The sequence below is a fragment of the Chlamydia poikilotherma genome, from assembly GCF_900239975.1.
Taxonomy (GTDB): domain Bacteria; phylum Chlamydiota; class Chlamydiia; order Chlamydiales; family Chlamydiaceae; genus Chlamydia; species Chlamydia poikilotherma.
Map to the genome: position 1 here is coordinate 115,344 of NZ_LS992154.1, position 230,686 is coordinate 346,029.

Consider the following 230,686-nt stretch of genomic DNA (forward strand, 5'->3'; position numbering starts at 1 on the left):
TACAGTTTTAATGAAGGTTTAAGAGATGACGTTATCAAAGAATTCTCACAAAGAAGATCAGCTAGAGGAGAAAGTTCTTGTTGTCAATCGTTGTTCAAAAGTAGTCAAGGGCGGTCGTAAATTTAGTTTTTCCGCACTTATTTTGGTGGGTGACGGTAAGGGACGCTTGGGCTACGGTTTTGCCAAAGCAAATGAATTAACAGATGCTATTCGCAAAGGTGGAGAAGCTGCGAGAAAGAATCTAGTTACAATTGAATCTTTGGAAGGTGATTCTATTCCTCATGAAGTTCTAGTTGATCAGGACGGAGCTCAATTGCTTTTGAAACCTGCTAAACCAGGAACTGGAATTGTAGCAGGTTCACGTATTCGTTTGATTTTGGAAATGGCTGGAGTCAAAAATATTGTTGCCAAGAGTTTAGGCTCAAATAACCCTATGAACCAAGTAAAGGCAGCTTTTAAAGCTCTCTTGAGTCTTTCTAGCAGGAAAGACGTTTTACAAAGGAGAAGAGTGACACATGATTAAATTAGAATCGTTACAAGATCCTTCACAAAGAAAGAGAAGAACAAAATTATTGGGACGCGGTCCTGGTTCAGGTCATGGCAAAACAAGTTGCCGAGGCCATAAGGGAGATGGAAGCCGTTCTGGTTATAAGCGTCGATTTGGTTATGAAGGAGGCGGAGTTCCTCTTTATAGAAGAGTTCCCACAAGAGGATTTTCTCATAAACGTTTTGATAAATGTGTCGAAGAAATTACTACTCAACGTTTGAATGTTTTATTCAATGAAGGAGAAGAAATTACTTTAGATGCTTTAAAACAAAAAAGAGCAATAGATAAGCACGCGATTAGAGTGAAAGTCATTGTTAAAGGCGAATTAGAGAAAACATTTATCTGGAAGGACGCTAATGTAGTATTGTCTCAAGGAGTCCGAAACCTTATTGGTGTTGCTTAAAGATAGAATTTTTCAGGCCTGATTATGACAACCTTACGACAGATATTTTCCATTGCTGAGTTAAGACAAAAGTTATTTTTTACTTTTGCTTTGCTTGCGGCCTGCCGAGTTGGTGTGTTCATTCCTGTCCCAGGAATTAACGGAGAACGCGCCGTAGCTTACTTTAAACAATTGCTAGGTTCCAGTCAGAATTTATTTCAATTAGCTGATATTTTTTCTGGGGGAGCTTTTGCACAAATGACAGTTATTGCGTTAGGTGTGGTTCCGTATATTTCCGCATCTATCATAGTCCAACTTCTTTTAGTATTTATGCCCTCAATACAAAGGGAAATGCGTGAGAGCCCCGATCAGGGCAAAAGGAAGATTGGTAGATTAACCCGTCTATTTACAGTTGGCTTAGCATTTATTCAATCATTACTTTTCGCCAAGTTTGCTTTAAAAATGAATATGTCTATTCCAGGCATTGTTCTTCCAACTTTGTTGTCATCCAAGCTATTTGGAGCTCCTTGGATATTCTACACAACAACAGTTATTGTTATGACAACAGGAACATTACTGCTCATGTGGATAGGTGAACAGATTTCTGATAAAGGTATTGGTAACGGTGTTAGCTTGATTATCAGTCTCGGGATTTTAGCTTCTTTTCCTTCTGTTTTGGGATCAATAGTAAGTAAGCTAAATCTTGGTTCTCAAGATCCTTCTCAACTAGGTTTGTTCTCACTGCTTTTATTATGTTTTATTTTTATATTTGTTCTTGTCACAACAATATTGATTATTGAAGGTGTGAGAAAAATTCCCGTGCAATATGCACGTAGGGTAATTGGTAGGAGAGAAATCCCTGGAGGAGGATCCTATTTGCCGCTGAAGGTAAACTATGCGGGCGTTATACCTGTTATTTTCGCTTCGTCCTTGCTAATGTTTCCTGCGACTATAGGGCAATTCATGTCTTCGGATTCTTCATGGCTTAAACGAATTGCTATGATGTTATCCCCAGGTAGTTGGGTATATTCCTCATGTTATGTTTTGCTTATAATATTCTTTACTTATTTTTGGACAGCAACCCAGTTTCATCCGGAACAAATTGCTTCTGAAATGAAAAAGAATAACGCTTTTATTCCTGGAATTCGACAAGGAAAGCCTACACAAACATATTTAGAATACACCATGAACCGTGTTACTTTATTAGGAGCGGTTTTTTTAGCTGTTATCGCTATTTTACCATCTATTTTAGGACGTGTTCTTCATGTAGATGCTAATGTAAGTTATTTTTTAGGCGGCACTGCAATGTTGATTGTAGTTGGTGTGGTTTTAGATACGATGAAACAAGTAGATGCCTTTTTGCTTATGCGTCGGTACGATAGTTTTTTGAAAAAAGATCGTTCCAAAGGAAGGCATTGAAAAATAACAATTTTTGACCTAAGATGCTTATACTACTTTAAGGGAGGCCCTACGTATGCCACGCATCATTGGAATTGATATTCCTGCGAAGAAAAAATTAAAAATAAGTCTTACATATATTTATGGGATAGGGCCAGCTCGTTCTGAAGAGATTATTGCAAAATTGCAATTGAATCCTGAAGCTAGGGCTGTTGAATTGACGGAAGAAGAAATAGGCCGTCTTAATTCTCTCCTGCAGTCAGAATATGTAGTTGAAGGAGACTTGCGACGTCGTGTGCAGTCAGATATTAAAAGATTGATCTCTATACACGCTTATCGTGGACAAAGACATCGTCTTTCACTGCCTGTAAGAGGACAGAGAACGAAAACAAATTCTCGAACACGTAAAGGCAAACGTAAAACGGTCGCAGGCAAGAAGAAATAATTTTTTTAGGAGAACGTGTTTTGGTTAAACATCAAACGCAGAAAAAAGGCGTAAAAAGAAAACAATTAAAGAATATTCCTTCAGGCGTTGTTCATGTTAAGGCTACCTTCAACAATACGATTGTGTCTATAACAGATCCTGCAGGGAATACTATCTCTTGGGCTTCAGCTGGAAAAGTTGGATATTCTGGATCTCGTAAGTCATCTGCTTTTGCTGCAACGGTGGCTGCACAAGACGCTGCAAAAAATGCTATGAATTCTGGCCTTAAAGAAGTCGAAGTATGTTTAAAAGGCACCGGAGCTGGTAGGGAATCTGCAGTTCGCGCTCTCATAGCCGCTGGTTTAGTTGTTTCTGTCATCCGTGACGAAACTCCTGTTCCTCATAATGGTTGTCGACCAAGAAAAAGGCGCAGAGTGTAGTTTTAGGGAAGGAGAAAGGGATGTCGGATAATTCACAAAATTTACTTTATGATAAATTTGAATTGCCAGAGTCAGTCAAAATGATGGCTGTAGAAGGTAGCGGGGGATCGATTGATAAGCAGGCGAGTTTTGTCGCAGAGCCTCTGGAAAGGGGTATGGGCCATACCTTAGGTAATGCTTTAAGAAGGGCATTGCTAATTGGTTTAGAGGCTCCTGCAATTATTTCTTTTTCTATGACTGGCGTACTTCATGAGTACATGGCAATAGATGGAATCGTAGAAGATGTAACAAATATCGTCTTGAATTTGAAAGGGGCTTTGCTTAAGAAATATCCTTTCCAAGATAGCGAAGACGGTCGTTGCACTCAATTGTTAAAGTCTACTATTTCTGTAGATGCCTCTGATCTGGCTGCTTGTGGTGGTCAAAAATTTATAACGTTAGCTGATTTGTTACAAGAAGGCGGGTTTGAGTCTGTTAATCCAGATCATTTAATTTTTACTGTAACACAGCCCATGCAAATTGAAATTGCCTTAAGAGTGGCTTTTGGAAGAGGATATTCTACATCTGAGAGAATCATTCTCGAAGATAAGGGTGTGAATGAGATTATTTTAGACGCAGCCTTCTCGCCCGTAGTTTTGGTTAATTATTTTGTAGAAGATACTCGTGTCGGTCAAGATACAGATTTCGATCGCTTAATTTTGCATGTAGAAACAGATGGTAGAGTATCTCCTAAAGAAGCATTAGCTTTCTCTACACAGATTTTAACTAAGCATTTCTCTATTTTTGAAAAAATGGATGAGAAGAAAATAGTCTTTGAAGAAGCTATTTCCATTGAGAAAGAGAATAAAGACGATATTCTTCATAAATTAGTTTTAGGTATTAATGAGATTGAATTGTCTGTAAGATCTACGAACTGTTTATCTAATGCAAACATTGAAACCATTGGTGAACTGGTAATTATGCCAGAGCCCCGCCTGTTGCAATTCAGAAACTTTGGCAAGAAGTCTCTTTGTGAGATTAAGAATAAGTTAAAGGAAATGAAGCTCGAATTGGGAATGGATCTCAGTCAATTTGGCGTTGGTTTAGACAACGTAAAAGAAAAAATGAAGGGTTATGCCGAAAAAATTCGGTCTAAAAACGTCAAGGGATAATTAAGTATATGCAACACGCTAGAAAGAAATTTAGAGTTGGTCGTACTTCTGCGCATAATCGTTGTATGTTAGCTAACATGTTAAAGTCTCTAATCCATCAAGAGAGAATCGAAACTACTTTGCCTAAGGCAAAAGAGTTGCGTCGATGTGCGGATAAGATGATTACATTAGCTAAAAAAAATACATTGGCTGCAAGACGTTTAGCTGTTGCTAGGCTAATGGTTAGATACAATAAGTTGACAAGTAAAGAAGCTCGTCAAGCTAAGGCAGGCGATCTATCAGCTTATAACGTAGATCGTACAATAATAAACAAACTATTCGATGAATTGGGTACTCGTTTTGTCTCTAGAAATGGCGGCTATACGCGTATTTTGAAGTTGCAAAATAGAGTTGGTGATAATGCACGAAAGTGTATTATAGAATTTTTAGCTAATTAGGCTATTTTTTGCGAATGCTGACTACTAGGGAATAGTGATGAAAGTTGTAATTAACGGTTTTGGACGGATTGGAAGATTAGTTTTAAGACAAATTCTAAAAAGAAACTCTCCTATTGAAGTCGTCGCTGTTAATGATCTTGTTCCTGGGGAGGCTTTAACGTATTTATTTAAATACGATTCTACTCATGGGCGCTTCCCAGCAGACGTATCTTATGATAACGGCTATCTTGTTGTTGATGGCCGTAGAATTCAATTATTAGATCAGCGGGATGTCCAGAAGCTTCCTTGGAAAGATCTAGGTGTAGATACTGTTATTGAAAGTACAGGTTTATTTACCAAAAAAGAAGATGCTGCGAAACATCTTGAGTCTGGTGCGAAACGTGTGCTTATTACTGCTCCTGCAAAAGGAGATGTCCCGACATTTGTAATGGGAGTAAATGAGAATACATTCGATTCCGATAAGGATACCATTATTTCTAATGCCTCGTGTACAACAAATTGTCTTGCTCCTTTGGCTAAAGTGTTGCTAGATAATTTTGGTATTGAAGAAGGCTTAATGACCACAGTTCATGCTGCTACAGCCACTCAAAGTGTTGTAGATGGCCCGTCTAAGAAGGATTGGAGAGGTGGTAGAGGAGCTTTTCAAAATATTGTTCCCGCTTCTACAGGAGCTGCGAAGGCTGTTGCCTTGTGCCTCCCAGAATTAAAGAATAAATTAACCGGAATGGCTTTCAGAGTTCCTGTTGCTGATGTTTCTGTCGTTGACCTTACTGTAAGATTACAGAAGTCAACAACGTATGAAGAGATATGTAAAGTTATTAAAAATGCTTCAGAAACTAATTTGCGTGGGATTCTAGGTTATACGGATCAAGAAGTAGTTTCTTCTGATTTTATAGGATGTGAACATTCTTCTATATTTGATGCTGGTGCAGGGATAGCGTTAACCGATCGTTTTTTCAAACTAGTTGCCTGGTATGATAATGAGATAGGGTATGCAACTCGCATAGTTGATTTATTAGAGTATGTAACAAAGAACTCTAAATAAAAGGTTAAATTCGTGTATTTTACAAGAGATCCAGTCATTGAAACTGTAATTACGTCGAGGGAAGGATACAAGTTATCAGTTCGTAATACTAAGCATCTTTCTCAGGATCCTTTTGTTGTTGAAGCAGTTGAAGTGATTTCTTTAGGAAACACCTGTTTTTTTCGTAACTGCGATCATAGTAAACCATTCATTGTTCCCGCAGGCGATTACGAAGTAATGGAAATTCGAGATACTAAGATCAACCTTAAAGCAGTAGGTTTAGATCGTGGTATTAAAATTGCCGGAGGCCGAGAAGCCTTAATTAAATTGCCTAAGGCTGCTCCCGTAGCTGTTGTTGAAGAAAGCTCTTCAGAGACAGTGGTTGCAGTTGAATCTTCATCTTCAGAAACTTCCACTACGTCAGCATCTTCTCATTCTACAACTAAAAAAGAGAAAAAAGAACGCAAAGGGGATAAATGGAAAGAGAAGAAAAAGCAAGGCCGCAAGAAAACTAATAAAGAGGTTTCTGAAGTGGCGGGATCTTCTCAAGAAATTATCGATGCTGTTACTGAAGAACTTTGGGAGGAATCCCAAGAAAGTAAATTAAGTGAGCAAAAGAAATTTTCTCTATTACCTCCTCCTGCGAAATTAATTTCTGAGATTATTTCTCAAGCTGTTTCGGACCCTACAGTGACTTCAGCTGATTTAGATGAATCTTTACAGGCTTTAGTAACTGAAAGTTCTGAAGTGATTAATGCTTTATTATCGGGTGATCAGACAATTATTTTCCCTGAAGAAGAAATGGGGGTTGCTCCAGCTTGTGAACAGCCTTTACCATCTTCTTTCCCAGCAGAGGATGAGTAGGCAATTCATTAGAGATTTTTGTCTGTCTTCTCTTTGAAAACCATTGATCTAGAAAGTGTCATCTGATAAGATTTTGAGTTATATTTTTGGTATTTTTCTTAAAATAGATACTTCCAAAAATTATAGTTCGAATCACATCAGTTATTTAATTCATAATTGACAGGGTTCTTCATTATTGCTCAGATGGTGGAATGGTAGACACTAGGGACTTAAAATCCCTTGGGCGCAAGCCCGTGCAAGTTCGAGTCTTGTTCTGAGCAGTTTTTCTTTTTTGTTTAGATCTTAACCTAATGATTCGCTCTCGTTGTTGAATGTAGTGCGAGCTAATCGATTTTTTTATTTTCATTTATTTTTTTGTGAAATTCTAAAATTCGGTATCCACACTAGGAAACATCAACTTAGATTTTCTAGATTTTTCATGTCTTTTTATTGGCTGTGAAATTGAGACAATAACTCCTTCCTGTGCTATAAACCGGGAAAATCTAATTAATATTTAGAGGTATCCTTTGCGGCGGCTCTTATCGGCAATTAAGCTGCATCTAACTTCTATATGGTCTAGCAACTCCACTTGTTCTTCTTCAAATCATTACGATATATACTCGAGATCTATGCTTCTGTTGCTCTGTCGATGGAAAGATGCAGACATTATGGAATGGCAATACGCTTGTCATACTTTAGCAGATGTTTGTAGTAAAATGAGTGGGCAACTTATCCCAAATAAACCCGAGTTGTTACAAGAAGATCTTTCTGATGAGGAAGATATCCATTTAGAATGGAAACATCGATTTTCAGCTTTAGAAAAAGAGTTTTCATCTCGTGATGAGGTTAGAAATACTGAAATTGAAAAGCTAAGGAATGAGAATGGTTGGTTACAACATCGTCTTTCTGAAAAGTTACAGCAAGCCCGTCATCAAAATGACATTATTGATGAATTGAAACGAGATTTGATAGAAAGTGTTCAGCAAACAGAAATTAGTGAAGGAAGACGCCTCTGTTATGAACATAAGATTAAGATCCTCGAGGAGCAGTTGGACAAGCTAACTCTATCTCGTATTCCTGAAACTGATATGTTTGAACAGGGGTCAAAAGAAAGCTTATTAAAACAGCAGGAAATAATAGATTTGAATAAAGCTATGATGAGTTTACATCAGAAAAAAGCTGATCAAGATAAGAAATATCAAGAAGAAATCGCAAGATTGAGTCTAGAGTTACAGAACTATAGACAAACTGCATATATAAATACCGAATCGGGGAAACTCCTACAGATTCAAAATGAGCTAGTTCAGAAGAAGAAGGAAGTTGCTTTACTACAAGATCTTGTTGAAGAGCAGTATTGTCAAATACAGAGGCTTAATAAGGAACTTGGGTTCGAAGATGTTTTGAATGTATCCCGTTTAAAACAGCTTTTAGGTAGAGATTTAGATTGTAATAGTACTGAAAGTGTTCAGGAATCAAAATGTAGTGGACTTGTAGAGTAGATCTTACATCAAGATTCTAGTTGTAATTATATATGGCTAACATAGAATAAACACTACATACTCCATTCGGAGCACGTTTCTTAAGTCTGGATAAGGACTCAATTATGACGCAATTGATTATGGGGATTGATCCAGGGACACTAGTTTCTGGGTATGCTATTATTCTTGTTGAACAGCGTTATAAGATACGAGCTCATAGTTATGGGGCCATTCGTTTATCTTCCAAAGATTCACTAACACAACGTTATAAACAGCTTTTCCAAACATTATCCGGAGTATTAGATGATACTACTCCTGATGCTGTGGTTCTTGAGACTCAATATGTTCATAAGAATCCTCAAAGTACTATAAAATTGGGTATGGCGCGTGGTGTACTCGTCCTTTCAGCTGCTTTAAGAGACATTCCTGTTTTTGAATATGCTCCAAATGTAGCTAAGAGAGCTGTTGTAGGAAAAGGAAATGCGACTAAACAGCAGGTGCAATTAATGGTTAGTAAGATTTTAAATATTCCTGACGTCTTAAATTCTAATTGTGAGGATATTGCAGATGCGTTTGCATTAGCAATATGTCATGCGCATACTTCTGCCTATACTTGTTTAGGAGTTCGATAATGTACGACTATATTCGCGGAATTCTTACTTATATCAGTTCGGGAACCATTGTAATCGAGTGTCAGGGACTCGGGTTTAGTATTTTCGCTTCCGATCGATGGTTGATTGAATTATCGAGTCAATTACATCGTGAAGTTGTTGTGTATACCTATACAGTTGTTCGTGAAACAGAACATGTTCTTTATGGATTCAACTCTCGAGGAGAACGTGAATGTTTCCGTATGTTAATTTCATTTTCTGGAGTAGGTCCTAAGACAGGCCTAGCGATATTGAATACCTTTTCTCTTAATAAACTTTGTTCTATAGCGCGTGCTGAGGATGTCAAAGCTATAGCTTCTGTTCCAGGTATAGGGAAAAAAACAGCAGAAAAACTTATGGTGGATCTCAAGCAAAAGCTTCCGGATCTGCTTCCTCTAGATTCTCAAGTAATTACTTCTTGGGCTCCCGCAAAACCCTCATGTATGGATGAAGGGATACAGGCCTTAGCCGCATTAGGATATCCTAAATCTTCGGCTGAGAGGATGATTGCTGAAGCTATGAGCGAACTTCCAAACAATGCCTCGTTAGCCGAAATTCTTCCTATTGCTTTAAAAAAGAACTTACAAGGATTGAACAAGAACTAGACTTTCCTAAAGATAGTGGTATAATTTCTCTCACATTCACTTCATTTTGTTTAAGGAGATAGGTATATACATGGAACAAACGCTATCAATTATCAAACCTGATTCTGTCGGCAAGGCTCACATTGGAGAGATTGTTGCAATCTTTGAAAAATCAGGATTTCGTATAGCTGCTATGAAAATGATGCATTTATCAGTAAAAGAAGCTGAAGGTTTTTATGCTGTTCATAAATCGCGGCCATTTTTTCAAGAGCTTGTAGATTTTATGATTTCGGGTCCAGTTGTTGTTATGGTCCTCGAAGGTGATAATGCTGTAGTTCGTAACCGAGAAATTATGGGAGCTACAAATCCTCAAGAAGCTGCTCAGGGGACTATTCGTGCTCAGTTCGGTGAATCTATAGGAATTAATGCGGTACACGGATCTGATAGTTTAGAAAATGCGGCTATAGAAGTTAGCTATTTTTTCAGCAAAATCGAAATAGTTAACTCGGCCAAATAGTTAAAAAACATTTTCATAATAACGTTGTTGATTTTCTGTGAGGCTTTTTCAAAATATCTTTCAGTTCATTTTTTGAAAGAGTTCCCCAAAGAAAAATACTACCCGCAGATGCTTTTAATTTATCAAAAAAGCTTTCTTTAGTGGAAAACCAAGGACGAATGGTCGTTAGAAAATCTTGGTGTAAACGTTGTTTTCTATATGAAGGTTGTTTTTGGGGTATTGGTAGATAACGTTTAAGTTTGTCTATATCCATATCCCATAGAAATGTTGAGTGATGTACCCAACGGGACTTTTGGATATATTGAGCATTTCCTGCGATTTTTTTCTCACCTAAAGTATAATCATTTTCATTAATAGAAAAAGCCTTGGGGAAGATAGGTGCATAAATGTCATAAGACCATTGCATCAAATCGTGAGAATTGGCCATGGATTCGAAAGAATTCATAATCCAAGTTACAAACAAACTATTTTCATCAATAAATACTGTCCCACCACCACTGTAACGTTTAATTATGGGAACATTATCAGATCGCAATTCAGGGATATGAAGGTCTTCGTTTGGATGTCTTGAAATGCCGAGGACGACTGCTTTCGGTGCGTTAGAATTAATAATACAGATATTTTCTTCGCAGTTGCGTAGAAGAGCTTCTTCTATTTGTAATTGCTCAAAGATAGTTATTCCGGATAGATTTAAGAAAATACATTTATTGGTGAGCATGTTTTTTTATAGCAACCATCAATACTTGGATATCGGCGCAAGCGATTCCTGATATCCTTGAAGCAGACCCTATAGTTCTTGGGGTAAATTTAGCTAGTTTTTCTCTAGCCTCTAAACTTAATGAGGAAATATTTTGATAATCTATGTTGTCGGGAATAGCCATGTTCTCTGATTTTGATAGACTATGAATCAAAGATTTCTGACGATCTATATACCCTGCATACTTAATTTCCATTTCTAATGAGGCATTAAGTGTTGAGCCGAGATCGCGTACGTCATTAGGGAACGTTTCCTTTAAAATATCGTAAGATACTTCCGGACGGCATAAAGCCTTTGCTAGAGAAACAACAGAATTTCCGTACTTTTTGAAGGTCTTACTTAAACGAAGTTTTTCTTCTTCTATAATTTGCTTTTGATTTTCAAAGATTTCGTAACGTTCTTGACTTAGCAGACCTAAATCACGACCATAGTGGGATAAGCGTAAGCAAGCGTTATCCTGCCTTAAGAGCAGACGATGTTCTGCTCTCCCTGTAAACATACGATAAGGCTCATCTAATACTTGAGTGGTGAGATCGTCTAGCATCACGCCAATATACGACTCTTGCCTTGATGGAATAAATACAGGTCTTCCAAGTACTTTATTTACTGCATTGATTCCTGCAATAAGACCTTGAGCAGCAGCTTCTTCATATCCTGTTGTGCCATTGATTTGCCCACATAGAAATAGACCCTCTATAATTTTACTTTCTAAAGTGGGATAGATGACATTTCCATGAACATAATCGTATTCAATAGCATAAGCAGGCCGGGTAATAACCGAATTTTCTAATCCCCGAACCGAACGGATCATGTCATATTGCACATCAAAGGGCATGGATGTGGATAAACCATTAACATAAACTTCCTGAGTATTAATTCCTTCTGGTTCTATGAAGATATGGTGACGTTCTTTGTCTGCAAATTTAACAATTTTATCTTCAATAGATGGACAATATCGAGGTCCTATACCCTCAATACGGCCTCCATACAAAGCTGAGCGGCCAATATTAGCTGCAATGATGTCTTTGGTTTTCTGGGTAGTGTGAGTGATATAACAAGATACCTGAGGTAGGGGGGGGATAAAAGGTTCGTCTCTATGAACAAATCCTACACCCGGATCTCCAGGTTGCTCTTCTGTTACAGAAAAATCAATGGAAGAAGCTAATAAGCGGGGAGGAGTACCCGTTTTTAATCTACTAATTGGGAAACCACGCTCTTTTAGAGCTGCTGATAACCCTGTTGCCGCAGGATCCCCAAGACGTCCACCGGGGAAATTAAGGTCCCCAATATGAATTAAGCCGCGCATGAACGTCCCAGAAGATAAAATAACCGTCTTTGCTAAATAAACGATTCCTTCTTTTGTTGTAACACCCTGGATGACACTTTCATTGTCTAATAAAGATTCAACCGTCCCCTGCATGATATGCAAGCCCGAGGTGCCCTCTAATAAGCGTTTCATATGAATATGATACATTTGCTTATCAACTTGAGCTCTTGGAGCACGAACAGCAGGACCCTTGGTCTGATTTAAGATACGAAATTGTATTCCAGACTGATCAGTAACCTCCGCCATGATACCGCCTAGGGCATCGATTTCTCGAACAATATGCCCCTTACCGATACCACCGACGGCAGGATTACAGCTTAACTTAGCAATGGTGTCTAAGTTTGAAGTTAAGATTAGTACGGAGGCTCCCATTTTTGCAGAACAAAATGCAGCCTCGCAACCTGCGTGGCCAGCACCAACTACAATAACATCGTAATTAATTGGGTGAGTCCACATAAACTAGCTAATTATTTATTTTTATGACGGTCTCTTCGGCGTCTTTTATTGCGCTTATGTTTAGCGATTTTAAGTCTTCGTTTTTTCTTAACAGATGACATAGTCTTTTTTATTGTTAGCGTATGAATATGAATGTGTAACTTGACCTTTCCTCAATGAAAAAAGGCCACCAACTAGAATAGCCAAATTAAAACTATTCCTTAGATACCTAAAGTTATTAGGCACACTGTGCTTCACTGTTTCGTTTTATCCCGCAGTCTCAATACACTAAGTAAACCTAGGATTGCGGTACTTGTTTTCCTCACAGGAAACAACAAAGAGAATGTTACTACAAAGATATTTTGTGGTCCACTAACGATTTTAATCGAGGTTGTCTAGAGAAATAGCATAGATTTTTTTTGATAATGTCTAACAAGGGTTTTTATAAAAAATTTGTCTAACCATTGAATTCAAAAGCTGCATAATTTCTGAATCGCGCAAGTTCTTTTTCAAAAACTAAAGGAACAGAACCTATAGATCCATGACGGTTTTTAGCGACTATAAGTTCTGCTGTTCCAGGTTTGTCATTTGGATCGTAATATTCTCTACGTAATAGAAACATGACTAAGTCGGAATCTTGTTCTATACTTCCACTTTCCCTAAGATCACTCATCATAGGTCTATGATTGGCTCTATCCTCCACTTTTCTAGATAGCTGTGATAAACAAAGAATAGGAATATTTAACTCTCTAGCCAAAGTTTTCAGCATTCTTGAAATTTCTGAAATTTCTGTTTGACGACTTTCTGCAGAACGTAATGTTCCTGAACCTGAAAGAAGTTGTAAATAATCGATAATCAGAAATTGAATGTCGTAACTTTCCTTCATTCTTCTCGCTCGAGCTCTAAGATCAGTCACTTTTAATCCAGGCTGATCATCTATAAGTAAAGTATGTTGCTGCATTTCATTTACAACAGAAACAATACGTTGAAAGTCTTGTCCAGATAAATCCCCCACATTAATTTTTCTAGATTCCACTTCAGATCGAGAACATATGATCCTATGAATTAGTTGATCGACGGTCATCTCTAAAGAAAAAATTCCTATAGGAAGTTGACTTTGAAAGCACATATTTTCTGCGATATTTAAAGCAAGAGCAGTTTTCCCCATGGCAGGTCGGGCTGCAAGAATCATTAAGTTGGATTGGGAAAAACCATTAACCATTTTATCCAAATCAATGAAATGCGTCGGAATGCCTGAAATAGGTAAAGCATCACCACTTTGTGCGTGTTGTTGGAAGAATTCTTGTTTTTCTTGTAATTGTATTAGAAAGGGCTTTTCTTGAGCAGAGACCAGACCTTGAAGTTTATCGGCAACGAGAACGTACTGTGTGAGGGAGGTTGTTTGGCTAATTTTAAATAAAGCATTTTGAGCTTCATCTAAAGCAACGGCAACGTCCTTGGGCTCCTCAGTTGCTTTTTTCTCTATTTCTTTAGCTGTCTGGATCATTTTTCTTAAGATGGATTTAGAAAGAATGATCTGAATATACTCTTCAATATAGGCTGCGGTTCCTGCAAAATCTGCTAAGGTAATTAAATAACTAGGACCTCCGATTACTGTAAGGTGATTTCTTCTTTTAAGTTCTTCTCCTGCAAGATGTACATCTATAGGTTTATCGTGTTTAAAAGCATCCTGGAGGACTCGGAAAATGATTTTATGTTCGAGATAGTAAAAATCATCTTCGTTAAGCTGGTTGGCTGCTAAGTTAAGATAATTAACTCCTGTTAACATACACCCGAGAACAATCATTTCCGATTCTTTAGAATTAGGCGGACTTGGTAGTGTGGGAGCGGGAATTTGTTCTGTTTGAGTCGACATAGTTTTTATGATACGATCTAGATGCAGGAGTTATTAGAGATCAGGTTAGGATATCGAAAATATATGCTCAAGTCATAAAGGTAGGGAAAGTCAATAAAGTTTCTATTAAATATTCAGCAAAAACTCGAAGAATGAGCCATAGAAATTACTAGATCACTAATATTGACTTACAATAGAATTGAATTCGCATTTGTCTTAACCTCTTTTGTCTGGATTAAGAGATTAAATGACTTGGAGAACGGAGTCCTAAAAGTTAACTTGCTTTCATTGAGGAGAGGAATTATTCTGCTTTATTGGACAGAAAGGTAGTAACAGGTTTTTCTCTCGGGAACTCCGGTATACCTTTACTAAGGAAAGATGACTGAGTGGTCGAAAGTACGTCCCTGCTAAGGACGCGTACCTCTAAAGGGTACCGAGGGTTCGAATCCCTCTCTTTCCGATTTTTCTAATAAAGTTAATTAGTTGCTCTTTTTCTTTAAAATTTTTCTAAAATATCAAATAGGTATCAATATAAGGTAATCTAGAAAACAGTTATTGTAGGGAGGAACTCTCTTCTTGCCTGTAGGGTTGGCATATCCTATAATAAGCTCTTTTAGATTATATTAAGATTCCTTAAAAAGATCATGTTAGCCAAAACCATGAGACAATTTTGTAATTTACTTTCTCTATCACGTATATGGCTAGCCTTATTCTTTTACCAAGAAAAGATTCACCTGCGTCTGTTGGTCATTTTAGGCGCCATGGCTAGTGATGTTTTAGATGGCTATCTTGCGCGCCGTTATAAAGCAACTAGTCGTTTTGGTTCTATGCTGGACCCTCTTACTGATAAGTTCTTTGTTTTTGTTTGTGTTGCTATCTTGTACTGGGAGAGATCCTTATCTCCCGAGCACCTCCTGCTTATTTTTGCTAGAGACATTTTCCTTGTGCTTTTTGCCATCTACCTCTCTATTGTTAGGGGATGGAAGGGCTACGATTACCGAGCTCTGTTCTTTGGAAAGATCTTTACAGTGGTTCAATTTATTATTTTGCTCGGAGTCACTGCAGGTGTGCACATCCCTGTAATTGGGTTAATGCCGTTAATTATTCTTGGATTTCTCTATTTCTTAGAGAGAGTGATAGATTACAGAAAACAGTGCCTCGATTAAAGGCTCTGGTAAATTTTTTATTTAAAAAAGAGTAGAAGGATCTCGCAGGAACAACTTGTATTTTAGGAAGTGTTTCGCTACAATAGTCCTTTACATTTGTCATAGTCTTTTAAAATATGCCTTGCCGTTTGCTCAGCAACAAGTATTATAAGAACTGTACGGGTTCAAAGTCTTTTAGGCATGATTTATCATCTGTTTACAAATCTTTATGCTCTATAATTTTGGGAAGGAGTTTATGCAGTCATCAGAGATGAAACCCTTTTCAAGACTGCGGGCGTACTTCTGCCCCATATATCGATCAGAATTCCCAAAATTTATTCCTCTTTTCTGGCTAGCCTTTTTCGTGGGATTTAATTATTGCCTCCTAAAAAGTATGAAAGATACTTTAGTGGTGGTAGGGTCTGATGCGGGTGCGGAAGTTATACCGTTCTTGAAAGTCTGGGGAATAGTTCCTGGAGCCGTTATCGTTACTATGATCTACGGTTGGTTAAGTAATCGGTGTCCTAGAGACACCGTTTTTTATTCCTTTATAGGTACTTTTCTCGGTTTCTTTTTCTTATTTGCCGTAGTAATTTACCCTATGGGGGATGCCCTACACTTGCATTCTTTTGCAGATAGGCTACAAGAATTGCTGCCACAGGGCTTACGTGGATTTATTGTAATGATCCGTTATTGGAGCTACAGTCTATACTATGTAATGTCAGAACTATGGAGTTCGGTGATTCTTTCAACCCTTTTTTGGGGGTTGGCTAACGAAGTGACTAGTGTAAAGGAAGCTGGAAGATTTTACGCCTTAATTAATACGGGGCTAAACCTTTCTTCCGTATTTGCTGGTGAAATTTCCTATTGGATGGGTAAGCATTCTCTTTTTGTTTATCCCTTTGTTAAGGATAAATGGCACGAGGTTATGATGAACCTCACCATTTTAATCGTTCTGGCTGGATTGTGTATGATTTGGCTATATAGAAAAGTTCACTTCCTTACACAACATACCTATAATTTCTCTACAGCGTTTTCTTCCTCCGAATCTTCTCGTGAGGAGTTGCCTCAAGTTGAGGAGAGTGTGGCTAGTGTAAAAGCAAAGAAAAAGACAAAGACTAAGGCAAAAAGCCTTTTTCTTTACCTCATTCGTTCTCGGTATTTACTAGGTCTCGCCGTTATAGTTTTATCCTATAACCTTGTTATCCACTTATTCGAAGTGGTTTGGAAAGATCAAGTTAGTCAGATTTATAGCTCCCATGTTGAATTCAACAGCTATATGAGTAGGATCACAACATTAATAGGAATTGTCTCCGTTTGCGCAGCTCTTTTCCTTACCGGGCAAAGTATTCGGAAATGGGGTTGGACGGTAGGTGCATTAACTACCCCAATTGTTATGTTGGTAACGGGTGTACTATTCTTTGGTGCTGTATTTGCTGTAAAAAGAGATATCATGATTTTTGGCGGCTTTTTCAATATGGCTCCTTTGGCCATAGCAGCTTGGATAGGCGGGATGCAAAATGTGTTCTCTCGCGCGGCTAAATTTACATTCTTTGATCAGACTAAAGAAATGGCGTTTATTCCTTTACCTAATGACGAGAAGAACTTTGGTAAGGCTGCCATTGACGGTGTGGTATCTCGGATAGGTAAATCAGGAGGTTCCTTAGTTTATCAAGGGTTATTGATTATCTTCTCATCTGTTGCTGCTAGTCTTAATGTGATAGCTGTAGTACTTCTTTTAATAATGGTAGTTTGGATAGCTGTTGTTGCTTTCATAGGAAGGGAGTACAACATAAAAGAAGCTGCTGCCGTTGCTGAGAGTTTGGAAGCAGATCGAGTTGCATCAGAAGTAGCTATGAACAGGACTGCTGTGGAAAAATCCAGCAAAGAAGAAGTGGCTACCCTATAGTTTAAAGGGCTTTTCAGCCCTTTTTATTCATATTTTTTTTGATCTTTAAGCTTCCCCTCACATACTTTATTTTATTTGTTTTATAAATTTTTGACGTTACGGGTATTTATGAAAACGTTTTGGCATTTTTTGTCTAAAGGCTTCCTATCAATTCTAGGTTTATCTCTTGGAGTAGTTCTTGCCTTCTTTGTTACTTTGATGTTGGTTGTCTCTACCTCTGGAATGAATGACTCTCAATTTGTGAATATGCCTGATGCTAAGGGTGAGGTAAAAGATCTAGGGAAAGAGGCGCCAATTATCGCTGTATTAGAAATGAAGGATGTTATTTCTTCTAGCAAACATACGGCAAAAATTATTCAAGAAGCCATTACAACACTAGATTCCACACCTTATAAAGATAGGGTGAAGGGCATAATTATTGATATGGATTGTCCTGGAGGAGAAGTGTTTGAAATTGCTCGTATATACTCAACGATTCAGTTCTGGAAACAACGTACTAATTGTCCTGTTTATGTTTTTGTGAATGGTCTTTGTGCTTCTGGTGGATATTATGTTGCCTGTGTTGCGGATAAAATTTATTCCACACCCTCTTCTTTGATAGGCTCTGTAGGAGTGCTTTCTGGACCATATTTTAATATAAAAGAAGGTTTATCTCGTTATGGAGTGCAAAGCGATTTACTTACAGCTGGAAAAGATAAAGCTCCTATGAATCCTTATACAGATTGGACAACTAAAGATCGTGAAATTCGACAAGAGATAATTGATTATCTTTATGGTCAATTTGTTGATATCGTTGCAACGAATCGTCCATTATTAACTAAAGATAAATTAATTAGTGTTTTAGGGGCACGTTTATATTCACCTGAAAAAGCCTTAGAAGAAGGTTATATCGATGTTGTAAATGTAACTAAACAACAAGTGCTTCAAGATTTAGTTGCTGATTGCAAAATTGAAAATAACTACCGTGTAATCGGTTTGGGAAGTGATGGTTGGTTGAAAAAAGTTATGTCGTCAATAACTAATAGCCCGTTAATCACAGGAAAAATTCAACATGAATTGCTTCCTAATCTAGATAATTCCACAAGTACATTTTACTACTTGGAGTCATGATTCTAGTTAATTAGCAGGCGGAGAGAATCAATGAGAAAGATCTTTATTTTAGATGCTTCAGGATTTGTTTTCAGAGCATATTTTGCTCTCCCAGATATGAAAAATTCTTCTGGAGAAGGAACGCAGGCAGTTTTTGGCTTTATTCGTTCTATTAATAAATTAATCAAAGAATTCTCTCCAGATCATATGGTAGCCGTATTTGACGGACCAAATAATAAACAAAGTCGTAGAGAGATTTATGCTGATTATAAAAGTAATCGAGAACAGAAAGAAGAAAATCTCTATCAACAAATTCCTGTAGTTAAAGAATATTGCAGTTTACTTGGCCTGACTTATCTAGAAGTAGAGGGAGTTGAGGCGGATGATGTAATAGCTAGTGCCGCAAAGCAAGCAGTATTAGAAGGATACGAAGTTTGTATATGTACTGCGGACAAAGATTTACTCCAACTGGTTGGCTCTAATGTTATTGTTCTGAATCCATGGAAGGATCAATCAGAAATTGATCACAATCGTGTTATAGATATTTACGGCATTCCTCCAACTGGAATACCAGATTATCTAGCCCTCGTTGGAGATACTTCTGATAATATTCCTGGCGTATCTGGTTGTGGGCCTAAGAAAGCAACAACCCTGCTACAAAAGTATCATTCTGTAGAAGGCATTTTAGAAAATCTTGATGAGTTAACAGGATCTACTCATAAGATGCTCTCAGAACAAAAAGATATTTTATTGTTAAGCAAAGATCTTGCTGTATTAAACGATAAAATACCTCTTCCTATAGCAATAGATGCATTAAAGTTTCCTCTCCGTGAAGTCCCTCAGGAAGAAATGAATACGTTTTATATGCGACAAGGTTTTAAAACTTTAGTTCAGCAGGTTGAGGAAGAGTCTAATGTAGATGTTGTTGTAATCAATAATAGTAAAAAGTTGTCCCAAGAGCTCTCTCATTTGCGTGGAAAAAGCGTAGCTTTTTCTGTTGGATATAAGGGGAGTTTTCTCCCATCTCTAACTTTAATGGGAGTCGCTTTAGCCTGTGATGACGCTGTTTATTACGTTGATATAGAAAACGCTTTAGACGATCTTCTTACCCCATTAAAAGATTTCTTTAGAAGAGAAGATACCGAATTCTATGGTTACAACATAAAAAGAGATAATCATGCATTGAAGAATGCGGGCATCCATGTGAATCATATAGCTCTTGATTTAGCTCTAGCAGAACACTTGATCAATGGAGGAGCGAAAATCTCGTATCAAACGCTTCTTGTTGATCACGGATTAGTTAGTGCTGCAGGTAGATATGGAAAGGAATGGGGGCAGTTAAGTTTGCCCATACTAAAGTCCCCTGTCAATCCTGCTCAATATTTTGGAGAATTTGTTTCTCATTTGCCTAGAATAAAAAAATCTTTATTAGAAGAGTTGAAAATAAAAAAAGTAGAAGATCTTTTTTTCAACATGGAAATGCCTTTAGAGAAGGTTCTTTTCACTATTGAAAGAAACGGAATGCCTTTAGATGTTGAAGATCTGCAAGAGCTAGAAAGGATTTTATCAGAAGAATTAGCTATTCTTACCGATGATATCTATACCCTAGCCGGAACCCCTTTTAATATTAAATCTCCTAAGCAGTTGTCAGACATCTTATATAATAAACTCGGTTTGACACCTTTGGACAAGGCTCGCTCTACTAAAGCAGAAGTTTTGGAAGCTTTATCAGGGGAACATGAAATTATTGAGAAAATTTTAGCGTTTAGGGCTGTTGAGAAATTGCTTTCTACCTATGTGAAAGCCCTTCCTAGACAAGTAGACCCTCATACCTCTAGAATTCATCCTACATTTAATCAAATGGGAACAGTCACAGGTAGACTGGCTTGTCAGGATCCAAATCTACAAAATATCCCCATACGTTCTGAGCGAGGCAGATTACTAAGAAAGGCTTTCTGCGATACTCATCAGAATAATTATTTTTTATCTGCAGATTATTCTCAAATTGAGTTAAGATTTCTTGCACATTTGAGCCAAGATGAGTCGTTGAAGTTGGCCTTTGAGTCGCGGGAAGATGTACATACGTTTACTGCCTCTCAGGTATTTCATGTGCCGTTAGAAGAAGTTACCAAACAGCAGCGCATGCAAGCAAAGACTGTAAATTTCGGTATTATCTATGGGCAACAAGCTTATGGATTGTCAAAGATTTTAAAAATCAGTGTTTCAGAAGCTCAAAAGTTAATAGATGCATACTTTGATCGTTATCCTGAAGTAGCTCGTTTTATTAATGAAACGGTGAGTCAAGCTTGTGAAAATTTACGAGTAAAGACATTGCTGGGTAGGGAAAGGATAATAGATAATTGGACAGAGTTTTCAAACTCTCGTGCTGCTTCAGGCCGTCTTGCTGTTAATACCCGCATACAGGGTAGCGCTGCTGAATTGATCAAGTTGGCAATGCTGCAACTTTTTGATGCGTTAGAAAAACGCAAATTGAGAAGCCGAATGTTATTGCAGATACATGACGAATTGATTTTTGAAGTTCCTGAGGATGAAAAAGAAGAAATGCAAACTTTAGTGCGTGATATAATGGAATCTGCAATGATTTTATCTGTCCCATTAGTTGTGAATATCTTAATTGGAAAAAATTGGGCAGAATGTTAGAATTACTAAAAGTTTCTATTACAGGGGATCTCTCTTCAGGAAAGACTGAAGCATGTAGGGTTTTTCAAGATTTGGGTGCCTATGTAATTAGTGCTGATAAAGTTTCGCATAGTTTCCTTGTTCCTCACTCGCATATAGGTCGTCGCGTTATAGATCTTCTGGGATCAGAAGTTGTTATTGACAATGCATTCGATAGAAAAGTCATAGCAGAGAAAGTTTTTGATAATTTAGCTCTTCTTCAAGCTTTAGAAGCTATTTTGCATCCTGAAGTTTGTCGAATTATTGAAGAACAATATTATCAAACCGCGAAGGAGCGAAAGCACCCTCTGTTCGTTGCTGAGGTGCCTTTGTTGTATGAAATACATTATGCGAAATGGTTTGATCGCGTCATTCTTATTACAGCAGATGAGAATATTCGTAGGGAAAGGTTTACCAAAAAAACTAATTGTTCTGATTTAAATTTTTATCAGAGATGTGCTCGATTTTCTTCTCATGAAGAGAAAATGCTGCATGCCGATATTATTATAGAAAATAACGGCACTAAAGAAGAATTACGTCATAAAGTCGAAGAATATTTTTACGCTTTAAAGGGAGCATTATGAAAGAAGAACGTTCTTCAGAAGTCTTGCCAAAGGTGAAAGAGAATAAAAAACATGCATGTCCTGTGTTGCAAGAGAAGTCTTTTGCAGGAGAATATGCTGTAGTTGCGGATACGGTTGATGAAAATCAGAACGTAACTATTACAAAAATTGCCAAATTGCAAAGGATGGGGATTGAAGAGCTTAATGTGTTGGCTCGTCAATATGGAGTGAAGAACATCGGGTCTCTCACTAAATCTCAGGTAGTATTTGAGATAGTGAAAGCAAAATCTGAGCGTTCAGATGAGCTTTTAATTGGGGAAGGAGTTTTGGAAGTTCTCCCCGATGGATTTGGTTTTTTAAGATCTCCTACTTATAACTACCTTCCCTCTGCTGAAGATATTTATGTTTCCCCTGCTCAGATCCGCAGATTTGACTTAAAGAAGGGGGATACAATTATAGGTACGATACGTTCTCCAAAAGAGAAGGAAAAGTACTTTGCTTTACTCAAGGTAGATAAAATCAATGGATCTACTCCAGACAAAGCTAAGGAACGAGTTTTGTTTGAAAACCTCACTCCTCTATATCCTAATGAAAGAATAGTTATGGAAATGGGGAAAGAGCACCTTGCTGAAAGAGTTTTAGATCTTACAGCCCCCATAGGGAAGGGGCAAAGAGGACTTATTGTAGCTCCTCCCCGTTCCGGGAAAACTGTCATTTTACAGAGCATAGCTCATGCTATTGCTGTCAATAATCCAGATATTGTTTTAATTGTTTTGCTCATTGATGAACGTCCTGAAGAAGTTACTGATATGATTCGTCAGGTACGTGGTGAAGTTGTTGCTTCTACCTTTGATGAGCAGCCTGAGAGGCATATTCAAGTTGCGGAAATGGTTATAGAAAAGGCTCGACGTCTAGTTGAACACGGAAAGGATGTTGTTATCCTTCTCGATTCTATTACACGTTTAGCTCGAGCTTACAACACTGTACAACCGCATTCTGGAAAAATTTTGACAGGTGGTGTAGACGCGAGTGCCTTGCATAAACCGAAGAGATTTTTTGGTGCTGCTAGAAATATAGAAGGTGGGGGATCATTAACTATTCTGGCTACAGCTTTGATTGATACTGGATCTCGAATGGACGAAGTGATTTTTGAAGAGTTCAAAGGTACAGGAAACATGGAGCTTGTACTCGATCGTCGTCTGTCTGATCGAAGAACTTATCCTGCAATTGATCTCATTAAAAGCGGTACAAGAAAAGAAGAACTACTTTATCATCCTAGTGAATTAGAAAAGGTTTATCTCTTCCGTCAGGCAATTGCTGATCTTACAGCTATTGACGCAATGCATTTGCTGCTTGGTAGATTAAAGAAAACAAATAGTAACGCAGAATTTTTACTTTCTTTGAAAGAATAGATTAAAAGATATTGTTGTTTCTGTTTTTTTGAAATATTCGAAATGATAGGTGAGAAACCTACGGTTTTAATTATAAGTCTGTAGACCTTGTCTTTCACTTATCCTTTTCTAAATCATATCTATGATTTAACAGACCTTGAAATGATTGATCTTTTTATCAATTAAAATATTCTATATTTTTTCCTCGTGTTAATCGAGAGCTCTCAACGTATTGAAAAGACGGATCAGACAAGCACGTCTTGTTAGTTTTAGCGTTATTATTTTCCGATAAGAATCTCTGGAAAAATGATCAAGGAAGTCTCTTTGCTAGTGAGGTATTTTCCTTGAGTTGCTTTTTCTATGATTGCTCGAGCTTCGCGATAACACATATTGAGTTTTGTAACTTGTAAAGTTGTTCCGACAGGACTATAGATTCCTACGTATTCTTTTCTTTGAAAGATTGCTACAGTTAGTGGGGGCTGGTTAATTACTTGTAGTCCCTTAGTTAGGGGAATACCAAAAAATAAACGGATAAGCATATTCTTATGCTTATAATGAGAGTTTTTGTATTTTGTCAAAAAACGATGAGGATACCAGATAATGATGAGCTTTGAAGAGGAGCAACTTCGTGATCATGTTATAGTTAACCTATACCGCATAGGAGCAATAAGATTTGGTGATTTTAATTTATCAGATGGTCAGAAAACTCCTATTTATGTCGATATGCGTTTAGTTATTTCCTGTCCCGATGTTTTACAAACCATCGCTTCATTAATTTGGCGTTTACGTCCTTCTTTCAACAGTAGCTTATTGTGTGGTGTTCCCTATACCGCGCTTGCATTGGCTACGTGTATATCACTGAAATACAACATCTCTATGGTGTTGAGAAGGAAAGAATTAAAACATCCGAATCAAGAAGACAAAATTAAAGTTGAAGGTATTTTCTCTCCAGGACAGACATGCTTAGTGATTAACGATGTTATTGCTTCTGGCCGTTCGATTTTAGATACTGCTAAGGCTTTAGAAGATGAAGGTTTAAATGTTCGAGAATCTTTAGTATTCCTAGATAGACAAGTCGGTGGAACAGATGTCTTAAAAGAGGCGGGAATTAAGTTAAGATCTGTGTTCACTCTGGAAGAACTTGTCAGGTCCCTGCTTTCCAAGTGCCAGTTAAAAGATAAAGACGCAACTATTGCGACCACACTTGTAGAAACTTTTTAATAATTATTCATTTTATTTAATAACAAAAGCTTGGTTTTATAATTAAATTAATCTAGTTTCGTTCTAGTTAGTTTGTGTAGCCTTTTTATTTGATTCTAATTTAAAATTGGAATTACAGAAGGCAGGGCAAATGATAGAAAACGATTTTCAGGGCTATCCCCCAAGTTATCAGGCTTCTCATTTTTATCGAGATAAGGTTGGTGTTATTGTTTTATGCGGTGGTGAAGGAAAGAGACTATCTCCTTTAACCTATTGGCGTTGCAAACCAACTGTATCGTTTGGGGGAAGGTACAAGCTCATCGATGTGCCCATTTCCCATGCAATAGCCTCAGGTTTTTCTAAAATTTTCGTAATAGGTCAATATCTTACCTATACATTACAACAGCATCTTGTGAAGACGTATTTTTATCATGGAGTACTACAAGATCAGATACACTTTCTTGCCCCAGAGGGTAGGGATGGAAGCCAGATATGGTATCAAGGGACTGCTGATGCTATTCGTCAGAATCTATTGTATTTAGAGGATACGGGGATAGAATATTTCTTGGTTTTATCTGGAGATCAATTATACAACATGGATTTCCGTAGGGTTGTCGATTATGCTCTATCAATGCAATCTGATATGGTAATAGTTGCGCAGCCCATTCAGGAAAAAGATGCCTTAAGAATGGGAGTCTTGCAGATAGATAAAGATGCAAATCTTTTAGACTTTTATGAAAAACCTCAAGACGAAGAAGTTTTGAATCGTTTTCGATTATCTTCCGAGGATTGTCGAAAACATAAACTAGATCCTCAATACGGAAATTTTTTAGGAAATATGGGAATTTATCTTTTCCGAAGAGAGAGCCTATTTCAATTGCTTTTAGAAGAGCAAGGTGATGATTTTGGAAAGCATCTTATCCAAGCTCAAATGAAACGAGGATCTGTAAAGACTTTTCTTTACGATGGCTATTGGACAGATATTGGAACAATCGAATCTTATTATGAAGCAAACATTGCTCTAACACAAAAGCCTAAACCTCAAGTTCGTGGTTTGAATTGCTATGATGATAGGGGGATGATTTATAGTAAGAATCACCATCTTCCAGGGACTATAGTCACGGATTCAATGATTTCTAACTCATTACTTTGTGAAGGGGCCGTTATTGATTCTAGTAATGTATCTCACAGCGTTGTTGGAATTCGTGGTGTGATAGGGAAAAACTCTGTTATAGATCACTCCATTGTTATGGGAAATGACCGTTATGGAAGTCTGAATCACAATACTTTAGGTATCGGAGATAATTGTGAAATTTATAAAACAATAATCGATGAGAACTGTAGAATCGGTAATGGAGTGAAACTCACGAATATGCAGGGGCATAGAGATTATGATTCTCCCGATGGGAAGTTAGTGGTTAGGGATGGAATTATTATTATTCCTCGAGGAACTAGAATTCCTGATAACTATACGTTTTGATGGCGATTTCATAATTAATAAAAATAGCCTAGAGAGCTTTTATCCATCGAGATTTTAGCCTCATATCCAGTAGACTATTGCTATAGTGGTAACTCATGGAACATCTTCTCTATGCAGATATACGCAATAGCAGATTTACACTTGGCTATCGGAGTTCCTGAAAAGACAATGGAAGTCTTTGGTGAACCCTGGATTTCCTATCACGAGAAAATCCGTGAAAGATGGGAAGAGGTAGTAGCTCCTGAAGACGTGGTTTTACTCCCCGGAGATATTTCTTGGGCTATGCATATCGAAGAAGCCAAAGAAGATTTCTCTTTTATAGGTTCCCTACCCGGAACTAAGTATATGATCCGTGGTAATCATGATTATTGGAGTTCTGCATCAGCAACTAAAATATCAAAAATTCTTCCTGGAAATTTGCATTATCTATCTCAAGGCTTTTCTCTATTACATCCAAAAAAAGCTATTGTAGGAGCAAGACTTTGGGATAGTCCTAAAATATGTATAGCTCCTGAATGTTTTCAATCCCCTCTTTTGGGAAAAGAACGGCATTACAGTGAACAAGATGAGAAAATTTTTTTAAGAGAGCTTGGAAGATTACAAAGAGCCTTAGAATCTGTTCCCAAAGATATTGATCAGATTATTGTTATGACCCACTACCCTCCTATCAGTAGTGATGGTACTCCTGGACCTGTATCAGAAATGCTTGAAATTGATGGGAGAGTATCCCATTGCTTATTTGGTCATATGCATAAAGTACGTTCTCCTTTAGAAGGATTCGGAATCATTCGCGATATCGATTATAGGTTAGTCGCTGCTGATTATATAGATTTTATTCCCCAGGTTATAAAGTGAAAATTCTTGCAGGCAAATATAAAGGGAAATCCTTAAAAACCTTTTCCAATCCCTCGGTACGTCCTACATGTGGAGTAGTCAAAGAGGCGGTATTTAATATTTGCGCGGCTTATATTGAAGATGCAGCATTTCTAGATCTTTTTTCTGGAGTTGGATCTGTAGGTTTTGAAGCTTTAAGTCGTGGAGCTTCTTCAGTGACTTTTGTAGATTCTTCCGCACAATCTGTACGTTTAATTCGAGCAAATAGTCAATTACTGAATCCAGAATTGCCGGTGATAATTATGAAACAAGAAGCGAGATCTGCGATTCAGAGACTTGCTAAAAAGGATAAGTCCTTTGATCTTATTTATATAGATCCTCCCTATAGTCTTGAAAATAGTTATCTCGGAGCAGTATTACGCGATATTGTTCTAGGAAAAGTTCTAGATAAGCAAGGGTTGTTGTTTTTAGAAAATGCTTCTACAGAACCTGTTCTTGTTGAAGGTTTAGTGCTGAAACACAAGAGAAAGCTAGGTGGAACATTTTTATCAGAATATATTCTTGAAAATACTTCGCATTAGTTCTATAAGAAAAAATTTATAAAATACTTAGCATTAAACAGCTAGTATGTCTTTTTTGTTTTGATGGGCATATTTTTTACCTTCTGATTATTCTTTCGAAAAGTTTTTGTTCAAAGTTTATCTTAGAGAGCACACTGGATAAAATTTCTTTTGTAGAATATGATGCGAAAAATAAGTCCGGAATCCGAGGCGTGAGTTAGTGTGAAAATCAAGAATTCCTCTAAGCTATATTTTCTAGCTCTTTTGTGTTTCCTACCTTTCGTTTTTCTAGGATGTTCTAGAGAAAAGAAGGAATTGTTGGTAGGAAGAGATACTACTTGGTTCCCAAAACAATTTGGAATTTATACAGCGAATATCAATGCTTTCCTTAATGACCTTGTATCTGAGATTAACTACCGAGAGAATCTCAATATCAATATTGTAAATCAAGATTGGATTCATCTTTTTGAAAATCTTGATGATCAAAAGACAGCAGGAGCTTTCACATCGATATTGCCAACAGCAGAAATGTTAGATCATTATCAATTTTCTGATCCTATATTACTTACAGGTCCTGTGCTTGTTATTTCTGAAGGGTCCCCTTATAAGTCTATACAAGATCTTCGTGGGAAGCTCATAGGAGTATATAAATTCGATTCTTCAGTGTTAGTAGGTCAAGATATTCCGGACGCTGTTTTAAGTCCTTATCAACACGTGCCCATAGCTTTAGAAGCCTTGTCTTCCGGTTGCTATGATGCCTTATTAGCTCCTGTTATAGAAGTCACAGCTTTGATAGATACGGCTTATAAAGGACGTTTAAAAATCATTTCCCAACCTTTGAATCAAGACGGCTTAAGGTTAGTGGTTCTTCGTGGTGAAAAGAATAGCTTATTAGAAGGTTTTAACATGGGACTTGTCAAAAGCATGCGTTCTGGTAAGTATCAGGCAATTAAACAGCAATATCGTCTTCCTTAACTTGTTACGATTTTATTAAATTTTTATTCTCTACATATGGTGTACTTTGAATAATTGTCGCTAAGGATTCTACCCATTGAGGAGATTGATAAATAGCAGGTACGCGCAAAGCTTGGTATTTCCTATCTATAAGTATGGATATATACTCTTTTTCTATTTCATAAAGAGTTTCTATATGATCTGAAGTAAACCCGAAAGGAACAATCAGCACATATTTTTTATATGTATTTAATCTTGTGCACATATCTTTTGTTGACGGTGTTAACCATTTCCCAGGACCAAACTTCGACTGGTAACAAAGATGAGTTTCTATATTTTCTAATCTTTCAGAAATAGCCTTGAAAGATTTTTCACATTGGATGTTGTACGGGTCACCTTTATTCACATATCTCATAGGAAGTCCATGAGCAGAAAATAATAGACAGCAGTCACTTGTAGCGATATCGTGGGCTTGTAAAAATTTCAGAATATGATCAATCATACATGAAATAAACTGTGGGTGATTTCCAAAATGGGATACCCAAGAGATGTCTAATGATGGAAGTTGGTTGTGGATAAATCGCACAATACTTCCTGTAACAGCATAAGTAAAATGTGGAAATAAAGGGACACCAACAATCGGACGATTTCCAAGAGCTTTTAACTGTTGAATTGTGTGCTGGTGTGTATCAGGTAAATAGCGGTGAAAGGTATATACAGGAGTATCTAAATGCAAAGATAGAGTTTCTGCAAGTGATTCTGTGTCTCGATATATGGGAGAGAATCCCCCAATGCAATTGTATTGTGGAAGGACCTTAGGTGCGCGTTTTTTAGCTATGAATGAAAATAAACGTTTGTGGATGAAAGAAGGAAGAAATCCTCCAGTAACATCACGATCTGTAAGTAATGAAGTTAGAAAAACTTCAATGTCATTAGGATGACGAGGGCCGCCAAAATTTGCTAATAGGTAAGCAGAAACCATAGTAACAAGCTTTATTATTTAATAATATTGGAGCTATTGCATTAAAACAATTACTTGCATAATTTCCCATAAAATTAAGATGAGTTTGTAAGATACATGAAGTTAAACAATGCTCTCCCAACTCTAGAAGCTTTATGTAAAAAAACACACCAAAAATTACGCCAATATCTTATCCGGCATAGCTTATTGTTATTCGGATGTTTATTATTAATGGCTGCCGAACTGGGCGTATTTCTTTATTTTTTCCTGTTTTCTGGGAAAACTATTGTTCCGGCATTTTGTCTTGCTTGTTTCTTTTTAACTCTGTTTGTTTGTCTTGTTGTGCGTTTATACATATTGTCAGGGAAGCCGGATTTTTTTGAAAATCTAGCAACAAGTTATTTAAGAAATGCGCAAGCCTTGTTTAAGGGGAAACAAAATGTCGTTGAAGAGCAAACGCATTTAGCGTCCTCTGCGACAAAACTTGCTATAGATTTACAAAATCAAGAATACACCATCTTATCTAGTATACTGAATTTTCTTCCGCAACATGATTTTATGAGGAAATTTAGCTGTTTTTGCTTCTGGAAAGATTATTTTCTATTTCGAGAGTGCCTATTGCAGAAGTCTATAGATGCCTACATTAAGGTTGTACAATCTATTCCTGTAGATCTGGGAGCACATGTATCCTTAGCGGATGCCTATGTGGCTCTTTCTGGGCTCTACGCTGATCCGAGGAAATATCCTGAATTTGATGCTAATTATTGGGTTCCTCCAGGAAGATATGGAGAAGAAGTTCAAGAAAAATTTTTTACAACAGCACAGCGTGCGATAGAGGAATTCAAAATTTTAAATGAATATGCCCCGGGTAATGCTTGGGTCCACGCACAATTGGCTTACAGTTACCATGATTTACAGATGCCTCTAGAAGAGATTCAAGAGTACGAGATGATTCTAAAGTTAAAACCTGCTGATGTGGAGACTATGACCAAACTAGGGATTCTCTATTTTCAACAAGGAATGAATGCTAAGGGTTTGCGTATATATGAAGAATTGAAAAAAAGAGATTACAAAAAATCAAGAAAACTAATTAAATTCTATGGAATAGAATACAATAGTTATTAATTTTTTCTTCTTATTCTTTATAATAGTTCTCCTAGTTTATAGAGCATCTTATTTATGAAAAGTATTGATGTCGGTAATGATACGATAATACGAAACAGTCTTTGCGATAGAATGAGTGTTTCGTGGCGAGCACGTTTTTCGGTTCGAACTCGTTATGAAATAGCCAGTGTCGTGGCTATTTTTGGTCTCGTCTTAGCTTTATGTGGATCTGGAGCGGTGTATCTTGTTTTTACATCATGTGCAATTTCTGAGATGTTTATTCAAGGATGTATTTCGTTAGGGTTAATGCCCATTCCTGTAGCGATACTATCCTTGCTTTTGGGTATTTTGATTCTTCTCTATGGGATCTACCTATTGCCGCAGCAAAAAGAAGAGAAAACAATATTTGTTTCTTAAAAGCATTCACTATATTTAATTTGTGTCTAAGAATATGGTGTGCATACGATGTACCTAATTTAACTGAAAGGGAATAAAATGAAAAAATTCATAATAGCATTTTTATTATTAACTTCTTGTGCACCACAGCGTGTATTTAGCCTAGAGGCATCTTTTGATAGAATTTCTTGTTCAGAAGATAGTGTAGAGAAAGAAGAAGGCGGATGTCCAGGTGGTATTTGCCCAGAAAGAGGAGAATGCTGGGAAGATTAGATAATTTTCGTACACTTGTTCTAATGTTTTTAGTTCTTCTAGATATAGGGACGAGGTGTTTTTGTTTAGAATATATAAAGAGAATCAAATGAAAAAATTAATCTTAGCGCTGCTTTTATCTTTCTCATATGTTTGTGAAACATTTGTTTTTGCTGATGATAGTGATGATGTGAAAATAGTTGGTAATAATAGTCCTGAAAATGAATTGGAACAAAGTGAAAATCCTGATCAGGAGATCGTATATGTGGATGGACATCCATATTACAGACATAAACCCAGGCCTTATAGTGGATAAGCTTGATATCTTTTTTGATATTAGAAATAAGTCTGAAAATCGCTTCTGAAAGGCGTTTTTTCGAATAAATAAAACCAGAAAAACATGAAAAATCTAACAGTTTAATTCATAAGATAATGCGGAGTTTATTTATTCCTGAAACAGAGAGAAATATATAGTTAACATCTGGATCGCCATAGTTTTTTAATTGCGCATTATTCTTATTTTCTCATAAGGTTTATGGAAACCTTTATGCCAGTATCGATTTTTCCCATGTTTTTAGTTTTTCTAGACACGGCGAAGAGATGTTTTAATCTGGCATATACAACAAGGAGAATAAAAATGAAAAAATTAATCTTAGCGCTTCTTCTAGCTTCTTCATGTACTTGTGTAACAGCTGTTTTTGCTGATGATAATGATGATGTGAAGGTAAGCGATAACGGCGATTCTGAAAATGAATCCGGAAACGAAAACGAAGGTGAGAATTCCGAAACTCACGAATAAGAGTTTTTCTCTTGTGTTGAGGAAACAGGGGAAACCCCCTGTTTCTCATTAGTATTTAAAATGGCTAATCATTAGCTTAACAAAGTAATTTCAATGCTCACTTTCAACTTAAGTTGAAAATCATAGAGCCCGTTTCCTTTCTACGAATCACAAAAGTAACCCATACAGATTTATAGAGCCTTTGGTTGCGGATTTTCTCCAAAAAAGATGTTTAACCGTATTTTAATCACTGTAATCATGCCAACGCATTTGTGAAAGCATATGAGTTTGTTTTTATATAATCTTTTTTTATTTTTTAAATTCTTAAAATAGGAATAGCGGCTCTTGGTATATTACAGAGAAGGTTTTCGTCTGGATTAAAATTATTGCATTAATAAAGAAGATTATTTAAAACGTATTCAAAAGGATTTTTCATTTTGTTTAAGATCACATAAAGTAATGTTTTTAGACTTTTTATTTGATTCACGGTTATAATATACATAATGTTTAATTCAAATAGGACGAAAATAGATCGCGTTTTAAGTGTGTAGGGAAGAACAGGAAGAGGCAACGAATAATAAAATTATAATTTTACACCTAGATTATCTAAGAGCTCAGCGCTATGAGAGACTTTCTAGTTGATAATATAAATTTTTTTATTAGGTTTCGCGATTAAACTAGAGTCTGAGGCAACGAAATAAGTGTCAAAGGGGATAATCTTTTTAAAAAGTAAATAATTTTTATCGTTTGATAGAACTCTATTGGATCAAAATTTTTAGCTGCTTTTGTTCAGTTGTGCTATAATGATCTAGTGATAGAGTCTTGAAAAGCTTAAAGGCTGAAAGACATGTTTTTCAGGAACTGTCAGAGTTTAGTAGTCTTTGGCAGAGGATCTGTTTTATATGAATAAACGGTTTGTAATAGACAAAATTTTAAAGTGTGTAGTTGTTGCTTCTTTGGTTTTGTTATACTGGTCATCTGATTTGCTTGAAAAAGATATCAAGTTAATCAAAATGAATGTTCGAGATGTACAACAAGACATCCAAGAACTACTTAGTATCGTAAAGCAAAATAATGCTACACGGTCTTCTAACGCACCACACCCCTCGTCATTATCCGTAACTACATGCTGTAACTTTATAGAAGTCGGAGATCCTCGCTATCCAAACCTACTTTCTCCAGATCCTTATATGGAAAAAACCTTAGGGAATCTTGTAGGAGATTATTTTACTCCTAAGGGTGTTTTGCGCACGGCTCATATTGGCAAACCGGATAATTTGAGTCCTTTTAACGGTTACGCTTATGTCGTGGAGCTATATGATTTATGTGTCCCAGGATTGGCAAACGCACATGTGGGGAAATATGAAGAATTCTCTCCAGGATTAGCTCTAAAAATAGAGGAACATAGCGTTGAGGATGGCTCCGGGGATCGCGAGTTTCACATTTATTTACGCCCCAATGTATTTTGGGTGCCTATAGATCCAGCACGTTTTCCTAAACATGTGCAACTAGCTGATAATTTTATCCAGCCTCATCCTGTGACAGCACATGATTTCAAATTTTACTACGACGCGGTAATGAATCCCTATATGGCAGAAATGCGTGCTGTAGCCTTGCGTTCGTATTTTGAAGATATTGTCTCCCTTACCGTAGAAGATGATTTAAAATTTATAGTTCGTTGGAAAGCGCATGATTTTATAAATGAAGAAGGGAAAGAAGAGAAAAAGGTTCTATATTCAGCTTTTTTTAACACTCTATGTTTGCAGCCTTTACCTTGCTTCGTATATCAGTATTTTGCGAATGGAGAGAAGATTGTTAAAGATGATTCCGATCCTGATATCTATCGTAAAGATTCCGTTTGGGCACAGAATTTCTCTACACATTGGTCAATGAATTATCTTGTTAGCTGTGGAGCTTTTTACTTTTCTGGAATGGATGACGAAAAGCTCGTTTTCACGAGAAATCCAAACCATTACAATCTTAAGGAAGCTTTAGTTGAAAAACGTTATGTCTATATTAAGGATAACTCCGATTCCTTGTTTCAAGATTTCAAAGCAGGAAAACTAGATTTAGCTTATCTACCCCCAAATCATGTGGATAATCTAGAGAGTTTTATGAGAACTCCTGCTTATAAAAATCAAGCTTCTAAAGGCGAGGCTATTCGTGAAATGATCTATCCAGATCGTTCTTACGCCTATATTGGTTGGAATTGTTACTCGTTGTTTTTTGAGAATCGTCAAGTGCGACGTGCTATGAATATGCTCATAGATCGCGATAGGATTATAGAAGAATGTTTAGATGGTCGCGCTCATATAATCAGCGGACCCTTCTCACCTTTTTCTCCTTCCTATAATCAAAAAGTAGAAGGTTGGCATTATTCTCCAGAAGAGGCTGCTCGTATATTGGAAGAAGAAGGTTGGATAGATTCCGATGGCGATGGCATTCGAGAAAAAGTCATAGATGGAATCGTGATTCCTTTTCGTTTCCGTTTGTGTTATTATGTTAAAAGTATCACAGGCCGTACTATTGCAGAATATGTAGCTACTGTCTGTAAAGAGGTAGGCATTGAATGTAGTTTATTAGGATTAGATACTGCGGACCTTTCTCAAGCATTTGAAGAAAAAAATTTCGACGCCTTGCTTACCGGCTGGTGTCTAGGATCCCCCCCAGAGGATCCTCGGGCTCTTTGGCATTCCGAGGGTGCAATGGAGAAAGGATCCGCCAATCTTGTTGGTTTCCATAATCCCGAAGCTGATAAAATTATAGATCAACTTAGTTATGAATACGATACGGGTAAACGTATGGATTTATATCATCGTTTTCACGAAGTTATTCATGAAGAGTCTCCCTATGCTTTCCTATTCTCTCGTACCTATTCTTTACTCTATAAAGATTACGTGAAAAACGTCTTTGTCCCTAAACAGAGGACAGATTTGATACCTGATGCTCAAGACGAAATGGTTAATCTTCATATGGTTTGGCTAGACAGGAAGGAGGAAGAGTGCTCAAATATATCTTAAAACGTCTGATATTGATCCCCCTGACACTTTTTGCTATTGTTTCGATTAATTTTATCATACTGAATGCAGCCCCCGGAGACGTTGTTGAGGATCAATCTGTCGATGCTCATGGAGATGCAGGAAAATCAGATAAGATTCGTACGTATAAAGGTCCAGATCGTTACTTGCAGTTTCGAGAATATTATGGTTTGACTCTACCTATTTTCTTTAATACGCGCCCCAGTATATCACATGCTAAGGTCAAAAAGGGGATTCAGGAGATAATAGATAATTTCCAGAATAAGAAATCTAAAAAGCAATCATTTTCCAAGCTAAAAGTTTACTGGGGTGATCGTGCAAAATTTATTATGCCAGCATTGTTGTTTGAAGCTAGCGATAATACGAAAAATTCTTCCTATCGTCATATTGCAGCAGATCTATTTATCCGAGGTGCTATCCGTCAGGGCATCATAGGTTCAGGTTTGTCTTCGGAGCAATATGCATACAATGAGAAGGTCTCTAAGAACAACGCCCTACTTGTAAAACTGCTTTCCGAAGAAGATATAGGGACTAAAGTTGAAGCATTAAAAGAATGGTTTCATAAAGAGGGTGGTATGGAAACCTTTTCTTACAAACGTTTCTCTTGGAAGACATTCCTTTTAGAAACTCGTTTTGCTCGTTATATGTCACGTGTTTTCCGTTTGGATTTTGGAACTTTACGCAATGATCCTCATAAAACAGTAGTTTCTGAAGTTATTAAACGATTACGTTCATCCTTAACGCTATCTGTTTTGCCTATGATCTTGGTATTTATTTTATGCCAAGTATTCGGAATGATTATGGCTTTAAATAGGAATCGTTGGTTGGATCACACATTAAATTTTATTTTCCTATTTCTGTTTTCTGTTCCTGTTTTTGTTGCTGTTCCGTGGATTATTGATCACTTTGTCATTAATCAAACCATACCGTTTACCTCTATTCCAATGCCATATAGTGGACTAAGGTCCTCTCCGGAAGTTTTCAATCAATTGAGTTCTTTTGGAAAGCTTATAGATATTATAACGCACAGCTTCCTTCCTTTCTGTGCTGTAAGTTATGGAGCGTTTGCTTCTCAATCAAGATTAAGCAGATCTATATTTTTAGAAATATTAGGTGAGGATTATATTTGTGCGGCACGAGCCCGTGGAGTATCTCGTTATGATATTCTTGTAAAACATGTAGGTAAGAACGCAGCATCTTCATTAATTACCTCCCTTGCCTCATCTTTAGGAGCAATATTAGGAGGAGCTTTAGTTGTAGAGACTTTGTTTGATATCGATGGATTCGGAAGATTTTTCTATCACGCTATTTTGAATCGTGATCATAACGTGGTGTTATTTTCTGTTCTTGTTGGATCTGCTTTATCTTTACTAGGCTATTTAATTGGAGATATTTGCTACGTGTTATTGGATCCTAGGGTACAGCTAGGAAAGAAGAGGATTTAAAACCATGCAATCCCATACTTCTTTTTATCGTAGATTTTTTCAGGCATATCATAAGAATTTTCTTGCCTCACTATCGTGGAAATTTGTCATAGTTTTATCACTTTTAGGTATTTACGCGCCTTTGTTTGCTAGTAGTAAGCCTATTTTAGTGAAGTGGGAAGGCTCTCTTTTTTTCCCTTTATTTAGGTATTTGTGGTTTCCCGGTTTTTACACTAAGCCCATCGATCTTTTCTTTAATGTGTTGATGATAACACTACCTTTTTTCTTTATAGGTTGTAAGTTTTCTAAGGGGATCCTTCGTAAGGGGATCCTGGGAATCTTAGCTATTATTCAGATTTTAGGATTTGTCTTTGTATATCGTGGAAATATTCAGGATCCTTCAGGAGATGAAAATCTTAAAAAATTACGTGCCGAAAAAATCCTTTCACAAATTGCTAATAGTAGAGTAGAGACTGTAGTTTTACTTCCTAAAGATATGCGTACTTGGGAATTAGAAAAAACATATATGAGTAAGTACGAGCAGCTAGGAATTTTGATAAAATCAAAATACCGTAAGCTGCAGCATGAGAAATTACAAAAATATTGTGTATCCTATGAAGGATACAAAGGCTCACCAATGCCTACATTGCATCATTCTCAGATAAAAAATGAGCGGGTGTGTTTGGAGCGTTTACAGAAAAGATTGCAAAATTTGAGTGCATCCTACGAGTCTTCTTTGCAAACTTGGTATAGGGCAATTGATGAGTACCGTCCTTTTCTTATGGCGCTTACTCGTGTTGAACACGATTTAAACTTAGCTTTATATAATAAAGATCAGCATGAAAGTTTGCTTTCGGCATATTCTTCGATAGAAGAGGAAGCAGAACCTTTCCGTAAGCATTTAATAAAGACACGTCAAGTTCTTGAAGAATATAGCAAAATTTACAGTGCGATTAACTTCATTCAGGATAAACGTGCATGGATTAATGAAGAATCTGAAAAATTACGTATTCTCATTAATCCGCTATTGACTACATTTCATTGGGAAGATGATGCAGGAGGTTCTCGTGAGATGAATAAGTATGTGCGTTGGTGGCAGCTTACGCGCATTAATCGTAAAGATCTTCTAGCCTCTTTAATTTTTGGTATTCGTATAGCTTTAGTTGTCGGGGGAATTTCGGTTGCTATTGCCTTATTTATTGGCACGGTCCTAGGTTTAATTTCTGGATATTTCGGAGGAACTACAGATATGGTTCTTTCTAGATTTACTGAGATTTGGGAAACTATGCCTATGCTATTTATTTTGATGCTTGTTGTCTCAATAACGCAGCAAAAATCTCTAATCCTGGACACAATACTACTTGGTTGTTTTGGTTGGACAGGGTTTAGCAGATACATAAGAATAGAAACTCTAAAGCAGCGCAACATGTCCTATGTCCTAGCTGCAACGAATATGTGTTATAGCCACTATCATATTATGGTTCATCAGATACTGCCTAATGCAATTGTCCCTATTATTTCCTTATTGCCATTTTCTATGATGGCAATGATTAGCTGCGAAGCGGGACTAACATTTTTAGGTCTTGGTGAGGAAAGTTCTGCATCTTGGGGAAATCTTATGAAAGAAGGTGTCACCGCCTTCCCTTCAGAAAGCGCTATTCTTTGGCCCCCAGCTATTATGCTTACAGCATTGCTGATTGCCATAGCATTGATAGGAGATGGTATTCGTGATGCCCTGGATCCTAAGTTACAAGACTAACTTAAAGATCTCTCGAAATTAAGAAGGATATTTTGGATTCGTTCTCCCGCGCAATAATGGCGCTCACCATTACTTCCAATTACTCTATGACAAGGAAAAAATAGAAGAAAGGGATTGTTTTTGCAAGCTGATCCTACAGTGTGCGGATGCGTGTCTGTTTCTCTAGCGATTTCTCCGTATGTGCGTGTTTGTCCAAAAGGGATATTTGCAACGCAATCGAGTATCATTTTTTGCTGTTTAGATAAAATAGATCCATTGATGTAAGAAGAACGTGGAATGTTTAGTTTTTGCGAATATTTAGCACACAATAGAACAATTTCTTCCATAGCTTTGTGTGATCCTGGGCCAAGAAATAAGCAAGAAAAAACAGGAGCTACGGAAAGTTGAGTTTTTACAACGGCATTATTGTGAAAATGAACAATGACTTGTAGAGGAGGATGCTTAGCTATCTGCAAGCCTTGAGAACAGGCTTGCGATAGAGAAAATTTAGAATCGTCAGAAACTAGGTAAAGATTCTCGGACATGAAAGCAAACTACATTATCCCGCATTATTAAGTCTCTCAAACTTCGTTTTTGAGACTAAGCGTCCACGGTGATACCATTCACATTTATAGACACCGGCAGCGTAGATTTTTCTCATACCATGAGGGAAATTATTTCTCCAAGACACTTCTTCTGCAATAACTTCGTCTTCATTATAGCGTAATTCACATCCTTCCTTCGATCCTTTTACAAAAGGGATCTCAGCTGCTTTACAACCGTTTTTAAATACTGTTGTAGTGCCATCTTGATACCCGTAACGCCATTCTTCAATAGTACTAGGTATTCCTCCTGGGAGATAAGTTAAACGCAATCCATGAGGTTGGCCATTAGTGTAGTGAGTGACAGTTTCAGGATCTCTAGTAGCATAGAAGGTAGTTCTTTTCACCATAATACCGTCGTTAAAAGTTTCTTCGGAAAGAAGGACATTATTTGGAGAAAAGTTAGAACGTATACCTTCGCCGTTACGAATTGTTGATGAATATTTTCCATTAAATGAGGAATAGCTCCCTTCAATTACGCGACCTTGATAGGTAGTCTCAGTGAAATAAGGTTCAGTAATAGTATCATTATTTTTATTGTCTGGCCAACGCGTGACAACAAGAGAGCCATCTTCTTGGAAGATTTCTTCTTGAGAAGGCAGACCATTAGAAAAGAACGTTTTGTGGGAAACGAGCCTTCCTTGATCATAAGTCTTCACTACAGAAAGAGTTGTGGAGTGGGGAAAGGTTAACGTTATCTCTCCATGAAGAAGGCCTTGAACGTAAATTTCATAAAGGGTAGATCCGTCTTTTAAAACTTTGGTGATTGTTCCATCACAACCCCGTTTTACCCAATCTCTTCCTGATACGATAATCCCGTAGTTATTCCGGAAAGTCTCCTTCATAACTGAAGAATCTTGTTTTAGAGCTGACCCATAGGTAAAGCATGAGAAAGAGAGTGCGCAAACGCAAAAAAGCAGCTGTTTCATGAATCGATCGTTCCTTTTGTATCGTTTATTTGCGTGTTAAGCATAGCAAGTAAACGCTCATGTTCTTCTTCTATTTCTTGATTAGATAATGTTCTTTCCTTGTCTTGAAATACAAGGCGTAAGGAAACATTTTTATTCTGAGTAGTAGGGTTCTTATTTTGATATATACTGATAATGGAAACACTTTCAAGCCATTTAGAATGGAAACTTAAAAGTTTCTTCCGTAAAGAATCCGCTGGTACAGACTCATGAACTGTCAATGTTATATCCCGGAATGAAGAGGGATAAATAGGATAAGGTTTATATAAGTGTAAGGATTTCTTCTGTGTATGTAGAAGAGAATCTAACGAAAGTTCGGCAAAGAATACAGTATGCTTGATCTGGGCTTTTTTACATAACTGTGGATGTAGTGTTCCAAATCGTCCTAATGCATGTTTATGAAGATAAATCTCTGCTTGTTGGTAAGGATGGAAGTTTGCATGATTACTAGGCTGGATTGTATAGGCCTGTGAAGAAACATGTAGGTGTTGAAATAGTTTTTCAAGCCATCCTTTTATTGAATAAAATGATAAAGGACGCTCATGAGATATCCAAGATAACTCTTCTGCTTGTCCTGATAGGATGATTCCTAGACTTTGTGTTTCTTGATATTTTGAATCTTTCTTTATGTAAGTTGTTCCCAGCTCAAAAGCATGTATGTAGGGCGCTTGTCTATTGAGATTTGTTGCTGTGCTTTTTAATAATCCGGGAAGTAAAGAATCACGCAACACAGTAGCTTGCTTGGATCCCTGTAAAGAGATGCGATCAGTTTCTTCTCTAGTGAATGCGGCTATTTCTGCATCTAGAAGATCACATGTGAAAAACTGTTGCAATCCTGAATTTGCTAAAAAGTCTACAATCTCTCGTTTGAGAGAGTACATAGGACTGTAAATAGCAGGAGCTTTCTTATTCGCTATTTTCCATGGCTGTGTTCTGCAGATTTCCTCAACAAGATCAATCTCTTCATGGATGTCATGGCGATAAGAAGGAACTTTTACGGATAAAATAGCGTTTTCTTTAGAAGTAATGCTAAATCCTAAGGAAGTCAGTTCGTGACTTATTTGAGAAGAGTTTAGAGATGTTCCGAGAATTTTCTCTATAAGTTCTGTACGTAAGGATAAATTGGGGGGTTGAGGTATAGAACCTAAAACATGGATGGGGGATATCTGAGCACTAGGGAAAAGCTTTTGTATATAATGAATGGCTGCATAGAGAGAAAGCAAAACATTATTCGGATCAATGCCTCTTGTGAAACGGTATGCAGCTTCAGAATGTAGGGGGATATGTGTTTGAGAGGCACGTATGACTTTTGGAAGAAAGTAAGCGGCTTCTAAGATAATCTCTGTTGTTGAATCATTGAATGATGAATCTAAACTTCCCATCACACCCGCTAAACCTACCGTATGATCTTTGTCACAGATGATAGCTGTTCCTTGAGGGACAAGGACTTCTTCATTATTTAGAAGTTTTAAAGATTCATCTTTTTGTGCTTTTTGAACATGCAGAGAATCAATATCCACAGTTTTAGCATCATAAACATGTAAAGGCTGTCCTAAAGAGAGCATAATGTAATTAGTGATGTCTATGATGGAATTAATAGACTTTTGTTTGAGTTCTCCAAGGGCATTTTGCAGGTCCTGAGAAGAAACCTCTGCAGAGATTCCGGAAATTTTTACACAACAGAAGATAGGACAAAGATGCTCATCTTGTGATGGCTGTTCTTTTGCAGTTGTTTCTAGGGGAGTAAACACAAATTCTGGAGGTAGAGTAAGATCTACGTCTGTTATATGGGTAATTTCTCTAGCAAGGCCTAGAAGTGAGGCGCAATGACCTAAGTTAGGAGTTAAGGAACACTCAATAAATGTATCGGCAAGAAGTGCGCAGGCACTTTCTCCTAAAGGCGTGTTTTGAGGAAATTCAAAAAGTCCTCTTTCTGTTGTCTGCAGATGAGCAAAGCCTAATTCATCTGCACCGCAACACATACCTTGGGATTCTACACCACGCAGTTTAGATTTTTTTATTGTGTAAGCGTTGCCTTCGTGATCATGCAGTTTTGCTCCTGGAAGGGCTAAAGGGACTATGATATCAGGACGGCAGTTAGGAGCCCCACAAACTATTTGATGTTCTTGTTGTCCATCAAAAAGAGTAGCGACTACGAGTTTATCTGCATTAGGATGGGGAACTGTTTTTAGTACTTTTGCTGTGACGATAGAAGAGAATGAACATGTAAGAAGTGTTTCTATTTCAGTTTCTATTCCTATATGATCACAAGCTTCTATAATTTGTTTTATAGGTAAAGGAGAAGAAAAAAATCTTTGTAATAAGGATAAAGAAACTCGCATGGATATTAAAGATGAGACGTTTTTATGACAGATTTTACGAGGAGGAGTGTATAGTGGCAAGTATTTTAATGTTTAGAGAGAAGCTAAGTTTTAGGAGTAATCTTTAATGACCTTGCAAAAAACGACTCGATGGCTATGGCAAGCATTAGTTTTAAGTGCAGTATTAAATATTGTTTTCTTACTTTTATTTTACTCAACTATCTTTCGAAAGGATATTTATAAACTACGTTTATTTTCTGGTCCTTTGGTGGCTAAGAGTTGTCGGGTGAAATATATTCCCGAAGATTTCCTAAGGAATTTATCAGAAGCTTCCCTCGAGGAGTTGTATCGTTTATTGGATGAAGATCATTTACTTTATGGACGTCCGCTAAAATTATGGGCATTAAGTGTAGCTATCCATACTTATGATGTGGATGTGGGCAGTGCGCTTCCTCATCCTCTGACATTCACACAATTGCGTAGTAATGGAAAAACCTGGTTACTTCCGAATATCGATGAGAAAGAGTATGGCATAGTGCGTCGTTATTTATCTCGGGAGCGTTATCCTTTTACATCTCGAGGTTTGTTTGTTTCCATCTCTAAAAATTTAGAGCGAGGCGCTGTTGACGAAGATTGTTTATACCATTTTTGTCATACTCCTGAATTTCTCTATTTGCGTACTTTACTTTGTGGTGCTGATGAGCATGTGGCCTCTGTTGCTTCCTTAGCAAGAATGGTAATACGTAATGAAGAGCAAATATTTTTTTCTCTATGTAATGAAAACAACCGTGCTATGGAAATTTCTGATCAACAACGACAAAAAATTTTATCTGCATATATGAATTTAGGAGAGCCTTTAGCAGCTTTATTATTACTTGTTCATGATGAAGACTGGGTGATTCATGAGTTTACAGATGAGGCCTTAAAGAAATTTATTGGTCTTCTTCCTAAAGAATCTCCCTATAGTCAAAGTTTTATTTCTCGTGTCGCCTCAACACGAGGTTCTTTTGTTGTAAATGATGTGACTACGGTAGAAACGCTTGTTGCTGATACGCAAGAGGTTATTTGCCAAGATTATATTGTAAAAGATGGAGATTCTTTATGGCTGATAGCACGTCGTTTTGGAGTGACTATTGATGAGATTATGCGTTTGAATCACATGAGTCATCATCGTCTATTGCCGGGGAAATGTCTAAAGCTTCCTCTAAAGTCGTCATAGGCACAAGATCTATTCCTCCTGGATGCCAGGGACCACATTTTCCTATTCTTTTTATTGTTAATCCGAGACCTTTGATGCATCCATGGTGTTTTAGAGCCTGCAGGCCATATTGTGAGCATGTGGGGAAAAACCTACATGGACTTCCTAACAAAGGGGAGATTGTCCATCTATAGATATGGATAAGAGCACGGCATAGGTGCATGGGTAGGTTTTTAATAAGCAATTTAAATGACATTGAATACGTCTTTGAGTAGAGCGACAGAAACTTCTAGCATAATCAACCAAATAATCGTCCATTCTAATGATGATGAGTGTTGGTGATTGAGTTGGTCATTTAAAATTTCCAATACGTCCCCAAGGATTGTTAATCTATGATTGAGAACATTAATTCTGGCATTAATATCTAAGCAATTAAGAACATCAATATAAATAGGTTGTGTTTGCGGATGTTCCCAGAAAAAGTCCGGTTCATCAAGAATATCAGAATGAAGATTTACAGAGGCTTTATCTAAAAATAATTTACCAATTTTTTTTGCTATTGCCTTTCTTGGCATGGAGATTTTCCCTTTTGTAGCCAAGTCTTGAGGTAGGCGCTTTGAGTCCTCAATAGTTTTATAAATAGTAGCTTCAAATATGGTGAGCTTTACGGATTGAGCAAGACCAAAAGATATAGCTAGCTTTGTATTGAGTTGCGAATCTGCTAGTATCAATCTATCCCTACGTATTTGAAGTTTTTCTCCATAATGGAAATTATAACAATCGACTTCTGGTTGAGGAAGGATTTCTGGAGAGGCTGTGACGATAGATTGTAGGATTTTGATTTCTTCAAATTCTTCCCACCCCCAAAATACAGCAACTCCAAAGGGGAAAAATACGGCAATCTTGTCACATTCATCGGGATTTTCCGAGGAGACTAAAACATATTCCCTAGATAAGATTGTGGGAAAGCGGGTTTTTAGCAAGTGAAAGAGCACGTGCAAGTTATAAGATGAAGCTGTGCAATGGGCAGTACAACGCATGATTCTTAGAAACTATTGTTAAATCTTTCTCTAATCTACTTCATTTTTACTCAGTCGGAAACATTTTTTTTCTTGAGGTAAAGGGGATTTCCTAGCTAAGCTATCTTTTTTGCGGAAGTGGCGGAATTGGTATACGCGCTATCTTGAGGTGGTAGTGGAGCTTTCCTTAGGGGTTCGAGTCCCCTCTTTCGCAATGGAAGTTGCTCATTAGGCCTCTTCTTCTTGATTTCTTTATCTTGAATTTTCATAGTGAGCATAGTTTCAAGTTTGGGGTGTAAACCTTGCGGTTTCTTTCGGTTTTTTTCTTTTTATTTTTATCATTGTTATCGGTAAGTCTCCCAGTTTTTTCTGAGCATTATATTTCTGAGGACGAAAAATTTTATATAGATCGGTTTAATTTTTCGGGAGAGTTTCCTGATATGGAAACTATGGAAATTCATGCACAGAGAAAAAAACGGGTGCATTTTGATGCTTCTGGAGAGTTTCCACAATTAGAATCTATTGTTTACAATGGGTCATTTGGATTTTTACGAGCCAAGTTGACGGGGAATTATCCTGAGCTCACTTCTTTAGCATTCGCCTGTTCATCATGTAAGATGGATTTAGATTTCCGAGGAAATTGGTATCAAAATACTACGATTTCTGTGAGTAATGAGTCAGAACCTCTTACATTGACTTTCCCTAAAAATGTTGGTGTGATCGTGCATACGAAAGTATCTACAAAGGGGAAGGTAGTTTTAGAGGGGGATTTCGAAAAACGTGGCCGCGGTATTTGGAATAAAACTTATCACAATTCTTTAGTGGGTATAGCGCCTATTACTTTAGTCTTTGAAGTTCGCAGTGGCTCTGGGGGAACGATTACTCTCCGATAGAGTCTTAGTCTTATCCTTATGAATTATACTTTCAAATATTCGAATAATCTTTTCTGAAAATTCCAAGTGAAAATCTGATAGATGTAAGAGATCTTGGAATTTTTTAGCATGGATAAGAGCAAAGAGAATTTGCTCTTCTTCATTTTCTATCATGACGGCACCTTCAGGACCGTGATCTAGACAGAATTTTAAGCCTTTATAACGATAGAAATTTGGAGAAATAATAGTTTTCTTACAGTAGGTGCATACTGAGGATAGGTCTAGAATCCCTTCGTATTGTAAAAGTTTAAGTAAGAAAGTTGCCGAAAACATTTCAGGATTTTTACTTTCCGGTAAGCGATATAAGAAATTTAAAAATAAGGAAAAAAGTTCTTGTGAGGGCTTTTCTTGCCACTGTGATTCTAAAATGCCCTGAGCCATTTTCCCTGCTGCTTGCAGGAGGGAAAGAGAGGATTTTATTTCTGAAAATGTATTTTTTATCTCTGCAGAGATTAGTTTGCGCATTTTTGGCGGAGAGTAATCGAGACTATAAATCCCCAAGGACAGGGGGATAAGAGTTTCTCTGAAATCGCAATAGATAGATTGGCCCTGCTTTGCAAAAAATGTAAGAAGTCCCAGGGGAGAAAATACTGTGGTCACACAATGATTTTTCCCTAAGGGAAGATTTTGTAGGGCAATAGCCGGAGTAAGGGTGTGCATGTCTTTAGTTTATAGATTCTACAGAGTTTAATTTGAGATAATAAGAAAGTAGTTGAGGGTAGCTAGGGAGTCCTGGATAAAAATCCAGGGTCTGTGTTTTGGGATTTAAAAATCCTGTTTGTTGTTTTCTATAACATACGACAGAAAGACACGGGGCGCCAATAATATAATTATAGCTTAACAGTTGGTTCATTGTTTGTTGGTTAATTACTCGAGCTTTACATTCGATGAGCAAAAGTGGTTTTGGATTCCCCAAATTATAAGTTTTTCCTTCAAAATTCGTATAAGTTGCTGGCGTGATAACAAGAAGATCTGGACGACGGCGCGGAAGGCGGATATCCTTACGGGTAAGAAGGGGGAGTAGGGTTTTAAGCCCCTTTTCTACGATAATCAAAGATGAGGGATAAAGCAATTCTTCGGTTAAAAAGGCAATAAGCTCCTGGCGGACTTTTTCTTCGGGTGTTGATGCCAAGATCTTATGCCGTATCGGATCAAAGATCTTTAAAGAACTAGCATTTGTTGTGGATATTTGCTCATTAGAAGATGTGGAATCCTGGGGCGATGATAGGCTCGATGAGGACATAGTTGTCGTCGTTTTGTTTATGGATTAGCTGAATCTTATGCTCTTTTTCATTTAGGAAGACTAGCACTTTATCTCGAGAAGCTTCGAATTTCTTAATAGCTTCATCTTCAGAAAGAACAGGTAGATTGATTTTTTTCTTAGAGAGAGTCTTTTTCGCAGATTCGGGGATATAACCATACTGTTTTAAAGAATCCCACGCATCCATAGTTTCTATGGGCAACATATCATCGTAAAGATGAATAGCCTCTTGAAGCTCAATGATATGCTCTTCTTTTTTTGATAGTCCTATATCATGTTTCTTCTTGTCTTGGGATATTTTTAGATGTTTATTCGCTAAAGTGCGAATTTTTTTAAAGGCCGAAATTACAGCACTATAAGCATTGCTGTGTTGTGTTTTTACTTGGAATGTCTCTTTCCCTACAGTCGCGGTTAGATGCACTTCGGTTCCTTGCTTCTCTTTATGCGATGTCAATACTACATGAATAGAATCTACTACGGGTAGTTGACCGCTTTTTTCAATGATCAACTGACGTAGAGGTTGGGAAATATGGAAGGATTTACCCGTAATTTCTAGGTTGGCAATCTCGTCTCTTGGGGTTTTTTTCTGCCTTGCCGATCGACGTTGAGGATTGTGCATGCCGTCTCCTTATGGTGAAAAGATTTATACAACATATGGAGATGAAAAAATCGAAAAAAAAAAGAGATTCTCCTACTTGTATTATAGGAGGGAAGCTCTTTATTCTAAAAAGTTTTTAACGCACCGAAGAGGGCTCGAACCTCCAACCACCTGGTCCGAAGCCAGGTACTCTATCCGATTGAGCTATCGGTGCCTAAGGAAGCCCTTTTTCAGGGAATCTAAGACCTTTGAGAATAGAAAGCCTAACAGAAGTTTCCCTGAAACTCAAGAAAAACTCCCCTTCTCGCCAAGTTGGGAGTTTTTAGCATAGCGCCAGCATGGTGTCTGTGAGATGGGTAGGGCTTTCTAGGATGACCACTCTTTCCAATACATTAGAGAGTTCTCGGATATTCCCAGGCCAGGAGTAGTCAAGCAGCGCGGTCTTGGCGCTTTCCGAAAGAGTTTTTATAGGTTTATTGTTCAATCTACAAAATTTTTCTAAAAAGTATTGAGATAAGGGGAGAATATCTTCTTTTCTCTCTCTTAGAGGAGGGAGGTAGAGGGGAATGACGTTGAGGCGATAAAATAAGTCTTGTCTGAAGATCTTTTGGTCAACAGCTTCCCTGAGATTGCGGTTTGATGTAGCTAAGATGCGCACATCTACGGAAAGAGTTTTTGTTCCCCCGAGATGTTCGAATTCTTTCTCTTGAATTGCTCTAAGGAGCTTTGCTTGAAGATTAACAGGCACTTCTGTAATTTCATCCAACAATAAAGTCCCTGTATGTGCGAGTTCAAAACGCCCGGCTTTTTTAGCTGTAGCTCCAGTAAAAGCTCCTTTTTCATGACCGAAAAATTCGGATTCTAATAGAGTTTCTGGAATGGCTGCACAATTAACCTTTATGTAAGGTTGGCAAGCTCTGGGAGAATTTCTATGAATGAAAAAAGAAAGCAATTCTTTCCCACATCCTGACTCCCCATGAATAAAGATGTTTGCAGAGCTGTCAGCAGCTTTTTTTGCTTTAGACAACAAATCCTTCATAGAAGGACTTTCGGCAATTAAAGGATGAGATTCTGATGAAATTTGTGACTTTAGCAAAAGATTCTCATTTACAAGATCTTGTAGTTCTTCAGCTTTTGCTATGAAGGCAAATAGAGCTTCTGAGGAGAAAGGCTTAGTGAGATAGTTAAATGCTCCATGGTGCATCGCTTTTACGGCATTTTCTATAGTTCCATACGCAGTAATCACCAAGACAGGGGTTTGCGGAGAGAACTCTTTAGCTATTTTAATAATATCAATACCACTGCCGTCGGGCATATTCATATCCGATATGATCAGGTCGTATTTATCTGAACGTATCTTTTGGGAGCCCTGCTTAACATTATCTGCTGTAAATGGAGAAAATCCTCGAGATAAAAGAAGCTCAGAAAGGAAATCTCTGAGCAAAGGCTCATCATCTACTATTAACACTCTTTCTATGGTCATCGGGCGTTTCATTAATTTTTAATTTAAGATTTCTTATTACTAAATAGAATTAATCTGTGTAAAGAATGGTTTATTTATTCTATATTTCTATTTTAGTTCTTTAATTAAGATTTTTTTTATTGATTTTTAGTAGTTTAAGATAGTAAAATTTTTCGACTTAATTTTATTTAGGGCACTTATAGCATGGCTTCTTCTCCAATACCAAATTCTTTGGTTTCTTCGTTGAATCCAGAAGTTACACAATCTCGTTTATCCTTATTTTCAGATTTAACTTCTCTAGAGAGGGGGGAGATTTCCTCTGCTTGGAAAGCGCGATGTCAGCTTGCCTCATGTATTGGGCTGTTTTGTTTATCTCTTCTTGCTATTTGTGCTGGAACTTTAATTCTAACTTTATTACCGGCCACCCCCATGTTTATTGGGATAGCATTTATTGCCCTCGGTAGCGTTTTGTTGGTTATGAGTTTGCTACTACACTTTTCAGCACGGCCGAATAAGAAAATGGTAGCGCAACAGGTAAATATTCAAGATTTACAGACGCAACTTCAGGGCTTGTTAGCGACAACGGATGCTCGCGGTTTAGCTATAAACGGTTTTGATTCTAATGGCGATCCAAAATTAATAATTCAAGGACGAGAGAATCTATTAGCAAAATTCGATAGAGATTTGCGTAAAAAGGAAGTGGATTTATACCGTCTCATATCTTCTGAAACAGAAAATAGACATCGTGTTTTGTCTGATTTATCAGAATTTCGTGAAATGCAAGAGCGGATTGGTGAGGAGCTTGAGCTTTTATATCGTTCTTACAATCAGCATATAACAGGAACGCGAGATACGGGACGCGACGGGCGTTTGATGGAGCTATGTCAAGAGAGAGATTTGCTCATCCAAGATCTTGCTGATGTGAGTATTGAAAAAGCAAATCAAACCGAGACTATTACAAATTTACAGACCACCTTAAATACTCTTATTCAACGTATCAGATTATTGGAGAATCAAATTTCTACTGATGCTGATAGCGGTCAGCAACATTCAGGATTGGTAACGGGTCTACAACCTCTGTTGCAAGAGCAAAATATTTTATTATCCAGGCTCTCTCAAGCATATGAGGGGCTAATCAATTTATCCCTACGCGATGAGAACTTAACCAATCGACGTATTGATTTAGAGAAAGAAATTCAATCGCTTATTGAAGCTACATCTGAAAGGGTAGTATTTAATCGTGAATACAGAGATAGATATCTACGTTCTTCGGGAACCATAAATCAATTAACGAATAACCTACGTGAAAAAGAAGCAACACTTCTAGGATTTACCCAGGAAATAGAAGCATTAACTGAAGAAGTCGAAAGACTTCGTAATCGCCAACTAGGCGGAGAATATACTCAAGAAGATATCGATGGTTACCGCAACATTATAAGTGTTAAAGAAATGGCTATTGAGCAGCTTCAAGAACAGCTTGTAAGGTACAGACGGCTTCTTGATGAGGCAGTTGCCGTTAATAGCCGCATCTCTCAAGGGGCTCAAGAAAGTGAAAGACAAGCTTTACAAATGGCAGCTTTAGAACAGAGAGAAAGAGTCTTAAATACGAAGATTCTTGCGCTACAAGGGGACATCAATAGACATGAAGCAGAAACACAACGTCTACGTCAGGAAAACGACGAATTGCGAGAGCTGGTATTAACGGCAGAGAGTAATCCGGGCTCTAATGCACAAATAGAGGCTCTTCAAAGAGAAATTCGAAGATTAACAGTAGATTTAGAAGCTGTTATTAGAGAACGAGCAGATCTCTCAGAAGCTCTTTCTGTTGCACGTACACAACTAACAGACTCGCAATTGCGCTATGCAACCCTTAGAGAGGAAGTTCTAGGCAAGGATGAGGAAATAACAGGTCTTAAAATAGAACTTGATAGACTTCGTACGAATATTCAGTCTTACGATAGCGATATTGATAATCTGCACCGTTCTTTACAAGGTGAGGTAGAATTAAGAAATTCTATAGATGTCTTAAGAAATGAGATTGATAGATTAGAGCAAGAAAAACGCAATCTTAATGCACGCCTATTGGACGCGGTTGAGCAAAACCGTACGAATATAGAACTGTTACAACAAAGTGAGCAGGAAAAAGAAAGGCTTATTCAAGAGATTCAAGGTTTACGTATACGGCATGATCAAGAAAAGTTTGCTTTACAAGAGCAGGTAGCTCAACTAGAAGAGACCATGCGGGATCGTCACCTGCAGCATATAGAAGAGACCTCGCGATTGAAATTAGAAAATAATCAGATGGAAAATCTTCTCAGAGATGCAAATAGACTTGCTGAACATAGCGAGGAGGGTGCTATGCAGATGCTGGCCACACAGTTGATTGCTTTATCCTCCCATATTAAGCAGAGGAAAAAAAACGAAACTCAACGTCTCGAATTTTCGGAGATGCTTGCTTTTACTGCTCCAAGATTTTTCGGTCACATAGGAACAGGCCTTTCCTGCAGGCAATTGCGTCCTGGAGTATATTTAGAAGTAGAACTACCAGAGGGTGCTACAGATGCTCAAAAGCGTGCTGTTATCGAACAGCGTTGCCTGCGTGAATGGTTCTTAGCTTTGTTGGGCTTCTTCACTATAGATCAGATAGAGGCGATGTCGCAAAGAGCTAACGCATTAGTTGCAACATCTCAGGGACAACCACATTTGGATGAGTTATTTGATGAATTGGCCGGAGAATTCCCTGAAATTCGTACTTCTTCGGGAACACTTACCGAATGGTTGTCAACTTGCTATAGCTACGTGACAGACCTACCGATTTTCAATGATTATTCACGTTGGACAGGTTTCTTATTCTCGATGTTGCAGAAAATGCATAGAGGAACAGGAGGCCTGTTAGAGAACTACTCTGAAGAAGAAAATAGCTTCTTAAGAGCTATGTCAAACTTCTCTGGTAAGATTCCTTTAGTTTTAGGAAGTATTGGTCACGGTGAGGGTACAACACCAGGAGCTGCAAATCCTTTAGGAGATTTGAACTATGAGAACCTAGGAAATATTACATGGAATCGTTTAATAAGAGTTGTAGAGGAGCTTTTATCTGTGAGAAGTAGTCTTAATGGCCCGCTTATCTTAGAAGTACATGATGTTTGTGAAAGCGCTGTGAGGACAGTAACTGCTGGAGTTTATACTGATACGTTAACCCGACAGTACCCACCAACTAGATGGAATCCTCCAAACGATCTTTAATTCTTTATTTTAGGGTTGAGGAATCTTTAGAGTGAAGGTGATATTTGCGTTAGCATTTTCTACGTGAATGTCACCACAGTGCAAACGCATGATCTTTAAAGCTTCTGCCAACCCTAAACCATTTCCTTGAGCTTTCGTTGTAAAAAATGGAATAAACAGCTTATCGAAAATCTCTTGAGAGATCTGACCCGGATTTGTTACTGAAATATCTCCTGACGAGTGTAGGGTAACTGTCATAGGGGATTTTGTTGCTTCAGCAGCGTTTTTTACAAGATTCCACACCACGCTATTCATTCTATCAGGATCTATAGAACGTATTATAGAAATTGAAGTCTCACGTTCGAATTTGCAAAAGGGAAATGTGATTGATAATAGGGGAATAAGTGATGAAAAAAAATCTTGTAGGTCTATAGCTTTTAGATTTAGTGGTTGGGATTTTGTATACTCTAACATTGAAGAAACTAAAGTGTTTAAAGAACGTGTTCCATCAATGATTGAGGAAAGCATACGCTGATGACGTGGGGATGAGAGCTCTTCTTTTAATATGGAGGCAAATCCCGCAATACCACTTAAGGGATTGCGAATTTCATGAGCTAGGGTTGCTGTCATTTTTCCTAGTTCAGCTATATTTTTATATCTTTCAATAGCATTTTCTAATTGCTTATATTCTGAGCGATCTCGAATTAATAGAAAAAGGTAACCATTTAAGGAGTTTCTTCTTATGAAGATTTCCGCATCACGATCTTGATCATTTTTCGATAATGTTAGACGTAATGTTTTTGGGGAGGGTAAAGATTGCAAAGCTTCATTTATAGAAAATCCAAAGAAAGTTTCTGGGAAAAAATCTGTGAAGGGTTTTTGCAGTATTTCTAATTCTTCAGGAACACCTAAAATTTCACGAGCTTGTGAATTAAAAATTAAAATGTTGCCTACTTCTGAGAGTAGGATAATCCCATCGGGAATCGCTGTAAGAATAGTATCTGCTTCTTTATAAGATTGGGTGATACGAGATTTGATCTCTATCAACTCTTGAGTTGAAGAACATGATTTACAATCGTTGCTGCTCATAAATCCCTAACTCTTTTTTTCTCTGGAGATAGTTGAGTTTGTCCGTATCAAGAATTTTCGTGATGATTTCTCGAATATCCGAGAGTTCTTCTTGAATGTCTTGAGGTAATACCGAAGTAAAACAATGCCGAAATTCTTTAATCTGGTTATCAACTTTGTCTATACAAGATAGAAGTGTTTTTTTCTGCTGTAATACTTTTTCAAGTTCTATAGGAGTTAATGAAGGCTCTGTTTCAGTAAGATCAAGAATAGCTAAGAAAAAGCCTTTCTTTTTTTTAAGGAGAAGTAGGAGAGCTTGTTCTTTCATAGGAAGCAAGGGGTTCGGCACGTAGCTTTTCTTAAAAAAAACTACTAACGAATTTATTAGCAACCTGAAAAAACTTAGAAAGAAAACTTATGCCGGCGATTGGACTCGAACCAACACCTTATTGCTAAGAGTAGATTTTGAGTCTACCGCGTCTACCATTCCGCCACGCCGGCATAAAGTGCGTCTACACTGTACGTGTTCTTTTCTAATAAGCGCAAGGGAAATCTCTTAAGATAGGGGAGATGGGGGAGTTTCTATAGGCTGACCTTTTTCTAGATCATAGAGCATTTCTATAGCTAGGTAGGTTCCCTTATCTTTGCGTGTTAGGGTTATGAGAAATTCCTCGTTTTGTAGAGTTGTTTCTGTGGTTATAAAATCTATAGAACATGGATAGGTATTTTTCTTTTTATAGAGAGATCGCAAGAGAGAACTCAGAGAATCCATAGAAAGTTTTTTATCGGTGAATAAAAGAGCAGCGTTTCCATTAAGATGCTTAATAGAAAGTGTTTCCCCTGAAGCTTTCAGAAAACGAAAATGTTTATGACAACAAAATCCTTCGACTATGGAGATGGTATTGTGTGTATTTAATAAACGCGTAATATCAATAATTCTTGAATGTATGGGAAAGATTTTACACAAGCTATGGTTCAATCCGTCACAATCATAGAGGGTGCCATTCTCCGTTTCTATAGAAATTAAGGATCCATGACAATGAAACGAATATCTAGTGATTACCCGGCGTTGTGGAGTAGGCCAGGAATATTTAGGTAAAGGATTTTCCCGGCTTTCGGGATAAATAACGACAGAATGTCCTTGTTGTGAGGTGATTCTCCCCGCACGTATATGCCTATGAGGTGTTTCTGTAGAATTTGTACAACTACAGATTAAGGGAAATAGAAAAAATCCTAAACTTGTCTTAATAAGAATCCTGTGCACAGGTTAGAATCTCTCCTAATGTTTTTAGTCATTCTAGAGAAATAAAGCATAACTTCTAAAGCTTATTTCATTACGTTGTAGATTTACTATATTCAGTTAGGGGAAAAATATAATAGGGTGGGGTTAGGGTAGCCGTGAATATCAACAATTATCAGGTTTTCTTTTTTGATTTAGATGGTTTGGTTATCGATACTGAACCTTTATATTATAGGGCTTTTTTAGAGGCATGTAGAGAGCATGGGCTCGATGTTACTATGGATTTCTCTACATATTATTTATTTTCGATGTTGGGAAGAGAAGTTTTCAAACAGAAATTCTTAGAGATTTACCCTAATACAGAATCTTTTTTTCCACAGTGTTTTCACGATCGAGAACATATCTATAGGGAATTAATACAAACTGAGGTTCCTTCTTTACTTCCTGGTGTTGAAGATTTTCTAGGATTGCTATTAGCTGAAAATAAAACTGTAGGTGTGGTTACAAATTCCTCAGAAGTGCTTATCCAACGTTTTCGTGAGGTCCTTCCTATGCTTAATCAGTTTCAATTTTGGGTAACTCGTGAAGATTATCAACGTCCTAAACCTTATCCCGATAGTTATCAACACGCCTACGAAGCATTTGTTCAAGAAGGAGAGAAGGTCGTAGGTTTTGAAGATAGTGTAAAGGGGTTGCGTGCTCTTACAGGGATTCCAGCAACATTAGTTGCTGTGAATGCAATGTTACCGTTGTCTCGAGATAGTCACGAAGATTTTTGTGAGAAAGATTTTCACTATTTCGTGTCTTTCAATGAATTGATCGCACATTCCGAAGTGCAAAACCAATTATAAGGTTCAGGGTAACATACGTGATGCAAAGATAACGCGTAGCTAGGAGCTGTGGGTGGTCCTTGTCTACGATTTTTCTTTTCTAGGATCTCCTGGATATAATCTGGAGGATATTTTCTTTTGCTAATATCTAAAAGAGATCCGACGATATTCCTTACCATTTTATACAAAAAACCATTCCCTTTACAGATGATGGTTACCGTTTCTTCCTTATCTATAACCTCTAGTTTGAATAACGTTCTTACTGTAGAGTTATAGTTTCTTCCGTGATTTGCGAAAGAGGCGAAATCATGAGTTCCTAATAGGTATGTGGTTCCTTTTTGCATAAGATCTACATCTAAAAGATGTCGTGGGTAATAGGAAAAATAACGTTCCCAGGGAAGAGGTTTCTGAGATCTTGTGAGTGAATAGTGATATTCTTTAGCGATAGCTGCAAAGCGAGAATGAAAATTGTCATCAGCAAGAACAACATCACGAACAACAATGTCTTTGGGTAAAATAGCATTGAGCATTTTTTTTATGTTCCGAACTTGTGAAAACAGCGGGTGGTTGGGTTGTGAAAAATGTGCTACTTGACCAAAAGCATGAACTCCCGAATCAGTACGTCCTGAAGAGGTTACAACGATACGTTTTCCTAAAATTCCTTCTAGTGATTTTTCTATAACTTCTTGAATAGAGAGATCATTAGGTTGTCTTTGCCAGCCGGCATAGGCAGTTCCTTGATAGGCTAAGAGTAGAACGACTCGTGTCATAGCAAGGCTAGAGCGATGGTTAAATCTTCAGGGTAAGTAATTTTTATCTGAGGATGTCTATTGGATACTAAAGATACGGGAATATTTAAAAGTTCCGCAGCCTGTGTATCATCAACTAAGGTAATTCCTTCCTTATTAGCGAATTCAAGGCCTGCTAACAATATCTCTGTCTTTATACATTGAGGTGTATGAACAATGGAGAGAGCGTCACGATCTAAAGTTTTTACAGGATTGCGTTGTTTGATTGTATAGGGAACGTTAGATACTAACGTTGCCGCTCCTGTTTGTTGAGCTGTAGCAATAAGTTCGCTAACCTCATCAGGATAGATAAAAGGTCGAACACCATCATGAATTAATACCCAGGGATTACTAACATGTTGTAGCCCTGAAAAAACAGAATCTTGACGACGCGTTCCAGATTGCGCGAATTTTACAGAATATCCTTCAAAAATATAGTGATAGCTTGGATCACAAACAACAATAATTTCAGTAATTTGAGGGATATGAAGAGCTGTTTTTAATGCATGTAGAATAAGGGGCTGACCTTGAAAAGGTAGATATTGTTTAGGTTGATTTGCTCCAAAGCGTTCTCCTTTACCCCCACTAAGTAAAATCAAAGAACATTTAAGATCCATATACACACCGTACACAACAAATTTCTGGAGGAGAACAGAAGCGTAATCTTTTAAATCCTCCAAGACCGCGATTTACATATAATTGCCTTTTCCCTTCTCCGAATAGGAAATGACCCCGAGCTAGATCTGGATTTTCTAATCCAGAGATTTTATTCATAATCCTATTGGCAAACTTAGGCCAGGGGATAGAAATTTGCGGCCCATGTGTATGGCCAGAAAATATAATATCTCCGGGATATGGCTCTAGCTGGTGTAGAGTATCGGGATTGTGAGAAAGGATAATGCCAGGTAAGGAAGGATTATAGTGGATAAACGCTTTTTCAGGATCAAATTGTTTAGCAAAAAGATCTCCTAAACCAACAATGTTTATCATATCAGTAATTATGTGACTTTCATTATGCAATAATCGGATAGGTGTATTTTTTAATAACTGTAAGAGTTCTTTATTAGGTTCTTGTCTTTCAAGTCCTTCAGCATACGTATAACCTTGAGAGCCGAATAGTCCTTGGGTTATTGAAACGAAAGCCCGTTTTAATGGTTGGCTACTTTTCATGGAAATAATATCTATCTTTCCCTGACTATTGCGTGAGATATAAGATTGGTAATCGTGATTTCCAAGAATGGCAAATGTCCCCAAAGGTGCGTGTAAAGTATTTAAAAAAGCCTCTAATCGCGAACGATCTTCTATTTGTGCTCGGCAAAGGAAATCGCCAGAAAATAAGAGAATATCTGGAGAGAATCGCGAGATCTTTGAAGAAACTTTTTTAAGGAATTTTTTGGGAACGAATTTGTGAAAATGTAAGTCGGAGATTTGAGCAATGCGCAACCCGTGAAGGTGAGCATACTTTTTAGGCAGCTTCCATGTTAATAAAGATGTTCGCAACCAGTTCGGCTCTATAAAATTTGCCCATGAAAAGGCAGCGAGAGGAACTGCAGCAGCTAAAGATAAAGAAGCTAAGACCACAATAACACTATAAATATATTTTCTCCTCGTCCTACAGGACGAGGATCCTGAAAAAGAGCCAAATCTTAATTTTATTTTACGATATGATTGGAAAGAGCTTTTGTCATTTGAAACATATCGATTGGGTTTTTAGAACCAAAGACTTTAGCTAGGGCGTCATCGGGGAGGATATTTCTTTTATTCTTAGGGTCTTGAAGGTTATTTTTTTTAATATAGTCCCATACTTTTTTTACAATTTCAGTGCGGGGCATTGGTCCCTTGCCAACGATAGTTGCTAAATCGGGGGTAATATTGACAGGGTTCATAAAAGCAGAGTTTTTGTTTTTTTGACTCATCGGTTACTCCTAGTAAAGGTGGTACGAAGAGACACAAGCTCTTCATCGCAACTTTTTTATCTTTCAAGAAGGTTTCTCGTCAAAACAAAAAAACAGAATTCGTTCCTCAATTACTCTTTATTAAGGCTTTAAGTGGCAATCTGGACGGGGTTGTGGTGAGATAAAGAATAAGAAGAAATATTGAGGGAATCTCTAGAAAAATTTACAAAAATAGGACACGTTGACTTTATTGTTTTTGCTTTTCTACAATCCTAATATTAAGTCTTTTTAAGAGCATGTATGCACGAAAGTTTAGATAAACGGTTAGAATGTCTGGTAGTTGGCTTGGCTTTAGCCGGGAGGTCTCTTTGACCTTGAGGGTAAGAGACAAGAGTTGGCTAAATTAGAAGATCAGACCTTGAAAGAGGACTTTTGGCAAGATGTTGCTAACGCGGGAAAAATTTCTGAACGTATTGCTTCGTTAAAACGACAAATTTCCGATTATGAAGAATTCAAAAGTAAGGTTGATAATCTGACTTTTTTCTTAAATGATAGTGAAGCTTCTTCAGATCCCGAATTTCGTGAAGATTTAGAAAAAGAATTCTCTGTTTGTGAAAATATCCTTTCAGAATGGGAAACGCAACGTTTGCTTTCTGGTGAGGTCGATAAAAATCCTTGCTTTTTAACGATCAATGCTGGTGCTGGAGGCACAGAATCTTGTGATTGGGTGGAAATGCTTTTTAGGATGTATTCTCGTTGGGCATCCCAACATCAATGGAAAGTCGAGGTTATAGATCGTCAAGAAGGGGATGTTGCCGGGATTAAGCATATTACTGTAAAGTTTTCAGGAAACTATGCTTATGGTTATGCTAAAGCCGAGCGTGGTGTGCATAGATTAGTACGTATTTCTCCCTTCGATAGTAACGCAAAACGTCATACGAGCTTTGCTTCTGTAGACGTGTATCCTGAAATTGATGATGAGATAGAAATTGATATTCGTCCAAATGATTTGCGTATTGATACGTATCGGTCTTCAGGAGCAGGGGGACAACATGTCAATGTTACTGACTCTGCAGTGAGAATTACTCATATCCCCACAGGAATTATTGTTTCTTGTCAAAGTGAGCGTAGCCAAATTCAGAATCGTGAAAGTTGTATGAAGATGTTGCGCGCAAGAATGTATCAACAGATTCTTCAAGAACGGTTAGAAAAGCAACTTCTTGATAGGAAAAATAAAAAAGAAATTGCTTGGGGTTCGCAAATTCGTAATTATGTCTTTCAGCCTTATACTTTGGTCAAGGATGTGCGTACAGGGCATGAGACCGGTAATGTTCAGGCTATGATGGACGGAGAATTGCTAGATGATTTCGTCAAAGCGTATTTAGCAGAGTATGGAGAAGTCTCATGACAGAGAACAAAGATACAGGAGTTCCTGGATTAGAAATACGTTATACACTTCCTAGTGATGGCGTGTATATGCAGCAATGGTTAAATGATCCTAAGATCCTTCGAGGATTTCCTTTGAAAACCGAAGTAGAAATTCGTGATAGCGTAAATTTTTGGGTAGGATTTTATCGATATCACAGTAGTTTAACAGCCGTGTATGAAGGGGAAGTTGCTGGAGTCGCTACTCTTATTTTAAATCCCTATATTAAAGTGTCCCATCATTCATTACTTTCCATTATTGTTGGAGAGTCTTATCGAAATAAGGGTATAGGAACAGCTCTGTTAAACAACCTATGCCATTTGGCTAAAAGTCGTTTTCATTTAGAGATTCTCTATTTAGAAGTCTATGAGGAAAATCCTGCCATAGATTTGTATAAACGTTTTGGTTTTATTGAAGTAGGAAAACAACGGCGTTTTTACAAGGATGAGATAGGATATCTTGCCAAAATTACCATGGAAAAAGATCTTTAAATGCTTGTGCTAAAATCTATTTTATAAGTCTTAGTGTTGTATGGCATTTCAGAAAATCCGTAGGGTCCTTAAAAAATTTTCTCGATCACTTCTTTTCACTAAGTCTTCTTCCGCCAATCTAGTGGGGATTTACAATCCTGTTTATATAAGATCTTCTATTCCTATCGATTATGCTCCTGGAAAAGTGTATGATCTAGAAAGGATATATCAAGATCTCAATTTAAGATTGTTTGAGGGTTCTTTGAATTTAAAAATCGGATGGTTTGGTCGAGAACGCTTGGGGAATGCACGCAGGGTTGTTTTAGGATCTTATCATGAAGAAGAACAACTAATACGTATACACCGTTCATTAGATCGTGAAGATATTCCGTTATTTTTTATGGAATATATTATTTATCATGAAATGGTTCATAGCGTAATTCCTCGTGAATATTCTCCATCGGGGAGAACAATTTTTCATGGGAAAAAATTCAAAGAGTGTGAGAAACGTTTTCCGCTATATGAGAGTGCTGTAGCTTGGGAAAAGGCAAATATTTATGTATTGTTGCAAGGATATAAAACAAGATTAGGTAAGAAACATGGCAGGACACAGTAAGTGGGCGAATACAAAATACCGTAAAGAAAGAGCAGATCATAAAAGGGGAAAGATCTTTTCCCGGACGATTAAAGAATTAATGGCTGCTGTGAAGATGGGAGGTCCTGATCCCAAAACAAACGCACGTTTACGCGTAGTTATACAAAAAGCCAAAGATCAAAATATTCCCAATGAAAATATCGAAAGAAACCTGAAGAAAGCCTCCTCAGCAGATCAGAAAAATTTCGAAGATGTTACCTATGAGCTTTATGGTCATGGGGGAGTCGGGGTTGTTGTTGAGGCCATGACGGATAATAAAAACCGTACTGCTTCCGATATGCGCATTGCTGTGAATAAACGTGGAGGCTCTCTCGTAGAACCTGGTAGTGTTCTTTATAACTTCGCTCGTAAGGGAGCCTGTTATGTTCCTAAGAGTTCCATAGATGAGGCTACTTTATTATCTCATGTAATTGATGTGGGAGCTGAAGATCTCGATAATGATGATGAAGAGCATTTCATTGTACTTTGCGATCCTATAGAGCTAGCTTCCGTGAAGGAAAAATTAGTTGCATTAGGTGTGACATGTTCCGAAGAAAAGCTTATTTATGTTCCTTTGCGTCTCGTAGATTGTGATGAAAAAGATGGAGAGGCAAATCTTGCTCTAATCGAATGGTTAGAACAAATTGATGATGCCGACGAGGTTTATCATAACATGGCCTAAGGCTTTTCTAAATATAGAAAAGCCTTAAGAGTTTTGCCTAAGAGCGCCTTTGAGGTGGAGGTGGAGGAGCTCCCGTAACTTTGGATAATGTTTTCGATAGCTGTGTTGTTGCCAATCTTGCAGCATCAAATAGCTGTTGACCTTGTGTAGATTGTGTATCTGCACTATCAATTGCTTCTTGTAATCTCGAGCCTTTTTCAAATAGTAAGAGTTTATTAGCAACACTATTTAATGTTGCTGTAACATTTGCGGCTGCTTGAGTGATTCCCGGAGGAGTCTTTCCTGTTGTTGCTGGGGCCGCTGTTTGCTTAGTTCCTGCTACAGGTGAGGAGGTTGCTGTCCCTTGCACTGGAGCCGGAGAGGTTACCGTAGTGCTTGTCGTAGAAGGTGTCGCAGATTGTAATAGACTAGATAAACTAGCGCTTACACCTCTGGCAGCCCCAGGAAGATCAGGAGATCCTCCGGTAGAGATTGGTTTTGCTGTCTGTGCTTTATGGAGATTTGAGATAGTCGCAGCTTGTTGTTGCACAGGACTACTAGTAACTACTGTAGATTGAGCAGGCATAGGTCCAACAATACCACCGGATCCCGTACGCTCTTGGAAAGCTTTGATGAGCTTTCCTACGTTTGTTCTTTGGGGAGTAATATTCCCTTGTGTATCAAACGTACGATCTAGATGGGATCGCAACTGGGGTAAAAGATGCTCTAATCCTCCTGTATCACCTTCACTTGTAGCACCCATTAAGTTGCTTGCTGGTGCTCCAGAAGAGGTTCTTGAATTATCCCCGACTATATTTCCATTGTCATCAAGGTTGACTCTTCTTGCAAAGAATACACCGTTATTTCCTCCTGTTCCTTGCGTTGTCGTTGCGCTACCCTCGTCAATGTTGATACGTCTTGCAAAGAATACTCCTTCAGGTTGGGTAGGATTTGGTGTATTTCCTGATTCAACAGCTTTAATTACATCTCCGAGATTCTGATTTACAGAAATAGGTTCTCCTCCACCACCTCCAGGATAAACAACATCTAAATGCTGACGGACATGACTTAAGATATTATTTAATTCACTATCATCATCGTCATTATTAGAATCTCTTCTTTGTACCCCACGTCCACCATCACCTTGAGTGCTATTTAACAATACTGTAGGTTTGTATGTACCATTTTCTGATGTTCTAACAACAGTACCTAAGTCTTGATTTCCTTGATGATGTACACCATTTTGATCATAGACAGTATCTAAATGCTGACGGACATTAGTTAATACCTGTTGTAAATTATTTGTCGACATTCCTGTGATATTCACACCACCTTGAGCTGCAGGTGGTGGTCCAGGAGGTGGAGGAGGACCAGGAGGTAGGGGAGCTAAGCTATCCTCGCCTTCCCCATCACTGTCAAATTGTATTTCATCCTCAGTTTGAGTGCTGGTACTTCCTGTTTCTACATCGTCAAAATTTGCAGCTTGATCATGAGTAACATGACCGCCATCTCCAGAAGTATCCGTAGTTGCGGAGCTCACGGTAGTCGTCGTCGTCCCGCCAGTAACGTTTACGCTAGTACTAATACCTCCTAAGTTAACATTGATAACAGGTTGAGCGTAAGGACCGGGTTGTGGTTGCGGTTGAACAGGGGCAGGGGTTTCTCGTGAAAAGGCAGGGCCCTCGTCGGGTTTAGGGGTATTATTCCAGTTAATTCCTTTCAAACCACCAACATCACCCCAGATAGCTCCGGAATCACACTTGGTACCACGACGCCATACCGAAGGTGTATAATTGCTGCTAGATTCTTTAGAATTCCAAGGACCGTAGAGCACAGTAGTTTTAAACTTCATGCTCATAAGTAGGTGACTGTAATTTCCAGTCTCTCCAGTTTGTCCTGCGATGCGTGGTTGAATATTATTTGACCAATCAGCTTGCATGGATTCATAGCCTACGCAGAATTTAGCAATACACATTTCTAAATCTTTAACATCTGTGATGGGTGCTTTTGTTCTTCCATTAGTTACAGCTATGGACTCCGCTGTATTCCAGTCACCATTTCTTACGAAAATAAAGCTTCCCCTAGACTCATCCATATAAACAATATGGCCGGCTTTAGTCTGTAATTTTGCTTGTACAGATGGTGTAGATAGGAATTTGATAATTGAAGCTTTATCTGTTGGATCATATTTAGGAAGGGCCATACTTGGTAGGCCACCAGGACCCTCAGGTCTTTCAGCACCATCGGCAGCTTCTGCACCCCGTAGATTTGCAAGCTCCCCTAAATCTGCATTAGAAGGAGTTTCTTGGGGACCTTCTGCTCCTCCTGTAGCTCCTGTATCTTGAGTTGGAGATGCGCTTGAAGTGTCGGAGACGCTACTATCACTACTACTACTTGACGTGCTATCGGTTCTTGCTCTTCCTGTTCCAAGAATATGAGATCCTAATAGGTTGGCTGCTGTAGCTGTTGCAGCGGCTCCTTCTGTAGTTGAAGTTGTTGTAGTTATATCTCTTTCAGTTGTAAAAATCACCGATCCCGAATCGGATTCTGCCTGAGATACCGCTTGTTCTGCTGTTGTATTAACAGATTGGGCGGTTGTTTCTAAAGCTCCAGTCCCTGTGGTAGATACAACGTGACCCCCAAAGGATGTGGATGTCGTTACTACAGGAGTTGACGTCGTAGTAGTCGTGACATTCGTTGTAGATGGATTATTAATAGGACCAGTCATGATTTAACAACTAAATAAAAAACTTCTAATTTAATTAGATTGTAAAACAAATTATTTATTAATATCTCGAGTTTTTATTTAGTTAATAAACTAACTTTCGTTGTTAATAGTTTTTAATTGTTGTGAATAAAAGACCTTTGTTTTTAAAAAAATGAAAAGTTTGCATGGAAAATAACCCTAGGGAGAGTTAACGTTTCTTTAAGATGATTAGAAAATGGTGGCAAGGAGCAAAAGAATGGCAGCGGCAGAAGTCTTTGGTGGTTGTGTGTTGCAGGGTTCAGTACGCGTGTCTGGAGCGAAAAACTCTACAACTAAGTTACTTGTTGCTTCGTTGCTATCTGATCGCAAATGTGTTTTGCGTAATGTTCCTGATATTGGTGATGTACGTTTGACGGTTGAGTTATGTGAATCCTTAGGTTCTATAATTCATTGGGATAAGGAAGCAGAAGTCATAGAAATGCATACACCCAAAATTCATATGTCTGAGGTGTCTGCTCAATTTTCTAGGGTAAACCGTATTCCTATTTTATTATTAGGAGCTTTGCTTGCGCGTTGTCCCGAAGGTGTTATCGTACCGTGTGTTGGGGGAGATGCTATTGGAGAAAGGACTCTGAATTTTCATTTTGAGGGTTTAGAGCAGCTTGGAGCGAAAGTTGCTTACGATGGGCATGGATATCAAGCTTTTGCCCCTAAAGGTCTTGTGGGGGCTTACATTACTCTTCCTTATCCTTCTGTAGGAGCTACAGAAAATTTAATCTTGGCTTCAGTACGTGCTCAGGGAAGAACGATCATTAAAAATGCCGCTCTAGAAGTGGAAATCCTTGATCTTATTTTGTTTTTACAAAAAGCAGGAGTGGAGATCACTACAGATAATGATAGAACTATAGAAATTTTCGGTTGCGATGATTTTTATGAGATCGATCACTGGGTAATTCCTGATAAGATAGAAGCAGCTTCATTTGGTATGGCAGCAGTACTTACTGGCGGTCGTGTTTTGGTGGAAAATGCTGAGCAAGATCTGATGATTCCTTTCCTCAAAACTTTACGATCGATAGGTGGAGGGTTTTCAGTTACAGAAACTGGGATAGAGTTTTTCTATAACGAGCCTTTAAAAGGAGGTGTTGTCTTAGAAACAGACGTGCATCCCGGATTCCTTACCGATTGGCAGCAACCATTTTCTGTTCTTCTCTCTCAAGCAGAGGGATCTTCGGTAATTCACGAAACTGTTCACGAGAATCGCTTAGGCTATTTACGAGGTTTGCAACAGATGGGAGCCAATTGTGAGTTGTTTTATCAATGTTTAAGCTCAAAGGCTTGTCGCTACGCTACAGGAAATTTCCCTCATAGTGCTGTGATTCATGGTATGACACCTCTAAAAGCTTCGCATCTTGTTATTCCTGATTTACGTGCGGGATTTGCCTACATTATGGCGGCGCTTATCGCTGACGGAGGTCCATCCTTAATAGAAAATACTCAGTTATTAGATCGTGGGTATTATAATTGGGTGGAGAAGCTCAATTCGTTAGGAGCAAAGATCCACTTACTATCTTTAGATCCTGTAGCTTCTTAATTTACAATCTGTCTAAAGTTTGCAATCCTAATAAATGCATACCTGCAGCTAGGGTCTTTTCAACAAGAGCACAAAGATACAAACGTTCTTTTTGATGGGGGGACCCCTCAATATGACAATCTCTAAAGAAGGCATTGAACTTGTTTGTAAGCATGTATAAATAGTCGGTTAGGAAATGCGGGCAGAGTTCCTTCAGAGTTAGATCAATGGCTTCTGGGAAGCGTAATAGTGCTAAAACTAAAGCTTCTTCAGAAGGTTCTTGAATACTTGCCGTTACTTTTAAGTCTAATTTTTCAATTCCCAAACGCCGCTTTATTCCTTGAATACGTACATAAGCATAAAGAAGGAACATTGCCGTGTTACCCTCAAAACGAAGCATTTTCTCAAAAGAAAAGATATAATCACTCACGCGATGAGAAGAAAGATCCGCATATTTAATTGCATTAATACCTAAAATAGGAGCACGTGCTCTAATCTCTTCATCAGACATTTCTGGACGGTGTTCTCTTAAGGTAGCTTTTGCTTGATCTATAGCAGTGTCTAACAACTCTTTGAGTTTTATATTTTCTCCAGAACGTGTTTTGAATTTTTTCCCTTCAGAATCAAGAACAAGGCCAAAACCCACATGGGAGAAGGTTTCTTTATTAGGCAGATAGCCTGCAGCTAATGCCGTAGCTTCGAGAAGTTGGAAATGTAGAGATTGCCCCATATCGGTAACAATGATAATTTTATTGGCACCGTCGTTTTTTACGCGATAGCGCATAGCGGCTAAATCTGTAGTCGCATAGTTATAACCTCCATCGCTTTTCTGTACCATTAGAGGAATGGAAAAGCCCTCATGGAAAACACATTTTGCGTTATCAGAAATAGTAATGAGATTCTTGTTCTCTAAATCTTGAATAATTTCAGGAAGGAAAGGATTATAGAAAGATTCACCACGTTTTTCGATGGCAATATCTAAAACATTGTAAATCTTTTGAAAAGCTCGCTCAGAAATATCACAAATTTGCTTCCATAATTTTAAGGTAGCAGAATCTCCTGCTTGCAAAGCAACGACATTTGTTTGTGAGCGTTTTTTAAATTCTACATCCTCAGCAAAGCGTGCATGCGCTTTTTTATATAACACTGTTAGATCTTCGAGGTTTTCTATATCTTCGGAAGATTCTTCTTGAAGGTAGGTGATTAACATGCCAAAAGCTGTCCCCCAATCACCAATATGATTCAAGCGTAAAACGTCATTGCCTACAAAAGCAAAAACACGTGCTAAGCAATCTCCTATAATTGTGGAGCGTAGGTGTCCCACATGCATATCTTTAGCAATATTTGGAGAAGAAAAATCAATAACAATTTTTTTGGGATTCTTAACACGGAATCCTGTAGATAAATTCTCAGAAAATGTTTTTAGCCTTGTATTTAGAAATTCTTTTGAAAATGTAAAATTGATAAAACCTGGACCAGCAATTTCTATAGAAGCAAAAATCTCTTTAGGAATGTGATTGATAATGGCTTCAGCAATGGCTCTGGGAGCCATTTTTAATGTGCGAGCGAGTTTCATCGCATCATTACATTGATAATGACCAAAATGATCTTTTGTAGATTGAGTAATATCAGGAGAGATGTTGTCTACTTGAGGGAATGCTAATAGAGTTGCTTCTCGACATAGAGAAGATAAATAAGACAGCAGAGTCATAGTAGTTAAGGAACCTCTCCTATACAGCCATTTTCATACCAAGTTTTTAACTCAGCTATTTTACTCATAATCCTATCAGTGGCTATTTGGTAAGTTTCTTTAGAGCTTAGATTGTCATTATCAATCAAATCATCAAAAGTTAGCGGTTTACCAAAAACACAAGTGATGGTTTTCCAAATTTTAGGAAATTTTTGATAACGATTAAAAATCTCGTAGGTACCCCCAACATAGGCGGGAACTACAGGAACGCGAGCTTTAATAGCTATTAACCCAACCCCAACTTTCCCAGGAAGCAGCTCCCCAGTCGGGCTGCGTTCTCCTTCGGGGTAAATAATAAGCTTTTTCTTCTTTTTAAAGAGTTCAAAGGCGGCTTTAAATGCTGCAGAGTTGCCCCCGCCTTTTTTAACGGGATAAGATCCCCATTCTTTATGTAACCACCCTGTAAAGCGATTGCTAAATAGTGTAGAGCGTGCCAGATGATGTAGACAACCATGAACAGATAAATTTAGAGCTATGGGATCTAAATAGGAATTGTGATTAGAAGCAATGATAGCGGCTCCTTTAACAAGATTCTTTTTTACTCCATAAACTTTATGTCTATAAAGTAAGGTAAAAGCAACTCTGGTAAGGAATTTACAAACTGTAAATATCATGGCAATTTCGGGGAAACTAAAGCTAAAATTTTCTCTAGAACTTGGCTTATTGTCAAATCTGAAGAATCTAAAATAATAGCGCCTTCAGGAATGATCAGGGGATCATGAGTGCGTTGGCTATCTGCTTCATCACGCTTTACAAGTTCAGCATGTAAAGCCTCTTTTGAAAGAGAGTTTTCTGGTAGATCTTTTAGCCTTCGTGCAGCTCTTACCTCGGCATTTGCTGTGAGAAAGATTTTTACATCAGCATCAGGAAAAACTTTGGAACCCATATCTCTGCCTTCAAAAACACAATTGCCTAATTCTGCATATTTTCTTTGAAGCCTATGCATAAAAGAGCGTACTTCAGGAAGCTGAGAAAGCTTGGATGCTGCATTTGCTACTTCTTGAGTTCCTAGTTCTGCGGATAAGAGTTGTCCATCTAGAAAAGCTTCGAAAGGTTGCCCCGAAATAAATGAAAATGAAAATGGGGGGTTATCTATAAGTTCTTTGATTGATAGATCTTTCCAAAATTCTTGTAGATATGTGTAGGCTATGGTGCGATACATCGCGCCTGTATTGCAATAATTAAATTTTAAGTCTTTAGCAAGAGCTTTTGCTACTGTGCTTTTCCCCGTTCCTGAGGGGCCGTCTATTGTAATAATCATCTTAGAAACATGGACTTTTGTGTGATCAGAAGTAGAATATACACAATAGGTGTAGAAAGTAATAGGGAATCTAAGGTGTCTAAAGTACCGCCTACAGCTTTTAGTTGGTTGCTATTTTTAATTTTAGCATCACGTTTGAAAATAGATTCGATAACATCTCCAAAAAATCCACTAATTCCTAGAATAACGCCTAAGGCAATTAAAATGCTCGGCATAGTGATATAATTAGAAAATCTTGTGGGAATTTGCAGAAAGAATGCTACGCTAATTAAAGTAGCTCCTAAACAGCCTGAAACAAATCCAACAACAGTTTTATGTGGACTAATTTCAGGAGTGATTTTCTTTTGACCAAATGCTTTCCCAAAGAAATAACCAAAAATATCCGCTCCTTTTGTTGTGGCGATGAGGAAACATGCCCACCAAACACCTAAAAACGGTTCATCCGTATGAATAAATCCATAAAGGATATGTAAGAATAGACGCACAGGAATACCTACATAGAGCATAGAAAATAAAGTAATACCCGAACTTTCTAAGGGGCCACATTTATTTTTTCTCGATCTAAAGACGTTAATAGTTATCCAAACAAATAAGAAGCACCAAGGGATGGTAGAAATAAATTTAGGAAATACATGATGCCAGCGAATTGCAATAAAGCTAGTTAAAACAAAAATAAAAGATCCTATCGCGCTATATAAACGAAAAGCATAGTACATCTTAACTTTTGCCATGGTTCCATATTCATAGGTTGCTACAGCACTACAAAGAGCTGTGATAAATCCTAAAGCAAAAGATGTCATAGGAAATAGAGAACTATAAAGAAGAAGTACTAGGAAAGTAAGAACCAACGAATGTACAACAACTCGTTGAAAAAGATCTCCATAGAAAGGAGTTTTGAACTTATTCAGTTTCAACATGGCTATTTGCCTCCTCGTCGTGATCTGTGTTGGTAAGCTTTAATGGCATCTAGAAGATGATTGGGTTTAAAATCTGGCCATAAAACATCGGTTACATATAGCTCTGTATACGCTATTTGCCATAAGAGGAAATTACTTACACGCATTTCGCCACCAGTGCGAATTAATAAATCGGGATCAGGCATGTCCGAAGTGTCTAAATACGAGCGGATTAACTCTTCTGAAATAGAGTCTGAAGATATTTTCTGCTCTATTAAATCCTGATGAAGTTTTTTAAATGCACGTACCAGCTCGTCCTTTCCACCATAATTAATTGCTAGCACAAGATCTCTGTGTGGATTTTGGTAGGTTTTTAAGGCGATTTCAGAAATTTTTTGTTGTAAGTATAGAGGAAGTCCTAATAAATTTCCTATGCAACGCAACCTAATCTTATTTTCAATAAGATAAGGAAGTTGTTCGTCTAATTGAGAATAGAAGAGACAAAACAGTTCCTCGACTTCCTCAGTTGATCTTAGAAAATTTTCTGTAGAGAAAGCAAATAATGTAAGAACCTCAATACCCAAAGAAAAAGCAGATTCAATAATATTGGGCAAGACTTTGGCTCCATAGTAGTGCCCGGAAGAATACTTGACCGTACACTGTGCTTGATGTTGGTGATACCAGCGGCGATTGCCATCCATAATGATGGCAACGTGTCTCGGCAAAGACTGGGTGGATAGATTAGCTTGATTCGCCTGTTTTAAGGTGAGAAACATATCTACATCGTTAGTTGTGGCAGTGTGTTATGATTGATTTTCAAAAACAACAGCTGAACCTCTTCTTAAGCTAAAATAATAGATAAAGAGCTTTTTAATTTGCTCAGGATGCAAAACAATAATGAGGGTTAAAAAAAGTTGCGATCTCCGAGAGGCATAGTAGAAGAAATATCATATCTTGACAAGTTGACATTCTTGAATTGAAAATAATGAATAGAACAAGGGAGCTCCTCTAAGAGTTAAGGTATATATTTTGTAATGTTCTAAAAATTATTTAGGATGAATGTCGATCCGTATACTACAGAGTTAATGTATCGACTTCATCTATAAATACCTTCCTTAAAATATATTGTTGAACACTAAATTCCTGTCCAAAGCAATGATAGAACAATCATCCTGAGTTATGTACATAAATCACGTCCTCAATTATTTAATCACAAAAGCGATAACAAATTTTTTATTTCGAAGATCGTAGAGGTTTTTTATTTCTTTGATTTGTTATACTTAGTTGCATTTATAAAGTAGTTGTTTTTCAGTCATGAGACTAATACTTCCAACTTATAAGGTATCTTAAATGAAATTGCCTCGAATGTGTTTTGGGTATCTTCCGAAACCCGCATTTATGTCTACAAAAGAGAAGAGCAACATTCATTATATTCCTACGGCTCGCCATGCAGCTAAAAAAGTGATTTCAGGGCTCTTCGCATTATTGGGTGTGGGGGCATTTTCCTGTAGCGTACTTGCCGCTAGTATGTGTCAGACTTTTCTTCCTTGTATTGGATTATTAATTCTTGGAATTCTTTTATGCATCGTTGCATATCAGCAATACACAAGTGCGTGGACACGTATTGAGATTCCGAAATTACATTATCGGAAACACGTAATCTCCTCGGTAACTGAGCAGGAATATTACTCATTATTGCGAACATGGCGTTTGCTATCTCCAGGGGCATATTGTCATCAGGTGAACAACAACATTCATATCTGTGAAGGGACTAAGGAGAATCTAAAGAAAATTTTAGAAAAAAGATCCGTTAAAAAAAATGGAACGATTTTAATTCAGGAATTGGATTTAGACGCAATTAGAAACCGACAATTAGAAACAGAAACCCTATATCAAGAAGTTTTTCAGCTTCCTCCTGCTATGCAGGAGTGTGTTAAAAACTCTTTAAGAACAAGTCATTCTCAAGACAGAATGGTCATTACTCCTTGGATCGATCGCCTTCAAGGTCCTGCTCCTCAAGAAGTGCTTTATACGCATATCCCTGGATTGCGTCAGGAACAAACTGAACCATCTCTATCCGTCTATACAGAAGCGTATATTGAGGCTTTTAAAGCAGCAATCGAGAGAGTGTCAATTTCTCGTTTTGTAAATAAAGAGGGAATCTGCCTTTTAGTTTCTCCTCTGGGAGTTATAAAAGGATTAGATGGTGCAGCTCTACATTCTGCAAAAATTCTTTCTAAAACAGCTTTTCTTCAAGCCGTAGAATTTCTAGCAACCGAAGTCGTCCTGCCAGAAAATAAATCCAAAATTTCAATCACCATAGCTCTTGTTGATCCAGATAGTGTTGCTCCCCTAAGATCTGTGGATACAAACGTCATGTTCCCAACTAGAGAAAGCCTATCTTTCTCCGATTTCGCACCATCTAGTTCTTCTTGGTGTCATGTGATCTAATCTACTTGAAAATAACTTCTCAGGATTAGATGGATTGTTTTTGTAAACCTAATTTTAGAAAATAATAATTAAAATAGATGATCCCGACTTGTGGATTATGGCCTTAGGATTGTATTGACAATTTTGCAACAAATTACTTGTTTAAATTCCTAAACAGGTCTCCATTTGACGATTTTATTTTCAATTGGTATTTTAGTTCATTAGTATTTCCATTCAAAATATTCGCTAATTTAAAAGAGCCACACAATGAAACAGAGATTTGGACGCAATTTAAGTATAATTGTTTTTGTTTTTGGATTAGCTCTGTACTATGTGTTGCCCACATGTCTTTACTACTCTCGACCATTGAATAAGAAAGTTGATGAGAAAGAGGCGCAACAGATTATTCGTAAATTAACGAATCAAGTTTCTGAAGTGCGTAGTGATATTATTCCTAGAGTTTCTTCAGTTCTTTCTGCATTGAAATTACGAGGACATATTACACAACACCCGAGCATCCCAGGAGTGGTGAATGTTCATTTCAAAGATAATACGGATGCCTACGCTTTTCTTGAGAATATGGTTTATGGTGAACCCACGGTCCCCATAAAATCTTCCCGTTTGTATGTCCTAGGATATGAAAGCAAAGAGAATAGTATTGTCCAAGTTACTGGATCTTTGACTACTGCTTTAACAGAAAATGATTTCTCTTTTGTCTCGTATAATAAAGAGGATGCTGAATCAGCAAAAGAAACCTTGAATGTTGTTTCATCTTTGATTCCTCTCACTCCTTCTGGTTCATGTTGCTGTGGTTACACCTCGATTTGGAATACAGCATCTATAGATAGAGTAGTCCAACTAGCTAAGAACCTTTCATTGGGTTTGGAAATTCTTCCTAAATCAAGAACACTGGCTCTATTTAACTACTTCTTCTCTTCAGAAAAAGATTATTCCTCATTTTTAGCGCGGTTAGAAAGTTTATCCACAGACCCCGATCTTTCCCAACAACAACAATCTATTTTTCGAGATGCATACCATAATTTAAAGACGAGATCTCAAAGATGGAAAAAAACTGCCACACGTATTGTAGATAATTCTTTAGATTGTAGTACAGTATCCCCTTTCTTTTCTTCGGTAGAATTTCTATCTAAGGAAAGAAAAGTAGTATTCTATCTCGATCCCCATGTGCTTGCTAAACGTGAAGAATTATCCGTAGAACAACGTTTAGATTTTGATTCGTGGCTGGCTAAAGAAAAGCAAAGACTAGCACATAAATTCCAAAAACCTATTCAAGAATCTTCTCAAGGATTTTCATTTAATCTAAGTGATAAAGATGCCAGTGGAAAAATTGTTTTGCATGGACAGCGTATCTATCAGGGAATGGTTGAACATCTAGCTACATTGGCATTGAATAGACCTCCAGCGCAATCATGCGATCTTATACGAAAAAATTTTCCTATACATTGTCGTTTGCCCAAAGAAAGCGATGCGTTTGGTTGTTTTATTTTCTCCCCAGAGAAGAGTTGTGCGCACTTTTCTAAAGGATCTGTTTATGTAGTTTTGAAAGGATTACGCTCTGTTGCGGCGAAATATGATAAGGGAACAGCAGAAGATGCTAAGATCTTCGATAAGGATCTACAAAATTTATATAATTGTTTTTCTCACACAGATGCAGCTCCATGGAGTATAGGAGAAGATGAGGTTTTAGAAGTCAGAGACCCTCTACAGAGATTTTTTGATGTTTGGGGTGAGAACTTTGTTGTTAATAACGAAGGTGAAACCGCTAGCCTCGAAGTTCGTGATATACGAGATCGTTTAGAAACTTTGAATCGTATTGAAAAGCATCGTCAAGAAGAATGGGTGCGTTGGCATGAACAATACCAACAATCCAGTTGTTCTATGGATAAGCAACACCGTTTACGTGCTGCTGTGCCTCACCGAAGTGCTTTTGTTGAAAATCTCAAACTCAATTTACGAAAATACTCTCGTGGAGACAGTGTTTTGCGCTTGGGAATTGATTTTGTCGGAGGGAAACAGATTCGTTTAGCTTTTAAAGATCACCAAGGAAAGCAATTAACGGATAAGGAAGGAATCCTTAAAGTTTCCGATGAACTTTATGCTCGTTTAAATAAATTGGGTGTTGCAGAAGTCGAGATACGCAGAGAAGGAGATAATGTACATCTATGTGTTCCTGGATCTACTAAAATTTCTTCCGAAGAAATTTTAGGCACCTCTCAAATGACTTTTCATGTAGTGAATGAGAAATTTTCTCATTATTCAGCATTGCGCTATGAAGTACAAAGGTTTTTGGATTATCTGTGGTTTACGGCTCAAAGTCAAGAGACCATATCTCCGGAAGCTATTAATAAGTTGGCAAGTCGTATCTTTAATGATCAAGAAATCCATTTGCCTACTAGTGTTAAAGAAGCAATCACAAAATTACAACAAGAAGGTCTAGCTTTTCCTAAAATTGATGAAGAGATTCCCTCTTCTCATTTAGATACGACGTATTCAATGATTGCTATTGAAAAGGATATTCAAGGTAAAGCAAATCCATTGATGATTGTTTTCCGTAATTATGCTTTAGATGGAGCTTCTTTAAAAAATATCCGTCCGGAATTTGCTGTAGGAGAGGGCTATATCTTAAACTTCTCAGTAAAAGATACCGCAATAGCTCAAAAAGTTTGCGATATTTCCCCAACAGAGAGTTTTCATGCTTGGACCACTGCTTATTGTCAGGAAGGAGTAAGTGGAACAACCAATAGCCAATATTCTTCTGGAAGAGGCTGGAGAATGGCTGTAGTTCTTGATGGTTATGTGATTAGTGATCCTGTATTAAACGCCCCTCTAAAAGATCACGCCAGCGTTTCCGGGAAATTTTCTCATCGCGAAGTAAATCGCTTAGCTACTGATTTAAAATCAGGGTCTATGTCATTTGTTCCTGAAGTTTTGAGTGAAGAAGTTATTTCTCCTGAATTAGGCAAACAACAACGTACACAAGGGATCATTTCTATATGTTTAGGCCTCGCTGTTTTAATAATTTTGATGAGTGTCTATTACAAATTCGGCGGTATTATTGCTTCGGGAGCTGTGATTCTAAATCTTCTCTTAATTTGGGCAGCTCTACAGTATCTTGATGCCCCACTAACTCTTGCGGGGTTAGCAGGAATTGTATTGGCTATGGGAATGGCTGTAGATGCTAACGTACTTGTATTCGAAAGAATTCGTGAGGAATATTTATTATCTCGAAGTCTCACTCAATCTGTAGAAGCTGGATATAAAAAAGCTTTCAGCGCTATTTTTGATTCTAATTTGACCACAGTATTAGCTTCGCTACTTCTTTTGGTTTTAGATACGGGTCCAATTAAGGGATTTGCTCTTACTTTAATTCTTGGGATTTTCTCTTCGATGTTTACTGCTTTATTCATGACAAAGTTTTTTTTCATGGTATGGATGAGTAAAACTCAAGAGACTCAATTGCATATGATGAATAAATTCATCGGTATTAAACATGATTTCTTGAAAGAGTGTAAAAGACTTTGGATGGTATCAGGAAGTGTTATTGTTTTAGGATGTGTTGCCCTAGGTTTCGGAGCATGGAATTCCGTTTTAGGAATGGATTTTAAAGGTGGCTATGCTTTTACCTTGAATATGTCTGATCAGGAAACCATGGATCTTGCTCAATTTCGCGATACATTAGGGGATAAATTCAAACAAGTAGGCTTATCTTCTAGGGATTTTAAAATTAAGACTTTTGATTCTTCCGAGAAGATTAAAATATACTTCAGTCAGAATGCACTAACTCGAGTACAAACTCTTGAGAAAAAAGTATCTGGAACTCTTAATCCTAATTTATCAATAGTCATGAGCATACTTTCTGATGTGGGAATAGATGTATCTTCTGATAGTTTTAAAGATACACAAAATTTCTGGCTTAAAGTTAGTGGTCAATTCTCTAGTAAGATGCGTCGACAAGCTTTTATAGCATTGATCGGGGCCTTATGCATTATTCTACTTTACGTAAGCTTACGTTTCGAATGGCGTTATGCATTCAGCGCTATCTGTGCACTGGTTCACGATCTTGTCGCTACTTGTGCGGTATTAGTAGCAACACACTTCTTTTTGCAAAAGATACAGATTGATCTACAAGCGGTTGGCGCTTTGATGACAGTTTTAGGGTATTCATTAAATAACACTCTAATCATATTCGATCGTATTCGTGAAGATCGTCAGGAAAAATTATTTACTCCAATGCCAATTTTAATTAACGATGCCCTACAAAAAACTTTGGGAAGAACAGTAATGACCACAGCGACAACACTATCAGTGTTATTAATTCTACTGTTTGTTGGTGGTGGTTCAATCTTTAACTTTGCTTTCATCATGACAATAGGTATTCTCTTGGGTACACTATCATCTCTATACATAGCACCACCTCTTCTTCTATTCATGGTTCGTAAGGAGGAAAGAAGCAGGCATAGTTAAAAGTTACTACCTGTTTTGGTACAGAAGGATGAGAAAATTCTCTTTAGAAAAGTAGATTTTTAAAGAGTTTACGGCGCGAAAATCTATGGCAAGTAAAGATAATTCTTCTGTACCCAGTCCTAACTGGGTATACCCTAGGCAAGATCCTGCATTGCTTTCTACAGTTATAAAGGAATTGCATCTTCATCCGATAGCTGCACAGATCTTTATTTCTCGGGGATTTCAAACTGTGAATGAAATCCGAGATTTTCTCTATGTACATCTAGATAATCTTCATGACCCAGAACTCTTACTTGATATGTCCAAGGCTGTAGAGCGTTTGCTTCTTGCCAAAGAACGCAACGAACATGTCATGATTTATGGTGATAGTGATGTTGATGGAATGACAGGAGTCGCTCTTCTCGTAGAGTTTTTGAGATCTATAGATATGAAAGTGAGCTACTGCTTTTTAGGTGCTCTACTAAAACATTATGGGGAACCGTCCTCGCTGATTGCTAAAATGAAAGAGGAGAAAGTCTCATTACTAATTACAGTAGATTGTGGCATCACCGCAGGGAAAGAAGTCAGCGATATCAATAAGCAGGGAATTGATGTAATTATTACAGATCATCACATGCCCACGGGTAAAATTCCCCATTGTATAGCAACATTAAACCCTAAATTAAGAGATCGTGCTTATCCAAATAAAGAATTAACAGGTGTGGGCGTCGCATTTAAGCTCGCGCGGGGTGTTCTTAATGCATTAAAGAAAAAAAACCCGAAATTAAAAATAGAAATTAAACATCTACTAGATTTGGTGACTTTAGGGACGGTGACTGATGTAGGGACTCTTTTAGGAGAAAATCGCACTATGGTACGCCATGGTATTAAAGAGATTGCTAGTGGTTCGCGATTGGGACTTCATAAATTATGTCTTCTTGCTGGAGTAAAGCCTTCTGAAGTTACCTCAACTGATATTGTTTTAAAAATAGCCCCAAAACTGAACAGCTTGGGTAGGCTTTCTGATGCTTCTAGGGGTGTTGAGCTTTTACTTACCGAAGACTCAGAAGTCGCGGATGAGATAATCCAATACCTCGATAAGATAAATAGAGAACGGCAAAAAATAGAAGCCGATGTTTTTGATGATGTACAAAAAATCTTAAAAAATAAACCCGAGATAGTTAAGCAAGCTGCTATTGTATTATCCTCTAAAAACTGGCACTCAAGGGTTATTCCGATTATTTCTGCACGTCTTGCTAAAGCTTATAATAAACCCGTAGCTATTATTTCCAATCAAGGAGGTATAGGTAAGGGATCATTGAGGACAATAGGTTCTTTTCCTCTGCTTGGTATATTACAGAAATGCGCATCTTTGTTCATATCCTACGGGGGGCATGATTTTGCTGCGGGGATTATCATTAATGAAGACCAAATAGAAGTTTTCAAAAAAAAGTTTATTCATCTTGTGAACTCATCGTTAAAAAAAGATAAGGCGGTTCTTACTCTGCCTCTTGATGCTCGAGCTGATTTTGACGAGATAGATCACGATTTATTATCTTCTATAGATCTTTTTGAACCTTTTGGGAAAGGTAACCCCATCCCAGTATTTTATACCGTAGTCCATCAGGTGCGTTATCCAAAGTTATTACCCGGGAACCATCTCAAGCTTTATCTTAGCCGTGGAGAGAGGAATTTAGAAGGTATTGCTTTCGGATTGGGAGATAGAATAGATGCGCTCAAAGCTAATTGGAATAAGCCCCTAGAACTTGCGTATACGCCACGTTTATCTCAATCTTCTAACGGAGGGGTTATTCATTTACTCGTTCGGGATTTTCGCATTCTTCCGCTAAATTATAAAGACAGCAACATCGAGTTTTAATTCTTTGAATACGAAAACAGTGCTTCTTAGATTCACATATTTCCTAGTACTTTTTCCTTGAGTTTTTCTATAGGCTCGTTTTAAATGATTCACCCAATTTTATTGATGTATGGATGTCTCCTCAAGTTTATTGTCTCCGGATAGTTTGATTAACGGAAACAACCTAATGATTCAGGATGAACACTTTTTCTAAGAACATCTCATAGAAAGAGATAAAATAACCAAGGGGCCTAAACAGTTTTATAGTAATTCCTAAAGGCAGTTTTGATGGTTTTTTTTATCGAACTGTAAGGATGATAAACAATGAAATTCTTTATGCTTTTTATTTTAAAATAATTCCTATTAATAATAAGTGTTTAATTTAAAATAGCAAAAATAGAAACATTTTCTTTGTTTTATTCCATATTTTTTTTAAAATATCCACTTTTAAATCCCATATTTGCAGCAGATATGTTTTCAGTTGCCCAATCATCTGTTATAGGTAGTCCCCTGTTCACGATGAACCCAAAACCTGAAATTTTTATGTTTTCCTCAGAAGCTGCTCGTAAAGCATATGAGAGGAGAGCACGGTGTCCTTTTCTTTACAGTTTAATCGATGTTATCTGTGAAGTTGTAAAATTAATTGTTCGCATTATTTTATTTATCCCTATTGGATTATTTTGGGTATTGGGGAAAATTTGCCAGAATGTACTACTTCCCGCCGCTGGAGGGGCATTCTCAGGACAACTATGCTTTGTGAAGAGGTTATTACAAGAAGCTTTTCATATTCGTGTGAGCTCTTGGGTGGATAGCGGCTATGCGAGTTCTGTAGAAAGTATTCCTATTCAAAATGATGATTTATTCATTGATGCACTTCGTATTGAATTTCCTAATGCTAGGAAAGATAGATGGATGCTTATTTCCCTAGGAAATAGCGAATGTTTTGAAAACAGAGCTATTCTTCGTCAGTGTGATGATTGGATATTGAATATAGCAAAACAATCCCAAGCTAATGTTTTAGTATTTAACTATCCCGGAGTGATGCATAGCACAGGCCCTATTTCTCGAGAATCTTTAGGAAAATCTTATCGGGCATGTGTTCGTTATCTTCGTGATCACCCCAAAGGACCAAAGGCAAAGCAAATCATTGCTTACGGCTACTCTTTAGGAACACTAATACAGGCGTTGGGATTAAGTAAGGAAACCACGGATGGAAGTGACGGGATTAATTGGTTTGTTATTAAAGACCGTGGGCCGAAATCTGTTTCAGCAGTGGCATTTCAATGGGTAGGAAAATTAGGTCAGTGGGCGACAAAATTATTGGGTTGGGAGATCGATTCAGCAAAATTTAGCGAGTCTCTTGTTTGCCCTGAATTATTTATACACGGGATGGATTGTCAATCCCAGTTAATAGGGGACGGTTTGTTCAATAGAAATAATTGTTTTGCAGCACCGTTTTTAGATTCTAATTCCCCTAATCTTCCAGGTAAGAAAATTTCTGTAGGAGAATATCTTTTACTACATCAGGGTGTTCTTCAGGAGGCAACTGTCCAGAAGATAGTTGAACATATTACGAATCACTTTGATCCCGGAGATCCGAATGAAACATCAGATTCTGGGGAATAACTTCGATAATACGGAAGCGTATTTTGCCTCAATAGAGAATCTTTTACGTAAAAGATTCTCTATGGCACTGTTGTCTCTTCTTTGGATTTGTCTTCAAAATTAAGGACGCTAGTACGTGTATAGCTACTGAGATACGAAATGCGATTCAGAATAATTTACTACTATAGTTGAATAGACTCTTGAAAATAGTCGGAAAAGCTAATGGAGCAAAAATGAACGCTATTACAATAAAATTTGGTTTTTTCTGACCTATCTATTTGATTTTCAGAAGGTTTGAGATAGTTATTTTTAAATTACTATGTAAAGACTGTTGAATTTAGGAGGATCAGGATTCGATCCGCACTTCCTAAAATTATTTCCATTTTAACAAGTGTTTTAGGAGAAGGGGCTTGTCTCTGTATAACTAGTGTCTCTATGTTTTAATGTTCAGAAATATTAATAAATTGAAGGAGTTATTTGGTTTTATTAAGATTTAAACCAAAAACATCAACTTTGTATTAACAAAAAAGCTTGATTAATAAAGCTTTTCTTAGGAAAATACTTATTTAAAAATTTCTAAAAATTAAGGAAGAACTACTAACTATTAAGGTTGTTTTAATTCTAGAATATGTTGAGGGGGGAGGTTTGCTAACGTATGGAATGCATACAACATGAAAGCTGTTTCGATTTAGATGACAGAGAAGATGCGCAGCAACTTGAGGTACAAGGAACCGATATGGTTTCTATTACACAGGCTGCAAAATTGCATAATGTGACACGTCAAGCAATTTACGTGGCAATCAAACAAAAGAAACTAAGGGCTTCTAAAACAACCCGATGGGAAATCGATCTTAAAGATTTGGAAGACTATAAGCGTAACCGTTATTCAAGAAAAAAGTCCCTTTATCAAGGTGAGCTACTCTTTGATAATAATAGAGGATATTACTCTGTAAATCAGGTGGCTGATATGCTAGGAATTCCTGTGCAGAAAGTTTACTACGCTACGCGTACAGGAACTATGCGAGGAGAGCGTAAAGGTGCTGCTTGGGTTATCAGTCAATCAGAGATCGATAGATATAAGAGCGATTATTTGAATAAGCAGACAGCGAAGAAAATAAAAGATGCTGTGGTTGAACATCCTACAGCTGCTCCAGAGGATATTGTTTCTTCCGGAACCCTCTTATTTGAGAACGATTAGTTCGTATTTATCTTCTTTTGCTCCTTAGCTACTGCTTTTACTTCCTTCGCCCTTCTAATATCTCGTATTTTTTTTGTTTTCTGTTTATAGCAGATAAGTTAAGTCTGCGTGTAAATTTTCATAGAAACTCTGTAGCTTTATTTACTAGGGGTGCAGAGTTTATTTCTTTGCCCGCTTCTAATTTGGTTAATAGAGACGCCTAGAGAGAATTTCTCTTGAAGAAATAGCTAGGTTCAAGGTATCAAGTCTCTTTCGTCTTAGGATTAAAAAAGAATGGCTTGGGAAAACGTACGTGTTAGAGTTGCGCCGTCGCCTACGGGAGATCCCCATGTAGGGACAGCCTATATGGCTTTGTTTAACAAAATCTTTGCAAAACGATTCAATGGAAAGATGATCCTGAGAATCGAGGATACCGATCAAACACGTAGCCGTGATGATTATGAGAAGAATATTTTCTCCGCTCTTCAGTGGTGTGGTATCCAATGGGATGAAGGACCAGATCTTGGTGGTCCCTATGGCCCCTATAGACAATCAGAGCGTACAGAAATCTATAGAGAGTATGCCGAACTTCTTTTAAAAACAGATTACGCCTATAAATGCTTTGCTACGCCCAAAGAACTTGAAGAAATGCGTGCTGTTGCCACCACTTTGGGATATCGTGGAGGGTATGATCGCCGCTATCGCTATCTTTCTCCGGAAGAAATAGAGGCACGCACACGAGAAGGTCAGCCTTATACTATTCGGTTAAAAGTCCCTCTCACCGGTGAATGTATTCTTGAAGACTATTGTAAGGGCAGAGTTGTTTTCCCTTGGGCAGATGTTGACGATCAAGTCCTAATGAAATCTGATGGTTTTCCGACGTACCATTTCGCTAATGTCGTAGACGATCATCTTATGGGTATTACACATGTTCTTCGTGGAGAAGAATGGCTGAGTTCTACTCCTAAACACTTGCTTCTTTATGAAGCTTTTGGTTGGGAGCCCCCCACATTCCTGCATATGCCATTACTCCTCAACCCAGATGGAACAAAATTATCTAAGAGAAAGAATCCTACTTCGATCTTCTATTATCGTGATGCCGGGTATATTAAAGAAGCCTTTATGAATTTCCTTACTCTCATGGGTTATAGCATGGAGGGAGATGAAGAGGTGTATTCTTTAGAAAAGCTTATTGAGAATTTTGATCCTAAGCGGATAGGAAAATCTGGAGCGGTTTTTGATACCCGTAAGCTAGATTGGATGAATAAGCACTACCTAAATCATGGGGGATCACCAGAAAGTCTATTAGCTAGACTGAAAGACTGGTTAATCAATGATGAGTTTTTTTTAAAAATTCTTCCCCTGTGTCAATCTCGGATTGCAACGCTTGCAGAATTTGTAGGATTAACAGAGTTTTTCTTTTCAGTTCTTCCTCAGTATTCAAAGGAAGAGCTTTTGCCGGCAGTAATTTCTGAAGAAAAGGCCGCTATCATTTTTTACAGTTATGTAAAGTACTTAGAAAAAGCTGATTTATGGGTTAAAGATCAGTTTTATTTGGGTTCTAAATGGCTTTCAGAGGCTTTTCAATTAAACCATAAGAAAGTAATTATACCGCTTCTTTATGTGGCTATTACTGGGAAAAAACAGGGGTTGCCCTTGTTTGACTCTATGGAGTTGTTGGGAAAACCTCGTACACGTATGCGCATGGTTCACGCTCAAAATCTTCTTGGAGGAGTCCCTAAGAAGATTCAAGTAGCTATTGATAAGATTCTTAAAGAAGAAAATTTCGAAAGCAAGGTTCTAGAGTTCTAGTTCTACAGAGTAGCAAAGCACTCATTATCTAGAGTTTACAAGATAACACTATATATTTTGTGAATAAGATGCTTGAAATACTGACTTAGCTAGGGAGAATTCTAAAGAGTTCGCCTGCTTAGTTAGAGGAATGCTTCCTTGTGCAAGAATATAGCTACGAGGAGGGGGAGCATAGGAACAGCTGGAAACAAACAGAAATGTAAAGAAAACTATATGTAAAAAAGAAAATCTTTTCATTTCTCAACTCCCTATTTGTTTAAATGTTAGAACAACATTTATTTTATTATCTATTAATTAAAAGTATTGTTTTTACAACAAAGATGCAATCTTGTGATAGCCAGGGGCTTAAGATGTATAAAAAAATTCTCGCCCATCAATGTAGCGAACATAAGTTGTTCATAATAATATTCTTCTAGTTTCTTCTATAATACAATTCTATTTAATAAACTTACTTTAGTTAATATTCTAGTTTGGTTTTTACTATCAGAAAAATAATTAGTTTAAGAAAAATATAAATAGAAAAAAGAATTGATAAAATTTTTATTTTCTATTGTAATATTGTTCATGGGAAAGTGCTTTATTAATTATTAAAAATTGAAAGGGTTTTTTAATAAGAAATCAAGCGCGTTAAGTTTTCTAATTAGAAAGGAGTTATAAACTTATGAAGAAAGCTGTTTTACTAGCTGCAGTATGTTGTGGTGTTGTTGGCTTAAGTAGCTGCTGCCGTATCGTAGATTGCTGTTTTGAAGATCCTTGTGCACCTAAGTCCTGCAATCCTTGCAACGCTTTCAACAAGAAAGACAACGCATGCAGTCCTTGTGGTACCTACACACCTTCTTGCTCGAAGCCTTGTGGCTCTGAATGCAATTCAGGAGTTCAAGGACCTCAAGCTAAAGGTTGTACATCTCCAGACGGTAGATGCAAATAATAAGTAATGGTTCTTAACTATTTACTTAAATTAGTTAGGTAGTTAGGAGGTAAATTATTTCCCTGCTAACTGCCTTTATGAAAATAAACTTAAATGTTGAGGGTAAGAGTTCGTAACTTTCTACCCGATGGCAGAAGAAAAAATAACACACGCGATAGGAGATCCCTATGTCCAAACTCATCAGACGAGTAGTTACGGTCCTCGCGCTAACTAGTATGGCGAGTTCATTTGCCAGCGGGAAGATAGAGGCCGCTGCTGCAGAGTCTCTTGCTACAAGATTTATTGCCAGTGCTGACAACTCAGATGACAATATCTTGCAGACAACAGCCAAGAAAGTTAGATTTGGCCGTAATAAAAATCAAAAACAAGAACAAAAAAATAATAGCCCTTGCTGTGATAAAGAATTTTATCCTTGTCAAGATGGCTCATGCCAATCATCAGTAGATACAAAACAAGAGTCTTGCTACGGCAAAATGTATTGTATACGTGTTAACGATGATTGTAACGTTGAAATTAGCCAAGCTGTACCTGAATATGCAACAGTAGGATCTCCTTATCCTATTGAAATTCTTGCTGTAGGTAAAAAAGATTGCGTTAATGTTGTTATCACTCAACAACTTCCTTGTGAAGTTGAATTCGTAAGCAGTGATCCTGTTACAACACCTACTTCCGATAGCAAATTAATTTGGACAATTGATCGCTTGAGTCAAGGTGAGAAATGCAAAATTACCGTTTGGGTAAAACCTCTTAAAGAAGGTTGCTGCTTCACAGCTGCTACTGTATGTGCTTGCCCAGAGCTTCGCTCTTATACCAAATGCGGACAACCTGCTATTTGCATTAAGCAAGAAGGCCCTGATTGCGCTTGCTTACGTTGCCCAGTTTGTTACAAAATCGAAGTTTGCAACACAGGTTCTGCTGTAGCTCGCGGTGTTGTGGTTGATAACCCTGTACCCGATGGTTATACTCACGCTTCAGGACAACGTGTTCTTTCCTTTAACTTAGGAGATATGCGTCCTGGTGATTTTAAATCATTCACTGTAGAATTTTGTCCTCAAAAAAGAGGAAAAGTTACTAACGTTGCTACTGTATCTTATTGCGGAGGACATAAATGTTCTGCCAATGTAACTACTGTTATTAACGAGCCTTGTGTACAAGTAAATATCTCCGGAGCTGACTGGTCTTACGTATGTAAGCCTGTAGAATACACAATTGTTGTATCTAACCCAGGTGATCTTAAACTTTACGATGTTGTTATAGAAGATACGACACCATCAGGAGCTACGATTTTAGAAGCTGCTGGAGCTGAAATTTGCTGTAACAAAGCTGTATGGTGCATTAAAGAAATGTGCCCAGGAGAAACTCTTCAGTTTAAAATTGTTGCTAAAGCTCAAAATCCAGGCAAATTCACAAATCAAGTTTCAGTAAGAACAAACTCTGATTGTGGATCATGCACTTCTTGCGCAGAAGTTACAACTCATTGGAAAGGTCTCGCAGCTACTCATATGTGCGTAATCGATACTAATGATCCTATTTGCGTAGGTGAAAATACTGTATACCGTATTTGTGTAACTAACCGTGGTTCTGCAGAGGATACTAACGTTTCATTAATTCTTAAGTTTTCTAAGGAATTACAACCAGTTTCTTCTTCAGGTCCAACAAAAGGAACCATTACAGGTAATACAGTAGTATTTGATGCTTTACCTAAACTAGGCTCTAAAGAATCTGTAGAGTTTTCTGTAACATTGAAAGGGGTTGCTCCTGGAGATGCTCGCGGAGAAGCTATTCTTTCTTCAGATACTTTGACAGTCCCTGTAGCAGATACGGAAAACACACACGTTTATTAATCTTTTAAATTTCTTTAAAAGTTTTTAAACGAAAAAGCCGTCCTAGATTATTTCTAGGGCGGTTTTTTTGTTTTAAGCTTCTTGAAAATCTTTGGAATTTCTTGGAGGCTCATCTTCATAAAAATCTAAAAAAAATTCAATTAAAAATTTTAATTAATGCCAGAGTTGGTTAAACTTTTTCGTCTTACGTGTTTAGAGAAGGAGTTTAACATGGCAACGGGTGTAACAAATAATGTGAACACAGTCGATCTAATCAGGCCAGGATTAGAGGGTGTAATAAAAGACGACAAAGTACAGGTAACTTTGATTAATTCTATATTGGGATGGTGCAAAGTACATATAGTTGATCCAATAAAAACATCAAAAATTGTAAAATCAAGAGCATTCCAAATTACAATGATCGTACTTGGAATTATCCTACTTGTTGCTGGTTTGGCTTTAACTTTTGTACTGCAAGGTCAGCTTGGCAAAAATGCCTTCTTATTCTTAATCCCTGCGGTTATCGGTTTGATTAAACTTCTAGCCACTTCAGTGTTTATGGAACAGCCTTGTACTCCAGAAAAATGGCGTTTATGCAAACGTCTTTTAGCAACAACTGAAGATATTTTAGATGATGGGGAAATGAACAATTCAAATAAGATTTTCACTATGGAAAGTTCTGAAACAAACATTACATCTGATACATCTGGATCATAGTTAAAACGGAATAGTCATTAACTTTATAATATTTTGAGATATTAGGAGGCATTTAGCCTCCTAAAGGAATGGGAGACTTACGCTCTCTTAAAAGAATCATATCTTTTAAAATATTCACAGATTCTTCCATCTGTAAATCATTGCTTCCAAAAGGTCGAATTGCCTCTGAGGGATCTTTTAGTTCATCTAAAAAGATCTTGTAGTTTTTATTTTCACTTAGTCGTTGTTTACTATTCGCAGTTAACTGAGGAAGTATCTCTCTCCATACAGTCTCTTCTTTCTGTAAGTTTGGAGTATAGTACTTTTGAAACCATGGACGCATATGGGAATCCAGATCTCCTAAATTATCATTCATCACATTATCACAACTATCCGCAGGTAGGGGATGTTCTAGATAACGTTCTCCTAAAGGTTCTTCAAAATAGCGCGAAGCGATATGGATATCAGAGCGTACACCCTGAAGTTGCGTAGATTTCCCAGAAGGAGAATAGTATTTTCCTACAGTAACTTTGAAGAATCCCTCTTTATCAGAATCTGCGGTAATTGTTTGATGTTGGATTGTCCCTTTCCCATAGGTCTGTTCGTCACCAACAATTATAGCTACGCCATAATCCTGAAGCGTTTGAGCAACAATTTCCGCAGCAGATGCGGAGCTTTTCGAAACAAGAATGGTTAAAGGACCATCATAGAATTTCTTAGGAGACACCGTGCGGTAACGTTTGATACTGCCATCTGCATAGCGGGATACAACGACGACTCCATTAGTCATAAATAATCCTGAAACTTTAATGGCCTGTGAAAGAAAACCTCCCGTATTTTCTCGGATATCTAAAACTAACCCTAGGAGATTCTTATCTTGTAGACTTTGAATCGCACGTTTTAGATCTTGTTCACTAGAGATTTGATTTTCTCCTTCATAAAAAGAATGCAGGGTGATTTTCCCAATAACCCCATTGCCATAAGACTCATAAGAAACATCCACACGACGATCATCTAAACTGATCTTTTCACGTTTTAATTTCACCGTGCGGTTTTGATCTTGGCTATGTACATCTAAGATGACTTCAGAGCCTTGGGATCCTCTAAGGCAGTCTAATACAGCTCTAAAGGGAAGATTTTCTATGCTTTTGCCGTCAACACGATAAATCACATCATCAATATGCAGGTCTCCAGCTTTATCCGCAGGCCCTCCAGGAATGATCTCTTTTACAATAACCCCATCAATATCTTCTTTTAAGATTACACCAATTCCGCACATGCCTTTTTCTAATTGAATACGCATAGCAAGGGCTTCATCTTTACTAAAGTATGTTGTATGAGCATCCAAACTGTGAGCCATAGCCTTGACTACACGAACATGGAAGTGATGGGATTCCTCTTGAGGTGACATGGGGTTCCCGTAATCATTCAAACCTAAATAAGAGTTCTCATATGCTTCGAGTTGGCGTACACAGAGTTTAGTTAAAGGGGCTTCCTTGCCCTGATATCTATCTTTAGAACTATCTGATAGATACACAGAAATGTAGGAGAGGAGTAAAGAACGCTGTCTTTCTTTTACTTCTTGGGTAGACTGTGCCCAATGCTTAGGTTTTTTAATAAGTACATGTGTAGAAGCTTCTTTAACTAACGTCTCAGGATCAGATAACCATTCAGTTCGCCACTGACGTGCTCGAATAATACTATCTTTAACTACACGATTTAAATTCTGATATACTGAAAAATTATTCGTTTTATAATTTTTCAACAGACGCTTTTTGATATCTGTAGATTGGATAAAATTACTTACTTCTTGTTCTGTAAGATAAGCTTTGTGAGGGTCGAATGCTTGGGAGTATCCTATTAATGAACGCATGAGGATATCGGAAGAGATATCTTGAACATCGACATGATATTCAATTAACTTATCGACAGTTTTTCGAATGTCTTCTTCATGTAGTAATTCAGAAGCAAAAGAGAAACTGGGTAAGCATGTTAGAACAAGAGCGCAAAGACGTAGTATTTTTATCATTACAAATATCTTTGTTGATCATGGATATTCGTAACATCGACACAAAATCCTCACGCTTGAGCGAAGATTTTTAATCTCAAAAAAAAACTATTTAGAATAAACAAGTTGGTAAAAAAAAATATTTTTTCTAAGATAGCACATCGAAAGGACGTAATCTGCTGCACACATCACAAAGTGTGTTGATCAATAATATTCCGGCTGCAATGAAAACTAAGAAGGAGCCGATAACAAAGTAGGCTCCTGAAAAAGGTAGTGTTGCTTGGGGAAGGAAACTTAAACCAGAAAAAATCAAAGCAAGAATCAAAAATACGGCAGCCATCGCGATCATCACAACATTACGCGAAGAAGCGTAGACTTGTTGTTGACAATCTAGACGTAAAGAACTGACTGGAATTTCCGTAGTCATGGGTTTCCTTCGACTTAAAGAATAAATATTATAAAAAAAATGACATAAGAAAACACTTAAAATAAAAGTTTTAAATCTAATATTGCTTAGATTGTTTTTGAGACTATGCATTATCTTTACTTTTTCGCATTGATAGCTTCTTTTTTAATTCCCGGAGATTTTTCTTACGCATATTCTGAAAATTTTCCTTGGATAGCACCTAAATCTCTTACCATACTCGGTAGTCCTTTTATTGACGTCGTCCTCGATGTTCATGGAGAATTTATTGAAAGTTGCAACTTGAAAATTGGAGAGATACAAACTCTAAGTGCGTCTGATGTAAAAAAAATTTTTTTTATGTATAAAGGAGCTTTTCCAGAAGACCCTATCCGAGTGACGAGGAAGGAACCTCTAAGTCTTACAGAAGATCAGTTAGCAAATTTGGGTATCACGAGTTTACGTAACGGGAATCCCTACTTTAATTATCTAAAGCAGACTGAGTATGGCCCCGCATTTAATGAATTAGATCAATTTCGGCTAGTCTTGCGGTGTCCGAATCAAGAAGATACCTTATGTTATTTTTTTCAAAACGTTCCTGAATGTTCAACAGAACTGTGTCTATCTCCCGATGGAGGCTATACTCTGATTGATAGTGAATTGTTCATTTCCGGCTACTGTATAGAAAGTTTTTTAAAAAAGACTGGAAACCAGGCGCAGAAAATTATGCTCGATCTCAATAATTCACGCATTGCTTGTCAGTTTAGGGATCGAATTTGGTCATTGTTGCCCTATATAGACGTTCTTTTTTTGTCTGAGAGTTCAACAGAAGCTTTAACGGGCATTTCGCATCCAACTATAGCAAGGCGCTTGCTTTCTCGGGTCATCCCTATGATATTTATACAAAATGTATCCGAAGATGGATCCCGTATTTATTTTATTCAAAATGGGAAAGAAGCAGCTTATTGTTCAAAACAAGATCTCCAGCAAATAGTTTTGGGATTTCTTTTTGGTTATATTAACAATAATGTAGTAGATTATTGTTTCCACTCTACTGATCTTTTGATTGATAATGCCTAATTTCTTCTCCTGTGAAGGTGAGAGTCGTTTTTTCAATTCTAAAACTGAAAAATAAGTTTTTCATAGTAGAATGATTTTTTTGAATATCAGATGATTATATACCGATTCGCATCTAAAAATAAGCCCTTGCAAACAAAGGGATCCTTACTCTATATTTTCCCCCTTATAGTAGTTAGGTTGAATTGAGAAGGATACATGCCAACCATTAATCAATTAATACGTAAAAAGCGTCAATCTAGCGCGTCTAGAAAGAAATCTCCAGCCTTGCAGAAATGCCCACAGAGACGTGGCGTATGCCTACAAGTGAAGACAAAGACTCCTAAAAAGCCGAACTCAGCTTTACGTAAAGTTGCCTGGGTGCGCTTGTCTAACGGCCAAGAAGTTATCGCCTATATTGGTGGTGAAGGGCATAATTTGCAAGAGCATAGCATCGTTTTGGTTCAAGGTGGTAGGGTTAAAGATTTGCCCGGTGTTCGTTATCATATTGTTCGCGGAGCTCTAGACTGTGCTGCTGTCAAAAATAGAAAACAAAGCCGTTCTCGATACGGAGCAAAGCGTCCTAAGTAGGACTATTCTTTATTTAGGAATGAGAAGTTAGAGGTTAATTTATATGTCAAGACGACATGCCGCTGAGAAGAAAGTAATTCCAGCAGATCCTATCTATGGAAGTGTAACCCTAGAAAGGTTCATTAATAAAGTTATGATGCATGGAAAGAAAAGTATCGCTAGAAAGATTGTTTATTCTGCTTTAGAAAGATTTTCTAAGAAAATAGGGGCAGAGAATGTTCTAGAAGCTTTTGAAGAAGCCTTGGAAAATGCAAAGCCTTTACTTGAAGTTCGTTCTCGTCGTGTTGGTGGAGCTACATATCAAGTTCCTGTAGAAGTTGCCGCAGGACGAAGAGATTGTTTGGCTATGCAATGGATTATAAAAAACGCCAGAGCGAAGCCTGGAAAATCTATGGAAATGGGATTAGCAACCGAGCTCATTGATTGTTTCAATAAGCAGGGAGCCACTATTAAGAAACGTGAAGATACCCACCGTATGGCTGAAGCGAACAAAGCATTTGCTCATTATAAGTGGTAAAGTAATATTTAATCTCGGTTTGTAAGAGGCATAACAAGTTCATGAGTGATCAGGAATTCGATTTAAGCAAAATTAGAAACATCGGTATCATGGCACATATCGATGCGGGAAAAACGACAACTACGGAAAGAATTCTTTATTACGCTGGAAGAACTCATAAAATTGGTGAGGTTCATGAAGGCGGGGCCACCATGGACTGGATGGAACAGGAGCAAGAAAGAGGCATTACGATCACCTCTGCTGCAACGACTGTTTTCTGGCAGGATTGTAAAATCAATATTATTGATACTCCTGGACACGTAGACTTCACTATTGAAGTTGAAAGATCTCTTCGTGTTTTAGATGGTGCTGTAGCTGTATTTGATGCAGTGTCTGGAGTTGAGCCTCAATCCGAGACTGTATGGAGACAAGCGAATAAGTACGGTGTCCCTCGAATAGCTTTCGTAAATAAAATGGATCGTATGGGTGCAGATTACTTTGCAGCCGTAGAATCCATGAAAGAAAAACTTGGCGCTAATGCCATCCCCGTACACTGTCCTATTGGTGCTGAAAGCCAATTTGTTGGAATGGTGGATCTGATTTCGCAGAAGGCTCTATATTTCTTAGATGAAACTTTAGGCGCTAAATGGGAAGAACGTGAAATTCCTGAAGAACTTAAAGAGAGATGTGCGGAGCTCCGGTATGCACTTCTTGAAGAACTTGCTACAGTAGATGAAAGTAACGAAGCTTTCATGATGAAAGTTCTCGAAGATCCAGATTCTATTACTGAAGAAGAAATCCATGACACGATGCGCAAAGGGGTTATTGAAAATAAGATTAACCCTGTATTGTGTGGAACCGCATTTAAAAACAAAGGTGTTCAACAGCTTCTCAATGTTATCGTGAGATGGTTACCTTCACCTAAAGATCGCGGTGTAATCCATGGAATTAATCTAAAGAACAACGAAGAAGTTTGTTTAGAGCCTAGGAAAGATGGGCCTCTAGCTGCTCTTGCGTTCAAAATTATGACAGACCCTTATGTTGGTCGTATCACCTTTATCCGTATCTATTCAGGAACTCTTAAAAAAGGTTCAGCAATTCTTAATTCTACTAAGGATAAAAAAGAGCGGATTTCTCGTTTATTAGAGATGCATGCTAATGAAAGAACCGATAGAGACGAATTTACTGTTGGAGATATTGGTGCTTGCGTAGGTTTAAAATATTCAGTTACAGGGGATACACTTTGCGACGATAATCAGGAAATTGTTCTCGAGCGTATTGAAATTCCTGAACCTGTGATTGATATGGCTATTGAGCCGAAATCTAAGGGAGATAGAGAGAAATTAGCTCAAGCATTGAGTGCGCTTTCAGAAGAAGATCCTACTTTCCGTGTTACTTCAAATGAAGAGACTGGACAAACAATTATCTCTGGAATGGGCGAGCTACATTTAGATATTCTTCGCGATCGTATGATTCGCGAATTTAAAGTGGAAGCTAATGTTGGTAAACCTCAAGTTTCTTATAAAGAAACAATTACCAAGAATGGCAAGAGCGAAACGAAATATGTGAAACAGTCTGGTGGTCGTGGACAATATGCTCACGTTTGCCTCGAGATTGAACCTAATGAACCAGGAAAAGGCAACGAAGTTGTCAGCAAAATTGTTGGCGGAGTTATTCCTAGAGAATATATCCCAGCGGTTATGAAAGGCGTAGAAGAAGGCTTAAATACAGGTGTTCTTGCCGGTTATGGTTTAGTAGATGTTAAAGTAAACATTGTGTTTGGATCATATCACGAAGTGGATTCTAGTGAGATGGCATTTAAAATATGCGGTTCAATGGCTGTGAAAGAAGCTTGTAGAAAAGCTACTCCGGTGATTCTAGAACCTATTATGAAAGTCGCGGTAACGACTCCTGAGGATCATTTAGGAGATGTTATAGGTGATTTGAATCGTCGTCGTGGAAAAATCTTAGGTCAAGAATCTTCACGAGGTATGGCACAAGTGAATGCCGAGGTTCCTTTAAGTGAAATGTTTGGATACACAACATCTTTAAGATCTTTGACTTCCGGAAGAGCAACATCAACAATGGAACCCGCCTTCTTTGCTAAGGTTCCTCAAAAAATTCAAGAAGAGATTGTTAAGAAGTAAGGAATATATGAAGCAGCAAAAACAGAAAATTCGTATTCGTCTGAAAGGATTCGATCAAGGGCAGCTAGATCGATCAACCGCAGATATTGTTGAGACTGCTAAAAGAACAGGCGCTCGTGTAGCAGGTCCTATTCCTTTGCCTACAAAGAGGGAAGTATACACTGTATTGCGTTCTCCTCACGTAGACAAGAAGTCTAGGGAGCAGTTTGAAATTCGTACGCACAAGCGTTTAATAGATATCCTGGATCCTACAGGAAAAACTATAGATGCTCTAAAAATGTTAGCTCTTCCAGCAGGGGTTGATATTAAAATCAAGGCTGCATAAGTTAATTTGGCTAGGCCATGCATTTATTAGAGAAATTTAAGGCTCAGAGGGTTTCTCTTCTCTCGCGAGAGCTCATTTCTTGTTGCGATTCTACCATCGCTTCTTTTGATGCAGGCCGTGTCTATCAATTGTTTTTCAGTACAACAGATTCTAATCTAACCTATAAGGTAGGGGATTCTTTGGCCGTGTTTCCAAAGAATCCTATAAGTGTTGTTGAGAAGATTCTCGAATGTTTAAGTTATTCTCCAAAACAACTAGTACAGACTCGAGAATCCTCTCACGTTACTTTCTATGATTTCTTAAGAAGCCACGCAAATGTAGATAAAATTCCAGCGAAGCTTAGGCCCTTTTTCCCTGATGCACAAGATCCTATAAATTTTTATGATGCTATTCAAAAATACAAACCTAATATCCCTATAGAGCTATTTGTACACAGTGTCTTACCTTTGCTACCCCGCTTTTATTCGATAGCCTCTGCTCCACATCCCCAGAAAAAAAAGATAGAACTTTTGGTTAGGCTTGTAAGTTATCCTGGAGAGTACGAGCAGCGTCATGGAGTATGTTCTTTCTTTTTATGTGAGGAATTAGAGCTAGATGAGAGCTGTTATGCATATGTACAGCCTACCAAGCATTTTACCATTGGAAATCACGTTCATAATAAGCCCATTGTCATGATTGGCTCAGGGACAGGAATTGCTCCGTATAAAGGTTTCTTACAGCAGCGTATTTATAATAAAGATCCAGGAATGAATTTACTCTTTTTTGGAGAACGATTTGAAAAAGCCAATTTTTATTATCAGGATTTTTGGCAACAAGCTATTGACAACCAACTGTTGAAGCTTTTTTTAGCTTTTTCTCGTGATAGAGATGAAAAGATCTATGTGCAAGATCTACTCAGAAAAGAGGCGGACACAGTCTTGAAAGCCTATGAGGAGGGAGCGTATTTCTTTGTTTGTGGAAGTAAAGTCTTGGGGAGTGAAGTTAAAAAGGCTCTAGAAGATATCCTAGGGAAAGATAAGCTCTCCCAATTGAAGGAAGAGCGTCGTTATGTTATCGATGTCTATTAATTACAATATTCCATAACTGTGAGTACGCAAAAACATTGTACACCATCACCACAGCCAAAATCACTCAACCCTTCCCCAGATGTTGCAGTAATACCTACAGATCCTAAAGGAATGTTTAAAGCGGAGGCAATGCTTTGCCTCATAGCAGAGAGTTTTGGGAGAAATTTAGGACGATTTCCTTCAATAGTAATAGCTATATGAGAAATCATTTGGTTCGATTTTAAGGATTTCATAGCTTCAGATAAATACACACTACTATCGGTAATACCACGAGTATGGAAAAGCTCATCGGCAACTTCTCCTAGTATGATTCTATGAGTTACAGATGAGATAGCGTTGCAAATAGCGTGGAAGACAATATCACCATCGGAATTTGCTTGGAAACCAGGACTATTTTCAAAGATTACCCCGGCTAAAATGCAGGGCTTTGCAGAACTTTCGGAAAGGAAACGATGGCTATCTTGCCCGATTCCTACACGATAAATCCATTGCGGTTTAGGCAAAGGAGAGTCTTTTTCTGCGTTCATATTTATTGTACCGTTTTAATATTCCTTATTTTGAGATCATTGCTCTGTAATTAGGGTATAAATCGTCATAGGTTGGATTTTACCACAGTTTGAGAATCTCATGAGAAAATATACAAAATAATCAGAATTCACGCACCTATACACATGAAAATTCTTCTATATGAAAGCTTAATTGGATGAAAAATATTATTTTATTTTATCTAAAAAGTTAGAAAATAATTTATTTTTAATATAAAATGACTAATAAGATTGTAATTTTTAATTATAGCTATGCAGATTAGATTTCAAACAACCGAAGATTTTGACAATGCAGTAGGAAATTTTCCTAGAAAATGCCAAATGTTATTTCCTAGAGATGATGAAGGTCTTTGGGATATCTCTAGCGATTGGGATCTAATGAAGTCTAACGCTTTGAAAAATTCAGCTTTAGCAGCACTTCCTTTGATTGGTTCAATCATGGGATTAATTAAGTTATTCAGCGTATGGTCTGTTAATCTACGTGGTGAAAGTAAAAGAAAAATACTTGCTTATACAATCACTGGATTGATGGAATTCTGTGGGCTGGGGATTGTTACTTTAGTGCTGAAAATTCTTTGTTTATTTTTTAAAATTATTTTTACGGCATGTAAAAGTATTTCTTCTAGAATTAGAAGAGAGCAAATTCTTCCTGAATATCCCCAAGATGGTAGTTCTACACGTACCGGTCTGCTTTTTTCGTAAACTCTTTGATTAGAGTTTGTGTTCTTAGAAATATCATTGCTTTAAAGCGAATATTTCCCTATGATAACCTACTGAAATGGCTGGATAGCTCAGTTGGTAGAGCAGAGGATTGAAGATCCTTGTGTCGTCGGTTCGACCCCGGCTCCGGCCATACTCGGTTAACGTTCAACGTGTCTAGTTTTTCTTGGAAAACTAAAATCAAGGACTTTGTATTTTTTATAATTTCAAGGTTTGCTAAAGTATTTAGCAAATTTATTGAGTCCTAAGCACAGAATAAAGAATCATAAGGAAAGAATTAATGAAGTCTTACGCGATAATTCAGACCGGAAGCAAGCAATATCAGGTTACTGAAGGAGATGTAATTGACGTCGAATTGTTAGACGGCATTTCCGAAGGGCAAGAAGTTGTTTTCGATCAAGTCTTGTTTACTTTTGATGGATCTAAAGTTTCTTTGGGGACTCCTACGGTAAAGAACGCTGTAGTAAAAGGTCAGTTGCTTTCTCGAGTTCGTGGAGAAAAAGTAACGGCCTATAAATACAAAAGACGTAAAAATTATCATCGTAAGACTGGTCACCGTCAGAACTATCTTAGAGTAAAAATTAGTAATCTAGTAATGTAATCAACTGGTGGATAACTAAAGGATTTTGAAATGGCACATAAGAAAGGTCAGGGAGCAAGCCGTAACGGTCGCGATTCAGAGTCAAAGCGTCTCGGTATGAAAGTGGGCGCAGGACAAAGAGTTTCCACAGGAAGTATTCTTGTAAGACAAAGAGGCACTAAGTGGCATCCTTCACAAAACGTAGGTAGAGGTCGTGACGATACTTTATTTGCTTTAATAGATGGCATTGTTGTCACTAAGAAGACAGATCGTACATATATTTCTGTTCTTCCAGAATAAGTCTTAAAAGACTCTTCAAAAACCAATTATCTAGGAAGCTCTGTTTTTTGCTCACGCATAAAACGGGGCTTTTCTGTTTTAACAGCGTTTACGATTTAGGGATAAGTATACAATGTTTTTAGATCAAATTACTATAGAGTTACGTGCTGGTAAAGGCGGTAACGGTGTCGTAGCCTGGAGAAAGGAGAAATATCTACCCAAAGGTGGTCCTTATGGAGGTAACGGCGGTGTTGGTGGATCTATTGTTATTGAATCAGCTACGCATGTATACTCTTTTGAATCCTATAGGAATATACGTTTTTTAAAGGCTGAAGATGGACAATCCGGAGCAACTAATAATCGTTCTGGAAGAAATGGGAAAGATTTGGTTTTGGTAGTTCCTGAAGGAACGTTATTACGTGATGTAGAGACTCGAGAAATTCTTTATGATTTTGCCAAAGATGGAGAACGTTTAGTTATTTGTCGTGGAGGCAAAGGTGGAAAAGGAAATACTTTCTTCAAGACATCTACCAATCGTGCTCCTATAAAAGCCACTCCAGGAAGACCCGGAGAAGTACGCCAAGTCGAGCTAGAGTTAAAACTCATCGCAGATATCGGTCTTGTAGGCTTCCCAAATGCTGGTAAATCTACGTTATTTAATACACTTGCTAAAACAGAAGTAAAGGTGGGCGCCTACCCATTTACTACACTTCAGCCTGTGTTAGGGCTAGTTCCCTGTCAGGAAAGATTGTATCAGAAACCATGGATTATCGCAGATATTCCCGGAATCATAGAGGGTGCTCATCAAAATCGTGGTTTGGGATTAGATTTTCTAAGGCATATTGAACGCACTAGATTGTTATTATTTGTTATCGATATTTGTGGATGCGAGAGATCCTCTCCCGAAGAAGATCTACGTATTCTTATGGACGAACTTTTACATTATAAAGAAGATCTTGCTGATAAAGGCAGGATCATCGCTTTAAATAAAATCGATGATCTTCTTCCTGATGAGAGACAGGAACGCCTAGAGAATTTTCAGAGACTCTTTCCTTTTGAAAAATTTGTGATGTTATCTGGACTTACTGGGGAAGGTGTGGATCTACTGAATAGTCTTTTTACAAATAGACTTAATGTATAAGCAATACCCATCAAAATAGCGATCGTTGGTCCTGCAGGGAAATCTAGGGCATAGGCAAGGGCAATTCCGAAAAATGAGCATAGAATGTTTAAGAGAACGGAAACAATCATAATGTTGACCATTCTATAGGAAAACCTACACGCGATCGATATAGGCAAAACAAGCATGCTTAACATTAAAATAACACCCATGATGTAAATCAGCATAACGATCGTAATTGCTGTTAAAATTAGTAAAAGGAAATACCATGTCTGTACAGAGTAGCGACTGAGCATCATGTATTTTTCATCGAAACATAATGCAAGGAATCTCGTATGACAGAGCGCTACGGTTGTAAGAACAACCACATCTAATATTCCCAAACTGTAGAGATCATGAGTAGTTACCCAAAGAATATTTCCAAAAAGAAAATTCACTAGCTCTGAATTAAAAGCAGGGAGTTGGGATATAAAAATAATCCCGATTGCCATCCCTACAGACCAAATCATAGCAATGAGGGCATCCTCTCTTTCTTGATACTTGAGATGAATTTTCCCAATACAGATTGCTAGGATTATTGCTCCAACTATAGCCCCGTACATAGGAGAAAATTCAAGATTCAGTCGATATTGAATCCATAAGGTAAGACCAATTCCTCCTAAAATAGAATGGGAGATACTTCCGCTAATAGAAACGATACGTTTGACTACGATGTAGGTTCCTACAACTCCCCCAGCAATAGAGGCTCCTAAAGCTGCAAGTAGAGACGGGAAGAGTAGCGCGGGAAGGATATGATCAAAAAAAGAAATCATAGATCAGCCTTTTTTTCGAAGGAATCGCAGCAAAACTCTTGAGATATCGTTGGTGTATTGGTCAATGTTGTTAGAGTTCTGCTCATATAAAATACTTTATTGAAGTGACTAGTTGTATGATGCAAATCATGTGTGATCATAAGAATCGTGCATCGGGCGTTAAGTTCTGTGAGAATCTGTAGGATGCGTTGTTGATTTTCAGGATCGATATTTGCTGTAGGTTCATCAAGGATGAGTAATTTAGGATGAGATGCCAGGGCTCTAGCGAGTAGTACTCGCTGTATCTGTCCCCCAGATAGATGGGAAAAGCAGGTATCCTTATGATGTAAAAGATCTACAGTCTTTAAAGCTTGCTCAGCAGATTCATGATCGTATTTAGAATATTTCCCATGCCAGCGGAGAAAAGAAAGCCTTCCTGATAGAACAACTTCTTTCACAGAAATGGGAAAGGAAAAGTCATAGGAGAAGTGTTGCGGAACCCATCCGATAGTTAATTCGGATTCTTTTCTACATGTAGAAAATGTTTCTAGAGTTCCTAGAGTAGGTTTTAATAAACCTAGCATGAGCATAGCTAAAGTTGTTTTTCCGCCACCGTTAGGACCTATAATACCGACAAAATCTCCCTCATGAATCATGAAAGACACATTATTAATGATCCAAGAGCTTTTTGGTCCATAGCGGAAGGAAAGATCCTTAACGAATATTTGTACTGTCATAAATTAGCAAGAGTTGTTGCTATAGTTTTCAAATTATTTATAACGTTTTCTTCATAGGGATCTAAATTTACTGTATCCATATGGAAGCGTTCAGCGAGCATAGCGCTACTGCGCTTGCCTGCATGACGGAGTAAAATCATAGATGAAATCCCATGTTCACGAATACTTTGAGCAGCACGGACAACATCTTTCGGAGAGGGATCAGCGTGATTGCTTTTTTCCACAGTATGTTGGAAAAAATTGTAATCTCTACAGAAATAGCCGAAGGCTCCGTGTGCGACTAAAATATGACGCTGCTTAGCAGAGGCTGTGATTTCTTGAATTTCTATATCTAGGGTTTCAAGCGTCTTAAGTAATTTTTCTCCATTACTTTGATATAACGCAGAGTGTTCCGGGAAATAGAAGCACAGGGCTTCTATAATAGTCGCTACCTGTATTTTCAAATTTTTAGGACTTAACCATGTATGGGTATCAAAACTATGAAAATGATGAGCACATCCTGTATATCCAGGAATTACTTGAATGTTTTTATTAAGATCTACTTGAGGACAAGAAACATTTTTCTCACAGGACTTTTCAAAATTTTCTCCCATACGAAACCAAAGTTGCGCACGAAGAAATTTTTCCATATGTCGGGGAGACAATTCATAGGTGTGAGGATCATAGTTATTAGTAACTATAGAGCATACCTCACAAGTGTCCTCTGCTATCTGTTCAACTAGAAACTTATAAGGAACTATACTAACAAGGACATGTTTTTGTTCTGTTTTAGAGTTTGCAAAAGTATGTGAACAACAAAAGAGGAACAAAAGAAGGATGAATATTCTACGCATGATCTAAATAGATTGATGAATTCAGCCATTATCCTATTGACCCACAATTTTAATAAAGAATGAATTCAAAATAGCTTTGTAGATTTTTTAAAAATCCTTTGTATTCAGACGAATCTTGATAAAAATGGATCTATTGGGATATCTTCAGATCAAGTTTTTCGAAAGAATATCCTTATTTGGCTAGTGGAGAGGTGTCCGAGTGGCTTAAGGAGCACGCTTGGAAAGCGTGTGTGCGTTAACGCGTACCGAGGGTTCGAATCCCTCTCTCTCCGTCAATTTCTAGCAATTTATTCTTCCTCACCCCATCAATCTATGTAATTGAAAATAAAAGTTGAGAAATATCCTTTTGTATTTTTTATTCTTGTATATCAAGGATATTTGCTTTAACCTATCCTAACTTTTTAATTCTCTGGAACCTCTAAACATGTGAATCTTTGCTGTTTAGATGAAAAAAGTTCTTAGAACCTGCTCGAGTTAATACTTGCGAAGGGAGTTGCGTTCATTTCTGTTCTTAAGGGTTTTCTTTAAGGATATTTTAACCTCTTCTCTCTTGCGTAAACGTGTGCATATGTAGGGAGGAAACCTTTGGAAGAAGACTTTTTCAAACTCATTCTAGTCACGAATAGACAGAACACCCCAGTTGAGGAATATCTCGATTTTATAGCTGTTTGTGTACAGTCTGGTGTGACTTCTGTTCAACTTCGTGAAAAAAAGCTTTCACATAGGGAAATTTTAAGTTTTGGAGAAGCGTTAAAGTCGATCCTAGATCCTTTGGAAATTCCTTTAATTATCAGTGATAGCGTATCTGTATGTTTAGATTTGGATGCTTCAGGCGTTCATTTAGGGCAAACAGATGGAGATGTTATAGAGGCTAGAGAGCTTCTAGGTCCTGATAAGATTATAGGGTGGAACGTAAATACTCTTGATCAGCTTCTCAATGCCAATACTTTACCGATTGATTATTTGTGCTTAAGCGCGATGTTTGCAACTCAGAATAAGCCCGATGCTACCAATCTTTGGGGATTTTCTGGTTTAGAACAGGCTGCTTCTCTATGTGAACACCCTATAGTTGCTATTGGTGGTATCGATGAAAGTAACGCTGCTGAAGTCGTGGAAGCTGGTGCTGCAGGTATTGCTGCTATTGGAGTATTTCATTCTGCGCAAAATCCGGGTTTAGTAACAAAAACACTAAGAGAAATTGTTGATAGGGGACTTAGATGTTAGAACGAATGAATGAAGCATTGCAGAGCATAGGAAAGGAAAAACCTGTAATTTTGAGTATTACGAATTACGTTTCCATGGATTTTCTTGCGAATTGCTTTCTAGCTATCGGAGCTTCACCTATTATGAGTGTATCCGATTTAGAATTAGAAGAGTTAATAGGATTAAGTTCGGTTGTTTATCTTAATATTGGAACTCTAGATCATCTATTTATTCAGAGGTCTTACAGAGCGGTAGATATTGCTTTAAGACAAAATAAGCCTGTAATTTTTGATCCTGCAGGTTCAGGAGCTACAAAAATTAGAACAGAAGTTTCTCATCATTTGCTTACCCATGCTACGATTGTTCGGGGAAATGCTAGTGAAATTCTCTCTTTTGGAGATGTTCCTACAAAAACACGCGGTTTGGATTCTATTAATACTACCCATGATGCTAAAAATATGGCAATCGCTTTAGCTAACGAATGTTTATGTGGTTGTGCTGTTGCTGTTACTGGTGCTGTAGATTTTATTACTGATGGGAATCGTAGTGCAACTATAGAGCTCGGAGATCCATTAATGTCTCGCGTTACGGGAATGGGTTGCTCTTTAACTGGGGTGCTTGCTGCATTTAGATCGGTAATAGATGATTCTTTTGAAGCTACACGATTAGGCGTAGAATATTTTACTCTTTGTGGAATGCTTGCTCGTGAACGCTGCGAAGGTCCAGGATTATTTAAGGCTTATCTTCTAGATGAATTGTATAATGCGGACTTTGATAGAATGCGTCGTTATTACGAGCAATAAAGATATCTAAATTATATTCTTTGGGACGTATTGTTCCGTCTTTAGTTTTGTAATTGAGAACCCTCATAGGTTCTACAATTACAAAACAAATTAATCAAATAGATGAATTTCTTAGCTTTCTAGCTTTAAAAGATCATACGTGCGCCGCAGTTGGCCATCTGTACTAATGAAGACATCCCGGCATCTATGGTATAGGTGCCGTAGAGGGTCCAGTATGGGCCGAGATATATTTGTGAGCTATACTCTATTCTTCCTGTATTTCTTGTAGGAATCACACCAGAAACTTCACCGGTTTGTCCAGTAGAGTCAACTCTGTAAGTACACTGCGGTTTATTTCTATAGATAACAGGTACATAAGCAAAAGAGAGCTTATTGTACATTAGGATACCATATTGTATTAAAGCTCCTTCAAAAACAAAACCTAAAGGAGTTGCAAGATTTCTATAGGCAAAGGAATCGAATGTTCTAGGGTCGTAGTCAAGTTCTGTAAATTGTTTTTGACGTACGCCTGTATATTCTGCTTCTGAGTAAAACGAGAATCTTGTTGTGGAATTGTTTGAAGGTTCTTTTAAATCAATAATCATACGGACATCAAACAGCCAACCAAGATCTTCCCAATTTCCAAGATTGCGTTCTTGAATGGATGGGTAGTAGGTGGTTGTATCGTGCTTCATGTAACCATAAGTCATCACACCTTGTAAAAGTATGGGGCGAGGGGCTTTCGTTTGTCTATGAGGCAAATAGAAGGCTCTACCAGCATATAAAGTTCCTTGGAAGGAGTGATCAGAGCCTTTATGCTTGTAATTTTCGATGCTTTTTTCGGATTTAGCGTGTCCGAAGACTTGGCTAAATGAGGCCCCTAGAATAAATTCAGGACGCGGTTTAGCATCTATAGCGAGTGAATAGCCTCGACTATGATAAGAGAAGGATCTAGCTTCTTCTCCTTGTTCTTTCTGTAAGAACGATCCTATACCGCATAGCCAAAGGTTATTGTAAGCAGCGTCATCAAAACGTGCGTTGTTAAGCATATTGTTGATGATGCCTTGCTTTACGGAAATCAGGGAGTTTTGAGAACCGAGAATAGAGTTAACGTAGAAGTAATTGTCACGAGGGATATAGACCCATCGACGGTACTCTTTAAATTTCCAGCTAGCTTGTAGCTTTCCATTTTGACCTGTTGCACCTAATGTCCAAGTGCCGATGTAACCTTTTTGCGGGTTTGTATCTCCTGCTAAAGTTAGATCAGAAATATCTACTTTGCTAGATGCCGTAGGAAGTTTTAATAACTCAATTTCACGATCTTCGCCTAAGTAGGGGTTTTGGTAAAAGGCTCCCGAAGGATCGATAAGGGTCAGTGTTCCTGTTAGATAGATTTTTTCCTGATTTACATCAGGTGGCGTTTTATTCGCTTGTGGAAGTGAATTGTTCTCACTTCGATGACTCCTAGGTCCTCCTGCTGCTCGGGTAGGTTCAACACTTAGTTGTAGAGAAGGAGGGGTGGCTTTTCCGTTTTCTGCAAGAATCTCACTAAAATCAATAGTGAGGTTATTAATTGCTATACCTCCGGTCGTTCCACCTGCTGTGGGTTTTCGCGTGGATAATACTGATCCCGGTCCCATAACGAGTAAAGATCCGGCTTTTTGATCAAAGGAAATAACATTTAATTCTGCATTTTTACTTAAAACTAATGTTCCGTTGTGTAGGACCGTCTTTTGAGGAATGAAGGACCTATGCTCATGAAGTTCTCCAGAGAAGAGTATAGTTCCTGTGTAGTTTGGAGACGTTCCGTTTGTCGGTTTTTTATTGATATCTAGAGTGTTATAATTACTAGTTTTAGACGTGGTGATGTTTACAGCATCGTAGAAGTTAATCGATTGATTTTCTGCAGCATTTAGCGTGAGTTGAACTTTCCCTGTTATACTACAGAAAGAAGTAGCAGTATTTGTTCCTGTAGGTAAGCATTGGTTGTTTTTAAACGTGATGCTACCTCCTAAAGCTGTAAGATTAAGTATAGCATCATCGCTAGCTGGAGCTCCGTAGATTGCAGCACCTAAGTTTTTAACTTGGGCTGAGCCTTGTCCAGCTGGAGTTTGTGCTAAGGTAACCTTATTATTTAGGAATAGAATAGACGAAGCAGCTGTAATATCTGCCTTCTTTGTGAAATAAATCGCACTACCGTCATTTGCAGAACTGTTGTTGGAAAAGTTTATGTATCCTTTTGGGATAGATAGGGTAGCTGCGTAGATAGTTCCACGATTTTTAGCTATATTTTCTTCAAAGGAACAGTACAAGGAATCAGTAAATGTTACTGTACCGTTTTTACACCCAATTGCGGAGCCGATGTCTGCAGAGTTGCCTTTGAAAAATAGTGTTTGATTCCCTGTAAATGTGACACTAGTTGTTCCTGCAATAGCTCCACCAAAGGTTTCCTTTGGAGTGATTGTTATAGCTCCCGAAGGAGGTTCTGCAGGCGTGCATAAAGCTGAGTTATTAACAAAGTTAATAGCTTGAGAACAATTTGTAATTGTAACAGTAGGAGCGTAAATAGCCCCACCGGCTATCTGTCCTGTTGTTGCAGCTCGTTTTGTAATTGCAGAGTTCCCTGAAAAGGTTAAATTTCCAGTGCTATTTTGTAGATTGAAAGCGGTTTTAGCATAGATAGCTCCACCTTGAATATCAGGATCTGCAGGAGGATTGTTAGTTCCGATAACTGCATTGTTATCAATAGCTTGGTTGCCGGAGAATGTACAATTACCCTGTAGATTTTTTAAAGTAAGTGTTTCTGCATAAAGAGCGCCACCGGTAATTGCTGTAGGAACACTGGCAGTTGCTGTAGTAGTCGAGGTAGTCTCTGCTTTATTATTGCTTACAGTTAATTCTGTATTAAGGTTATTGCAGGTAAGTGCTTTGGCATAGATCGCTCCACCAGATTCTTTTGCGGTGTTTTCTGAGATCTTTGAAATTTGAATATTTTCAAGATTCAATGCTTCTGTAAAGTAGAGACCTCCTCCCAATTTCCCTGCAGAGTTTCCTGTGATGTTTAAATGGTCAAGACGAGAGATTTTTCCTTTTTTACCATAAACACCACCACCATTGTCTACAGCAGCGTTTTTCGTGACATTTGTCGTAATAACATAATCGACTTTGAAATCTAAATCTTCTGGAGCAGATTGTCCAGCACTCACAACAGTGCCTGCTGAAGTTAAAGTTTGTGTACAAAGACCGGCACCATTTTTAGCAGAGTTTTGACCAATATCGATTAACTCAAGACTAGTAAAGGAAGCCTTTGTCGTATAAACACCACCACCATGCTCTGTAGCTTGGTTTCCAGTAATAATAGCACTTCCAAATACAGGAACCACAGCAGGTGGTGTTGTAAGCGAGGAGACTGGATTAGGATTAGGAAATGTAAAAATAAGTTCTTTAGGGATGTTCGCTCCACCACCACTTTTGGTAGTAGTGTTGTTTATTAGGCAAAAGCTCTCTAAATTCGATAAAGTTAGAGATTTATTGGCAGCTAGGCAAATACCCCCACCCTCTTCTGTGGCAACGTTACCTTGAAAGAGAGTTTTTCCTGTAAGATTTGTGAATGTCACATCGCTTTCACAATACAGACCACCACCAGATTTTTTTGAAGTGTTTGTGGTGAATTGTATTCTGTGAGAATTTTCAAATGTTAGAGTGCCTTTAACATAAGCTCCCCCACCGTGATCCGTAGCTTGGTTATTTAAGAATTCTAAAGTTGAAGCAATCTTAGAAACACTAAGATTTTTCTCAACATAGATACCCCCACCTTTCGCTAAAGGAGGAGGAGGAGGTTGAGAAGAAGATGCAGAGTTTTTACCCGGTACATTGATAGTAAGATCGTAATTTCCAGCTTTGTTAGCCCCGAAATGTGCTTGAGAAAGGTTTGTAAGGGTTACGTCTCCTAAACAATAAATACCCCCACCGCCAGTTTTCCCGTTATTTCCGTTAAACTGAGTAAGGGTAGAAGAATCTTGTATTGTAAGATTCCCTTTAGAATAAATTGCTCCCCCTAGGGTATCCGCAGAGTTACTTTGGAATTTTAAATTAGCAACCTTACTAATCGAGATCGTTTTATCTCCATAGATAGCACCCCCAGCCCCTGTAGCAGTATTTAATATGAATAGGGTATCTTCAGAGCCATCACTAATAGTAATGGTATCCAAACCAAAGATAGCTCCTCCGGATCCTTTGATAACAGGTTCTGGAGGGGGAGGCGTAGAGTTTGCTTTTTTACCTGCTTCGATACTAGGAGGGAATTCTGCAGAATTGCCTCTGAAAGTCATATCTTTATAAGTAGAGATGACAATTGCACCTTTAGCAAAGGCAGCACCACCGTTTCCTGCTGTTTCTGTTGTATACGTAGGGAGAGTAGGTGTTTGAGAACCTGTATTTGTACTTCCTGTTTGCGATATATATTTAGGTAAAGGATAGGTAGCATACGAGCCGTTAGGAGCTACAACACCTCCAGTTCCAGGAACTGTTGGAGGTGTTGTGGGTGGTTCAGGAGGAACAGGAACGCGCGCAGCGTTATTTGTAAATTCGATAGAATTAAGGATATTCCTGATGGTTAGCGTAGAATCTGTAAATAGAGCACCGCCGGCTTCTTGGGATACGTTATCTTTGAATGTAACGTTTTCTAATCCATCAAAAGATATAGGACCTTTGGAGTATATCGCTCCTCCTTTTCCTGTCATTTTGATTAGAGAGCAGGAGATAGATCCTGGATTTCCCACGTGGGTAATAAATGATAGAGGACCAGCTTTATCATTATAGAAAGCTCCGCCGCCTTTTGGATCGGGATTAGAAGTGGATTTATCTGCGGGTGTTACGGAAGTTGCTGCTAGAGGAAAACTTAGTGGATGAGATTTCTCAGATGTGAAATCGCTAAGATCAAAATTTCCCTGCTGCAATCTAGAAACATGAGCAAATGCTGATGAGTTTAGATTTTGCAGAATAGATAGATAAAGCTGTTCGCGAGGTTGAGCAATGGTCCTAGCTTGTCCTGTTATGGGCTGCAATGTGCTACTAACTGAGGGGCCTGAATCACTTGGGTTAGGTGCTGGATCTGGTTGTGCAGCTGGATTTGGCTTAGGATCGGGAATATTTGTGAACGTTGTGAATGAGACATTCCCAGAAATTATATAAGTTATTCCGCTTTCATCTTGTGTTTCTTGCGTAAAGTTATTCGAATGCGAATCTGAAATGCTTGATCCTGATCCTCTATAACTGGAGTTTAATTCTTTCGAAAGGGGTTCACCAAATACTGTAATCGAGGGGAGCACGGCAGCAAAAACAGCTGTAGCTGATAGCCACTTCATAGAACAAAAACCTACTGCGAACATTCACTGACTAGATATGTGTTAGATAAATCAGAAAGGCAAATTAGGCAAGGGATAAAAGAGGGTAAGAAAGATCAAGATATTAAAGATGAGCTTTAGGGAGACAAGAGCGCATCCATAATATCTTGACGAATGCTGTCCATAATCATTAACAAAGTTCTTAGTCAAGGAAAAATTAGAAGGTTAGGGATAAACCACCAAAAGCATCTCCAGAGAGATTGTTTCCTTCGCGTTGTATTGTCGAAATTCCTAAATAAGCTGTAGCTAATCTATATTTGAAGGTAGTGCGGAACTTTAGGTTCATAGCTTCTTGTCCTATAAAGACTCCTGCGACTTTCCAAGAATGTTGATTCAGGATTAAGGAAGCAGTTGTTACAGGATTTTCTCTAAGCAAGTCTTTGATATAGGCCATGCTAAATTGCGTAAAAAGAGAATATTTCGCTCCGAAGAAGCGCATTTCTAAAGAAACTCCTGAGGGAAGAGCAAGATTACTCAAATGTGAAGAGGCAAAATACCGAGGATCGTATCCTGTTTCTATGAAAGGATTTTGACTGATTGCGGTATACTCTAGATCTATAAATGGAGTAATTTTAAGACAACGAATTCCCTTTGGATAGGCATAAGATAAGCCCACACTGCTTCGGAATCCTTGGTTCTTCCAAGAGCCTCGGGTAATGTCCTTTTTTGAGAACTGATGTTTCATAACATGAGATTCTTCAGCATAGCTTACAGAAGATCTAAAAGATAAAGCGCGCCAGTTTTTAAAAGCTGCTATTGTTCCCAATAGCATATGCGAGTGGCTTTTCCCAGGAATGTTATCCTGAGAGCTAGATCCGTGAAGCTGTGTGAATGTGGCACACACAACAGTATTTGGTGAAAAAGGAAGTTTAATTCCTAGATTATGACCAGCTTGTGTCATAGAAAAGTTATTATAATTAGCGGCATTTTGCTCCATAACACTAGAGACGATACCACCAAAAATACATATATGTTTAATAGGGATGAGCATGTTGTTATTTAAGTAGTTATCAAGGATAGCATCATTGGAAGAGCGCATACCTGTAAATGTTGTCCATGTAGAAGATGGAACTAGATAACCCTCTTTCTCCGGGTTCAAAATGAATGTCCCCGTGGGGATCCATAAAGCTTTTAATGTTTTATGTCGTTTGGAATTTTCACCAGACCAATTAAATTTCCATACACCTTGATAGCCATAGGCATTTTGTTGTACAGCAATCTCTTCAGGAATAAATCCATCGGTATTGATATTTTTATCAGACTTGAAAATGATTTCCATTTGATACGGCTGAGATGCTAAATCATGATTGTTGTAGAAGATATTATCGGGATCATGAATTTGAGGAGATCCCGAAAGTCGGATTCCTGAATTTCCTAATGCGCGTATTTCAGCGGGGAGATGAGAATTAGTAGCATCTAAGCCAAAGCTAATATTAGAAATGATTAGATCTTTCCCTAAGCTGTTGTAGCTTGTTAACATAGATCCTGGGCTAAGATTTAATATCCCACCTAATTGCTTAAATTCTTGAACGGCAAGAATGGCACCGCTTGTAATAGAAAGAGTTCCGTTATTTAGATATACAGGTTGGTTAAAGATAGAAGTTTTATTACTTTTATCCTGACGATCGATCGCAAGTTTTTCTCCTGAAAAGATAACAGATCCACAATGGAAAATATTATCAATAGAGTTAATGTCCACAGGATTTATACTTTGTGATGTGGCAAGGATTGGATCATAGAAAATAATTGATTGATTTTCATTGGCAATGAGCCGGATAGCTTCAGGAGCACCTTTAATTGTAATCGCATTGTTATTTGTGATTGAAGAGTGCTTGGTAGAGATCTTTGTGATGTTTCCGCTAAATATAATATCTGCATTTTGTGCATGTAAATGTAGTTTTGGTTGCGGCCCACTTAAATAAATCGCACCTCCTCCCAAATTCCCAGATGAATTTTCAGAGAAGATAATTGATTGGGAAGCTGTAAGATTGCAACTTGTTGAGGCTATAGCTCCGCCACCTTCTGCATGATTTTCACTAAAGAAAACAGACTCATCATTGTTTTTAATAATTATCTGTTGAGAATAGACGGCGCCACCCAGCTTGCGAGCGCTATTTTTGCAGAAAGACACCGGAGCAGATTGCTTATTTATATTGCAGAGATTTGTATAAATAGCACCTCCAGATTCTAAAGCTCTATTTTCTATGAAGTTAATCGTATTTTTATTCTTAGTGAATTCAACAGTTCCTTGGGCGTTATAGATTCCGCCACCAGATTTAGCGTAATTTTCTTGGAAGAGAATTTCCTGATTCCCATCAAATAAGATAGAGGATCCAGCAACTTCACTACTGATAGCCCCGCCATTACCTGAATTCGTAATATTTTTTACGACTTCTGCATGGTTCTTAATAAAAGAAATTAAGCCACGTTGCTCACTAAATATCATGCGATTTGGTTGCGCTCCTGTGAGAAGAATCGCACCACCTGCGCCATGACTTACATTATTTTGAAAAAACAGATTTGTATTTCTAGTGAAGAACATATCCTGTCTAGAGGTAAGAACTCCTCCAGTACTTTGATTGTTTTCTACATTGACTGCTTTTAAATTCTCGAAGGTAAGAAGAGATTTAGAAAATACACCCGCTCCCTGACCACCTAGTTGTAAATTAGTGAAATTTAATGTCGCTAGGGGAGTGCTACCTGTAAATGTAAGATTTCCTTCTAAATTGCGAAAGGCTCCTCCGGATTTATGGATACTATAACCAAGAAAATCCTTAAGAGTAAACTCGCCCCGTAAGGTGTAGTTTGTTCCTTGAGGGGATGTAGTTAACATGGTAAATAATTCAGGATCTTCACCCGTATGTATTCCCGATAGAGGCAGAATAATCTCTGTCCCTGATAAACGAGAAACTTGTGTTAATTGTGTTAGTGAAGAAAGAAGTACGAATTTCCAAAAAAACATCTGCTTCATGTTTCAGAATCCTATTCGTTTCACGGTCTAGAGTAAGAGATCTAACTTACATAGAAGGATAAAATAAATACATGGAAATAAAAAATTGATCTAAGCGTATGTTAATAAGAATGGAATAGTTAAAGTCTATTCTATTTTTTTTAACTATATTGAGAGATGCCTCTAAAGATGATATATATCTTTCTCTTTAGAGGCTATAGAGGGAATAGTTAGACGAAATTAATCTTTAGTTTCGTCAATCATTGCTTTTGTGAAATCTTTAATTTCTTTAGATATATTTTTCGCGAGCATTTTTGTTTGCTGAGCAAAAGCTTTTGTGTGTTGTTTAGAATGTTTGAATAAAGTTTTGCCTTTTTTCGTTCCTGAGGTTTTTACTCTAGAGAGTTTTTTCCTTAACTGCACACCACTTTTTGGAGTGAACAAACAAGTAAGCAATGTAGCGATAAATCCTCCGAATAATACACCTCTGAGCCAACGCCAGCGTTTACATGTTTTTTTAGGTTTGTGATTTTTAAACATACTTTCTTCCCCCTACGACAGATTAATCCTTTTTGCGGAATACGCACCAAACGAGTAGAGCAGCAGCGGCCCATTTAGCTCCTCGGCAAATCTTCCCCATCCAGCTACCCTTACTTCCCTCATAGAGAAATTCTTCGATATCTTTAGGTAAATGTTTATTACGTTTGCGTAACCATCCGCAAATAAGCCTTTTCCCTAATAATAAAGGTGCTAGGATCTTAGCTTCAAAATTTAAAATTGTCGTAATCTTACTGACATTTTTAACTATTTTATTGAGCCTATGTAACAAGCTAATAGTTAAAACGAACATTGTTACCATGCACGTTGATAGCAAGACACAACAGACAATTATCGCTCCCGTGAGGTAAGTGTTCATATAAAGTGAATAAACAATTTTTATTTTTATTAATTAATTTCACTTCTTATTTTCTGTTTATTTTTAAAAAAATTAAAGAAAATACTTTTTAATAAATAAGTTGGAATCATAAAAAAGAAAATCCCCAACTTCTTCTGGGGATATGTACTTGATAATAAATAAGATGGAAGGGCAATAACCCCCTAAAAATTCTTATTCTGCTGATGAGGGAAGCTCGATCGCTTTATCGGATGTTGGGAATTCCACCTCTTTTCTCATTAGGAAGACTCCCAATAGGTTAAAGCAGAGGAGAAGAGCCCCGGATACAGACATGATCAATAGAGCTGTATTTTGCGATAAGAAGCAAAACGCTGGTAATATAGCAGCTCCGTATAGAGTGTAGATCTTTGATCCGACGTTTCCGTAAAGAAACTTTGCACATTTTTTCCCTACGAGGAAATACGAAATAATTGTTGTATAACCTGTTACAAAGAAGAATGTGGGAAGTAAGATCTTCACAAGAGGGAAATATGTCCCTAAGGCATGTTCAACAGCTTGAGAAGCGTTATCAAGACCTAGGGACCATGATCCTGATGCAAGTACCATAAGTAAGCTTAGAGTGCAGATAAGATTATCTATAGCAAGTCCTATGATACTTAGCTGAGCTTGTGTTTCTGGACGTTTTACAGAACTTTCACTTTGAATAATAGAGTCAAAGCCGATACCAATATCTCCAGAATAAGCCGCTCTAGAGATGCCTTGGTGAATGGTAGTTGCCAAAGTACAGCCAGCGAATCCGCCAATAGCTCCGTGTCCTGTAAATGCTGATGAGAATACAGCAGAAAATAGTGAAGGAAGTTGGTGGAACTCTTTTATAAGTATGTATAGAGATAATGCACAGTACACGGTAAGGAAAAATGGAAGTACGAAAACACAGATTTTTCCAATACGTTGTAGTCCTCCTTGAACTGCGTAGAGAATTAAAGATAGCAAACCAAAAATGGTGAACAATTTTGGGATGCTCCAACAATGGGAAATCGTGTCAGCAATAACAGAAAACTGATAGATTTCTACACCATAGATACAGAGCAATACAGCTACAATAATAGGTATAAGCTTGGTTCCATAGGCTTTATCTAGGAAGTACATTGGTCCACCCTGATAAACGCCATCGTTATCTACTTTACGGAATTTAATCCCTAAGTACACTTCAGAGTATTTCACTATGGAACCAAAAATTCCTGCAATCCAAACCCAAAATAGGGCCCCGGGACCACCAATGCAGGCAGCGGTAACAATTCCTACAACATTACCAATACCGATATTTCCGCTTGCTGAAGCAAAAAATACCTTCAATGGATGAACACCTCTTTCGCTTTCCTTCCCCTTCTTATTGGAAGACTTTTGCGAATACTGGTAGAAAAGCCTGCAGAATTGAGGAAACTTGGTGAATTGAGAAAAACCAGATTTCCATGAAAAGCTTAGCCCCAGAAAAATAATCATCAGAAAAGCCACGTATGACCAGAAGAAGTCATCGAAGGCTACTAGTAACGAGAAGATTGTGTTCATGGTAAAAACTTTTTTAATAATTAAAATATTTAAACAGTTATTCATTAAGAAGATGGGGAAACTATTATCCCTATTTCATCTTTTGTTTAGTAGGAAAATAAAGCTTATATACGAAGATTAAAGTTCCTAAAGAGATAAAAATATCGGCCAAATTAAATGTTGGAAAGGACCAACGTTTGTAACCGATAGAAATAAAATCCACCACATGCCTGTAAAATAGGATATCTCCAACGTTGCCGATAGCTCCGGAACAGAGGAGAATCAGGGAGAAGCGGATTGAAGGGGGGAGACTTTTCTTTCTTAAAAAAAGAAAAGCAAGAATGCCTAAAATAATTGCTATACGTATAACAAATAAGAAGTATTTATATTTTGAAAATAATCCGAAGGCGGCACCTTCATTAAATGTAGGGCAAATACAAAAAAACAGCTTACCCCAGCTATACTGGTATAGTATGGGGTTAGCATCAGTCAGATTCCCTCGGTACAGCAAAACAGCTAGCTTAGAGACCCAATCAATAAGGACTAGAAATGAAATAGCAAGGAAGGTAGATCGAGAGCGACTAGACATTGGGATTAGTTTCCATAAAGTAGGCCTTTCTCGAACTGTGATTGGGCTTTGACCGTCATTGTAGCATAGGGGATCGCCATTAAACGAGCTAAGGGAATTTCTTCTCCGCTTACATCACAGATCCCGTAAGAAGATTCCTCGATTTTTTCTAGAGCTCGATTAATTTGCCTTAATAATTCGTATTCTTTAGTTGTCACCTCTAAACTGATAGTTCTATCAAAGGTATCGGTACCTTGATCAGCTTGATGCTGAGAATATCCAGTAGCTTCGTTAGGTTTTTTGACTTCTTGAGCGTTCCCTTCTAGGGTATGAGATAGTTTATACTTCATCTCTAGAAGTCTTTGTTTAAAATTGGCTATTTCGTCCTCAGACAACGGCATAGTTTTGTCTCCTTAACCTTAAAATAATAACTATTTTTCCATATCCGGAGTTGCAGATAGCAAAACCTCCATTAATTCGCCAACATCTTTAAATCTTCTATAGACGCAGGCAAATCTAATGTAGGCAATCATGTCTGCCTTTTTTAGATATTTCATTACTAGTTCGCCAATTTCTTTGGTAGAGATTTCCCTATTTTGTTTGCCCAACAGTTCAGATTTCACGTTAGAGGCTATTGCATGCACTTGATCTTGACCTATACGTGTGTGACTAGAAGCGGCATTCAATCCGTTAATTAGTTTAGATTCTTGGAAATTCTCGTAACGACCATCGCGTTTCAATACCTGCAGAGTTAGCTCAACGGTTTCAAAAGTAGTGAACCTTTGACCGCAATTTAAGCATTCTCGTCGGCGTTTAATTGCATTTGCTTCTGGCGCATTTCTCGAATCTATAACTTTTAATTCCCCATGATTGCAAAAAGGACACTGCATGGGAGCTACCTCCTAAGGTTAAGGTAGTCTAAGAAAATAATAATTTTAACGTAGGATAAATCTATGCGACTATAAGTTGCAAATTTTTTTTCCTAATCTAAAAAATAGGGCTTGCGACAGATGCAGATAGCGTGGTAACTTTTCGCCTTTTTGCGAAAAGACAATGTCTTATCGTAAGGATGTTTTATTGTAAATGCTATTTGCTTAGTAATTAAGAATGTTTTCTGGAATAGTTCAAGAGCTTGGTAAAATATTTAGTATTCAGCCGAGAGACGAAGGTTTAACTATAGGTGTAAGAGGATCTTCGACATGTATTTCCGAGTTAGAAATTGGTTGTAGTGTTGCTATTGATGGCGTTTGTCTTACTGTAGTTAAGCTTGAAGAAGAGGGTAAAATGTTTTTTGATATTATTCCTGAAACTCTTGTTTGTACTACAATAGGAGAGAGAGTTGTAGGTGATCGTGTAAATATCGAACGCTCTTTAAAAGCCTCTGATGAAATTGGAGGCCATATGGTCTCTGGTCATGTTTGTGGTGTCGGAGAGATTGTATGTATAGAGAAAAATCGGTACTATTTTCGTGTCCCAAGTTCCTTATCTATATATCTTTTTGATAAGGGATTTATTTCGGTAGATGGAATTAGCCTGACAGTTGTTACCGTAGAAGAAGATGTGTTTTCCATAGGATTAATCCCTGAGACATTATCTCGAACGACTTTAGGATATAAGCAGGTAGGGGCGAAAGTAAATATCGAGCCTGATATGGCAACAAAAACACAAGTCGATACCTTAAGGCGTTTATATCCTGCGCAATAAAATAAATAATATGGACTATAAATTACTGGATAGTGGTGATGCAAAAAAGTTAGAAAGCTTCGGACCAATAACTCTTATCCGACCTTCTTGCACGGCAATCTGGCCTAAGAGTTCGCCATCTCTATGGAAAAAGGCGCATGCTGAATATCAAAGATTGGGTGAAGATGGACAATGGCAGTGCAGAGCTTCTGTTCCTCAAGAATGGCGAATCATTCTGAATACCGTTGATTGTACATTAAAACTCACTCCTTTCGGTCACATAGGTATGTTTCCGGAACATAGCAGTTTCTGGCCCGAATTAAAACAAAGTATAGAAAAACATTCTGAGTGCTCTGTGTTAAATTTATTTGCTTACACAGGTTCTACGTCGATCTTTGCTGCAAAATGTGGAGCAAAAGTATGTCATGTTGATGCGTCGAAATCTGCGGTAAAATGGGCACAGAAGAATGTTGAAAATAATGCATTGCCTGAGAAAAAGATTTTTTGGGTTATCGAAGATGTATTTTCTTTTCTGCAAAAAGAAATACGACGAGGAAAGAAATACGAGGTGATTTTATTAGATCCTCCTACTTACGGTCGAGGACCCGATGGTGAGGTTTTTAAAATAGACAGGGATTTCTTTCCGTTATTGCTTTTATGTTCTAAATTACTTTCCGATTCCTCTTCTTATATTTTGATTACCTCGCATACACCGGGTCATACACCTGCTTTTTTATATAGTTTAGCTACAAGAGCTTTATCTTTAGATAAACAGTATTGGTCTTCTGGAGAGAGTTTTTGTGGTGCTGGATATCAAGCTTTACCTTCTGGAGTGTTTGCTAAATGGAGTTCATAGGGAAAAATAATCCTAAGGTGAAAGAGGCAATAGCATTAAAACAAAATCGCTCTCGTAAGGGTTCTTTGTTTCTTTTGGAAGGATTTCGAGAAATTCAAAAGGCTCTGACCTCGGGATATGAGTGCGAGAGGATTTTCTGTGGAACCAATATTTCAGAAAAAGAGCAGTCCTTTTTAAATCGAATTCAAAAAGCACCTTTGGAAAAGATTTATTGTTTAGAGGAAACTCTTTCAAAACTTTCTTATAAAGAGCATCACGATAATTTTATTGCTGTGATGAGAAAACGTTGGTGGTCTCGAGAAGAGTTTCTAACTCAGAAAAAAAATCCATTACCTTTTTATCTAATCATAGAACAGGTTGAAAAACCTGGGAATGTTGGAGCCCTGCTTAGGATAGCTGATGGAGTAGGTGTTGACGGAGTGATTTTATGTGATCCTATAATTGATCTTTATAACCCTAATGTTATCCGTTCTTCACTAGGAACAGTATTTACTCTTTCTATCTGGTCTGCTACTTTGGATGAGGTGTTACGAACTATTGAAGAGGAAAAATGGCATGTTTTTGTGACCTCTCCTAGGGCAAGTTCAATGTATTTTTGTGAAAATTATAATCAACCGTTAGCTCTAGTTTTTGGTTCAGAAAAAGATGGTCTAACTTCCTCTTGGTTTCAAGGAAATTTCTCGAAAATATCTCTTCCTATGCTTGGACAAGTGGATTCTTTAAATTTGTCTACAGCCGTGTCCGCTGTTGCTTATGAAGTAATTCGACAACGCTGGTTATCCTAGTTTATCGAAAAATTCTCGAAAAACATTTTCTATAAAGATCAAAAAATAATTCGCGTTATTTATCACTGGGAAATGAATTAATTAAAAAATAGATTCTATTAATGGTTATATAGATTTTTTTTAATTTCCTTGTGTAAACTTGATTTTTAATGTTTTTTATGAGATGCTTTACGTTTCCAGGATGCGGCGAAGATTGTGGTTTTAAACAATCGTAATTTTCTGAATGGATTGATCAGTGAGTTATAACGAATTTCGATGAAAACACGCTTTCCTTCGCCCTTTTTTATTTTTTATCGCCGCTTAACCGTAGCAATTAGCTTTGGGAAAATCCTGGGTCGGGGGTGTTTTGGGAAAATCCTATCTTGGATATTTGCCCGCACTGCAAGCTTTCGAGGAAAGCTATTTTGTTCAGCACCCTACCGCGCGTCTTCTACTGTAATCAGTGTGGGAAACATTGTCCTCGGAGGTTCAGGTAAGACGCCCATAGTATTATGGTTGGCTGAAAATCTAAAAGCACGAGGATATTCTTGTGCTGTTCTTTCTCGCGGATATAAAGGAAAGTGTAGTCGTCAGAGAGAGCTTATTATAGTGGATCCTAGGATGCATAATGCTGCTTATGTAGGAGATGAACCCTTCCTGCTGGCGGGTAAACTCCCTGAGGGTTCTGTTTTTGTGCATAAAGATCGGAGAGTTTCGGCTAAAAATGCTGCTAGAAATTTTGATATTTTGATTTTGGACGATGGTTTTCAGAATCACAAACTACACAAGGACGTGGAAATTGTCGTAGTTAACGGTCAAGATCCTTTAGGAGGAGAAAAATTTTTCCCCCAGGGTCGCCTTCGAGATTGTCCTAATAGATTGAAGGAGGCCGATTTTATAATAGTTAATGGTTCTTGTTGTTCAGAGAATCAAAAACTTTTAAACATCTGGTGTGCATCGCCAAAAATTTTTGTAGAACCTCGCATTTCTCAGGTACTTTGGGAACCAAGTGGGGAGAAACTTTCTCTGGACGGTCTTTCTGGACTAGCCGCCGGCGTTTTCTGTGGTCTAGGATTTCCACAGGGATTTCTTGATATGTTGAAACATGCCGGAGTGAAAATATTAGGAACATATTTATTACCTGACCACGCGGGAATAACGAAGAAAGAATTGCACTACTTCAGTTCGAAAATAGCTATGCGTCAAGGGCAGGGGATATTGTGCACAGAAAAGGATAGCGTAAAGCTCGGAAACTTAATTCATGAGCAAGGGATTCTTCCGATTGGTAAGGTGCAAATGCATTTTGATTTTTCAGATCAGGAAGACTCCACAGCTTCCTTATTGGATAGAATAGATCAAATACATAACGGTAAGAGGTAACTAATGAAACTATGGATGAAAATCTTTATAGGATTATTTATCGGGGTTACCCTAGGTTTAATTTTAGAAGACAAGGCAATCTTTTTTAAACCAATAGGAGACATTTTTCTAAATCTATTGAGCATGGTTGTCTACCCTCTCGTATTTTGTTCCATGGTTCTAGGTATTGCTTCTATCAGTGATATGAAGAAATTAGGCCGCATAGGAATAAAAAGTGTCGGCTTATATTTGGGTACTACATGCATAGCTATCGTTATAGGTTTATGTTTTGCCCAATTTTTTAGCCCCGGAAAAGGTTGCGACTTATCGCAAAATGTTATTGAAACAACTATAGTTCCTCCCGAAAAAAATAGTGCCTATTTCTTGTCTTTGATTTCTCAAATTTTTCCTTCAAATCCAGTTCGGTCTTTCGTTGAGGGAAATATTTTACAAATCATAGTCTTCGCTATTTTCTTAGGAATAGCTATGCGTCTTTCTGGAGAACAAGGACGACCTGTTGCGAAGTTTATAGAGGGTTTTTCGGAGATCATGTTGCGCATGATCAATATGATCATGGCTTTTGCACCTTATGGGGTGGGAGCAAGTATGGCGTGGATTTCTGGTAGCCACGGTTTAGTTATTCTCTGGCAATTAGGAAAATTTATCCTTGCTTATTACCTGGCGTGCCTATTTCATGCTGTGATTGTTTTTGGCGGTATTATACGCATGGGCTGTAAGATGTCCTTCTCTAAATTTCTTTCTGCAATGATGGATGCGATATCTTGCGCGATATCCACTTCGAGTAGTTCGGCAACATTACCGGTAACAATGCGTTGCGTATCTAAAAATCTTGGAGTTTCCTCGGAAGTTTCTGGTTTTGTTTTGCCTTTAGGCGCTACTGTCAATATGAACGGTACTGCTATATTTCAAGGTATGGCTGCTGTATTTATTGCTCAGGCTTATAATTGTCCCTTACCTTTCAGTAGTTTGCTATTGATTGTTGTTGCAGCAACCTTCTCTGCTGTAGGTAGTGCAGGTGTTCCTGGAGGGGGCATGATCACTTTAGGGTCAGTATTAGCCTCTGTAGGCTTACCCATTCAAGGAATTGCTGTTTTAGCAGGAATTGATAGATTGCGAGACATTATAGGAACTCCTATGAATATCCTTGGAGATGCTGTAGTAGCTGTTTATGTGGCTTCTGGAGAAGATGAGTTATCAGCACCGATAAAGGACAAGGTAGCTTTAGAAGACGAAAGTAGAGAGACCATATAGGGGAGTTTACGCATGTTTGAATTTCGATTTCCGAAAATAGGAGAGACTGCTTCCGGAGGATTTGTAGTTCGCTGGCTTAAGCAGGTAGGCGAATATATTGCAAAAGATGAGCCTATAATTGAGGTGTCTACAGATAAGATAGCCACTGAATTAGCATCTCCTAAAGCAGGAAAGTTAACTTGTTGTCTTGTAAATGAAGGCGATGAAGTTGCTTCTGGAGAAATTTTAGCTATAATTGATACAGAATTAAGTGTTCAAGAAGAGGTGGTTTTACAAGAGTCCTCTCCTGAGATTTCTTGCTCCCAAGATCCGGGAAATACTGCAGCGTGGTTTTCTCCAGCAGTTCTTAGCTTGGCGCATCGTGAAGGTATCAGCATCCAGCAGCTCCAGCAAATTTCCGGAACAGGAAATGAAGGGCGAGTGACTCGTAAAGATTTAGAGAGCTACATTTCTGAAATGCGCGAGCCTTCGTGTTCAAAAATAGCAAATGCGAATGAAAATCGCATTCCGATGTCCCCATTGCGTAGGGCTATAGCGTCTTCATTATCTAAATCTTCAGATGAGGTGCCTCACGCTTCTCTTATTGTAGATATTGATGTTACAGATTTGATGAATTTAATTTCCGAAGAGAAAGATCGATTCTTTGCAACACACGGTGTAAAGTTAACAATAACAAGTTTCATCATTCAATGTTTAGCAAAAGCTTTAGAGCAGTTCCCGTTATTAAACGGATCTTTAGACGGGGATACAATTATTGTGAAGAAGTCGATAAATGTGGGAGTTGCTGTTAATCTGAATAAAGAGGGCGTTGTCGTTCCGGTTATTCGTAATTGTCAAGACCGCGGTTTAGTAAGTATTGCAAAGACTCTTGCTGATTTATCGACAAGATCTCGCGCTAATAAGCTTGATCCTTCAGAAACTCAAGAGGGTAGTGTCACAGTTACTAATTTTGGTATGACTGGAGCTTTAATCGGCATGCCTATAATTCGTTATCCTGAAGTGGCTATTTTAGGAATAGGGACAATACAAAAACGTGTTGTTGTTCGCGATGACGACTCTTTAGCTATCCGAAGAATGGTATATGTAACCTTAACGTTTGACCATAGGGTGCTTGATGGCATTTATGGTAGTGAATTTTTAACCTCATTGAAAAATCGGTTAGAGTCTGTTACGATGAGCTAACACACTACGATTTTTTCCAAGGACTACAGGGATGGGTTCTCCCACAACATCTATTGATTTATGCCAAGATATTGTCGCTAAGCAAAAGGAATCTTTAGAACGCTTTTTTTCTACTTTCCAATGTCAGGGAACTTGGTTGCTAGCTGAGAAAATACTGAATCATCAAGGTTCTATATTCTTTTCTGGTGTGGGGAAAAGTGGTTGTATTGCAAGGAAGATAGCCGCTACTTTACAGTCTTTCGGAGAACGCGCTCTTTTTCTTTCTTCAGGAGATCTTCTTCATGGGGATCTTGGTATTATTCGCTCTGGAGATATTGTTTGTCTTTTTTCTAAAAGTGGGGAAACTCGAGAGCTTTTAGAATGGATTCCCTATTTAAAGGAACGCGGTGTATTTATTGCGGGTATTACTTCTGCTGCTTATTCCAGTTTAGCAATTCTTTGTGATCACGTGATTATCTTACCTACGATAGAAGAATTGGACCCTTTTAATCTTGTCCCGACAACATCAACAACATGCCAGCTATTATTTGGAGATCTTCTTGCTATTACAGTACTGCGTAGTCGGGGGATATCTCTAGCGGATTATGGGAAGAATCATCCTGGAGGGCAAATTGGTTTGAAGGTTGTTGGGAAAATCCGAGATTATATGTTCCCAAAAACAGAAGTTCCTTTTTGTTCTCCAGAAAATACAATTGCAGATTCTCTAGATATTTTTTCTTCTTATGGTTGTGGCTGTGTTTGCATAGTGAATGAGAAATTCGAAATGCTGGGGATATTCACGGACGGAGATTTACGCAGATCATTATCTCGTCATCGAGGAGATATCTTATCGCAGAAGCTTAAAGATGTCATGACTCCAAATCCTAGAGTGATCAACGAGGATGCCGACGTCCTTCTTGGTTTGCAAATGATGGAAACAGGAAGTCCTGTAACCATCCTACCTGTTGTAGATGGTAAAGATCAACGCTATGTTGTGGGGTTACTTCAGATGCATACTCTGGCAAAAGCAGGACTCATCTAAAGAATTAAAAAATATCGGAAGAGAGAGTAAGCCGGATTCTGTCTACAAGATGGAAAAGACCATCTTGAGGGCAACCATTCATCTAGGGGGTATATTACTATACCCCTCAAGCGATTATGAAAAAGTCTATGAGGAACAAACTTCCTCACTATGCAGAAACAAAAACTTTTTCTCTTGCTTCAGATAGGGTTTGCATGTCTATTAAGTCACCTTAATAGCTCCTACTCTTAAAGTAGGAATTTTCAGCCTGTCTATAAAAAGACCCTTTTATAGCGGAATATTTTCTGTTGCACTTTCCGTAGCCTTGCGGCCCCTGGAGTTTCTCCAGTATCTCTTCTTATGAAGTCCAGACTTTCCTCTTAATATACCTTATTAAAGATATAAAAAGCGGTTGCCTTTCTCTTCCGATGAACTTGTTATACAGCGGCGCGTCTTCGACGACGTTTTGCTGTAGAGCTATCTGCAGCAAGAGTATCTGGCTCTCGCCAATATAAAATTCTAGAACAATGTTCGCAGAAAATCAGTCGATCTTTTTTGCGGACTAAATTCTCATGTTGGGGAGTTAAAACTATGTGACATCCACTACAAACACGATTTTCTATGGGAACAACAACGCGATCTTTTTTATTGTTCAATAAACGTTCGTAAATAAGAAACATTTCAGGATCCGTAGCTTCTTTTAATTCACTACGTTGCTGTAATAAGGCTCTGCCTTCTTGATTAATATTCTTAATGCTTTCACAGATTTCTTTTTCAATAGCGAAGCTGCTATTTTCTGTAGACGTTAGACTTTCTTTTAGGGAAACAATCAGGTCTTCACTTCCTGCTTGCTTATCCATAAGATCACTGAGTTGATGTTCTAGTGCACGACGCTCTTTGTTTGCTGCTGTCATTTCTTGAGTGAGCGCATTAAACTCATCCATCTTCTTCACAGCTGCTTGTTGATTTTCTAATTTGTTAATTTGATCAGAAATCTCTTGAATCCGATTCTCACCTTCTTTAATCTGATTCTTTAAGTTTTCCATCTCCAATTCTTTTTCCTGAACTTTACGACGAATGTCAGATTTAAGAGATTGGACTTTAGCGAGCTCTTTCTGATGCTCTTTCTTGACTCGCATCAAGCGAATCATTTTAATATCGAGCTCTTGAATGGCTAAAATGCTCTGGAGGGCTTCATGCATGAAAACTATTCCTTGCTTGGCTTAGTGGTTCCTAAATACCGATGCGAAATCATGAGATTTAGGAATGAATACATCTGAAGAAGAAAGCAAGTTTACTGCTTTTTTAGCAAGAAGTAAAGAACGTTTTTTTCAATAAAAGAAATTCCTAAGAGACAATGACTTAAGAAAGGCAAAAGTTTAACCGCTCCGACTAGTGTATGAATTAATTTTTACTAGTTTCAACCCAAGAGCGAGTTTAAAAGATAACTTGAACTTGTTCCTTTGCCATATAAGGCAGTCCACTATTTCAAAACGCTCCCAGACTCTCTCTAGTTTTCTTTCCTAAACACGTAATTCATAGGGTTAGTATTCCTATGAATCTAAGAGTAGGGTAATCTTGGAGGGAAAAAAATAAAAGGTTCTTTTTCAGGAATTTTTTATTTGAATGCTAGAGGAGAGGTTTCTCATTAAAAACTCTCCTTTTTTTAGTTTTGCTTTAGGGAAGGGGTGCAAACGGATCTTGTAAAAGAACAAGTAATTTTAAAGAATTCGGATTGGCAAGTGCTATGTTATTAATAGCTTCAACTAACGCTTTTTTACATAGATCATTGCAGCTTAATAGCCATTCATAGTTTTGATCTCCTTTTGGCAAAACATCTCTTCCATTCACTTCATAAACCGAGGAGAATAGAGGGACAGAAACTATGGAGCAGTCTTTGTTAACAGCCTCATTTAGACAGTTCTCGTAGGCAAAAAGCGCACGATTATAGTAGCCGTTCATTATCTCTTGGTCACTTCCTGAGAATTCTTCAAGTTTAGGACCACGAACGTGTCCTAGGAATTCTGGATATTTTTCTTTTTCTGAAAGTGGAATATTCGGGTTGTCTTTTATACTTAATGTTGTAGAGCGTACTTCCGTAGGAGCAAAGGGTAGTTTAATAGAGGTTTCTCCCTGATATTGAGCTGCATTCCAATTAGAATGTTGTCCAAGTGAATTTAATTCTTTAAAGAAGGCTCGGGATTGATTTGAATTTGCTGTAATAACTGTCTCTGAACTTGGAGGTAATGCGTTAAATGTCATTCCACTTTGGCTTGTCACCATTCTTACAGTGTTTGATCTAGGGAGGGCAGAGAATTTGATAGAGAAACCTGTAGTGATATCTTCTTGGATTCCAAGTTTAACTCCAGGATTTTTCTTATTTTGATAGAAGGATAAACGGGTTCCTGGCGTGGTGATAAAGTTTGCCTCTGCGGTCTGGGTGGGGAGATTTCTGAAATTTTGATCCAATGCTTGCGTCCAATTTCCATCAGCATTTCGAGTTAACTGTTTGTGGACAAGTATAGCTATCCCTGCAAATAGCACTGAGGCGATAGCCAGAGCAGCAAATACCGGAGATCCTAAAACAACGGCAAGAGCAATACCAGCTACTGCGGTTCCGACAGCTAGTGTGCCGAGAATAGATAGAGAAACTACTTTCAGTATCTTATTTTGTTTTTGAGTGGAGATCTCTCTCGAAGAGAATGCGGGAGTTAAATTCGGCGCATTGCGATTGCCGATTCGGTTATGGGAATCACCCGAGTTAATACTAGGCATAAAAAGTAATACTATTTAGTTTTTGTTAATTAATTTTATTAAAATTAAATAGTGTTGACTAGTGATTTTATTCTTTATAATTTCTTAACTTTAAAAGAAAACGATATCATAGATCTTATCCTCAGAGGGATAAACTTTAAATGTGATGTACAGATCGCGAAGTTTATCAGTAGCTAAGTTTCTAAGAGATATATAGACAGGGATGATGGCAAGAAGAAATATAAAAAACATGGAGTGCATACAACAGCCCAGAGCAATGATTCCTGCTATAAGTATTGTTAAAACTAGTGTTTGAATTACACAGTGTATGATAAAATGAGTTAATTTGCCTCTAGCCTCGCTCCCCTTAGAGAATAGATTTAGAGGCTCTTGATTTTGTGTTGATGTTGCAGAAATTGACATACAGAACACTGTAGAGTGAAAGCTTAGGAGCAGCACAATTTTAATCGTAGAAACTGTTTTTTGTCATTAGCTTTCCACGGATCTCTCCTCATGAAGAAGTTTTCCAGGATGGCTATAAATTTTTTGAAATTCTTTTAATGTGATAGGACCCTGGCAAAGATGTGTTCTATTTGGAAGATTGGGGAAGAGTTTTGCGTATGCTCTAACTCCCGAAGGACTGGTTAGAATTACTCGATTACACCGATCAAATATTTTTGACTCTAACTGGATTTCTTGAATCCTGTAGTGAGGATAAGCAAAAAAACACCTATTTTCTTTTTCTAAGAAATCTTTGATAACAGATCGAGATAGAGCAGAGTGGGGGTAGAGAATACGGGTGTCCTCTGGTAATGAGGAAATCAAAGGGAGGATCCCCTCTCCTGTTTCAATAGTAGCTAGCGAATGCTGTGCTTTTGGAAGAAGTCTTATAAGACGATGTGCTGTGATTTTCCCTAAACAAAGATAATGTTTATTTTCTAAAGTTCTTTTAGATACTTCCTTACTCATTCTAGAGAGAAATAGCGATGTTGAAGAGGGGCTGGTAAGTAAAATATGAGAGGTTTTCTCTAGGTAGCGAAAAGCAAGACGGAATTGAGGTGAGCTTTTTGCAAACGGAACGATCTTTAGTATGGGAGCAAAATGAGCGCAATATCTTTTTGCCGTTTGTTGATTTAATCCTAGATATATGGTCATGAAATCATCTTGTTCTAGAAATGAATCTAAATTACATAGTTTAGATAGCGCAGGATTGTTTCGCATCTAGAAAACAGTTCTGGTCTTCATAATAGTTATAGTAGAAACATAGTGATACACAATTAAGACACTCGTTTTTAATGATACATAGGTTGCATGATGAGCTGATTGACATTTTTCGATGTGGGAGCTAGGATGTCTTTTTCTAGATCTTAGCTTTTTCTCCAGGGGAAAAATGGCAGTGATTCTTAGGCTTTCTTGGGTTAAGTGCGGAGAGCTTCGCTTTATATTATAGTTTTTCGTTTGTAGATAGTTATTAATAGAGGTTCGGCAATGGCATCATTGTTGCATAAATTTTTAGAAAATGCTTCGGGGAAGAAAGGTCAGGATCTGGCTTCTACCGCATATTTAGCTGCATTAGACCATCTTTTGCATTCCTTTCCTTCCATTGGGAAGAGCATTATCGATGAACTAAAGAGTCAACGTTCTCGTTTAAAGATGATTGCTTCTGAAAATTACGCTTCTATTTCAGTTCAGCTTGCTATGGGGAACTTGCTTACGGATAAATATTGTGAGGGAAGTCCTTTTAAGCGATTTTATTCTTGTTGTGAGAATGTTGATGCTATTGAGTGGGAATGTGTTGAAACAGCTAAAGAACTTTTTGGTGCAGAAAGTGCTTTTGTGCAGCCGCATTCTGGAGCAGATGCCAATTTGTTAGCAATAATGGCAATTATCACGCAGAAAATCCAAGGTCCTGCTGTTAAGCGTTTAGGATACAAAACGATCAATGATCTTACTGATAAGGAGTATGCTGAATTAAAAGCTGAGATAGGTTCTCATGTATGCCTAGGTCCGTCATTGAATTCGGGAGGACATTTAACACATGGGACCGTACGTTTAAACGTGATGTCAAAATTAATGCGTTGCTTGCCTTATGAAGTTAATAAAAAGACAGAACTTTTTGATTATGCTGAGATTGCGCGTTTGGTGCGTACGCATAAGCCGACAGTATTAATTGCTGGATATTCTTCCTATTCTCGCAGGTTAAATTTTTCTACTCTAAAACAAATCGCTGATGATTGTGGAGCTGTTTTATGGGTGGATATGGCGCATTTTGCAGGTCTTGTTGCTGGCGGCGTGTTTATTGAAGAAGAAAATCCTATTCCTTTTGCTGATATTGTAACAACAACAACTCATAAAACCTTGCGAGGACCTCGTGGAGGTTTAGTTTTAGCCTCTAAAGAATACGACGGGATAATTAATAGAGCTTGTCCTTTAATGATGGGGGGGCCCTTACCCCATGTTATTGCTGCGAAGACTGTGGCATTAAAAGAAGCGCTTACTGTGGATTTTAAAAAGTATGCTCATCAGGTTGTAGACAATGCTAGAACTTTAGCAGAACATTTCCAAAAGCAGGGATTGCGTTTACTTACAGGTGGTACTGATAATCATATGTTGATTATTGATCTGACTTCTCTAGGTATTTCCGGGCGTATAGCTGAGGATATCCTAAGTTCTGTAGGTATTGCAGTAAATCGCAACACTATACCATCGGATGCTATAGGGAAATGGGATACTTCAGGAATACGTTTGGGAACACCTGCTTTAACGACTCTGGGTATGGGCAGCGATGAAATGGAAGAAGTTGCGAATATTATTGTGAAAGTATTGCGAAATATTACTTTGAGACGTAATGCTGATGATAGTTTTAGTAAAAGTGAAGGAGAGCTTCCAGAAAACATTGCTCAAGAAGCAAGAGCACGAGTCGCAGACTTATTATCGCGGTTCCCGCTTTATCCTGAAATTGATCTGGAAACTTTAGTTTAGTTAGGAGATATGTTGTTCTATGCCTGATGGGGAAGTAGTTAATAAGTTACGAGATGTTATAGATAAAAAAATCTTAGATGCCCGTCGGGTATTCTTTTCAGAACCTGTAACAGATAAAAGCGCAGCAGATGCTATTAAAAAGCTTTGGTATTTGGAACTTACCAATCCTGGTCAGCCTATAGTATTCGTAATTAATAGTCCTGGAGGATCCGTAGATGCAGGGTTTGCAGTTTGGGATCAGATAAAAATGATGACCTCTCCAGTAACTACTGTGGTTACAGGATTAGCGGCTTCTATGGGGTCAGTATTAAGTTTATGCGCTGCTCCAGGGCGTCGTTTTGCAACTCCTCATTCGCGTATTATGATTCATCAGCCATCCATAGGAGGTCCAATTACAGGACAAGCTACGGATCTAGATATTCATGCTCGTGAGATCTTAAAAACGAAAAAACGCATTGTGGATGTGTATTTAGAAGCCACAGGGCAACCTCGAGAAGTTATTGAGAAAGCGATTGATAGAGACATGTGGATGACAGCAGATGAGGCCAAGGATTTTGGTTTATTAGATGGTATCCTTTTCTCATTCAACGATTTATAAGCCTTACTTATACTCTGGGGCAGGAAATCGCTTTATTCTTAGTGAGACCTGTCCTGAGATTGCGACAATCTCCGTTTTATGTAAGGAGGAACAGGTGGATGGATTTTTACTTGTCCTTCCTTCGTCGCTTGCTGATGCTAAGCTAATTATTTTTAATGATGATGGTTCTCGACCCAAGATGTGTGGGAACGGTCTTCGTTGTGTTATAGCCCATCTTTCTTCAGTATTGAGTAAAGAAGAGATTTCTGTAGAAACCGATTCAGGAATCTATTTCGGAAAATTTTATTCTTGGGATCGTGTTGTTGTAGACATGACTCTTCCAGATTGGAAATATCGTTGTCATCGCCTCTCATATACTATGTCACAGATTCCTAAAGAAATTTTTAGTGTCAATACGGGAGTTCCTCATCTTGTCGTTTTTTTCGATGATGTATCTTCTGTTCCTGTAGATCTTTGGGGAAGTTTTCTACGTTATCATGAGGATTTTTTACCTGAAGGGACTAATGTAAATTTTATTGAAGCCATGAGTTCTGAGGAGTTTCGGATACGCACTTATGAACGTGGATTAGAAAGAGAATCTTTAGCTTGTGGAACCGGGGTTATAGCAGCAGCTCTTGTTGCATCTAGGCGCTATAGTTTGTCAAATACTCAAATTCGTATGTGGACGTGGAGTAATATTTTAATTAAAATTTCTTTAGATTGTGATCGAGTATATCTTGAAGGTCCTGTAAATAAAGAAGTCGTTCAATAGACTTTTCAATTTTTTATATTGAATCTGAATTGAAATGGCTTCAAAAATAATTGAGGGAAGGAATATCTATCGGCAATTCTATATTATGAATTTATTTCTTAAGGATAGATCTCTTGCCCTCTAACTCCAATTCTTTTATAATCTTGATTTATGACTACGTATCCTGTACCACAAAATCCTCTTTTATTACGTGCCCTGCGTCTTATGGATGCCTTCTCTAAGTCTGACGACGAGAGAGATTTTTATTTAGATCGTGTTGAGGGATTTATTCTCTATATTGATTTAGATAAAGATCAAGAAGACTTGGATAAGATCTATGAAGAATTAGAGGTAAATGCGGAACGTTATTGTCTAATTCCTAAGTTAACGTTCTATGAAGTTAAGAAAATCATGGAAACGTTTATCAATGAAAAAATTTATGATATTGATACAAAAGAAAAGTTTCTTGAAATTTTACAGTCTAAAGATGCTCGGGAACAATTTTTAGAATTTATCTATGATCATGAATCTGAATTAGAGAAATGGCAGCAATTTTATGTAGAGCGTTCTCGTATACGTATTATTGAGTGGCTACGTAATAATAAGTTTCATTTTGTCTTCGAGGAAGATCTAGATTTTACGAAGCATATTTTAGAACAATTTAAAATTCATCTTTTCGATACCAAAGTATCAAAAGAATTATCGCAAGCACGTCAGTTGCTCGTGAATAAGGCTAAGGTTTATTATTCTAACGAAGCCTTAAATCCTCGTCCTAAGCGAGGACGTCCTCCGAAACAATCAGCAAAAGTAGAATCCGAGACTACAATATCCAGTGATATTTATACTAAAGTACCCCCAGTTGCTCGGCGTTTTCTTTTTCTTCCGGAAATTACTTCAGCATCTTCAATCACATTTTCTGAGAAATTTGATACCGAAGAAGAGTTCCTTGCGCACCTGCGTGGATCAGGCCGTGTTGAAGATCAATTAAACCTTGCCAATCTTTCTGAAAGATTCGCTTCATTGAAAGAACTGTCTGCAAAATTAGGTTATGATTCACTGTCTACGGGAGATTTCTTTGGAGATGATGACGATAGTGATGATGATGAGAAGCCCGCGCCTAAGAGTAAGGCTCCGGTTAAACGTGGCCGTAAGAAATCTTCATAGACTCTTAGATTTTTTGTAATATCCAAATAGTAGCTGCTCCAAAGGTAAGTTTTCTTTTTTTGCTTATTTGGAATTTTGCATCTTTGAAGATTTGTTCTAGGTAATTATCACTAGGAAGATTCTTAATACTTTCAGCTAAGTATTGATAGGCTTGTTTATTTTTAGAACACAACCTTCCTAGCCAGGGAACCAAAGATTGTAAATATAACCGATGTGCTAGATACATGGGATGATTATTAGAAGGTGAGGTGAGCTCTAAAATTCCTAGGGATCCGTCTCGTTTTAAAATACGATAGATTTCATGAAGAGCATTTCTAGAATCAGGAAGATTTCGCAATCCATAGGCCATTGCTGCTAACGGCTGTGATTCTTGATCGATAGGTAATCGGATAATATCTCCTTCTATAAAGGTAAAAGGAGCTTTAGGGTAGCGTTGTTTTGCTGTCGAGAGCATATTCGATGAGAAATCTACTAGTGTTGCTTTTGATCCTGGGTAATCCCGAATATATCTATAGGCAACTTTTCCTGTACCTGAACAAAGATCTAAAATACGTTCTGACTTTCCTAACATTTTTGAAAACTTACGATTCCATAAATGATGCATTCCTAAAGATAGGATAGAATTGATCCTATCATATTTAGGTGCCAAAGAGTCGAACATCTCCTGGAGATTAGGCTTGTTGATAGATGGCTGCATGATATTCTCGGAATCTTTCTAAGCCTTCATAGTCTTCTTCTGTTAGACGATAACGACAGAGAGAGTAGTACTCTTTAATGAGAGTTTTTGGCAACTGGGTATGTTCTATAGCTTTTGCTATAGCTGTTTCTGGATGAGATTCAAAATAGCTCAACGAGCTTTCTAATGCCGCTTGTATACTATCGCTTCCCTGAGGGTTATTAGAAAGGACAAGAGCAAAAACAAAAGGCAATTGGGTAAGTTCATACCACCCCTGAGCAAGATCATAAGTTGCAAATCCCGGAATGTAAGGATGGTGTAGAGCTTTATCACCAATTAATAGTAGGCCATCATACTCTTCAGCTTTCTCAATAACTTCATCGGAAGAGAGTTGAATAATTTCTGGTAGAGGGGTATTCCACAAATGACGACAAAGAACATGCAGTAACATTACTGAAGAGCGACTTTCTTTTGTTGCTGCAATACGGAGTTTTTCTGAGGTGAAAAATGTCGATGCAGCATAGAGATTTACACTAAGAATTTTCTTATAAGCAGCTATGCCAAATCCTGGAAGCTTTCCTAAGGGATGTGTTAGCAATCCTACTGCAGAGGTGAGAGCGAATTGTAAACTACCATCAAGGAGCTTCCCAAGTAGATCTGCTGGAGGTGCTGTATGAAGAAGAATATCCTCGCGTTTGGCAAGTTCTAAAGAAAAAGGAAAAGCATTGATATAGCTTACACAACCTAAAGTTATACGTCTTTCGAGTTTGTCAGACATGGTATGCGTCCTTGTTTTTTGATGAGGCTCGCCATTCCCTCAATATCCATTTTTATATTTTGATTCGAAGAGGCCATTTGAAAAACCTTTTCTCCGATATGTGTGGAGGAAAAATCGTTGGCTCCACAGGATAGCAAATGTAGGGCTTGCTCGATTCCTAAGTAATTCCACAAGGCTTTTATATTTCTGAAATTATCCAAAAATAATCTTGCTACAGCAATGATAGATGCTGGCGTGATATTATGGGAACCGCCTAATTTACGTAATCTTTTCCCTAGAGGATTGTTTTCTGTTGCAAACTTTAACAATACAAAGTTCTTAAATCCTAAAGTGTCGTCTTGAAGATTTCGTAATTTATTCATATGTGTGACGATATCTTCAGGACGTTCTCTATGGTAACATAACATAGTACTGTTACTAGGTATGCCGAGATTATGCGCTTCTTTATGAATTTCTAAGAAATCTTGAGAGGATAAACGTCCTGGAGCTAATATTTGCCGTATTTCATCAACGAGGATATCAAATCCTCCTCCAGGAATAGAATCTAATCCAGCATTCTTCAAGATTTTCAATACTTCGATAACAGGAATATTGTGTAGATTGGCGAGATAAGCGTATTCGATACCTGTTAATGCTTTGATATGGATGTGAGGGAAGTTTTCCTTAATCTTACTGAATAGCTCAATATAATAGTCTAGATTACAATCTGGGAAACATCCAGAAACGATATGCGTTTCTGTAATGGGAACATCTAAGGCTCGGATCTTTTCTATTAACTGATTTGGTGTATAAAACCAGCCTTTAGGATCTCCAAGTTTTGCATAAAAAGCACAGAAAGTACAATTGAATTCACAGAAATTTGTAGGGTATAAATAAAACGTTGAGGAGTAGTAAACGACATCTCCGACGTATTTTTGACGTACCATATTTGCAAATGCCCATAAAGCACGTTGGTCGTCTTCATCTTCAAGGAGAAGTAATCGTAAGGCATCTTCTGTAGAAAGACGTGCACCTTCTATATAATTATCGAATAGATATTTCAACCAAGAGTTTTTAGGCAGAATGCGGGGGATGCGTGTCGTCGTCATAAGGTGGTGCCTTAGTTTTAGAATCAGATCGAGTTTGTTTATTGCATGCTTTTTTATGGCAACAGTCCGATTTCCCACATCCTTTAGATAGAGGTCTACCTAAGAGATAAGAGCCTATGATTAAAATGACTATGCCCACTCCCAGTAGTGCTGTGGCACAGCAAATAAGAAGAAAAAGAGTCATCATAAAAATCAGCCTTCAATCGGTAGTATTAATGAAGATCTACCCAAATAGGAGAACTCCATGCCATAGATTGGTCTATTTGAGTTACTCGGAGGTAATAGAACACAAAAGGAATTTTTCCTTTAGGATCTTTAAGAGTTACTTTAGATAGAGGTTCCATATCATCATATTCGTAATCTAGGTTATTACTATCGGGATGGAATGTTTTTATAACTTTCCCGTTACGGATAATCTCAACAGTTTTTAGTTGAGCTGTTCCTGCAACATATCCTGAGATATGACGATTTACAGCAAGGCCAGGTTTTGTAGTTGTTGACAACTCAGAACCCATGGGAGCTGAGGTAATGTTAAAGCTAACAATAATTCTAGGCCCCGTAGTTGCATAGCAGTGACGCTGATATAAAGCTTCTACAAGAGATTCTCGATTGTATTTATTACATACAATAGCGGTCAGCCCTGGAGTGTATTGTTGCTGGTTCGTATCGAAAAATTTACTATAGATACCACGATCATCGAGGCCACCTGCAACAAAACCAAAACGTAAGTTACGTTTTAATGCTTCTATTAATGTGCCTGATTCGACTTCAGAATCTGATCCTTTGATAGGGAAAATATTTCCTTCTTTTTCTGTTCGCTCTGAGCATCCCCAGGAATTATAAATTTCCGCAACACGTTCAAATTCCGGATGGAAATTATTAAAGTTGAATCCATAGTGTTTTGATGCTGTAAAACACGGTATCGAAATAATCTCGTGAGCTGAAGCGCTTTTATAGAGTTTTGATAAAGAAGCAATCTTGCAGTCTTTATGTTTCGAACAAGATTTATTTTCTTTTATATAGAGAATTTGGCGAAGGCCTTCTTCTCCAGGTTCTCCAAAATATTGTAATCCAGATAAAGAGATAAAACGATCTTCTTCATTAAAATCTCCTATAGTCTGGTTGATCATTTTCCAAAGATCAGGAGTTAAACCTTCCTGATTATCGAAAGATGACGAGGCATAAAAGTTTAAAGCACAATCATCTCTGAAATGTCGTAAACACGCTTCTATGTTTTCTTCAGAATCTACACGTTCTGATTCTCCGTGTAGTAAGCCCCACATAAGATTTGGAGCAGAATCTGAAAAGCATTTTATAGGTGCGGAGATGAAGATTTCATTCGTTAAAAGATTTTTTAATTGAATTCTATAGATCCCCGGTTCGTTGAAGTAGAGATTAGGTAGAATAACGAATCCAGTTTCGGGAATAAATAATTGCCAATTAAGGTTTTCTCTTAGATGTTCATAGGAGAGTTCAATACGTGTGTTTTCTGGAGAGAAGTTCGTAAGGTTGTTGAATTCATCTTCAAATCGCACAGTGATATCGAAACGTTTGTTCTTCACAACATAGGAGGGTGTAAAAATCTGGATATGTTTAAGAACATTACCTCGAATATCCATGGTAAAGATATCAGGCTCATCATAGTTTCCCTTACCTTCGGTATCTACATAAAGATAGAAAGGTTTTCTACGTTGAGTGAATAGCTGAGCACCGTTTCCTGCTTCATCTGTTTGTGGATGTTCTGGAGAAGGCCCGAGAACAATCGTAAGGGTTTCACCAGCTTCTAATTCATAGGGGAGGGTAAATTCGTATTGATGAACAGGGCTATTGGGAATAGGGATCGTTATACCAGTAAGGATATCCCCTTTAGGCGTTTCTAAATAGATAGTATTGCGAGATTGTTGTAGATCAATAGAGGGAGTCTCCCAATCTATGGGTCTTCCTTGGCATCCCAGGTCAAATTTAAGTTTTGTTCCTTCAGGAAGATAATCAACTAGAGAGTAAAGAAATTTCCAAGTGGATATTTGCCCAGCTCTAGCTACGGAAGGATTAACATAACAAACAGATCTGCGCATAGTAACATAGCGGGTTGGAATCAACTGAAGGCATTATCATATACGAGAAAAAGGTTTTTCTCAATCTTCGTCTTTGCTTAATGCTTGTAAAGCTTCCTGTACGCTATTGAACATTTTAAAATATGAGAGGAATCCAGTAACGTATAGAGTTTGTTCTATCGTTTTAGGGACACAGGTAAGAACAATTTTTCCGGAATGTTTCCCTACTTGGTGGTAGCTTTGTAAAAGAACACGAATGCCAGCACTAGACATATAGTCTAAATTCGTACAATCAAGAACGATATTTTTGATTCCTGAAGATAGAGATTGTGAGATATTTTCTTGTACTTCCGGAGAAGAGATCCCGTCAAGTTTTCCTTGAAGATGTAAGACAGCAGTGGTTCCGTGCTCTTCTTTGTGGATGTTATTCATTATCGATGATGCTCCCAAACCTATGGTGATTTCTCAAGACCTAACTCTCGTAAATCTTTAGGTTTTTTGCAAAGAGATTTTTCTATTCTTTTGTTTCTCTGTATATTATAGGAGGTTACGAAGGAGATATCTTCTTTTTCCTTGGGGTGATTTTGAGTTTGCCTACACTACGTTCTGAGCAAGTGATAATTTCGATATCGAAGTTTTCATGATGAATTTTCATACCTTTTTGTGGGACAGCACCAACTTTATGAAATACATGTCCCCCTAGGGTATCATAGCTATTTTCATGATGGATTTTTAGATTAAAATATTCCTCAGCATCAGAGATATTCATACGCCCATCTACGATCCAAGAGTTTCCAACTTTTTTATAAGGAATATCTTCTTGAACGTCATACTCGTCAGCAATTTCACCAAAGATTTCTTCGATGATATCTTCCATACTGACGATCCCTTCGGTAACACCATATTCATTTACTATGATTGCTAAGTGGCGGTGTTTTTGACGGAATTCTTGAAGTAGTGAAGAAGCTTTTTTAATTTCCGGGGCATACAATGGAGGTTTAGCCACTGAAGAGACGGGTTGAGAAGAGTCTATAGATTTAGGGTACATGGCCAATAGATCTTTTACCAGGAGTACTCCGGTAATATTATCGATATTTTTCTTATATAGGGGAATACGACTATAGCCCTCTTCTATGATAGCTGCGAATGCATTGCGAATAGGTGTATCTTCTTGAATAGCAAAGATATCTACTTTAGGAATCATAATTTCTCTAACGATCAATTTATCAAAAGATGATACAGCTTCTGACAATTGACTTTCCATTTCTGAACTATGAATTTTAGAATTGTCTTCAATGTTATTGATGGAGCGTTGGAAGGGGAGGAAAAACGCTTGAAATAGAGAAGAAATAAAACATAGTGCGGAGCCAATGCCTCTATCGAGTTTTATGCAATAGGGAAGGAAACCGTAAGCTAATGGAGCTGCAAGGATATAAATTACCCAAAAGGTAAGAGATAAGCTTCTGGTTGAGAATGTATATTTAGAGTAAATAGTGACTCCTAAAATTCCGTATAAACTGAGTAATACAGAGGCTAGGAGAATAGGGGTATTTGACTGACAGTGTTGTCGATGCTGTTTATCATCTTCATCTTGTGTTTTGACAGATTTTTGTGTGAATGCCGTCGCAAACAGGAGAATGAGGATAGAAATTGCTAATAGGAAATCAAGCATTTTAATCCGATAAAAGCGCGTCTTTTTCTCTTAACATACATAGCGCTTGATTTTCTTTACCTCTCATTTTTTTTCTTTCTTCAGGAGTTAGATCATCATATCCAAGCATGTGAAGGAGAGAATGCACAACATAACGAGAAATCTCTTCATATAGAAGATCAGAATTTTCAGCGCGATCTTTCAAAAATCGTATAGCAGCTTTTGGACTAATGAAGGCTTCCCCAAGAATATGAGGTTGAGAGGTAGTTCCTGGAGAATCTATAGGTAGGGTAATAGTATCCGTTAGTGAAGGATCAGAGAATATTTCATCGTGAAGTTGTGCTAAGGCTTCGTCTTCTAAGAAATAAATGTATACTTGATCCGTCTGAATTTGCCAATGTTGTAGACAACAAAGGACTAACTTTCGCGCTGATTGTATCCGAATGGGAACATCACTTTGCTTGTTGGAAATACAAACTTCTATAGGAACTTCTTTCAAGATAAATCAGCGTAGATTTTTTATTTCATTACAGGAGTTTTAGGAAGGCCCGTAGCTTTTTTTGCTGTGGCATCATTCCAACGGCCTAGTTTACGCAAAACGTCTATTCGTTCAAAACGCTTAAGTACGTTTCTTTTAGTTTCCCCTTTAATGGATTTACCGTAACTACGATGTCGTGACATAACTGGTACTCTAGTAACTAACTAATTTGTGGAATAAAAATACTTTCACTGCTTACAACACTTTTACGTGCCTTGTAAGCGATTCTTGGAGCGGGTTTTGGATGAGTAATTGCATAAATAGGTTTACGCTTTTTTGGACTCACTGCTCTTCGACGAGCTTGTTTACTCATGCGTGTCATAAGATAACTCGATATTTAATTTTTTAATTCTCCAAAGTGATCGAGAGAAAGATCGGAGACTTATAATTAAGGAAAAGGATAATCAAAGGAACGTTTTTTTTCAATAGGATGACCCATTTATCACTCAGGATTTTGGCCTAAAGCCTCAGCAATTGGAGAACATGAGGTATTGGATTCGGAGGTAAGCACACCACAAGAGATGATATATTTGAAAGCATCTTCAATTTTCATGTCTAAGAAAGCAATATCAGATTTTTTAAAAAGAGTAAGAAAACCTGAAGTAGGGTTGGGTGTTGTAGGAATAAATACTGTAATCATAGGATCTTCGGGATCATCAGAGCAAATATTTGGTGCGTTCCCTGCGACGAGGCCAATACAACGTGTTTGTGCATTAGGAAAGGGAACCATAACCACTTGTTTGAATGATCCGGATTGAGATCCGAAGATTGTTGTCATGACTTGTTGAGCAGCCTTATAGACAGTTTTTATGATAGGGATTTTGTGAAGAACTTTATCGTAAATAGATAGCAAAGATTTGAAAATCATTAAACGTGCAAGAAATCCTAGAAGGACTGTAGCAAAGAATAATCCAAACAAGAGGATGATCTGCAAGACAAATTTCAGTAGAGCTTTGTGTTTGGAATAAAAGCTGATACGTTCGAAAAATCCTGAAACCAGGCCAACAAACGGCTGAGTAAGAAAATTCATTATCATTCCGACAATAGCAAGAGTAATTGCTAGGGGGAGAAGGATAACCAGGCCTGTAATAAAGTGTTTTTTCATAAATCACTACTGTTGAGTTAGAGGATTTCTAGTTTTAATTGAACTAAACATAGGAACAGAGTTTACGATATGACTCTATAATATTTTGTTAGATTTTCCTCACCATGTCAGTGGCTAGAATATTTATATTCCTTATGTTTAATTTTTTTTAGCAATTTTCAATGCTTTTTTCTCTAAAATTTTTTTAATTTTTTATGTTTAGTAAAAATCTCCAAGGAAGATCGCGGTACTCTTCGGCATAATCAATGCCTATGCGAGGTGTTTGTGTAATTATTCCTGAAACTTTTTCTTTGCTTATATGAAGATTTGGTGAGGTAAGAGAAAGAGTATTATATTCAAGGGTAAGATTGAGTGCTTGGCAAACTTTTCCTGGCCCATTGGCAAGCAGCTGTTTGGATTTATTTTTCCATTGACGTCTTTCGATCATAGTATCTTCTCCCTCGCGAGGAAGAATAGCTCGAATCAATACTGCATGCGGAAGATTTTGATCTCCGGTTACTACATTAAATAAAGAGTGTATGCCATAGCAACGATAGATATAAGCAATACCTCCACGGCTATACATAGGGCTATTTCTTTTTGTTTTCCTATAGTTATAAGCGTGGCAAGCTTTATCATCCGGTCCACGATATGCTTCTGTTTCTACGATAAATCCTGAAGTTGTTTTTCCTGAGAGTCTGGTTATGAGAATGTGTCCTAGTAATTCTTTTGCTAAATAAAGAACGTCATTGTTTAGAAAAAAACTTTCAGGAAGCATTATTCTGTTTTCCTTTTTCTTCTAGTTCTAGGTTTCCTTTCCGGATTAGATTGTTTTTCCCTACCTGTTTTTGGTGTTTTGGTTACCAAGGACCAGGTAATTGCCTGATTAAGGAGGTTCACTTCAGCAAGTTTTACCTCTATTATTGCCCCAGGACGCATTTTGCTTGGAAGATCATCGGGAGAAGTTTTCTTTTTCAAAGAGTATTCTCTAGGTAATTGCGCTGCTGGGATGCAACCTTCTTGGCAAAACTCTGGAACCGTGAAGGAAATCCCTTCAGGATTTGTTGTAATGATAAAGCCTTTATAAATTGTTTCGGGTTGTTCTTTTAGGAACTTGTCTAAGAAACGGGTCTTTTTAAGATTTTCAAAAGCAAATTCGGCTTTTGCAGCTATTCGTTCTTGTGTTGAGCATGCTCTTACGATGTGTTCTAGGCGAGTTTCTTCTATCGACATGGGATGAAATAAAAGTCTATGAACAACAAGATCAATGTAGCGACGGATAGGACTTGTAAAATGTGTATAGAAATCGAGTTTTAATCCGTAATGCCCCTTATTTTCTGTTGAATATGAGGCTGTTTTCATGCTCCTGACAAACTGTGAGTGTAGAATTGATTCTAAAGGATGCCCTGCAGAGCTTTCTTGTAGTAAATATTGGTAATCGGGTTCTTGAGCTGGAGTCATGATAATATCAAAACCCATAGCTTTTGCCATCTCTTGGAATGAGAGTAGATTCTCATCATTTGGAGATTCGTGGATTCTAAATGGTAGGGTGACTCCTTGATGGGAAATATGATAGGCAATCACTTCGTTGGCTTTAAGCATAAACTCTTCGATGAGTTTATGTGATAGAGTTTGTCGTGTTTCTATAAGAGCTACGGGTTCTTGAAGGTTATCTAGCGACATAGTAAATGAAGGCAGAACGAGACGGATACAACCACGTTTTTCTCGAATATCTGCGAATTTTTCGCTTAACTCTGCCATGGCGAGGAGAGTTTTTGATATAGGATGGGGCTGTTTATTTTCTACAATCTCATCTACTTCATCGTAGGTCATACGGTATTTACTGCGAATTACGCTACGGAATACTTCGTAATCAGATAAATGACCTTCCTTGGTAAAAGTCATAAATACAGATACTGCAAGCCTATCTACATTGGGTTTTAAGCTGCAAAGATTGTCAGAAAGTGCTGAAGGCAACATCGGGATTACTTTCCCAGGAAAGTAAATAGAGTTACATCTTCTACTTGCTTCTTGATCTAAAGCAGAATGTGGTGTCACATAGTGAGAAACATCTGCAATATGAACACCAAGAATATAATTGTCGTTGTTATCGTAAGTTAGCGATACGGCATCGTCGAAATCTTTTGCAGTTATCGAATCGATAGTAAAGCATAGGAGATCGCGAAGGTCTTTTCGTGATCGTAAGGCTTGACTAATATGTTTCTGTGAGAAATGGCTGGTTTCTTCAATAGCAGCTTCTGGAAAATCTTCTTCAATAGCATATTCTGCTTTTATACAGGGAAAGTCCGATTTGGCATTGGAGATATTTCCGATAAACTCGAGCATTTCCAATGGAGGAGGTTCTTTAGATTCGGGTTTTTCCTTCCATGCAGGGGTGCTTAGTAATAAACGATCTCCAAGTTTATAGGAACGTTTTGGGAGAAGTTTTGCTTTTACAGGGATACCTGGTCCTAAAGCGTTAACACAAACGAGAGCGGTTGTTGCATCAATTACTGAGGTTATAGTTCCTACGAGAACCGTCTTGCCTCTAGACACAACTTGGTGAATTACTCCTTTTCTTTTTTCCCCTTCTTTAGAATTTGGGAAAAGAGAGACAACTACATGGTCTCCGTCTAGAGCGCCTTTTAGGTCCCTTGCCGGGATAAAAATATCAAAGGGGTATTCTTCAGGATGGTCAGGAGTAACAAATCCAAAACCTTTTTTGGCATGAACAAATAGGACACCGGAAATTAAGATTTGCTTAGAGCTTCTTCTAAAGCCTTTAGGTCTTCTTTTTCTTATTTTTTTCACCAACTTTGCTCCATGTCTGAAATTATGATTTTCATGGGTTTACACCTAGCCTTTGTTGGATGTTTTTAATGCAAAGATATTTTTATGGATAGGGTTAAAAAGAAAATTCCCTATTTCTCTGCAGAGAAATAGGGAATAAAAGATAAGATTTTTAGGATATTAATCGTTAGGTTTATCTACGATTTCAACATCCGCCTCTTCAATATTATCGTTATTTGAACCTGAGGAAGCAGAATTTCCTGAAGGTGGTTTTGTACTGAAGCTATGTTTTTTCAAATCTTCTGTATTGATATTAGGACCGCCCTGAGCGTTAGCAGCTGAAGACGCAGCAGCAGATGCGGATTGAGACTGCATAGCTTCTCCAATCTTTTGCATATGACGGCTCAGTTCTTCGGAAGCTTCTTTGATTTTCTCAACAGGAGCATCTTCTTTAAGAGCTGTGCGTACTTTTTCTATACGTTCTTCGATTTCTTTGACTAAAGATTCAGGGATATTTTCTTTATAATCACTGATAGCTTTTTCAGCTCTGAAGATCATGCTGTCAGCTTCATTTCTTGCGTCGGAAGCTTCGCGGCGTTTTTTATCTTCCTCTTTATTTTTCTCAGCATCATTGATCATTCTTTGGATCTCATCTTCTTTTAATCCAGAGCTTGCTTCGATACGGATTTTTTGCTCACGACCGCTAGCAGCATCTTTTGCAGATACATGAAGAATCCCGTTAGCATCGATATCGAAAGCAACTTCGATTTGAGGATGCCCTCGAGGTGCTGGAGGGATATCTGTAAGGTCAAATCTTCCGATTTCTTTATTGTCTTTTGCCATAGGGCGTTCCCCTTGCAAGACAACAATAGTTACTGCAGGTTGGTTATCTGCAGCTGTTGAGAAAATTTGTTTTTTCTGCGTAGGGATTGTAGTATTTCTCTCTACGAGGGGGGTCATCACACCTCCGAGAGTTTCGATACCTAATGAAAGAGGAATCACGTCGAGAAGTAGGACGTCCTTTACTTCACCACCAAGAACACCCCCTTGAATAGCTGCTCCAATAGCAACAACTTCATCAGGATTTACGCCTTTATTTGGTTCTTTACCGAAAATGGATTTTACTACGTCCTGAACTGCGGGCATTCTTGACATGCCTCCAACGAGTAACACATCATCAATAGCGCTTGCGGAAAGTTTCGCATCTGCTAAAGCTTTTTGACATGGAGCTTTTGTGCGTTCAATTAAATTAGAAGCTAACTTTTCAAAATGAGCGCGTGTTAATGTTAGAGTTAGGTGTTTAGGCCCACTAGCGTCCATAGTGATAAATGGCTGATTAATCTCCGTGGAAGACATGCCTGAAAGTTCGATTTTTGCTTTTTCAGCGGCATCTTTGAGTCTTTGAAGAGCCATATTATCTTTGCTAAGATCAATGCCTTCTTGTTTTTGGAATTCTTCGATCATCCATTTAATAATAACTTCATCAAAGTCATCCCCTCCTAAATGGGTATCCCCATTTGTGGAAAGCACTTCAAATACGCCATCGCCAATCTCTAAGATGGAGATATCAAAAGTTCCTCCTCCAAGGTCAAAAACAGCAATTTTCTTATCACCAGCTTTATCAATTCCGTAGGCAAGAGCTGCTGCTGTTGGTTCAGGAATAATACGTTTGACATCTAAGCCTGCGATACGTCCAGCATCTTTTGTAGAAGCTCTTTGAGAATCGTTGAAATATGCTGGAACAGTAATCACAGCTTCTGTAACGGGTTCTCCAAGATATGCCTCAGCAGTCTCTTTCATCTTTATAAGAACTTGGGCACCTATTTCTTCAGGTGTGTATTGTTTTCCATCTACTAGAAAGACCACATCACCATTAGATCCTGAAGCCACTTTATATGGGACTGTTTTAATTTCAGATTCCACTTCAGAATGTTTTCTTCCGATGAAACGTTTTGTAGATGCTAAGGTTTTTTCAGGATTTGTGACAGCCTGTCTTTTGGCAGGAATTCCTACTAAAGTTTCATTTCCTTTGAATGCTACGATAGAAGGTGTTGTGCGTGTTCCTTCCGAAGAGGTAATGACTTTAGCTTGCCCACCTTCCATTACAGATACGCAGGAGTTGGTTGTTCCTAAGTCTATCCCTATAATTTTACTAGATTTTTTTTGTTCGCTCATGATTCTTACCTAATCTCTAGGGGGTTCATTTTATTTTTCTACTTCTTCTTTTCCTTGAGGTGCGGGTGCTTTCGCTACTTTGACTTTCGCAACGCGTATGGGACGATCTTCGATTTTATAGCCTTTAGAAAATTCTTCCACGATAGTACCCTCAGGGACTTTTGTAGTTTCTTCAGTTTCCACTGCCTCATGTAAAAATGGATTAAATTTTTGTCCTACTGAGGAGTATTCAATGATACCCTTCTCTTCAAAAACTTGTTTAAATTGTTGTAGGATCATATTGAATCCTAATGCCCAATTTTTCACTTCATCTGACATTTGTGACGCAAATCCTAAAGCTTTTTCCATGCTTTCTATAGGCACTAAAAAGTCTATGAGAGCATTTTCTACTGCATATTGCATCATTTCTTGGCGTTCTTTTTGCATGCGCTTGCGAGCATTTTCTGATTCCGCAAGGACCATTAAATATTTATCGTTTTTTTCTTTTAGCTCCGCTTTTAACGTAGCTACTTCTTGTTGGAGATCCTGAATCTCGTTATCGGGGGTAGGAACTGAAGGATTTTCTGCCTCATGTTCGTTAGAGGAATCTGTCATGACGTCTCCTTAGGGGGTAAGAGTTTTATAGAAGAGTATCTTGCCAGTAATGTAGGTTCTTTGGAGAGTTTAGGATCGGAAGGACAAGGTCTTCTGAAAGATAATTTAAACTTATAAAAACTTTGTGTCAGGCTTGCTTTGATTTTGTCTGCAAATATTGTAAGGGTTCTATAAACCTCCTTATAAGGAAGATTGATAGGGCCGAGTACACCAAAGGCTCCTAATGGAGTGCGATTCATGTAGTAAGGAGTCGTAATAACAGCACACTGTGGATTTGGAGTTCCAAAAATATCGGAAAGCTCATTACCTATAAATGCTGTGGGGCGGTCTCTGTGCATGCCAATATCTAAAAGTTTGCACATATGGCGTCGATTTTCAAAAAATGATAACCCTAAGGCTAGCATATCGGGATCTTTGAAAGACTCATATCTTAGGAGTTTTGATAATCCTGTTTGATATAAATCTTCTTCACTGAAATTACAATAACGGGTGAGATAACGTACTACGACTTCGTTATATAAAGCCATTCCCAGATCCTCTTCTTTTTGTGAAAGAATCTCGGTTGGAGGCTGCTTACGAACATAACTTTGAAGAAAGGTTTCGATACGTTTTAAAGAAGCTGGATTTGACGTTTCTGATAGCCATAGAGTGTCTGTAAATACCTGACCGAACTCTGTAGATAGAATGACAACAGCACGTTGTTCATCTACCAAGGAAAGTTGGATGTTGGTTACGGAGTCATTTTCAAATCGCGGAGAGGAGAAGCATGTAGGTAGTTGTAGAGCTTCTCCTAAGAGTTCTGATGCCTTTTGTAAATCTTTGACGATATTTTGGCTCTCTTCAGGCAATTGATTTAACAAATTTATTGTAGATTCGGGTAACTTGTCCTGTGAAAAGTCTGCGCAATGGTCTACATAATAACGAAAAGCTAAATCCGTAGGGATCCTTCCTCCGGAGATATGATTCTTTTTTAGAAATCCTTCTGCTTCTAATTCTGAGAAATAATTGCGAATAGTTGCCGTACTCAGATTGGAAGATTCATATTCTTTCAGAGTTTTTGATCCAACAGGCTGACCTGTTTTTAAATACAGCTCTGTTGTTGTTAAGAGTATGTAAAGAATCTTAGACTCTCGTTTTGAGATCCACGACCTGGACATGTCAGTTTTCCAATATAAGTAATCTGTTCGCTGGTGATTATTATAGGAAAACGATCTCCCGAGGTCAAGGTTATTTAGCACTCGATTCTAAAGAATGCTAATCTATCTCTAGGAAATCGAGGAGAAACTCCGGGGTTTTGGAAAATAATTCTCACACCAATTGAAAAAATCTTTTGGTTCTAAGGAAAACTTTTCTTTAGATCGAGATTCTATTTCAAGGATCCCAGAGCTTAGGAAAGTTTTACCGAGAATGAGTTTATATGGAATTCCAATAAGATCGCTATCCTTTAATTTAAATCCAAGTCTTTCATTGCGATCATCTAATAGGGGTGCATATCCGTAATTTTGGAGATCTTTATAGATTTTTTCAGCAGCTTCTTCAGATGCGGAATCGCCACCATTATAAAGAATAGAAATGTCAAAAGGAGCAATAGCTTTAGGCCAGACGATACCATGGTCATCGGCAAGCTGTTCTATACAAGCCGCTAAGGTTCTTCCGATGCCAATGCCATAGGTTCCCATCCAACAGGTTTGTTGTTCACCCTGTTCATTTTGGAATCCTACTTCGAAACATTCTGTATAGCGTGTGCCTAGATTAAAAATATGTGCAACTTCTACACCTTCAAAGATTTCATAAGGAGAGTTGCCGTTGGCTGGGCAAAGATCTCCCGCTTCAGCAAGAAGGAAATCTGCGTATTCAGGTCTAGGAATATCCCGGTCCCAATTTACATTTTTATAATGTTTATCTTTTGTGTTTCCTGCACAGACAAAGTTTGTCATACAGCGTGTAGTTTCATCGGCATAGAATTCGATAGGACAATTTAAAGGACCAATGAAGCCTTTTTCTGTACTCAGATGTTTTTGAATTTCTTCATCCGAAGCTAGAGTGCAATCGTCGGCATTAAGTTTAGAGCGTATTTTAGTCAGATTGAGCTGACGATCTCCTCGGATGCCTATAGCAGCAAACTTGTCTTTTTCTCCGTAGGAGAGCTTAACCACCAGAGTTTTAATGATTCTATGGGGAGGAAGGGAGAAAAAGTCCTGGAGATTTTCTATTGTTCGTATATCAGGTGTGACTACTTCTTCTATAGGGAGATGTTCTTTGTCATAAGTATATTGTTGAGGTTGTGAAACCGCAGCTTCAATATTTGCACCGTAAGCACCACTCACACAAATAGTATCTTCCCCTAGGGAACAGAGAACATGGAATTCTTCAGATTTTCCCTTGCCGATCTTCCCTCCATCCGCCTCTACAATAACATATTTGATTTCTAATTTATCGAAGATATTTTGATAGGCTTGTCTAAGCTTGCCGTATTGCTCGTTCATTTGTTCTGGAGAATCCGAGAATGTGTAGCTGTCCTCCATTAGAAATTCTCTAGCGCGCATCAATCCGAATCTTGGTCGGATTTCGTCTCGGAATTTTGTTGCAATTTGATACAGATGAATGGGTAGTTGTTTTCTTCCTGATAGCCATTGAGAGACAAACGTGGAAATGACTTCTTCATGAGTAGGAGCAAGACAGAGTTCCTTATCCTCTCTATCCGTTAGGGTATAGAGCAGACCTTCAGAGCGGAATGCTTCCCAACGGCCTGTTTTTTGCCAGAGTTCCGCAGGATGAAGAATAGGAAGCACAAGTTCTTGCCCTCCGATAGCGTTTAACTCCTCGCGAATGATATCCATCATTTTAAGAGCTACACGCCAAAATAATGGAGTATAGGTATAGATTCCTTTTGCCGTTTTGAAAATATACCCGGCTTTTTCCAGAAGCTCATAGGATAAAACGGTGGCTTCTTTATTTGCATTTTTAGAAGTTTTGTAAAAAAGCTGGGAAGTTTTCATAGGGTGGCAATCACAGATCTTTGATTTTTAACCGGCAGATACCGAAATAGACACTATTTTCTTTATCGAAATATAGAAGTCTTTACGAATTGACAAATCTTAACATAGCAGCTTTTCTTGATCAATTACTAGTATTAACTACAAATGATTGTTTTTTAGTTAATATTATTTACATTCCTCTTTTGTTTTTAAAAAATAAATATCTAATTAGATATAAATATAATTAGTTAAAAAGAAGATTTTTTTATTTTTATTTGGTAATCTTATGTCGTCAGTAAGTGGAAGTTCTGGTCAAAATCCTAATCCTATTCCACCAAAGGATCCAAACGCTCATTTGGATAATGTGGATAATAAGGACAACTCTTCTCAAGATCAAGGAGGCGCATCTGGTGGTGTTACTGAGACAGGATTAAGTGTTGAGGTTCTCTCTGCTGGAGAAGTAACGAATGTAGATCCTGTGGTTACTGGTATTCAAGATGTAGCCAATTCATCAATCGGTGTTGGAATGCCCCTTACTAGTTGTTCATCTCCATTATCAACCGAAGCTGCGGGGCTCACTGAAGAAATGGTGAGTGATCTTTATGAAATAGACGACGACTTTTTCAGTAATTTTAATTCAGACTCAGATATGTTATTTGATGGAGTCGAAGAATCTAAGGTTTTAATTGACGGCTTGAAAAAAAAGATCGGGGAGTTTCAGAAGACGAAACTTGGTGCTGCGGGACAATCATCTAAAAAATCTAATGAAGAGGGTACAGATCTTGAGGAACAATTTCTTGATTTGCGTCGTAGTCTGGCCTCATTAAATGGTTGTGTGAATTCACTAGAAAGTAGAGCAGGGCGGCTAGTGTCTGCTTTAGGGGACACGCATCATGAGATAATGGATCTGTCTATCGAGGATTTAAGGGGTGCTTTTGGAGACCGATCTGAGGAAATTATTTCAACCCTAGAACACTTTGGATTGCGTTTGGGTGAGGGAGGTTGGAAAATTGACTCTAAGGGTGCTATTCCTAAAATATCTCAAGAGGTTCAGGATGTACGTCTTCTTTTAGAAGGGATACATTTTCCTACAGAGGAAGAGTTCATTCGATTAGCTACAGAATCAACCGAAGAGGCTTCTTGTTGTCAAGCTCTTATCAATAAGCTAAAGACGTTATGGAATACCTTAATACAGATGTTTCACACTCTGTATGATAAAATGCTACTTTTCTTATTTTGGATAGCGAAAAAGATTCGCAGCAAACTACAATTTCCTTCCGTAGATAAGAGTAAGAAAGATCCTAGATTTGAAAATCCTTTCGCTTCTACATTAGGAACTATTTCGGAGCATCACAATGCAGCTTCGGTAAGAACTTCAGTTTCTGGAAGAGGAGATTTATCTGATGAGGATGCGATACGTCGTCCTGAAGAAAGCACTATAGAAACTCAAGATGTTGATAATCAAGATTCGGAAGGGCAGAGGGGTGATAAGGATGATTCTTAAGATTAAATAAGTAGAGAAAGCTTCTTGCGATCCGTTTGAGTGTTGTCTTTTTTGAAATGCTCTAGTATGTTCACTCTTGTTACTACGGATTGTTTAGGACTCCTTTATTTATGAATATCAAAAGAAAACGCTCATTACCAGTGTGTTTGGGAATGATATTTCTGCTAATTACGGGCTGTTGTCCCTTTGCAGATAAAAATACTTCCTGTTCTCCTAAAAAGTATCTCCCTATTGTAAGTCATCTTTTAGAACTTTGTGATTTACCTGAGGTAGAAACACCTGAGGAATTAGTAGAGGTAACAAAGCCTTTATTATTAACTCGGGAGCAGCGCATGGCCGCTGATTTTGGTTCCTTACCAATAAAGGATGATCATGCTTTTTATAATGATCTTTCTTTATTGAGAATGACGCAGGTAGTTCCTGCTTATGCAGCTACTTATGGTGCTGCAGTAGTTTTTGGTGGTACAGTTGCAGCCATTCGTCAGCGTTTGGACTTTCTTATTCGTGAATGGAATCGTGGTGTACGTTTCAAAAAGATTATTTTCTTATCTGGAAGAAGAGAGCGTTATGCCAAGGTTGAAAACCCTGATCAATTTTATGACAATCGTCATAACCCATTTCCCATAGAAGAAAATTGGAATCCTGGGGAGCATAAACTTCCTTCTTCAGAAGACGAAATCGCGAGGTTTGTCTGGATGCAGATGGTAGTTCCTACTACGTGGAGAGATGCTTCGGGTGGTGTTGAAGTGGAATTTCTAGTTGCTGAACCTGAAGAAGGTCAAAAGTATGGAACGCGTCATGATACATTAAAGATTCTTCGTGCGTATCATGGAGATGGTTCTGAGCGTATTTTATTTGTAAGTAGCCAACCTTTTATCCATTTAGATCGTTCTCGTGTAACAAAGCATTTTGATAAGGAAAAGTATGACATTTCTGGCCCGGGATTTGCACAAGGAATTCTAAAACAGGATTGGGCTTCTAGCGTATGTTTACATTCTTTAGCCGCATGGGTAAGTGAAACCGAGGGTTATCTTACAATATCTCAGGAGTAATCCTTGAATGAGGCATACTGGATTTTGGAGGTGAAGGTTACTCCAAAATCTAAAGAAAATAAAATCGTTGGATTTGAAGGTGAAGTATTGAAGCTACGTGTCACCGAAGCTCCAGAAAAAGGAAAGGCTAACGAAGCAGTGATTGCTTTGTTAGCCAAAGCTTTATCCCTCCCCAAACGTGACGTTACGTTGATTTCAGGAGAGACCTCTAGAAAAAAACGCATCTTACTACCTAAAGCTACGCAATCTATAATCTCTAGTTGGCGAGAATGTGGATTTTAAGCTGGGCTACAAGTCTTCTCACCTTCAGGTTTATCACTTTTTACAGCAGCCTTCTTATCTCTATTTTCTTTAAAGATAATAGAACGGAATTGCTTGCGTTCGGCTCTGTTTATTTTTAAGCCTAGACGACGGATAACATCTTCATTAAATGTTGTTGTTTGCGGTAGAGGTTCGGCAATGATTTTTCGTAATCCTTCGATATCTTGATGTCTATTGAGTAAATGATAGACCATTTGTGCTGCTTGTTTCCCAGATTTTTTAAAATCAACACCGCAGGCAACACAGGCTCCTTCGGCTACTAAAGAGAAATCATCGGTAATTACAGGGATTTTTTCTTTAAGGATATCTTCGATAAATGTTGTTCTCTGTTTATGAGCTAAGGAGGAAAAAGGAATAAAAATTGCTGAAGGGCGTTTATCTATGGCCTGTTGAATACGTGTTTTAAAATTTGCAGGTGTTACAGTAATTTCTGTAACGGCGATGCCTGAAGCATGGAGTTTTTTCTCAATTTCTTTTTGTAATGCTGATGGGAAGGGTTCAGCAGGTTTTATATAGATTAAAGATTCAGCATTTGTTCTTACTGCTTGTATAGCAAAACAACATTGATTGATATCTAGAGTATCATTAACACCGTAGATATTTGTTTGTTTTTTAGGAAAAACTAATGTTTCTCCTTCAGGTACGGCGGCGTAGATAATGGGTTTTTTCGTTTCGATTTGGCTCATAATTTTTGTTGCTATAGAGCCTAGAGTGACAATAGCTACAACATCTTGATCGCTATGCAATGTGCGAGCGAGTTTCCTTGCTTTAACAACGCTATCTTCAGCATTCACAACGAGAACTTCTGGAGAATTTTCTAATGTTTTTAAAACATCTATACAGCTTTGACTACAATCTTCGAGTATGGAGTGGGAAAAAGATAAGAACACAGCGACCTTAGGAGATCCTTGTTCTGGATTTGGTGATGAGATAACTACAGAAATAAAAGAACAAATAATAGAGAGAAAGAAAGTATACTGAGCAATTTTACGAAGAATCATAGTGACAACACCGTTCTATCATATACAGATGTTAGCGTTAACCGTTGGCAAGCGACAACAATATTTTCTGTTTTCCCTAAGGAAGAAAAACGAACATAACCTTTTCCGCACGAGCCAAATCCTTTGCCAGGAGTGATGGCAATATGATACTGGCGTAAGAAAAAGTCAAAAAAATCTTCGTCAGGGATGCTATCAGGGACTTCAACCCAAAGATAGGGAGCATGCTCACCACCGTATACAGAAAATTCGGCTTTTTGTAGAGCTTCACGCAAAAGTGAACTATTATGGCGATACTGCGCAATAGTTTTTAAATTTGGAAATAAAGAAACTCCGGTAATTGCGGCTTCTTGAACAGGTAAAGAAGCTCCATTAAATGTTGTATATAGGAAACGTTCCCAATCGCGAATTATAGGAAGACCGTCGCTGTATTGAAGATCTTTAGGAACCACATTCCATCCTAAACGTACTCCTGCAAATCCTAAAGATTTAGAGAAAGAGTTAATTTCTACAGCACATGAGCGTGCTTCAGGAATCTCAAAGATGCTTTTTGGTAGGGAAGGGTCAGAAATAAATGCGCTGTAGACAGCGTCAAATAAAATTATACTTCCATTAGAGTTTGCGTAGGTAATAAGTGCTTTTAGCTGCTCTTTAGTTAATACGGTGCCTGTAGGGTTATTGGGAGAACATAGACAGAAAATATCTATTACTTCCTCTTGGGGAATCACAGGAAAGAAATTAGTTTCTTTTGTACAGGGAAGTTTAACGATCTTTTTAACCCCTGCAAGGATTGCTGCATCAATATAAGCGGGATAAGCGGGATCTTGAATTGCTATGGTTTTTCCTGGACCGAATAAGGAGAGTAGACGGAAAATATCCATTTTTGCTCCGTCTGAGATAAAAATTTCTTCAGGAGAAATTTTCCCGTTATAGAAAACTTCAGAGAGTTTTTCTCTTAAAGTAGGTAGGCCTAACTCGGGACCATAACCGCGATAGGTTTTAGGATTTCCTAATTTCTGTACAGATTTTGTAAAGGTATCGATAACTGCTATGTGCAGGGGTTGGGTAGTATCTCCTATAGATAGGTCTATAATAGAGATGTGGGGATATTCTTCGCGAAAAGCGCGGATTTTTTGACGAATACCGGAGAAAAGATAATTGGTTTCTAATTTTGAAAAGTTATTGTTTCTTCGCATTGCGCTTTTTTCGTTATCTGTGGCGTATGACAGACATCTTAAAAAAGGCCCTGCTTTTTTCATATACCTTTCTGTTTTTTTCTAAAGCAAACGCTTTTCGTTAACTAAGACTCACTAATTAAACGTAAGACGTTTTTATTGATAAATGGTTAAGAATTCTTAATTTTATTATAAATGTATTATTTTTAGAGTTTTTAATCAGGATTTATTTTTAAAATAAGTTTTATAACTTAATTAAAATATAAAAAGATTATTTTTAGGTTTAATTATGAATCCAATTAACCCTTACGGAAGTTCTACTGCGGGACCATCTCGTTTTCCTGAAGATAGTAAAGGAGATCCTCTTCAAGGCGTAGGGGGTGCCTCAAGGTTCACAAGAAGAGGTGCTATTCGTGGAAAAAAAGATGTGCGAGGTGTTTCGGGATATCTCGAATCTAGAGTAGGCAGAAAGGGTGGGAAGAAAGCTCATGCAGCTGCTGCTAAGATGTTGGGATTGGGTCGAAAAATCAAAGAAACCGGGGAAAAAACAGGAGCTGCCCTAGGGGGTGCCGCAGGTGGATTGGGAAAAAGAGTAGCTGCTACTGTGAAGCAGGTAAAAGAAAAAATTGGCGGTAAGAAGGGGGGGAGCACTCCGGAACAAATAGAAATGAAAAATCTTGCTAAAGAAGGAAAAGCTAAGGTTGGGAAACTGGTTTCCGGAGGTAAAAGAAACTCAGATAAGTATAAGCCCGATTCTTTGGGTCGTAAACCTTTCAAGATCCCTAGAGCTGCAGTCTCAACTGGAAAAGGTGGTCCTTCTAAAGCTGAGGGAACAAGGAGATCCGCACGTTTACAACAAAAGGAAAAAACAACTGGTAAAAATGATGAGGGGTATAAGTTTAGCCCGGATTTAACCAAAGTGCTACCTGAAAAGTTTATATTCCCCAAAGCCAAAGTTTCCGATGGAGATGGTTCTAAAGCTGAGGGAACAAGGAGATCCGCACGTATAGCGGGGAAGAGAGATAAGGGAATTCTTAAACAATCTGGAGGACCTAAAACAGGTGGTAAAGGTGGGATTCGTTGGGCAGATCAGGAAGGCAAGCCTCTTGAACAGTAGATTCTGACGTTTGATTAGATTTTCGTTTTATAGAAAAAGCTGCGGCTTAAAAATATTGGGGTGCGGCTTTTTTTATATAAAAATCCCACCCAGCTAACTTGAGTAACTGGATGGGAAAGGGAAAGTTTTCTTTTTTTTTCGTGATGCTAAATTTACATTTAGAATCACAAGCTTAGGAGTGATAGAGGGGTCACAGACGGGCTTTTTCTGTGATTTAAGTATTCCAAACTCGTTCTTTTCCTTATAAATATTCTTCTATTTTTGTCGTGCTGTTTTTTAACTTTAATTAATTTTTCTTTGTTAAAAGAACTATTTTTGTGTTTATCTTCTTCATAATAGAAGTTTTAGCTGTCAAAATGTGCAGATTTTGTTCCTTTTATCTTATTTTTTCTTGTTCTTATCGAGTCTTTGGTTATTAGTTACATATTCCTTTCAGGATATTTTTGAGATCGATTTGATAAGATAGATTTTTGTGAATCCACGTTCGATTGTTGCTAAATAAATCAGCTCTTTCTATAGATTGTGGATACCATGGGAAGACTGTTACATTATAGCTGCTGTTTATGTAGCGTAGTATTTATTTGCTATTTTTCATCTTGTTTAACTGTTGCGGCTCAAGAAGCTGGACGTTGTCCTGATTGTGAGAGTTTTAGAAAGGCTGTTACTCGCTCAGATCAGTTACCCGAAAATATCCAAGAATCTGAAAATGGCTGTTATCTTACGGGGTATGTACAAGCTCTCGTGGATATGCATTTTTTAGATAGTTGTACTCAGGTAGTTGTTGAAGATAACGTTGCTTATGTATTTTCCCTTCCTGTGGATACAGTCCTTTCCAATGCGATTGTAGATTTCATCAAAGATTTGCCATGCATTACTGCTGTAGAGATTTGTGATAGCTCTTATCAAGAATGTCGTAATCGCTATAGAGAAGGTTGTCCTATATTGCCAAAGCAGAAAGCTTTAGGGACGGAGATTGTCTGTGGTAAAGAAGGCGTGTGGTTACCGCAAAATACCATACTTTTTGCTCCGTTAATTGCTGATCCTCGTCAGGTAACAAATAGTGCTGGGATTCGTTTTAATGAGAAGGTCATAGGGAATCGCGTAGGTTCTGCTATTTTTGGTGGGGATTTTATTCTCCTACGTCTTTTCGATATTTCTCGATTCCATGGAGATTTAGATATTGGTCTTCAAGGTGGTGTCTTTTCTGTTTTCGATTTAGATCATCCTGATTCGTGCATGGTAAACTCTGACTTTTTCGTCGCGGGTCTACTAGGATTTGCTGTAGATAAATGGAGTTTCCGTTTGCGCCTTTGGCATCTCTCTTCACATTTGGGAGATGAGTTTCTTTTGACTCATCCAAATTTCCCAAGATTTAATCTTAGTGATGAGGGAATCGATTTCTTTGCTTCTTTACGCTATAACGCGCAAATACGTCTCTACGGAGGTTTAGGTTATATCATCAGCCGAGATCTGACGTTTCCTGAGCGCCCTTTATATATAGAGGCGGGAGTAGAATTACGTCCTTTTGGATTGCGAGAAGGAAATTTACATGCGCAGCCTATTTTCGCTATGCACTTTCGCTTTTGGGAAGAGCAGCATTTTGGCATAGATCAAACCTATATCCTAGGTATGGAATGGTCGAAATTTCGTGATGTAGGTAGAAAAATCCGTGCCTTTGTTGAGTACCACCAGGGATTTTCTAAAGAAGGCCAATTTGTGCGAGAGCCGTGTAATTACTACGGCTTTCGCTTAACCTACGGTTTCTAAGTTATACCTCTATGAATCCATCAGGATAAGGAGGATATTCCGGTCCTATAGGTAATGTATTATTGAGATATCTTTTGAAAATTTCGATCCCTGCTTGGGGAGTGGAAATACAAAATACACAATTGCTTACCCATTCTGAACCACGATTTGTTCCTGCCTTGCAATTACTTTGATATGCTGGGGTAACCTTTTCTTTCCAATAGGAAGCAGGACCAATTAAGAATATAGGAACAGGAGGTTTCTTCCCTGTTTTTATACTGATAAGTTCAAGAGAGAGTTCAAAATCTGTTCCCATACCTCCAGTAACAAATAGAGCGAGATCTACATGGAAGTGTTCTTGACGTTGAATTAAAGAGGAGAGTCGGTAGGTCATTTTTGCTTGCGTGTAGGGATTCGCAGCTTGGTGTGCTCCTTTAGATTGCTCGAAATCTACAGTATTACCACAAGAGAGAAGATTTAGTTCCGTAGCGACTTCATTCCCTATCGCCATAGCTCCTGGGCCACCTCCTGTGATAATTGCTAAGGGATTGTTGGGAGGGAATCCAGGAATAGGCAGATCTTGGGTAAGATCATGAAGTCCTTTTAACAATGCGCAAAGATCTTCTTTATAACCTTCTGAAACAATACAAGAGCCGTGAATGCCAATAAAGTAGGCAGAACGAAATTCTTGAACACGTTGAGTAGGAACAAACATTCCTGAGTCTTTCCCACGACGTTTTACATATTGTAAAACGCGTTTGGAGACTTTATCTACCCAAAACGTAGAAATTCCTGCAAAGTATAAGTCCATAAGTAATGAACGGTCGTGTTCAGAGAAATATTCTCCATAGCTATAGGAGGGTATTTGGAAATAGATTTGCTTTAGGTAATAGTTTACGTGGTAAGAAAGTAACATGCCTTTGAGACAGGCAGAAGGAAAGTATCTAGAGAAAAGTACTCCCTGGCTTGTGATATGTCCTGTTTCCATAGCTTGAAGGAAAGGAAAGCAGGGCTGTTCTTCTATGTATTCTTGAAGATTTGTAGGGTAGGGTTCTGTTTTGTCATACAAGGATTTTGCGGAACCGACTAACCAGGAATTTTGTGATAACTCTGAAATCTCACTACCTTTAGAAATAAAGGTTGCAGCTTTTTCTTGGGTGCCTGGTGTGGTTTCAAAAATGTCAAAAATACATCGTTCAGATTCTAAAGAGGATTTTAGTAGATCACGATAACAAAAAAAAGAGTGTTCTTTATAGGGTTCAATGGTGAAAAATTCTAAAGGAATTGTTTCGATAGGGACTGAACTTGTTCCATAAAACTCGTAAATATCCCCGGACTCTTGTGTCGTGGGTTCTAAAATATTTGCTGCAGTATGTTTTATTCCTTCAGGAAGAAGGGAGTCTACAACTCGAGCAAATACTGTACGAATATGTAAAGGTTCGGTTTTTATAAGTAATATACGGTCACGGAGAGGCAGTTTTTCACGCTCTACTTTATGTTGGTATAGAGAAAGGAAGTTTCTTACTCTCATGTTGGGCTGACCTAATGCTTTTCCTATTAGAGGAAGTAGGCCATAAATTTTATGATCGTAGTGAATCACGCCAGGAAGAGTGGGAAGAGAGACTACAAGACGATCATCGATAACATCTAAAGAAATTAGATGTTCTAATTTTTTACCAAAACATAACAAGGGCATGCCTGACTTATCTGTATGCTTCAGCATTCTCTCTAAGTATTTTGGAGAACGTACTAATCTACGATCATCAGAAGCAAATAATTTTGCAATGTAGTCACCGGGTTCTAATAGAGTGAGCATAACGGAGGCTACAGGATCATGACTGCTAATTTGTAGTAATAGACGGGCTCGGGAGCATTCTTTGCTGAGCTCAGCTTCTGTAATCTTTGCATCTACACCTAACTGTGCGAGTGAGCTTTTTAGATTGAGATGTAAGCAGTGCTTAGGTAAATGAAAACCCAAGAAGTACTCGGGGATATTTAGTATTTCTATTTCTCCTTCATAGATATTGGGTGAAAGCATGCGCAAAGGAGAGGTTAGATACCCATCAGGAGAAGTTGCATCATGGTTCCTGTGGAATAAATTATACATGTGTCCTCCAAAAATCGGGTTTTCTAAATCGAAGGTTTTGTTTTAGATGAAAAAGCTTTTTAAGAAAACGGAAAGAAATGTCTTTGCGATTGAGAATTATTTTTCTCTGGATAAAATGAAGGGTTTTTAAAAAGGATGGGAAATATGCGAATTCCAAGAAGCGTTGGTACACACGACGGTTCTTTTCATGCTGATGAGGTCACAGCGTGTGCCTTGCTTATTTTATTTGATCTTGTTGATGAAGGGAAGATCATCCGTACGCGAAATCCTGAAAAACTCGCAGAATGTGAATATGTTTGTGATGTTGGCGGGATTTATTCTGTAGATCAAAAAAGATTTGATCATCACCAAGTATCCTACGAAGGACCTTGGAGTAGCGCAGGGATGATATTGGATTATCTCAAAAAGCAAAGGCTTATTGATTTAGAAGAATATCATTTTCTAAATCAGACCTTAATTCATGGTGTTGATGAACAAGATAACGGAAGGTTCTTCTCAAAAGAAGGCTTCTGTTCTTTTTCCGATATCATTAAAATATATAATCCTGAAGAAGGTAGGAATTCTTCGGATGCAGATTTCTTCTTCGCATTAAAATTTGCTATAGATTTACTGAAGCGTTTGAGAAATAAATTCCACTACGATCGCATGTGTAGAGACGTTGTCAGATCTGCTATGGAAAAAGATGAATTCTGTTTGTTTTTCGATCGGCCTTTAGCATGGCAGGAGAATTTCTTTTTCTTGGGTGGGGAACAACATCCCGCAGCATTTGTGTGTTTCCCAGCCTGTGATCAATGGATTCTTAGGGGCATCCCTCCGACCTTAGATAGACGCATGGAAGTTCGTATACCCTTCCCAGAAAGTTGGGCAGGACTCCTTGGTAAAGATCTCGAAGAGATAAGTGGTATCCCCGGAGCAATTTTTTGCCATAAGGGCCTATTTTTATCCGTTTGGGATAGCAAAGAACATTGCCGACGTGCTCTGCAATTGGCATTAGAAAATCGAGGATTAGTATGACCATTTTTGAAAAAATTATCGAAGGTTCAATAGAGTGCGAAAAAGTTTTTGAAAATGAGAATTTTATAGCTATTAAAGATCGTTTTCCCCAGGCTGCTATTCACTTATTAATCATTCCTAAGAAGCACATCGAAAGAGTGCAAGATATGCAAGAAGAGGACTTTCCTTTGCTTGCTGAGGCTGGAAAGATTATTCAGCAATTGGCAGAAGCTTTTGGTATTGCTGATGGATATCGTGTTGTGATCAATAATGGTGTCGAGGGGGGACAGAGCGTATTTCATTTACATATTCATCTTTTAGGTGGAAGCTCTTTAGGGGCTATTGCTTAATTTCCCTCTGTTTATTTACGCATGTCGCACAAGGATCACAGTCTTTGCGCCGACATTTGCTGATTCATGATTTCCCTGAAGCTATCAAGGAAGCTAAGATCCTTTTATCTTCTTCTGATTATTCATTTTCAGAGACGCGTCTTGCTTTGAGTGCATTCGCACAAGGGAAGGATTATACAACCTGGAATCAAGAATTTAATAAATCTCGTCAACGCTATCCACAACTTGCTAAAGATCGCGATACATTAGAAGATTTTGCTCAACAAATTCTCTGCGATGGAATCTCGCATCCTTCGATGACAGTTCGTGCTGTCAGTATTCTTGCTATAGGTCTCGCTAGAGACTTTCGCTTAGTTCCTTTAATATTATCTAGTCTTTCTGACGATAGTGTCGTGGTGCGAACATTAGCTCTACAGGTTGTTTTGCAATACGGGACACAGAGTTTAAAGGATGCTATTTGTAAGATTGCTCGTCATGACGAATCTATGCAGGTACGGATGATAGCATATCAGATTGCTGCAATGCTAGACATTGACGAATTGCTGCCCCATCTTCAAGAACGAGCAAATAATAAACTTGTTGATGGTGAGGAGCGTCGGGAAGCGTGGAAAGCATCTTTGATGCTTACCCCACAATTGCTCACAGGATCTAAAGTAAAAGAAGATATGGATCAGGCACTATTTGCCTGCGAGCTTTTGCGTCACGAAGGAGATGGAAAAGATGAAGATGTCCTCTTAGATTTATTATCCATTCAGTATCCTGAAGTACAGGAAACAGCTCTCCGCGCAGCGTTAGCTTGCGGGCGTGGGGTAAGCTGTGAATCAAGAAAAATTGCTGATCAAGTGCGCTATATTGCACAAACATCGCCATTTCCTAAAGTACGCTTGCAGGCAGCTGCAATATTATATCTTCAGGGAGATATTTTAGGTGAGGAGCTTTTAGTTAAAGGTTTACAATCTCCTTTCGCTTCTATTTGTGAAGCAGCTTCTGCTGCTGTATGCTCTTTAGGAATACGTGGGAAAGATCTTGCTAATAAATATCTGCATAGTGTGACTTCTAGAAAGGCAGCAGCAAATCTTGCGATTTTACTTCTTGTCAGTCGTACAAATATAGAAAAAGCAGGAGATGTGGTTGCTGATTTTATTTGTGATCCCGAAATGTGCTGGGCTATAGAACAATTTCTTTGGGATTCACAATGGAATCCTAAAAGTGCTGCTCTTCCTCTTTATTTTGATATGGTGAAAAGGGAAATTGGAAGAAAGCTTATCCGTTTATTGGCAGTAGCAAAATATAGTGCGGTTAAGAAAGTCACCGAAGATTTTCTTTCTAACCGTCAGCAGCAAGGATGGAGCTTTTTTTCAGGAGTATTTTGGGAGGAAGGAGATGAACAGACTGCACAAATATGGACAGCGGATAAGAGCTTCGCTTCTAAATTAGAATCGACATTAGCTACGTTATGTCAGAAAAAAAATAGAGAGTCCTTACATAAAGCTATAGATCTTTATCCTAAAAGTCGCTGGCAAGACAAACTTGCTATTTTAGAAGGCGTAGCATTTTCTGAAAACACAGAAGCGGTGGATTTCCTTCTAGAATGCTGTTATCATGAAACCCCTTCGCTACGCAGCGCAGCGGCAGGGGCTTTATTCGCTTTATTTAAGTAGGTCCGTTTCCGTCAGCTTGATTAGATTATCTAGAGGATTAGAAGGATCGGTAGCTACAGTATCTAGGTTTTCTTTATACTTTTGTAATTCTTCAATTAATGAAGATAGGGCGCGATCGCATTCTTCTTTAGAAAATAAAGATTTACACTGTTTTTCCAGAGCTTCTAAAAAACCATCTACAAGATTGATAATATTACAAATAAATTTTTTTAAATAAATGCTAGAATTCTTTTTAATATTTTTATTCTTCATGAATTAATTTTAATTTGTTTCTTTATCTCTTTATTTAAAATAATAAGGATTTTTTTCTATATTTTTTAAATATACAACGAGAAACAGGGGCTTTTTATAGATTTTTAAGAGGAATTGTTTTATATTTACGTGAAAGTCTAAAGCGCTAGGTTTTTTAGATATGCAAACATCATCTTTTTCTTTGAAAATGCTTCGCGCTTCCCTATTCTCTTTAAGCTTCCGCTACTCTGGTCGCTATCTCCATCGAATCTAAACTGTTTTTTTAAAGTAATTTTTTTTTGCTGAAGATTTGTGTTGTTTCTGTCTTATTTTGACAGTTGCTCTTTGGCGTATTTATTTTTTTTACAGTTGAGAGTTTCAAAATGAATTTTGGATTATTTTTAGGTTGTTTACTTGGTGTTCAAGCTTTTTGTTTATTTGTAGGCCGTAAGGGTGGTTCTACAGTTCAAGATCGCGAGGGGTATTTCCTAGCGGGAAGAAGTTTAAAAACATTTTCGCTAACAATGACATTTATTGCCACGCAGATTGGTGGTGGGGTCTTGCTCGGTGCTGCTGAAGAAGCTGCACGTTATGGTTACATGGTGATTTTGTACCCTTTAGGAGTAGCTTTAGGGTTAATACTACTTGGCGTTGGTCCCGGAAGGAAACTGGCTTCAGGATCTATTGTTACTGTCGTGACACTTTTTGAAAGTGTTTATAAGTCGAAAAAGCTGCGTAAAATGGCCTTTCTTCTTTCAGCATTATCTTTATTTTTTATTCTTGTAGCACAGATTGTGGCTTTGGATAAGCTGTTCAGTGTTTTTACTTATGGCAAGTATCTAACAGCTATTTTTTGGATAACTTTAGTATTTTATACATCTACGGGAGGATTTCGAGGCGTAGTAAGAACGGATATCATTCAGGCAATTTTCCTTCTTATTGCTGTGACTACCTGCGCTATTTCTGTTTGGTACCGCTCTTCTGAGTTTGCTCCTATACTCTCTAGTTCTGCATTCGAACCTTTACCAACGAGTAAACTTCCGGGATGGATTTTCATGCCTATGGTATTTATGATTGTTGAACAAGATATGGCGCAACGTTGTGTAGCAGCATCGTCACCACGACGTTTGCAATGGGCAGCAATACTTGCAGGTGTTGTCATTCTTCTGTTTAACTTTATCCCGTTATTTTTAGGATCTTTAGGAGCAAAACTTGGCATAGCTCAGGGTTGTGTACTTATTGATACAGTAGCCTATATTAGTGGCCCGTCACTAGCAGCTGTTATGGCAGCTGCAATTGGTGTAGCAATACTTTCTACAGCAGATTCGTTGATTAGTGCTGTTGCACAGCTTGTCAGCGAAGAAGTTCCTCAGATATCTTCGATAAACTATCGTTATTTGATTTGTATTATTGCTGTGTTAGCGCCCCTTACTGCTATGGGCTTTAGCAACATCGTAGATTTGCTGATGTTAAGTTATAGTCTTTCAGTGTGTTGTCTTTCCGTCCCGATAGGTGCAGCACTTCTTACACGTTATCAAGCTAGTCCTGCAGCAGCTTGGGCAGCGGTTCTTATAGGTGGAGGTGTCTATAGTTGTGGATATTTCATCACTATTCCTTTCTCTAGAGATTTGATTTCTTGGCTATGTTCACTGCTAGCATTTGTCTTTGTGGAAATTCTCTATGTATACAGTAGAAAGCCCTCAGAGGGGAAAGCCTAATCTTTGTCTAGGGAGATTTTGCGTTGATCTTATAATAGGGATATTCTCTGGGTTCACCCTCTTGTTTTTCAACAAGAAGGTGAGTTTCATTAATTAAGTTATCTTACGTCGGGATTCGGAAGTTGTTTTAAGCTAGAGAGAAGATCTATAAGAGAGGATAGGAAGGCTTGGAACAAAGGTTCATCGGAATGGTCGGATATGCCTCTGAGTAATTTTCTACAATAGTGAATCAGCCAATATAAGGCGTAAAATAGACATTGTAAAAGGTAGAGTTTGCATGTTTGTGTTACCATATACCTCCATGAAGAAAATACTCTTATTCCTTCATTGTTGTTTGGCAATCAAATAGTTAAAACAAACAAAATTTTTCAATTCAATTCTTTAAAAATTATAAATTTTCTTTTTAAAAAAGATTTAATATTTTTAATTTTAATTAAGTTGTTTTTAGATTTAATTCTAAACAGAGTGAGTTGGTTAGGCATTCCCTAAAGCTTAGATATGGGGTGAGAGAATATTTAATTCCCAATTTTTTGGTAGATAGAATTCGCGTACTCTTCTCTTATGGAAGAGAATAAATCCGTAAGTTCTTCGGGAGTGATATGCTGTTTCCCATCACAAAGAGCTTTTTCTGGATCTTCATGCATTTCTATCATTAATCCGTCAGCACCTACAGCCATAGCGGCTTTTGCGAGAGGCACTACTAATGAGCGTTTTCCTGCAGCATGAGAAGGATCAACAATTACTGGAAGAGGACAAATTTCCTTAAGGAGAGCAACTGTATTTAGATCTAGTGTGTACCGTGTCGACATTTCAAAAGTGCGTATGCCACGTTCACAAAGAATTACTCCGGGACATGTCGGAGAGTTAAGTAGATATTCAGCTGAGCATAGCCATTCTTCTATAGTTGCGGAAGGATGACGTTTGAGAATAATTGGACGGTGACTTTGGCTAGCTTCTTGAAGCAAAACAAAGTTTTGCATATTCCTTGCACCTATACGAAGAATATCAACATTTTCCGATGTGATTTCTACATCTCGAACGTCTAAAATTTCTGTTTCTGTGAGTAATCCATGAATACGCTGAGCTTCTTTATGCCAGATAACTTTTTCTTTTCCCCATCCTTGGAAGGTATAGGGGCTCGTTCTAGGTTTCCTTATTGACCCTCTCAATACCGTAGCTCCTGCTGCTTTAGCAGCAAGGCCTATAGCTACTGTGTGTTCATAGCTTTCTAGAGTGCACGGACCTGCGATGAGGAGAGGATTGCCCTCCCCTACAGATATTTCCGAAGATAGAGGAAGGGTAATATTTGGATCTTTAAGGGATCGTTTTAACGCGTGAGGTAGAGGGTAGGTAGTCGTAAGAATAAGAAAGCTTCCCTTAATTTATCATGATTCTATGGATTTCCGGAATTTCCTGCTCTCGTAGTGTCGTTAGCATCTTTTGGTAGTAAACAGTTGTAATGGTTATTAGCGCGTAGAACAAAAATTTCCGCTTGCTGTTCTGGAGTATAGTCCATCTGGAAGAACCCGTAGCTATTTGCCAGCGGTGTCAATTGGCGTACAGTTTGTGTTAAACTTCCATCTGCTAAATATTGACAAAGCGCTAGAGAGCCTAAAGCGGAAGAAATAGCAGAAATATGCTCATCTTCTGCTTGCGTGTTTACAGAGTTAAACATACGCATAAGATTTCGAATGTCCATAGTATTCAGATCATGGATAAAGGATTGAGATGCTTCTGGATATGCATTTCCTCGGCGTACTAAAGAAAACAGGAAGGCTCTTTGCAAATTATTATAGGTGGTTATTTTCTCAAAGTTTGCCCAGAATAATACAGTCCAGCGGTCAAAGTTGCTCACGATCCTCGTTTTCATGCGCGTTGTTTGCTCATTAATATAAGCAGTTAACTTAGTTGTCAAACCTGTAATATTATCTAAAATGTGATGATGTGAATGCAAGAAACTATAGAGTAAAATGTCTGGAGTGAGTGTTTGACTGAATGGTCTAGTGGCATTTTGAGGTGTGGCCCTATATCCTACTATATCTAGATGTTGAATAAAGTTTTCCCACAGCTCAGGATAGTTTACCTGTACATCTTGAATTAGGGCAGAAACTCTTGCTGGATTTCCTGAATCCATAATTTGGAAGAAATCATTTCTCATGGTTTGGCAGAGAGAAAGCGCTGTAGGATCCCTAGCTAGGAAGGATAATGTTGTTTCAATAGTTTGAGTATTAACGTCATTTCCAAATGTAGGACCGAACCAACAGAAGGTTCCAAAAATGCTTCCTCCTGTAGATAAAACGCGATGCGCATTTATACTCTTTCGCAAAGCTTGTTGCAGATGCGGTTGATAAAGTAACATAATTTGCTTTGCAGCATTTCCTGTAGCTCGATTTTGAAGTAGAGAAGGATATTGCAATAGGAAGAAGAACATCTTTATTCCCTCTGCATATGTCTTGTCTTGAGAGTTTCTTGAAGTCTCTAATTCTAATCCCGCAAATATTGGAGATGCACTCATTTCAAAGTATGATGCTGTTAAATTAGCACTTTGGTTAATGTGTCGTAAAATAGTATCTAGAGTAGTTCTTAACTGTGCTTCAGGAAGAGTTTGGAGCGTACTTTGCATTAATTTGGCGATGATTCTGTAGGTAAGACCTAATTGTACAATAGTTTGTGAAGATTTAAAGCCATCACAGAGAGCAAGAGCAACCTCAATTAGGCTTCCGGCCTGTTTTTGAGACCAGGAGGCTTGTAACTTTGCATTAAGTGCTGCAGCTTTTCCTCCGTTCCATCCTAAAAATTCTGCTAGGGTTGTGTCATTTCCTAAAACGCCTTCAAATACGGTTTTTGCTTGTCCTAGGAAGTCAGAACATAAATTATTATTTGCTGCGCATGAAGGATGCGAAAGAAGGAAAGAAACAAGAATTAGCGGTGTAGGTAGGTGAATATTGGGTCTTGTTGTAGCGACAGCCTGGAAGAATTTTTGGTAGTGTCCTTGAATTTCTGGAGGAAGATTTTGTATTAAGGATCTAACACTTTCTTCAGTTAAATTTCCAGAAACTAAGATGGCAGTCATGCTGTTCATAAGCTCATTTAATGATGCTTGAAACCGCACAGCTTCCTGCTGTTGTGCCTGAGGTAATTGTTGAATATCTTGATCATTGAGCAGTAATTGCGATAGGAACTCTAAAGTAAGTTCTACCTGTTTTGCAGCTCCTGTTATCGGTAGCATATTGCCACGGAAGATATGATTTAAAATAGGGCTAGACGGTTCTGTTTGGATAATCTTCCTTAGAGAATCTGCTAACATTTCCGGAGCTTCTACCATCTGACCTAAGATTAAAGCACGAACGTTTTCTGCTCCTCCCATACTCGTTATACGATTTTCATCCATGGTGAAAAGAGCAAGATTTTTTAAATAGGAAATCGCTACAGGTGTGTGTATAGGGGAAAGAAGGATATGATCATACAGGTCTTTGATATTTGGATGACCTTGGCAGGACCGGATAATTTGAGCCATTTGCTCAGATAACAATTGGTTTCTTATCGATGATTGTGCAAAGGGGAGTCCTAAAATACGCTGAGCCTCGTTTTCGAATGCTTGAGGATTTCCACGGCGGCTTAACGAACACAACCAGCCTATATAGAAAGAACGGTAGAAACAGTTTCCATCTCCTGGAACATCAACAAGATAATAGTTGGCATCTAGGTGTTTTAATTGATTTAACAATAGATTAGCGACTTGAGTATTTTCACTCTGAGGACTTCCTGTACGTATGATATTCTCCAAATCTCTTATCATAATTTCGAAATTCGATTGAATACGTTTAGGATATGTGGCTACGAATAGAGGATTAAGAATTTGCGTTGCTGTGATAGTTAAACGTGCGCTATTTGGAGCTAACCCCTGCTCATTAAAATTGGCCATAGCCTCTAAAGATTTTCGATCTACACCTGAGGGTAAGACCCCTAGCCTTTGCATGCGATCTACAATCTCGGTTAGAGTGGGCAATCCCGGTATTGATCTGAGAGTCGGTGCTGGTGTTGCTACGGGAGGGCCTGCTGGAGGAACCGTAGGGGGTGTTGTGTCTACTGGTTGTACCGGTGTTTGTGGTGCTGGAGAGACAGGTCGTTGTCCTGGAGTAGGTGTTGTGGGAGGAAGATCCAGGGAAGCTTTGGTAATGGGTGGCGTAGGAGCTGCTTGTGGTGTTGTGTCTGCTGGTTGTACCGGTGTTTGTGGTGTTGGAGAGACAGGTTGTTGTCCTGGAGTAGGTGTTGTGGGATGAGGAAGATCTGGCGAGGTTTGGGTAACGGATGGTTGTTGGGGTTGAGGTGTAGGGCTTCTTCTTGGAGAGACAGGAGATGCTGTTGGATGAGGTGTCGGAGTTTGTGGTTGTACGGGGATAACGGGTATAGAGGTCTCTTCTATTGCATGATTAGTGCAATAATGGAAAAGTAAGAGAAGACCTAATGTAATAATATGTAATAGCACATAGGCAACCAATCTCAGAGCTCTAATACATAGAGGATCCTGTGGGTTGGTTTGTAGGTGATAAAGATTATTTCTTCCTGGAGGAGGGCAGGAAGGAGGCGTAGAAGATGGTGAGCTCATAATTGAATTTGTTTTATATAACTACATACCTACTCGCTATCGATGTCAATTAATTTAAAAGCATATTCGAGTTTGCTGATTTATTGTTTCGTATGTAAAGTATAGCATATTTTTAGTTATTCTAGCATAGTTTTTATGAAACAGTTTATTTTTTGCCTCCGAGCCTTGTTTTGTGCATTTTGTTTACTCTTAGTTGGTTGTAATTCTTCTTCTGAGAGAGATAAAATTTGGGTAGTAGGGACGAATGCGACCTACCCACCTTTTGAATTTATTGATGAAAACGGCAAGGTTGTGGGTTTTGATATAGATCTAGCGGATGCTATTAGCAAAAAATTAGATAAGCAATTGAAAGTCATGGAGTTCTCTTTCGATGCATTAATTTTAAATCTGAAGAAACATCGTATAGACGCTATTTTATCGGGAATGTCGATTACCAGATCGCGTCAAAAAGAAATTGCTATGATTCCCTATCATGGAGAAGGTGTTTGCGATTTGACCATTGTGTCTAAACACCCTATAGGGAAAGAAGAGATTCTTCCACTATCTAAATACTCCTCAGTTGCTGTGCAAACGGGAACTTTCCATGAAGATTACCTGTTATCTTTACCTCGGGTTTGTGTGCGTTCTTTCGACAGTACTTTAGAGGTGCTAATGGAAGTTGGTTGTAAAAAATCTCCCATAGCTGTTCTTGAACCTTCTGTTGCTCGTGTAATATTGAAAGAGTTCCCCGACTTATATACGACAACTATAGATCTTCCTGAAGATTGGTGGGTTTTAGGTTGTGGCTTAGGAATTGCGAAAGATCGTCCTGAACATGTAGAAGAAGTCCAAAAGGCTTTAGATGAACTGCGAGCAGATGGCACCCTTCCTGAATTAGAAAAGAAATGGGGTTTAGATCAAAAAAATTATTAATATTTCTTTTGTTAAGAAGAATCTTCGTCTCAGAATATTCTTCTTGACTATCTTTTAAATAGTAATTTTCTTTTTAAAATCTATATTTGGATTCTTACTTCTTCAGTTTCTTAGTATAAAATTAATTTATGTATATTTTTATAAACTCTTATAATTTGATCTTTTCTATTCTTTTTGTTATTTTTTCTTTCTGATTATTTTAAGGGGCTGTGTATGTTTGGTTCCTTCCCGTGTTATCCTGGTTTCAAGGATAGCACTCAATATGCTAGCACGCATTTTTATTGTTCTTCTTGTGAGAGTGTCGTGCAACCCAGTGAGGTTTCTATCCTTGTCGTGGGTAGCGATGGTCATCCCAGTGGAGTGGCTCCTGTTTTGCGATGTAAAGAGCATCCGATTAAGGGGACATATTCTTCAGGGCCTTTGACCACATTATGGGGATTGCATCCTAAAGATGCCGACGCTATTGTTGTTCGTGAGCAAATGCGCAGCGTATGTTTTCGTGTGCGTAATTTAGATATTTGCTCTTTATTGAGTTTTCTTGGGGGAGGAATTCTACTTCTTTCAGGAATTGTTCTTGGTGTGATTGTTTCTGCTCCTGTGATTCCTGGTTTACATCACTGGTGTTTTTCTGGAATTCTATTAGGTGTCGGCTTGATCTTATGTTTGGTTGGAGTAATTCTTAATTATTTTTCACGGGCGCGTGTTCGGGAATGGCTAAGCCTTTCAAAGGATTATACAGAACGTTGTGAACTTGTTCACGTTCAGGACGGTACAGAAAAGTATGTCGTGCTTACAGACTTCCCCCCTTCATGTCATTTGCTGGATCCTATATTAGCTAATAATTCTCTTCCTCCTCCCCCAATCTCTCTGCCTATTTTTGAACCTACATCTTCAGAGCCCGCTTCTTCTTTTTCTTAATTTTCTAGACAGTTACAATTTCGTTTTTAGGAATGTGTTGGGGATTGTCTGTGAGAAAAGAGAACCGAGGAGATTTTTCATCAGGTAAATTAATCTTTTTAGGATCAGGAAATCCTGAGGGGATTCCTGTTGCCTTTTGTTCCTGTGCTATTTGCACAGGAAAGCAAATACGACGTTTACGTCCTTCCGTGCTTATTGAATGGGGAGGAAAGAATTTTCTTATTGATGTTGGTCCGGATTTTCGACAACAAATGTTAGAGAATAATATTCAAAAACTTGATGGAGTATTTCTTACTCATCCGCACTACGATCATATTGGGGGTATTGATGATTTACGTGTTTGGTATGTCATGCATCAGCGTTCTCTCCCCGTTGTTCTTTCTGCATTTACTTATAAATATCTTTGCAAAGCTCGTGAGCATATTGTCTTCCCTCAAGGTGGTGACGCCACGCTTCCCGCTTCTTTAGATTTTACTATTTTAAATGAAGCCTATGGTGAGAACACATTTTTAGATCTTCCGTATACTTACGTTTCCTATTATCAAAAATCTTGTGAAGTTATGGGGTACCGTTTTGGGAACCTCGCTTATCTTACCGATATGAACAGGTATGACAAGGAAATTTTTAGTTATCTCTCTGGGGTGGACACTCTAATTCTATCTGTTTCCCCCAATCAACCTCCCGGAGCTTTTTCCGGACGTGGATACGCACATTTTACTATAAGTCAGGCAGAAGATTTTGCTTCCTATGTTGGAGCAAAGAAATTGATCATCACACATATCAGCCATAACTTACAAAAAGAGCTCGCAGATTATTCTGATAAGGTGTCTGCTTATGATGGTATGGAAGTTCCCTGGTCTTTATAAGGATAGATAATGAAAAAAAAGTCTAAAGAAGAGAAAAAGAGTCGTGAGAGTGCTTTAGGATGGCGTTTCTCTCTTCCTAGAGAAGAGCAAGATCCTTCTCAAGCTTTAGCAGTTTCTTGTTATACAGGAAAAGCTGATCAAAAGAATGTTCAAGAACATAGCGAGGAGCTAGTTTCTCTTGCTGAATCGTGCGATATCACAGTATTGGAAACACGTTCATGGATTTTGCGTACGCCATCATCTTCAACGTATTTAAATGAAGGGAAGCTTTTAGAAATAGAGGAGATTTTACAAGCATTTCCTACTATTGGCACTTTGATAGTTGATGAAGAAATTACTGCTTCACAACAGAGAAACCTGGAGAAACGTTTAGGCCTTGTTGTTTTAGATCGTACGGAGTTGATATTAGAAATTTTTGCTAGCCGTGCCTTTACAGCAGAAGCTGGGCTTCAAGTGGAATTGGCACGTGCACGTTATCTTCTTCCTCGATTGAAGAGAATGTGGGGCCACTTATCACGTCAAAAATCTGGAGGCGGTAGTGGTGGAGGGTTCGTTAAAGGAGAAGGAGAGAAACAAATCGAGCTCGATAGAAGGATGATTCGTGAAAGAATTCACAAATTGACTTCTGATCTTAAATCTGTAGAAAAACAAAGGAAGGAGCGTCGTAAGGCTAAGGAAAAACGAGGAATTCCTTCATTTGCTTTGATTGGCTATACCAACTCTGGAAAGAGCACGTTATTGAATCTTTTAACCTCTGCAGAAGCTTATGCAGAAGATAAGCTATTTGCTACCCTAGATCCTAAAACTCGTAGATGTATTCTTCCTAGTGGGCAGCGTGTTCTCGTTACAGATACAGTAGGATTTATCCGTAAATTACCCCATACTCTCGTCGCAGCATTTAAAAGTACTTTAGAAGCTGCTTTACATGAAGATGTTTTACTTCATGTTGTTGATGCTTCACATCCTCTAGCTTTTGAGCATATAGAGACAACGAAAGCAATACTAGAAGAATTAGGAATCGATCATCCTAAAATCATTACAGTATTAAATAAGATCGATGAGTTTCCTGATGGTAAAGCATCTACGAAACTTCGTTTATTATCTCCACGTGCTGTATTAGTCTCTGCAAAAACTGGAGAGGGAATTCAAAATCTTCTTGAAGCAATGACAGATATTATTACCCAAGGATGCCCTGAGGTGACATTAAAATTTTCTTATAAAGACTATGGGAAATTTACCGAGCTTTATGATGCAGGATTAGTACTTTCACATCGCTGTAAAGATGATATTTTAATTGTAGAGAGCTATCTGCCAAAAGAATTGGAGAAGAAGTATCAACCGTTTATTTCTCGTTCTTCTCAAAGGAAAAAAGAAGATTAAATTTTATGTTAGAAGGTTTTTACAGGCTAATAAGAAAAAGAGAATCTTTATTAGTGAGTAAAAGTAGGGATACTTTAGAATACTGTCTTCTTATTTTTTTCAGATCTTGCTAGAAACTTATGACAGTTGTAGAAGTAAAGGGAACGTTTAAGCTTGTTTGTTTAGGATGTCGTGTAAATCAATATGAAATTCAAAGTTATCGAGATCAGCTGAATTTCCTGGGCTATCGCGAAATTACCGACCCTGAGGTTCCTTGTGACTTATGTATTGTCAATACGTGTGCTGTTACAGGATCTGCAGAGAGTTCAGGACGTCATGCCATACGTCAAATTTGTAGACAAAATCCTAATGCTTTCTTAGTCGTTACAGGCTGTTTAGGAGAGGCTGACAAAGAATTTTTCAAGTCTTTAGAAAGGCAGTGCCTTCTTGTCTCCAATAAGGAAAAACATCAATTAATGGAGAAGATTTTTCCCTCCATTCACGATCTTCCTGAGTTTCGTATTCGTAGTTTTGAGGGGAAATCGCGAGCTTTTATTAAAGTTCAGGATGGGTGCAATTCCTTTTGTTCGTATTGCATTATTCCTTATTTGCGTGGTAGGTCACGTTCGCGACCTATTCAGGAGATCCTCGAAGAAATTTCTGGATTAGTTTCTCAGGGATATCGAGAAGTTGTCATTGCTGGAATTAACGTTGGTGATTATCAAGATGAGGGAAAATCTTTAGCGCATCTTATCCGTCAGGTAGATGAGATTGAAGGTATAGAAAGAATACGGATTTCTTCTATAGATCCCGAAGATGTTCAGGAAGATCTTAGGGATATTTTACTTTTAGGAAAGCATACCTGCCATTCTTCACATCTCGTTTTGCAATCGGGATCTAATGCGATTTTAAAACGTATGAATCGCAAATATTCAAGAAGTGATTTTTTAGATTGTGTAGATGCTTTGCGTTCTGTGGATCCTAAATATGCTTTCACGACAGATGTGATTGTTGGATTTCCAGGTGAGACAGATCAAGATTTTGAAGATACCCTACGGATTATTGAAGATGTGGGTTTTATCAAAATACATATTTTTCCTTTCAGCCCTAGAGAGCGAACCAAGGCTTATACGTTCTCTTCTCAACTACCTCAATCTGTAATTAATGAAAGAAAGAAGTATCTTGCTGAAGTTGCAAAAGAAGTGGCGCGTAAGGAGACTGCGCAGCGTATCGGAGAAACTCTTTCTGTACTTGTTGAAAGGATTGATGAGGGCATAGCCTACGGGCATTCTCCATATTTTGATATGGTAGGCTTTCCTGCAGATCCTAATGTAGCTGTGAATACGTTAATAGATGTATGTATAGAGGCTATTGAAGAAGATACGCTTAAAGGAAAACGTGTATGATTAAAATAACTCAGAATTTTAAGCCTTATACGTTGATTCCTGGAACATTTATGCCTATTCCAGGATCTGAACTTTATGCTCAGATATTTCCTACATTATGGCGTATATTTTCTGCTTCTCATGAACTTCTTGATGAAGGTCATATAGAAGCTCAAGGACCTTTAAAACGCTTTGTTGTTTTCCAAGATCTACATCGCGGAGGATTAGCCGTTGCTTGTGAGCAATATAAATACTACATTCTTCCTTCTGGGAAAAAGGTAAATTCTTTGAAAGGTCATCTACCATTTGCGGACTCTGCAGAACCACTACTTTCTTTAGGAGTGCATAAACACGCGGATCTGCATAAGATTCGCTGTCGTAGGGATTTAAAAGAGGTCCTTCCTTTATTGCTGCGACTTAGTTCTCTTACTCCTGCTTCTTCAAGAGATGAGGAATATTTAAAGAAGGGAAGTGGAAAATTATTTATTGATGCCTATCAAAAGATTCAAGCAAGAAGTAAGACAGAGATCTATTCAGCGTTATCTTCTTTGTATCTTGCGGGATTCTCTGAGAATCTTTTGCCTAGAGTATACGATACTGAATATCAGGGAATTCTTAACGAACTTCCTAAAAAAAACATACGTGAAAATATTCCTTTTGCATTGCTTTCCTATAGTATGTCTATGCTAAGTGATCTCTTTATTTTGCGTGATAAGGAGATTGTAGAAATCCTTCCCTCCTTACCTCCAGAGTTTCCTTGTGGGAGGTTTGTCAATGTCTATCTTCAAGGAATAGGAAAGTTCTCTTTGGAATGGAGTAAAAAGACAATCCGTCGTGTTTGTTTGCATGCTGAGGAAGTAACGCCTTTACTTTTGGGTTTTTCTCCAGAATTATCTCATTGTCGTTTACGCCAATGGGAAAAGAAACAGTTAGTAAATTCTTCTAAGATTTCTTTAGGAGAAAGTATGGAGATAAAAGCAGGAACTACGTATTTATGGGATTGTTTCCATAAGTAAGCTAGTTTCCTAATGGTCGAGAGGATTTTAAACTCTGAAGATATTTCCTTGTTAATTTCTGGCAGGGAGAGTAATCCTCATAAGTTTTTGGGGATTATTTCTGAGAGTTCTTCACAAGATAGAATTATTCTTTTTCGACCGGGAGCATATTCTGTAGCTGTCGAGCTTCAAGGAAATCTCGAGCATGCTACGCATCATCATTCAGGGATATTTTCTCTACCTACTCCTAAGGGAATTCTCCCCCATGATTATCGCATTTATCATCAAAATGGCTTACTAGCTCATGATCCCTATGCCTTTTCTCCTTTATGGGGAGAGGTGGACTCCTTTTTATTTCATCAGGGTACTCACTATAAAATTTATGAGCGTATGGGAGCCATTCCCTGTGATATTCTAGGAATTTCTGGAGTTCTTTTCGTTGTATGGGCTCCACATGCACAACGTGTTTCTGTAGTTGGAGATTTTAACTATTGGAATGGTTTAATTAATCCTTTACGTAAGGTTTCTGATTCTGGAGTTTGGGAGTTGTTTATTCCTGGTCTTGATGAGGGAACGCTATACAAATGGGAAATCGTTAGTGCTTCCGGAGAGGTTCTTATCAAAACTGACCCTTACGGGAAAAGTTTTGACAAACCTCCCCAAGTTACATCGCGAGTTGTAAATAGCGATCGTTATATTTGGCACGATATAAAATGGATGGAAAATCGTAGTAATGCAAAAGATCAACCTTTAGCTATTTACGAGGTGCATGTAGGCTCTTGGCAATGGGATAATAGTAGACCTTTAGGTTATCGAGAACTAGCGAAGAGATTGGCTCACTATTGTAAAGAAATGCGTTATACACATGTGGAGCTCTTGCCAATCACAGAGCATCCTTTAAATGAGTCTTGGGGTTATCAGGTAACGGGATATTATGCACCCACATGGCGGTACGGATCTTTTCAAGATTTTCAGTTTTTTGTTGATCATCTCCATAGTGAAGGTATTGGAGTGATTTTAGATTGGGTGCCGGGCCATTTCCCTACAGATTCTTTTGCTTTAGCTTCTTTCGATGGGGAGGCTCTTTATGAGTCGGTAGATCATAAAGAACCCCTACATCCTCATTGGCATACCTATACTTTCGATTATCGCTGTAGTGAGGTTGTAAACTTCCTTTTGGGAAGCGCTTTGTTTTGGCTAGATAAAGTGCATATCGATGGTTTACGCGTGGATGCTGTGACTTCGATGCTGTATTTAGACTATGGGAGAAAAGAGGGAGAGTGGTCTCCAAATATTTACGGAGGCAAAGAAAATCTTGATGCTATTGAATTTATCAAACATTTTAACTCTGTAGTGCATAGAGAATTTCCCGGAGTATTGACGTTTGCCGAAGAGTCTACAGATTTTCCCAGGGTTACAGAATCCGTAAATTCTGGAGGTTTAGGGTTTGATTATAAGTGGAATTTAGGATGGATGCATGATACCTTTCGTTATGTCAAAGTTGATCCTGTATTTCGTTCTTATCATCATAATGATCTGACGTTTAGTTTGTGGTATGCTTTTAACGAAAGGTATCTTCTACCTCTCTCTCACGATGAAGTTGTTCATGGTAAGGGTAGCCTATTGCAAAAATTTCCCGGAGATACATGGACAAAATTTGCCCATATGCGTTTATTGCTAAGCTATCAGATATGCCAGCCTGGAAAAAAACTTATATTTATGGGAGGGGAATTCGCTCAATGGAAAGAGTGGTCTCCAGATAGCTCTTTAGATTGGCATTTATTAGACAATCCTTATCATGCCTCTTTGCACAAATGCATGGCAAAGATAAATGCCTTATATTGTGATCTTCCCTATTTTTGGAAAGGAGATGATAAACGAGAGTCTTTCCTTTGGGTAGATTTTAAAGATACCGAAAACAACGTAATTTCCTATTATAGATTTTCAGGAGAGGATCGTAGTAGCGCTTTACTATGTGTTCATCATTTCAGCTCAGGATATTTTCCTTCTTACGTTCTACATTGCCAAGGCATTAAAACATGTGAGTTGCTCTTTAACAGTGATGATATAAGCTTTGGTGGCTCAGGAAAAGGCAATCGCTTACCTACACTATGTATAGATCATAACTTTTCTTGGGGAATTGATATAGAGCTTCCCCCTCTAGCAACTCTAATTTTTCAAGTTGGCTTCTTAAAATAAGACATTTTTATTTTTTAATTATATTTAAATAATTTCCATTGATTTTGTTGCGTTTTATTTAATTAATTGGTCAATGTTTGATATCCGAATTTGTGATTATAATTAATTAATAACAAATTTTATTTTTTGTTTTTTAATTTATGTCAGTTTCTAGAATTCCAGGCGATGATCCTAGACGTTCCGGGATTGCAAGAGCGGGAGCTTCCCCTCAAGTATCTCAGGGTAATACGGTAGATGGACACCTACAGCGTCCTATGCGTATTGAAGATACAGCTATGGATAAGAGGAGGTTTGCTCATTCTGTAGGGTTGCTAGCGGGATTAATGGTATTTGCCTTAGCTATGGTTATCGTTGTTGTAGCTTTGACATGTTTAGCTCCTGGAGTTCCTCAAGGTATTGTATTAGCGTTAGCTTTATCTGGGGTGTCTCTAGGTGGCTTCGCAGTTATGAAAAACGTTGTTAATAAGGTTCGAGATCTTTTTGCTCCTAAAATGTCGGAGAAGCAGAGGTTAAAAAGTGCTGCAGGTATAGGGCTTGGGTTTACTGGATTGGGATTAGCTATGAAAGTAGGTGCGAGTTTCGTTCCTGGAGGGTATGGAGGCGTCGTTGGGAATTTAGGGGGGGCTGCGTATTCTAAGGGTAGCCAGTCTGGATTCGCAAGTATTACGCATTACATATATGTAAAGTTTTTCCGCTCTGAAAAAGCTGCTTCTGGAGAACCTTTATCACGTATAGAGATTATGCAAGAGGCAAAGAAACTACATCGCATTAGCTTAAGTCTTGTAGTGGTAGGTACCGGTTTTGTAATTTTAGGTGTAGCTATTGCTATTGTGGGTACTGTTCTTTTAGGGGGAGCACCTGCTACGGCATTGATTGTTCTTGCTCCTCCTTTTGTTTCTATAGGAATAGGATTAATTCTTCAGACGTTATTGCATAGCAGCATTGGGAAGTGGAAGAACTTTTTAGAAGGACAAAAAGGTCAGATGCTTTTTACTGATACAGGGTTAAAAAACATTCGTAATGAGGATCTTGCCGTAAAAGAGCTTGTTGAAGAGCCTTTAGAACAGATCTCTAGGAAAGAGCTAGAAAAAGAGGAGAAGACTACTCTTGTTGAGAATCCTGAAGAGATTTTCGAAAATAGGAGAATCACCGCTGAGGAAATTGATAAACGGTTATCTCTAACTCCCAGACAAAAGGTGATCTTCGCCTTATCTGTATTGCTTGTGCTTGCAGGATTAGCTGCTGTCGTTGCTGCAGGATTTGCGGGATTACCTGCATTGCAAGTACTTCTTATTGCTGCTGTAGGTTCTTCGGTTGCTTCTACAGTTTTGCCCATGGCTTCTTCAGGTTTGGTTTACAATGTATTTCAATGTAAGTCCCGATTAAGCATTGCTAAAATGCGTTGGAAAGAGGCCAGGGCAAAAGCAAAATTTGCAAAGCGCATAATAAATGCTTCAGATCTTCCTAAAGCAGGTATTGATAAAGCTTGGTTACATGTTGGCAAAGATACGATTCTTGAAACTGATCGTGCGATTCGTGAAGAAATCGCAGATTTTGAAAAAGGTCGTGGTGTTAATAGCGTTATCGTTGCGGGGATTTTTATTGCCGCTGGAGTCGGAGTTATGCTTCTTACTCTCATTCCTGTGTTAGCTCCAATTATTGCCGGAGTATTGGCGATAGGCTCTACATTAGTTACTATTGGAGCGACTATGTACTTAAAAAAGCTTACGGCATGGCTCTATGATCAGTTAGTTATGTTAAGAGAGCGTTTACGTTCACGAAGAACCTATCTAAATGACATTTCTGGAAAATTACAAATCTCCACAGAAGATCTTGTTGTTGATGCGAACTTTGATGATTTTGGTATTGAGGTTGGAGATGACGACGTGTTTGCCGATGCTTTTGAAGACTAAGCTATTGTTTGTCTGTGGGTTGCATTAAAATACACCAGATCATTTCCTTTTCCTATTGTAAATAGGTAATCCTTCTATATTTATTATTGTTTAAAAATAAATATATTGTCTTTGTTTTGTTAATTCTAAAAAAGTTGATAAAATTAAATTATAATAATGTAATTTTTTAGATTTAATATAAAAGAGGCACGAGTATGGCTGGGGTTAGCGGAATTGGAGGTGGCGGCGGTGGGCCAGGAAGAATCCCTCCTCAAGGTGATGATAACAACGAAAAATCTAAACCAGTCAGCTTCGGAGGCCATGATATAGTTTATGGAGGAGGTGATGATAACTCTGACTCAAGTAGTTCGAGTAGTGACAGTTCAATAAAAGGAAAAGTTACAGGGCTATTGATGGAGGGTTTTCAAGTGCTTACCCCTAAGGAGGTAGATGAGATGCGGAAAGCATCTATTTCTCCTTCAGAAGGAAAATCAAAACCTGGAGTCTTTTCTCGCGTATGGTCAGCGGTTAAGGGAGTATTTACAGGTGGGGGAAAGAGTAAAGAACCTCAAAAACCTATCGACATTTCCTCACCTAGCATTCCAGGATATCAAAAACATGGAGTGCGTCTTCCTGAAGCTCGAGCAATGCAAGCACATTGGCAAACTCAAGGTGTTCAAAACAAGAGTTTTTCAACAGACGCTGCAGACACAACAGAAGATATAGATACTGGGGATACAGATGTCACTGGTGTTGATACTGGCGAAGTTCCTGTAGATAGTCTAGTAGATATTAGTACAGATAGCTCCAAAGCTTCTACATCCTCAGGGAGATCTGGTTTTGGTGGTGGATTGGCAGCTCGTGTTCGTGGTTGGTGGGATTTTACCACTAGGAAACAGGAAGCGCCTGTCGAGGGGATGACCGGTATGACTCTTGGTGAGTTAGTCAATATGGTCAGAATATATGATCAGATGATTGCAGAAACGGACAATAAAAAAGAGAGGAAGGAATTCACAACGTACCGGGATGCGTATCAAACTCATGTTAATACTATGTTAAGTAGCGGAGCTACTTCACTCACAGATAGGTACAATCTGATAGATAACTCTATTACATCGACTACATCGACGTTTTCTTCTAAAAAATATGACGATCAGGTTGGAGAGGGTATATTTTTAGATATGGATACAGATCTATCCCATGTATTTGAAGAAGAGCTTTTAGATGCTGTAGGAAGGGGAGAGGATGCCGATAGTATTTTAGGAGATATCAGTCCTGAGGCAAAAAAAGTTTTAGACGAAGCTAATAAACTGCGTTTACAATTTGATGCCGGAATATCCGAAAGCGCAACACCTACATTAAGAGAGCGTATTAAAACTGCTCTTCAGAAGTTGTATCAGGGGATTGTCAATATACTTACCATTATTAAAGTTAACTTAGTAGCTCTAGCGCGTTTAGTAAAAAAAGGTCTTCAATCTCTTGGTGAGCTTGTAAAGCGCTGTTGCGTTCGTAGGAGAGGTTATTATAGTTTCCTCCCTCAAGACAATGATGCGTACGTTGAAGAAGTCAAAAGATTTATTCAAAAACACACCGATTCAAGCGATCCCTATGAGCCGGGCGCTCTTACAATTCCTGCCACCGTGGTGCAAGCTTGGGTGGATGGAGTACCTGATGTTGTTTATATTAGCGCTGTTAGCGGTAAGTATGGACATGAGGTTGTGCAATCTCGAGACAGTAATAGCAGAGAGGTGCCATACGAAGTAATCGGTGCTGGCTGGTTCTCATATGAAAATGAACCTCTCTATGAAGATATGCGTCCTGTTTTGCCCGACAATGATCCAAATTATGAAACTATGGGAACTATATATGATCAACCAAGATGGAGTGATCGTAAAGACGAAGGAAACATTTATGATGTTCCAAGTTTTCAAGATAGAACGTTTATCGAACCTGGTAATAATGAAGAGAATATTTATGATACGCCACAATCGGTTAATGGGTATGATACCCCGAGATCTTTAAGAAGAGGAGCTGGGGAGAATCTCTATGATGTGCCAAGAAATTTTAATAATAATAATCATGGCTATATAGTTCCAGATAATCAAGTCAGACCTAATCTTGGAGTGACTCCAGGATTTGGAAATGGTGTAGGCGCGGCCTCTTTTGCACAACAAATCGATCAGCTACTTGAGGAACCTCTATGGCATCGTCCTTTACCTCCTTTACCTGGGGGACGACGAACTTATGATCCTAATAACACTACTAACAACCGTCCTTCGCCTCCTCTTACTCCTTTGGACACACCCCCAGGGACTCCTTATGGAAGTGGCAGTAGAATGATGCAAATGATGAAACAAGTGCAAGCTAGGGTAAGAGATTTTAAAAATCGACGTAAGGATAAGTAGTAAGACATTAAGGTATGTTGGTAAAAGGCTATAAAATCTTTTTATAGCCCTACTTCTTTTAAAAGGTTAACGCGCTTCCTGCTTTTAGGTAATTAGAGAAGGTGGAAGAGGAAAATTCTCCTTGATAGTTTAAGAAAATTTTTAGATGAGATAAGATCCTAGTTTCATTTTCTATTTTATAAGCGAAAGCATGGCGTGTGATTGGTGTTCCTGATGAGGGCCAAGTTCCACTACTTGCCATGAGTGTTGTCAATACTTTTGGGTAGTGTCTATAGACGACAGGGTGGTAAGCAAGTTGTATTTGCCAGATTGTTGGTAAGTGTACATTACGTGTCCATTGCATGAGCATTCCCATAGGCAATGTGATAGTTTCTAAAGGTCTATTTACCGAGAATTTCCGTGGAAACTTTCCCTGTTCTATAAAGCTTGAGAGTGTGGCTCTGAAGGCTAGAGCTTCTAGGAATGGTGCTACAGAAAATGCGTTATTAATTGGGTTGAGATCTAGCGTGAAATTCAGACAGGCTCCGAATGTGTGGCTATAGAAATAGCCGTCGGAGGCTTTATTATCTTCTGTATAGAAGTGCTTCGCTGTATGATCTCCATAATTGTAGGCTAGGGATGCTGTTGTAATTACAGAATCGTCGAACCAAGGCAGACGCAATTGCATGCCTCCGAAGTAGTTTTTTGACGAGACTTTATTAGATGTGGCATGCTCTTTAATGTGAGACATTTGCTGGGAAAATGAGAAAGAAATCTTATGATTTATTTCAGTTGCAGCAGAGGAGTTTGCTGCATAGCCTGCGGATTCCATATGGAATCCACGCACACCTAAGCGATTGCGTTGGCGAACAGCCATGAGCAATCCTTGACCGCTGAGTTCAAAATAATTAGGATTAGCTATTGGAGAAGGGAAAGTACGCATTCCTGAGAGTGTGGTGTATACAGATCCCCAAAGAGCGTTAGCGATGAGAGGAGTGCTGTATTTAGGGTTAGGAATATAGCCAGTAGGTGTCCAATCTGCATAGAGTATATGGTGGGAAGTATTTGCTGTCTCTGCTGAGGCAGAATTGGCTGTTGTTGTGTATTCTTCCCAGTAGGGAGACCATATTCCTTGATGGCCATAATGAGCTTTTTGATTGATAGCATGAATATCTAGAGAATCGATATTGATTTTCTTCGTTGCATTATCGCGAAGATACAAGAGGGGGTATTCGTGTAATAGCACTGGAAAGATCCGCATCATCATATGGACTATGTCCTTCTTCGTTAGCTAGTATTAGATCGCCGGAAACACTGATTGATGCTTCTATGTTTTCTTGAAAAGAATCAACAGCATTTTGCGTAGTTTTGGATGGATAAATCCATAATTTTGCTGCTTTTGCTTTACTTGAAAGTAGTTGAGGAAGGATTAATCCGAGATTATTTAATTTCAGATCAGCAGCTTTATTATTGCTAACGTTTTCTCTTGTCGTTAGCGTACCTCCTGTTCCTAAACAAACAAGTCCTCCAGTTTGTATAAATTTATAAGTAGCAATTCCTGCGTCATTTTCAATTGCTAGAACACCGTTTTTAAGCTCTATAGTGTTTTTGCATTTTGAAAATAAGTTATCCTCTGTTTTAAGATTATCGTTAACTGTAGCGCCTGAAAATATAACACAGCCTAGATCCTCACTGTTAGGATTGATGATCATGTTATTGGATGTATCTAATTCATGTTCAATAGGATCATAAAAAAGGATATGATGTCCTAATTTAGCTCCAAATTGAATAGAAGCAGCGTTACTACTTCCTATGTATATAGCATTCCTGCGGATTTTATTTGCTGAGGACATGGATAAGTTATTATTGAAAATAATATTTCCTTTATCTGCAGATAGTTCGATGCCACAGCCACTACCTAGAACGATTATAGCTCCTCCCAATTGACAAGAGTTATTTGTAAAATAGACATCATTGTTGTTGCGAATAATAAATTTAACGCATCTGCAAGCTCCACCATGGACCGCGGAAGAATTATTATGAAAAGAGGTTATTCCTTTGTTATTTTCTAAAATGATATTCCTTGCTGCGATAGCGCCACCAGAAAATTCATTATCATTTGTTGTGCAAATGGCTAAATTATTTTTAAAGATAATATTTCCTAGATTCCCTGAGAACAGACAGTCATAAATGGCGGAGATGGCACCACCGCTTCCAGATTGATTATTGACAAATACTGTATCGCCTAAGTTGTTCATACAGTTGAATTGTTCTAGTCGTAAGGCTCCTCCTAGACTCGTATCTGATATGGCTACATTATCGAAAAAAACACAGGAGGATGTGTTATCGGATAAATTGAACGTCTTCCCCGCCATGATAGCGCCGCCACTTGAAACAGAGGAATTTCTAAGGAAATAAATAGGTGCTCTATTATTTTTAATGTCCAGATATCTTGAGCTTATAGCACCGCCATAATTTGAACGGACTGCAATTGCTGTGCTACGCGCTAAATTATTTGAGAAAATAATAAACCGATTACTATTCGTAATCTCTAAATTGTTGCTAGTATAGATTCCACCTCCTGAACGTGGTGTTATATTGCCAATTAGGATAATGGGACCTTGAGTATCTTGAATATAGAGTTTATTAAATTTTAAGCACGCTCCCTCTGAATCATTAGAGAGCTGGGAAATAGAAAAGATCTCTTCATAATTTTGTAATGTTAATGAATGAGTAGAACGTGTCTCTCCATTTAAGTTTGTTCTCTGCAGTAGTAACTCTATAGATTTGGGGATGTAGAGGGATTCCATAGAGGGCGTTGGGAAAGGAAAAACCACTTCTCTAGCATCTATATTATAAAAATAAGCCAACCACGATGTTGAGAGAATAAGATTGTTAATAAACTTATGTTTCATAGTGAGTTTTCTCAAGTTCATAATTTATCAAAACACCACTCTACTTCCGGCATTTATATAGTGAGACGTCGTAGATGAAGATAGATCTAGTTGGTAGTTCAAGAAGGCAACTATATTGTGAAATAGATAGATCGAGTTTCTTACTTCAGCATGTAAGCTATGTGGTGTTACTGAAGATCCTGAAGATATCCAAGATCCGTTACTTGCTAGTAGTGTGGTAAGGATTTTCGGATTTTGTCTATAGATTGAAGGCTGATAGGCAAGTTGGATTTCCCAGAAGCTTGGTAGATGGGTTTTAGGTGCCCAAGAGGTCTGAATTCCTATAGGTAGAGTTACATCAATCAGGGGATGCTCGTTAGAGAATTTCCTAGGGAAATCTCCAGTTTCATTGATTTTAGTTTGTTCTGCACGTACACCACTTAATTGAATATATGGTGTAAAGTAGTGATTCAAAAGAGAAAGTTTTTCATAAAGATAACAACTTATACGTGCGCTTAGGGCATGATCTTCAAATTGTGTTTCAGATTTCTTATTTTGTGTATAAAAACTTTGCATATGATGATCCCCATAACAATAGCCTAAAGAGGCTGTAGTTATAAGGTGTTCATTAAACCAGGGTATTTGCAAAGATAAGTTTACTAGGTAGTTATGAGAGCTAATTTTATTTGTTGACGTGTGTTCTTTCATTTTTCCAATCACTTGTGAGAATGTGAGCAAGAACTTATGGTTGGTTTTTGATGAAAGAAGACATTTTCCACTATATCCTAAAGACCTAGAAGAAAATCCTAAAATTGCATTTTTATCTTTTTGGTGTGTATGCATTCCTAATCCCTGACCTTGTAGATAAAAGGATGGAGTAGCGTTATCTATCAGGGAAGGGTAAAAAGCAGTTGCTTTATAGGCTGTTTGCCGAAGGGTATTGGCTACGAGATCTCCTCGATGTTGCGGATTTACTATGTAACCTGTGGGCAGCCAATTAGCATAGAGGTACCGATGTTTTGAATTTGTTGTATCTGCTGATGTCGTGATAGATGGCGTTTTGATCTCTTTCCAATACGGAGTCCAAATTCCTTGATGACCGTAATGTTGATGAGAATTTATCGATTGAATATCGAAATCATCAATTGTTATTGAATTATTTTCTGGTTCAGAAAAATGTAGGAGAGGAATGCCGTCAATAGGTTGAGAAAGATCTATGCTATCGTAAGGATCACAATACCATTCATTCCATAAAGTTAGAGAGCCTGATACTGAAATCTTTGCATCAGAGTTCGGAGAATATCCACCTGCTCCTCCTCCCTCCGGATAAATCCAGAGCATAGGAGAAATAGCTTTAGGTTGTAGAACTTCTGTGAGGAGAATTCCTATATTTTTTATTTGTAAATTACTGTCTTTTATTGAATTACTTTTCTGTTGAGTTTTAACGACGGCACTATTGCCTAAGCAAAGATATGTATTAGCTTCGGAGGTGATTTTATATGCTGATAACTGCGCACCATTTTCGACAGAGATGATACCATGTTTGATTCTGAGCTCATTATTATAGCTAGTTTGAATACTTTTTAGATTTGTAGTTAAATTTGGTTGAACGTGAGCTGCTGAAAATACTACCGCTCCCGTGTGTTTAGCTTCAGGATTAATAGTAAACGAGGTCACATTGCTAGTATCTATTGTATCGAAAAAGCATATACGTTGATTACTCGTGGCGCCTAACGATAACGTGTGATTACTAGAGAAAAACATGGCTGATCGAGAAGGGCCATCTCTAGCTATCGTGATATTATTATTGAAAATTATATCACCATTATCTGCTGATAGCAGGGTAGAACCGTTTGCTGTTTGTCCATAAAATGCCCCTCCCCAACAAGCAGTATTATTGAAAAAATAAGTAGGCCCATTATCTTGGATAGTTAAGTTTTGACAGGATAGAGCTCCCCCGGCATGAGCTGCAGAATTTCCATCAAATATCAAAGATTGTTTATTCTTTTCGATGGTAATAGTTGAGCTGTTAATAGCTCCGCCATTTCCTGGACCGCTGGCTGTGCCGTTACAAGAAGAATTATTAGAAAAGGTAATAGACGCATGATTATCTATGATACTTGTGGACGTTGTAGAAAAAATCGCCCCACCTTTTCCAGATAGATTCCCTTTAAATGTAATTTCCCCAGTATTGCGAGCAAACTCACAAGAGTTTGTAGAAATCGCTCCCCCGGAGCTGTCTAAATAGAAAGTTCTGTAATAGTATTCTATAAATGAAGAAAGTTTGTTTTTTATAAAACAAACTTTCTGAGGTCGTGTATTTTTGATTAAAAATACATTAGGAGATTGAGAGCTTCCTAAACTTTATTTTTAGTAGTTTTAGAAAGAGAGTTTTCCTCCACCTAGTATGTAATGACTACATGTAGATGAGGAGATATCGCATTGATAATCAAAGTTTATATGTAGATGTTTGAATAATCGTGTTTCGTTTTTAAGATTTATAGAAAAGGCATGATAATTCACATCTGTGGGTGAAGAAATCCAGGAGCCATTGTCTGCTACTAATACGGAACCTACTAAAGGTGTTTTGCGTAGGAGTGTTGGTTTATAAGCAACTTCTAATTCCCAGATGGATGGGCAGCATCCATGGAAGGCTAATTTATTGTGCAATCCAAAAGGTAGGCTGACGTCAACAAGATCATCAGGCGTTACGAAAGTACGTACACGAGCACCGTCTTCTGTGAAGCTATCTTGTTTTGAGATAAAGGCTTGATAGCGGAAAAATGGAATGATAGTCAGACGATCATTTGTTCTAGCTTTTAAAGGGAAGTAAAAGGATAGCGCGCTACCTACTGTCTGACTTTCGAATGAGCCGTAGCAAGCTCCTAAAAGTTCGCGGTGAGTATAGTTTAACTCGTGCAGACCGTGGGTATAGAGGTAATTTCCTGAAATAATGAATTTCCCTTTAAAGCAATGGATTTCCCAGTAACTCCCTAAGGATAAATAATCTGATGCTACTTCGTTATGACCAATATTAGCATTAGCGTTGGTATGTTGCGTAGCAAACTTAAAACCAATTTTGTAAAGAGAAGGAGAGCCAAAAGAGATTCCTGTGTAATATCCCTTGCCGTCCATATGGAATCCTACTTTTTCTGCCATATCTTGTTGATAAAGACAGAGACCTAAAGCACCACCTTCAATATCAAAATAAAAAGATGTATCACTTAGAGATTCTAAAGATAATCTAGATGCGTTCATTCCAGATGTCGCAGCATAGGTAGATTGCCAAAAGATATTCGCTACGAAATCACCTTTGCGATCTGTCTTTATTTCACTTTCTTTAGTTGTTGGATTTGTAGAGATTTGAGTTGCATCATCAGCATATGCATTGTTAAACAGTGCAAGAGCCAAACTTACAGACGTTAAGTATTTCGTTAATTTAGATCCCATATCATTCTCTCGGGGCTTATGTAGATTGCGAACATAATCCCCGTAGTATTTAGAGTGTCGTGTAATCGGGATGGGGGATGTACTCTAAACAATCTACAGATAATCAAACATTTTGGGAATACATAGATTATATTTTATTCTTTCTAAACAAATGTTTTTATTGTCTGTTTTATGAAGAGGATCTCTATGTTATTATGAGAGTTTAGAAAGTATTAACTTTTACTTCATAAGAGATTTCTGAGATTCCATGTTTTTTTTCATTTAGGATAGAGAACACTTTCCTATAGCAAGCTTCGCATTTCTTAAAATTCTCAGGTGTTGTCTGCTTTTAGATAGTTGCAGAATGTAGAAGAAAAAAGAGAGAGAAATTCCCCTAGGGCAAAGAAAATTTCTCTCGATAGGTGTTTAAAATTTTCCTTGCAATCCTGTCGTTATACGATGGCTTGCGTAGGATCTTTTTGAATCAAATACGTAATCTAAGAATCCTGTTGCATGCTGAGAGAGTTCTACACTGTCATGCATTTGTAGGTAGAATCCATTACGGGGGATTTGTGCTCCCTTTATAGGAATGCTCTCGCGGTTTGCTAAGATGGTAATTACGTTATGAGGGTTTACTCTATAGACATCAGGTTTATAGGCAAGTTTCAATGTGAGAGTTGAAGGTGCCTTTTTGAATGGTGTGTACCATTCGGAAGTAAATCCTATAGGTAGGGTGATGTTGTGCCCACGGCCTCTAGAAAAACTACGTGGTAGCGCACCTTTTTCGGAAAATGCATTTTGCCAACCACCCATAAACTCTGCGGATATAAATCCTGAAAGCTCAAGATCATGAGCAACTCTACGTGTAAGTGTGCACCATGTTAAGAACGGATGTTCTACAGATATGGAAGCATGGTACGTATTGTTATGCCAACGTCCTTTAGATTTTCGAGTTCTTTGAGTGATGGAGTTTAGGTAATTTGTTTTCATATGGTTTACTGTGTAACCATATGACGCTTCCCACGAGATGCTCGTTGCATTATTTTCTGTAGCAACGAGGAATTTTCCAAACAAAGCGACTAAACTGATTTGTTCTGTACTTTGTGCATCGTAAGGTTTGCTCTTTACTTGTCCATAAAGCTGACCAAAAGCTAGGCCTACAGAAGCATCATCAGGATAATGGATACCAATAGAGGCTTGATAACCTCCGTATCTTCCTTTAAATCCATCATGTGTCTTTTGTGAAGGATGACGGACATAGCTACCGATAGCTTTTGCAGAAATCAGAACACCTTCTTGTTCAGAAAGGAAAGTTTCTTTTAAAGCTTCTGAGAATGCTTGCGTTGCTAAGAAGGAAGTCCATAGGGTATTGGATACAAGTTCTCCACGACGTTCAGGATCTAAAACGTAGGGAGCACGGTAGGCGGGATCTGGTCTCCATATAACATAGAGAGTGCGGTTATTTGTTCCAGAAGGAATGCCGCCATTAGGTGTAGGAGCTAATAATGGTATTGTCCATGTAGATGACCATACCCCTTGATAGCCGTAATGTTGAGGAATTTCGATATTCCCGGCTGTGAAATTAGTTGTTGTCGGAGCAGCATTTCCATTACTTGTAAAAGTAACTAAGGGAATAGATAGGGAGGCTAATAGTAGAGGATTATCATAGAGATCTTCTTCATCCTCAGAAACAATATCTAAAGAACCGGATAATGTAATTGTTTTCCCGGTAGGTGTGATTACTGAAGCAGTAGAATAATTTGGGTTTAAATATGACTTCGCATCAAATCCTAGCTTCCCAATAGTGAAATTATCGGTAGTAGGCTGACCAGCTGTAGTTGTAAGCAAACTAACAGAGGCTCCAGAACCTAAAGTTAACCTTCCTTCGGTTGCAGTCAAGCCAAGAACATTGACGGTAGCGTCATTGGTGACAACCAGCTGACCATCTTCAATAATAACCTTGCCAAACAAAGAAGTTGTAGAGTTATCAGGATTTAATTTCTCTGATACGGTGAGGGTCTCTGATGTGAATTTTACTGTTCCAGAAAGCCCTGGGGAATTGATTTTAATCGTGTCTAAAGTTGTGGGATTTGTAATTGTAGGACCTTTATTTGTGATAGGGTCATGGAAGATAATATTAGATAATCCCGTAGCATTGAGAGAGGTGATTTTACCATCTCCTTCAACTTCGATAGCATTACGTGTTCCTGGGCGATTATCAAGCATATTGCCGATAAAAACCATGTCTCCAGCACTTGCTGTTAAGCTTAAAGTTGAGGCAGGAGGATTGTTAGTTTCACCAACAGTAGAAGCAACATAAATAGCTCCGCCTTTTTGTGCTCTGTTGTTGAAGAACACCATAGGACCTTTGGAAGTTATAGTAAGAGCTTTTGCACAAATAGCTCCACCATTTCTCTTGGCAGCATTTTTATTTAAATATGTAGGAGAACTAGTTGTAAGATCACATGTAGTTGCATAAATTGCCCCACCATCGTTTTCAGCAAGGTTATAATTTATGTTGCACTCACCAGTATTATTAGCAAATGTCACAGACTTTGTTGGTGCGCAAATCGCACCTCCACAACCCGCAGCTATAATTGTAGCAGGATTTGTAGGTGTTTTTGTTAGCAACCCATTTGCTGCAGTGTTTCCTGATAGGGTAATCGGTCCTGAGTTGTTCTTAAAGGTGATTTCTCCATCATAAATAGCTCCTCCACCACAAGCAGCAAAGTTTTGAGAGAAAGAGATTGCTGCAGAGTTGTTCTCGATATTACAGGTAGCATCTGTTTTATTAAGGAGAGCTGCTCCGAAGTTGCCAGAGTTGCTATGAAAGGTAATATTATCACGAATTTTCGTAATATCTAAGCTTGTTTCTGTATGAATCGCAGAACCGCAAAAGCAATTTACCGTAGTTGAAGGATTGGGACCGGTAATTTCTGTAACTACAGGAGTATAGGGAGTTCGGTTGTTTGTAACTACTACAGATCTTGAGGAAGTAACTAAGATCTTTTTTCCTGAGATAAGACCATTCTTTCCTGTAGAGACGTTTTCATTAAGAACAAGCTTAGACAGATTTGTTAATGTCAGTGCTTCTGTAGCTGAGATTAACGATGCATTATCTATTAAAGGAGCGTGACATTGCGCAAATGTTAATGAACGATTTCTTCCGAATATGGTGAAGTTTGTACTCGATCCTAAGAAAGATGAGGGGAACTTAGCTCCGTAGACATCTTCAATGAAACAATTCGAAGTCAGGTGGAAAGCTTCTCCTATATTATACAAAGGAGGCGTAAGCTTAGCTTGATTTATGGTTTGGGCAGAAACCCACACCGAGCTGCATAAGCAAGCCAAAAAGCAAAAAGAAGAAGATCTTAAAGAAAGAGGCATGCCTCAACCCTATCGTTAGTAGTATTTAGAATCGAAATTTACTTCCTACATTTATATTGTAGTTGCGTGAGGATTTACGTAGTTCGCAACTACCATGGCTAAAGATTTCAATATTATTGTTCACAGCTGTATGTGTCGATCCTTGCATCAATAAACCATGTTTATCTAGATTTGTTGCTGGCGTTTTCCAACGGAATCCGTTTGCAAGTAATAAAGTGTCACATCCTGGATTCCTTCGCCATACATCAGGAACGTAGGATACAGCTAGGCTATAAAAATCCGGATGGGAGTGAGAACGCCTATCAATTTTAAATCCACAAGGAATCGCTAAGTTAATCAAACGAGACGAACAGAAGGATCGTGCTTCTGCGAGTTTTTCTCTAAAGGATCCATGTTCAGCATAGCCAAGTTGAACATTCACAAAAGGAACGAATTGATTTAGATGTAATTTAGTAGTTTGCAAAACAATAGGTAAGCTTCCACCTACTTCTCCTAACCAGCAATTATTATCCCAATTGCCATCTTCTTCAGGAATGAAGGTATAGCGTGTTTTCATATCTTCGTTAGTATGACTGTAGTTAATTCTTGCAGCAAAGGATGTGAAGATAGTGTTGGTTAATGGATGTTTTATTGATAGGTAGGCGCTACCGACTATGGCTTGTGATTTTGTTGTAGAGACTACGTAGTCTTTAGATTTACCGAATACCTGGGAGAAGGCTATTCCAAATACAGAATCAGAAATTGTTTGTGAATTTCCTCCAATAACGTAACCACCACTAATACGACGGAAACCATGAGATACGCTATTGCGATCATGGTGGAAGACATTAGAAAGACCAGCTACCCATAATCCCTTACCGTAGCCAAAGCCGTCACAGCTTGCTGTGGCTAGGGCATTCATAGAGCGGAGGTCTATGAAAGCTCCCCATAAGCTATTAGGAACTAAAGATGCTTGACGTTCAGGACTGGGAATAAATCCTGTTTTTGTCCAAGTAGCTTGTAGGGTTTTCTTTTTAAGATCAGTTCCATTATCCCATGAAAGTTTCCAATGACCTTGATAACCGTATTGAGGCTCTGCATCTCCTCTAGGATTGAGTTGAAGAGCACCTTCTGTTATTTTACTATCATCTTTTGTGCTAAGAGAGAGAAGCTTGACAGTGACAGAATCTTTATTGAAGAGGTCGTGATTTTCGTAAGCAGTTCCTGAGAGATCATCTAAGGATATATATCCTGTTAATGTGATAGTGCCGTTCGTACCTTTTACATCAATTTTTGCTCCTTCACCAGTTTCTACAAGTGAGCTAACATTGATATGAAGATCTTGGATTGAAATAGATCCACTATTAGCAGTTGGAGTGCCTCCTCCCCCGGGTGCTGCACCACTTGCAGAGTTCTCAGTAGTTGCAAGAGTAGTTCCATTATCCATTAAGAGAATAGAATCTGCTTCTTGTTCAAAGGAAATAACAGACAGACTTGCTTTATCGGCTAAAACAAGTTTCCCGCCGCCTAGAATCACTTTTTGATAAATAGTTGATTCAAAATTAGTTGTGGTATTCGCGCTTTGACTATCTACATGGGCTCCGGAGAATAGCACGGTTCCGACATAGTTTGTGTAAGGAGTCGTGGATGTTCTATCTTGATTGATAATTAGTTTCTTATCATCGCTATGAGCTGCATCTGGAATATTAGTCACAATAGGATCATAAAAACAGAGCTTATGATCACCAGAAGCTGCTAGCAACTTAATGGTTGCTCCCTTTTCTAAGGTGACGGCGTTTCTAGTGATGGTACCGGCATCATTTTTTAGATTTTCATAGAAAATCATATCACCGTAATCAGCAGATAAACTTAGTTCTCCAACATTAGGAATATAGATAGCTCCGCCATCTTTTGCGATGTTGTTTGTAAACACCGTTTTCCCTGAGGAAGTAATGCTGACTTTTTCTCCGTAAATAGCTCCACCTGCAGTTGCAGCGAAGTTATTGGCGAAGAAGATTTCGTTTTGATTGCTTATAGTTAATCCTGTGAATGCAGGGCTATTCGCTGGAGGAGGAGGGGGATTTGCTGTTTGCTGTGTGCAATAAATAGCTCCACCTTGTCCTAATACTTCATTATTATTAGCAACTTCAGGAGATGCAGAGTTATTCTGCATAAGCAATTGTGCGTTATTTGTGAAGTCGATGTTCCCTTTTGAATAAATAGCTCCGCCAGATTTTGCATTATTCGCATCAAATTGTATGCTACCGTTTCCTGAGAAACTACTGACAGTATTCACAGGGCCGTTTGGAGGTGTTGTAGGATCAACTGAATGAATAGCACCGCCTAGCTTTTCAGCAGAGTTAGATCTGAAAAGAATCGAAGGGCATTGTGTAACATCTAGACTTTGAGATGCACCGATAGCTCCGCCGTTTGCACCGACGTTGCTAAGAAACTGCAGGGATTTTTTAATATTGCTAATTCCTACTATTTGTGCCCATAGAGCACCACCGTTGTCTGCAGCACTGTTATTTTTAAATAGCAGATTCTGAATATTTTGTAGAAATACAGGAGCTTTGGAGTATAACGCCCCACCTTTTGGGTTAACTGTAGTGTTTGGAGGTGTAGTGCGAGCCATCAGGGCTATGCAGTTAGAAAAGGACAGGGTATGCATCCCCGTAATCGTATAAGAGAACGATTCGGGAGTTGTTGCCGGAATAGAGCTTAAGGCAGCACCGTTTACCGAAGTGCGAAGGTTTGTAAATGTTAGATTATGGTTTTTACCCACAATTGTCATGGACCCAGCGGAGTTGAAAAAGCAACTTGAAGGTGTTGCTACCATTGAGTTGTCAAGATTTAAAAGATTCAAATTTCCTGACAATATCGCCGTGGTTCCCTCAGCATTTGATGTGATCGTATAGGGAAACATGTCTCTAAGATTACCGTCATAAGTTCCATTAGGAACTACAATTTCCAAAGAGAAGGCTTGGAATGAACAAGGAAGTGTTAGCGTTGTTGAAATTAGGAACTTACGAAGAGACGCTTTCATTTGCTCAAGAGGATGCAACAAGATTGATTTTGCTAATAAATAAAAAGTATTAAAAGATCAATAGGATAGGAAAGCGTTTAAATGAAAAATACCTATCATTAAAAGCTTTATCTTGTTTGATAATCTGTTGTGTGGATGGGAGTTTTTGTTGATTTTCTCTCTGTGATGACAATCATTATATGAGAGATTTCTCGAATATGTTGCAAATTGAACATAGAAGAAATTCAGAATTTTTTTACAAAAAGGGTTTCTGAATTTCTTACGATGCCATGTCTTAAAATAGGAACTGACTGCCGATATCTCCCGAATAATATTGTGAAGATTTGCGTATCTCTGCGCAACATTTTGAAAATAGCGTAATATTATCTAAGATTGCACAATGCATAGACAATTGTGCTGCTAGTGCTTGCCTTGAGAGATTTGTTCCTGAAGTTTTCCATGTAGCAAAAGGTGCATAGGTGGAGGTAATTGTAGAACATGGATTTTGGCGGAATAGATCTGCAATGAAGGCTAGAGATGTTGAATAGAAAATAGGCCAGCGCGAATTATGTCCTTCCAAACGCACGCCGATAGGTAGGGAGACATTGCCTAATTTACTGCTGGTAATTTCATGTTTTTTCTCTCCCTCTTCTTTAAATTTCCTTTGATAAGCATAGACACCTTGAAGATTCATAAAAGGAAGAATCTGATGGAAGATATTATGCTCTTCATGGAAATCAAAAGATAGAGAAGATCCTAATTCAGCACCTACACAATGGGTATTCCAATACCCGTGGGTAATTTCTGAAGATTTTCGTGTTATCGTGAGTTTGTTTTTACTATGGCTGTAGGTTGCTTGAACATTTAAAATTAGAGGAAGATCAGAAGAAATCTTCGATAAAAATTCAGGACGAATAAATAGGTTGCCTAGAGACCAATTTAGTATAGGTTTTATAGATGTACTATGCTGAAGGTAAAGAGATCCTGCGAGGATATTTTCACGATTTTTTGCTAAAGAGGCATCTTTAGATACCCCGAACATCTGGAAAAAGCCTATGCTAAGAATATCTTTAGAGGGAGTTTGTTGTGATAGTCCTAAAGCATAACCCCCACTAGCATGACGGAAGCCACGATTATCTTTATGATGATCTTTATGGAAATAGTTAGAAACTTCTGAAATCCATAGTCCATTGCGGTATAGGCTGCCATCGGAAATGGTATCCATAAGGTTATGGATACCACGAATGTCTACAAAAGCGTTCCATAGGCTATTGGGCACTAGGGAATTTCCCTGAGAGTCAATAAGACGAGGTCGGTAATGTTTTGGAGTCCAGACAAGGTGAGCAATTTTTTCTGCATTCGTTCTTGAACGTGTATTTATTGGTCTCGGTGCTTTTTCTAACCATTCGAGCTTCCAAGATCCTTGATATCCGTAAGGATCTGTTGGAACATGCAGATGATCTATTTTTATACGTGTATCGTCTAATTCTGCACTTTCAATTTTAACTAAGGGAATTCTTGTGGAATTCGCTAATTCTATATTTTCGTAAAAATCTTCATCTTGAATATCGATATTGATTGATCCTGAAAAGGACAGTTTTTTATCTCTTGATAAGAGTGAAATTTGTCCAGGTTCTCGATACGATAACGAACGGAATTTAATTTTTGAGTTTTGTGGTTGAGGATCTAGATGATTCAATTTTACAGGAACAGTGATATTTAAGAATTCAGCATTTTGCTTCACTCTAAGCATTGTGCTTTGATCTAGAATAAACGTTGTATTGGGACGTTGAATGAAATTAAAAATTGAAAGAATTGCTCCTGAACTTAAGTTTAGAGTGCCTCCTGCTAATATCATGTCTTGTGAAATCCTAGACATGTTTATAGAAGCTAAAGAGGAGCATGACCCAACGCATTCTCCAGATGAGAATAAAACCGTCCCCTTGTATATGTTTCCATCTGTTATTTGATTAATTAGCAGAGGAATATCGGAGGGAGAAGTTGATGTAATGGCATCATAGAATTTAACATGTCTTCCTTCTCTAGCTCCTATATAGCTAATAAAAGCATCATTTTCTAAATGAATGGCATTTTTTTCGAGGTGACTACCTCTTATTGTGGTATTTCCTGTGAAGGTAATATCTCCTTCTTCGGCAAATAGAGAAAGCTCTCCGTTAGGAGCGATGGCGATAGCTCCGCCACCAGGTCGCGAATTTACATCCCCCGCAGCTGTATTATTCATGAAATTAGTAGGGCCCATAGCTGTTAGATACATTTGCTTAGCGTAGATCGCCCCGCCACCGTTTACAGACACGTTATTAGAGAAGGTGATTTTCCGATTTCCATAAAATGATAATGAGGATGTTGTTTTTGATCCCGGATTAGGTATACAACAAATCGCTCCTCCCTTATCTGATGAGTAACATCCTGTAAAGAGGATCTCGTCATTGGATCTAAACATTAAAGATCCTTTAGAGCTGATTACACTTTTCCCTTTTTTTGAGCTGGTTGGTTCTAAAAATTTCAATTTAGAGAAACACGACATAGTAAAGAAAGTATCTGCAGAATTAAGAATCATCTTACCTTCAGTTGTGGTAGTGATTTTATTAAATGTTAAACTGCGGTTATTTCCGTTAAAAAGAAGATCTCCCTTGGTGTTTTTAAAACAGCTAGTATTTGCAGGTTTGGTAATCGCAACATTTTGTATCAAAATGTCGTCGGATAAAATATAGGTAGTTCCTTCTTCAGTGTCTGAAGTTTTAATCGAAAAAGCCGCGTTATTTATGCCGTCAAAATTATCCGCAGAGGTGAGTGTCTTTAACACAGCAGAGTATGCTGGTGAAAAACACAAACAAGACATAGCACAGCAGCAAAAAATCCATGGATTAGGTCTTTGCGTCATATGTTATTTCAAAAGTATATTTTCAGAATGTTTTTTTGCTTAGGGGAGGGAAATGAGAAAAAGCCTTTCCTCACATAGAAAAATTTCTGAAATTAATCAAGATCAATAAGGGATGTTTTCCTAAAGATATTTATATCTAAAGGACTAGGGAAAATAGATTTTTTCGTGAATGTATTTCCCCTGCACTATAGAGCAGGGGAAATCCTTCAGAAATGGATAGAGCTACCAGCATTAGCGTGATAGCTTCTTGCAGATTTACGTAGTTCGATACTTCCTTGAGCAAATAGCTGGATATAGGAGGTTGGGGCATAATCTCCACCAGCTTGGAATCTTGCTGCATGTCTTTCTAGATTTGTAGCAGTTGTTATCCATGGTGTGGTAACAACATTCGTTACAATTGGTGTTGTTGTATTTTTAGGATTGTGACGGTAAGCATCGCCCACATAAGCTGCAGAAAGTTCGTAATGGAGATTTTTAGATGCAGAATCTCCATAAACTTTCAGTCCTAAAGGTATAGAGATATTTGTCAAATGGGTGTGATCAAAAGCTCTACGTCTTAAGCCTTTTTCATGGAATCCTTTTTGGTATACGTAGACATTTTGTACTTTTACAAATGGTGACGCCATTTGGATAACGCCATCTTTACTCTGTATAGGAATAGCTATAGATGTAGCGATATCTCCAGAATAACAATGGTTTTCCCAAGAGCTATTTGTTTGTGTAGCATCGGGATATTTTATTTTCATGGAGTTGTCTCCATAAAAATAACCAAATTGTGCTTGGAAGGTTACTGGGAAATCATTGGTTATCTGTTTTAAAATTTTTGGTCTGAATACAGAGGTTCCTGCAAGGAGTTTTAAAATAGGTAATAGCTCTGTGTCGTATTGTGTATATAAAGATCCTGAAAGAATTTTCTCATGAATTCTTGCTCCTGCGTAATCTTTCGCTCTTCCAAATAGTTGGCAAAAACCAAAGTTGAATTTAAAACCATGGAGGGATTGAGAGGTTGCTCCTACGGCATAGCCTGAGCTGAAATTTCTGAACTTGCGATTCTTATCTGTTTTCTTGCCTTTTAAGAAGTTAGATAATCCTGCACCCCAGATGTCTTTGCCTTGAGCAGAATTTGCTTCTCCTTCAATTAAACGTTGGATAGCGGCAACATCAGAAACCATTCCCCATAAGCTATTAGGAACTAAAGAGGTGTAGCTTTTTGTATCTCCAGCAGTAGGGAGGTAACCTTGCGGTTGCCAACCTAAAGTCGCTACTTTTTCTTTGGCAGTTCCAGATCCTTGAGGAACATCTGCCCAGGTCAATTGCCATATACCCTGATAACCTGGATGTGAGGGGATAGCTTGATTAGGTGTGTTAGGACTATTTTCAAGTGTGATAGTTCCACCGTTTGTGGATAACTTTATAAATTCTCGATCTAATTGCTTAGCAAGATCTGGATTTTCATAAAATGTAGGATCAGAAACAGCAAGTGTGATAGCTCCTGTAACTTTTACAGTTCCAGTGCTTCTCGTAGTGCTAACTCTTGCAAAATCTGGTGAATTTACATCAGTAACACTCACCCATAAGTTTTTTAATTCTATACTTTCTGAAGCCTGTAGTTGTGTATTTTGTTCTAGTAGTACTACAGAATTATTATCCGTCTGTGTGAAAGATTTTGCAGAAAATAAAACTCCATCTTCTAAAATAAAAGTCCCGCCAGCTAATTCTACAGGTTGTTTTAAGCTGTTGGCAGTAGTTAATAATTTAGTCTGCGGAGCATTTTGTTGTTTACCCGAGAAGATTATAGTACCTTCATAAAGTCTAGGTGCTGTTGGAAGCACAGTAGCAGATCTAATTGTGATTGGAGCAGAAGATGAGCCCCCAGAAGGTGGTGATAATGGAGCATTGATTGTCAATTTGCTTGTGGAGTCAGCTAAATCATTTGATGTAATTGGGTCGTAGAAAATGATCGATTGGCCTTTTAAAGCACATAAGTGTTCGATCTTAGCTTTGGCTCCAATATCTATAGCATTTGGGGTTCCCTTTGCTATATTGCCTTCAAAGATAATATCTCCCAATTCGGCTATTAAAGAGATACTGCCATCTTCAGAAATGGCAATGGCTCCACCGTTCTCTTTGGCTGTGTTATTAGTAAATAAAGTCCGGCCCTTGGAAGTAATAACCAGGCTTTGTGCGTAAATTGCCCCTCCATTTTTTTCTGACGAGTTACCTAAAAATGTTAGACTATCGTTACCACCGAAGGTGAATGTGTTTTGAGCTTTAGGTAGCCCACCAGTACCAGGAGGTGGTGTAGGTGGTGGACTAGGAGGTGGGGGCGGTGGAGGAACAGGTGCTACTTTATAACAAACTGCTCCACCATTTTCTATGGAATGGTTGTTTGAAAATATAACGTGTCCATTATTAATTATCTGTAGATCAGAACCTTCACAATAAATTGCCCCCTTACCATCCGTCACAGTAGATCCTGGAGAATTTGAGAAAGTAAGATTAGTGAGATTGGTTAACTGTAATATTTTACCAGCTGCGGTGTTGCTAATGGCAGCACCCTGTGCAGTGAGGGAGATATTTTCAAATGTAAGTGAGCCGTTATCTCCTGAGAAATTTAGGTCCCCAGCAGTATTTTTAAAGCAATTTCCATCAGCGCTTGATGAACTAGAAGAACTTGCTGTGGTGACTAAAGTAATATTCTTAAAAGATACATCGGCATTTACACTGTAAGTTGTTCCCGCAGCATTACTCGATGACTTAGTGGTAAATGGTTGAGTATCTTTGTCCCCATCAAAACTTTGATTTAGCTCAGTATTTGTCTTCAATGCTGGGGTGGAAGTGTTTGTCGGTTTTCCTGGTGAAGGAGACGTTGAGGCGTTTTCAGCAAATGCTATGTGGGTGGATAGCAAGGACGACGAGAGTAAAAACCCATAAACAGAGAGTTTCATGAAGGTATCTTGGGTTATGAGGGACTGTCTCGCGAAATAGATAAAAAAATAAAAAAATTCAAGCTTATCAGAGAGAGTTTGCTGGGAGAGTGGGAAACTTCCTGCTCTTAAAGAGCAGGAAGTAAGGGAGATCTAGAAATGTATTTTAGCACCAAAATCATAGTTATAACTATGAGATGAGGAGCGTAGTTCACAGTTGCCTTCTGCGAAAATTTCGATGTTTGGTCTAACAGCAAATCTTCCAGAACCTTGAATAACCACAGCTTTGGTATCTAAGTTGGTAGCTTGTGTAGCCCAAGGAGCTAAGCCTCCAATTAGAAATAGTGTCATACTTTCAGGATCGATGCGAAATACATCATGAACATACATAGCGGATAGATCATAGGCAAGTAGTTCTCTAGGACATACTCCATGGATCTTAATCCCTAGGGGAAGAGCTAGATTAGCTAGATATGTACTCGAGAATAAGCAGCGACGTAGCCCTTCTTCTGTAAATTTTCTTTGTTCAGAATATACGCCTTGGAGTTTGACAAATGGAGATATGTTCTTAAGTATGGAGGGACATTTGCTCAAAGTATAGACAAATGTTGATCCTAGTTCTGCAGCTAAGGAATAGTTAGACCACATTCCTGTTGTTGTTGTTGTGTCTGCGTGATTTATTTTAAGGTGATTGTTGCTATGGCTATAACTTAGCTGAGCATTCACAATAACAGGGATAGACGGAGATGCTTGAAGTTCAGGAGGGCAATCTGTAGATCCCCCACAAAGGAAGCGCAGCATAGGTAGCGAGCCTATATGATGTGCATAAAAAGATCCTGAAAGTGTTTGATGATCTACTTGACCATTAGCGTCGTCTCTATCTTTGCCAAATAGCTGGGAAAATGCTGCTGAAAATACATTATCTGATAACGTATGTTTATTCATACCAATGACATAGCCGGTATTGTTATGTTGGAAGACATAATTTTTTTCAGAGCTATTAGAATGTAGGAAGTTTTTAATTCCAGCGGCCCAGAATCCTTCAGAGCATAGAGAATTTGTAGCTAAAGATTCTACAGTTCTCTCTAAATTGCGGATATCTGAGAAATTTCCCCATAGAGTGTTCACCACTAAAGGAGTGGTGATTTCTTGAGCTCCTCCAAAAGGAATGTAGCCTGTAGGTCTCCAATGTACGGTTGCTGTTTTTGTCCCTAAAGTTGTAACGCCTGCATTTGTAGAACCTGGAACCGTTTTCCAATCTATAGTCCAATCACCTTGATATCCACGATGGGAAGCGATATTTTTCCTAACAGCTTGGGGGATATCTACTAAGGTAATCTTTGTTATATCTTTATCAGCAAGTACTAGGAGTTCTTGATCTACATTATGAGCAAGAGATTGATTATCATAGAAGGTTTCCTGATCTGAGAAGATCCCTAAAGGGCCTTTGACCGTGACGGTATGAGCATTCCCTGATGTAGAGATATTTGCTGCTGTAGGATTTTTGAAATCATCAAGACGTAACCAAAGTTCTTTAATATCTAGATTTTCTTTTGTTTCTATACTGGATGTTTGGTCTAGGATAACTTTAGATCCTGCAGTTTGTGTTAGAGATTTAGCTTCTAGGTGTGCGCCTTTTTCTAAAACCAAAGATCCTGAGGATAGCGTTAACGGCTGTGTGAATTTAGAAATGTGCTTCATTTTTTTGTGAGGACTTTTTATATATCTTCCTGAAAAGATAATAGATCCTGTGTAGGTTGTTCCGCCGTCAGCTTTATTAATTTCTAAATTATCAGCGGCGGTTCCTTCAACAACCACAGGATCATAGAATAGAATAGACTGAGATTCTTTAGCTTCTAGCTTTAAAAATTTCCCGTTAGCTCCTACGTGAATAGCATTATTTACCTTATTCCCTGCGTCAGTAATGGTATTTCCTTTAAAGATAATACTTCCATCATCTGCAGATAGGCTAATCTCTCCAGCTCCCACAATGGAAATCGCCCCGCCTTTTTGCGTGGCATGATTATTTTCGAATAGGGTAGCTCCGCCAGCTTTAAGGACAAGTTTCTCAGCGTAAATAGCACCTCCTGTGGTTGCTGAGGAGTTATTTCTAAATATCATAGATTCATTTTTTTCAAGAGTTAGCGTTGCTGCTGTTGCTCCTGTTTTTGCACAATGGATAGCTCCGCCTGCTGCTGTAGAGTGGTTTGTATCAAAAGTTAACTTCTTATTTTCTTTGATAGTTGTTGCTGCCACACTATAAATAGCCGCATTTCCTGTGGTTGCTTTTGGGGCAGCAATAAAGGATAAGATGTTAAATCCTGACATTGTAAGTGTTTTCGCATCAGTATTGTTACTGATAGCAGCTCCTTGAGCTGTGGAAATGATATCTTCGAATATTAAGGAGTGGTTAGCTCCTGTGAAGGTGATATCCCCCGTAGAATTTTTAAAGCAACTTGTATTTGCTGGTGTTGTTGATTTAACATGTTGGATAATTATATCACCAGTGAGTGTATAGTTAGTTCCTCCAGCGGCTGTTGTTTGTTTGGGAGTAAGTTGCCCAGTTCCTGTAGAACCATCGAAACTCGTCGAAGATGGTAAATTGTCAGCATTTGCATGATTATGAAATGCTATAGATGCGGTAAAAGATGAAAAGATTAAAAACCCGTAGAGAGAGTTTTTCATAGTACATTCCCTGTTGTTTTATAGGAAAAAATGTTTTCTGCTTTTAAGAGTAGGCATAACCGTAGCAGTTATGCCTACTCGAAAAATCAGATGAGTTCAGTATCAATGGGTGTTACAAGTAAAATCCCTGATAGCAGGGATTTATACTGTTTAAAAGTGCACCCTGCTGCCAAAATCCATAGTGTAGCTATAGGAGGAACGTCGAAATTCTACGGTTCCTTGAGCAAAGATATTGATGTGTGATGTAAGGGAGAGGTTCCCCGATCCTTGCAACAGAGCAGCTTGTTTACCAAGATTTGTCGCTGTTGTTGTCCAGGGGAGTAGGCCTCCGGAGATTAATGAAGTCACACTCTCAGGATTGCAACGATATAGATCAGCAATATACATCCCAGTGAGTTCATAAGAGAGACGATGTAGTGATTGTCCTTGGATTTTTAGACCAATTGGCAATGAGAGATTTTTTAAATTACTATTACTAAAAGAGCGTCGTTTTATTCCTTGTTCTTGAAATTGCACTTGATGTGCATAAATCCAATGCAATTTAATAAATGGAGAGACGTATTGGAAAAATGTATGGGAGACATCCAAAGCAAACGGTAAAGAGCTTCCAATCTGGGCAGAATACCCATAGGTATTCCATGAACTTGTTGTTTGTGTGCGATCAGAGTATTTTACTGTCATATGATTTCTACCATAGCTATAGCTTATGAGAGCATCAAAGTTGATGGGAAAATCTTTGGAGATTTTCAGTAAGAATCTCGGTTTATATGTTGATGTTCCTGAAAGGAATCGCATAATGGGGAGTAAGTATCTAGAATGCTGAGCATAAAAAGACCCTGAAAAGAATTTATCTTTAGATCTTGAAGATCCAAAGTCTTTAGATCTTCCAAATAGCTGACAGATTCCTATGCTAAATATATCATTTTGAGGAGTATGTATTTTTCCTCCTGCAATGTATCCCGAACTCTTATGACGAAATCCATGGTTATTATCAGTGGAGCCTTTGCGGACAGAATTAGTAAGTGATGAAATCCAAAGGTTATTGCCTGATGATTGAGCGTTGGTTTCTATAGCTTGTTGAGCAAAGCGTGTATCTAAGAAGAGATTCCATAAGCTATTAGGAACTAAGGAGGAGGTAAACTCTCCGGTTCCCCCTACAAAAGGAATATATCCAGAGGGTTTCCAAACTAAGGACATCTTTTTATTAGGTTGTAATGCAACGTTACCAATGACAATTTCGGGTTGTTCTTCCCAAGAAATCGTCCATTTCCCTTGGTATCCACGATGAGTTTTCATTGTGATCATAGGAGTTTCAGGAATGTCATCAATAATGATATTGTCTAAACGTTGTGCGCCAACATTTAAACATTCGAAAGATAACGTGTTGGCCAAAGCTTCCTGATTGTAAAAGATCTCATCATCGATATGCATGACTAAGGGACCACGGATATCAATAGCAGCAGCATCCGCAGTTGCAGTTAGTATTGCAGGAGCCTTTACTATATCTGTAAGATCTAAATGAAGATTTTTTATCGAGATATTATTGGTGGTTTGTAACTTAGTTCCTGGGAACATCAAGAGTAGGGAATTTGGATTTTGCTCGAAAGATTTAGCTTTTACATATACTTCTTCTTTTAAGATTAGAGATCCTGCTGCCAAAGTGAGATCTTGAGAGAATGATGTGAGTTTAGAAATGGGTGAATCTATATAAGATTCTCCTAAGGCAAATACAATTGTCCCTTCATAAGGAGTAGCGCCATTTGGGGCATTGATAATTAAGCGATCAGCTATATCTCCTGTAGTGGTAATCGGGTCATAGAAATATATAGACTTATTCTTAGCGGCACGTAGCTGAAGAAACTTTGCTCCATCTTCTAGATGAATAGCGTTACGAATGATTTGATTGTTTTTTAATGCAATATTTCTTTCAAAAGTCAGATCTCCCTTATCTGCAGATAGGCTAATTTCTCCATTTGCGGCAATGTTAATAGCTCCGCCATTATCTCTAGTAACATTAGCTTGAAATAAGGTGTTTCCTCCAGTAGATAGGAGCATTTTTTCTGCATAAATTGCTCCTCCAGAAGCTGAGGATAAATTACCTAAAAAGATAAGCTCGCCATTATTTTGTATTGTTAGTGTAGGTGATGTTGCACCTGCAGAGGTGCTTTTTTCGCAACAAATAACACTCCCGTTCCCTGAAGATTTATTATATCCAAAGCTGCCTTCAAGATTGTTCTCCATTAACATGGAGCTATTTGAATAAATCGCCCCGTTCCCTGTTTCTTCTCTAGGGCACATATGGAAAATTAATCTCAAACATCCCGATATGGTGAGAGTCTTAGCATCTGCAGTAGTGCTAATGGCAGCACCTTTTGCTGTTGATACGATATTATTGAAATAGAAAAGTCGACGGTTCCCCGTAAAGGTAAGGTCTCCATCAGAATTAGCAAAGCAGCTTGTGTTTGCTGGATTTAAATTGCTTACATTTAAAAAGGAAATCGGGTTAGTTAGACTGTATGTAGTTCCGTCAGCATTATCTGTTTGTTTAATATTGAAAGTTTCACTAGAGGAGCCGTTGAATCCAGATGCAATGTTGACAGTATCGGCGTCTGCAAGAAGTTCGGTAGCAATGGATAAGGCAAAAGAGGAAAACAGTAAAACCCCATAAATAGAGTTTTTCATTAGTATTCCCTGCATATTTTGCGGCTCTATATGACATAGGTGAAAGCCGAAAATAAAGCAAGAGTTGCTACATATTGATGTGGAAAATACGGGGAATATTCCCTGCTTAATCTAAGCAGGGAATATAAAAAATCTTAGAAGCGGACTTTTCCACCAAGATCAAAGTTGTAGCTATATGCAGATCCACGAAGATCGAATCCACCGTGTCCAAATAACTCTACATGTTCTGAATAGGTAAAGTTATTAGCAGCACGAATTACAAAAGCATGCCGAGCTAAGTTGACGGCTTTTGTTTCCCAAGCAGCTCCTGTAACAACTAGAGAAGTTGCACAGTGGGGATTATCCCTATAGACATCTGGAGAATAGGCAAGTGTAAGATCGAAAGTATCTTTGTTATTTGAAGATACATTTTCAAACTTCACTCCGATAGGTAAAGCTAAGTTCACAAGATGGTTATTTTCAAAAGAACGTCCTTCACTTGTAGGTTCTTGGAAACTCTCCTGCTCACCATAGATCATTTGTACCTTCATGAAAGGAACAAATTTCTCAAAGATGTAGGAATCAGGAAGCTCCATAGGGAAGCTTCCGCTAATCTCACCAGCAAAACAGTTAGTTCCCCAGCTACCTTTAACCTCTGGATATGTAAGAGGCTTAGGAGAATAATGCTTTGTGTAGCGTGTTTTCATATCATTTTCAGCATGGCTGTAGCTAAACACTACATTGAAAATCATGGGAATACTTTCAGGGAATTTTGCTAAGAATGAAGAGGGGAATTTCGAGCCTGCTTTAATAAAGTAGGCTTGAGGATGTAGCATATGAAAATGTTCAAAGAACAAGGAACCCGCATACACATGCGTACGGTTTTTAGATACTACATAATCTTTATCATGATCAAATAGCTGACAAAAAGCTAAAGAAAATAGATCTTCGGTTGGTGTTTGTACGTTAGCACCTACAGCATAGCCAAAACCAACGTGACGATATTTCTTGCTTGTTGTTTTTTTTTTTCTGTGTAGGAAGTCTGTAATAGCAGCTCCCCAAAGACCACGTTCGTGTTCTAAACCTGTAGCGCTTATGCTCATTAACTGATGCAACGCGCGCATGTCCGTGAAAGCTCCCCATAATGTATTAGGAACTAGTTGAGCTTGACGTTCAGGGTTGGGAAGGTAACCTGTTTCTGTCCAGGTTAGAGTGGCTTTTTGTTCGTTAGTTCCTGCTCCTTGTTGCCAAGTTGTTGTCCAATTGCCCTGGTAACCATAGTGAGCTGAAGGCGTATAGGGAACAGCAGGGATAGCGGGTGCGGTTACAGGCGTACCTGTGGGACCCTCTAGTGTTATGGTATTTGCAAAATTATGAGTTTTAGCAAATACGGGATATTCGTAACCGTTGCCATCTTCATCAACGAAGCTTACGGCATTAACTGTAAGAGCCTGACCGGTTGTTTGCGAATGGACTTTAGCGGTAGAGGAAGCAGTAACCCCCCCCCCCCCCAAAAGAGGCAACGTTGATGCTAAGATTTGGCAAGGTGATGGTTTCTCCATCGGCGTTTGGGGTTTGTAGGGTGGTGCCTACATCCATAATGACAACAGAGCCGGCTGTTTGAGTGAAAGATTTTGCTTCTAAAGTGACGCCATCTTTAAGAATAAGAGAGCCAGAAGATAATGTGACAGGTTGTTTGAATGAGGATTTTAAGTTGTCCGCTATTGCTTTTTCTGTGGGAGAGAGAGTTTCTCCTGAGAAAACAATTTTTCCATTATAGTTAGTTAAATTCTCAGTTTTATTAATTTCTAGTCGTGTAGTTGTTTCTCCATTGTTGGCTATAGGATCATAGAAGAAAATGCCGAACCCATCTTTAGCGCTTAATTTTGTGAATTTACCATTTGTTCCGAGATCTATGGCATTTCTTTTTGTACTAGATCCTGTAGTGACTGCCGTATTGCCATCAAAGATGATGTCTCCCAAATTTGCTGTTAGGCTGCACTCACCGCTTGTGTCTAGATAAATAGCCCCGCCTTTTGGATCAGCAGCGCTAACAGAATTATTTGTGAATATGGTTGTCCCACCAGAAGAGATAGTTAGTTTATCGGCACAAATAGCCCCGCCACTAGTCGTCGATGAATTTTCTGAGAAGACTAGCTGTTGGTTTCCTTCTAATTTTAGTTCAGGTGTAGTTCCACCATTTCTGCAATAGATAGCTCCCCCTGAAGAATCAGCGGTTCCTGTGGTTGTATTTTTTGAAAATACGACTCTATTGTTATTAGAAATTGTGGTGGTTGAATTCGAATGAATAGCCCCGCCGTGTTTTGCAGAAGTATTCCCAGAAAAACTAACGATTCCTGAATTGCCTTCAATAGAACTGGCTCCTGAGGCTTCTACTGCACCACCATTATCTGTAGATTTATTCTCTATAAAATTAGCGGTTCCAGAAGTTCCTTTTAATGTGAGTCCTTTACAAGAAATTGCCCCACCAGCGGCTGAAGAACAATTCTTTTTAAATAGAATATTGAAGTCATTGTCAAAAGTTGTTGTTCCTGAGGATGTAATGGCTCCTTTTCCTGTTGTTTCTGGTGGACAGGATGAGCATGAAAACAATGAAAAACCTGAAATAGATAAGGTTTTGTCATTAGTACTAACATTAATAGCCCCAGGCTTTGTTGTGTTGTTAATATTCTCAAAGCAAAGAGAGAACCCTTTACCTATAAATGCTAGGTCTCCTGCTGTTTGAGAAAAACAGCTATTTGTTAAAGCCGTTGGGGTGCCAGCATTAGCAATACATACGTCACCCTCGCACGTATAATTAGTGCCATCGGCGTGATTAGTTTCTTTAGGTGTAAATGTATTATTTCCAGCAGTATTTCCATTAAAACTATCTGCTGAAGTTAATTTTTCTTCTGTTGCTTGAGCAAAACTCAGTGAGGTCGAGGCAATTAACCCCGAAGATATTAAGAACCAGTAGACTGGGTATTTCATATTTCATGCTCTGGGTGATTTGAGATAGTCTAAAACGATCACAAAAACATTTAAAAGTCAAGAGGAGCGCAAGGGCATTCGAAGAGGCCCTGTCCCGGAATGGGACAGGGGAGGTGGATAAAATTAGAACTGGATCTTAGATCCGAGATCTACGTTGTAGGTTCGAGAAGAGCCTCTGAGTTCGAAACTGAACTGACTGAAGATTTCAAAGTTAGAAGATAGGGAAAGATGATTTCCTGCTCTTACAATGAAAGCTTGTCTTGCTAAGTTTGTTGCCTTAGTTAACCAAACAGCTGTGGTAGGGCTAACTAACAGAGAGGTTGTACAATCGGGGTTGCTTCTTACAAGATCCGGAGCATAAGCCAAAGTTAAGTTGTAAGAAGCATTATCATTGTCAGAAAATCTCTCAAACTTCACGCCGATAGGCATAGAGAGGTTTGTGAGATTACTACTCTCAAAGTATCTTCCTTCAGTGCTGCTATTTTCTTTAAAATCTTCTTGGTGAGCATGAACCAATTGGAATTTTAAGAATGGTGAGTACATATCAAATAAGGAAGAGTATTGAGATTCAATAGGCACAGTAGCTCCGAGTTCTACTCCAAAACAATCGTTATCCCAATCACCCTTTATTTCTGAGTATGTTGTTTTTGGAGGAGCATAACGTTGAGTCATGTTAGTCTTCATATCGTTAGACGTATGACTATAAGTTAACTGTGCATTGAGTACTAACGGAGCTTGAGCGCCGATAGTATTTTCTAGAAGTCTATCCCAAGCGCTCCAGAATAAAGAGTGCTGATAGTAGATAGAGCCTGCGTAGATGTTAGAAGAGTTTTTTGCAACAAGGTAATCCTTGTCTTTACCAAAGAGTTGGCAGAAAGCGGCACTAAAGATGTCTTCTGAAGGCGTTTTTGCAAATGCTCCTAGAACATATCCCGCGCTATTGTGACGGAATTTCCGTTTTGTTTCTGTTCCACTTTTATGTAAGAAGTTAGCCAGTCCTGATACCCAGAGGCCTCTTTGATAATCAGCACTATTAGCACTAACGTCCATGAGGTTTTGCATAGCCCGCACATCAGATAATGATCCCCATAATGTATTAGGGACTAAAGGTCCTTGACGTTCAGGATTGGGGTTATAGCCGGTTTGTTTCCAATCAAATGTTGCTGTTTGGATGGCATCACTATTAGATTTTGCCCATGTTACAGTCCAATTTCCTTGATATCCATAGTGGGTAGGAGGAACATAGTTAGTTAGATTGGTTGTTGGAGCTGTGATTGTGCTAGTAGTAGTTTTTGCTTCTATAGTTGTAAATGGTTTGGTTGTAGAAAAAATAGGATATTCGTAGCCATTGCCGCTAGAGTCTATTAAATTAACCTCGGTGATGGAAATAGTTTTGTTTGCTGTCGTTGTTTCAACTATAGCTGGATTAGAGGACCCCCCCCCCCCCAATGAGGCAATGTTAACCTCTAAATTGGTGAGTGCTATAGTTTCAGTAGATGCTTTTAGAGCAGTTCCTGCATCCATAACGATAGTTCCGCCAGTCTGAGTCACTTTATTTGCTGTAACAGTAACCCCCTCTTTGAGTATTAAAGAACCGGAACCTAACTTTATAGCTTGCTTGAATGAGGATTTAAGATTGTCTGGTATAGCTTGTTCTTCGGGTGTTAATTTCTCTCCGGAGAAGACAATTTGACCTGAGTAAGTTGTAGTTCCCTCAGTTTTATTCAGTTCAATTTCGTCAGTAGTTCCTGCGTCAGCAATAGGATCATAGAAGTAAATACCGAAACCCTCTTTAGCTCTCAGTTGTGTAAATTTACCTGCTGCACCTAAATTTATTGCATTTCTTTTTGTTGCGGGAGAGGCCCCAGTCGTTATTATTGTGTTGCCTTTGAAAATAATATCTCCAAGATTAGCTGTTAAGCTGCATTCCCCGTTTGTATCATGTAGACAAATAGCTCCACCCTTTGGAGAGGCATTAGTTACGGAGTTATTGGAAAATAATGTGAGACCACCTGAATTTATAGTTAGCTTATTAGTATAGATTGCTCCACCGCTAGTTGTTGCAGTATTATCTGAGAAAATTAATTGAGAATTTCCTTCAAATTTTAATAGAGCTGTATTACCTGTATTTGTACATGAAATCGCTCCGCCACTAGCTGTTGAGTAATTTTTATTAAATACTACGCTTGCATTGTTGCTAAGTGTAGCATTTCCGCCAGCTTTAATAGCTCCTGTTCCAGTTGTACCTGGAGGACAGAATGAGCATGAAAACAATGAAAAACCTGAAATAGATAAGGTTTTGTCATTACTACCAACATTAATAGCACCAGGATTTGTTCCAGCATTAATGTTGTCAAAACAAAGAGAATGACCGTTTCCTGTAAAAGTTAAGTTTCCCTGACTGTCAGAGAAACAGCTGCTTGTTAGCGGTGTTGTTTTTCCAGCATAAGCAATGCTCACATCTCCATTGCAGCTATAGATAACTCCATTAGTATCTGCTGTAGATTTTGGACTAAACTCTGCGTTTGCAGTATTTCCATTATAGCTATCAGAGGGGCCTAATGTTGCTTGCGTGGGTTGAGCGAAGCTCAATGAGGTCGAAGCAATTAACCCCGAAGATATTAAAAACCAATAGACTGGGTGTTTCATATTTTTATGCTCTGGGTGATTTGAGATTTCTTAAAACGATCACAAAAATAATTAAAAGTCAATAGAATTACAGAGAATATTTGGATAAACCCTGCCCCACAAAGGGCAGGGGAGATGAAAGGAATCAGAACCTGATCTTAGATCCGAGATCTACATTGTAGGTTCGGGAAGAGTCTCTGAGCTCAAAACTAAATTGGCTGAATATTTCGAAATTCTTGCTCAAGGACTTATAATTTCCTGCTCTTACAACGAAAGCTTGTCTTGCTAAGTTTGTTGCTGTTGTTGTCCAAATAGCTCCAGTAGGGTTGGATAGAAGAGAGATTGTACAATTAGGATTACTTCTGACAATATCAGGAACATAGGTAAGTGTTAGATTGTAAGAAGAATGATTATTTTTAGCAGATTTTTCATACCGTATTCCTATAGGCAGGGAGAGGTTTGTCAGATGACTATTTTCAAAATGTCTTCCTCTATCATTGTTGCGTTCTTTAAAGTCCTCTTGATGAGCATATACAAATTGAACTTTCATAAACGGAGCATATGTATCAAAGAAAGCGTAGCTTAATTCGATAGGTGCTGTAGCTCCGAGCTCTACTGCAATACAGTCATTTTTCCAATCGCCTTTAACTTGTGAATAAATAGTATCTTCAGGAGGAACAGTTCCAGGAGCATTTGTTTTTATCTCATTGGAAGAGTGACTATAGGTTAGTTGAGCATCAAGAACTAAGGGTACTTGTAGACCTAAAGCTCTGGTTAATAATCTCTCCCAAGCAGCAAGGGATGAGGTATGCTGATAGTAGATAGATCCTGTGTAGATATTAGCAGTATTTTTTGAGACGAGATAATCCTTATCTCGACCAAATAGCTGACCAAATGCAGCACTAAATATATCTCCCGAAGCCGTTTGATTAAATACTCCCAAGAGGTATCCAGCACTATCGTGGCGGAATCTAAGTTTTGTTGCAGTACCACTTTTATGTAGGAAGTTAGCTAATCCTGCTACCCAGAAGCCCCTAGGATAGTTGGCACCATTTGCATTAACTTCGATAAGGTTTTGAATTGCTCTTACATCTGAAAAAGCTCCCCATAATGTATTAGGAACTAAAGTTCCTCGACGTTCAGGAGAGGCAACGTAACCAGTTTTATTCCAAATTAATGTTGCGGTTTTTGTCACACCGGTTCCTGTCCAGGTCACTGTCCAGTTGCCTTGATAACCATAGTGAGCTGGTGGAACATAATTAGTCAGATTTTCTGCAGGAATATCAGGAGTGCTAGCTGTAGCTGCAGTGACTTCTATACCAGTGAAGGGTTTATCTGTGGCAAGTATGGGGTAGTCGTAACCATTACCATTATCATCAACAAAGCCGACAGAATTGATGACAACTTTTTTACCAGTTGTTGTTGCTGTAATTTTAGCAGGAGTAGCCACGCCACCATTGCCTAATGAAGCAACATTTATATAAAGATTCGTAAGGGTTATATTGTCTCCGTCTGCAGATGGTGTTTGTAATGTAGTACCCAAATCCATGATAACAGAGGAGCCTGTTGTTTGTGTGAAGGATTTAGCTTCTAAAGTTACCCCATTTTTTAGAATCAATGAACCAGAATTTAAAGATGTTTCCTGAATAAGTGTAGACTTAAGATTATTGGCGACTTTTCTTTCTTCGTCTGTTAGCTTTTCTCCAGAGAAGACAATTCTTCCGGTATAGATTGCATTCCCATCTGCTTGATTAATAGTTAATTTGGTTGTTTGCGTCCCTGATGACGTCACAGGATCATAAAAGAAAATGCCAAAGCCATCTTTAGCTCTTAGTTGAGTGAATTTCCCACCGCTACCAAGATCTATGGAATTTCTAGCAGGCGTTTGATTTGTTACTATTGTATTCCCAATAAAGGTAATATCACCAAGATTTGCGGTTAGACTGCATTCCCCATGAGTGTCTTTTAGACAAATAGCCCCACCTTTGGGTGATGAGTTATGGATAACATAATTATTAGCAAATAAAGTAGGTCCACCAGAAGTAATGGTTAACTTATCAGCATAAATAGCTCCGCCATTGTTTCCTGTTTTGTTTCCTGAGAATATGAGCTTTTTATTATTTTCCAATTTTAATTCTGCATTATTATTCGTTGCATCAGTGCAATCAATAGCTCCCCCTGAAACAGTACTTCCTGAATTATTATTTTTTGAAAAAATTATATTATTATTATTGGAAATAGTAGTAGCTCCTGTTGTGTAAAGAGCTCCACCATTTTTTGTGGATTGATTGTCTATAAAATTAGCAGTTCCAGTGACGCCTGTTAACGAGAAGGTTTTACAATTGATTGCCCCACCCTCGTCTTTGGATTGATTTTTTTTGAATAGAACATTGGCAGTATTTTCAAACTTTACTGCTCCTGCAGATTTAATAGCTCCTGCTGCTTGTGCAGCTGACCCTGGTGATGGTGGGCAGTAGGAACATGAGAATAAAGAAAATCCTGAAATAAGGAGCGTTTTGTCGGCTGTACTTACTTCAATAGCAGCAGGTTTTGGATTTCCGGTATCAGGGCTAATATTCTCAAAGCACAATTTACACCAACTACCTAAAAATGTCAGATCGCCAGTTGCTTCGGTAAAACAACTAGTTGTTAGAGGAGTTCCTTTTCCTGCATAAGCAATAGAAATGTCTCCAATACACCTGTAAATAGTTCCCGCACTATTGTTTGTGGACCATGGTATGAATGTCGCATTCGTACCATTGTTTCCATTGAAACTATTTTCTGACGTTAAGATTTCTTCTGCTGCTAAGGAAAAGCATAAAGAGGTTGAGGCTATCAACACAGAGGATAAGAACCAACAAACTGGATGTTTCATATTTTTAGATCATAGATAGATTTAGATAGACTAAAACCATCATAAAAAAATTTAAAAGTCAATGATATTGAACGGGTTGGTAGGCCCTGCCCCGTGGTGGGGCAGGGGAGGTGGAGGTGAGTTAGAACTGGATTTTTGATCCCAGGTCTATGTTGTAGGTTTTTGAGGAGCCTCTGAGTTCGAAACTGAACTGACTGAAGACTTCAAAGTTTTGGCTGAAGGAGAGGTAATTTCCTGCGCGGACTAAGAAGGCTTGTCGAGCTAGGTTTGAAGCTTTAGTTATCCAGACGGCTGTGGTAGGGCTAACTAACAGAGAGGTTGTACAATCAGGATTGCTTCTTGCGATATCTGGTGAGTAAGCCAGAATTAGGTTGTAAGAAGCGCTATCGTTAGCAGAGAATCTTTCGAATTTGACTCCAATAGGCATGGAGAGATTCATAAGGTTACTGCTCTCAAAGTATCTTCCTTCAGAGCTATTGTTTTCTTTAAAGTCTTCTTGGTGAGCATGGACAAGCTGAAGCTTCAAGAATGGTGAGTACATATCAAATAAGGAAGAGTATTGAGAATCGATAGGCACAACAGCGCCGAGTTCTACTCCGAAGCAATCGTTACCCCAATCACCCTTGATCTCTGGGTAGACGACATTTGGAGGAGCATATGTTGTAGTCATATTTGTCTTCATATCATTTGAAGCATGACTGTAGGTGAGTTGTGCATTAAGGACTAAAGGAGCTTGCGCACCGATAGTGTTTTGTAGCAGTTTATCCCAAGCGCTCCAGAAGGAGGTATGCTGATAGTAGATAGAGCCTGCGTAGATGTTGGAACTGTTTTTAGATACTAAGTAATCTTTATCCTTACCAAATAATTGGCAGAAAGCGGCACTGAAGATGTCTTCAGAAGGGGTTTGAGCGAAGGCTCCTAAGAGATACCCAGCACTATTGTGACGGAATTTCCGTTTAGTTTCTGTTCCACTTTTGTGTAAGAAGTTCGCTAATCCTGCTACCCAGAAGCCGCGTTGATAATTGGCGCCATCGACGCTAATATTCATAAGGTTTTGCATAGCCCGTACGTCGGAGAAGGCTCCCCACAATGTGTTAGGGACTAAAGGTCCTTGACGTTCAGGATTGGGGTTATAGCCGGTTTGTTTCCAATTTAGAGTAGCTGTTTGTATCGCGGCGGAGTTCCCTTGTTTCCAAGTTGTTGTCCAATTGCCTTGATAGCCATAATGAGCGGGTGGGACATAGTTAGTTAAATTAGTAGTCGGTATTGTGGCTGTTCCAGTGCCATTAGCTTTAGCTTCTATTGCTGAGAAAGGTTGTGTTGTAGAGAAAATAGGGTATTCGTAGCCGTTTCCGTTAGAATCGACTAGATTAATAGATTGGATTGTAACATTTTTGTTGGTTGTGCCAGCTGAGATTTGCGCTGGTGAAAGGGTACCCCCCCCCCCCCCCAATGAGGCGGTGTTGATCACGAGATTTGTTAAAGTGATAGCTTCACCATTGGTTGATGAGGCTTGTAGAGTTGTGCCTAAATCCATTACCACAGCACCACCTGTTTGTTCTAAGGATTTAGCTTCTACTGTTATCCCATCTTTAAGGACAAGAGACCCAGACCCTATTTTAACAGCTTGTTTGAAAGTGGATTTTAGGTTGTCAGCTACTTTTCTTTCTTCTTCAGTTAAACGTTCTCCAGAAAAGACAATTTGACCTGAGTAAGTTGTTGTTCCATCAACTTTATTGATTTCTATCTCATCAGTACCACCGTTATTGGCAATCGGGTCATAGAAAAAAATACCAAAACCTTCTTTAGCATTTAATTTCATAAATTTCCCGGCAGTACCTAGATCTATGGAATTCCTTTTCGTTGACGCGCTGCCCCCGGTTGTTATTATTTTATTTCCATCAAAGATAATGTTTCCGAGATCTGCGGTTAAGCTGCATTCACTATTTGTATCCGCTAAACATATAGCCCCACCTTTTGGAGAATTATGAGTTACGGAGTTATTAGAAAATATTGTGGTCCCTCCAGAGGTTAGTATGAACTTTTTTGTATAAATAGCCCCGCCTCCCTCTTTAGAAGTATTTCCAGAGAACAGAATCAGATCATTATTCTCTAACTTTAGATCCCCATCGCTACAGTAAATAGCCCCACCCTTTTTATCGGATGAATTTTCTATAAAATTTGCATGTCCTGATGAATTTTTAAGTGTTAGACTTTTGCAATTAATTGCACCACCTTCTGCCGTTGAACAATTTTTTTTGAAAAGTATTTTAGAGTTGTTGTCGAAAGTAGCCGTTCCGCCCGACTTAATGGCACCTTGTCCATTAGTTCCTGGGGGGCAATAAGAGCATGAAAACAATGAAAAACCTGAAATAGATAAGGTTTTATTGGCTGCACTTACTTCAATAGCAGCGGGTTTAGTTGTTGTATTAATGTTATCAAAACATAAAGAATATCCATTTCCTATAAAAGACAGATTCTCAGTTGTATCAGAGAAACAGCTCTTTGTTAATGCAGCCTTTTTTCCTGTGTAAGTAATGCATACATTTCCTTCGCAAGTATATTCAGCGCCTGTAGTTGTTTCTTTGGTTTTGAACTCCTCTGTTGTTGTGTTTCCATCATAACTATTAGAGGAGTTTAGGTTTTCTTTGATTGGTTGAGCGAAGCTCAATGAGGTTGAGGCCATCAACCCCGAAGATATTAAGAACCAGTAAACTGGATGTTTCATGTTTCATGCTCTGGGTGAATTGAGATATCATTAACCGATCATAAAAATAATTAAAAGTCAAGAGAATTGAGAGTGCTGAAAAGAAGAAACCCTGCCCAGGTAGGGGCAGGGGGGTGCTTTTTAGAAAGAGACTTTAGCTCCAAGATCTACATTATAATTTCTTGAAGAGCTTCGTAATTCGAAACCAAATTGACTGAACATCTCAAATCCAGATGTTAAGGCGATATGGTTACCTGCACGAACTATGAAAGCTTGTCTAGCAAGATTCGTAGCTGTTGTTAACCAAGTAACGTCATTAATAGCTAATCCTGTCATGCAGCTTGGGTTATGACGATACACATCAGGTACATACATTAATGTAAGATCATAAGCTGTTCTTTCTCCATAGACGAGCTTCTCAAACTTTATACCGATAGGTACGGAAACATTGAGAAGATCACTACTTTCAAAGGTACGGCCTTCTCTTGTAGGTTCTTTGAAATCTTCCTGATGAGCATAGACAACTTGCAATTTTGCAAATGGTGCATAGCTATCAAAGAAAGACGAACTAAATATGGGGATAGGCACGCTAGTAGATAACGCTACACCAACAGTATCATTACCCCAAGAGCCTTTAACTTCAGGATAGTCTGTATAGGTAGTTGTCATAGTATTGCCGGAGTGACAATAAGTAACTTGAGCGTCTAAGAAAATAGGGATTTCTTTAGAGAATCCTGAACAACAAGTGTTGGGTCCGTTAAATAATCTTGTTAGATCATCAAACTTACTTACATGTTGATAATAGATAGATCCTGCATAGATATTCGCAGCATTTTGTGCAACAAGGTAGTCCTTATCTTTTCCAAATAGCTGACAGAAAGCTACGCTAAGTGTATCTTCCTTAGAGGTGTTTGTTGTTGCGCCTAGTACATATCCAGAGCTGATATGACGGAATTTGCGGTTTGCCGCGCTTTGATCTTTATGGAAGAAATTTCCCACTCCAGAAACCCAAAGACCGCGACGTGTCTCTAATATGCTATCTACACTACGCTCCACTACATCTTGAATAGAACGTACATCCATGAAGGATCCCCAAAGACTATTCAATACTAAGGGAGCACGACGTTCAGGATTTGGAATGTATCCTGTTTTAGTCCATTTAAAAACTGCTGTTTGTGTTTTGGGATCAGATGTAGCATCTTTTACCCAAGCGACAGACCAATTTCCTTGATAACCGTAATGATGTTCGGGAACACCTACAGTTGCACTAGGTACGTTGGTTGTTGTTACAGCTCCTTTCGCAGAAAGTTGTATTCCTTGAAGAGATAGCGTTTCATTTAGCTTATGATCTTCATAAAACTTTCCGGTAGGATCTATAACACCAATAGCTCCTGATAAAGTTACATTTTTAGTATTTGCAACAGCAGCAACTACAGCTAAGTTTGTCCCATCTAAAGAATTTGGATTGATAGCTAAGTTTGTTAAAGTAACATCTTCTGTTTTCGCGGACAGCTTTGTTCCTGTATCCATCAGAATTTGAGAACCTGCTGTTTGCAAAACAGTTTTTGCTTCTACTTCAACACCGTTTCTTAAGATAAGCTCACCAGCTGCTAATGTAATAGGCTGTGTGAATATAGTCTTTAAGTTGTCGGCAACAGCAGCTTCTGCTTCAGTATGCTTTTCTCCAGAAAAGATAATTCTACCATTGTAGACTTTATCTCCTTCAGCTTTGTTTAAAGTAAGAAGATCTGCCGCAGCACCCTCAACAACTACAGGATCATAGAAGGTAATAGTTTTCCCAGAAGCAGCACGTAGATTTACGAATTTTCCATTGCCCTCAATGTTAATTGCGTTTCTTTTTACCGTAGCATTATTTGCTGTAGCGGCGAGATTATTTTCAAAGGTAATATCGCCATGTTCAGCTGTTATACTACATTCTCCGTTAGCAGCAATACCAATAGCTCCTCCCTTAGGCGTGGCATGGGTGGCTTTGTTACTCGTAAATAACGTAGGTCCACCAGAAGTTAGATAGAGCTTATCCGCATAAATAGCTCCACCTTTCGCTGCAGAAGTATTTTCCTTAAAAATCAAGACTTTGTTATCTCTTATAGTAAGGGTCGGTGACGAACCTGTTTTGCTACAATGGATAGCACCACCGCAACCATCTCCTGTTCCAGTAACGGCATTGTTGTTAAAAACAACAGAGCTGTTTTCTGCAATAGTCGTATTGCCTTCTGTATATACTGCTCCTCCAGAATTAATAGCAGTATTTCCAGAAAATACGATATTTCCTTGGTTGTCTGAGATGTTAGTCACTCCTTTAGCAGCAATCGCACCACCTTTTTTCGCACTCGTGTTGGTGGTGAAGCTAATTTCTTTGCTCGAGCCGGTTAGAGAGAAAGCTTTGCAAGAAATGGCTCCACCATCTTCAGCGGAATGGTTCTGATCAAAAAGAATACTAGCATTATTTGCTAAGTTTAATGCTCCTCCAGAATTAACAGCTCCTTTTCCAGTGTTTACTGTAGCTTCTGGGCATTTTGTGAAACTTAGTTTAGAGAAATCTGTTAGAGTAAGAACTTTATCTGCGGTAGAAACGTTAATCCCTCCAGGGTTGGCTCCGGAGTTTACGTTTTCTATGGATAGGCTATGTCCGTTTCCTTTGAAAGTTAGATTGTCGGCAGTTTGAACAAAAGCAGCGGAAGCAAGAGCTGCTGTTTGTCCTGCATCTACAATAGAAATATCCTCCTCAACGTTATAAGTAGTTCCTCCCGCAGTGCTTGTAGATTGCGGACTGAATGCTCCATTTGCATCGAGAATAGATTCTTGAGTTAAAGCCACTTCCGCATGCAATTGCGAAAAGTGAAAAGATAATGGTATCGTCAGGGTTGACGATATTAAAATCTTATATAAAGAAGGCCTCATTTTATACACTTGTGGTGAAATGAAAAAAACAGTTTCGTTAAATACTCATTAGTACAAAAGAAAGCAAGTCTAATACAGAAAAGACTTGACGTGTTTTATTCATTTCTGGTAAGAGGCCCGGTCGTTTCAGAGAGAGCGGGGTTTTAGAATTTGTACCTACCTCCTAGGTCAAGGTTGTAATTTCTAGAAGATCCGCGCAGTTCGAAAGCTCCATGACAGAAGACCTCAAAACTCTCTGTTAAATAGTGATGATTACAGCCGTCAATTATTAAAGCTTGTCTTGCTAAGTTTGTTGCTCCTGTAGACCATCCAGTATCTATAGAGGGTAAGAATACTTTAGATTTTGGAGCATCACGATAGATATCAGGCTGATAGATAAGGCTAATATTATAAAAGTTATACTTGTTTGTTTTCTCAAACTTCATACCAATAGGGAGAGAAATATTTACAAAGTGAGCACTCTGGAAATTCCTATTTGCATCATTTCCTTTAGTTTCTTTGAAATCTTCTTGCTGTACGAAGACAACATGAAGTTTCATGAATGGAGAGAACTCTTTAATAAATGGATTATCAATAACTATAGGAAGATAGCTTCCTAGTTCTCCAGCTACACAATGGTTATTCCATTTACCTCTTGATGAAGGATTGGGAGTGTGTTTTGTAGTCATAGAGTTATGACTTAAACTGTAGCTAAGTTGAGCATCAAAAATTACAGGAATTTGCTCAGGAAGTTTAGTAAGGATAGAACCCTTCTTATTCGCGAGCTTGTAGTGATTGATTAGTTTTTCACGTTTTGTATGGATAGATGCTGCATAGATATGCGATTTAGTTTTTGCAAGGTGATAATCTTTAGATTTGCCAAACATCTGACAGAAAGCAATATCAATAACCTTATCAGTGATCGGTTGTGTGCTTGCGCCCACAACATATCCCGAACTGATATGACGGAACCCTTTCTGTATTTTCATAGAGTCTCTATGGAAGAAGTTAGAGATTCCTGAGATCCATATACCCTTATGGAAGTTTTCGCCTTCGGTGCTAACTTCAACAAGTTGTTGAATAGCACGAATATCAATAGCAGAGCACCATAAGCTGTTAGGCACTAAAGTTGCACGGCGATCTGGAGTGGGTGTGTAACCTGTGGATATCCATTTGAGCTCAAAGGATACTTTGCCAGTAGTAGGATCTTTAATTTCCGAAACTTCCCACTTTCCTTGATAACCCGAATTAGAGTTAGTTGATCCTTGAGGAATCATATTGAAACCAGTAGTATCTACTTTTCCTCCAGGTCCCGTAGAAATATCTAAGATATTTGCGGAGAAGTTTTTGTTTAACATCGGGTTGTCGTAGAAATTCTGACTGCTATCCTGGAATTTTAAATCTCCAGTTATAGAAACATTTCCTGTTCCTGTCGCAGTAAGAGTGATAACTTTTCCTCCACTTAGAGAGTCTAAGTTAACAGCAAGGTTGGTGATTGTAATGGATCCGTCTGGGTTTGTTACTTGTGAGCCAGATACAACAGATGCGGAAAGACCTTTTTGTTTAAAGTTCATCAAAGAGGAGGCTACTAACTCGGATAAAATCTTTGGATTTGTAGAGCGAGACAATATGTTTACAACAGGAACTGAATTAGAAGATGGTTTTATAACTGGAGCCTTGGAATTTGGCTTTGAAGTAGCTGGAACATTTGTTATAATCGATGTTCCACCATCCATAATGATCAAAGAACCATCTTTCTGTACAAAAGAGTCTACAAGAATACCAGCTCCACTTTTTAAAACAAGAGTTCCTCCTTCAAGAGATACATCAGTATTAATAACGCTCATGGCATTCAATGGATTTTTAGCATCTTCAGCTGAAAGTTTTTCTCCTGAGAATACAACAGTACCGTTGTAAGTAGCTTGTTTTGGGGCTTCTTCAGCAACCCCTTCTTTTGCTCCTGGAACCTGTGTATCAGGTGCATTGATTTTTAGAGGAGTTTTAGCAGCTGCTGGTTTTGTAGTTGTAATAGGATCATAGAAGAAAATCGTTTGCCCAGTTCCAGAGCGTAATTGTGAAATTGTCGCTTCATTACCTAAATGAATGGCATTATGAGTTGGTGTTGTAGGAGTTTGGGATTGCTTTTGATCTGCTTTAGCATCTACTTGAGCCTTATTAGCAAAAGTAACAAACGCGCCTACATTTTTTCCAGCTTCAGCTTGTCCTTTTGATTTTTCTGGAAGAGTAATGGTATCAGCTGCTGTAACCTTATTCCCTTGGAAAGTAATTGATCCTGTAGCAGCAGTAATGCTGATGTCACCACCATCAGCAATGAAAATAGCTCCACCTTTTCCTGAGGAGTTGTTGGAGAAGGTGATATCTCCATCAGAAGATAGAACTAATTTCTTAGTATGAATAGCTCCGCCGCTAATAGTAGAGGAGTTACTATCAAATGTAACTGTAGTATTTCCTGAGATGGTTACACATGGATCAGCAGCAGGTTCTCCTTCTTTCGCTACAGAAACGCTATCTGCTGAAGATGATGCAGCTCTTATCGAAGGAAGAGCTCCTCCCGTAGGATTAACAACCTTTTCTGGAGATTTACCATTTGAAACAGCAGCTGCTAAACAGTGGATAGCTCCGCCAGTACCTGTAGTTGGTGTTTGACTTGCATCTTTTTTTAAAGCTGGATCTGCTACAGGGACTATAGAGGCTTTGTTTTCAGAAAAGACGACTGTTGTATTTCCAGTAATATCAAAATTTCCAGTAACGGATACAGCGCCGCCTTGATCTTTGGCGTTGTTGTTTGAGAAGGTGCATGTTCCGGTATTATTTTCTATTATGGCTGAACCACCGTCAACATTAATAGCGCCACCAGCTTTTTTAGAAGAATTACTAGAAAATATGACATTGACATTTCCTTTAAAGATGATGGCTGGAGTAGAATTTTCTTTTGGTTGTTCAGCGACATTGTTATTAACAGCACTAACGTCACCTTCAACTTTTGGTTCAGAGCTGACTTCAGCAGTTACAACTTCGATTTCAGGTGCACCAATATCTGAAGATATCCTAAAGAGGCTTGCTGTAGCCTCTGATTCTGAGACAATAGTCGAAGCACCTCCTCCAGGAACACCACCGCCTGGTTGACCTTCAGATGCAGCTTTAGGTCCTACATAGATAGCACTGTCTGCTGAGGTTTGGGTTTGGCTTGTAGCATTGGTAAAGGATAAGTTATTAAATCCTGAAAATGTTACAACTGATCCAGCACTGTTGTTAATAGCAGAGCCTTGGGCTGTTATACTAACATTGTTAAAAGTTAAGGAATGACTTTCCCCAATAAAAGTAAGAGGGCCCGCAGTATTTGAGAAACAGCTTTTGTTTGTTTCTGGAGATGCTTCAGGAGCGCTTTGGTTTCCTCCATATTTGAGATCCTTCAGAGCTCAAGGAACTGCCATCTGAAAGGGTGGCATCAGCTCTTAGTATTCCAGGTAACATGCTAGATGTTTCTGTTCCAGAATTTGATGTGCTTTCTGTGTCTTCTGTGGGTTTAGGGTTAGAATTTCCCGTGTTAACAACTGTAGTGTCTGGTTGTGAAACTTCTGTGCTGGATGATTCTTCTACTTTATTGTCTGCCTTTGAACGATCTTCTTCTGAGGTAGCTCCCGTATTTGCCTTATTCTCGTCACTGCTATCCTTGCCGTTTTCTGATTCCTTATTATTTTCTACAACAGGTTGTTTAGGCTGTGACTGGACTTCTGGTTGTGAAACTGTAGGGGCTTGAGTCTGAGTTATATTAGCGAATGCTACATCACTTTGAAGTGTATAAGTAGTACCTGTGGTAGTGGAAGAGTTTTTGCATGTAAAAGGTGTGTCAGATTGACTCGTTCCATCGTAATTATCGCTAGTACCTAAGGTTTGTTTTCCTGCTTCTTGAGGTTCAGAAACTTTTGCTACTGCTTCTTCGGCAGCAAGAATGGAGGATAGCGGAAGTGTAATTGCTGAGGAAATTAATAACCAAGGAACGGAAGACTTCATAACAAGTTTCTTTTGGTGATATGAAAGATTCCTTTACGCAGTAGGAAATAGAAATTAAAAAATCAAGAGACAACAGAGAAGGAAAAAGAAAGTAAATGCTTTGAGTACTTGGAAATGAAAAACATCAAAAGTCACATTATTTTATGTGACTTTTGATTTTCTCGTTGATGTCTCTAAAACTAGGAGAATTATTTTAGGAAGAAATCTCAGGTTTTGAGAAGAGAAGGTCTAATTTTTAGGATCGCAATGATGAGATGTATGACCTTTTGTACAACAGTCTCCACCTTGATGCTTCTTAGAACAACAACCGCAATAGCTTATTAAAGAAATAATCCCGGCTATTCCAATAACAATATAAGTGATTTGTGTTGCTGTTGCGCTTGCGCCTCCGCATAGTCGAGCAATAAGGTTTACTTTATGATGAGTTAATCCTATAATTCCTACGTTCAATGCACAAAGAACAACAATAAGAGAGGATAGTCCCCGAACGAGTTTGCCTAGCATTGCTTTTCTCCTAAGTGATGTATACTTAATTCCATCTTTTAATCTTTTTTATAATTTAATAAAGTTTTTTTTTGTTTTCAGGCGTTTGGGGAGACATTGACTTTTTGCATACAAGGAGTTAAGTTGAACAAGAAGTTTTTTCATTAACAACTCAAAATGGACATGAGCTTCATTAGAATAAATTATCGGGATTAGGAAATGACACAACCCTATGTAACTAGAGAAGAAATTTTACTTTTAGCGAAGAGCTCGGCTTTAGAATTAAGTGAAGAGCTTATTCAAGAATATGAGACTTCGTTAAACGAAGTGATCGGCATTATGAAGGCATCTATTTCCATGGATGTAACAGATGTAGTTACTGAAGTTGGTTTATCTCATGTCATCAGCCCTGAAGATTTACGAGAAGATGTCGTCGCCTCAAGTTTCTCTCGTGAGGAGTTTCTTATTAATGTCCCCGAATCTTTAGGGGGATTAGTGAAAGTGCCCACAGTAATTAAGTAGAGATCGCGGTTTTAGGAATATGTATCAAAAGAGTGCCTTAGAGTTAAGAAATGCTGTGGTGAGCGGGGAATCTTCAGCTACAGCGATAGCAGAGTATTTTTATAATAGAATAAAAACGGAAGATAGTCGCATAGGTGCTTTTCTTTCTCTTTGCCAGGAAAGAGCCTATGAAAAAGCTGCTAGTGTAGATGCGAAACGTGCGAAGGGAGAACCTTTAGGGAAACTTGCAGGTGTGCCTATAGGGATAAAAGATAATATCCATATTATGGGATTGCGTACGACCTGTGCTTCTAAGATGTTGGAAAATTATATAGCACCTTTTGATGCTACTGTAATTGAACGCATAGAAGCTGAAGACGGGATTATTCTAGGTAAACTGAATATGGATGAGTTTGCCATGGGCTCTACAACTCAGTATTCTGCTTTTCATCCAACAAAAAATCCTTGGGATTTATCCTGTGTTCCTGGAGGGTCTTCCGGAGGATCTGCAGCTGCTGTTTCTGCAAGGTTTTGTCCTATAGCCTTAGGTTCCGATACAGGAGGTTCTATACGCCAGCCCGCAGCATTTTGTGGTGTCGTTGGATTTAAACCTTCATACGGTGCTGTGTCTCGTTACGGTTTAGTTGCTTTTGGTTCTTCGTTAGATCAGATAGGCCCTTTAACAACTGTTGTTGAAGACGTGGCTTTAGCTATGGACGTTTTCTCGGGTAAAGATGAAAGAGATGCTACTTCTCAAAAGTTCTTCTCAGGATCTTTCCAAGATGCATTATCCTTAGAAGTGCCTAGTTTAATTGGCGTGCCTATGGGATTTTTAGAAGGCTTGAGAGATGATGTTAAAGAGAACTTCTTTGAATCATTAAATATTTTAGAACGTCAAGGCAGTCGGATTGTTGATATAGACCTGGATATTTTACATCATGCTGTTTCTGTATATTATATAGTAGCTTCTGCAGAAGCTACTACAAATCTCGCAAGATTTGATGGTATTCGTTATGGTTACCGCTCTCCAGAAGCTCACAGTATGGAAGATGTCTACACCATTTCTCGTGTTCAAGGTTTTGGGAAGGAAGTTATGCGTAGGATCCTTTTAGGAAACTATGTGTTATCAGCAGAGCGTCAAAGCGTATACTATAAAAAAGGTACAGCAATTCGTGCGAAAATTATTCAAGCTTTCCAAGCAGCTTATGAAAAGTGTGATGTAATTGCTATGCCAGTATGTTCTTGCCCTGCATTTGCTGATGGAGATATTCTGGATCCCATCTCTCTATATCTACAAGATATCTATACTGTTGCTATGAATTTAGCCTATTTACCCGCTATAGCTGTTCCTTCAGGATTTTCTAAAGAAGGCTTACCTTTGGGATTTCAGGTAATTGGTCAGAAAGGCAAAGACCAGCAGGTATGTCAGGTAGGCTATAGTTTCCAAGAGCATGCAGGAATTAAGAATTTATACCCTAAAGGATGTAACAAACTTTTTGATGGAGAGGTGAAGTAATGAGCGATGTTTATGCTGATTGGGAATCCGTCATAGGTCTTGAAGTCCATGTAGAGTTAAATACCAAATCAAAGTTATTTAGCTGTGCACGAAATCGTTTTGGTGATGAGCCTAATACGAATATCTCTCCTGTATGTACAGGAATGCCTGGGTCTTTGCCTGTATTGAATAAGGAAGCTGTAAGAAAGGCTATTTTATTTGGTTGTGCAGTTCAAGGTGAAGTAGCTTTGTTAAGCCGTTTTGATAGGAAGTCTTACTTTTATCCTGATAGTCCTAGGAATTTTCAAATTACGCAATTTGAGCATCCGATAGTACGTGGAGGACATGTAAAAGCTATTGTCCAAGGTGCGGAGCGTTATTTTGAACTTGCGCAAGCGCATATTGAAGATGATGCAGGGATGTTAAAACATTTCGGAGAATTTGCCGGAGTGGACTACAACCGAGCCGGTGTGCCTTTAATAGAGATTGTTTCTAAACCTTGTATGTTTTGTGCAGACGATGCTGTTGCTTATGCTACAGCTCTTGTATCTTTATTAGATTACATTGGGATTTCTGATTGTAATATGGAAGAGGGATCTGTGCGTTTTGATGTGAACGTTTCTGTACGCCCTCGAGGTAGTGAAGAGCTACGCAATAAGGTAGAAATTAAAAATATGAACTCGTTTGCTTTCATGGCACAAGCTTTAGAAGCAGAACGCTGCCGACAGATAGATGCCTATTTAGAAAATCCTAATAAAGATCCGAAAACTGTTATTCCTGGAGCGACATATCGTTGGGATCCTGAAAAGAAAAAAACGGTATTAATGCGTCTTAAAGAGCGAGCTGAGGATTATAAATATTTTATAGAACCCGATCTTCCTGTGTTGCAGTTAACAGAAGCGTATATCAATGAAATCGGCACTACACTGCCTGAGCTTCCTTATGACAAATATCAAAGATATTTGCATGATTATGCGATTGCTGAGGATATCGCTGCCATCTTAATTGGTGATAAGCATATTGCAAACTTCTTTGAGTTAGCCGCTACAGAATGTAGGAATTACCGGGCCCTTTCTAACTGGGTGACTGTAGAATTTGCTGGCCGTTGTAAAACACAAGGTAAGAACCTTGCCTTTTCAGGTATTCTTCCTAGCAGCGTAGCTCAGCTTGTCAATTTTATTGATAAAGGAGTGATTACCGGAAAGATTGCTAAAGATCTTGCCGATATGATGATGGAATCCCCAGAAAAGACTCCTGAAGCCATTCTTAAAGAGCATCCTGAGATGTTGCCAATGACAGATGAAAGTGCTTTAGTTGCGATTATAGCTGAAGTGTTAGGTGCGAACTCACAATCCGTTATTGATTATAAGAGTGGTAAAACTAAGGCTTTAGGGTTTTTAGTTGGCCAGATTATGAAACGTACTCAAGGAAAAGCTCCTCCAAATAGGGTGAATGAGCTTTTGCTTATTGAATTGGATAAATAATAGTTGAAAAATCTAAAGGTTTTTTGTAAGCTGTTGAGTATCTAAGGGAAAAATGGCTCTTTTGAGGTTGAAAAACATCAAGAGAGCCTTTTTATTTTTGTCCTTAATTAGAAAAATCTTAGAAACCTAGCTTTTCTTCTTTTTCTTTTTTCTAATTTGTTTACGTTGTTGTGAATCGGAATTTTCTAGATCTGAAGATTCATCATCACTTTGATTTTGATCTCCTTCTTGTCTTTCTTCATCTTCATTTCTATTTCTAGATTGCGACGATCCTGTAGCTCCTACGCGAGATACTCTATGAGGTGTTGAGGTGACAACAGGGCCTAGTGAAGTAGTGTCGTTAGAAATAGGATGACCTAAAGGAACATTTTGTATAGCGGATGAGGAATCTTCAAGAGATTCAGGAGGTTGGTATGAGGATGAGAATGGGTTAAAGATATCGTGTAAAAAAGAAAAGTCATTTTGTGCTTGAGGAGAAAATTCATCACCTGAAGATAGATAATTGGGATTAGCTTGTTCAACTTCTATTTGGTTTCTCGATCTATGTTGAAGCACTCCCTGAGAGTCTCTAGAGATATGTCGATGACGCGTATGCGTGCGGGTTTCCTGATCTTCGCGCTCACGTCTAGCATCTGCAGCATAGTCTCTTTTTCTCTCTTGAGAAACACGCTTCACGTCTTTTTCGGATGGTGTAGTCGGGGTTATTGATTGGTCGGAAACTTCAATAACCTTTTGCTGAGCTTTTATCAAAGCTTCAGTTTTAAAATGCTGGAATGTGACTTTACTCAATGAAACTAAAGCTAATCCTATGGTCATGAAGCCCATAAGGAATTGCGGGTTAGCAAGAATAAGGGTACTTCCTCCAGCTGTAAAGTATGCTGAAGCAATTAATGCTGAAGCTATCCCCAGTAGAATGAATGGCAAAAGAACAGCGGTAATAGTGTCGGCGATTTTCTGAGATCTTGGTGTATTGGCAATATCAGAAATGAGCATAGTCAATCCTAGAGCACCAAAAATAAATCCGGGGATTAACCCAAATAGCAAAAGACCTTGTCCCTGAGAGGCAACAAGAATACCGATAATGGAAATAACAGCGATCGCGATAATCCCTATATCAAAGACATAACGCATCTTAGGATTGCGATCCGGGATAGAGAGAAGTCTTCCGAAAAATCCTGTCGAAGAAGTACGAATACGACTTCCGATACCCGTATGTGGCGCGGGAACCTGACTTTTAGGAACTGGTCGGTTTGATTGCCCTAAAGGATCTATAGGATTACTCATGTACGTAGCTCTGCTTTTTGTGTTATTTTAGATATGAAGATAACCGTTTTAAAATCGTTATTTCATAACTACTTAATTATATTATAAAAGTTGTTGTTGTTTAGTTGTGATAGTTTTGTTTCTTTAACTACGTTAATTTTTGGTAAAGACCCTAGTGTTTATTGAAACATTAGGTGAGGATTTTCCAAGAAGGAGTAAGATTAGAGGCTGTGAAAAATTAGGAATTTCCGTTTTCTAAAGTGGTTTCCACGTTGTGGCTTGTAATTTCCGAAGAACCTTTCCGGCTAGAGGGGGAGAGATCCGGGGATGAAGAAACGGACAGGGTTTCTTCTGAAGCCATGTCTTTTTTAATCTCTTGAGTTTGTAAAGATCTTAAAGAAAATAATTCCCTATGGATATTTAAAAGCGTAGCGCTGGCACCTACAGCTCCGCAGATACCGATCATCAAGAAGACAACCTCAGGAGCAATCATAACCAAGCCAAAAACAGCACCAATAATAAGAGCAGAGATCAAAAGGCTGATGAACCATGCTGCCAAATAAGGAAGGGCGTGTTCGCAGCTTCTCGTAGAAATCGATTTTACTGCACAAGTAAAGGGAATCACTCCTAAAGCTGAAAATGTTGCTATTGGGAAAGTGATAATTTTGATTGTGCCGAGAATAACAGATACCGCTATCTCAATAGCCATTGCTGTTTTTGGATATTGCTGTGCTTTATTTTTACAGCGACGCGCAACAACCCTCTCAGGAAATGTACAATCGAAATAAACTTGTGAGCTTTTTTTACAAACTTCACGACAATTCATTTTAACCTGAAAATGAACTTATACATTAGAATGCAAAAATTTTAGATAGTTGTAAAATTTAGTACAATCGAAATTCCAATTAAAACTAATTATCTACAACACAACTATATAATATTTTTTAATTCTTATTTAAAAAGAAAGTAGAGCAGATCCACCAAAGAAAGCTGAGGATTTAAAAGGATAGTTTGACACGTTATTATTGTGACTATCTGCTAGAGAGATGTCGCTACCGATAGACCATCCATAAAAGAGTTTGATGAAGCTTCCTGGCCAAGGGCAGAGTCTTACGTTACCTTCAATTTCACGGCCCTGGTATTCGAAAATACCTTCAGAAGAGGCAAGATCATTGGAATGGAGTTTCTTTCGTAGTCGCGTTAGACGATAGGCAGCTCCAAAATCACAAACAGAGGTACAGTTATACTCCACAGAGAAGTTCACTGGATAGATACAGTTGATTGTGAGTTTATCGTTAGGTTTGTAGGTGGCACCAAGTAAAGGCCAGGCCTTTTCTTGGTGTAAGCCTGTTTCATTGATTACACCAAAAATCACAGAAAGTTGTTGCGTAGCTTGATATTTTCCAGAAAGTACTCCCTGATAGAGTCCATAGCCTGCTTCCATATTTTCCGGATCGATAAGACTAGAGAGAACTACAGACCATTGCCAATTTCTTAAGGATAGTGTGTAGGCACCTGCAGATAATAAAATGTAGCTATAATACGATTTATCTTGGAAAGTATAGTAGCCTAGAGAGTTTGGGTCCCCAGGTGTGGGTTGAGTATTATCCCAAAGAATATTCGCTCCTACATAACCTGTAGAAAATAGTACTCCAGATTGTGGAGTTAGGGGAAGAGTACAAAGGAAAGTTGCGTCAAATTGGCGATAGCCAAGGGATTGGTTGGGTAGTTTTTTAAAATCAGCACTTTCTACTTGCAGGTACTGTGTCTGTAGAGAAAAAGGACGTGGCCTGGGACAGTCATCACGGGCTTCTTTATCAACGCCGCAGGCATCATGAACAATGTAGATGGGAGTGGAGAGTAGATGACCAGCAAGAGTCATCACATGAAATAACAACTTCAACATATCTCTATTTACAGCTCCTGCAGGAAACATCTCTCACAATATCTTGTTAAGAAGAAGAGACGCCACCCTGATTTTTGGAAATGAGTCTTAGCTATTTTGATCTATCTTAATAAAAGCTAGACTATACTTTTATAGGATAGATTACTACTTATTTTCACAGGAGTTAATGATGAGTGCATTTTTTATTTCAATAGCAATCGCTGTTCTTTCCACACCATGTTTTTAAGGGATTGTAAAGTCACAAATTTCATCAAATGTTTTAAAATGTGTCTTGCAAACAAGAGATAAAACATCTTTTCCATGCGTCTTGAGGATAGATTTCCCAGCAGTTTTTACATGTGCTGAGGCGCCTTTCGGAAGTTTAATAGAAAAGCGTTGTTCTAACTTTGTCATGGTAGTGACAAAAGCTTCTCGGGCTAGTATAGATGCCGCGGCAACAATAATGTCTTGTTCTGCACGGACTTTCTGAATTACTGCTATATCGGTATTTTTCTTTTTCAAAGCATTGAGTAAAACGCTTTCTGAAGAGGCAAATTGATCAGAAATAGCAAATACATCTCCTGAGGGACGTGGAGCTAGGTTATCAATAACTGTAGCATGTGCCCAGGCTAAAAGGATATTGAGATTATGAAACTTTCCATAAAGCTGATTATATTTTTCAGGATAAAGAATCATGACATCGTAGCTACAGCACGTGCGAATAGTTTTTGCTAACGAGAGAATTTGAGTATCGTTGAGCATTTTTGAATCTTGAATTTTTGTTTTATAGAGATTTTTCAGAGTGTCTTCATCACGAGCATAAACTCCTGCAATGCATAGAGGACCGAAAAAATCTCCTTTTCCTGATTCATCTACACCTAGGCGAGGACGGAGATCTTCTTCTATACGGTTATGGGTAAATGTCAGTAAGATTTCAGGCTCTAGAAAAAATTCAATAAATTCTTGAGAACCTTTCCCCTGTACGACAAGTTTCCCAGAAGTATAGAGAGTGCAACTTACTGATGGAGAGCGTGCTTGAAAAATCGTATGCTGTGGTTGTGTTAAAGCAAAGCCTTTTTCTTCAAGACGATCTTTTAATAAGCCATGCAAAGAAGGAGATAGTTGGGTAACAAACGGTGTGGACATAAAAAAAAGCGTCGAATTATCTTGGCATACAAGGATGAAAGTCTTGATCCTTATGTTTTACTAGGCATATTTATCGCTATACTATACATAGCATAAGGATATATAGTGTATATGCGGATTTCGAAGTACAAATTAAACGTTAATCCTGTATATTCCTGCAAGCGGGCAGGATCTTAAAACAGGGGAGAGTTTCTCATTTTATAGAAAATGAGATTAGAAAATCTCTAACGAGATCTAGAGGTTTTCATTTAAGGTGCCTGCAAAGGAATCTCTATGGCGGAACAAATTCATAAAGAGCTTCTACATCTAGGAGAGATATTTCGCACGAAACGTGAAGAACAATCCTTATCCTTAAAAGATGTGGAAGCAGCGACATCTATACGTTATTCATGCTTAGAAGCTATAGAAAATGGCTGTTTAGGCAAGCTCATTTCTCCAATTTATGCTCAAGGATTTATAAAGAAATACGCAGCTTATTTAGGATTAGATAGTGAGCGTATTCTTCAAGACCATCCTTATGTTATGAAAATCTTCAAAGAGTTTTCAGAACATAATATGGAGATGCTTTTAGATTTAGAATCTATGGGAGGAAGAAACTCTCCAGAAAAAGCTATTCGTAGTTGGTCAAATCTTTGGTGGGCAGGACTTATCGTAACCAGTGGTATTATAATTTGGTGGTTGGGATCCCTACTATCTATTTTCTAAAAAATATTAAGAAATCTCACTGTTAAATACAAAAGAGGCAAAGTTTTGCCTCTTTTATTTATCTATTTTAATCTGCCTTGAACTCTTTATCCAAGAATTCCAGCTAAGCTATTTACTTGTTCAGAAAGGCAGAGTAAAGTGTTCTGATGCTCATTGGAGAACCACTCTTCATTTTCTTTCATAGATGAAGAGCTGCTTGATTGAAGGTGACCATCCACCTCTGTATCACCCTCATGGTTATCGGGGTCCTCTGATTCAGGATGCTCATTAGGATTTCTTCCTTCTTGTAAGAACTCTGAAAGTGTTATTAAATTAGGAAGTGTAGCTGTAGGAGCACTTCCTTCTTTATTCGTAGGGGCAAAACCTAATGATAGAAGAGAAAGAAGAATCAAATTCAATAGTTTCTCAGAGGTAATGGTAAGGCCGAAGCCCTCTTCTCCTGTTTTAAAGCATGATGCACGTCGAGTTAGATAATAAAAGGTATTTTGCAATATCTTTACGGCTTTTTTCCCTTCTTTCCCTCCTAGAGGAAAATTGTCATCATTATCTAATTGTAAAACGCAAAGATGATTTAATTGGTGACGGAGTTTGTCCCAGTCTAATCTCTTGGTGTAGTTTAGTTTTGAAGTGCCTCCCGCAGCTCCCCTAGAATCATCACGAGAGTTTCCATTATTATCATAGATAATCCAAATACTTGGAGGTGTATGGTATACTCCAGACGTAACATCATCATAAGCAGATTTTGCCATGATTGTGTCATTGTCACTTATTTTGGGGAGTTTCTCAGGATTATTAACTGTGTTGAATAACTCTTGTTGAAGACTGTCCTTTAAAAGCTTTTTCAGGCTATTTTTTATCTCTGAACATTGCCTATTGAAATTATTTTTTTGATCCTCATTTAAAGTTTTTCCTTCAGACATAAGAGAAAGGAAATCTAGTCCGCCTTGCTGCATTCCCATTCCTAGGACAATAGGGCCATGCGTGTTTTTCATATCTGTTAGGAATAGTGAAAGATCTTGATTTGCACTTTGAGAATCACTGGGATTTATAATACAAGTGCATAAACATTGGAAACAATGTGATAGCCAATTCGGACAGTGGCTATCACACCAAGGCCCACAATGTTCCTTACAATATCCAGCACCACGTTGTGTGCCAGCGGCGTTTACTACTGAAGCTAACATTTGTCCTGCCATTTTTATTTTTTCTAGTAGCTCAGGATTGCCAAGCTTCATCTCTACACCTATTTTTCTCCCGGGCTGTGTAGTTATAGGACTTTGTAATGGTATGTGTTCCTGGCAAGTACCAGAAGTTTCTTCTAGATTGAATTTACAACCACAGCTAGCGGGACAGCACATAGTTTTCTCCGAAATTATAGTGAAAGATAGGTTATTAAGATGTTTGCGGTCTGTGTTTTGTGATTACAAAATAAAATATAATTTCAGAATGTGAATTTTTTGTGCTAAGAATTTTTTTAATAAAGTGTTGAAAATCTGTGAGATGAGCAGTAGGGTTTTAAAGATAGATAAAAAGATCGGAGTCGTATGAAAATTCATAGATTTTCACATAGTCAAGATTTTGGAATATCTGTATAAGTTGAAAGGCTTGTTGGATCGAAGAGGCGGGGGAAGCCGCCTCTAAATCGTGTGTTGATACTTATCTTAGAAATAGACTTGAAGTCATAGCTGTGATGCTTTTAGCCGTTTTCAAGAGGGCTTCTTGAGATTTAGGATTTGTAGGATCCCAAAGCTCAGCACCATTTTTGGCTCCTGGTGTTACTCCATCAACGCACGATGCTCCAGCAGCACTTGCAGGTAAGCGTCCGTTAAGAATAACTCTTTGTCCATACTTAGGTAGAGGAAGAGTTGTTCCAGCATTGACTCGTACTTCGGTTCCTAGGGAGCGTGTGTCGAGTCTAGGAGATTTAGGAGTGCTTCTATCTTTTGTGCGTAGTTCTTTACTTGTATTTTGCAATTGCTCTAAGCATACAGGCTGTTCTTGCTCGGCACCTAAAGGAATAAATCCTAAAGATAGTAAAGAAAGAAGAAGCAAAGTACGGTATTTTGACTCTTCAATATTTAAGCCAAATCC

General features: G+C 38.2%; 186 protein-coding genes, 7 tRNA genes, 1 other RNA gene and 3 pseudogenes (2 of these 197 only partly in view). 101 read left to right on the forward strand and 96 right to left on the reverse strand.

The window, feature by feature from the left end; translation table 11 throughout:
• The 15 genes from rplR to ndk form a co-directional block, all read left to right on the forward strand.
• A protein-coding gene (gene rplR, locus C10C_RS00565) for a 50S ribosomal protein L18 (protein ID WP_117273798.1) crosses the window boundary here: on the forward strand, window positions 1-11 show its final stretch. 361 nt of this gene lie to the left of the window's left edge; the window shows 11 of its 372 coding nt (coding positions 362-372); its start codon lies beyond the left edge, outside the window; its stop codon occupies window positions 9-11.
• Between the two features lie 14 nt (window positions 12-25).
• The gene (gene rpsE, locus C10C_RS00570; protein WP_117273799.1) at window positions 26-523 is read left to right on the forward strand and encodes a 30S ribosomal protein S5; all 498 of its coding nucleotides are present in this window, start codon (window positions 26-28) and stop codon (window positions 521-523) included.
• Window positions 516-950: a 50S ribosomal protein L15 gene (gene rplO / locus C10C_RS00575; protein ID WP_117273800.1), complete on the forward strand. Its 435-nt coding sequence runs from the start codon at window positions 516-518 to the stop codon at window positions 948-950. The genes rpsE and rplO overlap by 8 nt, the downstream gene beginning before the upstream one ends.
• 24 nt (window positions 951-974) lie before the next feature.
• Entirely contained in the window at window positions 975-2,348 is a 1,374-nt protein-coding gene (gene secY / locus C10C_RS00580; protein WP_117273801.1) for a preprotein translocase subunit SecY, read from the forward strand.
• Between the two features lie 55 nt (window positions 2,349-2,403).
• Window positions 2,404-2,772, forward strand: a complete 369-nt coding sequence (rpsM, locus tag C10C_RS00585; RefSeq protein ID WP_117273802.1) for a 30S ribosomal protein S13 — start codon at window positions 2,404-2,406, stop codon at window positions 2,770-2,772.
• 20 nt (window positions 2,773-2,792) lie between these two features.
• A complete protein-coding gene (rpsK, locus tag C10C_RS00590) occupies window positions 2,793-3,191 on the forward strand; it encodes a 30S ribosomal protein S11 (RefSeq protein WP_117273803.1) in 399 nt (132 codons plus the stop codon).
• Between the two features lie 20 nt (window positions 3,192-3,211).
• Window positions 3,212-4,342, forward strand: coding sequence for a DNA-directed RNA polymerase subunit alpha (locus C10C_RS00595; RefSeq protein WP_117273804.1), 1,131 nt, complete (start codon window positions 3,212-3,214; stop codon window positions 4,340-4,342).
• 8 nt (window positions 4,343-4,350) lie between these two features.
• On the forward strand, window positions 4,351-4,779 hold the full coding sequence (gene rplQ / locus C10C_RS00600; RefSeq protein ID WP_117273805.1) for a 50S ribosomal protein L17: 429 nt from the start codon (window positions 4,351-4,353) through the stop codon (window positions 4,777-4,779).
• 37 nt (window positions 4,780-4,816) lie between these two features.
• Window positions 4,817-5,824 carry a type I glyceraldehyde-3-phosphate dehydrogenase gene (gap, locus tag C10C_RS00605; protein WP_117273806.1) on the forward strand — a complete coding sequence of 336 codons (1,008 nt, stop codon included), beginning with the start codon at window positions 4,817-4,819 and terminating at the stop codon, window positions 5,822-5,824.
• 12 nt (window positions 5,825-5,836) lie between these two features.
• A complete protein-coding gene (grgA, locus tag C10C_RS00610) occupies window positions 5,837-6,667 on the forward strand; it encodes a GrgA family transcription factor (RefSeq protein ID WP_117273807.1) in 831 nt (276 codons plus the stop codon).
• A 177-nt stretch (window positions 6,668-6,844) separates the two neighbouring features.
• A tRNA-Leu gene (locus tag C10C_RS00615) sits at window positions 6,845-6,927 on the forward strand.
• A 387-nt stretch (window positions 6,928-7,314) separates the two neighbouring features.
• Window positions 7,315-8,145 (forward strand): hypothetical protein, encoded by an 831-nt coding sequence (locus tag C10C_RS00620; RefSeq protein ID WP_174222240.1) that lies wholly within the window; start codon window positions 7,315-7,317, stop codon window positions 8,143-8,145.
• Between the two features lie 104 nt (window positions 8,146-8,249).
• A complete protein-coding gene (gene ruvC, locus C10C_RS00625; protein WP_117273809.1) occupies window positions 8,250-8,756 on the forward strand; it encodes a crossover junction endodeoxyribonuclease RuvC in 507 nt (168 codons plus the stop codon).
• Window positions 8,756-9,379, forward strand: a complete 624-nt coding sequence (gene ruvA / locus C10C_RS00630; protein ID WP_117273810.1) for a Holliday junction branch migration protein RuvA — start codon at window positions 8,756-8,758, stop codon at window positions 9,377-9,379. The genes ruvC and ruvA overlap by 1 nt, the downstream gene beginning before the upstream one ends.
• Before the next feature lie 70 nt (window positions 9,380-9,449).
• Window positions 9,450-9,875, forward strand: a complete 426-nt coding sequence (ndk, locus tag C10C_RS00635) for a nucleoside-diphosphate kinase (protein WP_117273811.1) — start codon at window positions 9,450-9,452, stop codon at window positions 9,873-9,875.
• Between the two features lie 13 nt (window positions 9,876-9,888).
• Here ndk and C10C_RS00640 read toward each other — a convergent pair whose 3' ends face one another.
• From C10C_RS00640 to dnaB, 4 genes are all read right to left on the reverse strand, one after another.
• Window positions 9,889-10,593: a lipoate--protein ligase family protein gene (locus tag C10C_RS00640; protein ID WP_117273812.1), complete on the reverse strand. Its 705-nt coding sequence runs from the start codon at window positions 10,591-10,593 to the stop codon at window positions 9,889-9,891.
• The gene (gene mnmG, locus C10C_RS00645; RefSeq protein ID WP_117273813.1) at window positions 10,580-12,415 is read right to left on the reverse strand and encodes a tRNA uridine-5-carboxymethylaminomethyl(34) synthesis enzyme MnmG; all 1,836 of its coding nucleotides are present in this window, start codon (window positions 12,413-12,415) and stop codon (window positions 10,580-10,582) included. The genes C10C_RS00640 and mnmG overlap by 14 nt, the downstream gene beginning before the upstream one ends.
• Window positions 12,416-12,426: 11 nt before the next feature.
• Entirely contained in the window at window positions 12,427-12,516 is a 90-nt protein-coding gene (locus tag C10C_RS05280; RefSeq protein WP_072667724.1) for an AURKAIP1/COX24 domain-containing protein, read from the reverse strand.
• A gap of 335 nt (window positions 12,517-12,851) precedes the next feature.
• On the reverse strand, window positions 12,852-14,270 hold the full coding sequence (gene dnaB / locus C10C_RS00655) for a replicative DNA helicase (protein ID WP_117273814.1): 1,419 nt from the start codon (window positions 14,268-14,270) through the stop codon (window positions 12,852-12,854).
• A 351-nt stretch (window positions 14,271-14,621) separates the two neighbouring features.
• Here dnaB and C10C_RS00660 point away from each other — a divergent pair.
• The 7 genes from C10C_RS00660 (at window position 14,622) to rho (ending at window position 23,046) form a co-directional block, all read left to right on the forward strand.
• Window positions 14,622-14,709, forward strand: a tRNA-Ser gene (locus C10C_RS00660).
• Between the two features lie 199 nt (window positions 14,710-14,908).
• A complete protein-coding gene (locus tag C10C_RS00665) occupies window positions 14,909-15,415 on the forward strand; it encodes a CDP-alcohol phosphatidyltransferase family protein (protein ID WP_117274751.1) in 507 nt (168 codons plus the stop codon).
• A 235-nt stretch (window positions 15,416-15,650) separates the two neighbouring features.
• Entirely contained in the window at window positions 15,651-17,303 is a 1,653-nt protein-coding gene (gene npt2 / locus C10C_RS00670) for an NTP/H+ exchange transporter Npt2 (protein WP_117273815.1), read from the forward strand.
• Between the two features lie 108 nt (window positions 17,304-17,411).
• Entirely contained in the window at window positions 17,412-18,413 is a 1,002-nt protein-coding gene (locus C10C_RS00675; RefSeq protein WP_117273816.1) for a S49 family peptidase, read from the forward strand.
• Between the two features lie 30 nt (window positions 18,414-18,443).
• On the forward strand, window positions 18,444-21,053 hold the full coding sequence (gene polA / locus C10C_RS00680; protein WP_117273817.1) for a DNA polymerase I: 2,610 nt from the start codon (window positions 18,444-18,446) through the stop codon (window positions 21,051-21,053).
• The gene (gene coaE / locus C10C_RS00685; RefSeq protein WP_117273818.1) at window positions 21,047-21,655 is read left to right on the forward strand and encodes a dephospho-CoA kinase; all 609 of its coding nucleotides are present in this window, start codon (window positions 21,047-21,049) and stop codon (window positions 21,653-21,655) included. Before polA ends, coaE begins: the two co-directional genes overlap by 7 nt.
• A gap of 164 nt (window positions 21,656-21,819) precedes the next feature.
• On the forward strand, window positions 21,820-23,046 hold the full coding sequence (gene rho, locus C10C_RS00690) for a transcription termination factor Rho (RefSeq protein ID WP_020345855.1): 1,227 nt from the start codon (window positions 21,820-21,822) through the stop codon (window positions 23,044-23,046).
• A gap of 257 nt (window positions 23,047-23,303) precedes the next feature.
• Here the strand turns inward: rho and C10C_RS00695 are convergent, their stop codons facing one another.
• Window positions 23,304-23,564, reverse strand: a complete 261-nt coding sequence (locus C10C_RS00695) for a hypothetical protein (RefSeq protein WP_117273820.1) — start codon at window positions 23,562-23,564, stop codon at window positions 23,304-23,306.
• A gap of 61 nt (window positions 23,565-23,625) precedes the next feature.
• Here C10C_RS00695 and C10C_RS00700 point away from each other — a divergent pair, with 61 nt between their 5' ends.
• The 5 genes from C10C_RS00700 (at window position 23,626) to C10C_RS00720 (ending at window position 28,074) form a co-directional block, all read left to right on the forward strand.
• Complete coding sequence (locus C10C_RS00700; protein WP_117273821.1) at window positions 23,626-24,246, forward strand: orotate phosphoribosyltransferase; 621 nt, start codon at window positions 23,626-23,628, stop codon at window positions 24,244-24,246.
• A gap of 130 nt (window positions 24,247-24,376) precedes the next feature.
• A complete protein-coding gene (glgC, locus tag C10C_RS00705; RefSeq protein WP_117273822.1) occupies window positions 24,377-25,705 on the forward strand; it encodes a glucose-1-phosphate adenylyltransferase in 1,329 nt (442 codons plus the stop codon).
• Between the two features lie 111 nt (window positions 25,706-25,816).
• Entirely contained in the window at window positions 25,817-26,560 is a 744-nt protein-coding gene (locus C10C_RS00710; RefSeq protein WP_117273823.1) for a metallophosphoesterase, read from the forward strand.
• Window positions 26,557-27,120 (forward strand): 16S rRNA (guanine(966)-N(2))-methyltransferase RsmD, encoded by a 564-nt coding sequence (gene rsmD, locus C10C_RS00715; protein ID WP_117273824.1) that lies wholly within the window; start codon window positions 26,557-26,559, stop codon window positions 27,118-27,120. The genes C10C_RS00710 and rsmD overlap by 4 nt, the downstream gene beginning before the upstream one ends.
• Window positions 27,121-27,321: 201 nt before the next feature.
• On the forward strand, window positions 27,322-28,074 hold the full coding sequence (locus C10C_RS00720; RefSeq protein WP_117273825.1) for a transporter substrate-binding domain-containing protein: 753 nt from the start codon (window positions 27,322-27,324) through the stop codon (window positions 28,072-28,074).
• 4 nt (window positions 28,075-28,078) lie between these two features.
• On the opposite strand, the gene hemH is transcribed toward C10C_RS00720, so the two are convergent.
• On the reverse strand, window positions 28,079-29,035 hold the full coding sequence (hemH, locus tag C10C_RS00725) for a ferrochelatase (protein WP_117273826.1): 957 nt from the start codon (window positions 29,033-29,035) through the stop codon (window positions 28,079-28,081).
• A gap of 96 nt (window positions 29,036-29,131) precedes the next feature.
• Here hemH and C10C_RS00730 point away from each other — a divergent pair, with 96 nt between their 5' ends.
• From C10C_RS00730 to C10C_RS00755, 8 genes are all read left to right on the forward strand, one after another.
• Complete coding sequence (locus C10C_RS00730; protein WP_117273827.1) at window positions 29,132-30,139, forward strand: tetratricopeptide repeat protein; 1,008 nt, start codon at window positions 29,132-29,134, stop codon at window positions 30,137-30,139.
• A gap of 54 nt (window positions 30,140-30,193) precedes the next feature.
• Window positions 30,194-30,535, forward strand: coding sequence for a hypothetical protein (locus C10C_RS00735; protein ID WP_117273828.1), 342 nt, complete (start codon window positions 30,194-30,196; stop codon window positions 30,533-30,535).
• A 78-nt stretch (window positions 30,536-30,613) separates the two neighbouring features.
• On the forward strand, window positions 30,614-30,787 hold the full coding sequence (locus C10C_RS05195; protein WP_174222214.1) for a hypothetical protein: 174 nt from the start codon (window positions 30,614-30,616) through the stop codon (window positions 30,785-30,787).
• An 88-nt stretch (window positions 30,788-30,875) separates the two neighbouring features.
• Window positions 30,876-31,082 (forward strand): hypothetical protein, encoded by a 207-nt coding sequence (locus C10C_RS00740; RefSeq protein WP_117273829.1) that lies wholly within the window; start codon window positions 30,876-30,878, stop codon window positions 31,080-31,082.
• 321 nt (window positions 31,083-31,403) lie between these two features.
• On the forward strand, window positions 31,404-31,565 hold the full coding sequence (locus C10C_RS05200) for a hypothetical protein (protein WP_174222215.1): 162 nt from the start codon (window positions 31,404-31,406) through the stop codon (window positions 31,563-31,565).
• A gap of 881 nt (window positions 31,566-32,446) precedes the next feature.
• A complete protein-coding gene (locus C10C_RS00745; RefSeq protein WP_117273830.1) occupies window positions 32,447-34,564 on the forward strand; it encodes an ABC transporter substrate-binding protein in 2,118 nt (705 codons plus the stop codon).
• Complete coding sequence (locus C10C_RS00750; RefSeq protein WP_117273831.1) at window positions 34,546-36,027, forward strand: ABC transporter permease; 1,482 nt, start codon at window positions 34,546-34,548, stop codon at window positions 36,025-36,027. The genes C10C_RS00745 and C10C_RS00750 overlap by 19 nt, the downstream gene beginning before the upstream one ends.
• 4 nt (window positions 36,028-36,031) lie before the next feature.
• Complete coding sequence (locus tag C10C_RS00755; RefSeq protein WP_117273832.1) at window positions 36,032-37,765, forward strand: ABC transporter permease; 1,734 nt, start codon at window positions 36,032-36,034, stop codon at window positions 37,763-37,765.
• Here C10C_RS00755 and C10C_RS00760 read toward each other — a convergent pair.
• Genes C10C_RS00760 through pheT form a run of 3 tightly spaced genes read right to left on the reverse strand, consistent with a single transcriptional unit; the run spans window position 37,762 to window position 41,656 of the window.
• Window positions 37,762-38,289, reverse strand: a complete 528-nt coding sequence (locus C10C_RS00760) for an MGMT family protein (RefSeq protein ID WP_117273833.1) — start codon at window positions 38,287-38,289, stop codon at window positions 37,762-37,764. The genes C10C_RS00755 and C10C_RS00760 overlap by 4 nt on opposite strands.
• A 14-nt stretch (window positions 38,290-38,303) precedes the next feature.
• Window positions 38,304-39,275, reverse strand: a complete 972-nt coding sequence (locus C10C_RS00765) for a toxin-antitoxin system YwqK family antitoxin (RefSeq protein ID WP_117273834.1) — start codon at window positions 39,273-39,275, stop codon at window positions 38,304-38,306.
• The gene (pheT, locus tag C10C_RS00770) at window positions 39,272-41,656 is read right to left on the reverse strand and encodes a phenylalanine--tRNA ligase subunit beta (protein ID WP_117273835.1); all 2,385 of its coding nucleotides are present in this window, start codon (window positions 41,654-41,656) and stop codon (window positions 39,272-39,274) included. The genes C10C_RS00765 and pheT overlap by 4 nt, the downstream gene beginning before the upstream one ends.
• Before the next feature lie 106 nt (window positions 41,657-41,762).
• Between pheT and C10C_RS00775 the strand changes: the two genes are divergently transcribed.
• Window positions 41,763-42,854 carry a LysM peptidoglycan-binding domain-containing protein gene (locus C10C_RS00775; RefSeq protein WP_117273836.1) on the forward strand — a complete coding sequence of 364 codons (1,092 nt, stop codon included), beginning with the start codon at window positions 41,763-41,765 and terminating at the stop codon, window positions 42,852-42,854.
• On the opposite strand, the gene yidD is transcribed toward C10C_RS00775, so the two are convergent.
• Entirely contained in the window at window positions 42,778-43,089 is a 312-nt protein-coding gene (gene yidD, locus C10C_RS00780) for a membrane protein insertion efficiency factor YidD (protein ID WP_117273837.1), read from the reverse strand. The genes C10C_RS00775 and yidD overlap by 77 nt on opposite strands.
• The gene (locus tag C10C_RS00785) at window positions 43,079-43,873 is read right to left on the reverse strand and encodes an RMD1 family protein (protein ID WP_117273838.1); all 795 of its coding nucleotides are present in this window, start codon (window positions 43,871-43,873) and stop codon (window positions 43,079-43,081) included. Before C10C_RS00785 ends, yidD begins: the two co-directional genes overlap by 11 nt.
• 111 nt (window positions 43,874-43,984) lie before the next feature.
• Between C10C_RS00785 and C10C_RS00790 the strand changes: the two genes are divergently transcribed.
• Window positions 43,985-44,066: transfer RNA gene (locus tag C10C_RS00790), tRNA-Leu, on the forward strand.
• A gap of 88 nt (window positions 44,067-44,154) precedes the next feature.
• Window positions 44,155-44,745 carry a hypothetical protein gene (locus C10C_RS00795; protein WP_117273839.1) on the forward strand — a complete coding sequence of 197 codons (591 nt, stop codon included), beginning with the start codon at window positions 44,155-44,157 and terminating at the stop codon, window positions 44,743-44,745.
• Here the strand turns inward: C10C_RS00795 and recO are convergent.
• The 5 genes from recO to C10C_RS00820 all read right to left on the reverse strand — a co-directional run bounded on the left by recO (window position 44,695) and on the right by C10C_RS00820 (window position 48,126).
• Window positions 44,695-45,444, reverse strand: coding sequence for a DNA repair protein RecO (gene recO / locus C10C_RS00800; protein WP_117273840.1), 750 nt, complete (start codon window positions 45,442-45,444; stop codon window positions 44,695-44,697). The genes C10C_RS00795 and recO overlap by 51 nt on opposite strands.
• Window positions 45,445-45,448: 4 nt before the next feature.
• Window positions 45,449-46,027: a type I restriction enzyme HsdR N-terminal domain-containing protein gene (locus C10C_RS00805; protein WP_117273841.1), complete on the reverse strand. Its 579-nt coding sequence runs from the start codon at window positions 46,025-46,027 to the stop codon at window positions 45,449-45,451.
• A complete protein-coding gene (locus C10C_RS00810; protein WP_117273842.1) occupies window positions 45,981-46,664 on the reverse strand; it encodes an HPF/RaiA family ribosome-associated protein in 684 nt (227 codons plus the stop codon). The genes C10C_RS00805 and C10C_RS00810 overlap by 47 nt, the downstream gene beginning before the upstream one ends.
• 119 nt (window positions 46,665-46,783) lie before the next feature.
• Window positions 46,784-46,857, reverse strand: a tRNA-Arg gene (locus C10C_RS00815).
• A 108-nt stretch (window positions 46,858-46,965) separates the two neighbouring features.
• The gene (locus tag C10C_RS00820; protein ID WP_117273843.1) at window positions 46,966-48,126 is read right to left on the reverse strand and encodes a sigma-54-dependent transcriptional regulator; all 1,161 of its coding nucleotides are present in this window, start codon (window positions 48,124-48,126) and stop codon (window positions 46,966-46,968) included.
• A gap of 183 nt (window positions 48,127-48,309) precedes the next feature.
• On the opposite strand from C10C_RS00820, the gene C10C_RS00825 reads away from it, so the two are divergent.
• Window positions 48,310-51,348: a hypothetical protein gene (locus tag C10C_RS00825; protein WP_117273844.1), complete on the forward strand. Its 3,039-nt coding sequence runs from the start codon at window positions 48,310-48,312 to the stop codon at window positions 51,346-51,348.
• 9 nt (window positions 51,349-51,357) lie between these two features.
• Here the strand turns inward: C10C_RS00825 and C10C_RS00830 are convergent, their stop codons facing one another.
• From C10C_RS00830 to C10C_RS00845, 4 genes are all read right to left on the reverse strand, one after another.
• Window positions 51,358-52,416, reverse strand: coding sequence for a two-component system sensor histidine kinase NtrB (locus tag C10C_RS00830; RefSeq protein WP_117273845.1), 1,059 nt, complete (start codon window positions 52,414-52,416; stop codon window positions 51,358-51,360).
• Window positions 52,397-52,723: a hypothetical protein gene (locus C10C_RS00835; protein ID WP_174222241.1), complete on the reverse strand. Its 327-nt coding sequence runs from the start codon at window positions 52,721-52,723 to the stop codon at window positions 52,397-52,399. The genes C10C_RS00830 and C10C_RS00835 overlap by 20 nt, the downstream gene beginning before the upstream one ends.
• A gap of 90 nt (window positions 52,724-52,813) precedes the next feature.
• Window positions 52,814-52,896, reverse strand: a tRNA-Leu gene (locus C10C_RS00840).
• A gap of 55 nt (window positions 52,897-52,951) precedes the next feature.
• Complete coding sequence (locus tag C10C_RS00845) at window positions 52,952-53,659, reverse strand: hypothetical protein (protein ID WP_117273847.1); 708 nt, start codon at window positions 53,657-53,659, stop codon at window positions 52,952-52,954.
• 134 nt (window positions 53,660-53,793) lie between these two features.
• On the opposite strand from C10C_RS00845, the gene C10C_RS00850 reads away from it, so the two are divergent.
• Window positions 53,794-54,486 carry an HAD family hydrolase gene (locus tag C10C_RS00850; protein WP_117273848.1) on the forward strand — a complete coding sequence of 231 codons (693 nt, stop codon included), beginning with the start codon at window positions 53,794-53,796 and terminating at the stop codon, window positions 54,484-54,486.
• Here C10C_RS00850 and truA read toward each other — a convergent pair.
• The 4 genes from truA to C10C_RS00870 form a co-directional block, all read right to left on the reverse strand.
• On the reverse strand, window positions 54,429-55,235 hold the full coding sequence (truA, locus tag C10C_RS00855; RefSeq protein ID WP_117273849.1) for a tRNA pseudouridine(38-40) synthase TruA: 807 nt from the start codon (window positions 55,233-55,235) through the stop codon (window positions 54,429-54,431). The genes C10C_RS00850 and truA overlap by 58 nt on opposite strands.
• Entirely contained in the window at window positions 55,232-55,870 is a 639-nt protein-coding gene (gene ispD / locus C10C_RS00860) for a 2-C-methyl-D-erythritol 4-phosphate cytidylyltransferase (protein ID WP_117273850.1), read from the reverse strand. Before ispD ends, truA begins: the two co-directional genes overlap by 4 nt.
• Window positions 55,860-56,834 (reverse strand): UDP-2,3-diacylglucosamine diphosphatase LpxG, encoded by a 975-nt coding sequence (lpxG, locus tag C10C_RS00865; RefSeq protein ID WP_117273851.1) that lies wholly within the window; start codon window positions 56,832-56,834, stop codon window positions 55,860-55,862. The genes ispD and lpxG overlap by 11 nt, the downstream gene beginning before the upstream one ends.
• Window positions 56,835-56,905: 71 nt before the next feature.
• The gene (locus C10C_RS00870) at window positions 56,906-57,169 is read right to left on the reverse strand and encodes an SWIB/MDM2 domain-containing protein (RefSeq protein WP_117273852.1); all 264 of its coding nucleotides are present in this window, start codon (window positions 57,167-57,169) and stop codon (window positions 56,906-56,908) included.
• Window positions 57,170-57,448: 279 nt separating this feature from the next.
• On the opposite strand from C10C_RS00870, the gene prfB reads away from it, so the two are divergent.
• The 4 genes from prfB to C10C_RS00890 all read left to right on the forward strand — a co-directional run bounded on the left by prfB (window position 57,449) and on the right by C10C_RS00890 (window position 60,360).
• Window positions 57,449-58,556 (forward strand): peptide chain release factor 2 gene (gene prfB / locus C10C_RS00875; protein WP_162496152.1). Its coding sequence is split into 2 segments (ribosomal slippage): window positions 57,449-57,517 and window positions 57,519-58,556, totalling 1,107 coding nucleotides; the frame shifts between segments, so codons are not numbered across the junction.
• Window positions 58,553-59,065: a GNAT family N-acetyltransferase gene (locus C10C_RS00880; protein ID WP_117273854.1), complete on the forward strand. Its 513-nt coding sequence runs from the start codon at window positions 58,553-58,555 to the stop codon at window positions 59,063-59,065. The genes prfB and C10C_RS00880 overlap by 4 nt, the downstream gene beginning before the upstream one ends.
• A gap of 40 nt (window positions 59,066-59,105) precedes the next feature.
• The gene (locus C10C_RS00885; RefSeq protein ID WP_117273855.1) at window positions 59,106-59,660 is read left to right on the forward strand and encodes a hypothetical protein; all 555 of its coding nucleotides are present in this window, start codon (window positions 59,106-59,108) and stop codon (window positions 59,658-59,660) included.
• Window positions 59,644-60,360 carry a YebC/PmpR family DNA-binding transcriptional regulator gene (locus C10C_RS00890; RefSeq protein WP_117273856.1) on the forward strand — a complete coding sequence of 239 codons (717 nt, stop codon included), beginning with the start codon at window positions 59,644-59,646 and terminating at the stop codon, window positions 60,358-60,360. The genes C10C_RS00885 and C10C_RS00890 overlap by 17 nt, the downstream gene beginning before the upstream one ends.
• Window positions 60,361-60,397: 37 nt before the next feature.
• Here C10C_RS00890 and tarP read toward each other — a convergent pair whose 3' ends face one another.
• Window positions 60,398-63,067, reverse strand: coding sequence for a type III secretion system actin-recruiting effector Tarp (tarP, locus tag C10C_RS00895; protein WP_117273857.1), 2,670 nt, complete (start codon window positions 63,065-63,067; stop codon window positions 60,398-60,400).
• 235 nt (window positions 63,068-63,302) lie between these two features.
• On the opposite strand from tarP, the gene murA reads away from it, so the two are divergent.
• Window positions 63,303-64,637 (forward strand): UDP-N-acetylglucosamine 1-carboxyvinyltransferase, encoded by a 1,335-nt coding sequence (gene murA, locus C10C_RS00900; protein ID WP_117273858.1) that lies wholly within the window; start codon window positions 63,303-63,305, stop codon window positions 64,635-64,637.
• Window position 64,638: 1 nt separating this feature from the next.
• Here murA and argS read toward each other — a convergent pair whose 3' ends face one another.
• The 5 genes from argS to C10C_RS00925 are packed head-to-tail and all read right to left on the reverse strand — an operon-like array spanning window position 64,639 to window position 69,299.
• Window positions 64,639-66,327, reverse strand: coding sequence for an arginine--tRNA ligase (argS, locus tag C10C_RS00905; RefSeq protein WP_117273859.1), 1,689 nt, complete (start codon window positions 66,325-66,327; stop codon window positions 64,639-64,641).
• A gap of 5 nt (window positions 66,328-66,332) precedes the next feature.
• Entirely contained in the window at window positions 66,333-66,980 is a 648-nt protein-coding gene (locus tag C10C_RS00910) for a lysophospholipid acyltransferase family protein (protein ID WP_117273860.1), read from the reverse strand.
• A complete protein-coding gene (gene cmk, locus C10C_RS00915) occupies window positions 66,977-67,627 on the reverse strand; it encodes a (d)CMP kinase (RefSeq protein WP_117273861.1) in 651 nt (216 codons plus the stop codon). The genes C10C_RS00910 and cmk overlap by 4 nt, the downstream gene beginning before the upstream one ends.
• A complete protein-coding gene (locus tag C10C_RS00920) occupies window positions 67,624-68,544 on the reverse strand; it encodes a phosphatidate cytidylyltransferase (protein WP_117273862.1) in 921 nt (306 codons plus the stop codon). Before C10C_RS00920 ends, cmk begins: the two co-directional genes overlap by 4 nt.
• Before the next feature lie 2 nt (window positions 68,545-68,546).
• Entirely contained in the window at window positions 68,547-69,299 is a 753-nt protein-coding gene (locus tag C10C_RS00925) for an isoprenyl transferase (protein ID WP_117273863.1), read from the reverse strand.
• A gap of 574 nt (window positions 69,300-69,873) precedes the next feature.
• On the opposite strand from C10C_RS00925, the gene C10C_RS00930 reads away from it, so the two are divergent.
• The 9 genes from C10C_RS00930 (at window position 69,874) to C10C_RS00970 (ending at window position 85,337) form a co-directional block, all read left to right on the forward strand.
• The gene (locus C10C_RS00930; protein ID WP_117273864.1) at window positions 69,874-70,974 is read left to right on the forward strand and encodes a hypothetical protein; all 1,101 of its coding nucleotides are present in this window, start codon (window positions 69,874-69,876) and stop codon (window positions 70,972-70,974) included.
• A gap of 246 nt (window positions 70,975-71,220) precedes the next feature.
• Entirely contained in the window at window positions 71,221-75,438 is a 4,218-nt protein-coding gene (gene secD, locus C10C_RS00935; RefSeq protein WP_117273865.1) for a protein translocase subunit SecD, read from the forward strand.
• An 85-nt stretch (window positions 75,439-75,523) separates the two neighbouring features.
• Entirely contained in the window at window positions 75,524-77,296 is a 1,773-nt protein-coding gene (gene recJ, locus C10C_RS00940; protein ID WP_117273866.1) for a single-stranded-DNA-specific exonuclease RecJ, read from the forward strand.
• 498 nt (window positions 77,297-77,794) lie between these two features.
• On the forward strand, window positions 77,795-78,901 hold the full coding sequence (locus C10C_RS00945) for a CPn0927/CPn0928 family alpha/beta hydrolase fold protein (protein WP_174222216.1): 1,107 nt from the start codon (window positions 77,795-77,797) through the stop codon (window positions 78,899-78,901).
• A gap of 634 nt (window positions 78,902-79,535) precedes the next feature.
• Window positions 79,536-80,078, forward strand: a complete 543-nt coding sequence (locus tag C10C_RS00950; RefSeq protein WP_117273867.1) for a helix-turn-helix domain-containing protein — start codon at window positions 79,536-79,538, stop codon at window positions 80,076-80,078.
• 273 nt (window positions 80,079-80,351) lie between these two features.
• On the forward strand, window positions 80,352-81,869 hold the full coding sequence (gene gltX, locus C10C_RS00955) for a glutamate--tRNA ligase (protein ID WP_117273868.1): 1,518 nt from the start codon (window positions 80,352-80,354) through the stop codon (window positions 81,867-81,869).
• Window positions 81,870-82,530: 661 nt separating this feature from the next.
• Complete coding sequence (locus tag C10C_RS00960) at window positions 82,531-82,797, forward strand: small cysteine-rich outer membrane protein (protein ID WP_117273870.1); 267 nt, start codon at window positions 82,531-82,533, stop codon at window positions 82,795-82,797.
• A 167-nt stretch (window positions 82,798-82,964) separates the two neighbouring features.
• A complete protein-coding gene (omcB, locus tag C10C_RS00965) occupies window positions 82,965-84,641 on the forward strand; it encodes an outer membrane complex protein OmcB (protein WP_117273871.1) in 1,677 nt (558 codons plus the stop codon).
• Between the two features lie 210 nt (window positions 84,642-84,851).
• Complete coding sequence (locus C10C_RS00970; RefSeq protein WP_117273872.1) at window positions 84,852-85,337, forward strand: cysteine-rich outer membrane protein; 486 nt, start codon at window positions 84,852-84,854, stop codon at window positions 85,335-85,337.
• A 52-nt stretch (window positions 85,338-85,389) separates the two neighbouring features.
• Here C10C_RS00970 and tsp read toward each other — a convergent pair whose 3' ends face one another.
• The gene (gene tsp / locus C10C_RS00975; RefSeq protein ID WP_117273873.1) at window positions 85,390-87,345 is read right to left on the reverse strand and encodes a tail-specific protease Tsp; all 1,956 of its coding nucleotides are present in this window, start codon (window positions 87,343-87,345) and stop codon (window positions 85,390-85,392) included.
• Window positions 87,346-87,472: 127 nt separating this feature from the next.
• Complete coding sequence (locus C10C_RS00980) at window positions 87,473-87,751, reverse strand: hypothetical protein (RefSeq protein ID WP_117273874.1); 279 nt, start codon at window positions 87,749-87,751, stop codon at window positions 87,473-87,475.
• A 105-nt stretch (window positions 87,752-87,856) separates the two neighbouring features.
• Between C10C_RS00980 and C10C_RS00985 the strand changes: the two genes are divergently transcribed.
• The 6 genes from C10C_RS00985 to C10C_RS01010 all read left to right on the forward strand — a co-directional run bounded on the left by C10C_RS00985 (window position 87,857) and on the right by C10C_RS01010 (window position 93,409).
• Window positions 87,857-88,807 (forward strand): carbohydrate kinase family protein, encoded by a 951-nt coding sequence (locus C10C_RS00985; protein ID WP_117273875.1) that lies wholly within the window; start codon window positions 87,857-87,859, stop codon window positions 88,805-88,807.
• A gap of 195 nt (window positions 88,808-89,002) precedes the next feature.
• On the forward strand, window positions 89,003-89,374 hold the full coding sequence (rpsL, locus tag C10C_RS00990) for a 30S ribosomal protein S12 (RefSeq protein ID WP_006342868.1): 372 nt from the start codon (window positions 89,003-89,005) through the stop codon (window positions 89,372-89,374).
• Window positions 89,375-89,417: 43 nt separating this feature from the next.
• A complete protein-coding gene (rpsG, locus tag C10C_RS00995) occupies window positions 89,418-89,891 on the forward strand; it encodes a 30S ribosomal protein S7 (protein WP_117273876.1) in 474 nt (157 codons plus the stop codon).
• A gap of 41 nt (window positions 89,892-89,932) precedes the next feature.
• Entirely contained in the window at window positions 89,933-92,017 is a 2,085-nt protein-coding gene (gene fusA / locus C10C_RS01000; protein ID WP_117273877.1) for an elongation factor G, read from the forward strand.
• Between the two features lie 7 nt (window positions 92,018-92,024).
• Window positions 92,025-92,342 carry a 30S ribosomal protein S10 gene (gene rpsJ, locus C10C_RS01005; protein WP_006342871.1) on the forward strand — a complete coding sequence of 106 codons (318 nt, stop codon included), beginning with the start codon at window positions 92,025-92,027 and terminating at the stop codon, window positions 92,340-92,342.
• A gap of 17 nt (window positions 92,343-92,359) precedes the next feature.
• Window positions 92,360-93,409 (forward strand): ferredoxin reductase domain-containing protein, encoded by a 1,050-nt coding sequence (locus tag C10C_RS01010; RefSeq protein ID WP_117273878.1) that lies wholly within the window; start codon window positions 92,360-92,362, stop codon window positions 93,407-93,409.
• Here C10C_RS01010 and ispF read toward each other — a convergent pair.
• Window positions 93,406-93,936 (reverse strand): 2-C-methyl-D-erythritol 2,4-cyclodiphosphate synthase, encoded by a 531-nt coding sequence (gene ispF / locus C10C_RS01015; protein WP_117273879.1) that lies wholly within the window; start codon window positions 93,934-93,936, stop codon window positions 93,406-93,408. The genes C10C_RS01010 and ispF overlap by 4 nt on opposite strands.
• 270 nt (window positions 93,937-94,206) lie before the next feature.
• Between ispF and C10C_RS01020 the strand changes: the two genes are divergently transcribed.
• The 5 genes from C10C_RS01020 to obgE all read left to right on the forward strand — a co-directional run bounded on the left by C10C_RS01020 (window position 94,207) and on the right by obgE (window position 96,674).
• Complete coding sequence (locus tag C10C_RS01020; RefSeq protein ID WP_117273880.1) at window positions 94,207-94,656, forward strand: hypothetical protein; 450 nt, start codon at window positions 94,207-94,209, stop codon at window positions 94,654-94,656.
• Window positions 94,657-94,734: 78 nt separating this feature from the next.
• Window positions 94,735-94,807: transfer RNA gene (locus C10C_RS01025), tRNA-Phe, on the forward strand.
• 147 nt (window positions 94,808-94,954) lie between these two features.
• A complete protein-coding gene (rplU, locus tag C10C_RS01030; RefSeq protein ID WP_117273881.1) occupies window positions 94,955-95,275 on the forward strand; it encodes a 50S ribosomal protein L21 in 321 nt (106 codons plus the stop codon).
• Window positions 95,276-95,305: 30 nt separating this feature from the next.
• Window positions 95,306-95,554: a 50S ribosomal protein L27 gene (rpmA, locus tag C10C_RS01035; RefSeq protein WP_117273882.1), complete on the forward strand. Its 249-nt coding sequence runs from the start codon at window positions 95,306-95,308 to the stop codon at window positions 95,552-95,554.
• A gap of 112 nt (window positions 95,555-95,666) precedes the next feature.
• Entirely contained in the window at window positions 95,667-96,674 is a 1,008-nt protein-coding gene (gene obgE, locus C10C_RS01040) for a GTPase ObgE (RefSeq protein WP_117273883.1), read from the forward strand.
• On the opposite strand, the gene C10C_RS01045 is transcribed toward obgE, so the two are convergent.
• Genes C10C_RS01045 through C10C_RS01055 form a run of 3 tightly spaced genes read right to left on the reverse strand, consistent with a single transcriptional unit; the run spans window position 96,572 to window position 99,014 of the window.
• Window positions 96,572-97,465, reverse strand: coding sequence for a metal ABC transporter permease (locus tag C10C_RS01045; protein WP_117273884.1), 894 nt, complete (start codon window positions 97,463-97,465; stop codon window positions 96,572-96,574). The genes obgE and C10C_RS01045 overlap by 103 nt on opposite strands.
• Window positions 97,462-98,181 (reverse strand): metal ABC transporter ATP-binding protein, encoded by a 720-nt coding sequence (locus C10C_RS01050; RefSeq protein ID WP_117273885.1) that lies wholly within the window; start codon window positions 98,179-98,181, stop codon window positions 97,462-97,464. The genes C10C_RS01045 and C10C_RS01050 overlap by 4 nt, the downstream gene beginning before the upstream one ends.
• A complete protein-coding gene (locus C10C_RS01055) occupies window positions 98,178-99,014 on the reverse strand; it encodes a metal ABC transporter solute-binding protein, Zn/Mn family (protein ID WP_117273886.1) in 837 nt (278 codons plus the stop codon). Before C10C_RS01055 ends, C10C_RS01050 begins: the two co-directional genes overlap by 4 nt.
• 185 nt (window positions 99,015-99,199) lie before the next feature.
• Here C10C_RS01055 and C10C_RS01060 point away from each other — a divergent pair.
• The 3 genes from C10C_RS01060 (at window position 99,200) to thiM (ending at window position 101,020) form a co-directional block, all read left to right on the forward strand.
• Window positions 99,200-99,286, forward strand: a tRNA-Ser gene (locus C10C_RS01060).
• A 313-nt stretch (window positions 99,287-99,599) separates the two neighbouring features.
• Entirely contained in the window at window positions 99,600-100,238 is a 639-nt protein-coding gene (thiE, locus tag C10C_RS01065; protein WP_117273887.1) for a thiamine phosphate synthase, read from the forward strand.
• Window positions 100,232-101,020 carry a hydroxyethylthiazole kinase gene (thiM, locus tag C10C_RS01070; protein ID WP_117273888.1) on the forward strand — a complete coding sequence of 263 codons (789 nt, stop codon included), beginning with the start codon at window positions 100,232-100,234 and terminating at the stop codon, window positions 101,018-101,020. Before thiE ends, thiM begins: the two co-directional genes overlap by 7 nt.
• 125 nt (window positions 101,021-101,145) lie before the next feature.
• Here the strand turns inward: thiM and C10C_RS01075 are convergent, their stop codons facing one another.
• From C10C_RS01075 to nrdR, 8 genes are all read right to left on the reverse strand, one after another.
• Complete coding sequence (locus C10C_RS01075; RefSeq protein WP_117273889.1) at window positions 101,146-106,365, reverse strand: polymorphic outer membrane protein middle domain-containing protein; 5,220 nt, start codon at window positions 106,363-106,365, stop codon at window positions 101,146-101,148.
• 196 nt (window positions 106,366-106,561) lie between these two features.
• Window positions 106,562-109,375: a polymorphic outer membrane protein middle domain-containing protein gene (locus C10C_RS01080; RefSeq protein ID WP_117273890.1), complete on the reverse strand. Its 2,814-nt coding sequence runs from the start codon at window positions 109,373-109,375 to the stop codon at window positions 106,562-106,564.
• Window positions 109,376-109,594: 219 nt separating this feature from the next.
• Window positions 109,595-109,894 carry a YtxH domain-containing protein gene (locus C10C_RS01085; RefSeq protein WP_117273891.1) on the reverse strand — a complete coding sequence of 100 codons (300 nt, stop codon included), beginning with the start codon at window positions 109,892-109,894 and terminating at the stop codon, window positions 109,595-109,597.
• A 22-nt stretch (window positions 109,895-109,916) separates the two neighbouring features.
• Window positions 109,917-110,270, reverse strand: a complete 354-nt coding sequence (locus C10C_RS01090; protein ID WP_117273892.1) for a hypothetical protein — start codon at window positions 110,268-110,270, stop codon at window positions 109,917-109,919.
• Between the two features lie 192 nt (window positions 110,271-110,462).
• On the reverse strand, window positions 110,463-111,818 hold the full coding sequence (locus C10C_RS01095; protein WP_117274753.1) for an amino acid carrier protein: 1,356 nt from the start codon (window positions 111,816-111,818) through the stop codon (window positions 110,463-110,465).
• Window positions 111,819-111,888: 70 nt separating this feature from the next.
• Window positions 111,889-112,386 carry a signal peptidase II gene (lspA, locus tag C10C_RS01100; protein WP_117273893.1) on the reverse strand — a complete coding sequence of 166 codons (498 nt, stop codon included), beginning with the start codon at window positions 112,384-112,386 and terminating at the stop codon, window positions 111,889-111,891.
• Between the two features lie 5 nt (window positions 112,387-112,391).
• Window positions 112,392-112,766: a TraR/DksA family transcriptional regulator gene (locus C10C_RS01105; RefSeq protein WP_006342889.1), complete on the reverse strand. Its 375-nt coding sequence runs from the start codon at window positions 112,764-112,766 to the stop codon at window positions 112,392-112,394.
• Between the two features lie 30 nt (window positions 112,767-112,796).
• Entirely contained in the window at window positions 112,797-113,255 is a 459-nt protein-coding gene (nrdR, locus tag C10C_RS01110; protein ID WP_006342890.1) for a transcriptional regulator NrdR, read from the reverse strand.
• 217 nt (window positions 113,256-113,472) lie between these two features.
• Here nrdR and C10C_RS01115 point away from each other — a divergent pair, with 217 nt between their 5' ends.
• The 7 genes from C10C_RS01115 (at window position 113,473) to C10C_RS01145 (ending at window position 120,502) form a co-directional block, all read left to right on the forward strand.
• On the forward strand, window positions 113,473-114,069 hold the full coding sequence (locus tag C10C_RS01115) for a riboflavin synthase subunit alpha (RefSeq protein WP_117273894.1): 597 nt from the start codon (window positions 113,473-113,475) through the stop codon (window positions 114,067-114,069).
• 10 nt (window positions 114,070-114,079) lie between these two features.
• Window positions 114,080-114,904 (forward strand): RsmD family RNA methyltransferase, encoded by an 825-nt coding sequence (locus C10C_RS01120; protein ID WP_117273895.1) that lies wholly within the window; start codon window positions 114,080-114,082, stop codon window positions 114,902-114,904.
• Window positions 114,892-115,689 carry an RNA methyltransferase gene (locus C10C_RS01125; protein ID WP_117273896.1) on the forward strand — a complete coding sequence of 266 codons (798 nt, stop codon included), beginning with the start codon at window positions 114,892-114,894 and terminating at the stop codon, window positions 115,687-115,689. Before C10C_RS01120 ends, C10C_RS01125 begins: the two co-directional genes overlap by 13 nt.
• 255 nt (window positions 115,690-115,944) lie before the next feature.
• Window positions 115,945-117,048: a tetraacyldisaccharide 4'-kinase gene (gene lpxK / locus C10C_RS01130; protein WP_117273898.1), complete on the forward strand. Its 1,104-nt coding sequence runs from the start codon at window positions 115,945-115,947 to the stop codon at window positions 117,046-117,048.
• A gap of 3 nt (window positions 117,049-117,051) precedes the next feature.
• Window positions 117,052-118,299 carry a dicarboxylate/amino acid:cation symporter gene (locus C10C_RS01135; RefSeq protein ID WP_117273899.1) on the forward strand — a complete coding sequence of 416 codons (1,248 nt, stop codon included), beginning with the start codon at window positions 117,052-117,054 and terminating at the stop codon, window positions 118,297-118,299.
• A 12-nt stretch (window positions 118,300-118,311) separates the two neighbouring features.
• Window positions 118,312-119,481, forward strand: a complete 1,170-nt coding sequence (locus tag C10C_RS01140; RefSeq protein ID WP_117273900.1) for a dihydrolipoamide acetyltransferase family protein — start codon at window positions 118,312-118,314, stop codon at window positions 119,479-119,481.
• A gap of 31 nt (window positions 119,482-119,512) precedes the next feature.
• Entirely contained in the window at window positions 119,513-120,502 is a 990-nt protein-coding gene (locus C10C_RS01145) for a KpsF/GutQ family sugar-phosphate isomerase (protein ID WP_117273901.1), read from the forward strand.
• An 11-nt stretch (window positions 120,503-120,513) separates the two neighbouring features.
• On the opposite strand, the gene rnpB is transcribed toward C10C_RS01145, so the two are convergent.
• From rnpB to C10C_RS01170, 5 genes are all read right to left on the reverse strand, one after another.
• Window positions 120,514-120,909: RNase P RNA component class A (gene rnpB, locus C10C_RS01150), an RNA gene on the reverse strand.
• A 9-nt stretch (window positions 120,910-120,918) separates the two neighbouring features.
• Entirely contained in the window at window positions 120,919-121,683 is a 765-nt protein-coding gene (gene cdsZ, locus C10C_RS01155; protein WP_117273902.1) for a zinc ribbon domain regulatory protein CdsZ, read from the reverse strand.
• Window positions 121,684-122,158: 475 nt separating this feature from the next.
• Entirely contained in the window at window positions 122,159-123,256 is a 1,098-nt protein-coding gene (locus tag C10C_RS01160; protein WP_117273903.1) for a hypothetical protein, read from the reverse strand.
• A 90-nt stretch (window positions 123,257-123,346) separates the two neighbouring features.
• Window positions 123,347-123,658 carry a hypothetical protein gene (locus C10C_RS01165; protein WP_117273904.1) on the reverse strand — a complete coding sequence of 104 codons (312 nt, stop codon included), beginning with the start codon at window positions 123,656-123,658 and terminating at the stop codon, window positions 123,347-123,349.
• Window positions 123,659-123,724: 66 nt separating this feature from the next.
• On the reverse strand, window positions 123,725-124,390 hold the full coding sequence (locus C10C_RS01170; protein ID WP_117274754.1) for a uroporphyrinogen-III synthase: 666 nt from the start codon (window positions 124,388-124,390) through the stop codon (window positions 123,725-123,727).
• Between the two features lie 333 nt (window positions 124,391-124,723).
• On the opposite strand from C10C_RS01170, the gene C10C_RS01175 reads away from it, so the two are divergent.
• From C10C_RS01175 to C10C_RS01190, 4 genes are all read left to right on the forward strand, one after another.
• Window positions 124,724-126,217 (forward strand): glycine hydroxymethyltransferase, encoded by a 1,494-nt coding sequence (locus C10C_RS01175; protein ID WP_117273906.1) that lies wholly within the window; start codon window positions 124,724-124,726, stop codon window positions 126,215-126,217.
• Between the two features lie 19 nt (window positions 126,218-126,236).
• Window positions 126,237-126,815, forward strand: coding sequence for an ATP-dependent Clp protease proteolytic subunit (locus C10C_RS01180; protein ID WP_117273908.1), 579 nt, complete (start codon window positions 126,237-126,239; stop codon window positions 126,813-126,815).
• Complete coding sequence (gene dapF, locus C10C_RS01185) at window positions 126,784-127,566, forward strand: bifunctional diaminopimelate epimerase/glutamate racemase (protein ID WP_117273910.1); 783 nt, start codon at window positions 126,784-126,786, stop codon at window positions 127,564-127,566. Before C10C_RS01180 ends, dapF begins: the two co-directional genes overlap by 32 nt.
• 150 nt (window positions 127,567-127,716) lie before the next feature.
• Window positions 127,717-128,709, forward strand: a complete 993-nt coding sequence (locus C10C_RS01190; protein ID WP_117273912.1) for a UPF0158 family protein — start codon at window positions 127,717-127,719, stop codon at window positions 128,707-128,709.
• Window positions 128,710-128,713: 4 nt separating this feature from the next.
• Here C10C_RS01190 and ubiE read toward each other — a convergent pair whose 3' ends face one another.
• The 17 genes from ubiE to C10C_RS01275 form a co-directional block, all read right to left on the reverse strand.
• Window positions 128,714-129,406 carry a bifunctional demethylmenaquinone methyltransferase/2-methoxy-6-polyprenyl-1,4-benzoquinol methylase UbiE gene (gene ubiE, locus C10C_RS01195; protein ID WP_117273914.1) on the reverse strand — a complete coding sequence of 231 codons (693 nt, stop codon included), beginning with the start codon at window positions 129,404-129,406 and terminating at the stop codon, window positions 128,714-128,716.
• On the reverse strand, window positions 129,381-130,163 hold the full coding sequence (locus C10C_RS01200) for a menaquinone biosynthesis protein (protein ID WP_117273915.1): 783 nt from the start codon (window positions 130,161-130,163) through the stop codon (window positions 129,381-129,383). The genes ubiE and C10C_RS01200 overlap by 26 nt, the downstream gene beginning before the upstream one ends.
• Window positions 130,136-131,251: a CofH family radical SAM protein gene (locus C10C_RS01205; RefSeq protein WP_117273916.1), complete on the reverse strand. Its 1,116-nt coding sequence runs from the start codon at window positions 131,249-131,251 to the stop codon at window positions 130,136-130,138. Before C10C_RS01205 ends, C10C_RS01200 begins: the two co-directional genes overlap by 28 nt.
• On the reverse strand, window positions 131,217-131,438 hold the full coding sequence (locus tag C10C_RS01210) for a hypothetical protein (RefSeq protein ID WP_117273918.1): 222 nt from the start codon (window positions 131,436-131,438) through the stop codon (window positions 131,217-131,219). The genes C10C_RS01205 and C10C_RS01210 overlap by 35 nt, the downstream gene beginning before the upstream one ends.
• 25 nt (window positions 131,439-131,463) lie before the next feature.
• Entirely contained in the window at window positions 131,464-133,326 is a 1,863-nt protein-coding gene (locus C10C_RS01215) for a DUF3604 domain-containing protein (protein WP_117274755.1), read from the reverse strand.
• A gap of 60 nt (window positions 133,327-133,386) precedes the next feature.
• A complete protein-coding gene (locus C10C_RS01220; RefSeq protein ID WP_117273919.1) occupies window positions 133,387-133,737 on the reverse strand; it encodes an anti-sigma factor antagonist in 351 nt (116 codons plus the stop codon).
• A gap of 115 nt (window positions 133,738-133,852) precedes the next feature.
• Window positions 133,853-134,977, reverse strand: coding sequence for a hemolysin family protein (locus tag C10C_RS01225; protein WP_117273921.1), 1,125 nt, complete (start codon window positions 134,975-134,977; stop codon window positions 133,853-133,855).
• 1 nt (window position 134,978) lies between these two features.
• Window positions 134,979-135,455 carry an rRNA maturation RNase YbeY gene (ybeY, locus tag C10C_RS01230; RefSeq protein WP_117273923.1) on the reverse strand — a complete coding sequence of 159 codons (477 nt, stop codon included), beginning with the start codon at window positions 135,453-135,455 and terminating at the stop codon, window positions 134,979-134,981.
• 20 nt (window positions 135,456-135,475) lie between these two features.
• Complete coding sequence (locus C10C_RS01235; RefSeq protein WP_117273925.1) at window positions 135,476-135,637, reverse strand: small basic protein; 162 nt, start codon at window positions 135,635-135,637, stop codon at window positions 135,476-135,478.
• Window positions 135,638-135,654: 17 nt separating this feature from the next.
• Window positions 135,655-135,816 (reverse strand): hypothetical protein, encoded by a 162-nt coding sequence (locus tag C10C_RS01240; protein ID WP_117273926.1) that lies wholly within the window; start codon window positions 135,814-135,816, stop codon window positions 135,655-135,657.
• Between the two features lie 120 nt (window positions 135,817-135,936).
• Window positions 135,937-136,599 carry a DUF502 domain-containing protein gene (locus C10C_RS01245; protein WP_117273928.1) on the reverse strand — a complete coding sequence of 221 codons (663 nt, stop codon included), beginning with the start codon at window positions 136,597-136,599 and terminating at the stop codon, window positions 135,937-135,939.
• Window positions 136,600-136,783: 184 nt separating this feature from the next.
• Window positions 136,784-137,356 (reverse strand): DNA-3-methyladenine glycosylase, encoded by a 573-nt coding sequence (locus C10C_RS01250; protein WP_117273929.1) that lies wholly within the window; start codon window positions 137,354-137,356, stop codon window positions 136,784-136,786.
• Entirely contained in the window at window positions 137,356-139,380 is a 2,025-nt protein-coding gene (locus C10C_RS01255; protein WP_420808135.1) for a ribonuclease R family protein, read from the reverse strand. Before C10C_RS01255 ends, C10C_RS01250 begins: the two co-directional genes overlap by 1 nt.
• 168 nt (window positions 139,381-139,548) lie before the next feature.
• Entirely contained in the window at window positions 139,549-141,543 is a 1,995-nt protein-coding gene (dnaK, locus tag C10C_RS01260; RefSeq protein WP_117273933.1) for a molecular chaperone DnaK, read from the reverse strand.
• Window positions 141,544-141,573: 30 nt separating this feature from the next.
• Entirely contained in the window at window positions 141,574-142,137 is a 564-nt protein-coding gene (locus C10C_RS01265; RefSeq protein ID WP_117273934.1) for a nucleotide exchange factor GrpE, read from the reverse strand.
• Window positions 142,134-143,294, reverse strand: coding sequence for a heat-inducible transcriptional repressor HrcA (gene hrcA, locus C10C_RS01270; RefSeq protein WP_117273936.1), 1,161 nt, complete (start codon window positions 143,292-143,294; stop codon window positions 142,134-142,136). The genes C10C_RS01265 and hrcA overlap by 4 nt, the downstream gene beginning before the upstream one ends.
• A 108-nt stretch (window positions 143,295-143,402) precedes the next feature.
• Window positions 143,403-145,136 (reverse strand): proline--tRNA ligase, encoded by a 1,734-nt coding sequence (locus tag C10C_RS01275; protein ID WP_117273938.1) that lies wholly within the window; start codon window positions 145,134-145,136, stop codon window positions 143,403-143,405.
• Window positions 145,137-145,401: 265 nt separating this feature from the next.
• On the opposite strand from C10C_RS01275, the gene C10C_RS01280 reads away from it, so the two are divergent.
• The 3 genes from C10C_RS01280 to C10C_RS01290 all read left to right on the forward strand — a co-directional run bounded on the left by C10C_RS01280 (window position 145,402) and on the right by C10C_RS01290 (window position 147,953).
• Window positions 145,402-146,619 carry a CT392 family protein gene (locus C10C_RS01280; RefSeq protein ID WP_117273939.1) on the forward strand — a complete coding sequence of 406 codons (1,218 nt, stop codon included), beginning with the start codon at window positions 145,402-145,404 and terminating at the stop codon, window positions 146,617-146,619.
• 110 nt (window positions 146,620-146,729) lie between these two features.
• Window positions 146,730-147,671 carry a hypothetical protein gene (locus tag C10C_RS01285; RefSeq protein ID WP_117273941.1) on the forward strand — a complete coding sequence of 314 codons (942 nt, stop codon included), beginning with the start codon at window positions 146,730-146,732 and terminating at the stop codon, window positions 147,669-147,671.
• A 3-nt stretch (window positions 147,672-147,674) separates the two neighbouring features.
• Window positions 147,675-147,953 (forward strand): DUF167 domain-containing protein, encoded by a 279-nt coding sequence (locus C10C_RS01290; RefSeq protein ID WP_117273943.1) that lies wholly within the window; start codon window positions 147,675-147,677, stop codon window positions 147,951-147,953.
• On the opposite strand, the gene C10C_RS01295 is transcribed toward C10C_RS01290, so the two are convergent.
• Both C10C_RS01295 and C10C_RS01300 read right to left on the reverse strand, forming a co-directional pair.
• The gene (locus C10C_RS01295; protein WP_117273944.1) at window positions 147,950-148,993 is read right to left on the reverse strand and encodes an ABC transporter substrate-binding protein; all 1,044 of its coding nucleotides are present in this window, start codon (window positions 148,991-148,993) and stop codon (window positions 147,950-147,952) included. The two genes, C10C_RS01290 and C10C_RS01295, sit on opposite strands and share 4 nt — an antisense overlap.
• Complete coding sequence (locus tag C10C_RS01300; protein WP_117273945.1) at window positions 148,990-150,186, reverse strand: LL-diaminopimelate aminotransferase; 1,197 nt, start codon at window positions 150,184-150,186, stop codon at window positions 148,990-148,992. Before C10C_RS01300 ends, C10C_RS01295 begins: the two co-directional genes overlap by 4 nt.
• Before the next feature lie 268 nt (window positions 150,187-150,454).
• Here C10C_RS01300 and C10C_RS01305 point away from each other — a divergent pair, with 268 nt between their 5' ends.
• Window positions 150,455-151,282, forward strand: a complete 828-nt coding sequence (locus C10C_RS01305; protein ID WP_117273946.1) for a hypothetical protein — start codon at window positions 150,455-150,457, stop codon at window positions 151,280-151,282.
• Between the two features lie 531 nt (window positions 151,283-151,813).
• The gene (locus C10C_RS01310; RefSeq protein WP_174222218.1) at window positions 151,814-153,049 is read left to right on the forward strand and encodes a DUF1207 domain-containing protein; all 1,236 of its coding nucleotides are present in this window, start codon (window positions 151,814-151,816) and stop codon (window positions 153,047-153,049) included.
• A gap of 1 nt (window position 153,050) precedes the next feature.
• Here C10C_RS01310 and C10C_RS01315 read toward each other — a convergent pair whose 3' ends face one another.
• Window positions 153,051-155,135, reverse strand: coding sequence for an LOG family protein (locus C10C_RS01315; RefSeq protein WP_117273955.1), 2,085 nt, complete (start codon window positions 155,133-155,135; stop codon window positions 153,051-153,053).
• 144 nt (window positions 155,136-155,279) lie between these two features.
• On the opposite strand from C10C_RS01315, the gene C10C_RS01325 reads away from it, so the two are divergent.
• Genes C10C_RS01325 through C10C_RS01335 form a run of 3 tightly spaced genes read left to right on the forward strand, consistent with a single transcriptional unit; the run spans window position 155,280 to window position 158,139 of the window.
• Window positions 155,280-156,149 carry an MYG1 family protein gene (locus tag C10C_RS01325; protein ID WP_117273961.1) on the forward strand — a complete coding sequence of 290 codons (870 nt, stop codon included), beginning with the start codon at window positions 155,280-155,282 and terminating at the stop codon, window positions 156,147-156,149.
• Window positions 156,146-156,478: a histidine triad nucleotide-binding protein gene (locus tag C10C_RS01330; RefSeq protein ID WP_117273964.1), complete on the forward strand. Its 333-nt coding sequence runs from the start codon at window positions 156,146-156,148 to the stop codon at window positions 156,476-156,478. The genes C10C_RS01325 and C10C_RS01330 overlap by 4 nt, the downstream gene beginning before the upstream one ends.
• A 44-nt stretch (window positions 156,479-156,522) precedes the next feature.
• Entirely contained in the window at window positions 156,523-158,139 is a 1,617-nt protein-coding gene (locus C10C_RS01335) for a HEAT repeat domain-containing protein (protein WP_117273967.1), read from the forward strand.
• Here C10C_RS01335 and C10C_RS01340 read toward each other — a convergent pair.
• On the reverse strand, window positions 158,128-158,391 hold the full coding sequence (locus tag C10C_RS01340; protein WP_117273970.1) for a hypothetical protein: 264 nt from the start codon (window positions 158,389-158,391) through the stop codon (window positions 158,128-158,130). The genes C10C_RS01335 and C10C_RS01340 overlap by 12 nt on opposite strands.
• A 362-nt stretch (window positions 158,392-158,753) precedes the next feature.
• Between C10C_RS01340 and C10C_RS01345 the strand changes: the two genes are divergently transcribed.
• Entirely contained in the window at window positions 158,754-160,088 is a 1,335-nt protein-coding gene (locus C10C_RS01345; RefSeq protein WP_117273972.1) for a sodium:solute symporter family protein, read from the forward strand.
• A 98-nt stretch (window positions 160,089-160,186) separates the two neighbouring features.
• On the opposite strand, the gene C10C_RS01350 is transcribed toward C10C_RS01345, so the two are convergent.
• From C10C_RS01350 to C10C_RS01360, 3 genes are all read right to left on the reverse strand, one after another.
• On the reverse strand, window positions 160,187-160,381 hold the full coding sequence (locus C10C_RS01350; protein WP_117273975.1) for a hypothetical protein: 195 nt from the start codon (window positions 160,379-160,381) through the stop codon (window positions 160,187-160,189).
• Window positions 160,382-160,603: 222 nt separating this feature from the next.
• Window positions 160,604-161,452: a 3-deoxy-7-phosphoheptulonate synthase gene (gene aroF, locus C10C_RS01355; RefSeq protein ID WP_174222242.1), complete on the reverse strand. Its 849-nt coding sequence runs from the start codon at window positions 161,450-161,452 to the stop codon at window positions 160,604-160,606.
• 29 nt (window positions 161,453-161,481) lie between these two features.
• Window positions 161,482-164,697, reverse strand: coding sequence for a hypothetical protein (locus tag C10C_RS01360; protein ID WP_117273982.1), 3,216 nt, complete (start codon window positions 164,695-164,697; stop codon window positions 161,482-161,484).
• A gap of 135 nt (window positions 164,698-164,832) precedes the next feature.
• Here C10C_RS01360 and C10C_RS01365 point away from each other — a divergent pair, with 135 nt between their 5' ends.
• The 9 genes from C10C_RS01365 (at window position 164,833) to C10C_RS01405 (ending at window position 177,628) form a co-directional block, all read left to right on the forward strand.
• Complete coding sequence (locus C10C_RS01365; protein WP_117273995.1) at window positions 164,833-165,609, forward strand: transporter substrate-binding domain-containing protein; 777 nt, start codon at window positions 164,833-164,835, stop codon at window positions 165,607-165,609.
• Between the two features lie 213 nt (window positions 165,610-165,822).
• The gene (locus C10C_RS01370) at window positions 165,823-166,527 is read left to right on the forward strand and encodes a hypothetical protein (RefSeq protein WP_117273997.1); all 705 of its coding nucleotides are present in this window, start codon (window positions 165,823-165,825) and stop codon (window positions 166,525-166,527) included.
• 50 nt (window positions 166,528-166,577) lie between these two features.
• A complete protein-coding gene (locus C10C_RS01375; protein ID WP_174222219.1) occupies window positions 166,578-167,393 on the forward strand; it encodes an MBL fold metallo-hydrolase in 816 nt (271 codons plus the stop codon).
• A gap of 9 nt (window positions 167,394-167,402) precedes the next feature.
• Window positions 167,403-168,773 carry a GTPase HflX gene (hflX, locus tag C10C_RS01380; RefSeq protein ID WP_117274002.1) on the forward strand — a complete coding sequence of 457 codons (1,371 nt, stop codon included), beginning with the start codon at window positions 167,403-167,405 and terminating at the stop codon, window positions 168,771-168,773.
• Window positions 168,774-168,892: 119 nt separating this feature from the next.
• Window positions 168,893-170,158, forward strand: a complete 1,266-nt coding sequence (gene mtaB / locus C10C_RS01385; RefSeq protein ID WP_117274005.1) for a tRNA (N(6)-L-threonylcarbamoyladenosine(37)-C(2))-methylthiotransferase MtaB — start codon at window positions 168,893-168,895, stop codon at window positions 170,156-170,158.
• Window positions 170,155-171,153 carry a hypothetical protein gene (locus C10C_RS01390; protein WP_117274007.1) on the forward strand — a complete coding sequence of 333 codons (999 nt, stop codon included), beginning with the start codon at window positions 170,155-170,157 and terminating at the stop codon, window positions 171,151-171,153. The genes mtaB and C10C_RS01390 overlap by 4 nt, the downstream gene beginning before the upstream one ends.
• 12 nt (window positions 171,154-171,165) lie before the next feature.
• Window positions 171,166-173,331, forward strand: coding sequence for a 1,4-alpha-glucan branching protein GlgB (glgB, locus tag C10C_RS01395; protein ID WP_117274010.1), 2,166 nt, complete (start codon window positions 171,166-171,168; stop codon window positions 173,329-173,331).
• A 140-nt stretch (window positions 173,332-173,471) separates the two neighbouring features.
• The gene (locus tag C10C_RS01400; protein ID WP_117274012.1) at window positions 173,472-175,244 is read left to right on the forward strand and encodes a hypothetical protein; all 1,773 of its coding nucleotides are present in this window, start codon (window positions 173,472-173,474) and stop codon (window positions 175,242-175,244) included.
• A gap of 194 nt (window positions 175,245-175,438) precedes the next feature.
• Window positions 175,439-177,628 carry a hypothetical protein gene (locus tag C10C_RS01405; RefSeq protein WP_117274015.1) on the forward strand — a complete coding sequence of 730 codons (2,190 nt, stop codon included), beginning with the start codon at window positions 175,439-175,441 and terminating at the stop codon, window positions 177,626-177,628.
• A 58-nt stretch (window positions 177,629-177,686) separates the two neighbouring features.
• On the opposite strand, the pseudogene C10C_RS05305 reads toward C10C_RS01405, so the two are convergent.
• From C10C_RS05305 to C10C_RS01500, 17 genes and pseudogenes are all read right to left on the reverse strand, one after another.
• Window positions 177,687-180,522, reverse strand: a pseudogene (locus tag C10C_RS05305) (polymorphic outer membrane protein middle domain-containing protein).
• A gap of 27 nt (window positions 180,523-180,549) precedes the next feature.
• A complete protein-coding gene (locus C10C_RS01420; RefSeq protein WP_420808136.1) occupies window positions 180,550-182,682 on the reverse strand; it encodes a polymorphic outer membrane protein middle domain-containing protein in 2,133 nt (710 codons plus the stop codon).
• Between the two features lie 198 nt (window positions 182,683-182,880).
• Entirely contained in the window at window positions 182,881-183,951 is a 1,071-nt protein-coding gene (locus tag C10C_RS01430; RefSeq protein WP_117274025.1) for an autotransporter outer membrane beta-barrel domain-containing protein, read from the reverse strand.
• 405 nt (window positions 183,952-184,356) lie between these two features.
• The gene (locus C10C_RS01435; RefSeq protein WP_117274026.1) at window positions 184,357-187,317 is read right to left on the reverse strand and encodes a polymorphic outer membrane protein middle domain-containing protein; all 2,961 of its coding nucleotides are present in this window, start codon (window positions 187,315-187,317) and stop codon (window positions 184,357-184,359) included.
• 25 nt (window positions 187,318-187,342) lie between these two features.
• Window positions 187,343-190,342 carry a polymorphic outer membrane protein middle domain-containing protein gene (locus C10C_RS01440; RefSeq protein WP_117274028.1) on the reverse strand — a complete coding sequence of 1,000 codons (3,000 nt, stop codon included), beginning with the start codon at window positions 190,340-190,342 and terminating at the stop codon, window positions 187,343-187,345.
• Window positions 190,343-190,616: 274 nt separating this feature from the next.
• Window positions 190,617-193,223, reverse strand: a complete 2,607-nt coding sequence (locus C10C_RS01445; protein WP_117274030.1) for a polymorphic outer membrane protein middle domain-containing protein — start codon at window positions 193,221-193,223, stop codon at window positions 190,617-190,619.
• 206 nt (window positions 193,224-193,429) lie between these two features.
• Window positions 193,430-196,171 carry an autotransporter domain-containing protein gene (locus C10C_RS01450; protein ID WP_117274032.1) on the reverse strand — a complete coding sequence of 914 codons (2,742 nt, stop codon included), beginning with the start codon at window positions 196,169-196,171 and terminating at the stop codon, window positions 193,430-193,432.
• Window positions 196,172-196,303: 132 nt separating this feature from the next.
• Complete coding sequence (locus C10C_RS01455) at window positions 196,304-198,835, reverse strand: polymorphic outer membrane protein middle domain-containing protein (RefSeq protein ID WP_117274035.1); 2,532 nt, start codon at window positions 198,833-198,835, stop codon at window positions 196,304-196,306.
• Window positions 198,836-198,985: 150 nt separating this feature from the next.
• The gene (locus C10C_RS01460; protein WP_174222220.1) at window positions 198,986-201,517 is read right to left on the reverse strand and encodes an autotransporter outer membrane beta-barrel domain-containing protein; all 2,532 of its coding nucleotides are present in this window, start codon (window positions 201,515-201,517) and stop codon (window positions 198,986-198,988) included.
• Window positions 201,518-201,651: 134 nt separating this feature from the next.
• Window positions 201,652-202,620: an autotransporter outer membrane beta-barrel domain-containing protein gene (locus C10C_RS05255; RefSeq protein ID WP_338030589.1), complete on the reverse strand. Its 969-nt coding sequence runs from the start codon at window positions 202,618-202,620 to the stop codon at window positions 201,652-201,654.
• A 135-nt stretch (window positions 202,621-202,755) separates the two neighbouring features.
• Window positions 202,756-204,487: pseudogene (locus tag C10C_RS05260) on the reverse strand (polymorphic outer membrane protein middle domain-containing protein); the annotation flags it as partial.
• Between the two features lie 123 nt (window positions 204,488-204,610).
• On the reverse strand, window positions 204,611-207,136 hold the full coding sequence (locus C10C_RS01470; protein ID WP_117274040.1) for an autotransporter domain-containing protein: 2,526 nt from the start codon (window positions 207,134-207,136) through the stop codon (window positions 204,611-204,613).
• A gap of 124 nt (window positions 207,137-207,260) precedes the next feature.
• Window positions 207,261-209,990 (reverse strand): autotransporter domain-containing protein, encoded by a 2,730-nt coding sequence (locus C10C_RS01475; protein ID WP_117274045.1) that lies wholly within the window; start codon window positions 209,988-209,990, stop codon window positions 207,261-207,263.
• 121 nt (window positions 209,991-210,111) lie between these two features.
• On the reverse strand, window positions 210,112-212,718 hold the full coding sequence (locus C10C_RS01480; protein ID WP_117274048.1) for an autotransporter domain-containing protein: 2,607 nt from the start codon (window positions 212,716-212,718) through the stop codon (window positions 210,112-210,114).
• 120 nt (window positions 212,719-212,838) lie between these two features.
• Window positions 212,839-215,619 carry an autotransporter domain-containing protein gene (locus C10C_RS01485; RefSeq protein ID WP_117274050.1) on the reverse strand — a complete coding sequence of 927 codons (2,781 nt, stop codon included), beginning with the start codon at window positions 215,617-215,619 and terminating at the stop codon, window positions 212,839-212,841.
• A 143-nt stretch (window positions 215,620-215,762) separates the two neighbouring features.
• Window positions 215,763-219,633, reverse strand: a pseudogene (locus C10C_RS01490) (polymorphic outer membrane protein middle domain-containing protein).
• Between the two features lie 228 nt (window positions 219,634-219,861).
• Window positions 219,862-220,137, reverse strand: coding sequence for a DUF378 domain-containing protein (locus tag C10C_RS01500; protein ID WP_117274057.1), 276 nt, complete (start codon window positions 220,135-220,137; stop codon window positions 219,862-219,864).
• 198 nt (window positions 220,138-220,335) lie between these two features.
• Here C10C_RS01500 and gatC point away from each other — a divergent pair, with 198 nt between their 5' ends.
• The 3 genes from gatC to gatB are packed head-to-tail and all read left to right on the forward strand — an operon-like array spanning window position 220,336 to window position 223,596.
• Window positions 220,336-220,638, forward strand: a complete 303-nt coding sequence (gene gatC / locus C10C_RS01505; protein WP_117274059.1) for an Asp-tRNA(Asn)/Glu-tRNA(Gln) amidotransferase subunit GatC — start codon at window positions 220,336-220,338, stop codon at window positions 220,636-220,638.
• A 19-nt stretch (window positions 220,639-220,657) separates the two neighbouring features.
• Entirely contained in the window at window positions 220,658-222,133 is a 1,476-nt protein-coding gene (gene gatA / locus C10C_RS01510) for an Asp-tRNA(Asn)/Glu-tRNA(Gln) amidotransferase subunit GatA (protein ID WP_117274061.1), read from the forward strand.
• Window positions 222,133-223,596, forward strand: coding sequence for an Asp-tRNA(Asn)/Glu-tRNA(Gln) amidotransferase subunit GatB (gene gatB, locus C10C_RS01515; RefSeq protein WP_117274062.1), 1,464 nt, complete (start codon window positions 222,133-222,135; stop codon window positions 223,594-223,596). Before gatA ends, gatB begins: the two co-directional genes overlap by 1 nt.
• A gap of 126 nt (window positions 223,597-223,722) precedes the next feature.
• Here gatB and C10C_RS01520 read toward each other — a convergent pair whose 3' ends face one another.
• The 4 genes from C10C_RS01520 to rnhC form a co-directional block, all read right to left on the reverse strand.
• Window positions 223,723-224,880: an IncV family inclusion membrane protein gene (locus tag C10C_RS01520; RefSeq protein WP_117274065.1), complete on the reverse strand. Its 1,158-nt coding sequence runs from the start codon at window positions 224,878-224,880 to the stop codon at window positions 223,723-223,725.
• A gap of 217 nt (window positions 224,881-225,097) precedes the next feature.
• Entirely contained in the window at window positions 225,098-225,685 is a 588-nt protein-coding gene (locus C10C_RS01525) for a DUF5422 family protein (RefSeq protein ID WP_117274068.1), read from the reverse strand.
• A gap of 129 nt (window positions 225,686-225,814) precedes the next feature.
• A complete protein-coding gene (locus tag C10C_RS01530; RefSeq protein WP_117274756.1) occupies window positions 225,815-226,765 on the reverse strand; it encodes a hypothetical protein in 951 nt (316 codons plus the stop codon).
• A gap of 222 nt (window positions 226,766-226,987) precedes the next feature.
• On the reverse strand, window positions 226,988-227,890 hold the full coding sequence (rnhC, locus tag C10C_RS01535) for a ribonuclease HIII (protein ID WP_117274070.1): 903 nt from the start codon (window positions 227,888-227,890) through the stop codon (window positions 226,988-226,990).
• A gap of 273 nt (window positions 227,891-228,163) precedes the next feature.
• On the opposite strand from rnhC, the gene C10C_RS01540 reads away from it, so the two are divergent.
• On the forward strand, window positions 228,164-228,595 hold the full coding sequence (locus tag C10C_RS01540; RefSeq protein ID WP_117274072.1) for a helix-turn-helix domain-containing protein: 432 nt from the start codon (window positions 228,164-228,166) through the stop codon (window positions 228,593-228,595).
• Between the two features lie 86 nt (window positions 228,596-228,681).
• On the opposite strand, the gene C10C_RS01545 is transcribed toward C10C_RS01540, so the two are convergent.
• Window positions 228,682-229,953, reverse strand: coding sequence for a hypothetical protein (locus C10C_RS01545; protein ID WP_117274075.1), 1,272 nt, complete (start codon window positions 229,951-229,953; stop codon window positions 228,682-228,684).
• A 298-nt stretch (window positions 229,954-230,251) separates the two neighbouring features.
• Window positions 230,252-230,686, reverse strand: the 3' portion of a protein-coding gene (locus C10C_RS01550; protein WP_117274077.1) for a hypothetical protein. 900 nt of this gene lie beyond the right edge of the window; the window shows 435 of its 1,335 coding nt (coding positions 901-1,335); its start codon lies off the right edge, out of view — the gene reads right to left on this strand; its stop codon occupies window positions 230,252-230,254.

Bases quoted from the DNA above. Each gene is read 5' to 3' on its own strand.
- C10C_RS00745 (WP_117273830.1), top strand. From the start codon at position 32,447: ATGAATAAACGGTTTGTAATAGACAAAATTTTAAAGTGTGTAGTTGTT.
- C10C_RS00960 (WP_117273870.1), top strand. From the start codon at position 82,531: ATGAAGAAAGCTGTTTTACTAGCTGCAGTATGTTGTGGTGTTGTTGGC.
- cmk (WP_117273861.1), bottom strand. From the start codon at position 67,627: ATGATTATTACAATAGACGGCCCCTCAGGAACGGGGAAAAGCACAGTA.
- C10C_RS01240 (WP_117273926.1), bottom strand. From the start codon at position 135,816: ATGACACGCATGAGTAAACAAGCTCGTCGAAGAGCAGTGAGTCCAAAA.
- C10C_RS01020 (WP_117273880.1), top strand. From the start codon at position 94,207: ATGCAGATTAGATTTCAAACAACCGAAGATTTTGACAATGCAGTAGGA.
- ruvC (WP_117273809.1), top strand. From the start codon at position 8,250: ATGACGCAATTGATTATGGGGATTGATCCAGGGACACTAGTTTCTGGG.
- C10C_RS01210 (WP_117273918.1), bottom strand. From the start codon at position 131,438: ATGATGACTCTTTTTCTTCTTATTTGCTGTGCCACAGCACTACTGGGA.
- C10C_RS00785 (WP_117273838.1), bottom strand. From the start codon at position 43,873: ATGCGTTGTACTGCCCATTGCACAGCTTCATCTTATAACTTGCACGTG.
- C10C_RS01165 (WP_117273904.1), bottom strand. From the start codon at position 123,658: ATGTCAATTTCTGCAACATCAACACAAAATCAAGAGCCTCTAAATCTA.
- C10C_RS01480 (WP_117274048.1), bottom strand. From the start codon at position 212,718: ATGAAACATCCAGTTTACTGGTTCTTAATATCTTCGGGGTTGATGGCC.
- C10C_RS00870 (WP_117273852.1), bottom strand. From the start codon at position 57,169: ATGAGTCAAAAAAACAAAAACTCTGCTTTTATGAACCCTGTCAATATT.
- C10C_RS00910 (WP_117273860.1), bottom strand. From the start codon at position 66,980: ATGATATTTACAGTTTGTAAATTCCTTACCAGAGTTGCTTTTACCTTA.
- rplO (WP_117273800.1), top strand. From the start codon at position 516: ATGATTAAATTAGAATCGTTACAAGATCCTTCACAAAGAAAGAGAAGA.
- C10C_RS01140 (WP_117273900.1), top strand. From the start codon at position 118,312: ATGTTTGAATTTCGATTTCCGAAAATAGGAGAGACTGCTTCCGGAGGA.
- npt2 (WP_117273815.1), top strand. From the start codon at position 15,651: ATGCAGTCATCAGAGATGAAACCCTTTTCAAGACTGCGGGCGTACTTC.
- ispD (WP_117273850.1), bottom strand. From the start codon at position 55,870: ATGGATCTTAAATGTTCTTTGATTTTACTTAGTGGGGGTAAAGGAGAA.
- recO (WP_117273840.1), bottom strand. From the start codon at position 45,444: ATGCACACCCTTACTCCGGCTATTGCCCTACAAAATCTTCCCTTAGGG.
- C10C_RS01010 (WP_117273878.1), top strand. From the start codon at position 92,360: ATGCATTTATTAGAGAAATTTAAGGCTCAGAGGGTTTCTCTTCTCTCG.
- rpmA (WP_117273882.1), top strand. From the start codon at position 95,306: ATGGCACATAAGAAAGGTCAGGGAGCAAGCCGTAACGGTCGCGATTCA.
- C10C_RS01085 (WP_117273891.1), bottom strand. From the start codon at position 109,894: ATGTTTAAAAATCACAAACCTAAAAAAACATGTAAACGCTGGCGTTGG.
- C10C_RS01095 (WP_117274753.1), bottom strand. From the start codon at position 111,818: ATGAACACAATCTTCTCGTTACTAGTAGCCTTCGATGACTTCTTCTGG.
- recJ (WP_117273866.1), top strand. From the start codon at position 75,524: ATGGCAAGTAAAGATAATTCTTCTGTACCCAGTCCTAACTGGGTATAC.
- C10C_RS00885 (WP_117273855.1), top strand. From the start codon at position 59,106: ATGGCATTTCAGAAAATCCGTAGGGTCCTTAAAAAATTTTCTCGATCA.
- C10C_RS00740 (WP_117273829.1), top strand. From the start codon at position 30,876: ATGAAAAAATTAATCTTAGCGCTGCTTTTATCTTTCTCATATGTTTGT.
- gatA (WP_117274061.1), top strand. From the start codon at position 220,658: ATGTATCAAAAGAGTGCCTTAGAGTTAAGAAATGCTGTGGTGAGCGGG.
- C10C_RS01365 (WP_117273995.1), top strand. From the start codon at position 164,833: ATGAAACAGTTTATTTTTTGCCTCCGAGCCTTGTTTTGTGCATTTTGT.
- truA (WP_117273849.1), bottom strand. From the start codon at position 55,235: ATGACACGAGTCGTTCTACTCTTAGCCTATCAAGGAACTGCCTATGCC.
- C10C_RS01530 (WP_117274756.1), bottom strand. From the start codon at position 226,765: ATGTTGAAGTTGTTATTTCATGTGATGACTCTTGCTGGTCATCTACTC.
- C10C_RS01135 (WP_117273899.1), top strand. From the start codon at position 117,052: ATGAAACTATGGATGAAAATCTTTATAGGATTATTTATCGGGGTTACC.
- ndk (WP_117273811.1), top strand. From the start codon at position 9,450: ATGGAACAAACGCTATCAATTATCAAACCTGATTCTGTCGGCAAGGCT.
- C10C_RS01440 (WP_117274028.1), bottom strand. From the start codon at position 190,342: ATGAAAGCGTCTCTTCGTAAGTTCCTAATTTCAACAACGCTAACACTT.
- C10C_RS01310 (WP_174222218.1), top strand. From the start codon at position 151,814: ATGGGAAGACTGTTACATTATAGCTGCTGTTTATGTAGCGTAGTATTT.
- C10C_RS05280 (WP_072667724.1), bottom strand. From the start codon at position 12,516: ATGTCATCTGTTAAGAAAAAACGAAGACTTAAAATCGCTAAACATAAG.
- C10C_RS01295 (WP_117273944.1), bottom strand. From the start codon at position 148,993: ATGATTCTTCGTAAAATTGCTCAGTATACTTTCTTTCTCTCTATTATT.
- hrcA (WP_117273936.1), bottom strand. From the start codon at position 143,294: ATGTCCAGGTCGTGGATCTCAAAACGAGAGTCTAAGATTCTTTACATA.
- rpsJ (WP_006342871.1), top strand. From the start codon at position 92,025: ATGAAGCAGCAAAAACAGAAAATTCGTATTCGTCTGAAAGGATTCGAT.
- C10C_RS01045 (WP_117273884.1), bottom strand. From the start codon at position 97,465: ATGATTTCTTTTTTTGATCATATCCTTCCCGCGCTACTCTTCCCGTCT.
- C10C_RS01470 (WP_117274040.1), bottom strand. From the start codon at position 207,136: ATGAAACACCCAGTCTATTGGTTTTTAATATCTTCGGGGTTAATTGCT.
- mnmG (WP_117273813.1), bottom strand. From the start codon at position 12,415: ATGTGGACTCACCCAATTAATTACGATGTTATTGTAGTTGGTGCTGGC.
- glgB (WP_117274010.1), top strand. From the start codon at position 171,166: ATGGTCGAGAGGATTTTAAACTCTGAAGATATTTCCTTGTTAATTTCT.
- C10C_RS00675 (WP_117273816.1), top strand. From the start codon at position 17,412: ATGAAAACGTTTTGGCATTTTTTGTCTAAAGGCTTCCTATCAATTCTA.
- C10C_RS01340 (WP_117273970.1), bottom strand. From the start codon at position 158,391: ATGAAGAATAAAAATATTAAAAAGAATTCTAGCATTTATTTAAAAAAA.
- gatB (WP_117274062.1), top strand. From the start codon at position 222,133: ATGAGCGATGTTTATGCTGATTGGGAATCCGTCATAGGTCTTGAAGTC.
- C10C_RS01485 (WP_117274050.1), bottom strand. From the start codon at position 215,619: ATGAGGCCTTCTTTATATAAGATTTTAATATCGTCAACCCTGACGATA.
- C10C_RS01345 (WP_117273972.1), top strand. From the start codon at position 158,754: ATGAATTTTGGATTATTTTTAGGTTGTTTACTTGGTGTTCAAGCTTTT.
- C10C_RS00805 (WP_117273841.1), bottom strand. From the start codon at position 46,027: ATGTCCTCATCGAGCCTATCATCGCCCCAGGATTCCACATCTTCTAAT.
- dnaB (WP_117273814.1), bottom strand. From the start codon at position 14,270: ATGTCGACTCAAACAGAACAAATTCCCGCTCCCACACTACCAAGTCCG.
- C10C_RS01520 (WP_117274065.1), bottom strand. From the start codon at position 224,880: ATGAGTAATCCTATAGATCCTTTAGGGCAATCAAACCGACCAGTTCCT.
- C10C_RS01360 (WP_117273982.1), bottom strand. From the start codon at position 164,697: ATGAGCTCACCATCTTCTACGCCTCCTTCCTGCCCTCCTCCAGGAAGA.
- C10C_RS00950 (WP_117273867.1), top strand. From the start codon at position 79,536: ATGGAATGCATACAACATGAAAGCTGTTTCGATTTAGATGACAGAGAA.
- C10C_RS01055 (WP_117273886.1), bottom strand. From the start codon at position 99,014: ATGCGTAGAATATTCATCCTTCTTTTGTTCCTCTTTTGTTGTTCACAT.
- C10C_RS01115 (WP_117273894.1), top strand. From the start codon at position 113,473: ATGTTTTCTGGAATAGTTCAAGAGCTTGGTAAAATATTTAGTATTCAG.
- C10C_RS00825 (WP_117273844.1), top strand. From the start codon at position 48,310: ATGGCTTCTTCTCCAATACCAAATTCTTTGGTTTCTTCGTTGAATCCA.
- obgE (WP_117273883.1), top strand. From the start codon at position 95,667: ATGTTTTTAGATCAAATTACTATAGAGTTACGTGCTGGTAAAGGCGGT.
- C10C_RS00695 (WP_117273820.1), bottom strand. From the start codon at position 23,564: ATGCTTATCCGTTTATTTTTTGGTATTCCCCTAACTAAGGGACTACAA.
- lspA (WP_117273893.1), bottom strand. From the start codon at position 112,386: ATGTCTAGTCGCTCTCGATCTACCTTCCTTGCTATTTCATTTCTAGTC.
- yidD (WP_117273837.1), bottom strand. From the start codon at position 43,089: ATGTCATTTAAATTGCTTATTAAAAACCTACCCATGCACCTATGCCGT.
- C10C_RS01105 (WP_006342889.1), bottom strand. From the start codon at position 112,766: ATGCCGTTGTCTGAGGACGAAATAGCCAATTTTAAACAAAGACTTCTA.
- ubiE (WP_117273914.1), bottom strand. From the start codon at position 129,406: ATGCAGCCATCTATCAACAAGCCTAATCTCCAGGAGATGTTCGACTCT.
- C10C_RS05195 (WP_174222214.1), top strand. From the start codon at position 30,614: ATGAAAAAATTCATAATAGCATTTTTATTATTAACTTCTTGTGCACCA.
- rpsL (WP_006342868.1), top strand. From the start codon at position 89,003: ATGCCAACCATTAATCAATTAATACGTAAAAAGCGTCAATCTAGCGCG.
- rpsG (WP_117273876.1), top strand. From the start codon at position 89,418: ATGTCAAGACGACATGCCGCTGAGAAGAAAGTAATTCCAGCAGATCCT.
- tsp (WP_117273873.1), bottom strand. From the start codon at position 87,345: ATGATAAAAATACTACGTCTTTGCGCTCTTGTTCTAACATGCTTACCC.
- secD (WP_117273865.1), top strand. From the start codon at position 71,221: ATGAAACAGAGATTTGGACGCAATTTAAGTATAATTGTTTTTGTTTTT.
- secY (WP_117273801.1), top strand. From the start codon at position 975: ATGACAACCTTACGACAGATATTTTCCATTGCTGAGTTAAGACAAAAG.
- mtaB (WP_117274005.1), top strand. From the start codon at position 168,893: ATGACAGTTGTAGAAGTAAAGGGAACGTTTAAGCTTGTTTGTTTAGGA.
- C10C_RS00760 (WP_117273833.1), bottom strand. From the start codon at position 38,289: ATGTCCGAGAATCTTTACCTAGTTTCTGACGATTCTAAATTTTCTCTA.
- C10C_RS01405 (WP_117274015.1), top strand. From the start codon at position 175,439: ATGGCTGGGGTTAGCGGAATTGGAGGTGGCGGCGGTGGGCCAGGAAGA.
- glgC (WP_117273822.1), top strand. From the start codon at position 24,377: ATGATAGAAAACGATTTTCAGGGCTATCCCCCAAGTTATCAGGCTTCT.
- C10C_RS01205 (WP_117273916.1), bottom strand. From the start codon at position 131,251: ATGACGACGACACGCATCCCCCGCATTCTGCCTAAAAACTCTTGGTTG.
- C10C_RS01280 (WP_117273939.1), top strand. From the start codon at position 145,402: ATGTCGTCAGTAAGTGGAAGTTCTGGTCAAAATCCTAATCCTATTCCA.
- C10C_RS05200 (WP_174222215.1), top strand. From the start codon at position 31,404: ATGAAAAAATTAATCTTAGCGCTTCTTCTAGCTTCTTCATGTACTTGT.
- gltX (WP_117273868.1), top strand. From the start codon at position 80,352: ATGGCTTGGGAAAACGTACGTGTTAGAGTTGCGCCGTCGCCTACGGGA.
- C10C_RS01215 (WP_117274755.1), bottom strand. From the start codon at position 133,326: ATGCGCAGATCTGTTTGTTATGTTAATCCTTCCGTAGCTAGAGCTGGG.
- C10C_RS01160 (WP_117273903.1), bottom strand. From the start codon at position 123,256: ATGCCTAGTATTAACTCGGGTGATTCCCATAACCGAATCGGCAATCGC.
- C10C_RS01050 (WP_117273885.1), bottom strand. From the start codon at position 98,181: ATGACAGTACAAATATTCGTTAAGGATCTTTCCTTCCGCTATGGACCA.
- C10C_RS01180 (WP_117273908.1), top strand. From the start codon at position 126,237: ATGCCTGATGGGGAAGTAGTTAATAAGTTACGAGATGTTATAGATAAA.
- C10C_RS01330 (WP_117273964.1), top strand. From the start codon at position 156,146: ATGACCATTTTTGAAAAAATTATCGAAGGTTCAATAGAGTGCGAAAAA.
- hflX (WP_117274002.1), top strand. From the start codon at position 167,403: ATGAAAAAAAAGTCTAAAGAAGAGAAAAAGAGTCGTGAGAGTGCTTTA.
- ispF (WP_117273879.1), bottom strand. From the start codon at position 93,936: ATGAACGCAGAAAAAGACTCTCCTTTGCCTAAACCGCAATGGATTTAT.
- C10C_RS01285 (WP_117273941.1), top strand. From the start codon at position 146,730: ATGAATATCAAAAGAAAACGCTCATTACCAGTGTGTTTGGGAATGATA.
- ruvA (WP_117273810.1), top strand. From the start codon at position 8,756: ATGTACGACTATATTCGCGGAATTCTTACTTATATCAGTTCGGGAACC.
- C10C_RS00820 (WP_117273843.1), bottom strand. From the start codon at position 48,126: ATGACCATAGAAAGAGTGTTAATAGTAGATGATGAGCCTTTGCTCAGA.
- C10C_RS01545 (WP_117274075.1), bottom strand. From the start codon at position 229,953: ATGTGCTGTCCCGCTAGCTGTGGTTGTAAATTCAATCTAGAAGAAACT.
- hemH (WP_117273826.1), bottom strand. From the start codon at position 29,035: ATGGTTTCTGCTTACCTATTAGCAAATTTTGGCGGCCCTCGTCATCCT.
- rplU (WP_117273881.1), top strand. From the start codon at position 94,955: ATGAAGTCTTACGCGATAATTCAGACCGGAAGCAAGCAATATCAGGTT.
- C10C_RS01435 (WP_117274026.1), bottom strand. From the start codon at position 187,317: ATGCCTCTTTCTTTAAGATCTTCTTCTTTTTGCTTTTTGGCTTGCTTA.
- dnaK (WP_117273933.1), bottom strand. From the start codon at position 141,543: ATGAGCGAACAAAAAAAATCTAGTAAAATTATAGGGATAGACTTAGGA.
- C10C_RS01525 (WP_117274068.1), bottom strand. From the start codon at position 225,685: ATGAATTGTCGTGAAGTTTGTAAAAAAAGCTCACAAGTTTATTTCGAT.
- C10C_RS01500 (WP_117274057.1), bottom strand. From the start codon at position 220,137: ATGCTAGGCAAACTCGTTCGGGGACTATCCTCTCTTATTGTTGTTCTT.
- C10C_RS01170 (WP_117274754.1), bottom strand. From the start codon at position 124,390: ATGACCATATATCTAGGATTAAATCAACAAACGGCAAAAAGATATTGC.
- C10C_RS01430 (WP_117274025.1), bottom strand. From the start codon at position 183,951: ATGGGATCTAAATTAACGAAATACTTAACGTCTGTAAGTTTGGCTCTT.
- C10C_RS00810 (WP_117273842.1), bottom strand. From the start codon at position 46,664: ATGCACAATCCTCAACGTCGATCGGCAAGGCAGAAAAAAACCCCAAGA.
- C10C_RS01220 (WP_117273919.1), bottom strand. From the start codon at position 133,737: ATGAATAACATCCACAAAGAAGAGCACGGAACCACTGCTGTCTTACAT.
- murA (WP_117273858.1), top strand. From the start codon at position 63,303: ATGGCAGCGGCAGAAGTCTTTGGTGGTTGTGTGTTGCAGGGTTCAGTA.
- nrdR (WP_006342890.1), bottom strand. From the start codon at position 113,255: ATGCAGTGTCCTTTTTGCAATCATGGGGAATTAAAAGTTATAGATTCG.
- C10C_RS01445 (WP_117274030.1), bottom strand. From the start codon at position 193,223: ATGACGCAAAGACCTAATCCATGGATTTTTTGCTGCTGTGCTATGTCT.
- rnhC (WP_117274070.1), bottom strand. From the start codon at position 227,890: ATGTCCACACCGTTTGTTACCCAACTATCTCCTTCTTTGCATGGCTTA.
- C10C_RS00880 (WP_117273854.1), top strand. From the start codon at position 58,553: ATGACAGAGAACAAAGATACAGGAGTTCCTGGATTAGAAATACGTTAT.
- C10C_RS00980 (WP_117273874.1), bottom strand. From the start codon at position 87,751: ATGACTACGGAAATTCCAGTCAGTTCTTTACGTCTAGATTGTCAACAA.
- C10C_RS01390 (WP_117274007.1), top strand. From the start codon at position 170,155: ATGATTAAAATAACTCAGAATTTTAAGCCTTATACGTTGATTCCTGGA.
- C10C_RS01250 (WP_117273929.1), bottom strand. From the start codon at position 137,356: ATGCTTCCTGAAAGTTTTTTTCTAAACAATGACGTTCTTTATTTAGCA.
- C10C_RS01305 (WP_117273946.1), top strand. From the start codon at position 150,455: ATGAATCCAATTAACCCTTACGGAAGTTCTACTGCGGGACCATCTCGT.
- gatC (WP_117274059.1), top strand. From the start codon at position 220,336: ATGACACAACCCTATGTAACTAGAGAAGAAATTTTACTTTTAGCGAAG.
- C10C_RS01475 (WP_117274045.1), bottom strand. From the start codon at position 209,990: ATGAAACATCCAGTTTGTTGGTTCTTATCCTCTGTGTTGATAGCCTCA.
- C10C_RS01460 (WP_174222220.1), bottom strand. From the start codon at position 201,517: ATGAAAAACTCTATTTATGGGGTTTTACTGTTTTCCTCTTTTGCCTTA.
- C10C_RS00925 (WP_117273863.1), bottom strand. From the start codon at position 69,299: ATGTTTCTCACCTTAAAACAGGCGAATCAAGCTAATCTATCCACCCAG.
- C10C_RS00970 (WP_117273872.1), top strand. From the start codon at position 84,852: ATGGCAACGGGTGTAACAAATAATGTGAACACAGTCGATCTAATCAGG.
- C10C_RS00730 (WP_117273827.1), top strand. From the start codon at position 29,132: ATGAAGTTAAACAATGCTCTCCCAACTCTAGAAGCTTTATGTAAAAAA.
- C10C_RS01245 (WP_117273928.1), bottom strand. From the start codon at position 136,599: ATGAAAAAACACTTTATTACAGGCCTGGTTATCCTTCTCCCCCTAGCA.
- C10C_RS01190 (WP_117273912.1), top strand. From the start codon at position 127,717: ATGACTACGTATCCTGTACCACAAAATCCTCTTTTATTACGTGCCCTG.
- coaE (WP_117273818.1), top strand. From the start codon at position 21,047: ATGTTAGAATTACTAAAAGTTTCTATTACAGGGGATCTCTCTTCAGGA.
- C10C_RS00835 (WP_174222241.1), bottom strand. From the start codon at position 52,723: ATGAAAGAACAAGCTCTCCTACTTCTCCTTAAAAAAAAGAAAGGCTTT.
- C10C_RS01265 (WP_117273934.1), bottom strand. From the start codon at position 142,137: ATGACAGATTCCTCTAACGAACATGAGGCAGAAAATCCTTCAGTTCCT.
- C10C_RS00985 (WP_117273875.1), top strand. From the start codon at position 87,857: ATGCATTATCTTTACTTTTTCGCATTGATAGCTTCTTTTTTAATTCCC.
- gap (WP_117273806.1), top strand. From the start codon at position 4,817: ATGAAAGTTGTAATTAACGGTTTTGGACGGATTGGAAGATTAGTTTTA.
- cdsZ (WP_117273902.1), bottom strand. From the start codon at position 121,683: ATGCATGAAGCCCTCCAGAGCATTTTAGCCATTCAAGAGCTCGATATT.
- C10C_RS00595 (WP_117273804.1), top strand. From the start codon at position 3,212: ATGTCGGATAATTCACAAAATTTACTTTATGATAAATTTGAATTGCCA.
- C10C_RS00700 (WP_117273821.1), top strand. From the start codon at position 23,626: ATGATGAGCTTTGAAGAGGAGCAACTTCGTGATCATGTTATAGTTAAC.
- C10C_RS00640 (WP_117273812.1), bottom strand. From the start codon at position 10,593: ATGCTCACCAATAAATGTATTTTCTTAAATCTATCCGGAATAACTATC.
- C10C_RS01400 (WP_117274012.1), top strand. From the start codon at position 173,472: ATGTCAGTTTCTAGAATTCCAGGCGATGATCCTAGACGTTCCGGGATT.
- C10C_RS00920 (WP_117273862.1), bottom strand. From the start codon at position 68,544: ATGTTGAAACTGAATAAGTTCAAAACTCCTTTCTATGGAGATCTTTTT.
- C10C_RS00890 (WP_117273856.1), top strand. From the start codon at position 59,644: ATGGCAGGACACAGTAAGTGGGCGAATACAAAATACCGTAAAGAAAGA.
- C10C_RS01540 (WP_117274072.1), top strand. From the start codon at position 228,164: ATGGCGGAACAAATTCATAAAGAGCTTCTACATCTAGGAGAGATATTT.
- C10C_RS00775 (WP_117273836.1), top strand. From the start codon at position 41,763: ATGACCTTGCAAAAAACGACTCGATGGCTATGGCAAGCATTAGTTTTA.
- dapF (WP_117273910.1), top strand. From the start codon at position 126,784: ATGGTATCCTTTTCTCATTCAACGATTTATAAGCCTTACTTATACTCT.
- C10C_RS01225 (WP_117273921.1), bottom strand. From the start codon at position 134,977: ATGCTTGATTTCCTATTAGCAATTTCTATCCTCATTCTCCTGTTTGCG.
- C10C_RS00620 (WP_174222240.1), top strand. From the start codon at position 7,315: ATGGAATGGCAATACGCTTGTCATACTTTAGCAGATGTTTGTAGTAAA.
- C10C_RS01075 (WP_117273889.1), bottom strand. From the start codon at position 106,365: ATGAAGTGGCTATCAGCTACAGCTGTTTTTGCTGCCGTGCTCCCCTCG.
- C10C_RS01350 (WP_117273975.1), bottom strand. From the start codon at position 160,381: ATGGTAACACAAACATGCAAACTCTACCTTTTACAATGTCTATTTTAC.
- rpsM (WP_117273802.1), top strand. From the start codon at position 2,404: ATGCCACGCATCATTGGAATTGATATTCCTGCGAAGAAAAAATTAAAA.
- rplQ (WP_117273805.1), top strand. From the start codon at position 4,351: ATGCAACACGCTAGAAAGAAATTTAGAGTTGGTCGTACTTCTGCGCAT.
- fusA (WP_117273877.1), top strand. From the start codon at position 89,933: ATGAGTGATCAGGAATTCGATTTAAGCAAAATTAGAAACATCGGTATC.
- C10C_RS00755 (WP_117273832.1), top strand. From the start codon at position 36,032: ATGCAATCCCATACTTCTTTTTATCGTAGATTTTTTCAGGCATATCAT.
- C10C_RS01235 (WP_117273925.1), bottom strand. From the start codon at position 135,637: ATGTCACGACATCGTAGTTACGGTAAATCCATTAAAGGGGAAACTAAA.
- C10C_RS00830 (WP_117273845.1), bottom strand. From the start codon at position 52,416: ATGAGCAGCAACGATTGTAAATCATGTTCTTCAACTCAAGAGTTGATA.
- rho (WP_020345855.1), top strand. From the start codon at position 21,820: ATGGGGATTGAAGAGCTTAATGTGTTGGCTCGTCAATATGGAGTGAAG.
- thiM (WP_117273888.1), top strand. From the start codon at position 100,232: ATGTTAGAACGAATGAATGAAGCATTGCAGAGCATAGGAAAGGAAAAA.
- C10C_RS01315 (WP_117273955.1), bottom strand. From the start codon at position 155,135: ATGTATAATTTATTCCACAGGAACCATGATGCAACTTCTCCTGATGGG.
- omcB (WP_117273871.1), top strand. From the start codon at position 82,965: ATGTCCAAACTCATCAGACGAGTAGTTACGGTCCTCGCGCTAACTAGT.
- C10C_RS01455 (WP_117274035.1), bottom strand. From the start codon at position 198,835: ATGAAAAACTCTCTCTACGGGTTTTTAATCTTTTCATCTTTTACCGCA.
- C10C_RS00665 (WP_117274751.1), top strand. From the start codon at position 14,909: ATGAGACAATTTTGTAATTTACTTTCTCTATCACGTATATGGCTAGCC.
- rpsE (WP_117273799.1), top strand. From the start codon at position 26: ATGACGTTATCAAAGAATTCTCACAAAGAAGATCAGCTAGAGGAGAAA.
- polA (WP_117273817.1), top strand. From the start codon at position 18,444: ATGAGAAAGATCTTTATTTTAGATGCTTCAGGATTTGTTTTCAGAGCA.
- C10C_RS05255 (WP_338030589.1), bottom strand. From the start codon at position 202,620: ATGCGCGCGTTGCATCAGTTAATGAGCATAAGCGCTACAGGTTTAGAA.
- argS (WP_117273859.1), bottom strand. From the start codon at position 66,327: ATGACTCTGCTGTCTTATTTATCTTCTCTATGTCGAGAAGCAACTCTA.
- C10C_RS01125 (WP_117273896.1), top strand. From the start codon at position 114,892: ATGGAGTTCATAGGGAAAAATAATCCTAAGGTGAAAGAGGCAATAGCA.
- C10C_RS00930 (WP_117273864.1), top strand. From the start codon at position 69,874: ATGAAATTGCCTCGAATGTGTTTTGGGTATCTTCCGAAACCCGCATTT.
- C10C_RS01080 (WP_117273890.1), bottom strand. From the start codon at position 109,375: ATGAAGCAGATGTTTTTTTGGAAATTCGTACTTCTTTCTTCACTAACA.
- C10C_RS01145 (WP_117273901.1), top strand. From the start codon at position 119,513: ATGGGTTCTCCCACAACATCTATTGATTTATGCCAAGATATTGTCGCT.
- C10C_RS01325 (WP_117273961.1), top strand. From the start codon at position 155,280: ATGCGAATTCCAAGAAGCGTTGGTACACACGACGGTTCTTTTCATGCT.
- pheT (WP_117273835.1), bottom strand. From the start codon at position 41,656: ATGCGAGTTTCTTTATCCTTATTACAAAGATTTTTTTCTTCTCCTTTA.
- C10C_RS01120 (WP_117273895.1), top strand. From the start codon at position 114,080: ATGGACTATAAATTACTGGATAGTGGTGATGCAAAAAAGTTAGAAAGC.
- C10C_RS01370 (WP_117273997.1), top strand. From the start codon at position 165,823: ATGTTTGGTTCCTTCCCGTGTTATCCTGGTTTCAAGGATAGCACTCAA.
- C10C_RS00735 (WP_117273828.1), top strand. From the start codon at position 30,194: ATGAAAAGTATTGATGTCGGTAATGATACGATAATACGAAACAGTCTT.
- C10C_RS00765 (WP_117273834.1), bottom strand. From the start codon at position 39,275: ATGAAACAGCTGCTTTTTTGCGTTTGCGCACTCTCTTTCTCATGCTTT.
- C10C_RS01300 (WP_117273945.1), bottom strand. From the start codon at position 150,186: ATGCGAAGAAACAATAACTTTTCAAAATTAGAAACCAATTATCTTTTC.
- C10C_RS01200 (WP_117273915.1), bottom strand. From the start codon at position 130,163: ATGTCTGACAAACTCGAAAGACGTATAACTTTAGGTTGTGTAAGCTAT.
- tarP (WP_117273857.1), bottom strand. From the start codon at position 63,067: ATGACTGGTCCTATTAATAATCCATCTACAACGAATGTCACGACTACT.
- C10C_RS01175 (WP_117273906.1), top strand. From the start codon at position 124,724: ATGGCATCATTGTTGCATAAATTTTTAGAAAATGCTTCGGGGAAGAAA.
- C10C_RS01450 (WP_117274032.1), bottom strand. From the start codon at position 196,171: ATGAAACTCTCTGTTTATGGGTTTTTACTCTCGTCGTCCTTGCTATCC.
- C10C_RS00945 (WP_174222216.1), top strand. From the start codon at position 77,795: ATGAACCCAAAACCTGAAATTTTTATGTTTTCCTCAGAAGCTGCTCGT.
- lpxK (WP_117273898.1), top strand. From the start codon at position 115,945: ATGAAAACACGCTTTCCTTCGCCCTTTTTTATTTTTTATCGCCGCTTA.
- C10C_RS01090 (WP_117273892.1), bottom strand. From the start codon at position 110,270: ATGAACACTTACCTCACGGGAGCGATAATTGTCTGTTGTGTCTTGCTA.
- C10C_RS01275 (WP_117273938.1), bottom strand. From the start codon at position 145,136: ATGAAAACTTCCCAGCTTTTTTACAAAACTTCTAAAAATGCAAATAAA.
- C10C_RS00710 (WP_117273823.1), top strand. From the start codon at position 25,817: ATGCAGATATACGCAATAGCAGATTTACACTTGGCTATCGGAGTTCCT.